General features: G+C 61.9%; 221 protein-coding genes, 1 tRNA gene and 2 pseudogenes (2 of these 224 running past the window's edge). 105 read left to right on the forward strand and 119 right to left on the reverse strand.

Annotated features, from left to right (window positions below):
• The 4 genes from BMX59_RS16835 to tal form a co-directional block, all read left to right on the forward strand.
• A protein-coding gene (locus tag BMX59_RS16835; protein WP_256572978.1) for an SDR family oxidoreductase crosses the window boundary here: on the forward strand, positions 1–117 show its final stretch. 663 nt of this gene lie to the left of the window's left edge; only the last 117 of its 780 coding nucleotides appear in the window; its start codon lies off the left edge, out of view; the stop codon is at positions 115–117.
• Positions 118–126: 9 nt separating this feature from the next.
• Complete coding sequence (locus BMX59_RS16840; protein ID WP_093123689.1) at positions 127–927, forward strand: SDR family oxidoreductase; 801 nt, start codon at positions 127–129, stop codon at positions 925–927.
• A 62-nt stretch (positions 928–989) separates the two neighbouring features.
• Positions 990–1,943, forward strand: coding sequence for a sugar-binding transcriptional regulator (locus tag BMX59_RS16845; protein ID WP_071491775.1), 954 nt, complete (start codon positions 990–992; stop codon positions 1,941–1,943).
• A gap of 22 nt (positions 1,944–1,965) precedes the next feature.
• Positions 1,966–2,889: a transaldolase gene (gene tal, locus BMX59_RS16850; RefSeq protein ID WP_093123694.1), complete on the forward strand. Its 924-nt coding sequence runs from the start codon at positions 1,966–1,968 to the stop codon at positions 2,887–2,889.
• A gap of 64 nt (positions 2,890–2,953) precedes the next feature.
• Here tal and aqpZ read toward each other — a convergent pair whose 3' ends face one another.
• From aqpZ to BMX59_RS16865, 3 genes are all read right to left on the reverse strand, one after another.
• Complete coding sequence (aqpZ, locus tag BMX59_RS16855; protein ID WP_092245530.1) at positions 2,954–3,655, reverse strand: aquaporin Z; 702 nt, start codon at positions 3,653–3,655, stop codon at positions 2,954–2,956.
• Positions 3,656–3,758: 103 nt separating this feature from the next.
• A complete protein-coding gene (locus tag BMX59_RS16860) occupies positions 3,759–4,943 on the reverse strand; it encodes a sugar transporter (protein WP_093123699.1) in 1,185 nt (394 codons plus the stop codon).
• Positions 4,944–5,174: 231 nt separating this feature from the next.
• Entirely contained in the window at positions 5,175–6,173 is a 999-nt protein-coding gene (locus BMX59_RS16865; protein ID WP_071491778.1) for a bile acid:sodium symporter family protein, read from the reverse strand.
• Between the two features lie 86 nt (positions 6,174–6,259).
• Between BMX59_RS16865 and BMX59_RS16870 the strand changes: the two genes are divergently transcribed.
• Complete coding sequence (locus BMX59_RS16870) at positions 6,260–7,048, forward strand: AraC family transcriptional regulator (RefSeq protein ID WP_092245197.1); 789 nt, start codon at positions 6,260–6,262, stop codon at positions 7,046–7,048.
• Here BMX59_RS16870 and BMX59_RS16875 read toward each other — a convergent pair whose 3' ends face one another.
• Positions 7,049–7,768, reverse strand: coding sequence for a helix-turn-helix domain-containing protein (locus BMX59_RS16875; RefSeq protein WP_093123705.1), 720 nt, complete (start codon positions 7,766–7,768; stop codon positions 7,049–7,051).
• A gap of 70 nt (positions 7,769–7,838) precedes the next feature.
• On the opposite strand from BMX59_RS16875, the gene BMX59_RS16880 reads away from it, so the two are divergent.
• Entirely contained in the window at positions 7,839–9,089 is a 1,251-nt protein-coding gene (locus BMX59_RS16880) for an MFS transporter (RefSeq protein ID WP_093123709.1), read from the forward strand.
• 23 nt (positions 9,090–9,112) lie between these two features.
• Here the strand turns inward: BMX59_RS16880 and BMX59_RS16885 are convergent, their stop codons facing one another.
• Positions 9,113–10,114: an ABC transporter substrate-binding protein gene (locus BMX59_RS16885; RefSeq protein ID WP_093123714.1), complete on the reverse strand. Its 1,002-nt coding sequence runs from the start codon at positions 10,112–10,114 to the stop codon at positions 9,113–9,115.
• A 163-nt stretch (positions 10,115–10,277) separates the two neighbouring features.
• Here BMX59_RS16885 and BMX59_RS16890 point away from each other — a divergent pair, with 163 nt between their 5' ends.
• On the forward strand, positions 10,278–10,706 hold the full coding sequence (locus tag BMX59_RS16890) for a hypothetical protein (RefSeq protein ID WP_093123719.1): 429 nt from the start codon (positions 10,278–10,280) through the stop codon (positions 10,704–10,706).
• A gap of 16 nt (positions 10,707–10,722) precedes the next feature.
• Here the strand turns inward: BMX59_RS16890 and BMX59_RS16895 are convergent, their stop codons facing one another.
• The 3 genes from BMX59_RS16895 to BMX59_RS16905 are packed head-to-tail and all read right to left on the reverse strand — an operon-like array spanning position 10,723 to position 14,181.
• The gene (locus tag BMX59_RS16895) at positions 10,723–11,841 is read right to left on the reverse strand and encodes a carboxylate-amine ligase (protein ID WP_093123722.1); all 1,119 of its coding nucleotides are present in this window, start codon (positions 11,839–11,841) and stop codon (positions 10,723–10,725) included.
• Positions 11,842–11,846: 5 nt separating this feature from the next.
• Positions 11,847–12,791, reverse strand: coding sequence for a methyltransferase (locus BMX59_RS16900; RefSeq protein WP_093123725.1), 945 nt, complete (start codon positions 12,789–12,791; stop codon positions 11,847–11,849).
• A 10-nt stretch (positions 12,792–12,801) separates the two neighbouring features.
• The gene (locus BMX59_RS16905) at positions 12,802–14,181 is read right to left on the reverse strand and encodes an iron-containing redox enzyme family protein (RefSeq protein WP_093123728.1); all 1,380 of its coding nucleotides are present in this window, start codon (positions 14,179–14,181) and stop codon (positions 12,802–12,804) included.
• A 902-nt stretch (positions 14,182–15,083) separates the two neighbouring features.
• Between BMX59_RS16905 and BMX59_RS16910 the strand changes: the two genes are divergently transcribed.
• The 3 genes from BMX59_RS16910 to BMX59_RS16920 are packed head-to-tail and all read left to right on the forward strand — an operon-like array spanning position 15,084 to position 18,066.
• The gene (locus BMX59_RS16910; RefSeq protein ID WP_092245176.1) at positions 15,084–16,325 is read left to right on the forward strand and encodes a YcaO-like family protein; all 1,242 of its coding nucleotides are present in this window, start codon (positions 15,084–15,086) and stop codon (positions 16,323–16,325) included.
• A complete protein-coding gene (locus tag BMX59_RS16915) occupies positions 16,322–17,203 on the forward strand; it encodes a class I SAM-dependent methyltransferase (protein WP_092245173.1) in 882 nt (293 codons plus the stop codon). Before BMX59_RS16910 ends, BMX59_RS16915 begins: the two co-directional genes overlap by 4 nt.
• The gene (locus BMX59_RS16920; RefSeq protein ID WP_092245170.1) at positions 17,200–18,066 is read left to right on the forward strand and encodes an alpha/beta fold hydrolase; all 867 of its coding nucleotides are present in this window, start codon (positions 17,200–17,202) and stop codon (positions 18,064–18,066) included. Before BMX59_RS16915 ends, BMX59_RS16920 begins: the two co-directional genes overlap by 4 nt.
• A 45-nt stretch (positions 18,067–18,111) precedes the next feature.
• On the opposite strand, the gene BMX59_RS16925 is transcribed toward BMX59_RS16920, so the two are convergent.
• From BMX59_RS16925 to BMX59_RS16950, 6 genes are read right to left on the reverse strand one after another with little or no spacing between them, the layout of a single operon-like run.
• Positions 18,112–19,854, reverse strand: coding sequence for an ABC transporter substrate-binding protein (locus tag BMX59_RS16925; RefSeq protein ID WP_093123733.1), 1,743 nt, complete (start codon positions 19,852–19,854; stop codon positions 18,112–18,114).
• A gap of 32 nt (positions 19,855–19,886) precedes the next feature.
• Entirely contained in the window at positions 19,887–20,159 is a 273-nt protein-coding gene (locus BMX59_RS16930; RefSeq protein ID WP_003232363.1) for a DUF2160 domain-containing protein, read from the reverse strand.
• Positions 20,160–20,169: 10 nt separating this feature from the next.
• A complete protein-coding gene (locus BMX59_RS16935) occupies positions 20,170–20,970 on the reverse strand; it encodes a carbohydrate ABC transporter permease (RefSeq protein ID WP_071491788.1) in 801 nt (266 codons plus the stop codon).
• 10 nt (positions 20,971–20,980) lie between these two features.
• Positions 20,981–21,847, reverse strand: coding sequence for a carbohydrate ABC transporter permease (locus BMX59_RS16940; RefSeq protein WP_010209674.1), 867 nt, complete (start codon positions 21,845–21,847; stop codon positions 20,981–20,983).
• Positions 21,844–22,941, reverse strand: a complete 1,098-nt coding sequence (locus BMX59_RS16945) for an ABC transporter ATP-binding protein (RefSeq protein ID WP_093123738.1) — start codon at positions 22,939–22,941, stop codon at positions 21,844–21,846. The genes BMX59_RS16940 and BMX59_RS16945 overlap by 4 nt, the downstream gene beginning before the upstream one ends.
• Complete coding sequence (locus BMX59_RS16950) at positions 22,941–24,035, reverse strand: ABC transporter ATP-binding protein (RefSeq protein WP_071491790.1); 1,095 nt, start codon at positions 24,033–24,035, stop codon at positions 22,941–22,943. The genes BMX59_RS16945 and BMX59_RS16950 overlap by 1 nt, the downstream gene beginning before the upstream one ends.
• 255 nt (positions 24,036–24,290) lie before the next feature.
• On the opposite strand from BMX59_RS16950, the gene BMX59_RS16955 reads away from it, so the two are divergent.
• On the forward strand, positions 24,291–26,108 hold the full coding sequence (locus BMX59_RS16955; protein ID WP_093123742.1) for a sigma-54-dependent Fis family transcriptional regulator: 1,818 nt from the start codon (positions 24,291–24,293) through the stop codon (positions 26,106–26,108).
• Here the strand turns inward: BMX59_RS16955 and BMX59_RS16960 are convergent.
• The 9 genes from BMX59_RS16960 to BMX59_RS16995 form a co-directional block, all read right to left on the reverse strand.
• The gene (locus tag BMX59_RS16960; protein ID WP_093123747.1) at positions 26,105–27,037 is read right to left on the reverse strand and encodes a FecR family protein; all 933 of its coding nucleotides are present in this window, start codon (positions 27,035–27,037) and stop codon (positions 26,105–26,107) included. The genes BMX59_RS16955 and BMX59_RS16960 overlap by 4 nt on opposite strands.
• Positions 27,034–27,576, reverse strand: coding sequence for a sigma-70 family RNA polymerase sigma factor (locus tag BMX59_RS16965; RefSeq protein ID WP_071491793.1), 543 nt, complete (start codon positions 27,574–27,576; stop codon positions 27,034–27,036). The genes BMX59_RS16960 and BMX59_RS16965 overlap by 4 nt, the downstream gene beginning before the upstream one ends.
• Before the next feature lie 81 nt (positions 27,577–27,657).
• A complete protein-coding gene (locus BMX59_RS16970) occupies positions 27,658–29,769 on the reverse strand; it encodes a TonB-dependent receptor family protein (RefSeq protein ID WP_093123750.1) in 2,112 nt (703 codons plus the stop codon).
• Positions 29,770–29,959: 190 nt separating this feature from the next.
• Positions 29,960–30,229 (reverse strand): hypothetical protein, encoded by a 270-nt coding sequence (locus BMX59_RS16975; protein ID WP_092245155.1) that lies wholly within the window; start codon positions 30,227–30,229, stop codon positions 29,960–29,962.
• Positions 30,230–30,365: 136 nt separating this feature from the next.
• On the reverse strand, positions 30,366–31,115 hold the full coding sequence (locus tag BMX59_RS16980) for a hypothetical protein (RefSeq protein WP_071491796.1): 750 nt from the start codon (positions 31,113–31,115) through the stop codon (positions 30,366–30,368).
• A gap of 421 nt (positions 31,116–31,536) precedes the next feature.
• Positions 31,537–31,854, reverse strand: a complete 318-nt coding sequence (locus tag BMX59_RS16985; protein ID WP_170856081.1) for a hypothetical protein — start codon at positions 31,852–31,854, stop codon at positions 31,537–31,539.
• 466 nt (positions 31,855–32,320) lie between these two features.
• Positions 32,321–32,887 carry a hypothetical protein gene (locus tag BMX59_RS30810; protein WP_256572972.1) on the reverse strand — a complete coding sequence of 189 codons (567 nt, stop codon included), beginning with the start codon at positions 32,885–32,887 and terminating at the stop codon, positions 32,321–32,323.
• A 573-nt stretch (positions 32,888–33,460) separates the two neighbouring features.
• Positions 33,461–33,619, reverse strand: a complete 159-nt coding sequence (locus BMX59_RS30485) for a hypothetical protein (protein ID WP_175486687.1) — start codon at positions 33,617–33,619, stop codon at positions 33,461–33,463.
• 335 nt (positions 33,620–33,954) lie between these two features.
• A tRNA-Ser gene (locus BMX59_RS16995) sits at positions 33,955–34,045 on the reverse strand.
• Positions 34,046–34,197: 152 nt separating this feature from the next.
• On the opposite strand from BMX59_RS16995, the gene BMX59_RS17000 reads away from it, so the two are divergent.
• Positions 34,198–34,869 carry a Bax inhibitor-1/YccA family protein gene (locus BMX59_RS17000; RefSeq protein ID WP_093123758.1) on the forward strand — a complete coding sequence of 224 codons (672 nt, stop codon included), beginning with the start codon at positions 34,198–34,200 and terminating at the stop codon, positions 34,867–34,869.
• A gap of 62 nt (positions 34,870–34,931) precedes the next feature.
• On the opposite strand, the gene murB is transcribed toward BMX59_RS17000, so the two are convergent.
• The 8 genes from murB to BMX59_RS17040 all read right to left on the reverse strand — a co-directional run bounded on the left by murB (position 34,932) and on the right by BMX59_RS17040 (position 41,762).
• The gene (gene murB / locus BMX59_RS17005; protein ID WP_093123761.1) at positions 34,932–35,951 is read right to left on the reverse strand and encodes a UDP-N-acetylmuramate dehydrogenase; all 1,020 of its coding nucleotides are present in this window, start codon (positions 35,949–35,951) and stop codon (positions 34,932–34,934) included.
• Positions 35,948–36,412 carry a low molecular weight protein-tyrosine-phosphatase gene (locus BMX59_RS17010; protein WP_071491863.1) on the reverse strand — a complete coding sequence of 155 codons (465 nt, stop codon included), beginning with the start codon at positions 36,410–36,412 and terminating at the stop codon, positions 35,948–35,950. The genes murB and BMX59_RS17010 overlap by 4 nt, the downstream gene beginning before the upstream one ends.
• Positions 36,412–37,176 (reverse strand): 3-deoxy-manno-octulosonate cytidylyltransferase, encoded by a 765-nt coding sequence (gene kdsB / locus BMX59_RS17015; protein ID WP_092245144.1) that lies wholly within the window; start codon positions 37,174–37,176, stop codon positions 36,412–36,414. The genes BMX59_RS17010 and kdsB overlap by 1 nt, the downstream gene beginning before the upstream one ends.
• Positions 37,173–37,358 (reverse strand): Trm112 family protein, encoded by a 186-nt coding sequence (locus tag BMX59_RS17020; protein ID WP_003174668.1) that lies wholly within the window; start codon positions 37,356–37,358, stop codon positions 37,173–37,175. The genes kdsB and BMX59_RS17020 overlap by 4 nt, the downstream gene beginning before the upstream one ends.
• A gap of 24 nt (positions 37,359–37,382) precedes the next feature.
• A complete protein-coding gene (lpxK, locus tag BMX59_RS17025) occupies positions 37,383–38,393 on the reverse strand; it encodes a tetraacyldisaccharide 4'-kinase (protein ID WP_093123764.1) in 1,011 nt (336 codons plus the stop codon).
• Positions 38,393–38,821: an ExbD/TolR family protein gene (locus BMX59_RS17030; RefSeq protein ID WP_058425436.1), complete on the reverse strand. Its 429-nt coding sequence runs from the start codon at positions 38,819–38,821 to the stop codon at positions 38,393–38,395. Before BMX59_RS17030 ends, lpxK begins: the two co-directional genes overlap by 1 nt.
• A complete protein-coding gene (locus BMX59_RS17035) occupies positions 38,818–39,453 on the reverse strand; it encodes a MotA/TolQ/ExbB proton channel family protein (RefSeq protein ID WP_058425437.1) in 636 nt (211 codons plus the stop codon). The genes BMX59_RS17030 and BMX59_RS17035 overlap by 4 nt, the downstream gene beginning before the upstream one ends.
• Before the next feature lie 83 nt (positions 39,454–39,536).
• On the reverse strand, positions 39,537–41,762 hold the full coding sequence (locus BMX59_RS17040) for a DNA internalization-related competence protein ComEC/Rec2 (RefSeq protein WP_256572973.1): 2,226 nt from the start codon (positions 41,760–41,762) through the stop codon (positions 39,537–39,539).
• A 135-nt stretch (positions 41,763–41,897) separates the two neighbouring features.
• Here BMX59_RS17040 and BMX59_RS17045 point away from each other — a divergent pair, with 135 nt between their 5' ends.
• Entirely contained in the window at positions 41,898–42,413 is a 516-nt protein-coding gene (locus BMX59_RS17045) for a DUF2062 domain-containing protein (protein WP_093123771.1), read from the forward strand.
• Here the strand turns inward: BMX59_RS17045 and BMX59_RS17050 are convergent.
• Together BMX59_RS17050 and BMX59_RS17055 are read right to left on the reverse strand one after the other, a co-directional pair.
• A complete protein-coding gene (locus tag BMX59_RS17050) occupies positions 42,410–43,780 on the reverse strand; it encodes a sensor histidine kinase (RefSeq protein ID WP_093123776.1) in 1,371 nt (456 codons plus the stop codon). The two genes, BMX59_RS17045 and BMX59_RS17050, sit on opposite strands and share 4 nt — an antisense overlap.
• Positions 43,767–44,495 (reverse strand): response regulator transcription factor, encoded by a 729-nt coding sequence (locus BMX59_RS17055; RefSeq protein WP_093123780.1) that lies wholly within the window; start codon positions 44,493–44,495, stop codon positions 43,767–43,769. Before BMX59_RS17055 ends, BMX59_RS17050 begins: the two co-directional genes overlap by 14 nt.
• A 205-nt stretch (positions 44,496–44,700) precedes the next feature.
• Between BMX59_RS17055 and BMX59_RS17060 the strand changes: the two genes are divergently transcribed.
• The 4 genes from BMX59_RS17060 to BMX59_RS17075 all read left to right on the forward strand — a co-directional run bounded on the left by BMX59_RS17060 (position 44,701) and on the right by BMX59_RS17075 (position 49,509).
• Positions 44,701–47,454: a response regulator gene (locus BMX59_RS17060; protein ID WP_092245126.1), complete on the forward strand. Its 2,754-nt coding sequence runs from the start codon at positions 44,701–44,703 to the stop codon at positions 47,452–47,454.
• 152 nt (positions 47,455–47,606) lie between these two features.
• Complete coding sequence (locus BMX59_RS17065) at positions 47,607–48,596, forward strand: 2-hydroxyacid dehydrogenase (RefSeq protein ID WP_092245123.1); 990 nt, start codon at positions 47,607–47,609, stop codon at positions 48,594–48,596.
• 71 nt (positions 48,597–48,667) lie between these two features.
• Positions 48,668–49,108, forward strand: a complete 441-nt coding sequence (locus BMX59_RS17070; RefSeq protein ID WP_071491872.1) for a hypothetical protein — start codon at positions 48,668–48,670, stop codon at positions 49,106–49,108.
• Positions 49,105–49,509: an META domain-containing protein gene (locus BMX59_RS17075; RefSeq protein ID WP_093123788.1), complete on the forward strand. Its 405-nt coding sequence runs from the start codon at positions 49,105–49,107 to the stop codon at positions 49,507–49,509. Before BMX59_RS17070 ends, BMX59_RS17075 begins: the two co-directional genes overlap by 4 nt.
• A 140-nt stretch (positions 49,510–49,649) precedes the next feature.
• Here BMX59_RS17075 and BMX59_RS17080 read toward each other — a convergent pair whose 3' ends face one another.
• Positions 49,650–50,111, reverse strand: a complete 462-nt coding sequence (locus tag BMX59_RS17080) for a TlpA disulfide reductase family protein (RefSeq protein ID WP_071491874.1) — start codon at positions 50,109–50,111, stop codon at positions 49,650–49,652.
• 115 nt (positions 50,112–50,226) lie between these two features.
• On the opposite strand from BMX59_RS17080, the gene arsC reads away from it, so the two are divergent.
• Genes arsC through BMX59_RS17095 form a run of 3 tightly spaced genes read left to right on the forward strand, consistent with a single transcriptional unit; the run spans position 50,227 to position 51,582 of the window.
• The gene (gene arsC, locus BMX59_RS17085) at positions 50,227–50,580 is read left to right on the forward strand and encodes an arsenate reductase (glutaredoxin) (RefSeq protein WP_092245120.1); all 354 of its coding nucleotides are present in this window, start codon (positions 50,227–50,229) and stop codon (positions 50,578–50,580) included.
• Entirely contained in the window at positions 50,577–51,191 is a 615-nt protein-coding gene (wrbA, locus tag BMX59_RS17090) for an NAD(P)H:quinone oxidoreductase (protein ID WP_071491876.1), read from the forward strand. Before arsC ends, wrbA begins: the two co-directional genes overlap by 4 nt.
• Positions 51,175–51,582: a DUF2069 domain-containing protein gene (locus tag BMX59_RS17095; protein WP_071491877.1), complete on the forward strand. Its 408-nt coding sequence runs from the start codon at positions 51,175–51,177 to the stop codon at positions 51,580–51,582. The genes wrbA and BMX59_RS17095 overlap by 17 nt, the downstream gene beginning before the upstream one ends.
• Before the next feature lie 94 nt (positions 51,583–51,676).
• Here BMX59_RS17095 and BMX59_RS17100 read toward each other — a convergent pair whose 3' ends face one another.
• Both BMX59_RS17100 and ttcA read right to left on the reverse strand, forming a co-directional pair.
• A complete protein-coding gene (locus BMX59_RS17100) occupies positions 51,677–52,348 on the reverse strand; it encodes a DNA-3-methyladenine glycosylase I (RefSeq protein WP_071491878.1) in 672 nt (223 codons plus the stop codon).
• Between the two features lie 67 nt (positions 52,349–52,415).
• Positions 52,416–53,240 carry a tRNA 2-thiocytidine(32) synthetase TtcA gene (gene ttcA, locus BMX59_RS17105; RefSeq protein ID WP_058425451.1) on the reverse strand — a complete coding sequence of 275 codons (825 nt, stop codon included), beginning with the start codon at positions 53,238–53,240 and terminating at the stop codon, positions 52,416–52,418.
• Positions 53,241–53,510: 270 nt separating this feature from the next.
• Between ttcA and BMX59_RS17110 the strand changes: the two genes are divergently transcribed.
• Positions 53,511–54,113 carry a Yip1 family protein gene (locus BMX59_RS17110; RefSeq protein ID WP_058425452.1) on the forward strand — a complete coding sequence of 201 codons (603 nt, stop codon included), beginning with the start codon at positions 53,511–53,513 and terminating at the stop codon, positions 54,111–54,113.
• A 127-nt stretch (positions 54,114–54,240) separates the two neighbouring features.
• Entirely contained in the window at positions 54,241–54,735 is a 495-nt protein-coding gene (locus BMX59_RS17115; RefSeq protein ID WP_071492040.1) for a SprT family zinc-dependent metalloprotease, read from the forward strand.
• A gap of 91 nt (positions 54,736–54,826) precedes the next feature.
• Here the strand turns inward: BMX59_RS17115 and BMX59_RS17120 are convergent, their stop codons facing one another.
• Positions 54,827–55,990 carry a CaiB/BaiF CoA transferase family protein gene (locus BMX59_RS17120; RefSeq protein WP_093123794.1) on the reverse strand — a complete coding sequence of 388 codons (1,164 nt, stop codon included), beginning with the start codon at positions 55,988–55,990 and terminating at the stop codon, positions 54,827–54,829.
• Positions 55,991–56,147: 157 nt separating this feature from the next.
• On the opposite strand from BMX59_RS17120, the gene tusD reads away from it, so the two are divergent.
• From tusD to BMX59_RS17150, 6 genes are all read left to right on the forward strand, one after another.
• The gene (gene tusD, locus BMX59_RS17125; protein ID WP_093123798.1) at positions 56,148–56,540 is read left to right on the forward strand and encodes a sulfurtransferase complex subunit TusD; all 393 of its coding nucleotides are present in this window, start codon (positions 56,148–56,150) and stop codon (positions 56,538–56,540) included.
• 1 nt (position 56,541) lies between these two features.
• On the forward strand, positions 56,542–56,892 hold the full coding sequence (gene tusC / locus BMX59_RS17130) for a sulfurtransferase complex subunit TusC (RefSeq protein WP_071491881.1): 351 nt from the start codon (positions 56,542–56,544) through the stop codon (positions 56,890–56,892).
• Entirely contained in the window at positions 56,892–57,170 is a 279-nt protein-coding gene (tusB, locus tag BMX59_RS17135) for a sulfurtransferase complex subunit TusB (protein WP_071491882.1), read from the forward strand. The genes tusC and tusB overlap by 1 nt, the downstream gene beginning before the upstream one ends.
• Positions 57,167–57,502 (forward strand): TusE/DsrC/DsvC family sulfur relay protein, encoded by a 336-nt coding sequence (locus BMX59_RS17140; RefSeq protein ID WP_093123803.1) that lies wholly within the window; start codon positions 57,167–57,169, stop codon positions 57,500–57,502. The genes tusB and BMX59_RS17140 overlap by 4 nt, the downstream gene beginning before the upstream one ends.
• On the forward strand, positions 57,499–58,500 hold the full coding sequence (locus tag BMX59_RS17145) for a glycosyl transferase family protein (RefSeq protein ID WP_092245107.1): 1,002 nt from the start codon (positions 57,499–57,501) through the stop codon (positions 58,498–58,500). Before BMX59_RS17140 ends, BMX59_RS17145 begins: the two co-directional genes overlap by 4 nt.
• Positions 58,501–58,588: 88 nt before the next feature.
• Positions 58,589–59,584, forward strand: coding sequence for a glutathione S-transferase family protein (locus BMX59_RS17150; RefSeq protein WP_093123809.1), 996 nt, complete (start codon positions 58,589–58,591; stop codon positions 59,582–59,584).
• A 105-nt stretch (positions 59,585–59,689) separates the two neighbouring features.
• On the opposite strand, the gene cysG is transcribed toward BMX59_RS17150, so the two are convergent.
• From cysG to BMX59_RS30195, 7 genes are read right to left on the reverse strand one after another with little or no spacing between them, the layout of a single operon-like run.
• Positions 59,690–61,084, reverse strand: coding sequence for a siroheme synthase CysG (gene cysG / locus BMX59_RS17155; protein WP_093123813.1), 1,395 nt, complete (start codon positions 61,082–61,084; stop codon positions 59,690–59,692).
• Positions 61,085–62,365, reverse strand: coding sequence for a serine--tRNA ligase (gene serS / locus BMX59_RS17160; protein ID WP_093123817.1), 1,281 nt, complete (start codon positions 62,363–62,365; stop codon positions 61,085–61,087).
• Positions 62,366–62,381: 16 nt separating this feature from the next.
• On the reverse strand, positions 62,382–62,756 hold the full coding sequence (gene crcB, locus BMX59_RS17165; protein ID WP_071491888.1) for a fluoride efflux transporter CrcB: 375 nt from the start codon (positions 62,754–62,756) through the stop codon (positions 62,382–62,384).
• Entirely contained in the window at positions 62,756–64,078 is a 1,323-nt protein-coding gene (locus BMX59_RS17170; RefSeq protein ID WP_071491889.1) for a replication-associated recombination protein A, read from the reverse strand. The genes crcB and BMX59_RS17170 overlap by 1 nt, the downstream gene beginning before the upstream one ends.
• A gap of 27 nt (positions 64,079–64,105) precedes the next feature.
• Positions 64,106–64,729 (reverse strand): outer membrane lipoprotein periplasmic chaperone LolA, encoded by a 624-nt coding sequence (lolA, locus tag BMX59_RS17175; RefSeq protein ID WP_071491890.1) that lies wholly within the window; start codon positions 64,727–64,729, stop codon positions 64,106–64,108.
• A 54-nt stretch (positions 64,730–64,783) separates the two neighbouring features.
• Entirely contained in the window at positions 64,784–67,192 is a 2,409-nt protein-coding gene (locus BMX59_RS17180; protein WP_071491891.1) for a DNA translocase FtsK, read from the reverse strand.
• Positions 67,167–67,409, reverse strand: a complete 243-nt coding sequence (locus BMX59_RS30195) for a hypothetical protein (RefSeq protein ID WP_139212897.1) — start codon at positions 67,407–67,409, stop codon at positions 67,167–67,169. Before BMX59_RS30195 ends, BMX59_RS17180 begins: the two co-directional genes overlap by 26 nt.
• A gap of 282 nt (positions 67,410–67,691) precedes the next feature.
• Here BMX59_RS30195 and aat point away from each other — a divergent pair, with 282 nt between their 5' ends.
• The 3 genes from aat (at position 67,692) to infA (ending at position 69,454) form a co-directional block, all read left to right on the forward strand.
• On the forward strand, positions 67,692–68,372 hold the full coding sequence (aat, locus tag BMX59_RS17185) for a leucyl/phenylalanyl-tRNA--protein transferase (protein ID WP_071491892.1): 681 nt from the start codon (positions 67,692–67,694) through the stop codon (positions 68,370–68,372).
• A 55-nt stretch (positions 68,373–68,427) separates the two neighbouring features.
• Positions 68,428–69,135, forward strand: a complete 708-nt coding sequence (locus BMX59_RS17190) for an arginyltransferase (protein ID WP_071491893.1) — start codon at positions 68,428–68,430, stop codon at positions 69,133–69,135.
• A gap of 100 nt (positions 69,136–69,235) precedes the next feature.
• Positions 69,236–69,454, forward strand: coding sequence for a translation initiation factor IF-1 (gene infA / locus BMX59_RS17195; RefSeq protein ID WP_002553999.1), 219 nt, complete (start codon positions 69,236–69,238; stop codon positions 69,452–69,454).
• A 183-nt stretch (positions 69,455–69,637) separates the two neighbouring features.
• Here the strand turns inward: infA and clpA are convergent, their stop codons facing one another.
• Complete coding sequence (clpA, locus tag BMX59_RS17200; RefSeq protein ID WP_071491894.1) at positions 69,638–71,908, reverse strand: ATP-dependent Clp protease ATP-binding subunit ClpA; 2,271 nt, start codon at positions 71,906–71,908, stop codon at positions 69,638–69,640.
• A gap of 29 nt (positions 71,909–71,937) precedes the next feature.
• Positions 71,938–72,306, reverse strand: a complete 369-nt coding sequence (gene clpS / locus BMX59_RS17205; RefSeq protein WP_071491895.1) for an ATP-dependent Clp protease adapter ClpS — start codon at positions 72,304–72,306, stop codon at positions 71,938–71,940.
• Between the two features lie 218 nt (positions 72,307–72,524).
• On the opposite strand from clpS, the gene cspD reads away from it, so the two are divergent.
• Positions 72,525–72,791 carry a cold shock domain-containing protein CspD gene (cspD, locus tag BMX59_RS17210; RefSeq protein WP_092245095.1) on the forward strand — a complete coding sequence of 89 codons (267 nt, stop codon included), beginning with the start codon at positions 72,525–72,527 and terminating at the stop codon, positions 72,789–72,791.
• 76 nt (positions 72,792–72,867) lie between these two features.
• Here the strand turns inward: cspD and icd are convergent, their stop codons facing one another.
• Complete coding sequence (icd, locus tag BMX59_RS17215; protein ID WP_028616796.1) at positions 72,868–74,124, reverse strand: NADP-dependent isocitrate dehydrogenase; 1,257 nt, start codon at positions 74,122–74,124, stop codon at positions 72,868–72,870.
• Between the two features lie 493 nt (positions 74,125–74,617).
• Between icd and BMX59_RS17220 the strand changes: the two genes are divergently transcribed.
• The 24 genes and pseudogenes from BMX59_RS17220 to BMX59_RS17335 all read left to right on the forward strand — a co-directional run bounded on the left by BMX59_RS17220 (position 74,618) and on the right by BMX59_RS17335 (position 101,707).
• Positions 74,618–76,843, forward strand: coding sequence for an NADP-dependent isocitrate dehydrogenase (locus BMX59_RS17220; protein WP_093123823.1), 2,226 nt, complete (start codon positions 74,618–74,620; stop codon positions 76,841–76,843).
• Between the two features lie 225 nt (positions 76,844–77,068).
• On the forward strand, positions 77,069–77,515 hold the full coding sequence (locus tag BMX59_RS17225) for an NUDIX hydrolase (protein ID WP_093123827.1): 447 nt from the start codon (positions 77,069–77,071) through the stop codon (positions 77,513–77,515).
• 59 nt (positions 77,516–77,574) lie between these two features.
• On the forward strand, positions 77,575–78,699 hold the full coding sequence (gene mnmA / locus BMX59_RS17230) for a tRNA 2-thiouridine(34) synthase MnmA (protein ID WP_071491899.1): 1,125 nt from the start codon (positions 77,575–77,577) through the stop codon (positions 78,697–78,699).
• Positions 78,696–79,319, forward strand: a complete 624-nt coding sequence (gene hflD / locus BMX59_RS17235; RefSeq protein ID WP_058425015.1) for a high frequency lysogenization protein HflD — start codon at positions 78,696–78,698, stop codon at positions 79,317–79,319. Before mnmA ends, hflD begins: the two co-directional genes overlap by 4 nt.
• Before the next feature lie 125 nt (positions 79,320–79,444).
• On the forward strand, positions 79,445–80,815 hold the full coding sequence (gene purB, locus BMX59_RS17240) for an adenylosuccinate lyase (RefSeq protein WP_092245071.1): 1,371 nt from the start codon (positions 79,445–79,447) through the stop codon (positions 80,813–80,815).
• An 84-nt stretch (positions 80,816–80,899) separates the two neighbouring features.
• A complete protein-coding gene (locus tag BMX59_RS17245) occupies positions 80,900–82,066 on the forward strand; it encodes a ribosomal protein uL16 3-hydroxylase (RefSeq protein ID WP_093123834.1) in 1,167 nt (388 codons plus the stop codon).
• Complete coding sequence (locus BMX59_RS17250; protein WP_093123837.1) at positions 82,059–82,481, forward strand: GNAT family N-acetyltransferase; 423 nt, start codon at positions 82,059–82,061, stop codon at positions 82,479–82,481. The genes BMX59_RS17245 and BMX59_RS17250 overlap by 8 nt, the downstream gene beginning before the upstream one ends.
• Positions 82,482–82,710: 229 nt before the next feature.
• Complete coding sequence (locus BMX59_RS17255) at positions 82,711–83,448, forward strand: secretin N-terminal domain-containing protein (RefSeq protein WP_071491903.1); 738 nt, start codon at positions 82,711–82,713, stop codon at positions 83,446–83,448.
• A gap of 491 nt (positions 83,449–83,939) precedes the next feature.
• Positions 83,940–85,265, forward strand: a complete 1,326-nt coding sequence (gene aceA, locus BMX59_RS17260) for an isocitrate lyase (protein ID WP_003174717.1) — start codon at positions 83,940–83,942, stop codon at positions 85,263–85,265.
• Positions 85,266–85,864: 599 nt separating this feature from the next.
• Positions 85,865–86,278, forward strand: coding sequence for an NADH-quinone oxidoreductase subunit A (locus tag BMX59_RS17265; RefSeq protein ID WP_003219575.1), 414 nt, complete (start codon positions 85,865–85,867; stop codon positions 86,276–86,278).
• A gap of 10 nt (positions 86,279–86,288) precedes the next feature.
• Positions 86,289–86,963 carry a NuoB/complex I 20 kDa subunit family protein gene (locus BMX59_RS17270; protein WP_003174719.1) on the forward strand — a complete coding sequence of 225 codons (675 nt, stop codon included), beginning with the start codon at positions 86,289–86,291 and terminating at the stop codon, positions 86,961–86,963.
• Positions 86,964–87,035: 72 nt separating this feature from the next.
• Entirely contained in the window at positions 87,036–88,820 is a 1,785-nt protein-coding gene (nuoC, locus tag BMX59_RS17275; RefSeq protein WP_092488806.1) for an NADH-quinone oxidoreductase subunit C/D, read from the forward strand.
• A 2-nt stretch (positions 88,821–88,822) separates the two neighbouring features.
• Positions 88,823–89,320, forward strand: a complete 498-nt coding sequence (gene nuoE / locus BMX59_RS17280) for an NADH-quinone oxidoreductase subunit NuoE (protein ID WP_003174721.1) — start codon at positions 88,823–88,825, stop codon at positions 89,318–89,320.
• Positions 89,317–90,672: an NADH-quinone oxidoreductase subunit NuoF gene (gene nuoF / locus BMX59_RS17285; protein WP_025858970.1), complete on the forward strand. Its 1,356-nt coding sequence runs from the start codon at positions 89,317–89,319 to the stop codon at positions 90,670–90,672. The genes nuoE and nuoF overlap by 4 nt, the downstream gene beginning before the upstream one ends.
• 135 nt (positions 90,673–90,807) lie before the next feature.
• Positions 90,808–93,522, forward strand: coding sequence for an NADH-quinone oxidoreductase subunit NuoG (gene nuoG, locus BMX59_RS17290; protein WP_093123844.1), 2,715 nt, complete (start codon positions 90,808–90,810; stop codon positions 93,520–93,522).
• The gene (gene nuoH, locus BMX59_RS17295) at positions 93,519–94,526 is read left to right on the forward strand and encodes an NADH-quinone oxidoreductase subunit NuoH (protein WP_071491905.1); all 1,008 of its coding nucleotides are present in this window, start codon (positions 93,519–93,521) and stop codon (positions 94,524–94,526) included. The genes nuoG and nuoH overlap by 4 nt, the downstream gene beginning before the upstream one ends.
• 11 nt (positions 94,527–94,537) lie before the next feature.
• Positions 94,538–95,086, forward strand: a complete 549-nt coding sequence (nuoI, locus tag BMX59_RS17300; protein ID WP_003174725.1) for an NADH-quinone oxidoreductase subunit NuoI — start codon at positions 94,538–94,540, stop codon at positions 95,084–95,086.
• Between the two features lie 9 nt (positions 95,087–95,095).
• On the forward strand, positions 95,096–95,599 hold the full coding sequence (nuoJ, locus tag BMX59_RS17305) for an NADH-quinone oxidoreductase subunit J (RefSeq protein WP_016974048.1): 504 nt from the start codon (positions 95,096–95,098) through the stop codon (positions 95,597–95,599).
• Positions 95,600–95,601: 2 nt separating this feature from the next.
• Positions 95,602–95,910 carry an NADH-quinone oxidoreductase subunit NuoK gene (nuoK, locus tag BMX59_RS17310; RefSeq protein ID WP_003174727.1) on the forward strand — a complete coding sequence of 103 codons (309 nt, stop codon included), beginning with the start codon at positions 95,602–95,604 and terminating at the stop codon, positions 95,908–95,910.
• Entirely contained in the window at positions 95,907–97,760 is a 1,854-nt protein-coding gene (gene nuoL, locus BMX59_RS17315) for an NADH-quinone oxidoreductase subunit L (RefSeq protein ID WP_071491906.1), read from the forward strand. The genes nuoK and nuoL overlap by 4 nt, the downstream gene beginning before the upstream one ends.
• Before the next feature lie 49 nt (positions 97,761–97,809).
• Positions 97,810–99,342 carry an NADH-quinone oxidoreductase subunit M gene (gene nuoM / locus BMX59_RS17320; protein ID WP_010209575.1) on the forward strand — a complete coding sequence of 511 codons (1,533 nt, stop codon included), beginning with the start codon at positions 97,810–97,812 and terminating at the stop codon, positions 99,340–99,342.
• Positions 99,343–99,349: 7 nt separating this feature from the next.
• On the forward strand, positions 99,350–100,813 hold the full coding sequence (gene nuoN / locus BMX59_RS17325) for an NADH-quinone oxidoreductase subunit NuoN (protein ID WP_058425023.1): 1,464 nt from the start codon (positions 99,350–99,352) through the stop codon (positions 100,811–100,813).
• Between the two features lie 240 nt (positions 100,814–101,053).
• Positions 101,054–101,403: pseudogene (locus BMX59_RS17330) on the forward strand (toxin).
• A complete protein-coding gene (locus BMX59_RS17335; protein ID WP_071491908.1) occupies positions 101,393–101,707 on the forward strand; it encodes a helix-turn-helix domain-containing protein in 315 nt (104 codons plus the stop codon). The pseudogene BMX59_RS17330 and the gene BMX59_RS17335 overlap by 11 nt, the downstream one beginning before the upstream one ends.
• Before the next feature lie 98 nt (positions 101,708–101,805).
• Here the strand turns inward: BMX59_RS17335 and BMX59_RS30815 are convergent.
• The 3 genes and pseudogenes from BMX59_RS30815 to BMX59_RS17345 all read right to left on the reverse strand — a co-directional run.
• Positions 101,806–101,874: pseudogene (locus BMX59_RS30815) on the reverse strand (hypothetical protein); the annotation flags it as partial.
• Between the two features lie 189 nt (positions 101,875–102,063).
• Positions 102,064–102,816, reverse strand: a complete 753-nt coding sequence (locus BMX59_RS17340) for an outer membrane beta-barrel protein (protein WP_093123849.1) — start codon at positions 102,814–102,816, stop codon at positions 102,064–102,066.
• Positions 102,817–102,939: 123 nt separating this feature from the next.
• Complete coding sequence (locus BMX59_RS17345) at positions 102,940–103,776, reverse strand: arylamine N-acetyltransferase family protein (RefSeq protein ID WP_093123854.1); 837 nt, start codon at positions 103,774–103,776, stop codon at positions 102,940–102,942.
• A 120-nt stretch (positions 103,777–103,896) separates the two neighbouring features.
• Between BMX59_RS17345 and BMX59_RS17350 the strand changes: the two genes are divergently transcribed.
• From BMX59_RS17350 to BMX59_RS17365, 4 genes are all read left to right on the forward strand, one after another.
• Positions 103,897–104,133, forward strand: a complete 237-nt coding sequence (locus BMX59_RS17350) for a DUF6555 family protein (RefSeq protein WP_058425027.1) — start codon at positions 103,897–103,899, stop codon at positions 104,131–104,133.
• 214 nt (positions 104,134–104,347) lie between these two features.
• Positions 104,348–105,331 (forward strand): DUF1852 domain-containing protein, encoded by a 984-nt coding sequence (locus BMX59_RS17355; protein ID WP_092245044.1) that lies wholly within the window; start codon positions 104,348–104,350, stop codon positions 105,329–105,331.
• A 27-nt stretch (positions 105,332–105,358) separates the two neighbouring features.
• Positions 105,359–106,393: a methionine synthase gene (locus tag BMX59_RS17360; protein ID WP_092245041.1), complete on the forward strand. Its 1,035-nt coding sequence runs from the start codon at positions 105,359–105,361 to the stop codon at positions 106,391–106,393.
• Positions 106,394–106,463: 70 nt separating this feature from the next.
• Entirely contained in the window at positions 106,464–106,973 is a 510-nt protein-coding gene (locus tag BMX59_RS17365) for a flavin reductase family protein (protein WP_093123862.1), read from the forward strand.
• A 21-nt stretch (positions 106,974–106,994) separates the two neighbouring features.
• Here the strand turns inward: BMX59_RS17365 and BMX59_RS17370 are convergent, their stop codons facing one another.
• On the reverse strand, positions 106,995–107,195 hold the full coding sequence (locus tag BMX59_RS17370; protein WP_083351478.1) for a DUF6021 family protein: 201 nt from the start codon (positions 107,193–107,195) through the stop codon (positions 106,995–106,997).
• 14 nt (positions 107,196–107,209) lie between these two features.
• The gene (locus BMX59_RS30490; RefSeq protein WP_175486688.1) at positions 107,210–107,386 is read right to left on the reverse strand and encodes a hypothetical protein; all 177 of its coding nucleotides are present in this window, start codon (positions 107,384–107,386) and stop codon (positions 107,210–107,212) included.
• A gap of 113 nt (positions 107,387–107,499) precedes the next feature.
• Here BMX59_RS30490 and BMX59_RS17375 point away from each other — a divergent pair, with 113 nt between their 5' ends.
• Positions 107,500–108,021: a DUF3087 family protein gene (locus BMX59_RS17375; protein ID WP_092245035.1), complete on the forward strand. Its 522-nt coding sequence runs from the start codon at positions 107,500–107,502 to the stop codon at positions 108,019–108,021.
• On the opposite strand, the gene BMX59_RS17380 is transcribed toward BMX59_RS17375, so the two are convergent.
• From BMX59_RS17380 to BMX59_RS17425, 10 genes are all read right to left on the reverse strand, one after another.
• The gene (locus BMX59_RS17380; RefSeq protein ID WP_256572974.1) at positions 108,018–108,485 is read right to left on the reverse strand and encodes an MEKHLA domain-containing protein; all 468 of its coding nucleotides are present in this window, start codon (positions 108,483–108,485) and stop codon (positions 108,018–108,020) included. The two genes, BMX59_RS17375 and BMX59_RS17380, sit on opposite strands and share 4 nt — an antisense overlap.
• 16 nt (positions 108,486–108,501) lie before the next feature.
• Positions 108,502–109,632: an MFS transporter gene (locus BMX59_RS17385; RefSeq protein ID WP_092245028.1), complete on the reverse strand. Its 1,131-nt coding sequence runs from the start codon at positions 109,630–109,632 to the stop codon at positions 108,502–108,504.
• 46 nt (positions 109,633–109,678) lie between these two features.
• The gene (locus BMX59_RS17390; RefSeq protein WP_093123870.1) at positions 109,679–111,043 is read right to left on the reverse strand and encodes an MFS transporter; all 1,365 of its coding nucleotides are present in this window, start codon (positions 111,041–111,043) and stop codon (positions 109,679–109,681) included.
• Positions 111,044–111,129: 86 nt separating this feature from the next.
• Positions 111,130–111,582, reverse strand: coding sequence for an alpha/beta fold hydrolase (locus BMX59_RS17395; RefSeq protein WP_093123874.1), 453 nt, complete (start codon positions 111,580–111,582; stop codon positions 111,130–111,132).
• Positions 111,575–112,324 carry an HvfC/BufC N-terminal domain-containing protein gene (locus BMX59_RS17400; RefSeq protein WP_093123878.1) on the reverse strand — a complete coding sequence of 250 codons (750 nt, stop codon included), beginning with the start codon at positions 112,322–112,324 and terminating at the stop codon, positions 111,575–111,577. Before BMX59_RS17400 ends, BMX59_RS17395 begins: the two co-directional genes overlap by 8 nt.
• A complete protein-coding gene (locus tag BMX59_RS17405) occupies positions 112,321–113,145 on the reverse strand; it encodes an MNIO family bufferin maturase (protein WP_093123881.1) in 825 nt (274 codons plus the stop codon). The genes BMX59_RS17400 and BMX59_RS17405 overlap by 4 nt, the downstream gene beginning before the upstream one ends.
• A gap of 54 nt (positions 113,146–113,199) precedes the next feature.
• Positions 113,200–113,472 (reverse strand): BufA2 family periplasmic bufferin-type metallophore, encoded by a 273-nt coding sequence (locus tag BMX59_RS17410; protein WP_093123885.1) that lies wholly within the window; start codon positions 113,470–113,472, stop codon positions 113,200–113,202.
• Positions 113,473–113,498: 26 nt separating this feature from the next.
• Positions 113,499–114,260, reverse strand: coding sequence for an alpha/beta fold hydrolase (locus tag BMX59_RS17415; RefSeq protein WP_071491921.1), 762 nt, complete (start codon positions 114,258–114,260; stop codon positions 113,499–113,501).
• A gap of 18 nt (positions 114,261–114,278) precedes the next feature.
• Entirely contained in the window at positions 114,279–114,686 is a 408-nt protein-coding gene (locus BMX59_RS17420) for a DoxX family protein (protein ID WP_093123889.1), read from the reverse strand.
• Positions 114,683–114,955: a BufA1 family periplasmic bufferin-type metallophore gene (locus BMX59_RS17425; RefSeq protein ID WP_049712652.1), complete on the reverse strand. Its 273-nt coding sequence runs from the start codon at positions 114,953–114,955 to the stop codon at positions 114,683–114,685. Before BMX59_RS17425 ends, BMX59_RS17420 begins: the two co-directional genes overlap by 4 nt.
• 571 nt (positions 114,956–115,526) lie before the next feature.
• Between BMX59_RS17425 and BMX59_RS17435 the strand changes: the two genes are divergently transcribed.
• Both BMX59_RS17435 and BMX59_RS17440 read left to right on the forward strand, forming a co-directional pair.
• Complete coding sequence (locus tag BMX59_RS17435; protein ID WP_093124183.1) at positions 115,527–118,343, forward strand: ATP-binding protein; 2,817 nt, start codon at positions 115,527–115,529, stop codon at positions 118,341–118,343.
• A 213-nt stretch (positions 118,344–118,556) separates the two neighbouring features.
• Positions 118,557–118,979, forward strand: coding sequence for a hypothetical protein (locus BMX59_RS17440; RefSeq protein WP_092245004.1), 423 nt, complete (start codon positions 118,557–118,559; stop codon positions 118,977–118,979).
• Between the two features lie 32 nt (positions 118,980–119,011).
• Here BMX59_RS17440 and BMX59_RS17445 read toward each other — a convergent pair whose 3' ends face one another.
• The 13 genes from BMX59_RS17445 to BMX59_RS17505 are packed head-to-tail and all read right to left on the reverse strand — an operon-like array spanning position 119,012 to position 127,823.
• Complete coding sequence (locus tag BMX59_RS17445) at positions 119,012–120,058, reverse strand: EscU/YscU/HrcU family type III secretion system export apparatus switch protein (RefSeq protein ID WP_071491924.1); 1,047 nt, start codon at positions 120,056–120,058, stop codon at positions 119,012–119,014.
• Between the two features lie 3 nt (positions 120,059–120,061).
• Positions 120,062–120,874, reverse strand: a complete 813-nt coding sequence (sctT, locus tag BMX59_RS17450) for a type III secretion system export apparatus subunit SctT (protein WP_071491925.1) — start codon at positions 120,872–120,874, stop codon at positions 120,062–120,064.
• A 6-nt stretch (positions 120,875–120,880) separates the two neighbouring features.
• Positions 120,881–121,150: an EscS/YscS/HrcS family type III secretion system export apparatus protein gene (locus BMX59_RS17455; protein WP_093123897.1), complete on the reverse strand. Its 270-nt coding sequence runs from the start codon at positions 121,148–121,150 to the stop codon at positions 120,881–120,883.
• A gap of 10 nt (positions 121,151–121,160) precedes the next feature.
• On the reverse strand, positions 121,161–121,814 hold the full coding sequence (gene sctR / locus BMX59_RS17460; RefSeq protein ID WP_017137580.1) for a type III secretion system export apparatus subunit SctR: 654 nt from the start codon (positions 121,812–121,814) through the stop codon (positions 121,161–121,163).
• On the reverse strand, positions 121,811–122,812 hold the full coding sequence (locus BMX59_RS17465; protein ID WP_093123900.1) for a FliM/FliN family flagellar motor switch protein: 1,002 nt from the start codon (positions 122,810–122,812) through the stop codon (positions 121,811–121,813). The genes sctR and BMX59_RS17465 overlap by 4 nt, the downstream gene beginning before the upstream one ends.
• Positions 122,809–123,255, reverse strand: a complete 447-nt coding sequence (locus tag BMX59_RS17470; protein ID WP_092244992.1) for a hypothetical protein — start codon at positions 123,253–123,255, stop codon at positions 122,809–122,811. Before BMX59_RS17470 ends, BMX59_RS17465 begins: the two co-directional genes overlap by 4 nt.
• 16 nt (positions 123,256–123,271) lie before the next feature.
• A complete protein-coding gene (locus BMX59_RS17475; RefSeq protein ID WP_093123906.1) occupies positions 123,272–124,594 on the reverse strand; it encodes a FliI/YscN family ATPase in 1,323 nt (440 codons plus the stop codon).
• Positions 124,591–125,175: a type III secretion system stator protein SctL gene (gene sctL, locus BMX59_RS17480; RefSeq protein WP_092244989.1), complete on the reverse strand. Its 585-nt coding sequence runs from the start codon at positions 125,173–125,175 to the stop codon at positions 124,591–124,593. Before sctL ends, BMX59_RS17475 begins: the two co-directional genes overlap by 4 nt.
• Complete coding sequence (locus BMX59_RS17485) at positions 125,172–125,786, reverse strand: type III secretion protein (protein WP_093123912.1); 615 nt, start codon at positions 125,784–125,786, stop codon at positions 125,172–125,174. Before BMX59_RS17485 ends, sctL begins: the two co-directional genes overlap by 4 nt.
• The gene (gene sctJ, locus BMX59_RS17490; protein ID WP_093123916.1) at positions 125,783–126,565 is read right to left on the reverse strand and encodes a type III secretion system inner membrane ring lipoprotein SctJ; all 783 of its coding nucleotides are present in this window, start codon (positions 126,563–126,565) and stop codon (positions 125,783–125,785) included. Before sctJ ends, BMX59_RS17485 begins: the two co-directional genes overlap by 4 nt.
• Positions 126,566–126,569: 4 nt before the next feature.
• A complete protein-coding gene (locus BMX59_RS17495) occupies positions 126,570–127,004 on the reverse strand; it encodes a hypothetical protein (protein ID WP_058425050.1) in 435 nt (144 codons plus the stop codon).
• Between the two features lie 9 nt (positions 127,005–127,013).
• Complete coding sequence (locus BMX59_RS17500; RefSeq protein ID WP_092244980.1) at positions 127,014–127,247, reverse strand: hypothetical protein; 234 nt, start codon at positions 127,245–127,247, stop codon at positions 127,014–127,016.
• A gap of 12 nt (positions 127,248–127,259) precedes the next feature.
• Complete coding sequence (locus BMX59_RS17505) at positions 127,260–127,823, reverse strand: type III secretion protein (protein WP_093123922.1); 564 nt, start codon at positions 127,821–127,823, stop codon at positions 127,260–127,262.
• A gap of 48 nt (positions 127,824–127,871) precedes the next feature.
• Between BMX59_RS17505 and BMX59_RS17510 the strand changes: the two genes are divergently transcribed.
• Positions 127,872–128,636 carry a tetratricopeptide repeat protein gene (locus BMX59_RS17510; RefSeq protein WP_093123925.1) on the forward strand — a complete coding sequence of 255 codons (765 nt, stop codon included), beginning with the start codon at positions 127,872–127,874 and terminating at the stop codon, positions 128,634–128,636.
• A 224-nt stretch (positions 128,637–128,860) separates the two neighbouring features.
• Here the strand turns inward: BMX59_RS17510 and BMX59_RS17515 are convergent, their stop codons facing one another.
• The 7 genes from BMX59_RS17515 to BMX59_RS30495 form a co-directional block, all read right to left on the reverse strand.
• Positions 128,861–129,241, reverse strand: a complete 381-nt coding sequence (locus BMX59_RS17515; protein ID WP_071491936.1) for a hypothetical protein — start codon at positions 129,239–129,241, stop codon at positions 128,861–128,863.
• 14 nt (positions 129,242–129,255) lie between these two features.
• Positions 129,256–130,536: a type II and III secretion system protein family protein gene (locus BMX59_RS17520; protein WP_093123928.1), complete on the reverse strand. Its 1,281-nt coding sequence runs from the start codon at positions 130,534–130,536 to the stop codon at positions 129,256–129,258.
• Positions 130,533–132,665: a type III secretion system export apparatus subunit SctV gene (sctV, locus tag BMX59_RS17525; RefSeq protein WP_092244961.1), complete on the reverse strand. Its 2,133-nt coding sequence runs from the start codon at positions 132,663–132,665 to the stop codon at positions 130,533–130,535. The genes BMX59_RS17520 and sctV overlap by 4 nt, the downstream gene beginning before the upstream one ends.
• Entirely contained in the window at positions 132,662–132,997 is a 336-nt protein-coding gene (locus BMX59_RS17530) for a tetratricopeptide repeat protein (protein WP_071491939.1), read from the reverse strand. The genes sctV and BMX59_RS17530 overlap by 4 nt, the downstream gene beginning before the upstream one ends.
• On the reverse strand, positions 132,997–133,353 hold the full coding sequence (locus tag BMX59_RS17535; protein WP_093123932.1) for a hypothetical protein: 357 nt from the start codon (positions 133,351–133,353) through the stop codon (positions 132,997–132,999). The genes BMX59_RS17530 and BMX59_RS17535 overlap by 1 nt, the downstream gene beginning before the upstream one ends.
• Before the next feature lie 26 nt (positions 133,354–133,379).
• On the reverse strand, positions 133,380–134,264 hold the full coding sequence (locus BMX59_RS17540; protein ID WP_093123935.1) for a SctD/MshK family protein: 885 nt from the start codon (positions 134,262–134,264) through the stop codon (positions 133,380–133,382).
• Between the two features lie 103 nt (positions 134,265–134,367).
• Positions 134,368–134,529, reverse strand: a complete 162-nt coding sequence (locus BMX59_RS30495; protein WP_016969018.1) for a hypothetical protein — start codon at positions 134,527–134,529, stop codon at positions 134,368–134,370.
• Between the two features lie 592 nt (positions 134,530–135,121).
• Between BMX59_RS30495 and BMX59_RS17545 the strand changes: the two genes are divergently transcribed.
• A complete protein-coding gene (locus BMX59_RS17545) occupies positions 135,122–135,547 on the forward strand; it encodes a winged helix-turn-helix domain-containing protein (protein WP_093123938.1) in 426 nt (141 codons plus the stop codon).
• Here BMX59_RS17545 and BMX59_RS17550 read toward each other — a convergent pair.
• The gene (locus BMX59_RS17550) at positions 135,544–136,404 is read right to left on the reverse strand and encodes a Dyp-type peroxidase (RefSeq protein WP_093123941.1); all 861 of its coding nucleotides are present in this window, start codon (positions 136,402–136,404) and stop codon (positions 135,544–135,546) included. The genes BMX59_RS17545 and BMX59_RS17550 overlap by 4 nt on opposite strands.
• A 138-nt stretch (positions 136,405–136,542) precedes the next feature.
• Here BMX59_RS17550 and BMX59_RS17555 point away from each other — a divergent pair, with 138 nt between their 5' ends.
• Both BMX59_RS17555 and BMX59_RS17560 read left to right on the forward strand, forming a co-directional pair.
• Entirely contained in the window at positions 136,543–138,159 is a 1,617-nt protein-coding gene (locus tag BMX59_RS17555; protein ID WP_093123944.1) for an NADP-dependent glyceraldehyde-3-phosphate dehydrogenase, read from the forward strand.
• Between the two features lie 90 nt (positions 138,160–138,249).
• Positions 138,250–139,311, forward strand: a complete 1,062-nt coding sequence (locus BMX59_RS17560; RefSeq protein ID WP_092244949.1) for an FUSC family protein — start codon at positions 138,250–138,252, stop codon at positions 139,309–139,311.
• Positions 139,312–139,479: 168 nt separating this feature from the next.
• Here the strand turns inward: BMX59_RS17560 and BMX59_RS17565 are convergent, their stop codons facing one another.
• Positions 139,480–140,238 carry a TetR/AcrR family transcriptional regulator gene (locus tag BMX59_RS17565; protein WP_092244948.1) on the reverse strand — a complete coding sequence of 253 codons (759 nt, stop codon included), beginning with the start codon at positions 140,236–140,238 and terminating at the stop codon, positions 139,480–139,482.
• Between the two features lie 356 nt (positions 140,239–140,594).
• Between BMX59_RS17565 and BMX59_RS17570 the strand changes: the two genes are divergently transcribed.
• From BMX59_RS17570 to BMX59_RS17585, 4 genes are read left to right on the forward strand one after another with little or no spacing between them, the layout of a single operon-like run.
• Positions 140,595–141,302: an ABC transporter ATP-binding protein gene (locus tag BMX59_RS17570; protein WP_093123948.1), complete on the forward strand. Its 708-nt coding sequence runs from the start codon at positions 140,595–140,597 to the stop codon at positions 141,300–141,302.
• Positions 141,299–142,498 carry an ABC transporter permease gene (locus BMX59_RS17575; protein WP_093123951.1) on the forward strand — a complete coding sequence of 400 codons (1,200 nt, stop codon included), beginning with the start codon at positions 141,299–141,301 and terminating at the stop codon, positions 142,496–142,498. The genes BMX59_RS17570 and BMX59_RS17575 overlap by 4 nt, the downstream gene beginning before the upstream one ends.
• Positions 142,491–143,969, forward strand: coding sequence for a TolC family protein (locus tag BMX59_RS17580; protein WP_071491948.1), 1,479 nt, complete (start codon positions 142,491–142,493; stop codon positions 143,967–143,969). The genes BMX59_RS17575 and BMX59_RS17580 overlap by 8 nt, the downstream gene beginning before the upstream one ends.
• Complete coding sequence (locus BMX59_RS17585; RefSeq protein WP_093123954.1) at positions 143,959–145,203, forward strand: efflux RND transporter periplasmic adaptor subunit; 1,245 nt, start codon at positions 143,959–143,961, stop codon at positions 145,201–145,203. The genes BMX59_RS17580 and BMX59_RS17585 overlap by 11 nt, the downstream gene beginning before the upstream one ends.
• Here the strand turns inward: BMX59_RS17585 and BMX59_RS17590 are convergent.
• The 11 genes from BMX59_RS17590 to BMX59_RS17640 all read right to left on the reverse strand — a co-directional run bounded on the left by BMX59_RS17590 (position 145,195) and on the right by BMX59_RS17640 (position 156,155).
• Entirely contained in the window at positions 145,195–146,613 is a 1,419-nt protein-coding gene (locus BMX59_RS17590; RefSeq protein WP_093123957.1) for an FAD/NAD(P)-binding protein, read from the reverse strand. The two genes, BMX59_RS17585 and BMX59_RS17590, sit on opposite strands and share 9 nt — an antisense overlap.
• Positions 146,614–146,625: 12 nt before the next feature.
• Positions 146,626–147,393, reverse strand: coding sequence for an ABC transporter ATP-binding protein (locus BMX59_RS17595; RefSeq protein ID WP_093123960.1), 768 nt, complete (start codon positions 147,391–147,393; stop codon positions 146,626–146,628).
• 3 nt (positions 147,394–147,396) lie between these two features.
• A complete protein-coding gene (locus BMX59_RS17600) occupies positions 147,397–148,728 on the reverse strand; it encodes an ABC transporter substrate-binding protein (protein WP_093123963.1) in 1,332 nt (443 codons plus the stop codon).
• Positions 148,729–148,749: 21 nt separating this feature from the next.
• A complete protein-coding gene (locus BMX59_RS17605; RefSeq protein ID WP_071491953.1) occupies positions 148,750–149,799 on the reverse strand; it encodes a branched-chain amino acid ABC transporter permease in 1,050 nt (349 codons plus the stop codon).
• 4 nt (positions 149,800–149,803) lie between these two features.
• On the reverse strand, positions 149,804–150,685 hold the full coding sequence (locus tag BMX59_RS17610) for a branched-chain amino acid ABC transporter permease (protein ID WP_058423839.1): 882 nt from the start codon (positions 150,683–150,685) through the stop codon (positions 149,804–149,806).
• Positions 150,685–151,455: an ABC transporter ATP-binding protein gene (locus BMX59_RS17615; protein ID WP_093123966.1), complete on the reverse strand. Its 771-nt coding sequence runs from the start codon at positions 151,453–151,455 to the stop codon at positions 150,685–150,687. The genes BMX59_RS17610 and BMX59_RS17615 overlap by 1 nt, the downstream gene beginning before the upstream one ends.
• Positions 151,452–152,354 carry an AMP-binding protein gene (locus BMX59_RS17620; protein WP_058423841.1) on the reverse strand — a complete coding sequence of 301 codons (903 nt, stop codon included), beginning with the start codon at positions 152,352–152,354 and terminating at the stop codon, positions 151,452–151,454. Before BMX59_RS17620 ends, BMX59_RS17615 begins: the two co-directional genes overlap by 4 nt.
• A 112-nt stretch (positions 152,355–152,466) precedes the next feature.
• Positions 152,467–153,900 carry an LLM class flavin-dependent oxidoreductase gene (locus BMX59_RS17625; protein ID WP_092244926.1) on the reverse strand — a complete coding sequence of 478 codons (1,434 nt, stop codon included), beginning with the start codon at positions 153,898–153,900 and terminating at the stop codon, positions 152,467–152,469.
• Entirely contained in the window at positions 153,900–154,226 is a 327-nt protein-coding gene (locus tag BMX59_RS17630) for an acyl-CoA dehydrogenase (RefSeq protein WP_071491957.1), read from the reverse strand. The genes BMX59_RS17625 and BMX59_RS17630 overlap by 1 nt, the downstream gene beginning before the upstream one ends.
• Positions 154,227–154,238: 12 nt before the next feature.
• The gene (locus BMX59_RS17635) at positions 154,239–155,435 is read right to left on the reverse strand and encodes an SfnB family sulfur acquisition oxidoreductase (RefSeq protein ID WP_093123969.1); all 1,197 of its coding nucleotides are present in this window, start codon (positions 155,433–155,435) and stop codon (positions 154,239–154,241) included.
• A gap of 156 nt (positions 155,436–155,591) precedes the next feature.
• Positions 155,592–156,155, reverse strand: a complete 564-nt coding sequence (locus BMX59_RS17640; RefSeq protein ID WP_093123973.1) for a helix-turn-helix domain-containing protein — start codon at positions 156,153–156,155, stop codon at positions 155,592–155,594.
• A 92-nt stretch (positions 156,156–156,247) separates the two neighbouring features.
• Between BMX59_RS17640 and BMX59_RS17645 the strand changes: the two genes are divergently transcribed.
• The 7 genes from BMX59_RS17645 (at position 156,248) to BMX59_RS17675 (ending at position 163,431) form a co-directional block, all read left to right on the forward strand.
• The gene (locus tag BMX59_RS17645) at positions 156,248–157,177 is read left to right on the forward strand and encodes a DMT family transporter (protein ID WP_093123976.1); all 930 of its coding nucleotides are present in this window, start codon (positions 156,248–156,250) and stop codon (positions 157,175–157,177) included.
• Between the two features lie 214 nt (positions 157,178–157,391).
• Positions 157,392–160,313 carry a monovalent cation/H+ antiporter subunit A gene (locus BMX59_RS17650; protein WP_093123979.1) on the forward strand — a complete coding sequence of 974 codons (2,922 nt, stop codon included), beginning with the start codon at positions 157,392–157,394 and terminating at the stop codon, positions 160,311–160,313.
• Complete coding sequence (locus tag BMX59_RS17655; protein WP_003192163.1) at positions 160,313–160,657, forward strand: Na+/H+ antiporter subunit C; 345 nt, start codon at positions 160,313–160,315, stop codon at positions 160,655–160,657. The genes BMX59_RS17650 and BMX59_RS17655 overlap by 1 nt, the downstream gene beginning before the upstream one ends.
• On the forward strand, positions 160,654–162,336 hold the full coding sequence (locus tag BMX59_RS17660; RefSeq protein ID WP_092244912.1) for a monovalent cation/H+ antiporter subunit D: 1,683 nt from the start codon (positions 160,654–160,656) through the stop codon (positions 162,334–162,336). The genes BMX59_RS17655 and BMX59_RS17660 overlap by 4 nt, the downstream gene beginning before the upstream one ends.
• A complete protein-coding gene (locus tag BMX59_RS17665) occupies positions 162,333–162,821 on the forward strand; it encodes a Na+/H+ antiporter subunit E (RefSeq protein ID WP_071493444.1) in 489 nt (162 codons plus the stop codon). The genes BMX59_RS17660 and BMX59_RS17665 overlap by 4 nt, the downstream gene beginning before the upstream one ends.
• Positions 162,818–163,096, forward strand: coding sequence for a K+/H+ antiporter subunit F (locus BMX59_RS17670; protein ID WP_005789171.1), 279 nt, complete (start codon positions 162,818–162,820; stop codon positions 163,094–163,096). The genes BMX59_RS17665 and BMX59_RS17670 overlap by 4 nt, the downstream gene beginning before the upstream one ends.
• A complete protein-coding gene (locus BMX59_RS17675) occupies positions 163,093–163,431 on the forward strand; it encodes a Na+/H+ antiporter subunit G (RefSeq protein ID WP_028616866.1) in 339 nt (112 codons plus the stop codon). The genes BMX59_RS17670 and BMX59_RS17675 overlap by 4 nt, the downstream gene beginning before the upstream one ends.
• A 126-nt stretch (positions 163,432–163,557) precedes the next feature.
• Here BMX59_RS17675 and BMX59_RS17680 read toward each other — a convergent pair whose 3' ends face one another.
• On the reverse strand, positions 163,558–164,016 hold the full coding sequence (locus tag BMX59_RS17680) for an HIT family protein (protein ID WP_093124186.1): 459 nt from the start codon (positions 164,014–164,016) through the stop codon (positions 163,558–163,560).
• Positions 164,017–164,128: 112 nt separating this feature from the next.
• Between BMX59_RS17680 and BMX59_RS17685 the strand changes: the two genes are divergently transcribed.
• On the forward strand, positions 164,129–164,458 hold the full coding sequence (locus BMX59_RS17685; RefSeq protein WP_024076220.1) for a winged helix-turn-helix transcriptional regulator: 330 nt from the start codon (positions 164,129–164,131) through the stop codon (positions 164,456–164,458).
• Here BMX59_RS17685 and BMX59_RS17690 read toward each other — a convergent pair.
• Together BMX59_RS17690 and lepB are read right to left on the reverse strand one after the other, a co-directional pair.
• A complete protein-coding gene (locus tag BMX59_RS17690) occupies positions 164,455–165,237 on the reverse strand; it encodes an SDR family oxidoreductase (protein WP_093123982.1) in 783 nt (260 codons plus the stop codon). The genes BMX59_RS17685 and BMX59_RS17690 overlap by 4 nt on opposite strands.
• 180 nt (positions 165,238–165,417) lie before the next feature.
• The gene (lepB, locus tag BMX59_RS17695) at positions 165,418–166,086 is read right to left on the reverse strand and encodes a signal peptidase I (protein ID WP_093123985.1); all 669 of its coding nucleotides are present in this window, start codon (positions 166,084–166,086) and stop codon (positions 165,418–165,420) included.
• A gap of 111 nt (positions 166,087–166,197) precedes the next feature.
• On the opposite strand from lepB, the gene BMX59_RS17700 reads away from it, so the two are divergent.
• Entirely contained in the window at positions 166,198–166,746 is a 549-nt protein-coding gene (locus tag BMX59_RS17700) for a dihydrofolate reductase family protein (protein WP_093123988.1), read from the forward strand.
• Between the two features lie 352 nt (positions 166,747–167,098).
• Here the strand turns inward: BMX59_RS17700 and cysS are convergent, their stop codons facing one another.
• Together cysS and BMX59_RS17710 are read right to left on the reverse strand one after the other, a co-directional pair.
• Positions 167,099–168,487 carry a cysteine--tRNA ligase gene (gene cysS / locus BMX59_RS17705; RefSeq protein ID WP_092244900.1) on the reverse strand — a complete coding sequence of 463 codons (1,389 nt, stop codon included), beginning with the start codon at positions 168,485–168,487 and terminating at the stop codon, positions 167,099–167,101.
• Between the two features lie 21 nt (positions 168,488–168,508).
• Positions 168,509–170,209: a glutamine--tRNA ligase/YqeY domain fusion protein gene (locus tag BMX59_RS17710; protein WP_092244897.1), complete on the reverse strand. Its 1,701-nt coding sequence runs from the start codon at positions 170,207–170,209 to the stop codon at positions 168,509–168,511.
• A 239-nt stretch (positions 170,210–170,448) separates the two neighbouring features.
• Here BMX59_RS17710 and BMX59_RS17715 point away from each other — a divergent pair, with 239 nt between their 5' ends.
• Positions 170,449–170,952 (forward strand): peptidylprolyl isomerase, encoded by a 504-nt coding sequence (locus BMX59_RS17715; protein ID WP_010209496.1) that lies wholly within the window; start codon positions 170,449–170,451, stop codon positions 170,950–170,952.
• Positions 170,949–171,698, forward strand: a complete 750-nt coding sequence (gene lpxH, locus BMX59_RS17720) for a UDP-2,3-diacylglucosamine diphosphatase (RefSeq protein ID WP_093123992.1) — start codon at positions 170,949–170,951, stop codon at positions 171,696–171,698. The genes BMX59_RS17715 and lpxH overlap by 4 nt, the downstream gene beginning before the upstream one ends.
• Positions 171,699–171,853: 155 nt before the next feature.
• Here the strand turns inward: lpxH and BMX59_RS17725 are convergent, their stop codons facing one another.
• From BMX59_RS17725 to BMX59_RS17740, 4 genes are read right to left on the reverse strand one after another with little or no spacing between them, the layout of a single operon-like run.
• Positions 171,854–173,383, reverse strand: coding sequence for a DHA2 family efflux MFS transporter permease subunit (locus BMX59_RS17725; RefSeq protein ID WP_058423856.1), 1,530 nt, complete (start codon positions 173,381–173,383; stop codon positions 171,854–171,856).
• Positions 173,383–174,582 (reverse strand): HlyD/EmrA/EmrK family protein, encoded by a 1,200-nt coding sequence (locus tag BMX59_RS17730; RefSeq protein ID WP_071493452.1) that lies wholly within the window; start codon positions 174,580–174,582, stop codon positions 173,383–173,385. The genes BMX59_RS17725 and BMX59_RS17730 overlap by 1 nt, the downstream gene beginning before the upstream one ends.
• Positions 174,583–174,597: 15 nt before the next feature.
• Positions 174,598–176,049, reverse strand: coding sequence for an efflux transporter outer membrane subunit (locus BMX59_RS17735; RefSeq protein WP_093123995.1), 1,452 nt, complete (start codon positions 176,047–176,049; stop codon positions 174,598–174,600).
• Positions 176,046–176,519, reverse strand: a complete 474-nt coding sequence (locus tag BMX59_RS17740) for a MarR family winged helix-turn-helix transcriptional regulator (RefSeq protein WP_092244885.1) — start codon at positions 176,517–176,519, stop codon at positions 176,046–176,048. The genes BMX59_RS17735 and BMX59_RS17740 overlap by 4 nt, the downstream gene beginning before the upstream one ends.
• Positions 176,520–177,062: 543 nt before the next feature.
• Here BMX59_RS17740 and BMX59_RS30820 point away from each other — a divergent pair.
• The 8 genes from BMX59_RS30820 to BMX59_RS17780 all read left to right on the forward strand — a co-directional run bounded on the left by BMX59_RS30820 (position 177,063) and on the right by BMX59_RS17780 (position 189,610).
• Positions 177,063–177,668, forward strand: a complete 606-nt coding sequence (locus BMX59_RS30820) for a fimbrial protein (protein WP_256572975.1) — start codon at positions 177,063–177,065, stop codon at positions 177,666–177,668.
• 54 nt (positions 177,669–177,722) lie between these two features.
• Entirely contained in the window at positions 177,723–180,509 is a 2,787-nt protein-coding gene (locus BMX59_RS17750; protein WP_093124004.1) for an ATP-binding protein, read from the forward strand.
• Positions 180,496–181,683: a response regulator cyclic di-GMP phosphodiesterase PvrR gene (locus tag BMX59_RS17755; RefSeq protein ID WP_093124008.1), complete on the forward strand. Its 1,188-nt coding sequence runs from the start codon at positions 180,496–180,498 to the stop codon at positions 181,681–181,683. The genes BMX59_RS17750 and BMX59_RS17755 overlap by 14 nt, the downstream gene beginning before the upstream one ends.
• 50 nt (positions 181,684–181,733) lie before the next feature.
• Positions 181,734–184,892 carry a hybrid sensor histidine kinase/response regulator gene (locus BMX59_RS17760; protein WP_093124012.1) on the forward strand — a complete coding sequence of 1,053 codons (3,159 nt, stop codon included), beginning with the start codon at positions 181,734–181,736 and terminating at the stop codon, positions 184,890–184,892.
• 22 nt (positions 184,893–184,914) lie between these two features.
• Positions 184,915–185,559, forward strand: a complete 645-nt coding sequence (locus BMX59_RS17765) for a response regulator (protein WP_093124016.1) — start codon at positions 184,915–184,917, stop codon at positions 185,557–185,559.
• Positions 185,560–185,643: 84 nt separating this feature from the next.
• Positions 185,644–186,234 (forward strand): fimbrial protein, encoded by a 591-nt coding sequence (locus tag BMX59_RS17770; RefSeq protein ID WP_093124020.1) that lies wholly within the window; start codon positions 185,644–185,646, stop codon positions 186,232–186,234.
• Positions 186,235–186,294: 60 nt separating this feature from the next.
• On the forward strand, positions 186,295–187,044 hold the full coding sequence (locus BMX59_RS17775; RefSeq protein ID WP_093124024.1) for a fimbrial biogenesis chaperone: 750 nt from the start codon (positions 186,295–186,297) through the stop codon (positions 187,042–187,044).
• An 85-nt stretch (positions 187,045–187,129) separates the two neighbouring features.
• Positions 187,130–189,610 carry a fimbria/pilus outer membrane usher protein gene (locus BMX59_RS17780; RefSeq protein WP_093124028.1) on the forward strand — a complete coding sequence of 827 codons (2,481 nt, stop codon included), beginning with the start codon at positions 187,130–187,132 and terminating at the stop codon, positions 189,608–189,610.
• A gap of 69 nt (positions 189,611–189,679) precedes the next feature.
• Here the strand turns inward: BMX59_RS17780 and BMX59_RS17785 are convergent, their stop codons facing one another.
• From BMX59_RS17785 to BMX59_RS17795, 3 genes are all read right to left on the reverse strand, one after another.
• Positions 189,680–193,351 (reverse strand): translocation/assembly module TamB domain-containing protein, encoded by a 3,672-nt coding sequence (locus BMX59_RS17785; RefSeq protein WP_093124032.1) that lies wholly within the window; start codon positions 193,349–193,351, stop codon positions 189,680–189,682.
• Positions 193,351–195,078, reverse strand: coding sequence for an autotransporter assembly complex protein TamA (locus BMX59_RS17790; RefSeq protein ID WP_092244878.1), 1,728 nt, complete (start codon positions 195,076–195,078; stop codon positions 193,351–193,353). Before BMX59_RS17790 ends, BMX59_RS17785 begins: the two co-directional genes overlap by 1 nt.
• Before the next feature lie 64 nt (positions 195,079–195,142).
• Positions 195,143–195,793: a GNAT family N-acetyltransferase gene (locus BMX59_RS17795; RefSeq protein WP_093124038.1), complete on the reverse strand. Its 651-nt coding sequence runs from the start codon at positions 195,791–195,793 to the stop codon at positions 195,143–195,145.
• Between the two features lie 168 nt (positions 195,794–195,961).
• Between BMX59_RS17795 and xthA the strand changes: the two genes are divergently transcribed.
• Both xthA and BMX59_RS17805 read left to right on the forward strand, forming a co-directional pair.
• Positions 195,962–196,774: an exodeoxyribonuclease III gene (gene xthA, locus BMX59_RS17800; RefSeq protein ID WP_093124042.1), complete on the forward strand. Its 813-nt coding sequence runs from the start codon at positions 195,962–195,964 to the stop codon at positions 196,772–196,774.
• Positions 196,775–196,895: 121 nt separating this feature from the next.
• A complete protein-coding gene (locus BMX59_RS17805) occupies positions 196,896–198,227 on the forward strand; it encodes a substrate-binding domain-containing protein (RefSeq protein ID WP_093124046.1) in 1,332 nt (443 codons plus the stop codon).
• 121 nt (positions 198,228–198,348) lie between these two features.
• On the opposite strand, the gene BMX59_RS17810 is transcribed toward BMX59_RS17805, so the two are convergent.
• Positions 198,349–199,578 (reverse strand): acyl-CoA dehydrogenase, encoded by a 1,230-nt coding sequence (locus tag BMX59_RS17810; RefSeq protein ID WP_028616890.1) that lies wholly within the window; start codon positions 199,576–199,578, stop codon positions 198,349–198,351.
• A gap of 151 nt (positions 199,579–199,729) precedes the next feature.
• Between BMX59_RS17810 and BMX59_RS17815 the strand changes: the two genes are divergently transcribed.
• From BMX59_RS17815 to BMX59_RS17825, 3 genes are all read left to right on the forward strand, one after another.
• Positions 199,730–200,665, forward strand: coding sequence for a LysR family transcriptional regulator (locus BMX59_RS17815; RefSeq protein ID WP_071491992.1), 936 nt, complete (start codon positions 199,730–199,732; stop codon positions 200,663–200,665).
• Positions 200,666–200,778: 113 nt separating this feature from the next.
• The gene (locus BMX59_RS17820) at positions 200,779–201,171 is read left to right on the forward strand and encodes a MerR family transcriptional regulator (protein WP_071491993.1); all 393 of its coding nucleotides are present in this window, start codon (positions 200,779–200,781) and stop codon (positions 201,169–201,171) included.
• 16 nt (positions 201,172–201,187) lie between these two features.
• Positions 201,188–202,087 (forward strand): hydroxymethylglutaryl-CoA lyase, encoded by a 900-nt coding sequence (locus BMX59_RS17825; RefSeq protein ID WP_093124051.1) that lies wholly within the window; start codon positions 201,188–201,190, stop codon positions 202,085–202,087.
• A 541-nt stretch (positions 202,088–202,628) separates the two neighbouring features.
• On the opposite strand, the gene BMX59_RS17830 is transcribed toward BMX59_RS17825, so the two are convergent.
• On the reverse strand, positions 202,629–204,266 hold the full coding sequence (locus BMX59_RS17830; protein ID WP_093124059.1) for an AMP-binding protein: 1,638 nt from the start codon (positions 204,264–204,266) through the stop codon (positions 202,629–202,631).
• 150 nt (positions 204,267–204,416) lie between these two features.
• On the opposite strand from BMX59_RS17830, the gene BMX59_RS17835 reads away from it, so the two are divergent.
• The 4 genes from BMX59_RS17835 to BMX59_RS17850 are packed head-to-tail and all read left to right on the forward strand — an operon-like array spanning position 204,417 to position 209,943.
• On the forward strand, positions 204,417–205,580 hold the full coding sequence (locus BMX59_RS17835) for an isovaleryl-CoA dehydrogenase (protein ID WP_093124064.1): 1,164 nt from the start codon (positions 204,417–204,419) through the stop codon (positions 205,578–205,580).
• An 11-nt stretch (positions 205,581–205,591) separates the two neighbouring features.
• The gene (locus BMX59_RS17840; protein ID WP_092244856.1) at positions 205,592–207,199 is read left to right on the forward strand and encodes a carboxyl transferase domain-containing protein; all 1,608 of its coding nucleotides are present in this window, start codon (positions 205,592–205,594) and stop codon (positions 207,197–207,199) included.
• A gap of 15 nt (positions 207,200–207,214) precedes the next feature.
• Entirely contained in the window at positions 207,215–208,021 is an 807-nt protein-coding gene (locus tag BMX59_RS17845) for a gamma-carboxygeranoyl-CoA hydratase (protein WP_093124071.1), read from the forward strand.
• On the forward strand, positions 208,018–209,943 hold the full coding sequence (locus BMX59_RS17850) for an acetyl/propionyl/methylcrotonyl-CoA carboxylase subunit alpha (RefSeq protein WP_093124076.1): 1,926 nt from the start codon (positions 208,018–208,020) through the stop codon (positions 209,941–209,943). Before BMX59_RS17845 ends, BMX59_RS17850 begins: the two co-directional genes overlap by 4 nt.
• Here the strand turns inward: BMX59_RS17850 and BMX59_RS17855 are convergent.
• Positions 209,940–210,572, reverse strand: a complete 633-nt coding sequence (locus tag BMX59_RS17855; protein ID WP_071492000.1) for a LexA family protein — start codon at positions 210,570–210,572, stop codon at positions 209,940–209,942. The two genes, BMX59_RS17850 and BMX59_RS17855, sit on opposite strands and share 4 nt — an antisense overlap.
• A gap of 132 nt (positions 210,573–210,704) precedes the next feature.
• On the opposite strand from BMX59_RS17855, the gene BMX59_RS17860 reads away from it, so the two are divergent.
• On the forward strand, positions 210,705–211,055 hold the full coding sequence (locus BMX59_RS17860) for a DUF6124 family protein (RefSeq protein ID WP_092244847.1): 351 nt from the start codon (positions 210,705–210,707) through the stop codon (positions 211,053–211,055).
• Positions 211,056–211,520: 465 nt separating this feature from the next.
• Entirely contained in the window at positions 211,521–212,672 is a 1,152-nt protein-coding gene (locus BMX59_RS17865; RefSeq protein WP_092244844.1) for a M14 family metallopeptidase, read from the forward strand.
• Between the two features lie 18 nt (positions 212,673–212,690).
• On the opposite strand, the gene BMX59_RS17870 is transcribed toward BMX59_RS17865, so the two are convergent.
• Both BMX59_RS17870 and BMX59_RS17875 read right to left on the reverse strand, forming a co-directional pair.
• Positions 212,691–213,230: a cytochrome b gene (locus tag BMX59_RS17870; RefSeq protein ID WP_092244841.1), complete on the reverse strand. Its 540-nt coding sequence runs from the start codon at positions 213,228–213,230 to the stop codon at positions 212,691–212,693.
• Positions 213,227–214,309 (reverse strand): catalase family peroxidase, encoded by a 1,083-nt coding sequence (locus BMX59_RS17875; protein WP_093124085.1) that lies wholly within the window; start codon positions 214,307–214,309, stop codon positions 213,227–213,229. The genes BMX59_RS17870 and BMX59_RS17875 overlap by 4 nt, the downstream gene beginning before the upstream one ends.
• Before the next feature lie 167 nt (positions 214,310–214,476).
• Between BMX59_RS17875 and BMX59_RS17880 the strand changes: the two genes are divergently transcribed.
• Together BMX59_RS17880 and BMX59_RS17885 are read left to right on the forward strand one after the other, a co-directional pair.
• The gene (locus tag BMX59_RS17880) at positions 214,477–214,983 is read left to right on the forward strand and encodes an RNA polymerase sigma factor (RefSeq protein WP_092244834.1); all 507 of its coding nucleotides are present in this window, start codon (positions 214,477–214,479) and stop codon (positions 214,981–214,983) included.
• Positions 214,980–215,717, forward strand: coding sequence for an anti-sigma factor family protein (locus tag BMX59_RS17885; RefSeq protein WP_093124091.1), 738 nt, complete (start codon positions 214,980–214,982; stop codon positions 215,715–215,717). The genes BMX59_RS17880 and BMX59_RS17885 overlap by 4 nt, the downstream gene beginning before the upstream one ends.
• On the opposite strand, the gene BMX59_RS17890 is transcribed toward BMX59_RS17885, so the two are convergent.
• From BMX59_RS17890 to BMX59_RS17920, 7 genes are all read right to left on the reverse strand, one after another.
• On the reverse strand, positions 215,714–216,688 hold the full coding sequence (locus BMX59_RS17890) for a Csu type fimbrial protein (RefSeq protein ID WP_093124096.1): 975 nt from the start codon (positions 216,686–216,688) through the stop codon (positions 215,714–215,716). The two genes, BMX59_RS17885 and BMX59_RS17890, sit on opposite strands and share 4 nt — an antisense overlap.
• On the reverse strand, positions 216,685–219,042 hold the full coding sequence (locus BMX59_RS17895) for a fimbria/pilus outer membrane usher protein (protein WP_093124189.1): 2,358 nt from the start codon (positions 219,040–219,042) through the stop codon (positions 216,685–216,687). Before BMX59_RS17895 ends, BMX59_RS17890 begins: the two co-directional genes overlap by 4 nt.
• Before the next feature lie 71 nt (positions 219,043–219,113).
• Positions 219,114–219,902 (reverse strand): fimbrial biogenesis chaperone, encoded by a 789-nt coding sequence (locus tag BMX59_RS17900; protein ID WP_093124101.1) that lies wholly within the window; start codon positions 219,900–219,902, stop codon positions 219,114–219,116.
• Between the two features lie 25 nt (positions 219,903–219,927).
• Positions 219,928–220,416 (reverse strand): Csu type fimbrial protein, encoded by a 489-nt coding sequence (locus BMX59_RS17905; protein WP_092244824.1) that lies wholly within the window; start codon positions 220,414–220,416, stop codon positions 219,928–219,930.
• A 2-nt stretch (positions 220,417–220,418) separates the two neighbouring features.
• Entirely contained in the window at positions 220,419–220,961 is a 543-nt protein-coding gene (locus BMX59_RS17910; RefSeq protein ID WP_034107216.1) for a Csu type fimbrial protein, read from the reverse strand.
• An 18-nt stretch (positions 220,962–220,979) separates the two neighbouring features.
• The gene (locus BMX59_RS17915) at positions 220,980–221,522 is read right to left on the reverse strand and encodes a Csu type fimbrial protein (RefSeq protein WP_092244821.1); all 543 of its coding nucleotides are present in this window, start codon (positions 221,520–221,522) and stop codon (positions 220,980–220,982) included.
• The gene (locus BMX59_RS17920; RefSeq protein ID WP_170856079.1) at positions 221,516–222,004 is read right to left on the reverse strand and encodes a Csu type fimbrial protein; all 489 of its coding nucleotides are present in this window, start codon (positions 222,002–222,004) and stop codon (positions 221,516–221,518) included. The genes BMX59_RS17915 and BMX59_RS17920 overlap by 7 nt, the downstream gene beginning before the upstream one ends.
• 224 nt (positions 222,005–222,228) lie before the next feature.
• Here BMX59_RS17920 and zapE point away from each other — a divergent pair, with 224 nt between their 5' ends.
• On the forward strand, positions 222,229–223,323 hold the full coding sequence (zapE, locus tag BMX59_RS17925) for a cell division protein ZapE (protein ID WP_093124111.1): 1,095 nt from the start codon (positions 222,229–222,231) through the stop codon (positions 223,321–223,323).
• A 39-nt stretch (positions 223,324–223,362) separates the two neighbouring features.
• Positions 223,363–223,437: the start of a protein kinase gene (locus tag BMX59_RS17930; protein WP_093124192.1), read on the forward strand. Its footprint extends 1,227 nt past the window's final position; the window shows 75 of its 1,302 coding nt (coding positions 1–75); its start codon is at positions 223,363–223,365; its stop codon lies off the right edge, out of view.

Below are 223,437 nucleotides of genomic sequence, written 5' to 3' on the forward strand. Positions count from 1 at the left end.
GGCCGCATGGCCAGCGTGGAAGAAATGGTCGGCCCGGCGATTTTCCTGGTCAGCCACGCCTCGTCTTTCTGCACCGGTGTCGACCTGTTGGTCGATGGCGGCTTTGTGTGCTGGTAGGAGTTCGTCATGTCCCAACGATTCAACGGTAAAACTGTGGTCATCACCGGTGCCTGCCGGGGCATCGGCGCCGGCATTGCCGAGCGTTTCGCCCAGGAAGGCGCCAACCTGGTACTGGCTTCCAACGACCTGGAACGCGTGACCTTCACCGCCGACCAACTGGCCCGGGAATACCAGGTCGACACCCTGGCCCTGGCCATCGACGTCACCCGTGAAGACGATATCGAAAAGCTCTACCGCGAAGGCCACGCCCGTTTTGGCAGCATCGACGTGTCGGTGCAGAACGCCGGCATCATCACCATCGACCACTACGACAAGATGCCCCGTGCCGATTTCGACAAGGTGCTGCAGGTGAATACCACCGGCGTGTGGCTCGGCTGCCGGGAGGCCGCCAAGTACATGGTCAAGCAAGGCAGCGGCCGGCTGATCAACACCTCCTCCGGCCAGGGCCGCCAGGGGTTCATCTACACGCCCCACTATGCCGCGAGCAAAATGGGCGTGATCGGCATCACCCAGAGCCTGGCGCTGGAACTGGCGCGGCATGACATCACGGTGAATGCATTCTGCCCCGGCATCATCGAAAGCGAGATGTGGGACTACAACGACCGGGTGTGGGGCGAGATCCTCAGCACTGACGAGAAGCGCTACGGCAAGGGTGAATTGATGGCCGAATGGGTCAAGAACATCCCCCTGCGCCGCGCCGGCAAACCCTCGGATGTGGCGGGCCTGGTGGCGTTTCTCGCCTCGGACGATGCCGCCTACCTGACCGGCCAGGCGATCAATATCGACGGCGGCCTGATCATGTCGTAAGGGTTTGGTATCCTCACGGCCATTGAGTCATGCCTTTTACTATAAAGAGCCCTGAGGCCTTCATGAGCCAGATCGAAGAACAGCGCCTGATCACCAAGATCGCGAGCCTCTATTACGAAGAAGGGCTCAAGCAGTCCGAGATTTCCGCGCAACTGGACCTGTCCCAATCGTTTATCAGCCGTGCCCTGCGCCGGGCGCTGCAGGAAGGCGTGGTGAAGATCACGGTGATGCGCTTGCAAGGCCTGCACCTGGAACTGGAAACCCAGTTGCAGCGCCGCTACGGCGTGCGCCGGGTGATCGTGGTGGAAGCCACCGAGCCCGGCAATGACGAGAGTATCAAGCAGGCCATCGGTTCGGCCGCCGCCCACTACCTGGAAACCAGCCTGTCGCCCCAGGACCGTATCGGTATCTCGTCGTGGAGCAGCACCATTCGCGCCATGGTCGGCCACTTGCACGCGCAGCCGGGCAAACAGGCCGCCCAGGAAGTGGTGCAACTGTTGGGCGGCGTCGGCCACAAGGGCGCGTTTGAAGCCACTTTGCTGACCCAGCGCCTGGCGACCCTGCTCAACTGCCCGGCATTTTTGCTGCCCTCGCAAAGCATCGAGCAATCGGTGGAGAGCAAGCAGCGCATCGTGCAGATGGAAGAGGTCAAGGAAGTGCTGCAGCGCTTTGACAGCATCACCCTGGCGATTGTCGGCATCGGCGACCTGGAGCCCTCGCAACTGCTGCGCAACAGCGGCAACTACTACACCGAAGACATGTTGCGCCTGCTCGCCGAACGCGGCGCGGTGGGCGATATCTGCCTGCGTTACTTCGATGCCCAGGGCAAGCCGGTGCTGGAGGAAGATGAAGAATTCGTGGTCTCGGTGGCGCTGCCCAAGCTGCGCGCCATCCACCGGGTGCTCGGCCTGGCCGGTGGGTTGAACAAGGTCCAGGCCATTCGTGGCGCGCTCCAGGGCGGCTACCTGGACATCCTGATCACCGACCTGGACACCGCACAGGCCCTCAACCAATAACCGTTTCTGGAGACTGCCGCTCATGACGTCCAAGCTCGAACAACTCAAGCAATTCACCACCGTGGTGTGCGACACCGGCGACCTGGAAGCCATCAGCCGCTTGCGCCCGGTGGACGCCACTACCAACCCGTCGCTGCTGCTCAAGGCCGCTGCCATCCCGGAATATGCCGAGTTGCTGCGCAGCGCGGTGGGCCAGTCCAAGGGCGATGTGGACCTGGCATGTGATCGCTTCGCGGTTTCAGTGGGCTGCGGCATTCTCAAGGTGATTCCGGGGCGCATCTCCACCGAAGTCGATGCGCGCCTGTCCTTCGACCAAGACGCGCTGTGGGCCAAGGCCAACCAGTTGATCGCGCTGTACGACCAGGCCGGTGTCGGTCGCGACCGCGTGCTGATCAAACTGGCCTCCACCTGGGAAGGCATCCGCACCGCCGAGCGCCTGGAAAAGGCCGGGATCCAGACCAACCTGACCCTGCTGTTTTCGTTCGTCCAGGCCGCCGCCTGCGCCGACGCCGGGGTGTTCCTGATTTCACCATTCGTAGGCCGCATCTATGACTGGTACCGCAAGAACACCGGCCTGGACTACACCGGCACCGAGGACCCAGGCGTGCAGTCCGTGACGCGGATCTACAACTACTACAAGGCCAACGCCATCAACACCGTGGTCATGGGCGCCAGCTTCCGCACCCTCAGCCAGATCGAGCAACTGGCGGGCTGCGACCGCCTGACCATCAGTCCCGAGCTGCTGCAAAAGCTCGATGAAGACCAGGGCCTGCTGGAGCGTCGATTGAATCCGGGGGCAGTTGGGGAGCCGCGCCAGACCCTCAACGAAGCGCAGTTCCGCTGGGGCTCCAACGAGGACGCGATGGCCACCGAGAAACTCGCTGAAGGCATTCGCCAGTTTGCCCGCGACCAGGAAAAACTCGAAGCGGTGCTCGCAACGCTCTGAGCCCTGGACCGTTATGCCGTGCACAACGTCGCCGCCGAGATGATCGGCATGGCGACGCTGGGGTTCAGGCGGGCACTTTTTTACGGCACTCATCCATTGCTCGAGCCGCCACCGCGCCCATCACGCCGCCCACGATCGGCGCCAGCCAGAACAGCCAGAGCTGTGCCAGGTAATCAACTCCGGCAAACAATGCCGGCCCGGTGCTGCGCGCAGGGTTGACCGAGGTGTTGGTGACGGGGATCAGGACCAGGTGAATCAAGGTCAGCGCCAAGCCAATGGCAATCGGGGCAAAGCCAGGCACCGCGCCGGGTGCGGTCACACGCATGATGATGAAGACGAAGAAAAACGTGGCGATCAGTTCGGCCAGCAAGGCAGCCTTCATGTCGAAATGACCGGGGCTGAGCGGGCCATAGCCGTTGGCAGCAAAACCACCCACCGAGAAATCCGCCTGCCCGTTGGCAATCAGGAACAACGCGGCAGCAGCAGTAATCGCCCCCGCAACCTGCGCCACGATGTACGGCAGCACATCAGCGCCCTCGATACGGCGCCCCACCCACAGGCCGATGGTCACCGCCGGGTTGAAATGCCCGCCGGAAATACCGCCCAGCGCATAGGCCATGGTCAACACCGTCAGCCCGAACGCCAGGGAAACCCCCACAAAACCTATACCCAACCCGGGGAACGCAGCCGCCAGGATGGCGCTGCCACAGCCGCCGAAGGTCAGCCAGAAAGTACCCATGAACTCTGCAGTCAAACGTTTTTGCACAATCAACTCCCATTGCTGCTCAAGTGCCGTCGCCACGGGAGGTGGGCGGCCCGAGGCGACGGTAGCAATGGGTATCAATATGTCGTGTAGGACTTGTCTTGTCTTAGCGGCTTACAACGCCCTGCCCAAATTTCCTGATCGCCAGGCAATACCCGATCAGGGCTACCGCCGCCAGCAACCCACCGGCCGCGCCGATCCAGGCGAAGCCGAACTGGCTGCCGACCCAACTGCCCATCAGCGCGCCGCCGCCAATGCCGATGTTGTAGATGCCGGAGAACATCGCCATGGCCACGTCGGTGGCGTCGGGCGCCAACACCAGCACCTTGGATTGCATGGCCAGGCCGAAGCCCATGATCGCCATGCCCCAGAAAATGCTCAGCACCACCAGGTAAGATTCGGCTCCGCTCAAGGGCAGCAGCAACGCCAGGCAGGCGCTCAGGATAAACACCGCGCCCACCACGAACAGGTGCGGGTTGAAACGGTGCACCAGGCTGAACAGCAGCGAGCCGATGATGCCCGCGCCGCCGAACACCAGCAGGATCAGGGTCACCGCGCTGCCGCTCATGCCGGCCACGCCTTCGACAAAGGGCTCGATGTAGCTGTAGGCGGTGAACTGCGCAGTCACCGTCATCGCGGTGAGCACATACAGCGCCACCAGCGCCGGGCGCTTGAACAGCAGTGGCAGGCTGCGCAGCGAGCCGGAGTTCTGGCTCGGTAACAACGGCAACGTACGCGCCAGCCAGAACACCAGCGCAGCGGCGAACGCGCCGATCACCAGGAACGTGGTGCGCCAGCCCATGGCCTCGCCCAGCAGACGGCCCAACGGAATACCCAGCACCATCGCCAGGGAAGTGCCAGTAGCCAGCAGGCCGAGGGCTTGCACCTGCTTGCCTTCCGGCGCCAGGCGCACCGCCAGCGAGGCGGTGATCGACCAGAACAGCGCATGGGACAAAGCAATGCCGACTCGGCTGAGCATCAAGATGCCAAAGCTGGTGGCCACACTGGACAGGACATGGCTGGCGATGAACAGGCCGAACAGCACGATCAGCAGCTTGCGCCGCTCCACGTTGCGGGTCAGCAGCATCACCGGCAGCGACGTCAGGGAGACGATCCAGGCGTAGATGGTGAGCATCAGCCCGACGCTGGACACCGGCATGTCGAAGCTGGCGCCGATGGCACTGAGCAGCCCGACGGGCACGAATTCGGTGGTGTTGAACACAAACGCGGCCAACGCGAGGGCGAAGACCGGTTGCCAATTGGCTTGGGGCGTTGCGGCTGAAATGCTCATTGAAGGGCGCGGTACTCGGACGATGATCAGACGGCCACCCAGGACAAGCGCCGCCGCCGGGCATTCTATAGGTTTCCGGCCCGGCTGTTGACGCTCATCCCGCTCAAAATCACCTCAACCGGGTCAGGGTGCGGTCATGATGAACACGTAGACCCCGATTGAATGGGCTTGCCGAGGGCATCCGCTCGTATATACCGCTGGTCGTAACAGCGACAAGGCCTTCGGCGTAGATCAAGGGTCAACCTGCCCCATCAATTCCGGAATCGACTCCGGCCGATTCGCATAACGCTGTGCCAACGCCGCGCACACCATCAACTGGATCTGGTGGAACAGCATCAGCGGCAGGATCAGCACGCCCATGCTCGCCCCGGCGAACAGTACCTGGGCCATCGGCACACCGGTGGCCAGACTCTTTTTCGAACCGCAGAACAGGATGGTGATACGGTCTTCCTGGTTGAAACCGAACGCCTTGCCCAGCACCGTGGAGGCCACCAGCACCAGGCCCAGCAACACGCAGCACGCGACCACCAGGCCGCCCAGTTCCCACAGTGGGATCTGGTGCCAGATGCCTTCATTCACCGCTTCGCTGAACGCGCCGTAGACCACCAGCAGGATCGAGCCCTGGTCGACGAATTTCAGCCAGGACTTGTTGCGGCCGACCCACGCGCCGATCCAGCGGCGGGCGATCTGCCCGGCGATAAACGGCAGCAGCAATTGCACGCTGATTTTCAGGATCGCGTCGACCGTCGAGCCGCCCTCGCCGTGCACATTGAGCAGCAGCGTCACCAGCAACGGTGTCAGGAAGATGCCGAACAGGCTGGACGCCGCCGCGCTGCAGATCGCCGCCGGGATATTGCCCCGCGCCAGCGATGTAAAGGCAATCGCCGATTGCACCGTGGCCGGCAAGGCGCACAGGTAGAGCATGCCCATGTACAGGTCTTTACCGATCAGCGGCGACAGCACCGGCTTGAGCGCCAGGCCCAGCAACGGGAACAGCACGAAGGTCAGACTGAACACCAGCAGATGCAGGCGCCAGTGCCCGGCGCCGGCGACGATAGCCTGGCGCGACAGCTTGGCGCCGTGCAGGAAGAACAGCAACGCGATGGCCAGGTTGGTGACCCAGCCGAAGGCCACGGCGGTCTGGCCGCTGGCGGGCAGCAGGGAAGCGAGAATCACCGTGGCGATCAGGGTCAGGGTGAAGTTGTCAGGCAGGAAACGGGGGCGAGTCATAAGCAGGATCTTCCGGGGGTTGCCAAGAGCGTCATCGCGACTCTAACGTAACGGCTTGTTACCGACTAACGCCAATGAGCCAACAAATGCCGCCTAAAGGACATGCCAACACGGTGCGCCGTAGCGTGCCAGGCCTTTCCAGCCTGCCTCGGCCGGTGTATGGGCGCACCGAATCGCTGCCCAACCGCGCCCTGACCCGCCGGCACAGTCACCCGTGGGTGCAATTGTCCTACGCGATTTCCGGGGTGCTGGAGATCCAGACCAGCGTCGGCCGCTTCGTCGCACCGCCCCAGCGCGCGGTGTGGATTCCAGCCGGTGTACCGCACCGCGTGTTCAGCTCGCCCCACACCGAAATGCGCAGCCTGTACCTGGATTGCAGCGTCACCACCTGGGCGGCGGAGCGCTGTCATGTGCTGGCGGTGAGCAGCCTGCTGCGCGAGCTGATCCGCAGCTTCAGCGAACTGCCGGTGGAGTATGCCGAGGATGGGCCGGACGGGCGCCTGGCCCAGGTGGTGCTGGATCAGTTGGCGGCGGCGCCGCACGTCGATCTGATGCTGCCATTGCCGTCGGATCCGCGCTTGCGGTCGATCTATCGCAGCCTGAGTGCGCACCCGGAACAGCAAACAACCTTGGGCCAGTGGAGCCAGAAACTGGGGGTGAGCGAGAAGACACTCAGTCGGTTGTTCTTGAGCGACACCGGGCTGACGTTCCGCGCCTGGCGCCAGCGCCTGCGGTTATTGAGCGCCCTGCCCGCCCTGGAGCAAGGCGAGCGGGTCACGGATGTGGCGCTGGGGTGTGGCTATGAGTCGACGTCGGCGTTTATCAATGCGTTTCGGCAGCAATTCGAGGCCACGCCCGGTGAGTTTTTCCGCTGATCATTCCGTTACAGGGCGTTGGCTGCGGTCACCGCATTGGATATCAAAAACGCTGGCCAAACGCCTGCGCCCTTTGGCAGTCACCGTCAGCGCGCGCGAATCAAGCGTTCGCGCCAGCCACCCGCCTAGCAGCATATGATCCAGCAGTAACGCCCCCAGCGCTCCTCCCACATGGGCACAGCGTTGGCTCCAGTCCAGGCATGGGTAGGCGAAGCGCCGGCGCGCCTGGACTCGAGCGGTAAGATCCAGGCCCAGTTCTGCCATGCCTTCCATGCCCGTTGGCGTCAATTGGTACATCCCCTGCTGCAGCGCCATCCATTCGCGCTCCAACAAGGCGTCATGCACCTTTACCCCCAACTCACCGGCCAAATGATCGTAGCAACTACGGGCATGGCGCAGATGGCACGGAGTGGACGGCTTGAACGCCGGCAGTTCAAATGAACTGATCGCCAGCAGCGCCTCCAGCGCATGGGCGACATCGCTGTTTGCCAATTGAAAATAGCGATGCTTGCCTTGGCTGATCATCGTCACCAGCCCTTGCTCCAGCAGTTTTTGAAAATGGCTGGACGCCGTCGACGAGCTCTTCTGCGCGACCACTGCCAGTTCTGTGGCCGTGCGCGCACGCCCATCGAGCAGGCAACAGAGCATGCGCGCCCTGGCCGGGTCGGCAATCGCAGCCGCTACATGGGCCAGGCGCAATTCGGAAGGTTCAACATCCATAGTTCGATGCTCCTCGAAGTGAAAGCCATATCGGCAGAGTACTTTACAAGCCAATCCAGGAGAGATGCCGATGAATCACACGCGTTTTTTTGGCCAGACCGTACTCAGGTGTACGTTCGTTATGGCAATCATTGGCTGGGGAGTCGGGTTCTACGGCCCGCCGATTTATATGCAGGCCGTCATGGATCGCACCGGGTGGCCGATTGACGAGGTGTCTGCGGCGGTGACCCTGCACTTTCTCAGCGGCACCCTGGTCATCGCCAATCTGCCGCGACTGTACAAACGCTGGGGTATACCCGCAGTAACTTGGGTGGGCAGCCTGATCCTGGGCATCGGGGTTAATATCTGGGCTCAAGCGGACGCGCTGTGGGTGCTATATTTCGGCGCCATGTGCTCGGGTATCGGCTGGGTCACATTGGGCGCCGCGGCCGTCAACACGCTGATTGCGCCCTGGTACATCAAAGGGAGGCCAACCGCACTGGGCAAGGCCTATAACGGTGCAAGCCTGGGTGGGGTGATCTTCTCGCCGCTGTGGGTACTCTTGATCGAGCGATTCGGCTTTGCCATCGCGGCCTTGGCAATAACCCTGGGCACCATTACGCTGACTGCCGGGTTTGCTGTGTGGGTGTTCGGCAAAACACCGCAGAGCGTGGGCCAGCAACCTGACAATCTCGCCACGCCGTCCGCATCACCGCTCCATGCCCCTGTCATCCCCTGGACGACCGTGCAGACATTCCGATCGGCACAATTTCGCACGCTGGCCGCCGGCATGTCCCTTGGTCTGTTTGCACAGATTGGGTTGATCGCCCATCTGTATTCGATCCTGGTCGTACACCTGGGCTCCCGCCCTGCCTCATTCGCCATGGGCTTGGCCACCGCCAGCGCCATGGGCGGGCGATACATCGCCGCGCACTGGATGAGCCAAGGCATTAATCGTCGCCATTTGGCTTGCCTGGCTTATGGGGTTCAACTGCTGGGCACCTTGATGTTGCTTTGCCTGCAATTGGACCCTGCGGTCGCCTGGATAGCAGTCGTGCTGATCGGCTCCGGGATCGGCAACGCCACATCGCTGCCACCGTTGATCGCGCAAACCGAGTTCAGCCACGAGAATACCGCGAAGGTCATCGCTCTGATGGTTGCCCTCAGCCAGGCCATCTACGCTTTCGCACCCGCCGGCTTCGGCCTTATACGCGCGGCATTTGTCGATCCGCAAGAGGCGATTGTTGCCGTGGTGGTGGTGGCCGTCACCGTTCAACTGCTGGCAATTCTGTCCTTCTATCGCGGCGCAGCCCTGCCCACCTGCAGAACGACCGCTTACTGAGCTCGCGCTTGAACTTGGGCCTCTCAACTGCCATTGCCGCCATGGGCCTCTTCGAAGAAGTAGTCCTTCCAACTGGCGGCCTTGTTTTTCAGCACGCCCAGTGCCTGCAATTTCTCGGCGTAGATGTAGGTACGCTGCGGCACGATGGTGAAGTCGATTTCCGGGTCTTGGACGATTTTCTGCACCAGGTCCAACGGCAACTTCGACTGCTCTACGCGGATATACGCCTTGGCTGCCGCTGGCTTGTCAGCCTTGATGATCGTCTCGGCTTCGGCCAATGCGTCATAGAACGCCTTGTAGGTCTTGGGGTTTTCGTCGTGGAATTTCTGCGTGGTGTAGAGCACGTTGAACGTGGCCGGCCCACCGAGGATGTCGTAGGAACTGAGCACCTTGTGCACGTTAGGGTTCAGCAGTTCCTGATACTGGAACGGCGGGCTGGAGAAGTGCGCGTTGATCTCCGATCCCCCGGCAATCAACGCGGCGGTCGCATCGGGATGGGCCAGGCTGATGGAGATGTCGTCGAACTTCTTGAAGTTGGCATCGCCGAACTGCTTGGCGGTTTCGATCTGCAAGGTGCGCGACTGGAAACCCACACCGGCGGCGGGCACGGCGATGCGGTCTTTTTCGCTGAAGTCCTTGAGGGTCTTCACGTTGGGGTTGTTGGTCAGCAGGTAGTTGGGCATCGAGCCCAGGGAGGCGATGGCCTTGACGTTCTGCTTGCCCTTGGTGCGGTCCCACAGGGTCAGCATCGGCGGCACGCCAGCGGAAACCACGTCGAGCGCACCGGCCAGCAGCGATTCGTTCATCGCGGTGGCGCCGGAAATGCTGTTCCACTCCACCTGGATATCCAGGCCCTGTTCCTTGCCGTGTTTTTCGATCAGATGCTGGTCACGCACCACGTCGAGGATCAGGTAGCCGATGCCGAATTGCTGGGCGATGCTGATCTTGCCTTCGGCCTGGGCGCCGATACTGATCAGGGCTGTCGCAGCCGCCAAGAGGGTCAGGGAGGAACGCTTGAAAGTCATGGGAGTCTGCCGCGTTTTTAAGAAGGTGATGGAGCCTAGCGACGATTTTTAAGAGTGGAAAAGAATATCGGGATCTATTGTTATGCAAATGGCCCACAAACCAGCCCCCGGCTGCTATTGTGCCGCGCTTTGAAAAACTGCCGAACCAGCGAGGAAATGGACGTTGAACACTGACGAAAAAATGACCGGGGACCTGTTCGAGGTGGATAAGCGCCTGTCACTCAAACCCGTGGTGGACTTCAACGCCTACCTGCGCAGCGCGTTCGGCGACGGCCCGTGCAGCTGCATCCGCTGCACCGATGGTAACGGCGATGAAAACGGCTATGCGTTCCAGCACAGCTTCACCTTCGACGGCAAACCCACCCAGCGCCGCTTCGCCACCACGGCGGGCAGCGATGTGTTGCAGGTGTTGAAGAAAGCCTGGTTGTCGTACACCAAGGCCGAATTGCCGCTGAGCGGTGTGCTGGCGCTGGATACGGTGAAGGAGTTTGTCGAGCCGCAGTTGCACAAGCGGTTGGTACCGCTGTTTTTGGCCAGTGGGTTGGTCAAGGATGTCGACGGTGCACTGCATCTGCAGCCACAAGCGGCCTGATTGCTCGCGCAGTAGGTCAATGGGCAGCGCGACTCTGGGCCAGCAGGCGGTCGACCACTTGCTGCAGACACACGTGCTCATCGGCGCCCGAGGCCCGGGCGTCGGCATGGCAGTGCAATTGATCGACGGCGCTGTTGCCTGACGCCAGCAACCTATGCAGGTCATCAAACACCTGAGGCTCGCCCATGGCCTCGGCGGTGGCCGCAAAGATGCGTTGCGCCTCTAGCAGCCACTGTTCAGCAGTGCCCATCGTCCCCTGGTCATCCAGCGCAAAGCTGCCCGCAGCACCGTAGCGCTTGGCCTGCCAGCGATTCTCCTTGAGCAGCCAGCGCGCCTCGGCGGTGAACCCGGCGCCGGGATGTTCCAGGGCACAGGCATGAGTGACCATTACCCGAAACAAGGTGGCGAGCACCAACGCATCCGCCAGCCTGGGGCAGGCATCGGTCATGCGCAGTTCCAGGGTGGGATAACGCGCCGCAGGCCGAATGCCCCACCACCCGTTGCCATCGGCCTTGATCGCACCGACGCGCTGCAGCAATGCCAAATAGCGCAAGTACGCCGACCAATCGGTGAAGTGCTCGGGAACGCCCATGCGTGGCCACTCATCGCACGCGGCCTGGCGATAGCTCATGAACCCTGTGGGTGCGCCCTCCCAGAACGGTGACGAGCAACTGAGGAGCAGCAATAACGGCAACCAGGGCGAGACCTGATTCATCACCGCGATGCGGTCGATTCCGGCCGGCACCTCGACATGCACGTGCAACCCACAGAGCACACTGCGACTCGCGACGTACTGGATGTCTTCGAACAATTGCTGGAAATGCACGCGGTCGGTGGCCGTTTGCTCGCGCCATGCCGCCAAGGGATGGCTGCCGGCACAGACCACACCGAGACCGAATGCGCCCAAGGAGCGGGCGAGGTTGTGGCGCACGGTGGCCAGGTAATCCGCCGCCTCACTGCTGGCCTTGAACACCGGGGATGCCACCTCAATCTGGCCCTGGAACATCTCGAGGGCGAAGCCCGGGCCAATCGCCTGCCGGCAGGCCGCCAGCACCGCCGCCGACGGTTCGCCGACCATGTGCCGCGTGTGCAGGTCGGTGATGAAGTATTCCTCTTCGATACCGAAAGTGAGCATGACCTTCAGCGCAGACGGGTGACGGTGAGCGCGACCACCGCAATCCGCTCTACCCGCTCGTAGCCCGGCTTATCCAACTCTTCGCCAAATACGTCAGGGTCCAGTTCACGGTAGGTCCAGCCGAACGCATCGCTGCCGAGCAATGGCTTGACCGCCGCCAGGAACGGGTCCTCGCCCGCGACTATCGCCACACCGGTATACAGCACCAGGCTGCCGCCACGGGCCAGGCGACCCAGGGATTCGCCGGCGATGCGCACCGACAACTGCTCACCCAATGCACCGCCACCGTGGCGATAGGCGCGTTGACGGTCATCATTCATGTACGGCGGGTTGGCCACGATCAAATCGAACTCGCCCTCCACGCTTGCCAGCACATCGCTGTGGTAGGCGCTGACATTGCTCAGCCCGGCCAGCTCGGCATTCACGGCGGTCATGCGCAGGGCGCGCGGGTTGATATCCACCGCCAACACCTGCGCGTCATGTCGAGCGCGGCCGATCACCAGTGCCCCTACACCCGCGCCGCAGCCGATATCCACGGCGCGCTTGAGCGGTTCGAAGCGCTGTTGCAGATGGGCTTCGATCACCTGGGCGAAGCGGTAGCTGTCGGGGCCGAAGAACACGGCATCCGGTTCAGTGGTGGGGTATGCGGAATGCGCAAACAGAAGATCGTCCAGGCTGGACCAACGCACCGCGCTGCGCCACAGCGCGCCATGCGGTTCGACGAGATCGGCTTGTTGCAGGTCCTCGCGGAAGGTGTCGGGCACCAGGTCGCGGTCAAACGGCATCGACCAGCCGAATACGTCGCGAAGGTCCGATGCCTGGGAGGCAGCCCGACGTTGATAGACGCGTTCGTGGGTCAAGGGAGTCGGGGTGATGAAACGGTAGCCGCGCTGCTTCAACCCGCGGCCCAGGTTCAACAGGGCGCGATCGGCCAGGTGTTGTGCAAACATGGGAAGTTCCTTAGCGCAATCGCGCGCGCAATTGAATAAAGCGGCGGGTCGCGTACAACCCGGCGGGCGTGCAATGGCGTCGCGCCGACATCCACGGGATCAGTGCGTTGAGCTGCTGTTGATCGGACAGGTTGCACAATGAATCAACCAGCGCCTGGGTGTCCGGGTCCGTCGGGCGTTGCTGCTCGCGGGAAAACCGGCTGCCGCGCCCGGGCCGCACGGGCGGCACACGTTTGTCACTGATCCAGTCGCCGGCGATCCAATCGTGCAGCATCTGTTTTTCATAGCCGCTGAACACGCCGAACATCGCCGCGCCTGCGCCCTCGATCAGTTGCCAGAATCGACTTTCGGCCGGGTCCTGGTTGCGCTTGATCCAGCCCTTGTCTTCCAGTGCCTGGAGAAAGGCGCCGATCTGCCCCGGCTGACCCAGCCACTGGTTGACGGTCTTGCCTTCGAAGCGGCAATAGTCCGAGTGCATGTGTTGGCCGAAGCTGCGCTTGCGCTCGAGCATCGCGACCACTTCGTCCTGCAGGTTGAAACCGCTGATAATCGCGGTGGTTCCCGGGCCCAGGTCGTTGAGGCGGTACCCCTCGGCCACCCGGCGGTAGAAATCCGCCCTGCCCTCGCCCAGCGGCAGCAGGCTCAGTACCGACTGCGCTGCCTTGCAGGCGTGGCCGCTGCTGGCGTTGTCGATGGTCACGTGCAGGGTGAAGTAATACGGATCGATGCCCAGTTCGCTCAACTCGTAGGCGGTGATCAACAGGTGCAGGGGCAACTGTTCGTAGCCCAGGTTGAAGCCGATGATCTCGGGCAGAAAGTCCTGCGCGCACAGGCCCAAGGCCATTTGCAGGGCGCCCTGCAGGTAATGCGCGTCTTCAAGGCCCGCTTCGCTGTCGGCATCGTGCTCGCTGAGCAGTTTGCGGTAGATCACCACATGGTTCTGTGCAGCTATACCATCGCCCAGTTCCTCAAGATACGTGGTGAGCAGACCGTCAAAGCGGGGGTCCAGCCAGTGGCGCAGCAGGCCATTGAGCCAAGCGCCGTCGACCTGTTTGGTCGGGGCTACGTGTTGCAGGAAATACAGCGCATGGGCCTTGTTCTGGAAATAGCGACGTGGCCGACCTTGTTGGCGTTGTTCAAGGTAATCGGCATAGGCCTGGGCCACCTGCGCGCAACGCTGCTCGACCCAGGCGGGCAGTTCCTCGGGCACCGGGGGCAAGTCGCCGGGGCGGTCCTGCACCTGCGCCAACTGCGCTTGCAGGAACTCCCGCGCCGCCCGTTCAGCGCCCTGGGCTTCACCATAGAGCTGCTGATAAATCCCCTGGTACTGGCCAGGAGCTGAAGGGGTGATGGAGGCCGGCTGGCCCGACAACGCGGTAAGAAGCGTCATGATGGCAGTTTCCACAAAGTCCGATACAACCAGGCCTCCCGACAAGGAGGCCCCGCAAGAGCGCTCAGTACCACACGCTTCTAAAGTGAAGAGCATCGTGGTGTGCGGAAAATTCAATCGGGGTTGAAGAGGGGCGGATCGACGGTCAGGAGCGGTACGGTCTTGAATGCCTCCCGCCACGGTGGGGTCACTTTGCGGCACATGCTGCGCCTCCACCAGAGCGTTCAGCCGGGCGCAAAGGCTACCACCGGCGCGGGATACGGCGCGGACTCCAGGCGATTACAAACGCCAGCGGCGTAACAGCCAGTAAAGGCTGTATGCAGGAACCGGGCATGCCGCATCGGTTTTTTTGTAAACGATGTCGACAGGTTCTGTAGTACCCCGACGACGATCACCTCCCTGGGCGCTCACCACCGTTTCAACATCGCGAAAAGCCCAACGCGCCCGAAAGAATATCCAGCAGCTCCCCACGGCAACGCCCTAATGGGCGCATCGTTGGACGATGGCTATCACCGCAGGCGCAGCCCGTGGTTTTTGGGCATCCCCCCCTTTCGGCAATGGTCAACAATTGGAGTGAATGGATTTGTTTCCACCGCCCCGCGCCGTGGTCTTCGCAACAGTTGCTCACATTTGCCTGACAGTCCCCATTTTTTATAGGTTCTAGCCGTGCTCATCGAGAGCACGCGACTCCACCCAATCAAACAACAAAAGAGGTTCAGATATGGGATACATGGCTAGCTTGAACGCAAACAAAATCGCCGAGATGGAACAACTGGAGCAGGAGCATACGGACGACTTCATCGAGGCGCTGCAACTCACTGACACGGAAAAAGCCGAGCTGGAAGCCGAGTAAGTGAGTCCGGGAGAGGCCATGCCTCTCCTCCTCCCCGGGAGTCATCGCCATGCATACCCACCATGCCATCGTCCCTGAACGCAGCCAGTCCCTGACCCATGCGCACCAACAGATACTCGCCCAATTGAGTGCACTCAAGTTGCGCGCGCGCCTGCGCACCGTGGGTGATGAGGCGCTGTGCGTACAGGCCCACCTGTATAACGCGCAATCCACCGAAGTCGCACGCGGCGCCGGCAAGGGCCATCTGGCAGCGGCACGTGTCGGCGCACTCTATGAAGCATTGGAGCATTATTTGAGCGACGACCTGCACGCGTCGCCTCTTCATCGCCAGGCGTCCAGTTACTTTGCCGCTGACTCACGGTTTGACGATGACAGCGCGCTGGCAATGCTGACGGCACAGCAAGAAGACGCCATCGTCTGCCGCACCTACCGCAGCCTGGTGGATGATCAGTGGTTTTCCTACCCACTGGCGTTGACCTGCCCGCGCTACTGCGAACAACCGCTGCACGACGATCCGACTGACCTGCGCGCGCTGCGCCGTTATTCGAGCAACAGCGGAACCGCCATCGGCGCCACCCGCGACGAGGCATTGCTCCATGCCTTGAATGAAAATATTGAACGGGATGCCCTGTCTCTGTTTCTGCTGGAACACTTTTACTATCAGCACCCATCCGGCCTGCGCCGGGTCGAGCCACACAGCCTCGATCCCGAGTCCAGGAGCGTGCTGGATGCACTGCGTCAGCAGTTCAACGCCGAAGTGGTTGTGCTGGACATCAGCCGTGAGTTCTGTACGACCACCTGCCTGGCGTTCATCAATACGCCTTCGACAACGCCCGTGGTGTACGGCAGCGGCACCTCCCTGACGCCCACTCATGCGGCCTGGCGTGCGCTGGCAGAACTTGCACAACTGCAGGCGCTGGCGGCCGAACCGCTCTTGAGCCGCCACTTGCTCAATGCCCAGCGGCATCTTGCCCCATTCGCGCGCCTGCAACGCTGCCTGCAATTCTCCCCGGAACACCTGATGGCGCAACCTGTCGAGTGGGTGCTACTGCACGAGCACGAGCCCCTATCGGATCTCGGCGAGCAGATCACCCGTCTGGTGGACGACATGGCCCGCCACAACCTGACACCCGGTGTATGCAACCTGTTTCAAAGCCGGCTCGGTACTACGCTCGTGCAGGTAGTGATCCCTGGGCTGGAACGGTTTTTCCTGGTCTCTACCGGCAATATCGTGGTGCCGCAACAACGCGGCCGGCGCCTGCGCGGTGAGCCGCTGGGTGTCTCGCGATGAGCGCCGCGTCCTTGCAACGCCATCTGGAGCCGCTGGGGTTCGGGCTGGCTCGGCTGTTTGTACTGGATACCGGAAGCGTTCGCTGGGCTGGCCGCAACAGACCGTTGCCCGCCCACCAGGGGCAACGCCGCCTGAGCAGCATCTTGCACCCGGCCATGCTGCTGGGCCCGCTCACCGAGCAACACTGGAGCAATGAAGGTGTTGCGTTGTTTTATCAAGCCACGACAGCCGCGGCCAAGCATCATGCATTTATCGAAGCCCGACGCAATGCCCACAGCGAAGTGTGCTTTCCCTACCCACCACTGGGGCCGCACGCCGAGGAGTTCATCTGCCCGCCAGACTTCTGGGAGTGCGACGATGCGCGTGCCGCGCAGTTGAACATTGATGAAGCGCACTTTCGCGAACGCTGTGTCGCCGTACTGCGCGAACGCCTCAAGCCGGGAGCGCTGATCCATGACCCGGCGTGCTCAACCGGCGAGTTGATCGCTCATCTGGCCCAGGCACTCCCCCGCTGCCTGTGCCTGGGCTCGGACCTTTCGGTTTCGATGGTCCGCTATGCAGCGCAGCGCCACGCCGGCTTGCCCGTACGTTTCAGGCAAGCGGACGCCGCACGCGAAAGCCCTGCCTGTGATGCATTGATCCTGCGCTTCCTCAATGCCGAAGTGGTCACCCGGCATGATGCCGACACCTTGCTGCGCACGTTGCTCGGAAGCCTCAAGCCAGGCGGCGTGGCCCTGGTATTTGGCCATACGCCCGTGCTGCCGGCAGTTCGCTGGGTTGCACAAACACTGGGCATCACCCTGGAAGCCTGTATCGCGGCCCGGCCGGGCCAGCTTGAATTGTTCCAGTTCTACCAGCTCACCCGTCCTTCTGCATGACGCACCTTCAAAGCAGCGGTTACTTGCCGGTATCCGATAACCACCAGTTGTACTGGGAGCGACACGGTCGGGAAGGCGCCGAGCCGGTGTTCTTCCTGCACGGTGGACCAGGCGGCTGCTCCAGCCGTGATCACCTGGCGTTTTTCAACCTGGAGCACTTCGATATCGTGCTGTTCGACCAGCGCGGTGGCGGGCGCTCAACCCCTCACGGTGAGCGGCTAGGCAACGAAACGGAACGGATCATCGACGACATTGAGACGCTACGCGAGCATTTCGGTTTTGCCCAAATCACTGTGCTCGGGGTTTCCTGGGGCAGTTGGCTGGCGTTGAAGTATGCCTGGCAGCGTCCATCGCACGTACACCGGTTGGTACTGGCATCGCTGTTCGTCCCCAGCCCGGAGAATCTGGTGATCTACCACCACGCCTTGACTCGGTACTTGAGCGCCAAGGCGTTCACGTCGTTCGAGCAGGTGTGCGAGGACCTCGACCAACCTTGCCGGCAGCTGCAGCGCCAGGCGGCGCTGGCGTGGGTCGGCGCGGCGCTGCACCTGAATCGCCAACGCATGGACAAGGCCGCCCTGGAGCACTTTATCGACGATGTCGCCGTGCGCGCGATTCGCCTGGAAGTGCACTACCATCGTGCCGGCTATTTTTTTCACGAACAGGATCAGGGGCTGATGCTGCGCTGTAGCTGCCAAGTGATACAGGGCATCCATGACCCTGTCGGGTTGTCGAGCCTGCGTTGGTTGCGTCAGCGGGCATTGTTGAAATGCCGGCTGTTTCGCGCCGGGCATGACGCCTTCGATCCCGTACTGGTGAGTGGGATTGAGCAAAGCCTGATGGCGACAAACAGGGGACAGTAAAACGGCACGCAAGCGTGCCGTAATGCCCTCCTCCACTGACCGCTATTACTTGCGCGCCGCCTCCCACTGCTTGAGCAGGTCGCCGTAGGCCACGGTCTCACCTTTCGGTTTCTCGTCGGCCAGCTTCGGCTTCGGCGCGCCCGGCTGGTCGAACCAGTATTGCGCGTCACGCTCGGGGTTCATTTTCGGGCCACACACCGGTTGCACCTTGGAGCGTTCCAGGCGCGTCATGATCGCGTCCTGTTCCTTGGCCAGGTTGTCCAGCGCTTGTTGCGGAGTTTTCTCGCCGCTGGCGGCGGCGGCGATGTTGCTCCACCACAGTTGCGCCAGGCGTGGGTAGTCCGGCACGTTGGTGCCGGTCGGAGTCCACTCGACGCGGGCCGGGCTGCGGTAGAACTCCACCAGGCCACCGAGTTTCGGCGCCATGTCGGTCATGGCCTGGGAGTTGATGTCGGACTCACGGATCGGCGTCAGGCCGACGATGGTTTTCTTCAGCGAAACGGTTTTCGAGGTCACGAACTGCGCGTAAAGCCAGGCCGCGAGTTTCTGTTTCTCAGGCGTCGACTTGAGGAAGGTCCAGGAGCCTACGTCCTGATAGCCCTTCTTCATGCCCTTTTCCCAGTAAGGTCCCACCGGCGACGGCGCCATACGCCATTTCGGCGTGCCGTCGGCATTCACCACTGGCAAGCCCGGTTTGGTCATGTCGGCGGTAAACGCGGTGTACCAGAAGATCTGCTGGGCGATGTTGCCCTGGGACGGCACCGGGCCGGATTCGGAGAACGTCATGCCCGCCGCTTCCGGCGGCGCGTAGGCTTTCATCCAGTCCACGTATTTCTGCGTGGCAAACACTGCGGCCGGGCCGTTGGTGTCGCCGCCACGGGTGACGCTGGAGCCCACCGGGTGGCAGTCCTCCACGCGAATGCCCCACTCGTCCACCGGCAGGCCGTTGGGCAGGCCCTTGTCGCCGCCACCAGCCATGGAGAACCAGGCATCGGTGAAGCGCCAGCCCAGGGACGGATCTTTCTTGCCGTAGTCCATGTGCCCATACACGCGCTTGCCGTCGATTTCCTTGACGTCTTCGCTGAAGAACTTGGCGATGTCTTCATAGGCCGACCAGTTCACCGGTACGCCGAGGTCGTAGCCGTATTTTTCCTTGAACTTGGCTTTCAGCTCCGGACGCTCGAACCAGTCGGCGCGGAACCAGTAGAGGTTGGCAAACTGCTGGTCGGGCAACTGATAGATCTTGCCGTCCGGCGCGGTGGTAAAGGAAATGCCGATAAAGTCCTTGATATCCAGGGTCGGCGAGGTGAAATCCTTGCCTTCGTTGGCCATCAGGTCGGTGATGGATTCGGTCTTGCCGTAGCGAAAGTGCGTACCGATCAGGTCCGAGTCGTTGACCCAGCCGTCGTAGATGTTCTTGTCGGACTGCATCTGGGTCTGCAGCTTCTCCACCACGTCGCCTTCCTGCAACAGGTCGTGGGTCAGCTTGATCCCGGTGATTTCAGTGAAGGCCTTGGCCAGCACCTTGGACTCGTACTCGTGGGTGGTGAGGGTTTCCGACACCACGTTGATCTTCATCCCACGGAACGGTTCGGCGGCCTTGATAAACCACTTCAATTCCGCCAACTGCTGGTCGGCCGTGAGGGTGGACGGTTTGAACTCGCTGCCGATCCATTTTTTCGCGGCATCTTCGTACGCATCGGCCCAGGCCGAAGCGCTCAAACCGCTCATAGCCAGTACGGCGGCCAATGAAATGCTATGTCGCAGCTTATTGTTCTTATTCAACATAGAGACCTCCTGGTTGTTTATTCATAAGGGCATCAGCCCCAACGCATCACACTCAACAGCCATACCAGGGAGAGCGCGGACGCTACCCAGATGCTCCAGTCGGTAACGCCGATCACCAGCAAATGCAGGTAGGCGCTGCCGAGAAGACCGATAAACAAACGATCACCACGGGTGGTGCTGATCGGCAAAAAGCCCCGCCGGGGGATACTCGGCGAACGCAGCTCCCAGGTGGTCATGCCCGCGAGGATCAGGGCTATGCCGCCAAAGAACAGCGCGGTGGGGGTGGTCCAGGCCATCCATTCCATCATCGACTCCTCAGACCCGGCCCAGGGCAAAGCCCTTGGCCACGTGGTTGCGAACAAACCAGATCACCAGCATGCCGGGCAGGATAGTCAACACCCCCGCCGCCGCCAGCACGCCCCAATCGATACCCGATGCCGACACCGTGCGTGTCATCACTGCCGCAATCGGCTTGGCGTTGACCGAGGTCAGGGTGCGCGCCAGCAGCAGTTCGACCCAGGAAAACATGAAGCAGAAAAACGCCGTCACACCGATGCCGGAACCAATCAACGGGATAAAAATCTTCACGAAAAACTTCGGAAACGAGTAGCCGTCGATGTAGGCGGTTTCGTCGATTTCCTTGGGCACGCCGGACATGAAACCCTCCAGGATCCACACCGCCAACGGCACGTTGAACAGGCAGTGGGCCAGGGCCACGGCGATGTGCGTGTCGAACAACCCAATGGACGAGTACAACTGGAAGAACGGCAGCAGAAACACCGCCGGTGGCGCCATGCGGTTGGTCAGCAGCCAGAAAAACAGGTGCTTGTCACCGAGGAAGCGGTAGCGCGAAAACGCGTAGGCCGCCGGCAGCGCCACACTCAGGGAGATCACCGTGTTCAGGCTCACGTAGTACAGCGAGTTGAGGTAACCGGTGTACCAGCTCGGGTCGGTGAAGATCACCTTGTAGTTGGCCAGGGTGAAGTCCTGCGGAAACAGCGTCAGCCCGCCGAGGATTTCGGTGTTGCTCTTGAAGGACATGTTCAGCAGCCAGTAGATCGGCACCAGCAGGAACAGGATGTAGATCAGTAGCGGTATCAGCTTTCTCTTGTTCATGTTGGCGGCCTCAGCGGTTGGCGTCGGAGTGGGTCATGGCGGTGTAGAACAGCCAGGACACCAACAGGATGATCAGGAAGTACACCAGCGAAAACGCCGCCGCCGGGCCCAGGTCGAATTGGCCTACGGCCATCTGGGTCAGGGTCTGACTCAAGAACGTGGTGGCGTTACCCGGTCCACCGCCCGTCAGGACGAAGGGCTCGGTGTAGATCATGAAACTGTCCATGAACCGCAACATCACCGCGATCAGCAGCACGCTTTTCATCTTCGGCAACTGGATATGTCGGAACACCGCCCAGGGCGATGCACGATCAATCCGTGCAGCCTGGTAGTACACGTCCGGAATCGCCCGCAACCCCGAATAGCAGAGCAGCGCCACCAGTGAGGTCCAGTGCCATACGTCCATGACCAACACCGTGACCCAGGCGTCCATGGTGTTGGCGGCGTAGTTGTAACTAATGCCCAGGGCATTGAGGCTGTAACCCAACAGGCCGATGTCGGCGCGACCGAAAATCTGCCAGATGGTGCCCACCACGTTCCACGGGATCAGCAACGGAATGGCGAGGATGATCAGCACCAGCGACGACCAGCGGCCCTTGGTCGGCATGGTCAGGGCGATGGCGATGCCCAGCGGGATTTCGATCAGCAGCACACAGGCCGAGTAGATGAACTGACGCAGCAACGAGTCATGCAGGCGCGGGTCGAGCAGCACCTGCTTGTACCAGTCGGCACCGACGAAGTAGCGGCTGGACTGGTCGAAGATGTCCTGCACCGAGTAATTGACCACGGTCATCATCGGGATCACCGCACTGAACGCCACCAGCAGGAACACCGGCAACACCAGCCACCAGGCCTTGTTGTTCTGCACCTTGTTCATGGCTGCACCTCCAGCAGGTAGTCGTCGGCATACACCATCAGCCATTGCGCCGGAAAGCTGATGGACGCCTTGCCTTCCGGCACGGGCTTGTCTTCGGCCAGGCGCACCTTGAGCAGCGCGCCATCGAGGTTGAGGGTGACGATCTTGTAGGTGCCAAGGTCTTCGAGATGAGTGACATCGGCCTGCAGGGCGTCAGGGTTGTACTCGTCCCATACGTGGATGAATTCCGGGCGGATGCCGACCTGCAGCTTCTTGTAGTCGGTGTTGGCAATACGTTGCTGCAACGCCTCGGACAAGGGCAAATGAATCTCGGCAAAGCGCACCCCGCCCGCCTCGGCTTGCACCTCGATCAGATTCATCCCTGGGCTGCCGATGAAATAGCCGACAAAGGTGTGGCTCGGCCGTTCGAACAGGTCACGCGGCGTGCCGAACTGCACGATCTGCCCGCCGTACATCACTGCGATCTTGTCGGCGAAGGTCGAGGCCTCCAGCTGATCGTGGGTCACATAGACCATGGTGATGTTGAATTGCTCGTGGATCTGCTTGAGCTTGCGCCGCAGTTTCCACTTGAGGTGCGGGTCGATCACCGTCAGCGGCTCATCGAACAGGATCGCCGATACGTCGTCACGCACCAGGCCACGGCCCATGGAGACTTTCTGTTTTTCGTCGGCGGTGAGGTTGCGCGCCTTTTTGGTCAGCAGGTTTTGCAGGTCGAGGACTTCGGCAATTTCCTGCACCTTGCTGTGAATTTTCGCCTCGGCCATGCCCTGGTTGCGCAGCGGGAACGCCAGGTTGTCGAACACCGTCATGGTGTCGTACACCACCGGGAACTGGAACACCTGGGCGATGTTGCGTTTTTCCGGGGTGAGGTCGTTGACCACTTGAGTGTCGAACAGCACCTGGCCTTCGGACGGGCTGAGCAGGCCGGAGATGATGTTGAGCAACGTCGACTTGCCGCAGCCCGACGGCCCGAGCAAGGCGTAGGCCCCGCCCTGCTCCCACACGTGGTTCATTGCTCGGATAGCGTAGTCTTCAGGCCCTTTCGGCGCAGGGCTGTAGCTGTGCGCCAGGTTCTGCAAATGGATCTCGGCCATCAGGCAACCCTCGCGACACGGCGTCCGGGAGCCTGGACCAAACGGCCCTGGCCATCGAACACAAACAGTTTATGGGTGGGGATATACACGCGGATCGGCGCGTCGACGTCGTACTCGTGCACCCCCGGCAGGTGCAGCACCAGCAGGAAATGTTCGCTGCGCACGTGCAGGAAAGTTTCCGAACCGCTGATCTCGGCGACTTCCACGGTGACCGCCAGCTCCAGGTCGTCATCGTTGCTCGGCACCAGGCTGATGTGGCTGGGGCGTACGCCGAACCGGAACTCGCCTTCGCCGATGGGACGCAGGTCGACGTTGAGTGGGAAGTGCACGAAATTGGCGAAGCTCACTTCATTGCCACTGATGCGCCCCGGCATCAGGTTGATCGGCGGCTCGGAAAACAACTCCGCGGCCAGCACAGTCTGCGGCTGGTGATACACCTCGGCCGCCTTGCCGCTCTGGATCACCCGGCCTTCGTGGAGGATGGTCGTGGTGCCGCCCAGGGCCAGGGCTTCGTTGGGCTCGGTGGTGGCGTAGATCGCGATGGTATGGCGTGCGGCGAACAGTTCGCGCATTTCCTGACGCAGCTCTTCGCGAAGTTTGTAGTCCAGGTTCACCAGCGGCTCATCGAACAGGATCAGTTCGGCATCCTTGACCAGTGCGCGGGCCATGGCCGTGCGCTGCTGCTGGCCGCCGGAGAGTTCCAGGGGGTGACGCTGGAGGAATTTTTCGATGCGCAGCATCCTGGCGGTTTCCAGCACCTTGCTCTGGATCAGCTCGCTGGACACACCCGCCTGGCGCAACGGCGAGGCGATGTTTTCGAACACGGTCATGGTCGGGTAATTGATGAACTGCTGATACACCATCGACACGTTGCGCAGCCGCACCGGTTTTTGCGTGACATCCACGCCGTTCATCAGGATGCGGCCGCTGTCGGGCTTGTCCAGGCCGGCCATCAGGCGCATCAGGCTGGTCTTGCCGGACAGCGTGCGACCGAGCAAGACGTTGAAGGAACCGGCTTCGAAACGCAGGTTGGCGTCGTCGATCCAGGTCTGGCCTTCGACAACGCGGGAGACATGTTCCAGGGTCAATGACATGACACGACCTTTTTATTATTGGAATGAATCTGGCCAGGTGACAGAGCGAGTTTCGTGCCAAAACGACAAGTGGTTGATGTGCAAGGAAATCAGCTGAAAGCGATGTTCAGGAGTGAACAATTTGGCTGAACAACTGAACAGTCAGGGCCTTGACAATGAACAGTTCTGAACAACACTCTGACGACCAATACAGTGGAATGATTTCCAGCAGTCCGTTGCGCAAGACCCCATAACAATAAAAACGAAGGTCACCCCATGGCCGAACCACTGGCTCACGACACCCTTATCCAGGAATCCTGGCGCCGTTGCCGCGCCTTTGGCCTGGACCACCAGAGCACGCCCAGCTTCGACCAGCTCCCTGCCGAGGGCATCAACCAATTGCTGGAGAGCCAGCATTCGCTGGTGCAGACCACCCGCCAGGAAGTGCTGCCCTACTACGAGAACATCCTGAGCAATTCCAACTGCCTGATCATGCTGGCCGACAACCAGGGCCAGGTGCTGACCAGTTGGGGCACCCAGCGCTTTATCGAGCCCAAGCTGGCCCGTGGTTTCAACCCCGGCGCCAGCTGGATGGAGCGTTCCAGCGGCACCAATGCCATCGGCACCGCGTTGGCCTGCGCCCAGGCGGTGCATATCGAACACGATGAACACTTTCTCAAGGCCAACCGCTTCATGACCGGCTCGGCGGCGCCGATCTTCGACGCCCAGCGCGAGATCATCGCGGTGCTGGATGTGTCCAGCGACAGCTACCTGCCGCCCTCCCACACCCTGGGCATGGTCAAGATGATGAGCCAGACCGTGGAGAACAGGCTGATCCTCAACCTGTTTCGCGGCGAACATTTCCAGCTGACCTTCAACACCGGGCTGAGCAACCTCGACAGCCAGTGGGCCGGCCTGCTGATCTTTGATGAAAGCGGCCAGGTGCTGTCGGCCAATCGACGTGCCGACAACCTGCTGGGCATCAGCCTGTCGCGGGTGATGATCGACAGCCTGTTCAAGATATCGTTGCTGGAACTGTTGAACCAACCGGAAGGCCTGCCCTTCTCCCTGCAAGCGGCGGGACGCAATCGCTTCCAGTGCTTGTTGAAGCGCCCCAGGCAGATGCCGGTGCAGGCGCGCGTGTTCACCGAGCCGGCGCCATCGAAGCCTGCGCCGATTGGCCTCAAGACTTTGCATTTCGGCGACGCGCGCGTCGAGAAAGCCGTGCGCCAGGCCGAGCGCCTGCTGGAGAAAGACATCCCGCTGCTGATTCACGGCGAAACCGGCGTGGGCAAGGAGGTGTTCGTCAAAGCCCTGCACCACGCCAGCTCGCGCAGCCAGAAGGCATTTATCGCGGTGAACTGCGCGGCGATTCCCGCCGAATTGGTGGAATCGGAGCTGTTCGGCTATGAAAAGGGCGCGTTCACCGGCGCCAACCAGAAAGGCAGCATCGGCCTGATCCGCAAGGCCGACAAGGGCACGCTGTTTCTCGACGAGATCGGTGATATGCCGCTGCCCACCCAGGCCCGCTTGCTACGGGTGTTGCAGGAGCGTTGCGTGCAACCGGTAGGCAGCAGCGAGTTGTTCCCGGTGGATTTGCGCATCATCTCGGCCACCAACCGTGCACTGCGGGATCTGGTACAGGCTGGGCGTTTCCGTGAGGATTTGTACTACCGCATCGGCGGCCTGACCCTGGAACTGCCGCCGTTACGCGAGCGCACCGACAAGCGGGCGCTGTTCCAGCAACTGTGGCAGCAACACCGCGAGCCGACTCAATGGGCGGGCCTGAGCGCCGAAGTACTGGCGCTGTTCGAGCAGCACCCGTGGCCGGGGAATTTGCGCCAGGTGAGCAGTGTGTTGCAGGTGGCGCTGGCCATGGCCGAGGAACAGCCGATCCGTGCAGAGCACCTGCCGGACGATTTCTTCGTGGATTTGAACGTCGCGGCGCCGCCGCCCGCCAGTGAGTACCTGGATGACAGCATCGACCTGAACCAGCGCTTGAAAGCTGCCGGCGGCAATATCTCCCATCTGGCACGAGAGCTGGGGGTGAGCCGCAATACCCTGTACAAACGCCTGCGCCAGAACGAAGGCTAGCGCGGCTTGACCACCACCAGCAGGTCGGTGAAGTACTCCACCTGGATCGGCAGGTTATCGGCCAGTGACGACAACGCCGCCGCCGTGTCGTCCAGCTTGAACACCCCGGACACCCGCAGGTTTTGCAGGGCCTGGGGGTCGAAACGCAGCAAGCCGTGGCGGTAGCTGGCGAGGGTTTGCAAGACCTCGCTCAAGGGTTGGTCGTTGACCTTGAGCAGGCCGCGGGTCCAGGCGTCGGGATCGCTGTCACCGATGGCTTGCGGCGGCTGGGCGCGGCCGTGGTCGAGCACCGAACGCTGGCCGGCCGTGACCTTGACCCCATCGCCGGCATCGCCTTTGATCGCGACCGTGGACTCGATCACCGTGACCACCGTGGTGCCGTCTGCCGCGCGCTTGACCAGATAACGCGTGCCCAGCGCAGTGGCCGTGCCCTGGTCGGTGCGGACCACGAACGGCCGTTGCGCATCCTTCGCCACCTCGACCCAGAGCTCGCCTTGCAGCAGTTCGATCACCCGTTGATGACCGTCGAACTGCACATCCACCGCCGAGTTGCTGTTGAGCTGCAACTGGCTGCCATCTTCGAGGGCGATCTGCCGACGCTCACCGACACCGGTACGTTGGTCGGCCATCCACACCGGCAAGTGTTGCAGGCCCAGCCAGCCGCACAAAACCAGGCCGAGCACACCCACCACCTGTGCGCCACGTGGGCGTCGCGGGGTGAAGGCGCGGTTCAGGGCAATGCGCGCTGGCTTGGCGGGCAAGGCATCGAGGCTGCCCCATAACGCACTCATGCGCTCGATGGCCACGGCGTGGCGCGGGTCGGCCTGGCGCCAGGTGTTGAACGCCTGGCGGTCGGCGTCGGTCACGCCTTCGTCGTGCAGGCGAGTCAGCCACTGTGCGGCTTGCTGGATGATCTGCTCGGAACTCATGCCAGCGGGTCTGCCGGGTGCAGGCTGTGGTAGCAATGCACCAGGGCGCTGGAAATGTAGTTTTTGACGGTGCTGGAGGAAACGTCCAGGCGCAGGGCGATTTCGCTGTAGGTCAGCCCGTCGAGGCGGCTCAACAGGAATGCTTCGCGGGCTTTGAAAGGCAAGCCGGCGAGCATCTCTGCGATACGCTCCAGGGCTTGCAAGGCCACATGAATCGCAGCCGGGTCGGGCATGTCGGCGTCTTCGCACTGGATCACCAGGGCTTCCATGTAGGCTTTTTCGATACGACGGCGACGGGCACTGTCGATCAACAACCGACCAGCCGTGGTGGCCAGGAAAGCGCGAGGCTCCTTGATACTCTGCGGCTCGGCCAGCATCAGGACGCGGATAAACGCGTCATGGGCCAGGTCGGCGGCCTGCTGGGAACACCCGAGTTTCTTGCGCAGCCAGCCGTGCAACCAGCCGTGGTGCTCGCTGTACATCGCCGTGAGGGTCTGCTGGCGAACGGAGTCGCCCAGCGCGGCCGGAATGTCATGCATGCGCAAAAAGATCTCAAATGGGAAGAGTTACCAATTACGCGAACAATGCCAGTAAAACCCGCTTGGGGCAAGGGCCTGTCTTTAACGCCAGCTCCAGGACACGCCGGTGTAGATGCCACGGCCATCCGCCGGCGTAGAACGCGCTACATCCAACCCCTTGTCGTCATAACCCGGCGTCACGGTATTGGCGTAACGACGGTTGGTCAGGTTGCGCAGGTCGACCCAGGCTTGCCAGTCCTGCTTGGGCGCGTCGTAGCCGAACGTGGCGCCGAGCAGGGTGTAGGACGCGGCGTAGTAGGAATTGGCGTAGTCCACCGCCACCCGTGAGGAATACTCGGTGTTGAGGCTGGTGTAGAAACCCGTCGGATGGCTGTAGCGCAATTGCGCCTGATAGTAGTGCCTGGGGATGCCGGGCAAGGTGTTGTCGCCGAAGCGGTCATCGTCGCGGTAATGGAAGTCGCTGAAGGTGTAGGCCTGGCGCAGCGCAATCCGGCCGTTGCGGCCGCCGTCCCACAACGGGCTGAGCAGGCTCAGTTCCACACCCTGGTGTACGGTGGGGCTGGCGTTGGACTCGGCGACGATGGCATTGCTGGTAGAGGTTTGCGCCTGGGTTTCCACGCTGAGCAATTCGTGGCGCACTTCGGAGCGGTACAGGGCCAGGTCCCACTGGCCGAGCCAGGCCTCACCGCGCCCGCCGATCTCCAGGGTGGTGGCGGTCTGGTTTTTCAGGCTCACGCCCTCCCGTGCCAGGCCTTTGGCCGGACCACCGGTAAAGTATTTGTTGGAACCCCAGATCATCGACCACGCATGCGGCGGCTCGACCGAGCGGCTCAGGTTGCCGTACACCTGCAATTGTGGGGTGAAGTCGTAGCGCAGGCCGATGCGTGGTGCGTAGTCCCAGTCGTGCTGGCTGAGCGGCGCCTGGCCTTCAGGGTAGGTGACCTGGGTCTCGCGGCGGGTATAGATCGCCGCCAGGCCAGTGGTCAGCCACAGGTCAGGCACCAGTTCCAGGTCGTTGCCGATATGCAACACGGTGTCGGAGCCCAGGTAGCTGTAGTCGCGGGTCTTGGTGCCGGGTGCGTAGGTTGCGGTATTGCCGGCGGGCGTGCGCACGTACTCCGAAGCGCCGTTATTGGGCATCGCCTGGGTGGTGCGCAGGCCGACAGTGGTTTTACTGTCATGGCCGAACAGCGTGTCCTGGCGGATGTAATTGAGGGTGCTGCTGATATCGGTGTAGGCGACTTTCAGGCGGTTGGTGCCTTCGCGCAAGTCCATCGGGTAGTCGTGGTAAGCCAGCCCAACTTCGACCCGCGCGTTGTCGTCCAATTGCAGGGAGGTCTTGTTGGCGATCCAGGTGGAGCCCGGTTGCAGGCGCTTGGAATCCCGGGCGGCGTTGAGGCTGTTGGCCGCACGCGGGTCGTGGCTGATCTGGCTGCGCGTGAGTTTGCCTGGGGTGTCGTTGGTGGTTTCGCGGTAACGGAAGTAGAAGCGGGTTTCCAGGTCCGGGTTGAAGCGGTAGCCGAAGTTGGCGGCCACGCCTTTGCCGGTGGCAGCGCTCTGGCGCTGGTAGCCGTCGGATTCGGAATCGGTGAGGCTGATGTAGTAGTCGGCATCCCCCAATACCTGGCCCGAGCTGATCTCGCGCTGGGCGTAGCCTTTGCTGCCCGCTTCGTAACGTAGTTGCAGCTTGGGTGCATCGTAGCCCGTGCGGGTCACATAGTTGACCGCGCCACCCAAGGCCAACGCGCCCTGATCAAAACCGTTGGCGCCGCGCAGCACTTCGACCCGGCTTTGCCACAAGGGATCTTTCAGCTCATAAGGCGTGCCGCCGGGGCCGGTGAGTGGCAGGCCATCGAACATTTCATACAAGCCGGAGGCATGGGCACCGGGGCTGCGGTTCAGGCCCGAACCACGAATCGAGAGTTTCACCCCTTCGTTGTTGGCCGCCTTGGCATACACTCCGGCCTGGTACTTGAACACGTCTTCGTTGGTGCTCACCCTTCCCTGCTGCACGCTGTTCATGTCGATATAGTTGGTGCCGCCGGGCACGCTCTTGAGTTGCGCCTGGGCCACTTCACCGTCGCTGGCTTGGCTGCCGGTGACTTCGACCGGGGCCAATTGCAGGTCTTCGGCGTGCACCAGTGAGCTTAAGGTCAGGGCGGCAAACAAGAGCGGAGGTTGGCGCAGCAGCATCGGGCAGGTCCTTGGAATTCGGGGGGCACCTGGTGGGAAGACAGGGGCGCCCGCCAGGTCACTCCTTATTAACGGACCAGACCCTTCCCACACCAACGTCGGACCAAGACTATTCGCTGCACGAGGGTGGCAGAGCAGCTGGAAGTGGCGAGCGGGCTTGTCCCGCTCGCCACAGTTGCAGTGTCAATCCTCAATGGGAGGGTATCAGCCAGGTTTGCATCAGTTCATCTGCTTCTGATCCCGGAGCAAACCGGAATCCATACATTTCATCCGCACTGAGGATTTTGTCCAGCGCTTCCAATAATTGCGCCTCGGTCGGCGAGTCCCGCAATAACTTGTGCGCTGGCAGCAACACCTCGGCAGAAACGCCTTGGACACTCGCCGCATCGATCACGGCAAAAAGGATAAAACGCAAACGTATTTCGCGATCAGTGGGCCAAACCGTCTTTTGCTTACCCATGGTAGAGGCCTCAAGCTTTCGGAAAAATCCGAGGCTATTGATGAGTACAGGGTGTTTCAACCATCGAGGTACAAGATAGGCCTCTTCCTACAAGGGAAAACGAAACACCGTACCAATCACCCGAGGAAGCCGAGCTTTATTGCACCGGCAGAAAATTCATCAGCAACAAGCTCTGCGCGTAATTGAGACCGATGCGCCGGTAGCGCTCGTCGAGCATCTGGGTCAGCAGGTCGAGGCGCGCAACGATCTTGCCGAACTCCACCGCGAAGCTGAGGTTGCTGCCCTCCTCCGATATCTCGTTGGAGAACAACAGCAGCACGCCATTGGCATCCTGGCGCTTGCTCAGCAGCCAGGTGGCCTTCTCGATATTGCGCGCGGCGTTGCTGACAAACTGCGGGTTGATCGAATCGGTGATGTAGAACTCAGTACGCCCACCGTGGGCGGTCACGATCATGCTGCCGATGGCGTAGATAAACGCGCCGACACGATCGCCTTTGAACTCCGGACTCAGGGAATAACTCAGCGCCGCCAAGTCGCGGCGATCATCCAGGGCCGGCAGCGATCGACGTTGCTCGATGGCCTGGCGGATCTCTCGCGCAGCGCTGACCGCATCTGGATAACCCGACTGACGCCACTGGCTGGGGTTGCGCAAATAGAGCTTGTTCATCAGCAGATACAGGCTTTGCAGGTTGTCGCGCATGCCCAGCGTGGCCATGCGGTCGACACTGGTCTGGAAAAACTCATCGGGTTTGCCGTTGCTGAACTGCTTGGCGATATCCCGCCCCTGTTGCTGGCTGCAACCGCTGGCGCAGAGCATCAACACAGCGGCGAGCAGCAAGGGCTGGCAACCGCGTTGAAGGTTGAAACGAGGAAATGTGCGATCCATCGGCACCCGATCTGATTCATCTGCCCACGCGGGAAATCGGCAGGGCTGGGAAAAGGATAGAGCGGAGAAATCCAAAAAAGTGCAGTGGATCCAGGCAGATAGTTGTAAGCAGAGACCACCGGGCAGGTGAATCGGCGCAATCGTGAAGGATTCGTTTCAGGGCCTATACTGAGAGCAATAGCTGCGTGTGTTTTTTGCGCATTTGCTCATAAGCAGCTGTATAGGAGGTGACGGCAATGAAACATCCAATTCGGGCGCAAATGGTTGTTCAAATGATTTGCCTGCTTTCGGTAGCTCAGCTTTTTTGCTGAACAACGTGTCACCGACTTCAAATTCAGCCGCGGCTGCGGCGCAGGAAAGTATTGCCTGCAACACCCTCAGCATCTGGCCCGACACCCATTGGCCGGGCCAGAACGTGCAACTACAGCAAGACCGTGGCCAGCATGCCCAGAGCCCCCAGGCAAAACCCGATCAGGGCACCTCGCCCGGGCATTTCCTGGAACAGCGCCCAGATCACCACAGGCTCCAGCAGCAATAACGAGGTGATGGAAACGACTGTCACCACCCAGATATCACCGACCGCCCGATACCCCAGCCAGTAAGCTCCCAGCAGGCAAAGCCCGGCAAAACACATCACCACCACCGGCATGACGAACGCCTGCCATGAACCGTCGCCCGCCTGAGCCAGCCGGGCGGTGATTACCTCGCTGTAGATTGCACAAAATTCACCAAGGACCATCAACCCTAGAGCAGAAACTCCGAGTAGTTCTTTGGACATATCAAAAACTCCTTCGTATTCAACGCACTGTTGTTCAACTCCCAGCGGGCGATGCCATTGCCGAGGGTTTTGTTGCAACGATACGAAGCAGCCTTGAACAGGCCTGAATTGCCGAAGTGCTTTTGCATGCTCGTGTCCTTGAAAAGGGGGTGAGTCCCGGCGACCGTAGAGGACGCCCGGCCTGATCATACGTTTGGGCAGGTGTCTTGGACAACCGGCTGCAGTATCGGCGTGGTCTTTTTTCCGGGGAGGATGAGCTGGATGCCGATGCCCTGTTGAGCCATGCGGGTGGGGAGATGTACCGGGTGAGAAGCCAATGCCCCGACGTGTCGGGGCATTGGCTTTTGTAGTCCTGGGCAAATCAACCAGAAATGAACATCTTTTTCAGCGTTTCAACTGGCAAAAGACTCACCCTGACGTGGAACGATTATTTGGCTTGGCGAAGCACAAGCTCCGTCAAACGGGTCTTGACCCGGAAGCAGAACTCACGAATTTGAAATTGATAGGCCGGCATGACCATGTAGTTCAAATCAGGACCCAACGAGTCTTTGACTTCCATGTACTTGGCCGTCTTGGCAGCAATGGCCTGGTATTGCGCCTCGTATTTGTCGTAAGACGCCTTGTTGTACACCCTTAGAACATCGAGCTCTTTACGGCATTGCTCGGCGCGATTCTGGTTCAAGTTTGTTTCAGATTCTTCCTGAGCAGCCTCCTGGGAGACATTGATTGGGGCTACAGGACGTGGGTTCGCAGGTGCAGCCTCATATCGCACAGTGAAATTTTCTGGTGGTGTCGAAGGCGCGGCTTCAGCGGGTGCTTCATGGACGACGGCTGGAGGGGGAGTTTCTTTAGGTTTTTCTGGGGTTTTCGTAGCGCATCCCGAGAGAGCAAGACCTACCACTACAACGATGCCACACATTTTATTCATCGGTTTCACCAAGAGGTATTTGGGGTTGGCTGAGTCGTTAGGTTCTGGGTAAAAGTCATCACTCAATCCATGATCGAGCGTACATTTTCTACCAGACTCAAGGCGCTCAGCCGCTCTTCCTTGAGTGCGCAGGTGAACAATAGTAGTAAAAAATCAAAGAGATGACGAGGAAAAGCTTGGCAGGAATGGCACAAATCCAATGGGCTAATGACTGTGGGATCAAGCTGCGCAGTCGAGATCCCCACGAGGATGGGTCGCCTTCAAAAAGGCTGCATCGGAGTGTGAACTGGATACCGCCACCCAGCGCGAGCGCAAAGCCGGGCAAACGTCACGCAGTTCACCCCCAATGCGATTCATACACCAATCAGCGCTGTAGAAAATTTGAATTAGTCAGTTGTCCGTCCGGTCAGGAATTATGAACGCAGTAAATCTGATGAGGTGACAGCGATGACTATCCAAGCAGAGACACTCGTACAACTGACCCAAGCGCTTCAGGGACGCGGGATGAAGATGGTTTCAGACGTCCATTTCATCCGTGCGCCATATCGGCAAAATCATCGCTGGATCTGTTCTGTAGAGGAGTAGTCATTGAAAGCCAGCCGGAAACGACTGGCTCGAATGGATATAGCCGAAAGGACCTTAGGTTGAGCGACCCTCGCTACGATTTTGTTGTTTTTTAACGCCCTTTCCGTTTTTACGTTCGTATTGATGATGAATAAACCAAGCGACGAGCAGTACGCCAGCCAGACCAAAAACGAACAGCAACAGCTCTATTGCGGGACCCTCGTGTGAAAACATGTTTCGTTCCTCGTCCTGAAGTATCGCGCCTCAAAAACTGGCGCCTCCGAAATTATTCGTAACAATCCATACATTTTCAGGGTAGACGCCGAAGATCGAAGTGACAACCCCAATACTCACGGAACCATTGATCTAGACACGTCACTCGTCGAAAAAACGTTCGCGAGCGCGCTAGCGTCAGCGATACGCACGCAAGAAGAAGGTCGTGACTACTGCACCTGCCCCAATCGCAAACCGCCTGAATGATGCGGAAACGATCAGGTTTGAAGCAGGGTAGCCGCACCAAACCCCAGAAACACAAAAGCCCCGCATTCGCGGGGCTTTCGTTTGAATCTTGGCGGGAAACCAGGGATTCGAACCCTGGGAACGCTATTAACGTTCGCCGGTTTTCAAGACCGGTGCATTCAACCACTCTGCCAATTTCCCTTGTGCATCACAGGATTATAGTAGCCTATCCCGTCTCAGCGGGCGCCATAATACCCGAATGAAACACACTGTCAAACTCTCGCCATAGCTTGTTACAGAGCGTCTGTTATGATCTTTGCGACTGAACGTTTCAAAACTGAAGGAGTGTCGCCATGCGCGAACAGAATTACGCAGTGAATGGTAACGCGCAGGCTGAGCAGCTTGAAGTCAGCCGCGTGTTGCGCAACACCTATGGCTTGCTCGCCCTGACCCTCGCATTCAGCGGCGTGATGGCGTTCGTGGCCCAGCAGATGCGCGTTGGCTACCCGAATATCTTTGTGGTGCTGATCGGCTTCTATGGCCTGTTCTTCCTCACCAACAAACTGCGCGACTCTGCGTGGGGCCTGGTGTCGGCATTTGCCCTGACCGGCTTCATGGGCTTTATCCTCGGCCCGATCCTCAACCGTTACCTCGGCATGGCCGGCGGCGCGGAAGTGGTCAGCTCGGCGTTTGCCATGACGGCGCTGGTGTTTGGTGGTCTGTCGGCCTATGTGCTGATCTCCCGCAAGGACATGAGCTTCCTGGGTGGTTTCATCACCGTTGGTTTCTTCGTGTTGCTGGCGGCAGTGGTTGCGGGCATGTTCTTCCAGATCAGCGGGCTGCAACTGGCGATCAGCGCAGGTTTCGTGCTGTTCTCCTCGGTGTGCATCCTGTTCCAGACCAGCGCGATCATCCACGGCGGTGAACGTAACTACATCATGGCGACCATCAGCCTGTATGTATCGATCTACAACCTGTTCATCAGCCTGTTGCAGATCTTCGGCATCATGAGCCGCGATGACTGATTACTTGCCTCAATAAAAATGCCCCGCATCGAAAGATGCGGGGCATTTTTGTTTTCAGAAGATCAGTACTGGTTGGGTTCCATTTCCAGATCGACCTTGAAGCGCTCCAGAATGTCTCGCTGAATGCGGCGGGCCAGGTTGGCAATGTCATGCCCCGAGGCGGCGCCATAGTTGACCAGCACCAGCGCCTGCAGTTTGTGCACGCCGGCGTCCCCCTCACGGAAGCCCTTCCAGCCGGCCTTGTCGATCAGCCAGCCGGCGGCGAGCTTCATCTGCCCGTCAGGTTGCGGGTAGGCCACCAGGTCCGGATACAGCGCCTGCAGCTCAGCCGCCAGCACCTGGGAGACCAACGGGTTCTTGAAGAAGCTGCCGGCATTGCCAAGCTCCGCCGGATCCGGCAGTTTTTCGCGGCGGATGCTGCAAATGGCGCGGCTGACGTCGCTCGGCGTCGCCTCGGTGATCCCCTGCGCCGCCAGGCGCTGCTGCACCGGGCCGTAGTCGAGTTTCAGGTGGCTGGCGCGGCTGAGGGCGAAGCGCACGCGCAGGATCAGCCAGCGCCCGGTCTCGTGCTTGAACAGGCTGTCACGGTAGGCAAAGTTGCACTCCTCAAGGCTGAAGTCGCGCAGTTCGCCGGTGCAGCGGTCCAGGGCGGTCAGGCCAGCGAATACATCCTTGATCTCGACACCGTAGGCACCGATGTTCTGCATGGGCGCGGCGCCGACGGTGCCGGGGATCAGGCTGAGGTTTTCCAGGCCACAGAAACCTTGGTCCAGGGTCCACAGCACGAAGGGGTGCCAGGCTTCGCCCGCCTCGGCCTCGACCACCACGTGCAGGCCGTCGTCGTGCAGCACACGAATGCCCTGGGTGGCCATGCGCAGCACCAGCGCCGGAATGTCCTGGGTCAGCAACAGGTTGCTACCGCCGCCGATCACCAGCAACGGCACATTGTGTGCGGTGGAATAGGTGAGGGCCTCACGCACATCGCTGTCGCTGTGGGCCTCGGCGAACAGCTGGGCATGCACATCAATGCCAAAACTGTTGAATGGCTTGAGCGATACCTGCGCAAGCACCTGCAAGGTCATAACCGCCCCTTCAATTCGATCACCAATAAATCACAGGCCTGCTCGATCAGGTCCAGGACCCGTTCGAAGCCCTGTTCACCTTCGTAGTACGGATCTGGCACTTCGTCCACTTCGGCATCGTAACGGCGCAGGAACAGGTCCAGCTCCGCCTTGCCCTGCCCCGGCTGCATCGCCTTGAGGTTGCGCAGGTTGCTGTGATCCATGGCCAGGATCAGGTCATAGCGCGCAAAGTCTGCGCGGGAGACCTGCCGGGCACGCTGGGCCGACAGATCGTAGCCGCGGGCCAACGCCGCACGCTGGCTGCGCTGGTCCGGCGGGTTGCCGACATGCCACTCACCGGTGCCGGCGGACGCGACATCGACCTGCCCAGTCAGCCCCGCTTCGCGCAGTTTGTGGCGCAGCACGCCTTCTGCGGTGGGCGAGCGGCAGATATTGCCCAGGCAGACAAACAAAACCTCCATCAGGCCCCCAGCAGGCGACGGACGCGCTCAAGGTCTTCGGGAGTGTCGACACCAGCCGGCGGCGCTTCCAGTGCATCGCCCACGTGGATGCGCACGCCGTGCCACAGCGCCCGCAGTTGCTCCAGGGATTCGGTGTTTTCCAGCCAGCACGGGCCCCAACTGACGAAGTCATGCAGGAAACCGGCGCGGTAGGCATAAATGCCGATGTGACGGCGATACGGCACGCCTTCCGGCAGTACATCCGGTTGCTTGGCAAACGCATCGCGTGCCCACGGCAGGGTCGAACGGCTGAACGTCAGCGCCAGGCCGTTGATATCGCTGACCACCTTGACCACATTCGGATTGAACAGGGTCTCGACGTCTTCGATCGGCTCAGCCAGGGTCGCCATGCGCGCTTCGCCATGGGCGGCCAGGTTGGCGGCCACCTGGTCGATAACGCCGGGCGGGATCAACGGTTCGTCACCTTGCACGTTGACCACGATGGCGTCGGGCGCCAGGCCGAGCTTTGTGGCCACTTCAGCCAGGCGGTCGGTGCCGGAGTTATGGTCTTCACGCGTCAGCACCGCCTCGGCGCCGAAGCCTTTGCAGGCCTCGATGATGCGTGGGTCATCGGTGGCCACCACTACGCGCTCGGCGCTGCTTTTGCAGGCCTGCTCCCACACCAGTTGGATCATCGGCTTGTTGCCGATCAGTTGCAGCGGCTTGCCCGGCAGGCGGGTCGACGCATAGCGGGAGGGAATGACAACGGTAAAGGCGGTGGTCATTTATCCAGGCGCTCATCGGTGGTCAGGGTACGGGCTTCGCTTTCCAGCATCACCGGGATGCCATCACGGATCGGGTACGCCAGGCCGGCGCCTTTGCTGATCAGCTCGGTTTTGTCGGCGCTGAGTTTGAGCGGGCCTTTGCAGATCGGGCAAGCGAGGATGTCGAGCAGTTTGGTGTCCATGAGTGTTTCCTGGAAAAAAGCGGTTTAAGGCAAAAGACGGGCAGGCAACAGACGCATCAGCTGCGTGTCGAGCCAGGCGACGAACGCCGGCGACGGCAGCGCATCCACCGCAAGGTACCACCAGTCGGGCTGGGCGAAGGCGCGGCACTTCACCGCGTCCTTCTCGGTCATGACCAGCGGCAATGACGGCGTAAAATTCAGGACCTCGGCACTGTAAGTCGCGTGGTCGGCAAACCCATGGGGTATCGGCTGCCAGTGTAGCGTTTCAAGGGTATTGAAGAAACGTTGCGGGTTGCCGATGCCGGCGACCGCATGCACCTGCTGGCCCGCCGCAAAATGATCCACTGGCCGGCGCTCGCCGGTTTGCAGGTTGACCAGTGCAGTAGGCTGCAAACGAAAGGCAAAGCCGTCCTCGCGGTCACCAGCGGCGCCGTTGTACAGCAACGCATCGACACTCTGCAGCCGCTCCACCGGTTCGCGCAACGGCCCCGCCGGCAGGCAGCGACGGTTGCCCAGGCCACGGGCGGCATCGATCAGCACCAGTTCAAGGTCGCGGGCCAGGCGGTAATGCTGCAGGCCGTCGTCGGAGAGGATCAGGTCCAGAGTGTCGCTGGCCAGCAGCGCCTTGACCGCACGGCTGCGATCGGGATCGATCATCAAAGGTACGCCGCAGCGCTGCACGATCAATAACGGTTCGTCACCCGCCACCTCGGCGCTGTGGCTGGCTTCGACCCGCCACGGCAACTGTGGTGGCTTGGCGCCATAACCGCGACTGACCACACCCACACGCAAGCCGCTGCGCCGACAGTGTTCGATCAACCACAGGATCAACGGCGTCTTGCCGGTGCCGCCCACGGTAATATTACCGACCACCACCACCGGCACCGGCGATTGGTAAATATCACCCTCTCCCGCCAGGAACCGTGCGCGCTTGCGCTGCACCACCCGGCGATACAGGGACTCCAGCGGCCGCAGTAGCGAAAGTGCCGGGTGGCCCTCGTACCAGGCCTTGAGCAAACGATCGGACATGGCCATCAGGGTTGGCTCGCCGCCTCGACGGTACTCATGCGCAAGTGGCTGAAACCGAGCTTGCCGGCAGCGTCCATCGCGGTGATCACAGCCTGGTGCTGGGTCTTGCCATCGGCACTGATGGACAGCGGCAACTGCGTGTCGCCGCCGGACTCTTTCTGCAAGGCTTCCATCAAGCTGGCAAGGTCGTTTTTCTCCAGCAATTGGTTATTCACCGAAAACACCCCGTCGGCGCTGATGGCGATGTCCAGTTGCTTGACTTGCTGGTCTTCGGCCGGCGAACCGCTCACGGCTTCCGGCAGGTCGACGCGCAGCTCGGTTTGCCGGGTGAAAGTCGTGGTGACGACAAAAAACAGCAGCAGGATAAACACCACGTCGATCAGCGACGCGAGGTTGATATCGACATTTTCCCGTTGCTTGCGGCGAAATTTCACGCTTTGCCCCCAACCAGATCCACGTCGCGGTCGCCCTGCACCACTTCCACCAACTTGATGGCTTCCTGCTCCATGCCCACCACCAGCTCATCAATGCGGCGTTGCAGGAAACGGTGGAAGAACACCGAAGGAATACCCACCATAAGGCCGGCCGCCGTAGTGATCAGTGCCTTGGAGATACCACCGGCCAGCACGGCCGCGTTGGTGGTCATGCCGGAGCCCATGAACGAACTGAAAATGTCGATCATGCCCAACACCGTGCCGAGCAAGCCGAGCAATGGCGCCATGGCGGCGATGGTGCCGAGGGCGTTGATGTAGCGCTCCAGTTCATGAATGACACGGGCGGCGGCCTCTTCGATGCACTCCTTCATGATCTCGCGACCATGCTTGGAATTGGCCAGGCCTGCGGCAAGGATCTCACCCAACGGGGAGTTGGCGCGCAGTTCCTTGAGCTTTTCCTTGTCCAGTTGCTTGTTCTTGATCCAGCCCCAGACCTGCCCCAGCAGATGCTCGGGGGTCACGCGGCTGGCGCGCAGGGTCCACAAGCGTTCGGCGACGATGCCGAGTGCGGCGATGGAGCTCATGATGATCGGCAACATCATCCAGCCGCCGGATTTGACCAATTCCCACACAGTGAATGTCCCCTCGAAAAAGTGCGCCACTTTACCATATAGGTGCGTCGGCTACAGACCCCATCCGCCGAGGCCTTGAACCCCTAGGGTAAGCGCTCGCGCCAGAACCTGCGTTGACTGCGCGCAACGACCGGTGGCGCGAATGCTCCCAGTTGCACACGCACGGCCCCCTGCTCGGCGCTGTCATACACTTGGCTGCCGAGCCGCTGGTAACGTTCCAGCACCTGCGGATGGGGATGGCCGAACGCATTGCCGCGCGCCCGCGAGATCAGCACATTACGGGGGGAGAGCCGCTCGACAAACGCCCAGGACGAAGAGCTGCGACTGCCATGGTGGGGCGCTTGCAGCCACTCGGTGGGCACCGCCAGAGGCGACGCGAGCATGGCCTGTTCGGCTTCGCGGTCGATGTCGCCGGTCAGCAACAGGCGCTCGCCATTGGCCTGCACCTGCAACACGCAGGACTTTGCGTTACCACTGATAGCTCCAGGCCACTGCCAGAGTTCGAACGTTACCCCGTCCCAGGTCCATCGCTCACCGCTGACGCAAGGTTGCGTACCGATAAATGCCGGCAGCCCATCGGTTTCCCCGCCCACCACGCGCTTGATCGGTATGCCCGTGGCAATCGCCGCCGCGCCGCCGGCATGATCCGCATCGGCGTGGCTGAGCAGCATCAGGTCCAATGCCCTCACCCCGAGTTTTCGTAACGACGGCAGCACCACGCGCGCGCCCAGATCAAAGGTTCCGGTACGCGGTCCGGCGTCGTAAAGCAATGCATGGTGGCGCGTGCGCAGAATCAGCGACTGCCCCTGCCCCACGTCCAACTGCACCACCTCCATCTGCCCGTGGGGCACCATCGCCCGCGGAGGGTACACCGCCAGCAACAGCATCGGCCAGCCTAATACGCGAAACGGCACGCCCTTGGGCAGCAGTAGCAACACGACACCCAGCAGACTCACCAGCCAGTAACCCAATGGTACTTGCGCCGGAATCCACGCCGGCATGTGTCCGGCGAGCCACGCCAGCCCCCTGAACAAACCATCCAGAGCGCCGCCCGCCAGCCACAGAAGACCTTCGCCAATAAATGGCAATGGCAGCAATGCGGTCCCCGATAGCGCCAGCGGCAACACCACCAGGCTGATCCACGGCACAGCCACGAGGTTGGCCAGCGGTGCGCTCAGGCTGATGGGCAGTCCCAACACCAACAACACCGGAAACAGCCCAATGGCAATCAGCCACTGCGGTCGGGTCCATGCCTGCCACAGGCTCCACGGCCCCAACCGCCCACCAAACGCCAGAATCAGCACCGCCACCGCCGCAAACGACAACCAGAACCCGGGCTGCAAACTGGCCAACGGCTCCAGCACCAGCACCCCGTTGAGCGCCAGCAGCAACGGCCACCACAGCCCCAGATGCCGGAAGCGCAGCCGCCACACCAACACCAACCCGACCATCACACAAGCCCGTTGCACCGGCACGCCAAACCCTGCGAGCCAGCCGTAGCCCAACGCAGCGCTGAACGCCAGGCCACACGCCCAGGGCAACCACGGCCAGGTTCGCGGCCAGCAACCGTAGCGGGCCAACCCGGCGATCAGCCCATAGATCAAACCCGCCAGCAAACCGATGTGCTGGCCGGAAATGACCAGCAGATGCACGGTGCCCGTGTCCTGCAACACGTGCCAGTCGGCAGCGGCCAACCCTGAGCCGTCGCCCAGTACCAGGGCAACCAGGCCTGCTTCCCGGCCTTGGGCATCCACCGCCAGCAGGCGCTGACGCACGCTGTCGCGCCAGGCATTGCGGGCTGGCGCCAGGCGCTCGCCATCCTTGACCGAGCCCGTGGCGCCGATGCGCTGGGCCAACAGCCAGGCTTCCTGATCAAACCCGTGGAAATTCAGCAACCCGGTCGGACGCTTGAGGGTAACCGCCAGGCGCCAACGTTCACCGCTGCGCACCGGCGGCCCGCCACGCCAGGACACGCGGATGCGTTTGGGTAAGCGGGCATTGCGCGACCGGCTATCGGCCAGTTCGAAGCGCACACCTTCGCCCGTCTGTCGCGGCAACCCGATCACCCGGCCCTCCAGCCAGCGCGTCTGGCCATCCAGGGCAGGCATCAGACGATCATCCAGCGCCCACTGTGCGCTGAGGCATGCCCAACTCAGCCCCAGCAGGAAAAACGCCAGTGGGTAGGTACGAAACGGCAACAACATCAACGCCAGCACCGGCCAGGCAACCAGCCATCCCATAGGCGGCAACGCCGGCAAAAAACGCAGGGCCAGCAGCCCCAGCGCAAACGCGCACATCCCTGTCCTCATGAATCATCCTTTTCAAGTGATCCACTCAGTCTTAGCCGGATGCCCAGGGCGGCCTATGATGTTTTGTCACAAAGTCTGAATTTTCTGTTTATAGAATGCGGGCATACTTGCCCCTCGAACTGACCTGGATCCCTTATGCCCCGGCGCTTATTCAAACGGTACATGCCCGATCCCACGAGTATCAGGGAACATAAGTCATTACAGTTTCTCGGCACGTTGCTGCATGACCCGAACCTCTGGCACCTGAACCGACACTCGGTCGCACGCGCAATGGCCGTGGGTTTGTTCGCCGCGTTTATCCCAATCCCCTTGCAGATGCTGTTAGCCGCGGTCCTGGCGATCACCGTGCGCGGCAACATGCCCATCGCCGTCAGCCTGGTGTGGCTGACCAACCCGATCACCATGCCGGTGGTCTTTATCTGCACCTACATGACCGGCGCCTGGCTGATGAACGTGCCACCGCGCAGCCTGCCCGACGATCTGACCTGGGAATGGATCAGTGGCCAACTGAGCACCTTGTGGCAGCCGTTCCTGCTGGGTTCAGTGGTGTTGGGGCTGGTGCTGGGCGCGCTCGCCTATTGCCTGACCATGGGCTACTGGCGCTGGTGGGTGGCCCACCAGTGGAAAAAGCGCAAACAGCGTCGCGATTAGCAGGCCCGCAAGCGCAGGTGCACGCGCAGGCCTTGCCCGGTATTTTCCGCCCACAGGCTGCCGTCCTGGCGCTGCACGGCGTTGCGGGCGATGCTCAGGCCCAGTCCGAAGCCGCCATCGCCGGGGCGTGAACCGTCCAGGCGAGTAAAAGGCGCGAAGATCCGTTCCAGATCCCCTTCATCGATCCCGCCGCCCTGATCCTCCAGCCAGACATGCCAACAATCACCTTCGCGACGCCCGTCCAGGCTGACCACACCGCCCGACGGTGAATGGCGGATAGCGTTGCGCAAGATGTTTTCCAAAGCCTGGGCCAACGCATTCAGGTTGCCTCGCACCCAGCAGTCCACCCCCAGCAGGCATGGCAGCCGCGACGCTGGCCAGTCGCTCTCATAGCAGGCGTTTTCGCGCAACATGTCCCACAGCGCTTGAAGCTGGATAGCTTCCTGGGGCAGCGGCGCCCGTTCGGTGTCGAGCCAGGCCAGTTGCAGGCTGTCTTCCACCAGGCGTTGCATCGCGTCGATTTCACGGCCGAGCCGCTCGCGCAGCTGCGTCAGGTCTTGCTCACTGTCACAGGCCACTCGCAGTCGACTCAGCGGGGTGCGCAGCTCATGGGACATGTCTCGCAGCAACTGTTGCTGCAACACCACGGTGCCCTGCAAACGCTCGGACATATGGTCGAACGCTCGCCCCAGTTCGCCCAACTCATCCTGGCGACTGGTGGCGTCGTGGGACAACCGCGTATTCAACTGATCGGCGCGCCAGGCATTGGCCTGCTCGCGCAGTTGATTGAGGGGCATGATCAGCAGCCGATACAGGCCGATGCACAGCAACAGGGTAAACAGGCCGGGAATCACCCCGTTGGTCACCACTCGCCAGAACAGTTGGTAGCGCCCCGGCATAAAGCGCTGGGGTAACTCGATCACCAGCGACCCCGCATGGGGGTCGGTCGGAAACGGGATCTTCAGCCATGGCAGGCCTTTGACATGCCGGCTCACCGGCCAATCCAACCCACGCAGAAAGGTCAGTCGCTGGCTTTCGTTGTCGCTCAGCGGGATGCTGCTCAACGATTGCAGGTCATTGCCGATCACGCCTATCCAGGTACTTTCACGCTTGCCCATCGCCTGCAGCCAAGCGTCGACGCCGACACTGCCATCGCGACTCCACGCCTGCTCAGCCGCGACCGCATAACCACTCAAGGTGACTCGCGCCTCATCGGACAGGTAGGCGTTCTTCTGCTCCATGTAGCGGCCCCAGGACCAACTGAGCCAGATCATCAGCAAGCAAAAGGCGATCAGCAGGCAGGCCAGCTTCCAGAATAACGAGTGCCGGCCCGGCAGCCGTTTCAAGGGGCGTTCAAAGCCCGTCATCGTGACCGCTCAGCACATAGCCCTTGCCCCACACCGTGCGCACTTCGCGCTCGGTGTAGTTGATCGCCTTGAGCTTGCGGCGGATCTGGCTGATATGCATGTCGAGGCTGCGGTCATGGGGCGCATAACCGCGTTGCAGCACATGCTGGTACAGGAAAGGTTTGCTGAGGACTTCTTCGCTGTTGCGATGCAGGGTTTCCAGCAGGCGGAATTCGCTGCGGGTCAAGCCGGCCCAGTGGTCAAGATGGAAGACATCACACCGTTCATCATCGAAACGCAGGGTGCGGGCATCGTCGTGCACCGGCGCCGAGATCGGCAGCGGACGCCGGTCGAGGGCCACCCGGCGCAGGATGGCTTCGATGCGTACGCGCAGCTCGATCATGCTGAACGGCTTGGGCAGATAGTCATCGGCCCCCAGGCGAAAACCACTGATGCGATCGGCTTCGGCGCCCAGTGCAGACATCAGGATCACCGGGATCGAATGGCTCTGGCGCAGATGAGTGAGGATCGACAGGCCGTCCATCCCCGGCAACAGGATATCCATCAACACCACGTCAAAGGCCTGCTCGCGCGCCATCTGCAGGCCCTGCTGGCCATTCTGGCACCAGGTCACGTGGAAACCACAGCGGCCCAGGTGCTCATGGACATAAGCGCCCAGCACGGGGTCATCTTCAATAGTCAGGATACTGGGTAGGCCAATTGCTGCGGGATTCATTAGTATCTGCAAGTCATTCTCAATGGCTGATTATTCAAGATTACCCCGCCACAGGCAATCGCCACCGGGCGCCGAATGGCGCGAAGATTGCCGTATGTCATTAATTTGCAAGATTCCACGCTGCGCAAATGGCTACACTGCGCAGGTGGCGCGGGCCGGATGCCCGTGTGAATCGTCGATATCAATGTGGTAGCAGGAGAGTGGCGTGCTGACAAGAATGGGGATAAAAGGCCGCGTACTGTTGCTGACCTTATTACCGACCAGCCTGATGGCTTCGTTGCTGGGCGGCTATTTCACCTGGATGCAGTTGTCGGAACTGCAGACCCAGTTGCTGCAACGTGGCGAAATGATCGCCGAGCAGTTGGCGCCACTGGTGGCGCCCGCCTTGAGTGCACGCAACACCGACCTGCTGGAGCGCATCGCCACCCAGTCCCTGGAGCAGCCGGACGTGCGCACCGTGTCGTTCCTCAGCCCGGACCGTGCGACCCTCGCCCACGCCGGCCCGACCATGCTCAACCAGGCACCCATCGGCAACAGCTCACACCTGTTGCAACGCACCGGCAATGACGCCACGCGCTACCTGCTGCCGGTGTTTGGCCGCCATCGCAACCTCGCCGGCGACCTGATCCCGGATGAAGCCGACCGCCTGCTGGGCTGGGTCGAGGTGGAACTGTCCCACAATGGCATGTTGCTGCGTGGCTACCGCAGCCTGTTCGCCAGCCTGCTGCTGATCGCCATCGGCCTGATCTGCACCGCGGCACTGGCGCTGCGCATCAGCCGCACCATCAACGCGCCGATCGGCCAGATCAAGCAAGCCGTGGCCCAGCTCAAGGACGGCAACCTGGAAACCCGCCTGCCGCCCCTGGGCAGCCAGGAACTGGACCAGCTCGCCTCTGGCATCAACCGCATGGCCGAGACCCTGCAGAACGCCCAGGAAGAACTGCAACACAGCATCGACCAGGCCACCGAAGACGTACGCCAGAACCTGGAAACCATCGAGATCCAGAACATCGAGCTGGACCTGGCGCGCAAGGAGGCGCTGGAGGCCAGTCGCATCAAGTCGGAGTTCCTGGCCAACATGAGCCATGAGATCCGCACGCCGCTCAACGGCATCCTGGGGTTTACCCACTTGCTGCAAAAGAGCGAGCTGACCCCGCGTCAACTCGACTACCTGGGCACCATCGAAAAATCCGCCGACAACCTGCTGGGCATCATCAACGAGATCCTCGACTTCTCGAAAATCGAAGCCGGCAAGCTGGTCCTCGACAGCATTCCGTTCAACCTGCGGGACTTGCTGCAAGACACCCTGACCATCCTCGCCCCCGCCGCCCATGCCAAACAGCTCGAACTTGTCAGCCTGGTCTACCGCGACACGCCGCTGGCATTGGTCGGCGACCCGCTGCGCCTCAAGCAGATCCTCACCAACCTGATCAGCAACGCGATCAAGTTCACCCGCGAAGGCACCATCGTGGCGCGAGCGATGATCGAGGACGAGCAGGAAGACAGCGTGCAATTGCGCATCAGCGTGCAGGACACCGGCATCGGCCTGTCCAACCAGGACGTGCGTGCCCTGTTCCAGGCCTTCAGCCAGGCTGACAACTCACTGTCGCGCCAACCCGGCGGCACGGGCTTGGGCCTGGTGATTTCCAAGCGCCTGATCGAACAGATGGGCGGCGAAATCGGCGTCGACAGCACGCCGGGCGAAGGCTCGGAGTTCTGGATCAGCCTCAACCTGCCCAAGACCCGCGACGACGTGGAAGACCTGCCGTCGGCGCCCCTGCTGGGCCATCGTGTCGCCTTGCTGGAAAACCACGAATTGGCACGCCAGGCGCTGCAACACCAATTGGAAGACTGCGGCCTGGACGTCACGCCGTTCACCAGCCTGGAAAGCCTGACCAACGGCATTACCAGTGCCCACCAGACCGAGCAAGCCATTGACCTTGCGGTCCTTGGTGTTACTGCCAACGACATCCCGCCCGAGCGCCTCAACCAGCACCTGTGGGACCTCGAACACCTGGGCTGCAAAGTGCTGGTGCTGTGCCCCACCACCGAACAGATGCTGTTCAATCAGTCCGTACCCAATCCCAACAGCCAATTGCAGGCCAAGCCGGCCTGTACGCGCAAATTGCGGCGTGCCTTGTCCGACCTGATCAGCCCGCGCCCCACGCGCAGCGAACCCGGCGAACCCTTGTCCAGCCGGGCACCGCGTGTACTGTGTGTGGATGACAACCCGGCGAACCTGTTGCTGGTCCAGACCCTGCTGGAAGACATGGGCGCCCGGGTACGCGCCGTGGAAAGCGGTTATGCGGCCATCGACGCGGTGAAGCAGGACACCTTCGACCTGGTGCTGATGGATGTGCAAATGCCCGGCATGGACGGCCGCCAAAGCACCGAGGCGATCCGCCAGTGGGAAAGCGAACGCAGCGGCACGCCATTGCCGGTAGTCGCCCTCACCGCCCACGCCATGGCCAACGAAAAACGCGCCTTGCTGCAAAGCGGCATGGACGACTACCTGACCAAACCCATCAGCGAACGCCAACTGGCCCAGGTGGTGTTGAAATGGACCGGCCTGGCCCTGCGCAATCAGGGGCCGGAGCGCGCGACCGACAACCTCGGCCCTGGCGTGCAATTTCCGGTGCTCGATCACGAGGAAGGTCTGCGCCTGGCGGCCGGCAAGGCTGATTTGGCAGCAGACATGCTCGCCATGTTGCTTGCCTCCCTGGAAGCCGACCGACTCGCCATCACCATTGCCCGTGACGCCAACGACAACAACGCCCTCATTGAACGGGTGCATCGTCTGCACGGCGCCACCCGTTACTGTGGCGTACCGCAACTGCGCGCCGCCTGCCACCGTGCCGAAACCCTGCTCAAGCAGGATGACGCCAAGGCCATGCATGCGCTGGACGAACTGGACATGGCGATTGCACGGCTGGCCAGCGAGGCGCGGGTCAGCGCCTGAGAGACTTTGACGCCGATCAGCTGTGGGAGGGGGCTTGCCCCGATAGCGTCGTATCAGTCGAAGCATCTGTAGCTGACACACCCTAATCGGGGGCAAGCCCCCTCCCACAGTTGTCCAGCGTTTCCAACTGATTAATTGCGGGGAGCCTTTTGATGCGCGTGATTCTATTCAGCAGCCAAACCTACGACCGCGACAGCTTTCTCGGCGAACCGTTGCCCGTAGGCCTGGAGCTGCAATTCCAGCCCGCCCGGCTCAACCTCGACACCGTGGCCCTGGCCGAACATCACGAGGTAGTCTGCGCCTTTATCAACGATGACCTCAGCGCCCCGGTGCTGGAGCAGTTGGCCAAGGGCGGCACGCGGTTGATCGCCCTGCGCTCGGCGGGCTACAACCATGTGGACCTGGCCGCCGCCAAGCGCCTGGGCCTGACCATCGTGCGCGTACCGGCCTACTCGCCCCATGCGGTGGCCGAACACGCCGTCGCGCTGATCCTCGCCCTCAACCGCCGCCTGCCCCGCGCCTGCAACCGTACCCGCGACGGCGATTTCAGCCTGCATGGCCTCACCGGTTTCGACCTGGTGGGCAAGACCGTCGGCGTGGTCGGCACCGGACAGATCGGCGCCACCTTCGCCAACATCATGGCCGGCTTCGGCTGCCGGCTGCTGGCCTACGACCCCTTCCCCAACCCGCAGGTCCAGGCCCTGGGCGCGCAGTACGTGAGCCTGCCCGAACTGCTGGCCCAGGCGCAGATCATCAGCCTGCACTGCCCGCTCACCGCCGACAGCAAACACCTGATCAACGCCCGCTCCCTGGCGCAGATGCAACCGGGTGCGATGCTGATCAACACCGGTCGCGGTGGGCTGGTCGACACCCCGGCGCTGATCAAGGCGCTCAAGGACGGCCAGCTCGGCTACCTCGGTCTGGATGTCTATGAGGAAGAAGCGCAGTTGTTTTTCGAGGACCGCTCTGATCTGCCCTTGCAGGACGACGTGCTCGCACGCCTGCTGACCTTCCCTAACGTGATCATCACTGCCCACCAGGCGTTTCTGACCCGCGAGGCCCTGGCCGCCATCGCCGGCACGACGTTGGCCAACATTGCCGCCTGGGCCGATGGCCGGGCACAGAACCTCGTCGAAGGATGATCAGTGGTTACATACCAGGCTCATGATGAGCCAGCACCCGTGATAGGATGCCGCGCCTATTTGGAGGATCCATGGCCGAACACGATTTCCGCTTCAGTTTGCTGAGCCCGCAACACACCCTGATCGAATGCCGCGCCCTGGTGCCGGGCCGTTACCAGGTCACCGGCAACGGTGGCTCGATCAAGCATGGCGACGTTCTGATCGTCTCCCTGCGCGGCAGTAAAACCCTGTCGATGCGCCTCACCGTCGAAGGTGACGCGCGCTACTCCATCCGCCCGGCGGGCCAGTGGGTCGCCATGGCCCAGGGGCCGAAGTTCGGGGAGTTGGAGATTCACACCTGGAAGGTCAACTGCGACAGCTGCGACGCCGTGTTGGACTTCGAGTTTGCGGTGGAAACCAAGCTGACCAAAGAACCGCTGCAACCGGCCGCCAATGCGCGGATCGCCGAGTTGGGCTGGACCAGCGAGGGCGACAAGCACCGCTGCCCGAAATGCCAGAAGGCTGCGCAATGAGAGGCCTGTTTCTGCTCGCCGCCCTCGGGGCGGGCCTGACCGGCTGTGCCGGCGACGCGGTCAAGCTCAAACAGGATCACAGCTACGTGGTGGAATGGATTGGCGAGCGGCCGCTGATGGATTACGCGCACCTGACCGTCACCCTCGGCGCCGATGGTCGCGCCTATGGCAACGGCGGCTGCAACCATTGGTTCGCGCCCTACACCGTCGACGGTCAAAAGCTCAGCTTCGGCCAGATCGGCAGCACCCGCAAACTCTGCGCCGAAGCGTTGATGGAACAGGAACACCGCTTCTTCCAGGCCCTGCAAGGCGTGCAGCGCTGGGATATCTCGCCGATCGAGCAGACCCGGTTCTGGCCGGCCGAGGGCAAACCGATCCGCCTGTGGCTCGAAGAAGGCTGATTTTCCCAATCCATGGATTGATGGAAGCTAAATGTGGGAGGGGGCTTGCCCCCGATGGCGGTGTAACAGTCAACTGATGGAGTGACTGACACACAGCTATCGGGGGCAAGCCCCCTCCCACATTTGATTCCGGGTAGCCCCTAGCCGCGCAAGGCCTTGAGCCTGGCCAGCACGCCTTCCGCCGTCTGCTCGCCCATCAACGTCTCGCGCACCTTGCCCTTGTCATCGATGATGTAGGTCACCGGCAACGCTTCGCTGCGTGGAATATCGAAAATCTCTTCCGGGTTCTGCGCCAGCACCGTGAACTTGATGCCCAGCTTGTCGCTGGCGGCTTTCAGCTCTTCGCCCTGGACATTGTCGAAGTTGACCCCGAACACGCCCACGTTCTGCGCCTTCAACTGTTCGGCCAAGGCATTGAGCTCGGGGATTTCCGTGCGGCACGGACCACACCATTCGGCCCAGTAATTGACCACCAGCCACTGCTTGTCCAAGCGTTCGGACGCCACCTTCTTGCCAAATTGGTCAACGCCGTAATCGTTACCGCAGCCGCTGAGCAGCAGGGTTGTGATGATCGCCAATGCACCGATCAGTCGCCTTGTCATGGGGTAATCCTTCGCAAAAATGAACGTTGGCTGCGGCCTATCGCCTCTTACGGTTTAAGGACAGGTCGCTGCACGGGTAGAATACCCGCCACCTTACGCAAGATGCGACCCGCACATGACCGATCTGACGCTTTATCACAACCCGCGCTGCTCGAAATCCCGCGGTGCGCTGGAGCTGCTGGAGGCCCGTGGCCTCACCCCCACCGTCGTACGCTACCTGGAAACCCCGCTGGACGCCGCGCAACTCAAGGCGCTGCTCGGCAAGCTGGGTATCAGCGCGCGCCAACTGCTGCGCACCGGCGAAGATGAATACAAAACCCTGAACCTGGCCGACGCCAGCCTCAGCGAAGCCCAGTTGATCGCCGCCATTGCCGATCACCCGAAATTGATGGAACGCCCGATCCTGGAAACCGCCGACAAAGCCGTCATCGGCCGGCCGCCGGAAAACGTACTGGAGATCCTGCCGTGACGTCGCCGTATGTGCTGGTGCTGTATTACAGCCGCAATGGCTCGGTCAGCGAAATGGCCCGGCAGATTGCCCGGGGCATCGAGCAAGGCGGGATGGAGGCACGCTTGCGCACCGTGCCGGCGATCTCCACCGAGTGCGAAGCCGTGGCACCGAGCATTCCGGAGGAAGGCGCGCTGTATGCCAGCCTCGACGACCTGAAACACTGCTCCGGCCTGGCCCTGGGCAGCCCGACCCGCTTCGGCAACATGGCCGCGCCGCTCAAGTACTTCATCGACGGCACCAGCAACCTGTGGCTCACCGGCGCCCTCGTCGGCAAGCCGGCCGGGGTGTTTACCTCCACGGCCAGCCTGCACGGCGGCCAGGAAACCACGCTGATGTCGATGCTGCTGCCGTTGCTGCACCACGGCATGCTGATCACCGGCCTGCCCTACAGCGAACAGGCCTTGCTCGATACCCAGGGCGGCGGCACGCCCTATGGTGCCAGCCATCACGCCGGGCCGGACGGCAAGCGCATGCTCGACCAGCATGAGATCGCCCTGTGCCGCGCCCTGGGGCTACGCCTGGCGAACACCGCCACCCTGCTGGAGGGCGGTCGTGGCCAGGAAGCCTAAGGTCCTGCCGCCCCAGGCGTGGTTGGAGCCACGGGTCAGAATTGCTCGCGCGCTGAGCCTGCTGGCGTTTTTTGGCCTGGTGGGGTTGCTGTGCGTGTACTACCTGTTCGTTGCTGATCTGCACGGCGCACGGCCGTGGGTGATCCTGCTGATCGAACTGGTGCCCTTGCTGGTGCTGGCGCCAGGCATGCTGCTGGGCAGCGCGCGCGGGCACTCATGGATGTGCTTTGTGGTGAACCTGTATTTCATCAAGGGCGCGCTGGCGGCGTATGACCCGAACCGGCAGTGGTTCGGGGTGCTGGAGATGCTGGCGAGCCTGGCGGTGTTTTGCACGGCACTGTTGTATGTGCGCTGGCGGCATCAGTTGAACCGGCGGTTGGCAGCGGCCTGAAGCCCCTCATCGGGGGCAAGCCCCCTCCCACACTGTTACCGCGCCGCCTATCCAATGTGGGAGGGGGCTTGCCCCCGATGGCATCATCCCGGCCTCAATGGTTGACGGTGTACGCCAACATCATCGACAACTGGCACATCGGCCGTCCACTCTCGGCGTGCCACTGGTTGAACGCGCCCTGCACCGTCGCCAGGTCGCGCAGGCTGGTCGGCGCCTTGTCGACGATCTTCTGCGCGTTCAACGCCGCCACTACGTCATAACTCGGCACAAAGGTATCCTTGCCGACCATGCGTAAAAAGCGCGGCGCTGACAACCCGCCGAGCTGGTGGCCGTGTTTGCTCAGGTACTTCCACAAGCCGACAATGTCGGTCACCGGCCAATCGGCGATAAACGCGCCGAAGCTGCCCTTCTCCTGCTCGATATCCAGGATCATCTGCGCATTGCGCGGCACGCTCTTGAGCTTGCCCAGATGGCGGATGATGCTGGTGTCCTGCATCAGCCGCTCCAGGTGCTCGGCGCCCATCAGTACGACTTTTTCCGGATCGAAGCCGAAAAACACCTTTTCGAACGCCGGCCACTTGGCGTCCACCACGCTGTGCTTCAAGCCTGCACGAAACACGCGCAACGCCAGGGTCGACAGGTAGCGATCATCACTGATCTTGCGTAATTGCGCCGCAGTCTTGGGCACAGGCAGGTGGGCTTCCAGCTCGGCCGCCGAACCGAAGCGGTTCAGACAATATTCGTGCAGCCACTTGTAATCGCGCATGCCCTCTCCTGGCAATTGAATGGAAAACGGCGCCCGCGAGCGCCGTGTGTCAGAGCCTTGAATGGGCTCAGAGGTTCACAACATTGACGAAGCGCGACGCGGCGGTCTCATCGATTTTCAGGCTGGTGAAGTCGAACAGGTTGCGGTCGGCCAACTGTGAGGGGATAACGTTCTGCAGGCTGCGGAAGATGCTTTCGGTGCGGCCCGGGGTCTTGCGCTCCCAGTCCAGCAGCATTTCCTTGACCACCTGGCGCTGCAGGTTCTCCTGGGAGCCACACAGGTTGCACGGGATGATCGGGAATTGCTTGAAGTCGGAGTAAGCCTGGATGTCTTTCTCGTTGCAATACGCCAGCGGGCGGATCACCACGTTGCGCCCGTCATCGGCACGCAGCTTGGGCGGCATGGCCTTGAGCGAGCCGTTGAAGAACATATTCAGGAAGAAGGTCTCGACGATATCGTCGCGATGATGCCCCAGGGCCATCTTGGTCGCGCCAATCTCATCGGCGAAGGTGTACAGCGTGCCACGGCGCAGGCGCGAACACAGCGAGCAGGTGGTCTTGCCTTCCGGGATCAGTTCCTTGACCACCGAGTAGGTGTCTTTCTCGACGATGTGGTACTCGATGCCCAGTTCCTTGAGGTAGGCCGGCAGCACATGCTCAGGGAAGCCCGGTTGTTTCTGGTCCATGTTGACGGCGACGATCTCGAACTTGATCGGTGCGACCTTTTGCAGGTGCAACAGCACGTCGAGCATGGTGTAGCTGTCTTTGCCGCCGGAGAGGCAGACCATGACCTTGTCGCCGTCCTCGATCATATTGAAATCGGCGACCGCTTCACCGGCCAGGCGACGCAGGCGTTTTTGCAGTTTGTTCTGGTTGACCGTAAGAGTGCCCATGGCGCTTGGATCCGCTGGAGGTGTGTGACGAAAAGCCCAGCATTTTACCGATAAGAATCACCGAGTTCCAATGTGGGAGGGGGCTGCATTCCAATCTGCGATTAACCCCAACGTTTACAGCGCAATTTGCTCTAAAGGCCCTACAGTTATTCCGGTCATCCCTTCCTATACTGCGACAAGAGGTCGCACAGCTATCCAGGACCTTTGAGGCCATTTGGCTCGTGGGCGCTCCGATGGGGGGCGATGGCAATAACGACAGGAGTGACTGGCATGATCCATCACGTCGTGGGGCTTTTTACCCATCCCGACCAGGAATGGCGGGAAATCCGTGGCGATAAAGAAGAAAGCATCGGCCACATGTACCTCACTCACACCCTGATTCTCGCGGCGATTCCCGCCGTTTCCGCGTTTATCGGTACCACCCAGGTCGGCTGGGTCATCGGCAACCGCGCGCCAGTGATGCTGACTCAGGAAAGCGCACTGTGGATGACCATCATGTCCTACGCCGCGATGCTCGCCGGCGTGGCGGTGATGGGTGCATTCATTCACTGGATGGCGCGTACCTATGACGCCAACCCGAGCATGGCCCGCTGCGTGGCGTTTGCCACCTACACCGCCACGCCACTGTTCATCGGCGGGCTGGCGGCGCTCTATCCACATATGTGGCTGGGCATGGTGGTAGGCACGGCGGCCATCTGCTACACGGTGTACCTGCTTTATGTAGGTGTGCCGACCTTTATGAACATTGATCCGGATGAAGGCTTCCTGTTTTCCAGTTCCATACTGGCCGTGGGGCTGGTGGTGCTGGTGGCGATCATGGCCTTTACCGTGATTGTCTGGGGCTTGGGCGTAGGCCCGATCTATACCAACTGAGCAGATGAACCGTGGGCAAAGCCACCGCAAGGTGGCTTTGTGCATCATGCATGACCATTCGGCGCCTGACAGATTCGGAAACACCCAGCTTTGCGGCATACTGGGCGTCTCTGGAGATATGTACAGCATGCCCGAGCAACTCAATACCCGCGTCGAAGATTGTTTCCTGCTAGCCGAATCCTTTTTCAAACGAAGCTTCAAACGTCCCCAGGTCAGCCTCAAGCTGCGGGGCCAGAAGGCCGGTGTCGCGCATTTGCACGAGAACCTGCTGCGCTTCAACCCACAGTTGTACCGAGAAAACAGCCAACATTTCCTCAAGCAGACCGTAGCCCATGAAGTGGCGCACCTGATTGCCCACCAGTTGTTTGGTGAACGCATCCAGCCCCATGGCGAGGAATGGCAATTGATCATGCGCGGGGTCTACGAACTGCCGCCGGACCGTTGCCACACCTATGCCGTGAAGCGCCGCCAGGTGACCCGCTATATCTACAAGTGCCCGTGCGCGGACAGTGACTTTCCGTTCTCGCCCCAGCGCCATGGCATGGTGGCTCAGGGCCGAAGGTATTTGTGCAGGCGGTGCCGGCAGACGCTGGTGTTTACCGGTGAAACCCGGGTGGAATGAGGGCCTCATCGGGGGCAAGCCCCCTCCCACCTGTTGACCACGCCGCCTATCGAGTGTGGGAGGGAGCTTGCTCCCGATTGCGTCGGTCCAGTCACCCTACTACCTTGGTCCGCCGCAGATCCTGTATGCGCTGAACACTGAACCCCAACTCCGCCAGCACCTCATCACTGTGCGCCCCCACAGCAGCGCCTATATGCCTGGGCGCTGGCAACCCCTCCGAGAACTTCAACGGGCAGGCAATCTGCGCCTGGCTCGAGCCATCCCCCCTGGGCACCTGACTGACCAACGCCCGCGCCCTTAACTGCGGATGTTGCACCGCTTCACTCAGGCTCAACACCGGCTCCACACACGCATCCACCCCGGCAAACAACTCACACAACTCATCAAAGCTACGTTTCTCGAATTCAACCTGCAGCGCCTGCTTGAGTGTGGGCGACAGGCCCAGCGCCGCCAACTCCGGCCGTCCCAGCGCGTCACAGAGTTGCTGCATAAACCCAGGCTCCAGACTGCCGACCGACATCCAACGCCCATCCCGCGAGCGGTAATAATCGTAAAAACTGCCACCGTTCAGCACATGGCTTTCGCGTTCAGGCTCGACATCGCACGCCAGGAAGCCCGCACCCGCCATGGCGTTCAGGCTGAACGAGCAGTCGGTCATGCTCACATCCAGGTACTGGCCTACCCCGCTCTGCTGCCGGGCGATGACCGCCGCGAGCAGCCCCACTACCGCATGCAGCGACCCGCCGCCCACATCCGCCAGTTGTACGCCCAGTGGCAACGGGCCGCTGTCCCGGCGCCCGGTGTAGCTGGCCACCCCGGCCAGCGCCAGGTAATTGATGTCGTGCCCGGCGCGGTCCCTGTACGGGCCAGTCTGGCCATAACCGGTGATCGATACATATATCAGCCGGGGGTTGATCGCCTTCAATGCCTCATACCCCAACCCCAGTCGCTCCATCACCCCAGGGCGGAATTGTTCAAGCAGGATGTCGTATTCCTTGACCAGCGCCCGTACGATCTCCAGCGCCTCGGCCTGCTTGAGGTCCAGCGCCAGGCTGCGCTTGTTGCGGTTGAGGTAGGCGTGGCTGGCCGACGTGCCCTGGTCGTGGGGTGGCAGTACGCGCAACAGGTCCATGCGCGTGGGTGATTCGATACGCAGCACCTCGGCGCCCATGTCTGCCAGCAACAGCGACGCAAACGGGCCAGGCAGCAAGGTGGAAAAATCCAGCACTTTGAGGGACGCCAAGGGACCTGACATGGGCACTCCATTTCGGTTTTGAATGCCCACAGACTAGGCAGCCTTGCGCCGGTCGGCAATCGCCGGAACGGTCACCGACAGTGACCGTTTTGATCACGGCGGGCTTTTTCGCGGCGGCGGCTTTATCATTGGCCCACGTTTGCTTGCAGAGTGTTCCATGAAGTTTGCGATTGCAGTGTTTTGTGCCGCCCACGCGCCCTCCTCGCGCCGCGCCCTGCTGTTTGCCCGGGCGGCACTGGCCGGCGGGCATGAGATTGTGCGGCTGTTTTTCTACCAGGACGGCGTGTACAGCGCGTCCAATTCGGTTGTTGCGCCCCAGGATGAGCAGGACATCGCTCGCCAATGGCGTGAGTTTGTCAGCGCGCACCAACTCGACAGCGTGGTGTGCATCGCCGCTGCCTTGCGTCGTGGCGTGCTCAACGAGGAGGAAGCCACGCGTTATCAACGCAGTGCAGTCAACCTTGATGCGCCGTGGGAGCTGTCGGGCCTGGGGCAATTGCACGACGCCGCCCAGGCCGCCGATCGCCTGATCTGTTTTGGAGGGCCGTGACATGTCCAAATCCCTATTGGTGATCAGCCGCCAGGCACCTTGGTCTGGCCCGGGCGCACGCGAAGCACTGGACATCGTGCTGGCTGGCGGTGCCTTCGATCTGCCCATCGGCCTGCTGTTCCTCGACGACGGTGTGTTCCAACTGGCACCACATCAGGACGCCAAGGCCGTGCAGCAGAAGGACCTCGGCGCCAACCTGCAGGCGCTGGGCCTGTTCGGTATCGACGAGGTATTCGCCTGCCACCATAGCCTGGCCGAACGCGGCCTCACGACGCCCGCCAGCGCACAGCCGCTGGACAGCGCTGCGATCTCCCAGTTGATTGACCGTTACGACCAGGTGATAACCCTCTGATGTCGACTCTACATGTGGTTTCCCACTCCCCGTTTACCGATAGCCGCCTGGACAGCTGCCTGCGTATCTGTGGCGTTAATGACGCCATCCTGCTCTGCGGCGACGGCGCCTATGGGCTGCACAACGCGGCGCTGCAAACCAAAGGCGTGAAGGTGTTTGTGCTGGCCGAAGACATGCAGGCGCGCAACCTGCCCTTGCCCGACTGGGCCGACAGCGTCGATTACCCGGGTTTCGTGCAGTTGTCGCTCGACTACGACAAGGTCAACAGCTGGCTATGAACACCCTGACCGTAGGCACACGCACCCTGGAACTGGACAAGGACGGCTATCTGGTCGACCTGAACGCCTGGTCCGAGGAAGTCGCCAACGCCCTGGCCGCCGCCGAACCCCTGGCGTTGACCGCGGACCATTGGGAAATCCTCACGCTCTTGCGCCAGTTCTACAGCGAATTCCAGCTGTCCCCGGCCACGCGCCCGCTGATCAAGTACACCGCCTTGAAGCTGGGCCCGGAAAAGGGCAACAGCCTGCACCTCAACAAACTGTTCAACGGCACTCCCGCCAAACTCGCCGCCAAGCTGGCGGGCCTGCCCAGGCCGACGAATTGCTTATGACCGACTTTGCCCCGCTGACTCTCCAAACCCCTGCCGAGCACCCGTTTGCACCATTCGTGCGCATCCTGGGCAAAGGCAAGCGCGGTGCGCGCAACCTCACCCGTGAGGAGGCCCGCGAAGCCATGGGCATGCTGCTCGACGAAAAAGTCGAGGACACCCAGCTCGGCGCCTTCCTGATGCTGCTGCGCCACAAGGAAGAAAGCCCGGAAGAACTGGCCGGTTTCACCGAAGCCGTGCGCGAACGCCTGGATGCCCCGGCACTGAACGTGGATGTCGACTGGCCGACCTACGCCGGCAAGAAACGCCACCTGCCGTGGTACCTGCTGGCGGCCAAGTGCCTGGCGCAAAACGGCGTGCGCATCCTCATGCACGGCGGCGGCGCCCACACGGCGGGACGGCTGTATACCGAGCAATTGCTGGGGGGTTTGCAGATTCCCTTGTGCCGCAACTGGCAGCAGGTCGAGGCTGCCTATGCAAAAGGCAACCTGGCCTTTATCCCGCTGGGTGACTGGGCGCCGCAGTTGCAACGCATGATCGACCTGCGCAACACCCTGGGCTTGCGCTCGCCGATCCATTCCCTGGCGCGCCTGCTCAATCCGCTGAATGCGCGATTGGGGCTGCAAAGCATTTTCCATCCCGGTTACCAAGGCGTGCACCGCGATGCCAGCGGCCTGCTCGGCGACAATGTGATTGTGGTCAAGGGCGATGGCGGCGAGGTCGAGATCAACCCCGACACCCTCAGCCATCTGTACGGCACCACCGGCGGCGAAAGCTGGGACGAAGAATGGCCCGCCCTCTCCGCCCAACGCCACGTCAAGCCGGCCACCCTCGACCCCGAGCACTTGAAAGCCGTGTGGCGCGGCGACATCGAGGACAGCTACCCGCAATTGGCACTGATCGCCACCATGGCCCTGGCCTTGCGTGGCCTGGGTCACCCACGGGAGCAGGCCTTTGAACTGGCCCGGCAATACTGGATCGCACGGGACAAATCGATTTAATCGATGATTAACCCCCGGTCTTTGCGCTTTTAGTTCGAACTCATCCCTTTAGACTGGGCTCCAACGCTTATTAGCCAAGGAGCCAGTCATGGGTTTGCTGATCGAAGGGCACTGGAAAGACCAGTGGTACGAAAGTAGCGCGGACGGCGCGTTCCAGCGCGAACAGGCGCAACGCCGCCACTGGGTCACCGCCGACGGCGCGCCAGGCCCGAGTGGCGAAGGCGGCTTCACAGCCGAGGCCGGCCGCTACCACCTCTATGTCTCCCTGGCCTGCCCCTGGGCTCACCGCACGCTGATCCTGCGCAAGCTCAAGGGCCTGGAAAGCCTGATAGACGTGTCCGTGGTCAGTTGGTTGATGCTGGAAAATGGCTGGACCTTCGACAAGGCCCATGGCTCGACCGGCGACAAACTCGACGACTTAGCCTTCATGCACCAGCGTTATACCGCCGACACCGCCGATTACACCGGGCGCGTCACCGTGCCGGTGCTGTGGGACAAAAAGCTGCAGCGCATCGTGAGCAATGAGTCGGCGGAGATCATCCGCATGTTCAACAGCGCCTTCAATGAATTGACCGGCAACACCCTGGATTTCTACCCTGAGCCGCTGCGCGCAACTATCGACGCCTTGAACGAGCGCATTTACCCGGCGGTGAACAACGGCGTGTACCGCGCAGGCTTCGCCACCTCACAGCAGGCGTATGAACGCGCGTTTGATGATGTATTTGCCGAGCTGGATCATCTGGAACAGCACTTGGGCGACCATCGTTACCTGGCTGGCGATTACCTGACGGAGGCGGATGTACGGCTCTTCACCACGCTGATTCGCTTTGATGCGGTGTATTACAGCCACTTCAAATGCAATTTGCGCAGGATTGCGGATTACCCGAACCTGTCGAATTGGTTGAGGGAGATGTACCAGTGGCCGGGGGTGGCCGAGACGGTCGATTTCGAACACATCAAGGGGCATTACTATGCCAGCCATCGCACGATCAACCCGACGGGGATTGTGCCGAAGGGGCCGTTGCAGGGGTTTGATGAACCGCACGATCGGAAGCAATTGATTGGCAAAGGCGTGTGGAACTGATCCGACGTATTGGCTGGCTTTTAGGGCCTCATCGGGGGCAAGCCCTCTCCCACACAGGAATGCATTCCAATGTGGGAGAGGGCTTGCCCCCGATGCTTTCAAGGCTCAGACCTGCGACTGTGCGCCTTCAAACCACTTCAGCTTCTCGCGCAACACCACCACTTCGCCGACGATCACCAGTGTCGGCGCATGCACTTCATGCTCCGCCACCATCCGTGGCAAGTCGGCCAGGGTGCCGGTGAACACGCGCTGGTTGGACGTGGTGCCCTGCTGGATCAAGGCCGCCGGGGTATCCGCCGCACGCCCGTGCTTGATCAACTGATCACAGATGATCGGCAAGCCGATCAAGCCCATGTAGAACACCAGGGTCTGCGAGGGGCCCACCAGGTCATGCCAGGGCAGGTCCGAGGTTCCGTCCTTCAAATGCCCGGTGATAAAGCGCACCGACTGCGCATAGTCGCGATGGGTCAGCGGAATTCCGGCATATGCCGCGCAACCGCTGGCTGCCGTGATTCCCGGCACCACCTGGAACGGAATGCCATGGGCGGCCAGTTCCTCGATCTCTTCGCCACCACGACCAAAGATGAACGGATCGCCCCCCTTGAGGCGCAACACCCGCTTGCCCTGCTTGGCCAGGTCCACCAGTTGCTGGTTGATCTGGTCTTGTGGCACGGCGTGGTCGGCGCGACGCTTGCCGACGTAGATACGCTCGGCATCCCGGCGGCACAGTTCGAGGATCGCGGGCGCCACCAGGCGGTCGTACAACACCACATCGGCTTGCTGCATCAGGCGCAGGGCACGGAAGGTCAGCAGGTCGGGATCACCCGGACCCGCACCCACCAGATAAACCTCGCCCGGCGCATAAGGCGGCGCGCCGTTGACCTTCTCGATCAGCAAGCGCTCGGCCTCATCGCCCTGCCCGGCCAACTGGCGGTCGGCAATCGGGCCCTGGAACACTTCTTCCCAGAACGCACGGCGCTGCTGCACATCCGGGTACAAGCCTTTGACCTGGGCACGAAAACGCGCCGCCAGCCCGGCCAGCTGCCCGTAAGTGGATGGAATCCAGGTTTCCAGCTTGGCGCGGATCAAGCGTGCCAGCACCGGCGCATCGCCACCGCTGGACACGGCGATCACCAAGGGCGAACGGTCGACGATCGCCGGGAAGATCACGCTGCACAAGGCCGGCGCGTCGACCACATTGACCGGTACGCAACGGCGCTTGGCATCGCTGGACACTTGCGCGTTCAGCGGCTCGTCGTCGGTTGCCGCGATGATCAGGGTGCAGCCGTCGAGGTCGGCCTCCTGATAACCGCGCAGAATCAGTTCCCCGCCACTGCCCAATACCAGTTCACGCAACTGGTCTTCGATCTGGGGAGCAACCACCCGCAGCAACGCCCCGGCGTCGGCCAGCAGCCGGGATTTGCGCAAGGCAATCTCCCCGCCACCGACGACCAGCACACGACTGCCGCGCAGGTTATGAAACAGCGGCAGAAATTCCATTTAGCGAATGACCTCAACGCCCGCCATGTAAGGCTTGAGCACTTCGGGTACGCGGATCGAACCGTCAGCCTGCTGGTAGTTTTCCAGCACCGCCACCAGGGTACGGCCTACGGCCAGGCCGGAACCGTTGAGGGTGTGTACCAGCTCCGGCTTGCCGGTTTCCGGGTTGCGGAAACGCGCCTGCATGCGACGGGCCTGGAAATCACCGCAGTTGGAGCACGACGAAATCTCGCGGTACTTGTCCTGGCTCGGCACCCACACTTCAAGGTCGTAGGTCTTCACGGCGCTGAAACCCATGTCACCGGTGCACAGGGCCAGCACGCGGTACGGCAGCTCCAGCAGTTGCAGGACGCGCTCAGCGTTGGCGGTCAGGCCTTCCAGGGCGTCCATCGAGGTCGACGGCTCGACGATCTGCACCATCTCGACCTTGTCGAACTGGTGCTGGCGGATCATGCCGCGGGTGTCGCGGCCCGATGCGCCGGCTTCACTGCGAAAGCACGGGCTGTGGGCGACGAACTTAATCGGCAGTTGCCTGGCGTCGAGGATCTCGCCGGAGACGATATTGGTCAGCGACACTTCGGCGGTCGGAATCAGGTACAGGTCGGCTTCGCCGTCGCGGCTGATCTTGAACAGGTCTTCTTCGAATTTCGGCAACTGGCTGGTGCCCATCAGCGCCGGCGCCTGCACCAGGTACGGGGTGTAGGCCTCTTCGTAACCGTGCTCGCCGGTGTGCAGGTTGATCATGAACTGCGCCAGTGCGCGGTGCAGGCGCGCAACCGGGCCGCGCAACAGCGAAAAGCGCGCGCCGGACATCTTGGCGGCGGTTTCGAAATCCAGGCCACCGCTCAGTTCGCCCAGGGCGACGTGGTCCTTGATCTCGAAATCAAAGGCTTTAGGCGTGCCCCAGCGGCGCACTTCGACGTTGCCGTCTTCGTCTGCGCCAATCGGCACCGATTCGTGGGGGATGTTGGGGATGCCCAGCAGGATCGAATCCAGTTTGGACTGGATCTTTTCCAGCTCGACTTTACCCTCGGACAGCTCGGTGCCCATGCGCTCGACATCTGCCATCAACGGTGCGATGTCTTCGCCGCGCTGCTTGGCCTGACCGATGGATTTGGAACGCGCATTACGCTCAGCCTGCAGTGCTTCGGTGCGGGTCTGGACGGTCTTGCGCTGTTCTTCCAGCGCTTCGATGCGCGCAACATCCAAGGCAAAGCCACGGGATGCCAGGCGGTCCGCTACGTCCTGAAGGTTGCTACGTAACAGTTTGGAATCGAGCATGTCGGTCTCTCGTTTATCAAAGTTTGGTCAAGGACAGGCCGGCCCAGGTAGCGAGCAGCCCGCCGAATACGCTGATGCCCAGGTACCCGAAGGCTATCAGGGCCTGCCCGCTTTCCAGCAGGCGCAACGTATCCAGTGAAAAGGATGAAAAGGTCGTCAGACCGCCTACAAAGCCGACAATCAAGCCGGCGCGAATTTCAATCGGTACTTCCGGGCGCAACAGGAACCAGCCGTACAACAGCCCGATGATCAGGCAGCCCACCAGGTTGACCGCCAGGGTCGCCGCGTAAAAATGCCTGGGCCAGTTGGCGCTGACCCAGGTGCCGGTGGCGAAACGCAATAATGTACCAGCGATGCCGGCTGCGGACACGGCAAGAATCGTCTTGAACACTACTTTCTCCGCTGTCTGGGGCTGAGTCGATCGAGTTGCGCGAGGTGATTGAGCTTTTCGCCGATCTTCAGCTCCAGGCCACGGGGCACCGGCTGATAGAGCGGCAACGGTTCAAGCTCATCGGGAAAATAGTCTTCACCGGCCGCGTAGGCATCCGGCTCATCGTGGGCGTAACGGTATTCATCGCCATAACCCAGCTGCTTCATCAGCTTGGTCGGCGCGTTGCGCAGGTGCATCGGCACTTCGAGCGAGCCATATTCGGCGGCGGCGCGCAATGCGGACTTGAAGCCCATGTACACCGCGTTGCTTTTTGGCGCGCAGGCCAGGTAGGTGATGGCCTGGGCCACCGCCAACTCGCCTTCCGGGCTACCGAGGCGTTCCTGTACGTCCCATGCCGCCAGGCACAGGCTCAGTGCACGCGGGTCGGCGTTGCCGATGTCTTCGCTGGCCATGCGCACCACACGGCGAGCGAGGTACAGCGGGTCGCAACCGCCATCGATCATGCGTGCAAACCAGTACAGCGCACCGTCGGGGTTGGAGCCGCGCACGGATTTGTGCAGTGCCGAGATCTGGTCGTAGAAGGCCTCGCCGCCCTTGTCGAAGCGGCGCCGCGTGTCGCCGAGCAGGCTTTGCAGGAGGTCGACGCCAATCTCACCGCCGTCTTCGGCCAGGTCGGAGGCGTTTTCCAACAGGTTGAGGAAACGACGACCATCGCCATCGGCGGCCGTCAGCAGGATCTTGAAGCCCTCTTCGCTCACGCTCAGTTGGCGCTTGCCCAAGCCCTTGTCTTCGTTCAAGGCGCGCTGCAGCAGCTTCTGCATCGCCGCCTCGTCCAGGCTTTTGAGCACATAGACCCGCGCCCGCGACAGCAAGGCGTTGTTGAGCTCGAACGAAGGGTTTTCGGTGGTGGCGCCGATGAAGATCAGCGTACCGTCTTCCACATAGGGCAGGAACGCATCCTGCTGCGACTTGTTGAAACGGTGCACTTCGTCGACGAACAGGATGGTGCGCTTGCCGTACTGCCCCGCCTGCTGCTTGGCGACTTCCACCGCCTGGCGGATCTCCTTGACCCCGGCGAGTACCGCCGAGACCGTTTCGAAGTGCGCATCCGAGACCTTCGCCAAGAGCCGCGCCAACGTGGTCTTGCCCACCCCCGGCGGCCCCCAGAAAATCATCGAGTGCAGCGCACCCTGCTCCAGGGCTTCACGCAGGGGCTTGCCGCGAGCGAGCAGGTGTTCCTGACCGACGTACTCGTCCAGGTTGGTCGAACGCAGGCGTGCGGCCAGTGGCTGGGCAATCGGGTCACTTCGAAACAGGTCCATGGGCAGCGTTTGAAACCTCTGGGGAATTTATTCCTGGATCACGTCGGCACCCTTGGGGATGTCGAACTTGAACTTGGACGCCGGTACCGGCTGGTTGGCCTTGACCCCGGAGAACAGGATATCGGTGCGCTGGCCGACGCTGTCGATCAGGCGCATGTTGTTGATCACGCCGTTACCGAACGACAAGGACAGGGTGTCAAACAGCGTGTCCTTGGATTTCGGCTTGAGGGTGAATTCGATCACGTTGCTGGTCTGCTTGGAGGTGATGTCGAAGCTGTCGTTGATCTTCGACACGTCACCTGAGAGCAACAGCGCCGGGGTCTGGTTCAGGCGCGGGTCGAGCTTCTTGATGGTCGCCTGTTCCAGGTCCGGGTCCCACAGGGTGACCTTCTGGCCATCGGACACGATGGTCTGCTCGGCCTTGCCCTCGGTGTGCCAGTAGAACAGGCCAGGACGCTGCACGGCCATTTCGCCGGCGGTTTCCTGCAACTGGGTGCCGCCGGCATCCAGGGTCAACTGGGAGAAGCGCGCGGTCAGGGTCTGGGATTTGTCGAGCAGATTCTTCAGGCTGGCGACGGAGGCCGGGTCAGCGTGAGCCGAAACAGCGGTCAGGGCCAGTGCCGGCAACAACAGCATGCGGATAAAGCGCATGGGAGTCCTCATTGAGTAGTCAGGACGCGCCGCGTGCTGTCACGCGGCGCGGGATCAGTCGCGCATCTGCCCGGGGGCAATGACTTCACGCGAGCCGTTGGTGTTCATTGCGGTCACGACGCCAGCGTTTTCCATGGCTTCGATCATACGAGCGGCACGGTTGTAGCCGATTTTCAACTTGCGTTGCACCGCGGAAATCGAGGCTCGACGGCTTTCGAGCACGAACGCCACGGCTTCATCGTACAGCGCATCGGTCTCGGCATCATCGTCGCCACCGCCGCTGCCGCCATCGAAGCCGCTGCCGGCTTCTTCCACACCGGCGAGGATGTCATCGTTGTACTCCGGTGCGCCGCGCAGTTTCCAGGCTTCCACCACACGATGCACTTCATCGTCGGAAACAAAGGCGCCGTGCACCCGGATCGGCAGGCTGGTGCCCGGCGGCATGTAGAGCATGTCGCCATGGCCGAGCAGTTGTTCGGCGCCCCCCTGGTCGATGATGGTCCGCGAGTCGATCTTGCTCGACACCTGGAACGCCATGCGCGTCGGGATGTTGGCCTTGATCAGGCCGGTGATCACGTCCACCGACGGCCGCTGGGTGGCAAGGATCAAGTGAATACCGGCGGCACGGGCCTTCTGGGCGATACGCGCGATCAGCTCTTCAACCTTCTTGCCGACAATCATCATCATGTCGGCGAATTCGTCGACCACCACCACAATGGTCGGCAGCTTGGTCAGCTTTGGCGCTTCGTCGTGAATGCTTTCGCGCCGGTACAACGGATCGTCGATGGTCTCGCCGCGTTCCTGGGCTTCCTTGATCTTGGCGTTGAAGCCCGACAGGTTACGCACGCCCATCTTCGCCATCAGCTTGTAGCGGCGCTCCATCTCGGCAACGCTCCAGCGCAGGGCGTTGGCGGCGTCCTTCATGTCGGTGACCACCGGGCACAGCAGGTGTGGAATGCCTTCGTAGATCGACAGTTCCAACATCTTCGGGTCGATCATGATCAGCTTGGCGTCTTCCGGGCCGGACTTGAACAGGATCGACAGGATCATCGCGTTCACCCCCACCGACTTACCGGAACCGGTGGTACCGGCGACCAGCAGGTGGGGCATCTTCGCCAGGTCGGTGATCACCGGCTTGCCACCGATGTCATGGCCCAGGGCCAGGGTGACCGGCGACTTGAAGTTGTCGTACTCGGGCGTCGACAGCACTTCGGAGAAGCGCACGATCTGGCGGTCTTCGTTGGGAATCTCGATACCCACGGTGGTCTTGCCGGGAATGACTTCCACCACGCGCACGCTGGTCACGGCCAGGGAGCGGGCCAGGTCTTTCGCCAGGTTGGCGATGCGGCTGACCTTCACACCGGCGGCCGGCTGGATTTCGTAACGGGTGATCACCGGGCCGGGATGGATGGAGTCCACCGAGACTTCGACGCCGAATTCCTTGAGTTTGATTTCCAGCAGGTGGCCGACGGCCGCCAGGGACTCTGGGGAATAGTTGAGTTGTTTCTTTTCGGCCGGGTCGAGGATCGAGATCGGCGGCAAGGTGCCTTCGACGGCGCTGTCGATGAACAACGGCGCCTGTTTCTCTTTCTGTACGCGATGGCTCGGTTCGGCCGGCTTGGGCGGCGCGGGAGCAATCACTGGCGGCACCTGCTTCTCGCGGTCCGACATGTGCTTGCTCAAGGCCTGTTCGCGTTCGATCAGGCGTTCCTTGACCTTGGCCTGCTCACGCCGGTCCGGTGTGCTCGGGGCCACCACTTCGTTGACACGGGTGTCGACCTCACGCAGTTGGGCCACCATGCGCTTGCGGTCGACACGGGCCGCCCACCAGCGATTGGCGGCGCCCTGGAACAGCTCCAGCAGGTCGAGGGTGATCTTGCCGGTCACGTCCATCACCTTGAACCATGACAGGTCGGTGAACACGGTGAGGCCGAACAGGAACAAGGCGATGAACATCAGGGTACTGCCCTGGATATTCAGGGTCCGGCGCGCCAGGTCGCCGAGGCTTTCGCCCAGCGCACCACCGGCGCCCGCCGGCAGGCCGGTGGGTGCATGGAAATGGATATGCGCCAGCGCCGCGCCGGACAACACCAGGAACACCAGGCCGATCAGGCGCCAGGAGAACAGCCAGCCGCTCCACTGCCATGGCTCATGGCGCTGGCGGAAGATCTGCCAGGTCTTGATCGCCAGCAGCAACGGGAAGATATAGGCGAAGTAACCCAGCACCATGAACAGGATATCGGCGCTGTAGGAACCGGCAGGGCCACCGAAGTTCTGCACGTCTTCGATCTTGCTGTTGTGGCTCCAGCCCGGATCGTCCTTGCCATAGGTCAGCAAGGCCATCATCAGGAACAGGCACAGCGCGCCGATCGCGATCAGCGCACCTTCCTTGAGGCGATAATGCAGGTGCTGGCGCCAGGCCGGCACGACTGCTGCTTTAGGTGTTGCGGCGGATTTCTTCAAAACGGGTCTTTTCCTGCGCCTTTAGCGCGTCCATCTGTTGAATGACTGCAAATACTGCCCAATCCGAGCAGCTGAAAAATGAACGAGCGTCGTTGAATCTACTGTTTAACACCGGACTATTGCTGGATGAAATGACGATAACGCCACAATGGCCGCATTGTACGGGTTTGTGTCCCTGATGCCACGCCGCTTGGCGCTCTTCCAGCAGCATAGCCAATTGTGTGTCACAAGATGTTCAATTTGAGCATGCATTGTCTTTGCTGACAAAGGCTTATGAGCTGTTTTTACCAATCGAGGCAAGCTTGGCAAATGGCCTGCATGGAACAGACCCGATTACGACCACGCCCCCGGCATAGAGTTGCAGAAACACCTGCTCACGCTAATCCACCTTAATGTCCGATCCGGGCTGGTCCGATGGCGCCAGGTCGACAATAATCAGCACTGCCGCCGCAGGTGTCATTCCTGCCACTCCCCTCCCCTTCCGTAAAGCCTGGATGCCATGCTGACCTGGTTACAACGCGATTCACTGACTTTCCCCCCACTGGCCAAGGCCATGCGCGAACCCAATGGCTTGCTCGCCGCCGGCGGTGATCTCAGCGCCGAACGGCTGATCCAAGCCTACCGTCACGGCTGCTTCCCCTGGTTTTCTGAGGGACAACCAATCCTCTGGTGGTCGCCCGACCCACGCACCGTGATATTCCCCGACGAACTGCATGTATCGCGCAGCCTGGGCAAACTGTTGCGCCAACAGCGCTACAGCGTGACCTTCGACCAGGACTTCGCCGCCGTTATCCAGGCCTGCGCGGCGCCACGCGCCTATGCCGATGGCACCTGGATCACCGAAGGCATCCAGAGCGCCTACCTGGAACTGCACCAGCGCGGCTACGCGCATTCGGTGGAGGTCTGGGACAAGGGTGAACTGGTAGGCGGCCTCTACGGCCTCGCAATGGGCCAGCTGTTTTTTGGTGAGTCCATGTTCAGCCGCGCCGACAACGCTTCGAAATTCGGCTTTGCCACGCTGACCCATCAATTGCAGGCCTGGGGCTTTGTGCTGATCGACTGCCAGATGCCCAACGATCACCTGCACAGCCTGGGTGCCCGCGCCATATCCCGCAGCGACTTCGCAGGGTTCCTGCACGACCATCTGGACCAGCCCAACGCCGGACCGTGGGTTTCCTAGGCGACATCCGCGCTCCTGGCTTACACTTATTTCAAAGCTTATCCGAGGGTTGATCATGACCGAGTTGGCGCGTTTGAAGTTTTATGCCACTCAACCCCACTCTTGCAGCTATCTGCCCGACGAGCAGGCCACCACGCTGTTCCTCGACCCCAGCCAGCCTATGGACGTGCATGTGTATGCCGACCTGTCGGAGATGGGGTTTCGGCGCAGTGGCGATCATCTGTACCGACCGCATTGCCAGAACTGTAATGCCTGCGTGCCCGCACGCATCCCCGTTGCGCAGTTTCTACCGGATCGCAACCAGAAACGCATCCTCAAACGCAACGCCGACCTGACGGTGACGTCGGCCAAGCCGCGCTTCACCGAAGAATATTTCGACCTTTACCAGCGCTACATCGAGCAACGCCACGCTGACGGCGATATGTTCCCGCCCAGCCGCGATCAGTTTTCCACGTTCCTGGTCCGCGACCTGCCCTTCTCGCGCTTCTACGAATTTCGTGCGGACGGCCGGCTGGTGGCTGTCGCGGTGACCGATCTGTTGCCTAACGGCCTGTCGGCGGTCTACACCTTCTATGAACCCGCCGAAGAACGCCGCAGCCTGGGACGCTTTGCGATCCTCTGGCAGATTGGCGAAGCCTTGCGCCAGGAACTGGAGGCGGTGTACCTCGGCTACTGGATCAAGAACTGCAAAAAGATGAACTACAAGACCCAATATCGGCCCATTGAACTGCTGATTAATCAAAGATGGGTCGTGCTTAACTAGAACCCCTTGGCTTGAACACCCTTTTTCGGGCACAATGCACGCCGCTTTTGCCTGGCGCAGTTGCACCGGGCCATTCACTGGATACCGAGGGCTTTACTGCATGTCGAAAGAAGACAGCTTCGAAATGGAAGGCACTGTCGTCGACACCCTGCCCAACACCATGTTTCGTGTGGAGTTGGAAAATGGGCACGTCGTAACCGCGCATATCTCCGGCAAGATGCGCAAGAACTACATTCGTATTCTTACCGGTGACAAAGTGCGCGTCGAGCTGACGCCCTATGACTTGAGCAAAGGGCGCATCACTTACCGCGCTCGCTAAGCAAGTCAATACAAAACGCCCGGTTATGCCGGGCGTTTTTGTGTGCGTGCTATTTACCAAGTGCCACAACCCAATGCGGGAGGGGGCTTGCTCCCGATAGCGGTAGATCAGTCACCCATGTAGCGACTGAAACACTGCTATCGGGGGCAAGCCCCCTCCCACATTGACGCTCGCCGCTATGGATCAGGCCATTTCAGCCGTGGTTTCGAACTCGAAGGTCAGCTCGCCATCCTTCAGGTCGATGTGTACCACGCCACCATGGTCGGAAAGCTCGCCAAACAGGATCTCTTCGGCCAGCGGCCGCTTGATCTTGTCCTGGATCAGACGCGCCATTGGGCGTGCGCCCATTGCCGCATCGTAGCCGCCTTCGGCCAGCCAGCTGCGCGCCGCGTCCGTGACCTCCAGCTGCACGCGCTTGTCTTCCAACTGCGCCTGGAGCTCGGTGAGGAACTTGTCCACCACGCTCTTGATAACCTCATGGCTGAGGCGACCAAACTGGATAATGGTGTCCAGGCGGTTGCGGAACTCAGGCGTGAAGCTCTTCTTGATGACTTCCATCGCATCGGACGAGTGATCCTGGTGCGCGAAGCCAATGGAAGCCCGCGCGGCCGTTTCGGCACCGGCGTTGGTGGTCATGATCACGATCACGTTGCGGAAATCCGCCTTGCGCCCGTTGTTGTCGGTCAGGGTCCCGTGATCCATCACCTGCAGCAGCAGGTTGAAGACTTCAGGGTGGGCCTTCTCGATTTCATCGAGCAGCAGCACGCAGTGCGGTTGCTTGGTGATCGCCTCGGTCAACAGGCCGCCCTGGTCGAAACCGACATAACCCGGAGGCGCGCCGATCAGGCGCGACACGGTGTGACGCTCCATGTATTCGGACATGTCGAACCGCACCAGCTCGATACCCATGGCCTTGGCCAGTTGCCGGGCCGCTTCGGTCTTGCCGACACCGGTCGGGCCGGCAAACAGGAACGAACCCACCGGCTTGTCCGGCGACTTGAGGCCTGCACGCGACAGCTTGATCGCGGTGGACAGCGAGTCGATGGCCGCATCCTGACCGAACACGGTCAGCTTGAGGTCGCGCTCCAGGTTACGCAGCAACTCCTTGTCGGAGCTGGTGACGTGTTTTGGCGGAATCCGCGCGATCTTCGCCACAATATCCTCGACCTGCGGCACGTCGATGCGTTTTACACGCTTCTCGACCGGCTGCAGACGCTGGTAGGCACCGGCTTCGTCGATTACGTCGATGGCCTTGTCCGGCATGTGCCGGTCATTGATGTAGCGCGACGCCAGCTCAGCGGCTGAACGCAGTGCTTCATCGGTGTACTCGATGCCATGGTGCGCCTCGAAGCGCCCCTTGAGCCCGCGCAGGATGCCGATGGTGTCCTCTACCGAAGGTTCGGACACGTCGACCTTCTGGAAGCGACGTGCCAGGGCACGGTCTTTCTCGAAGATGCCACGGAATTCCTGGAACGTGGTCGAGCCGATGCAGCGTATATCACCCGACGACAGCAGCGGCTTGAGCAGGTTGGAGGCATCCATCACCCCACCGGAGGCCGCACCGGCACCAATGATGGTGTGGATTTCGTCGATGAACAGGATCGCCTGCGGGCGTTTTTTCAGCTCACCGAGCAGCGCCTTGAAGCGCTTCTCGAAGTCGCCACGGTACTTGGTCCCGGCGAGCAAGGCGCCCAGGTCAAGGGAGTAGACGACGCTGTTGGCCAGCAGGTCCGGCACCTGGTTATCCACGATGCGCTTGGCCAGGCCTTCGGCAATCGCGGTTTTACCCACGCCTGCCTCGCCCACCAGCAACGGGTTGTTCTTGCGACGACGCGCGAGGATCTGCGCGACACGCTCAACCTCGAGCTCACGCCCCACCAGCGGATCGATCCGCCCCTGGCGCGCCAGTTCGTTGAGGTTGCTGGCATAGGCATCCAGTGGATTGCCCGAAGAAGAAGACTCACCGCCCTCGTCGTCCTGCATATCCTGCTCACCCTCGGAATGATCGCCGTGCCCGGGCACCTTGGAGATACCGTGGGCGATGTAGTTGACGACATCGATACGGGCAACGCTCTGCTGTTTGAGCAGGAACACTGCCTGGCTTTCCTGTTCGCTGAAAATCGCCACCAGCACATTGGCGCCCGTGACTTCACGCTTACCGGAGCTCTGAACATGGAACACGGCACGCTGAAGCACCCGCTGGAAGCCCAGGGTTGGCTGGGTCTCACGGTCTTCATCGTGGACTGGAATAAGTGGCGTTGTGGAGTCGATAAACTCCTGCAGGTCATGCTTGAGTTTGTCGAGGTTGGCGCCGCACGCACGTAGAACGGTGGCGGCAGCTTCGTTATCCAAAAGTGCCAGCAGCAGGTGTTCGACGGTCATGAACTCATGACGCTTCGAACGAGCCTCCTTGAAGGCAAGATTGAGGGTGACTTCGAGCTCGCGGTTTAACATAGCTTCACCTCATACCCAAGTGGTCGGCGTTAACCGTCCTTCTCGATTTCACAGAGTAGCGGATGCTGGCTTTCCCTGGCGTACTGGTTGACCTGCATGGCCTTTGTCTCGGCGATGTCGCGGGTAAACACTCCACATACTGCCCGTCCTTCTGTGTGAACGGCCAGCATTACCTTGGTCGCCAACTCGCGGTTCAGGTTAAAAAACACCTCGAGCACTTCGACCACGAAATCCATCGGTGTGTAGTCATCATTGAACAAAACCACCTTGTACATCGGCGGCGCCTGTAGAGCAGGCTTGGCCTCCTGAACAGCAATGCCTGCAGAACCGTCGTCATCATGTTGCTGATCCGGTCGATCCTGATTGAATGTTAGTCGAATCTGGCTGTTTGCATGCATGGAAAGAAAGGTTCGTCAGTGGTTCAAATACAGTGGTGGGGGCGACCTGTCAGAATTTCAACTCTGACCGACTGGTCGCCTTGACTATCGGCGAAACGGTGTTACAACCAATAGAACCCACAGTGGGTAAAAAAGGTCCGCGCAGTCAACCTTATTTATTCGGGTTAGGACGGATAAACTGGATGATACTCCAGTGATGGAGTCTGGTGCAGAGGGATATGGGTATGGCAAGCGGTAAGGTCAAGTGGTTCAACAATGCCAAAGGGTACGGCTTCATTATTGAAGACGGCAAGGATGAAGACCTTTTTGCGCATTACTCAGCGATCAAAATGGACGGTTATAAAACGCTGAAAGCTGGGCAGCCGGTCTCCTTTGACATTATTCAGGGGCCCAAAGGCAAGCACGCGATCGAAATCAGTGCGCCAGTCACCATCGGCACAGCCAAAGAGGGCGTCGCTCAAAAATCAAAAGAGCAATTAGCCTGATCAGCCACCGAGCAGGCGCCCAATAAAAAAACCGGCCATCCCGTTTACGGTGTGGCCGGTTTTTTACCCCTGTCGCTTACATGTGCGAGATCAGCGCATCACCGAAGCCAGACGAAGACACCAGGGTGGCGCCATCCATCAGACGCTCGAAGTCATAAGTCACAGTCTTGGCAGAAATCGCGCCATTAGTGCCCTTGATGATCAAATCCGCCGCCTCGGTCCAGCCCATATGGCGCAGCATCATCTCGGCCGACAGAATCAGCGAACCCGGGTTGACCTGATCCTTGCCCGCATACTTCGGCGCAGTACCGTGAGTCGCCTCGAACATCGCCACGGTATCCGAAAGGTTGGCACCCGGCGCAATACCGATCCCCCCCACTTCCGCCGCCAGCGCATCAGACAGGTAGTCGCCGTTCAGGTTGAGGGTGGCGATCACGTCATACTCAGCCGGACGCAACAGGATCTGCTGGAGCATGGCGTCGGCGATAGCATCCTTGACCACCACATTCTTGCCAGTCTTGGGGTTCTTGAACTGCATCCATGGGCCGCCATCCAGCAGCGTCGCACCAAATTCTTCAGCCGCCACCTCATAGGCCCATTCCTTGAAGGCACCTTCGGTGAACTTCATGATGTTGCCTTTGTGCACGATGGTCAGCGAGTCGCGGTCGTTATCCACTACATATTGCAGGGCTTTGCGCGCCAGGCGCTTGGTACCCTCCTTCGAGACCGGCTTCACGCCAATTCCGCAATCCTGGTCGAAACGGATCTTGGTCACGCCCATTTCTTCCTTGAGGAACTTGATCACCTTGATCGCCTCAGGCGAACCGGCCTTCCACTCGATACCGGCGTAAATATCTTCGGAGTTTTCCCGGAAGATCGTCATGTCCACGTCGCCAGGCTTCTTGACCGGGCTGGGCACGCCTTCGAACCAGCGCACCGGGCGCAGGCACACATACAGGTCGAGTTGTTGGCGCAGGGCCACGTTCAGCGAACGGATGCCGCCACCCACCGGGGTGGTCAGCGGGCCCTTGATGGAGACCACGTAATCCTTGACCGCATCCAGGGTTTCCTGGGGCAGCCAGGTGTCCTGGTCGTAGACTTGAGTTGCTTTCTCGCCAGCATAAACCTCCATCCAGGAGATCTTGCGCTTGCCGCCGTAGGCCTTTTCAACAGCGGCGTCGACTACCTTGATCATCACCGGGCTGATGTCGACACCGATACCGTCACCTTCAATGTAAGGGATGATCGGTTGGTCAGGAACATTGAGAGAATGGTCTGCATTGACGGTGATTTTGTCGCCGACTGCCGGAACCTGAATCTTCTTGTATCCCATGCTGAACTCCATCTATGGATTGAACATCTGGCTGCGTTCGAGCCTACTCCAGATAAATGGCGACTGAAACCTCGCGCCATGCTCATTTGCATCGAAAACAGCATAATTTGTCGCCTACAAGCCTGAAAGCAAAGGCTAAATCGCCAATCTTGAGCACATCGTGCGACTTTCGTCGCAATCGGGTACCTGCGACCTTTAGACCAATGGACGACACACCTTTTGTATGAAGGCTCGGCGTAAGCATAGCGACCTATGTATAATGCCGCCGCTGACCAAAGAGTCACGACGGCGGACCGCTCTAGAACACAGCCTTCCGCTACAAAGCAGGACTATTACAATAGTCCACCCGCTTGACGCTCGACTGATGCAACCCAACATCACCGCGAAGAAACCTCGACATTTCGCTCATGGATGACTTTGAACGAACGCGCTCCACCCGGCGCATCTCGAGTTTCTGCGCACGCTTTCAGCAAAGAAGAGAGTTAATCCGAATATGCCCACCCGCTCGAAGATCATCTACACCTTCACCGACGAAGCCCCGGCCCTCGCCACCTATTCACTGCTGCCTATCGTAGAGGCCTTCACCGCTTCCGCTGATATTGCCGTGGAAACCCGCGACATCTCCCTCGCCGCGCGCATCCTCGCAAGCTTCCCCGAGCAACTGGGTGCCAAGGCTATCCCGGACCACCTCGCCGAACTGGGCGACCTGGCCGTTACGCCTGAAGCCAACATCATCAAACTGCCTAACATCAGCGCCTCGACCCCGCAGCTGCAAGCCGCGATCAAGGAACTGCAGGCCCAGGGCTACGCCCTGCCGGACTACCCGGAAACCGTAACCACCGACGCGGAAAAAGAAACCCGCGCACGTTACGACAAGGTCAAGGGCAGCGCCGTGAACCCGGTACTGCGCGAAGGCAACTCCGACCGCCGCGCACCGCTGTCGGTCAAGAACTACGCACGCAAGCACCCGCACAAAATGGGCGCCTGGGCTGCCGACTCCAAGTCGCACGTCGCCCACATGAGCAATGGCGACTTCTACGGCAGCGAAAAAGCCGTACAGATCGAAGGCGCTGATGCTGTCAAAATCGAGCTGATCGCCCAGGACGGCACCGCCACCGTCCTCAAGGAAAAGACCTCGGTACAGGCCGGCGAAATCATCGACACCGCCGTGCTGAGCAAGAAAGCCCTGCGTGCGTTCATCGCCGCTGAAATCGAAGACGCCAAGAAACAAGGCGTGCTGCTGTCGGTTCACCTGAAAGCCACCATGATGAAGGTCTCCGACCCGATCATGTTCGGCCAGATCGTTGCCGAGTTCTATAAAGACGCCCTGGCCAAGCACGCCACCGTGCTGGAGCAGATCGGTTTCAACCTGAACAACGGCATCGGCGACCTGTACGCGCGCATCAAGGCCCTGCCGGCCGAGCACCAAGCGCAGATCGAAGCTGACATCCAGGCCGTCTACGCGGCTCGCCCTGCCCTGGCGATGGTCAACTCCGACAAAGGCATCACCAACCTGCACGTGCCGAGCGACGTGATCGTCGACGCCTCGATGCCGGCCATGATCCGTGACTCCGGCAAGATGTGGGGCACCGACGGCCAACTGCACGACACCAAGGCGGTGATCCCGGATCGCTGCTACGCCACCATCTACCAGGCGGTCATCGAAGACTGCAAGGCCAATGGCGCCTTCGACCCAACCACCATGGGCAGCGTGCCGAACGTCGGCCTGATGGCGAAGAAAGCCGAAGAGTACGGCTCCCACGACAAGACTTTCCAGATCAAGGCTGACGGCGTAGTCCGCGTCACCGACAGCAAGGGCAACCTGCTGATGGAACAGAAAGTCGAAGCCGGCGACATCTTCCGCATGTGCCAGACCAAAGACGCGCCGATCCAGGACTGGGTCAAACTGGCCGTCAACCGTGCCCGCGCCAGCAACACCCCGGCCATCTTCTGGCTGGACCCTCAGCGTGCACACGACGGCGTCGTGGTCGAGAAGGTTCAGGCTTACCTGAAAGACCACAACACCGAAGGCCTGGACATCCGCATCATGTCGCCGGTCGACGCGATGAAGTTCACCCTGGAGCGCACCCGCAAGGGCCTGGACACCATCTCGGTGACCGGCAACGTTCTGCGCGACTACCTGACCGACCTGTTCCCGATCATGGAACTGGGCACCAGCGCGAAGATGCTGTCCATCGTGCCACTGATGAACGGCGGTGGCCTGTTCGAAACCGGTGCCGGCGGTTCGGCGCCGAAGCACGTACAGCAACTGGTGGAAGAGAACTTCCTGCGCTGGGATTCCCTGGGCGAGTTCCTTGCCCTGGCTGCGTCCCTCGAGCATTTGGGTGTGACGTACAACAACCCGAAAGCCCTGGTCCTGTCCAAGACCCTGGACCAGGCCACCGGCCAGTTCCTCGACAACAACAAGTCGCCATCGCGCAAAGTCGGCAACATTGACAACCGCGGCAGCCACTTCTACCTGGCGCTGTACTGGGCTCAAGCCCTGGCCGCCCAGACCGAAGACACTGCACTGCAAGCGCAGTTCGGCGAACTGGCCAAGACCCTGACCGAGAACGAGGCAACCATCGTTGCCGAGCTCAACGCCGTCCAGGGCAAGCCAGTGGACATCGGCGGCTACTACGCGCCGAACCCGGAACTGACCAGCAAGGCCATGCGCCCAAGCAACACCCTCAATGCGGCGATTGCCAAGTTGAAGTAAGGTTGTAAGGATGCAAACAAGCCCCGGCCCTGTGCCGGGGTTTCTGTTTATGTGCCTTTTTGCTGAAAAAACCCAATCAAAATGTGGGAGGGGGCTTGCCCCCCGATAGCGGTGGGTCAGGCACAGATAGATCAACTGACACGCCCTCATCGAGGGCAAGCCCCCTCCCACACTGACTGTTATCCTGTTCCAGGACAGCACCGCATCTTAAATCCAGAGGCAACCATGACCTGGCAACCCCACATCACCGTCGCCACCCTCGTCGAAGACGACGGCAAGTTCCTGATGGTCGAAGAACTCAAGGGCGGCCGCGCCGTGCTCAACCAGCCCGCCGGCCACCTCGACCCGCATGAAACCCTGACCGAAGCCGCCATCCGCGAAACCCTCGAAGAAACCGGCTGGGACGTCGAGGCCACTGGTATCGTCGGCATCTACCTGTACACCGCCCCCAGCAACGGCGTGACCTACCAACGGGTCTGCTTCATCGCCAAAGCCCTGAAACACCACCCGGACTATCAACTCGACGAAGGCATCATCCGCGCCCGCTGGCTGAGCCGTGACGAGCTGATGGCGGTACGCGACGACTGGCGCAGCGAGCTGATTATCCGCTGTATCGATGATTATCTGGCCGGCCAGCGCCATAGCCTCGAATTGATCCGCCCTTCTCTTTAGCCTTGAAGGCCTGAGCCTGATAGAATCGCGTCCTTTTTCAAGACACCCGTTGAAACCCTATGCGTGATCCAGCCCCTTCTGACACACAAAAGAAGCGCGTCATCGTCGGCATGTCCGGCGGCGTGGATTCTTCCGTTTCCGCCGTTCTGCTCATGGAGCAGGGTTATGAGGTGGAAGGCCTGTTCATGAAGAACTGGGAAGAAGACGATGGAACGGAATATTGCACCGCCATGGACGACCTGGCGGACGCCCAGGCCGTGTGCGACAAGATCGGCATCAAGCTGCACACAGCCAACTTTGCCGCCGAGTACTGGGACAATGTGTTCGAGCACTTCCTGGCCGAATACAAGGCCGGTCGCACGCCGAACCCGGACATCCTGTGCAACCGCGAAATCAAGTTCAAGGCGTTCCTCGACTACGCCATGATGCTCGGCGCCGACCTGATCGCCACTGGCCACTACGTGCGCCGCCGCGACATCGATGGCCGCACCGAACTGCTCAAGGGCCTGGACCCGAACAAGGACCAGAGCTACTTCCTGCATGCCGTCGGCGGCGAACAGATCGCCAAGACCCTGTTCCCGGTAGGCGAGCTGGAAAAACCCGAAGTGCGCAGGATCGCCGAGAAACACGGCCTGGCCACCGCCAAGAAGAAGGATTCCACCGGCATCTGCTTTATCGGTGAGCGCCGCTTCAGCGACTTCCTCAAGCAATACCTGCCGGCACAACCGGGCGAGATCCACACCACCGAAGGCGACGTCATCGGCCGTCACCATGGCCTGATGTACCACACCATCGGCCAACGCCAGGGCCTGGGCATCGGCGGCTTGAAAGACGCCGGTGAAGAGCCGTGGTACGTGCTGGTCAAGGACCTGGAAAACAACGTGCTGATCGTCGGCCAGGGCAACGAGCACCCGCTGTTGTTCTCCGGCGCTCTGCTCGCTTCGGAAATCTATTGGGTCAACCCGATCGACCTGAGCACGCCACGCCGCCTGACCGCCAAAGTGCGCTATCGCCAGAGTGATCAGCCGTGCACCCTGGAAAAAACCGCCACCGGCTACCGCGCCACCTTCGATGACCCGCAACGCGCGGTCACCCCTGGCCAGTCCGTGGTGTTCTACGACGGCGAAATCTGCCTGGGCGGCGGCGTGATTGAAATCGCCGAAGCCTGGAGCCAGAAGGCATGAGCCCGACCCAGGAGCAATTGACGGCACTGGGCGGGGTGTTCCTCGCCGCGGTATTGGTGGACAAGATCGCCAAGACCGGCCAGGTCACCGAGGCCGGCCTGACCTGCATGCTCGGCAGCCTGCTGATCCGCGACCCCAAGGACACCCTGGAGGTCTACGGCGGCGACGACCTGGCGCTGCGCGAAGGTTATCGCGCACTGATCGGCGCATTGGAGCGCGACCCCAGCACCCTGCAACGCGAGCCGTTGCGCTACGCCCTGTCGATGCTCGGCCTCGAGCGCCAGCTGGCCAAGCGCGAGGACATGCTGGAGGTCATCGGCAAGCGCCTGCCGCAGATCCAGTCCCAGGTGGAACATTTCGGCCCGGCCCACGAGAACGTGATCGCGGCCTGTGGCGCGCTGTACCAGGACACCTTGAGCACCCTGCGCCAGCGCATCCAGGTCCACGGCGACATGCGCAACCTGCAGCAACCGAACAACGCTTCGAAAATACGTGCCCTGCTGCTGGCCGGTATTCGCTCGGCGCGGTTGTGGCGCCAGTTGGGTGGTCATCGTTGGCAACTGGTGATCAGCCGTCGCAAATTGCTCAAAGAGCTTTACCCGTTGATGCGCAACGAATAAGTCGCAGCTGCAGGCCATTTTCAAGCCGTTACGCGTAATACGCCGGTCAGTTGGCAACGGACCGGCGGATTTTTTCATGTATGATACGCGCCCCATTTCGTTGCCCGACTGTCCGAGAACACCCCATGCAGCTCTCTTCGCTCACTGCGGTTTCCCCTGTAGACGGCCGCTACGCCGGCAAAACCCAGGCCCTGCGCCCTATTTTCAGCGAATACGGCCTGATCCGTGCTCGCGTACTGGTTGAAGTGCGCTGGCTCCAGCGCCTGGCCGCTCACCCCGCCATCAGCGAAGTGCCGGCGTTTTCCGCGCAAGCCAACGCTGTGCTCGACACCCTGGCGGAAAACTTCTCCCTGGAGCACGCCGAGCGTGTGAAGGAGATCGAGCGCACCACCAACCACGACGTAAAAGCCATCGAATACCTGCTCAAAGAGCAGGCGGCCAAGCTGCCAGAACTGGCCCAGGTCAGCGAATTCATCCACTTTGCCTGCACCAGCGAGGACATCAACAACCTGTCCCACGCCCTGATGCTGCGCGAAGGCCGTGATGACGTGATGCTGCCGCTGATGCGCCAGACCGCCAATGCCATCCGCGAACTGGCCATCCGCTTTGCCGACGTGCCGATGCTGTCGCGCACCCACGGCCAGCCGGCGTCGCCGACCACCCTGGGCAAAGAACTGGCCAACGTGGTGTACCGCCTGGAGCGCCAGATCGCTCAAGTCGCCGCCGTACCGCTGCTGGGCAAGATCAACGGCGCCGTAGGCAACTACAACGCCCACCTGTCGGCCTACCCGGAGATCGACTGGGAAGCCAACGCCCGCGCCTTCATCGAAGACGAGCTGGGCCTGGGCTTCAACCCCTACACCACGCAGATCGAACCGCACGACTACATTGCCGAACTGTTCGACGCCATTGCGCGCTTCAACACCATTCTGATCGACTTCGATCGCGATATCTGGGGCTACATCTCCCTGGGCTACTTCAAGCAGCGCACCATTGCCGGTGAAATCGGTTCGTCGACCATGCCGCACAAGGTCAACCCGATCGACTTCGAAAACTCCGAAGGCAACCTCGGCATCGCCAACGCCCTGTTCCAGCACCTGGCCAGCAAGTTGCCGATCTCCCGCTGGCAGCGCGACCTGACCGACTCCACCGTGCTGCGCAACCTCGGCGTGGGCTTCGCTCACAGCGTGATCGCATACGAAGCCAGTCTGAAGGGCATCAGCAAGCTTGAGCTCAATGAGCAGAAGATCGCCGCTGACCTGGACGCATGCTGGGAAGTCCTGGCCGAACCAATCCAGACCGTGATGCGCCGCTACAACATCGAAAACCCGTACGAGAAGCTCAAAGAGTTGACGCGCGGCAAGGGCATCAGCCCTGAAGCACTGCAAACTTTCATCGACGGCCTGGACATGCCAGCCGCCGCCAAGGCCGAGCTGAAACTGCTCACCCCGGCCAACTACATTGGCAACGCTGTAGAGCAAGCCAAGCGCATCTGATCATCGCAAGACCCTTTGAGACGCCCGGCCGCGCCGGGCGTTTTTATTCCAGTCTGAAAAGTGCTTTTTTTCAATAGGTTACACATGAATCCTGATATCCCTCTTCAACTTCTGGGCGGCATCACGGCACGGGAATTCCTGCGCGACTACTGGCAGAAAAAACCGCTGCTGATCCGCCAGGCCATCCCTGATTTCGAAAGCCCGATCGACGCCGACGAACTGGCCGGCCTGGCGCTGGAAGAAGAAGTCGAGTCGCGCCTGGTGATCGAGCATGGCGAGCGCCCGTGGGAGCTGCGTCGCGGCCCGTTCGCCGAAGATGCCTTCAGCACCCTGCCCGAGCGCGAGTGGACCCTGCTGGTACAGGCGGTCGACCAGTTCGTGCCGGAAGTGGCCGAGTTGCTGGAGCAGTTCCGCTTCCTGCCGAGCTGGCGCATCGACGATGTGATGATCAGCTTCGCCGCACCGGGCGGCAGCGTTGGCCCGCACTTCGACAACTACGACGTGTTCCTGCTGCAGGCACAAGGCAAGCGCAACTGGAAGATCGGCCAGATGTGCAGCTCCGAAAGCCCGCTGCTGCAGCACGCCGACCTGCGTATCCTCGCCGAATTCGAAGAAAGCGCCGAGTGGGTCCTGGAACCGGGCGACATGCTTTACCTGCCGCCGCGCCTGGCGCACTTCGGCATTGCCGAAGACGACTGCATGACCTATTCCGTGGGCTTCCGTGCACCGAGCGCGGCCGAAGTGCTGACCCACTTCACCGACTTCCTCAGCCAGTACCTGACCGACGAAGAGCGCTATACCGACGCTGACGCCCAGCCGGTCAGCGACCCGCACCAGATCCAGAGCGACGCCCTGGACCGCCTCAAGAGCCTGCTGGCCGAGCACATGAGCGATGAGCGCATGCTGCTGACCTGGTTCGGCCAGTTCATGACCGAACCGCGCTATCCTGAACTGGTGGCCGGCGAAGAGTTGGGCGAAGACGACTTCATCAGCAGCCTGCAGGACGGCGCCATCCTGGTGCGCAACCCGAGCGCACGCCTGGCCTGGTCCGAAGTGGACGACGATGTGTTGCTGTTTGCCAGCGGCCAGAGCCGTTACCTGCCGGGCAAGCTGCGTGAACTGCTGAAGCTGGTGTGTTCGGCCGATGCGCTGCACAGCGAGAACCTGGGCGAATGGCTGGCAGACGAAGACGGTCGCGACCTGCTGTGTGAATTGGTCAAGCAAGGAAGCCTGGGATTTGCCGATGAATAGGATTCACGTAAGTGTCGCGGACTGGCAAAAGGATATCGCCGAGATTCGGCGCATTCGTGAAGCGGTGTTTGTCGCTGAACAATCGGTTCCACCGGAGCTGGAGTGGGACGCGGACGACGCCGGCGCAGTGCATTTCCTTGCATTCGAAGGTGATTTTCCGATCGGTACCGCCCGCCTGCTACCCAGCGGCGAGATTGGCCGCGTGTCGGTCCTCAAGGACTGGCGCGGGCTGAAGGTCGGCGACAAGCTGATGGAAACGGTGATTGGCGTGGCCGAACAACGTGGCCAGACCAGGCAGTTCCTGAGTGCCCAGGTGTATGCAGCACCGTTTTATGAGCGGCTGGGCTTCAAGATCGTCAGTGACGAATTTCTTGAAGTCGGGATTCCGCATGTGGATATGGTGCGCGAGGGCTGATCCGAGATCGCGTCGCTGCCATCGGGGGCAAGCCCCCTCCCACTTTTTGACCGAGTAAGTCCTTTGGAATGCGGCCAAGTGTGGGAGGGGGCTTGCCCCCGATAGCCATTTCAGCAACACCAACAATGCCCTGCCATGCCAGGGCATTTTGCCGTCTACGATTCAACTTGCACCCGGCCAGGCCGACAAACTGGCACTATCCAGCCTTTGACTCGCAGAGATAACGGACATGTCCCTACGCACCCTGCTCACCGCCCTCCTCCTGACCGCCAGCGCCGCGGCCATGGCCGACACCGAAGTCGTCAACCTGAGCAACCGTACCAGCGCCGACCTGCTGCCGGTGGCACAGAACTTCATCGGCAAGGACGGCACCGTCAGCGCCTACGGCAACCAACTGATCGTCAAGGCCGACCCCGGCAAGATCCAGGACCTGCGTGCCCTGCTTTCCCAGCTGGATACGCCGGCCAAACGCCTGCTGATCACCGTCGACACCAACGAAAACAACCAGCAGAACACCGGTGACAGCCAGACCCGCATCATCAGCTACGGCACCACCAGCCGCGACGGCGGTGTCCAGCAGATCCAGGCCAGCGAAGGCGTGCCCGCGCTGATCCAGGTCGGCCAGAGCGTACCGCTCACCACCACCCAGCAGGACAGCTATGGCCGCCTGCAGAACCAGACCCAGTATCGCAACGTGACCCAGGGCTTCTACGTGACCGCCAGCGTCACCGGCGAGACCGTACACCTGGCGATCAGTACCAACCGTGACCGCATGAGCCAGGAGCGTCCCGATGTAGTGAACGTACAGAGTACCGACACAACCGTCAGCGGGCGCCTGGGTGAATGGATCACCCTGGCCGGCATCAATCGCGAGACACAGGCCGACAAATCCTCTGCAACCCGCAGCTACTCTACTCAGGGCCGCGATGACCTGACAGTACGGGTCAAGGTCGATACCCTGAACTGAAGCACCAAAAACTGACTGACGAGTCGTATTAGACTAAAGATGTAGTGCTTGAAAAAAAGCACTACAAAACATTTGACGATCCAAAAAAGCATGGGCATGATGGCCTCGCTCCCGCTAATCAGAGGCCCTGGCAAGGGCCTTCGGATCGTCGCTCCAAGCTACCCACCCGAGCCGATTCGTGTCTGTACCGCCCACAAGGCGTGTTTGACGAGGTTGCGACTGGAACGAAGTTGTCCCGAGGGACGGAAGCTAACCAGGTAACCCGGCTACACGCTGTTGAACACCCGAGGGCCCACGACGCCCGGAGACTGTTCTCGGTCCACCTGTACCTGCTCCACCCTCTCGCCAATCGTTCATCCCGTCGCATTCCCCGTCAGACCCGACATGACCGCCTAAGCTTCTGGTCAGCGAGCAGCCCTGCCCACGCATTTGAATGCAGGGCTGGCAAATGGATTTTTCCACCACACGAAGACGCGACGAGGTTTACTTCCATGGCACTGACACGCGAACAGCAAATTGCAGCCCTCGAGAAAGACTGGGCTGAAAACCCACGCTGGAAAGGCGTGACCCGCGCTTATTCCGCTGCTGACGTCGTCCGCCTGCGTGGCTCGGTTCAACCTGAGCACACCTTTGCAAAACTCGGCGCCGAGAAGCTGTGGAACCTGGTGACACAAGGTGCCAAGCCGTCCTTCCGTCCCGACAAAGATTTCGTCAACTGCATGGGCGCCCTCACTGGCGGCCAGGCAGTCCAGCAGGTGAAAGCCGGTATCCAGGCGATCTACCTGTCCGGCTGGCAAGTGGCGGCGGACAACAACTCCGCTGAATCCATGTACCCCGACCAATCGCTGTACCCGGTGGACTCGGTGCCGACCGTGGTCAAGCGCATCAACAACTCGTTCCGTCGTGCCGACCAGATCCAGTGGAAAGCCGGCAAGAACCCGGGCGATGAAGGCTACATCGACTACTTCGCACCGATCGTGGCCGACGCCGAAGCCGGTTTCGGCGGCGTACTCAACGCCTACGAACTGATGAAGAGCATGATCGAGGCTGGCGCTGCCGGCGTGCACTTCGAAGACCAGTTGGCGTCCGTGAAGAAATGCGGCCACATGGGCGGCAAGGTACTGGTTCCGACCCAGGAAGCCGTACAGAAACTGACCGCTGCCCGCCTGGCCGCTGACGTTGCCGGCACGCCGACCATCATCCTGGCGCGTACCGATGCCAACGCGGCTGACCTGCTGACATCGGACTGCGACCCGTACGACCAGCCATTCGTGACTGGCGAGCGCACCCAGGAAGGTTTCTATAAGGTACGTGCCGGTCTCGACCAAGCCATCGCCCGCGGCCTGGCCTACGCGCCGTACGCCGACCTGATCTGGTGCGAAACCGCCAAGCCGGACCTGGACGAAGCCCGTCGCTTCGCCGAAGCGATCAAGAAGGAATACCCGGACCAACTGCTGTCCTACAACTGCTCGCCTTCCTTCAACTGGAAGAAGAACCTGGACGACGCGACCATCGCCAAGTTCCAACGCGAACTGTCCGCCATGGGCTACAAGCACCAGTTCATCACCCTGGCCGGCATTCACAACATGTGGCACAGCATGTTCAACCTGGCGCACGACTACGCCCGCAACGACATGACCGCCTACGTGAAGCTGCAGGAGCAGGAGTTCGCTGACGCCGCCAAGGGCTACACCTTCGTGGCACACCAGCAGGAAGTGGGCACCGGCTACTTCGACGACATGACCACCGTGATCCAGGGCGGCACCTCGTCCGTGACCGCGCTGACCGGTTCGACCGAAGAAGAGCAGTTCCACTGATTGACTGAGTACACGGCCACTGCAGCCCCAGGGAAGACCTAACCGCAGTGCCGCACAAAGATCACGCCCCGACCTGTTCGGGGCGTTTTTTTGCCCCGTGAAAAACCTCCCTGTCAAAATGAAGATCAACCTGTGGGAGGGGGCAAGCCCCCTCACACACTGGAAATGCCGACGAGGCTCTGGATTTTGTGCAAAACATTGATCCAGAGCGGTATTTGCAGGGATCAAATCGGTTAAAAGATCCCCGTCGGCAACTAAGCGGTATTCAACCAAGTAACAGCAACTTCCCCCGCCCCACCACACACACCCGCTTAAAACCCGCGCAAACAATATTCATTATCATTTAGCTCGTGAAAACTTCGTTACCGGTTAAACAAAACACATTTGATTAAATGCCCGCTAATGCCCGCCACACAAGGGCTGTAGCCCCAAGAAGGTGCACTATGTGCTTATTCCATCGAATAATTTCGCTATCGGAATTTTACTTGCCCGGTGTTTAGCCATAAAATCACCGCGATTGATTGCAGTGCGACATATCGTCACTGCATCGTTACTTTTTCGAGCTCAGAGACCTTTGCTCTCTGTTAAGGATTTCCAGCATGACCGAAGCGACAGGACTCATGGCCCACAACTGGGGCTTTGCCATTTTCCTCCTCGGTGTTGTCGGCCTCTGCGCCTTCATGCTCGGTGTTTCCAGCCTCCTCGGGTCAAAAGCCTGGGGCCGCAGCAAAAATGAACCGTTCGAGTCCGGCATGCTGCCTACAGGTGGCGCCCGCTTGCGGCTCTCAGCCAAATTCTATCTGGTCGCGATGCTGTTCGTGATCTTCGATATCGAAGCCCTCTTTCTCTTTGCCTGGTCTGTGTCCGTCCGCGAAAGCGGCTGGACCGGATTCGTCGAAGCCCTCGTTTTCATAGCAATTCTGTTGGCAGGTCTTGTCTACCTATTCCGAGTGGGCGCCCTTGACTGGGCTCCGGAAGCTCGTCGTAAGCGGCAAGCGAAGCTGAAACAATGAGGCTTTGGCGATGCAATACAATCTCACCAGGATCGACCCGGATGCTCCTAACGAGCAGTACCCCATCGGCGAGCGGGAAACCGTTTCCGACCCGTTAGAAGACCAAGTCCACAAAAACATCTACATGGGCAAGCTGGAAGACGTGCTGAGTGGCGCGGTCAACTGGGGGCGTAAGAACTCCCTGTGGCCGTACAACTTCGGTCTTTCGTGCTGCTACGTGGAAATGACCACCGCCTTCACGGCGCCCCACGACATCGCGCGCTTTGGCGCCGAAGTTATCCGGGCCTCGCCGCGCCAGGCGGATTTCATGGTTATCGCCGGCACCTGCTTCATCAAGATGGCGCCGATCATCCAGCGTCTCTACGAGCAAATGCTCGAACCGAAGTGGGTAATCTCCATGGGTTCGTGCGCCAACTCCGGTGGCATGTACGACATCTATTCCGTCGTTCAAGGGGTGGACAAGTTCCTGCCCGTGGACGTCTACGTGCCTGGCTGCCCGCCTCGCCCTGAAGCGTTCCTGCAAGGCTTGATGCTGTTGCAGGAATCGATTGGCAAGGAGCGTCGCCCGCTTTCCTGGGTCGTCGGCGATCAAGGCGTGTACCGCGCCGAGATGCCGTCGCAAAAGGAACAGCGCCGCGAACAGCGTATCGCAGTCACCAACCTGCGCAGCCCCGACGAAGTCTGATCCAGCACCGCTTCTTTTATAGAACGAACACCTGGCTTCATTCTTTACGTTGACCGAAAGCGATAAAAAACCATGACTACAGGCAGTGCTCTGTACATCCCGCCTTATAAGGCAGACGACCAGGATGTGGTCGTCGAACTCAATAACCGTTTTGGCCCTGACGCCTTCACCGCCCAGGCCACACGCACCGGCATGCCGGTGCTGTGGGTGGCGCGTGCCAGGCTTGTCGAAGTCCTGACCTTCCTGCGCAACCTGCCCAAGCCGTACGTCATGCTCTATGACCTGCACGGTGTGGACGAGCGTCTGCGCACCAAACGCCAGGGGCTGCCGAGCGGCGCCGATTTCACCGTGTTCTACCACCTGCTGTCGATCGAACGTAACAGCGACGTGATGATCAAGGTCGCCCTGTCCGAGAGCGACCTGAGCGTGCCGACCGTGACCGGTATCTGGCCGAACGCCAGCTGGTACGAACGCGAAGTCTGGGACATGTTCGGCATCGACTTCCCGGGCCACCCGCACCTGACGCGCATCATGATGCCGCCGACCTGGGAAGGTCACCCGCTGCGCAAGGACTTCCCTGCGCGCGCCACCGAATTCGACCCATTCAGCCTCAACCTCGCCAAGCAACAGCTTGAAGAGGAGGCTGCACGCTTCCGTCCGGAAGACTGGGGCATGAAGCGCTCCGGCACCAACGAGGACTACATGTTCCTCAACCTGGGCCCGAACCACCCTTCGGCCCACGGCGCCTTCCGTATCATCCTGCAACTGGACGGCGAAGAAATCGTCGACTGCGTGCCGGACATCGGCTACCACCACCGTGGTGCCGAGAAAATGGCCGAGCGCCAGTCGTGGCACAGCTTCATCCCGTACACCGACCGTATCGACTACCTCGGCGGCGTGATGAACAACCTGCCGTACGTGCTCTCGGTCGAGAAACTGGCCGGTATCAAGGTGCCGGACCGCGTCGACACCATCCGCATCATGATGGCCGAGTTCTTCCGGATCACCAGCCACCTGCTGTTCCTGGGGACCTATATCCAGGACGTCGGCGCCATGACCCCGGTGTTCTTCACCTTCACCGACCGTCAGCGCGCCTACAAGGTCATCGAAGCCATCACCGGTTTCCGCCTGCACCCGGCCTGGTACCGCATCGGCGGCGTGGCCCACGACCTGCCGAACGGCTGGGAACGCCTGGTCAAGGAATTCATCGACTGGATGCCCAAGCGCCTGGACGAATACCAAAAGGCCGCGCTGGATAACAGCATCCTCAAGGGGCGTACCATCGGCGTCGCGCAGTACAACACCAAGGAAGCCCTGGAATGGGGCGTCACCGGTGCCGGCCTGCGTTCCACCGGCTGCGATTTCGACCTGCGTAAAGCACGTCCGTACTCCGGGTATGAGAATTTCGAATTCGAAGTCCCGCTGGCGGCCAATGGCGATGCCTACGACCGTTGCATCGTGCGCGTCGAAGAAATGCGCCAGAGCCTGAAGATCATCGAGCAGTGCATGCGCAACATGCCGGCCGGCCCGTACAAGGCGGATCACCCGCTGACCACGCCGCCGCCGAAAGAGCGCACGCTGCAGCACATCGAAACCCTGATCACGCACTTCCTGCAGGTTTCGTGGGGCCCGGTCATGCCGGCCAACGAGTCCTTCCAGATGATCGAAGCGACCAAGGGTATCAACAGTTATTACCTGACGAGCGATGGCGGCACCATGAGCTACCGCACCCGGATCCGTACCCCGAGCTTCGCCCACTTGCAGCAGATCCCTTCGGTGATCAAAGGCGAGATGGTCGCGGACTTGATTGCGTACCTGGGTAGTATCGATTTCGTTATGGCCGACGTGGACCGCTAAGCATGAACAGCACGCTTATCCAGACAGACCGTTTCACCTTGAGTGAAACCGAGCGCTCGGCCATCGAGCACGAGCTGCATCACTACGAAGACCCGCGCGCGGCGTCGATCGAAGCCTTGAAGATCGTCCAGAAGGAACGAGGCTGGGTGCCGGACGGCGCCCTCTACGCCATCGGCGAAATCCTCGGCATCCCTGCCAGCGACGTTGAAGGGGTGGCCACGTTCTACAGCCAGATCTTCCGTCAGCCGGTGGGCCGCCACATCATTCGCGTGTGCGATAGCATGGTCTGCTACATCGGCGGCCACGAATCGGTGGTCAGCGAGATCCAGAACAAGCTGGGCATCGGCCTCGGCCAGACCACCCCGGACGGCCGCTTCACGCTGCTGCCGGTGTGCTGCCTGGGCAACTGCGACAAGGCGCCGGCGTTGATGATCGACGACGACACATTCGGTGACGTGCAGCCCGCTGGCGTGACCCAATTGCTCGAGGGCTACCCATGACCCTGACTTCTTTCGGCCCGGCCAACCTGATCAAGCGTTCGCCCGAGACCCACCCGCTGACCTGGCGCCTGCGTGACGATGCCGAACCGGTATGGTTCGACGAGTACCAGGCCAAGAACGGCTACGCGGCTGCGCGCAAAGCCTTCGCGGACATGGCCCAGGACGATATCGTCCAGACCGTGAAAGACGCCGGCCTCAAAGGCCGCGGCGGTGCAGGCTTCCCCACGGGCGTGAAGTGGGGCCTGATGCCCAAGGACGAATCCATCAACATCCGCTACCTGCTGTGCAACGCGGATGAAATGGAGCCGAACACCTGGAAAGACCGCATGCTGATGGAGCAACTGCCCCATCTGCTCATCGAAGGCATGCTGATCAGCGCCCGCGCGCTGAAAACCTACCGGGGCTACATCTTCCTGCGTGGCGAGTACACCACCGCCGCCAAGCACCTCAACCGTGCCGTGGAAGAAGCCAAGGCCGCCGGCCTGTTGGGCAAGAACATCTTGGGTTCGGGTTTTGACTTCGAACTGTTCGTGCACACCGGCGCCGGGCGCTACATCTGCGGTGAAGAAACCGCACTGATCAACTCCCTCGAAGGTCGCCGCGCCAACCCGCGTTCCAAGCCGCCCTTCCCTGCCGCCGTGGGCGTGTGGGGCAAGCCGACCTGCGTGAACAACGTCGAGACCCTGTGCAACGTGCCGGCGATCATCGCCGACGGCGTGGACTGGTACAAATCGTTGGCCCGCGAAGGCAGCGAGGACATGGGCACCAAGCTCATGGGCTTCTCCGGCAAGGTCAAGAACCCTGGCCTGTGGGAGCTGCCGTTCGGCGTGACCGCACGCGAGCTGTTCGAGGACTACGCCGGCGGCATGCGCGACGGCTACACCTTGAAAGCCTGGCAGCCAGGCGGCGCCGGTACCGGTTTCCTGTTGCCCGAGCACCTCGACGCACAAATGTACGCCGGCGGCATCGGCAAGGTGGGCACCCGGATGGGTACCGGCCTGGCGATGGCGGTCGACAACACCGTGAACATGGTCTCCTTGCTGCGCAACATGGAGCAGTTCTTTGCCCGCGAGTCCTGCGGCTTCTGCACACCATGCCGCGACGGTCTGCCATGGAGCGTGAAGCTGCTGATGGCCCTGGAAAACGGCGAAGGCCGCGAGGGTGATATCGAAACCCTGCTGGGCCTGGTCGGTTTCCTCGGCCCGGGCAAGACCTTCTGTGCTCACGCACCGGGCGCCGTGGAGCCATTGGGCAGCGCAATCAAATACTTCCGCTCGGAGTTCGAAGCCGGCATCGCGCCTACCAGCGCTGCCGTCCCGCCTCTGGCAAGGCCGATCGTAGTCGGCGCGTAACGCTTTAAAAGGCGAAGGGTCCGTGCCCTTCGCTTTCTCATGGGCTGACGCCGTAGAGGCTGTGTTGAGGCCCATGAATAACAAGATTCCATTAGCCACGCCCGCTGACAACGGGCCAACGAAGAACTTTGAACCATGGCCACTATCCACGTAGACGGCAAAGCGCTCGAAGTCGATGGGGCAGACAACCTGTTACAGGCCTGTCTGTCGCTCGGTCTCGATATCCCGTATTTCTGCTGGCACCCCGCGCTTGGTAGCGTCGGGGCCTGCCGCCAGTGTGCGGTCAAGCAGTACACCGACGAGAACGACACCCGTGGTCGTATCGTCATGTCCTGCATGACCCCAGCCACCGACAACACCTGGATCTCCATCGACGATGAAGAATCCAAGGCGTTCCGCGCCAGCGTCGTCGAATGGCTGATGACCAACCACCCCCACGACTGCCCGGTCTGTGAGGAAGGCGGTCACTGCCACCTGCAAGACATGACCGTGATGACCGGCCACAACGAGCGCCGTTATCGCTTCACCAAGCGTACCCACCAGAACCAGGACCTCGGCCCGTTCATTTCCCACGAAATGAACCGCTGCATCGCCTGCTATCGCTGCGTGCGCTTCTATAAGGACTACGCCGGCGGCACCGACCTCGGCGTATTCGGCGCCCACGACAACGTGTACTTCGGTCGTGTTGAAGACGGCGTGCTCGAAAGCGAGTTCTCCGGCAACCTCACCGAGGTCTGCCCGACCGGTGTGTTCACCGACAAGACGCACTCCGAGCGCTACAACCGCAAGTGGGACATGCAGTTCGCCCCGAGCATCTGCCATGGCTGCTCCAGCGGTTGCAACATCTCCCCGGGCGAGCGCTACGGCGAATTGCGTCGCATCGAAAACCGCTTCAACGGTTCGGTCAACCAGTACTTCCTGTGCGACCGTGGCCGTTTCGGCTATGGCTACGTCAACCGCGAAGACCGCCCTCGCCAACCACTGCTGGCCGACGGCGCCAAGCTGAGCCTGGACGACGCGCTGGATAAAGCTGCCGACCTGCTGCGCGGCCGCAACATCGTCGGTATCGGTTCGCCCCGCGCCAGCCTCGAAAGCAACTTCGCGTTGCGCGAGCTGGTGGGCGCCGAGCACTTCTACAGCGGTATCGAAGCCGGTGAATTGGAGCGCATCCGCCTGGTCCTGCAGGTGCTGAACGACAGCCCGCTGCCCGTACCGAACATGCGCGACATCGAAGACCACGACGCGATCTTCGTGCTCGGTGAAGACCTGACCCAGACCGCCGCCCGCATCGCCCTGTCGCTGCGCCAGTCGGTCAAGGGCAAGGCCGAAGACATGGCCGACGCCATGCGCGTACAGCCGTGGCTCGACGCCGCAGTGAAGAACATCGGCCAGCACGCGCTGAACCCGTTGTTTATTGCGAGCATCGCTGAAACCAAGCTCGACGACATCGCCGAAGAATGTGTGCACGCAGCACCGGACGACCTGGCCCGCCTCGGTTTCGCCGTGGCCCACGCCCTGGACGCCAGCGCGCCTGCCGTCGAAGGCCTGGACACTGAAGCCGTCGAACTGGCCCAGCGCATCGCCGACGCCCTGCTGGCGGCCAAGCGCCCATTGATCATTGCTGGCACCTCGTTGGGTTCCAAGGCGCTGATCGAAGCCGCTGCCAACATCGCCAAGGCCCTGAAGCTGCGCGACAAGAACGGTTCCATCAGCCTGGTGGTGCCGGAAGCCAACAGCCTCGGCCTGGCCATGCTCGGTGGCGAGTCCCTGGACGCTGCCCTGCAGGCGGTGACCGACGGCAACGCCGACGCCATCGTGGTACTGGAAAACGACTTGTACACCCGCACCGACGCCGCCAAGGTCGACGCGGCACTGAACGCGGCCAAAGTGCTGATCGTTGCCGATCACCAGAAGACCGCCACCAGCGACCGCGCCCACCTGGTACTGCCGGCCGCCACCTTCGCCGAAGGCGACGGCACCCTGGTCAGCCAGGAAGGCCGTGCCCAGCGCTTCTTCCAGGTGTTCGATCCGAAGTACATGGACGCCAGCATCCTGGTTCACGAAGGCTGGCGCTGGCTGCATGCCTTGCGCGCCACCCTGCTGAACCAGCCGATCGACTGGACCCAGCTCGACCACGTCACCGCAGCCACCGCTGCCAGCGCCCCGCAACTGGCGCGGATTGTCGACGCGGCACCGTCCGCTTCGTTCCGCATCAAGGGCTTGAAACTGGCCCGTGAACCGCTGCGTTATTCCGGTCGTACCGCGATGCGCGCCGACATCAGCGTGCACGAACCGCGTACCCCGCAAGACAACGACACCGCGTTCGCCTTCTCCATGGAAGGCTACTCGGGTTCGGTCGAGCCGCGTCAGCAGGTGCCATTCGCCTGGTCGCCGGGCTGGAACTCGCCGCAGGCCTGGAACAAGTTCCAGGACGAAGTCGGTGGTCACCTCCGCGCTGGCGACCCGGGCACCCGCCTGATCGAAAGCACCGGTGATGCGCTGAACTGGTTCGCCGCCGTACCGCGTCCGTTCAACCCGGCCCAGGGCACCTGGCAGGTTGTGCCGTTCTTCCACCTGTTCGGCAGCGAAGAGAACTCTTCCAAGGCCGCGCCGGTGCAAAGCCGCATTCCTGAAGCCTACGTATCCCTGGCCAAGTCCGAAGCCGACCGCCTGGGCGTCAACGACGGTGCCCTGCTCAGCCTGAACGTGGCCGGCCAGACCCTGCGTCTGCCGCTGCGCATCAACGATGAGTTGGGTGCAGGCCTGGTTGCACTGCCAAAAGGCCTCGCCGGTATTCCGCCTGCGATCTTTGGCAAAACCGTTGACGGTCTGCAGGAGGCAGCGCAATGACCTGGTTCACCCCTGAAGTGATCGACGTGATCATCTCGGTCGTCAAGGCCATCGTGATCCTGTTGGCCGTGGTCGTCGCGGGCGCCCTGCTCAGCTTCGTCGAACGTCGCCTGCTGGGTTGGTGGCAGGACCGCTACGGTCCGAACCGCGTTGGCCCGTTCGGCATGTTCCAGATCGCCGCCGACATGTTGAAAATGTTCTTCAAGGAAGACTGGACCCCGCCGTTTGCCGACAAGGTGATCTTCACCCTGGCACCGGTCGTGGCCATGAGCGCCTTGCTGATCGCCTTCGCGATCATCCCGATCACCCCGACCTGGGGCGTGGCGGACCTGAACATCGGCTTGCTGTTCTTCTTCGCCATGGCCGGACTGTCGGTCTACGCGGTACTGTTCGCCGGCTGGTCGAGCAACAACAAGTTCGCCCTGCTGGGCAGCTTGCGGGCCTCGGCCCAGACCGTGTCCTACGAAGTGTTCATGGGCCTGGCGCTGATGGGCATCGTGGTGCAGGTCGGCTCGTTCAACATGCGCGACATCGTCGAGTACCAGGCACAGAATCTGTGGTTCATCATTCCGCAGTTCTTCGGCTTCTGTACCTTCTTCATCGCTGGCGTCGCCGTGACTCACCGTCACCCGTTCGACCAGCCGGAAGCGGAACAGGAACTGGCCGACGGTTACCACATCGAATACGCCGGCATGAAGTGGGGCATGTTCTTCGTCGGTGAATACATCGGCATCATCCTGATCTCGGCCCTGCTGGTCACGCTGTTCTTCGGCGGCTGGCACGGACCGTTCGGCATCCTGCCGCAGTTGGCGTTCTTCTGGTTCTTCCTGAAGACCGCGTTCTTCATCATGTTGTTTATCCTGCTGCGCGCTTCCATTCCGCGTCCACGATATGACCAGGTGATGGATTTCAGCTGGCGCTTCTGCCTGCCGCTGACCCTGATCAATTTGCTGGTGACTGCTGCCGTGGTGCTGATGCACACGCCAGCGGCTGCGGTTCAGTGAGGATTTGACCCATGTTCAAATATATTGGCGACATCGTTAAGGGTACCGGTACCCAGTTGCGAAGCCTGGTGATGGTGTTCGGTCACGGCTTTCGCAAACGCGACACCCTGCAATACCCGGAAGAAGCGGTATACCTGCCGCCGCGCTATCGCGGCCGCATCGTACTGACCCGCGACCCCGATGGCGAAGAGCGTTGCGTAGCCTGCAACCTGTGCGCCGTGGCGTGCCCGGTGGGTTGCATCTCCCTGCAGAAAGCTGAAACCGAAGACGGTCGCTGGTACCCGGACTTCTTCCGCATCAATTTCTCGCGCTGCATTTTCTGCGGCCTCTGCGAGGAAGCTTGCCCGACCACCGCGATCCAGCTCACACCGGATTTCGAGATGGCCGAGTTCAAACGTCAGGACCTGGTGTACGAGAAAGAAGATCTGTTGATCTCTGGTCCCGGTAAAAACCCTGATTACAACTTCTATCGTGTTGCAGGTATGGCCGTTGCCGGTAAGCCGAAAGGCGCCGCACAAAACGAAGCCGAGCCGATCAACGTGAAGAGCTTGCTGCCTTAAGGAAGAAAGATGGAATTCGCTTTCTATTTCGCATCGGGTATCGCGGTTGTGTCCACGCTTCGCGTGATCACCAACACCAACCCCGTGCACGCCCTGCTCTACCTGATCATTTCGCTGATCGCCGTGGCCATGACCTTCTTCAGCCTCGGCGCGCCGTTCGCCGGTGTGCTGGAAGTGATCGCCTACGCCGGCGCCATCATGGTGCTGTTCGTGTTTGTGGTGATGATGCTCAACCTGGGGCCGGCTTCGGTCGCCCAGGAACGCGTCTGGCTCAAGCCCGGCATCTGGCTCGGCCCGGTTGTCCTGGCAGCGCTGCTGCTGGGTGAACTGCTGTATGTGCTGTTCGCTCACCAGAGCGGCCAAGCCATCGGCCACACCACCGTGGATGCAAAAGCCGTGGGCATCAGCCTGTTCGGCCCGTACCTGCTGGTGGTCGAACTGGCGTCGATGCTGCTGCTCGCTGCAGCCGTCACCGCCTTCCACTTGGGCCGCAACGAAGCCAAGGAGCAATGACGATGCCTGCTATCCCTTTGGAGCATGGTCTGGCGGTCGCCGGCATCCTGTTCTGCCTTGGCCTGGTCGGCCTGATGGTCCGCCGTAACATTCTGTTCGTGTTGATGAGCCTGGAAATCATGATGAACGCTGCGGCACTGGCGTTCATCGTTGCGGGTGCACGTTGGGGCCAGCCGGATGGACAAGTCATGTTCATCCTGGTGATCAGCCTGGCAGCCGCCGAGGCCAGCATTGGCCTGGCGATCCTGCTGCAACTGTATCGTCGCTTCCACACGCTTGATATCGACGCTGCCAGTGAGATGCGCGGATGAACATGATCTTTCTGACTTTCGTATTTCCCCTGATCGGTTTCCTGCTGCTGTCGTTCTCCCGTGGACGCTGGTCGGAAAACCTGTCTGCCCTGGTGGGCGTGGGTTCCATTGGCCTGTCGGCGATCGTTGCCGCCTACGTCATCTGGCAATTCAACGTGGCACCGCCGGAAGGCGGTCACTACACCCTGGTGCTGTGGCAGTGGATGTCGGTGGAGGGCTTCAAGCCCAACTTCGCCCTCTACGTCGACGGCCTGTCGATCACCATGCTCGGCGTGGTGGTCGGCGTGGGCTTCCTGATCCACCTGTTCGCGTCCTGGTACATGCGCGGTGAAGCCGGTTACTCGCGCTTCTTCTCGTACACCAACCTGTTTATCGCCAGCATGCTGTTCCTGGTGCTCGGCGATAACCTGTTGTTCCTGTACTTCGGCTGGGAAGGCGTGGGCCTGTGCTCGTACCTGTTGATCGGTTTCTACTACAGCAACCGCAACAACGGTAACGCAGCACTCAAGGCCTTTATCGTCACCCGCATCGGCGACGTGTTCATGGCCATCGGCCTGTTCATCCTGTTCCAGCAAGTGGGCACGCTGAACATCCAGGAACTGCTGGTGCTGGCACCGCAGAAATTCCAGGTTGGCGACTTCTGGATCACCTTGGCCACCCTGATGCTGCTCGGCGGCGCCGTGGGTAAATCCGCGCAACTGCCCCTGCAAACCTGGCTGGCGGACGCGATGGCCGGCCCTACCCCGGTTTCCGCACTGATCCACGCCGCCACCATGGTAACCGCCGGCGTCTACCTGATCGCCCGTACCCACGGCCTGTTCACCCTGGCGCCGGACATCCTGCATCTGGTCGGCATCGTTGGTGGCGTGACCCTGGTCCTGGCTGGCTTCGCTGCCCTGGTACAGACCGACATCAAGCGCATCCTTGCCTACTCGACCATGAGCCAGATCGGCTACATGTTCCTGGCCCTGGGCGTTGGCGCCTGGGACGCGGCGATCTTCCACCTGATGACCCACGCCTTCTTCAAGGCCTTGCTGTTCCTCGCTTCCGGTGCGGTGATCGTGGCCTGCCACCACGAGCAGAACATCTTCAAGATGGGCGGCCTGTGGAAAAAACTGCCACTGGCCTATGCCAGCTTCATCGTCGGTGGTGCCGCCCTGGCCGCCCTGCCGCTGGTGACCGCCGGTTTCTACTCGAAGGATGAAATCCTCTGGGAAGCCTTCGCCAGCGGCAACCAGAACCTGCTGTACGCAGGCCTGGTGGGTGCGTTCATGACCTCGCTGTACACCTTCCGCCTGATCTTCATCACCTTCCACGGTGAAGCCAAGACCGAAGCTCACGCAGGCCACGGCATCTCGCACTGGTTGCCATTGTCGGTACTGATCATCCTGTCGACCTTCGTCGGCGCCATGATCACCCCGCCTCTGCACGGTGTACTGCCGCAAAGCGTCGGCCATGCCGGCGGCGAAGCCCAGCACAGCCTGGAAATCGCCTCGGGCGCCATCGCCATTGCCGGTATCCTGCTGGCGGCCTTGCTGTTCCTCGGCAAGCGTCGCTTCGTGACGGCCGTCGCCAACAGTGGCATCGGCCGCTTCCTGTCGGCCTGGTGGTTCGCCGCCTGGGGCTTCGACTGGATCTACGACAAACTGTTCGTAAAGCCTTACCTCGCCATCAGCCACATTCTGCGCAAGGACCCGCTCGACCAGACCATCGGTCTGATCCCGCGTGCCGCCAAGGCCGGTCACACCGCCCTGAGCCGCAGCGAGACTGGCCAACTGCGCTGGTATGCAGCCTCCATGGCGGCCGGTGCCGTGCTGGTAATCGGCGCCATCGTCGTGGTAGCGATATGACTATGAACATTGCGATCTTTGCGAACTTGCGAAAGGAAACGAGCCTGTCATGATTCTGCCCTGGCTAATCCTGATCCCCTTCATCGGCGGCCTGCTCTGCTGGATGGGTGAACGCTTCGGCGCCACCCTCCCCCGCTGGATTGCGTTGCTGACCATGTCCCTGGAACTCGCGCTCGGCCTCTGGCTGTGGGCCCATGGCGACTATTCATTTGCTCCGGCACCGGGTGTCGATCCGACCTTCGCGCTTGAATTCAAGCACGTGTGGATCCAGCGCTTCGGCATCAACGTGCACCTGGCCCTCGACGGCCTGTCGCTGTTGATGATCCTGCTGACCGGCCTGCTGGGTATCCTCTCGGTACTCTGCTCCTGGAAAGAGATCCAGCGTCACGTGGGTTTCTTCCACCTGAACCTGATGTGGATCCTGGGCGGTGTCGTCGGCGTGTTCCTCGCCCTCGACCTGTTCATGTTCTTCTTCTTCTGGGAAATGATGCTGGTGCCGATGTACTTCCTCATCGCGCTCTGGGGTCACAGTTCTTCGGACGGCAAGAAAACCCGGATCTACGCGGCGACCAAGTTCTTCATCTTCACCCAGGCTTCCGGCCTGATCATGTTGGTGGCGATCCTGGGCCTGGTACTGGTCAACTTCAATAACACCGGCGTGATTACCTTCAACTACGCCGACCTGTTGAAGACCAAGATGTCCCTGACCACCGAGTACATCCTGATGCTGGGTTTCTTCATCGCCTTCGCGGTGAAGCTGCCGGTGGTGCCGTTCCACTCCTGGCTGCCCGATGCGCACGCCCAGGCGCCGACTGCCGGTTCCGTGGACCTGGCCGGTATCCTGCTGAAGACTGCGGCCTACGGCCTGCTGCGTTTCGCCCTGCCGCTGTTCCCGAATGCCTCGGCCGAGTTCGCGCCGATCGCCATGACCCTGGGTCTGATCGGGATCTTCTACGGTGCGTTCCTGGCGTTCGCGCAAACCGACATCAAGCGTCTGATTGCCTTCTCGTCCGTTTCCCACATGGGCTTCGTACTGATCGGCATCTACTCCGGCAGCCAACTGGCGCTGCAGGGCGCGGTGATCCAGATGCTGGCCCACGGTGTCTCGGCCGCTGCCCTGTTTATCCTGAGTGGCCAGCTGTACGAGCGCCTGCACACCCGTGACATGCGTGAAATGGGTGGCGTGTGGTCGCGCATCGCCTACCTGCCGGCGATCAGCCTGTTCTTCGCCGCCGCGTCCCTGGGCTTGCCGGGCACCGGTAACTTCATCGGCGAGTTCCTGATCCTGATGGGTGCCTTCGTGCAAACGCCGTGGATCAGTGCGATTGCTACCTCCGGCCTGGTGTTCGGTTCGGTCTACTCGCTGATCATGATCCACCGCGCCTACTTCGGCCCGGCCAAGTCCGACACCGTCCTGCAAGGGATGGATGCTCGCGAACTGATCATGGTGCTCGGCCTTGCGGTACTGCTGATCTATATCGGCGTGTACCCGCAACCGTTCCTGGACACTTCTGCCGCAACGATGCATGGCGTGCAGCAGTGGTTCGGCACCGCCTTCTCTCAACTCGCTTCGGCCCGGTAAGAGCGCTATGGAATTCACGATCCAACACTTTATCGCGCTTGCGCCGCTGCTGATCACCAGCCTCACCATCGTGGTGGTGATGCTGGCAATCGCCTGGCGCCGCAATCACTCGCAAACGTTCCTGCTGTCCTGTGCCGGTCTGAACCTGGCCCTGCTGTCGATCATCCCGGCCCTCAAGGTCGCGCCATTGGCGGTCACGCCTTTGATGATGGTGGATGACTTCGCCCTGCTGTATATCGCGCTGATCCTGGTCGCGACCCTGGCCTGCGTCACCCTCGCCCACGCCTACATGGGCGAAGGCGGCACCGGTTACCCAGGCAACAAGGAAGAGCTGTACCTGCTGATCCTGCTGGCCGCGGCCGGTGGCATCGTGCTGGTCAGCGCACAGCACCTGGCCGGCCTGTTCATCGGCCTGGAACTGCTGTCGATCCCGACCTACGGCCTGGTGGCCTACGCGTTCTTCAACAAGCGCTCGCTGGAAGCCGGCATCAAGTACATGGTGCTGTCCGCCGCCGGTTCCGCGTTCCTGTTGTTCGGCATGGCCCTGCTCTACGCCGAAGCCGGCAGCCTGAGCTTCACCGGTATCGGCCACGCCCTGGCCACCACCAGCCTGCCTGCGCCGATTGCCCAACTGGGCCTGGCCATGATGCTGATCGGCCTGGCGTTCAAGCTGTCGCTGGTGCCGTTCCACCTGTGGACCCCGGACGTGTACGAAGGCGCCCCGGCGCCGGTGGCCGCGTTCCTGGCGACCGCGTCGAAGGTTGCGGTGTTTGCGGTGATGGTGCGTCTGTTCCAAATCTCGCCTGCTGCCAACACTGGCGTGCTGAGCAACGTGCTGACCGTGATCGCCATCGCGTCGATCCTGTTCGGTAACCTGCTGGCCCTGACCCAGAACAACCTCAAGCGTCTGCTGGGTTACTCGTCCATCGCTCACTTCGGCTACCTGCTGATCGCCCTGGTGGCGAGCAAAGGCCTGGCCGTGGAAGCCATGGGTGTGTACCTGGTCACCTACGTGATCACCAGCCTCGGCGCTTTCGGCGTGATCACCCTGATGTCCTCGCCGTTCAAAGGCCGTGACGCCGACGCCCTGTACGAGTACCGCGGCCTGTTCTGGCGCCGTCCGTACCTGACCGCCGTCCTGACCGTGATGATGCTGTCCCTGGCCGGTATTCCGCTCACGGCGGGCTTCATCGGCAAGTTCTACATCGTCGCCACCGGCGTCGAAGCGCACGAGTGGTGGTTGGTTGCCTCCCTGGTACTGGGCAGCGCCATCGGCGTGTTCTACTACCTGCGCGTGATGGTCACCCTGTACCTGATCGAGCCGAACCTGCGCCGTGTGGATGCCGAACTGCACTGGGAACAGAAGGCAGGCGGTGTAATGCTGCTGGCCATTGCCCTGCTCGCGTTCTTCCTGGGCGTGTACCCACAACCGCTGCTCACCCTGGTGCAGCACGCGGTGTTGGGCGTTTGATCGCTTAGCGGGATGCAGTCAACAAAACGGCGCCTTCGGGCGCCGTTTTGCATTCTGGGCAATGGGGTTCAAACACCCTCTTCAACTCACGGAAATTCCCTCTTCCACTCGCCTACTCATCTGGCATATGCACGCCGAAACCCGCCGTATGGTGTTTGAGTTTTAGGAAAGTTCCCACAGCCAGGTCACTTGACCATAAGCAGGTGGGCCACCAAACTCTACGTAGGCTACGTACAGAACATGGCTGCTCTATTTATCGAACTGCCGGCCTTCGAGCGGCATCGCAAGGACTATCTGAGTACGAGCTTTTCCAGGGTTTTCAACAAGAGTTGATGAAGAACCCGGAAGCAGGAGATGTGATCGAGGGAACAGGCGGACTGCGCAAGGTTCGCTTCATCGACGAGCGACGCAACAAAGGCAAGCGCGGTGGCCTGCGGGTCATTTACTACTGGTGGTCGGGCGGCACGCAATTCTGGCTGTTCACCCTGTACGGCAAGCACGAACAGGATGACCTGACACCACAGCACAAAAAAGCCCTAAAACACATGCTGGACAGGGAAATCAAAGCGAGAACACATCATGAAACGTGAAATCTTTTCCGAACTGGTCGAAGGCTTCGACGCCCTGGCAAACGAACGCCAGGGCAAAGTCACCCTGCGAACCCATAAGGTTCATCTCAATCAACTGGAGCCGCTTACCGCCGAGGAGGTGGTGGCCGTGCGTCAACAACTCAACCTCTCCCGGTCGGTGTTCGCCATGTACCTGCGCACCAACACCCGCACCCTGGAAAACTGGGAACAAGGTCGGGCCAAGCCAAATGCCCAGGCCGCCACCCTGATTCGCCTGGTGGCACGTTTCCCGGAAACCGTTGCGCAACTCGCTGCATTGGGTTGATCAACAAAGCCCCGACAGGTTCGGGGCTTTTTCATTCAGCACTATGGGCCGCCGAGCATGTTATGCGCAGCCACCCCCCCAGTCCTGGCGGTCCACTAGCGTTCGCGCAGGTGATACGGGGTGCGGTTCTGCAAGCGGATGCGAGTGGCCACGCCCAACGCGCCGAGGTGAAAATTGCCCAGGCCAGGGTCTGGTAGGCGATGCGGGGCATGGCCACCCTCTCTTCTGAGGATATGGAAAGCAGGTTCCACACTAAGGCAGCGACGCGACTGCGTTGAGGGTTTTGGCGGACACAGAGGGGGGCTGGCGGGGACAGTTGAACGTGGGCGTTGGCCACCCACGTCCGGGCGATGCACTTAGAACGCAATACCGACCTTGAACCCGTACTCATCTCGCTTGAGTTTGGTGTTGTCAGCCACTTCGGAGTTACCGTCGAGTTTGTACTCGGTGCGGGTGTAGTACAAGCCCGCGACCACCGGCAGGTCACCCTTCTGATTCATCAACAGGCTGACTTCGGCGTAGGGGTTGGTGCGGTCCTTGAGGTCCACGGTGTCGCTGCCGAAATCTTCCACCTTGAGCTTGGTACGACCGTCGATGGTGCGACGGGCGCCGGCTTCAAGACGCAGGGTCATGTCATCGAACTGGTGGTTATAGCCCAGGGCCGCCTTGGCGAACGGCGATTTGTTGGTGAGCTTCACGTCGAGGTCGTTGATCTCTGGCTCGTAGCGGGTCCAGCTGTAGCCACCGCCAACGATCACGTCGACAAAGTTGCGCGCATCCAGCGCGGCGCGCCAGCCGAGATCCAGGTCTGCCTGGCCTTCCTTGAGTTTGTTATCGCTCTTTTCGCCGTATTTGGCTTCGATACCGGCCTGGTAGATAAAGCCGGATTCGGCGGTGAGCTTGTTGCCGAAGTTGTAGAACAGGCCCGCCTCAGGCATGTGGCTCTTGTCGCTCTGGCTGCCGCCTTCGAATTTGAAGTCGTTGTAGCTGCCCAGGATCCCGAAGGTGGAGATCGGGTCGGTGGACGGTGCGGCGAACACCACGGCAGGCGCAGCGACCAGCGCCAGCAGCGAGGAACCCTTGAAGAGTTTTCCGAATAGCTTGGACATCGTTTTACATCTCCTTGTCTGGTGAGCAAATTATTCAGGAAACGGTTCGAACCCCGGCATGCGCCAAAGGTTCGAATTAATTTGCGTGAATTTGGAGGTAAAACGGTTCAGCGAGGCTCTATCTCAGTATTCCCGGGAGGCAGCCAGGACCAGGCCATCCAGGGTTTGCCGAAGCGTTGCCGTGTCCGGCACGCGAATCCTGAAGGTTTCAGTCAGCACCTGCACCACCTCATCGGCACTGCCAAGCGTGCGTTTTTCGCTCGGCCGGTCCAGGGAGTGGATCGCATAGTGGGTGTTGTTCAGGGTATGGCGCTTGCCCGGTGCCAGGCGTGCGACTTTCAGTTGGCCCACGAATACCGAATCCGGGTGGGTGGAGACGTACCAGTTGCCGATTTCGTAATCGATATCCGCCTGTACTTGCAGGTCGAACACATACAGCCCACGCCACTCCTCGGCCACTTGTGCCCACAAGGTGTAACTGCCCTGCCCGTCGAAAGTCAGGCGATACGGTTCATGGGCCGTGGCCTGCACCGCTTCGGTGTCCAGTTGCAACGGGCTGCTGGGCACCATGCCGCCAAAGCCGACATCGGTGATGTAGCGCACGCCGTCCAGGGTCACCAGGCTCAAACGATGGGTACGCGCCGTGCGTGCATCCGGCGCCCCGCCCATCACCACCCGGCCGGTGATGCCACGCGCCTCGAAGCCGAGTTCCTGCAGCAAGGCCAGGAACATCTGGTTCAGCTCATAGCAATAGCCGCCCCGCCCGTCCAACAGCACTTTTTGTTCGACACTGGGCAGGTCGATCGGCACCGGCAGGCGTATCAGGCTCGACAGGTTCTCGAAGGCAAAGCTGCACACGTGGCGCAGTTGCAGGGCCTGCAAGGTTTGCAGGGTGGGCGCCGGCGGCGTGTCATAACCCAGGCGTTGCAGGTAGAGACGGCTATGGGTCAGCAGAGGCATGGCGCGATCCTTGGGCACAGGAAGAAGGCATCACTATGCCGCGCCAACCTGCAGATTGTCATTTTGAATGAACCTTTTTGAACGCTGCCCTATCCATCTATAACAACACAGGGAGGCAACATGAGTACCGCAAAAATCTACACGATCAATTATCAGCTGCACGGTCAACCGAAAACCTTTGTGGTGCGTGCTGAAGTGATGAACAACGCCGAGGCCTGGCACTGGGCGGCGGTGGATGCCGATATTGCCCATGTCAGTCGCGTGGGGCGCGTGGGGCATGAGCAGGTCAAGAAAACCACCCGGCCCTGGGCGGAGAAGTTTGGGATTACGGATGTCACGTGGATCGCACCCAAGTAAGTGCACAGCCCCATCGTACAAGGTGGGGCTTTTAACACCCTCTGCAGTTGACCATTTGCCCATCATGAACAGGGCTAACGCTTCAGTGAAATCAATTCAATTTCACTCGACCCATGCGCTGCCTAAACTACATCCTAATTATTGATTCCAGAAATCAATCTGGCACCTGAACAACCCATCAGGTGTATTCCGGAAATCAGGATGTCAGGCCACAATGAACAGCGAGTTTGCCTTTACCCTCAAAACCCTGCGTTTCGACGAACATTATCAGCCCTCGAAAAACACGCGCATCACCACCAACTTTGCCAACTTGGCCAGGGGCAAAAGTCGCCAGGAGAATCTGCGCAATACATTGAGGATGATCAACAATCGTTTCAATGCGTTGGCGCAGTGGGATAACCCCAAGGGTGATCGCTACAGAGTGGAACTTGATATCGTCTCGGTTGAAATGGACATTGCCCCTGAACAGCGTGGCAACGCCATCCCGCTGATTGAAATATTGAAAACGACGATTGTCGATCAACACACCCATGAACGCATTGAGGGTATTGTCGGCAACAACTTTTCCTCCTACGTTCGCGACTACGATTTCAGCGTTGCCTTGTCAGCACACAACAAGAATCAGACCGAGTTCAGCACACCCGAGAACTTTGGCGACTTGCATGGAAAACTGTTCAAGCACTTCGTCAACTCAGACACGTACAAAGAAAACTTCAAGAAGCCGCCGGTGATCTGCCTGAGCGTTTCGAACACCAGGACCTATCATCGGACAGAAAACCAGCATCCTGTATTGGGCTTTGAATACCAACAGGACGCCTACTCCTTGACGGATGAGTACTTCAATAAAATGGGTTTGAAGGTTCGCTACTTCATGCCTTCAAACAGTGTTGCGCCGCTGGCCTTTTATTTTTCCGGTGATTTGCTGGCAGATTACAGCAATCTTGAACTCATCAGCACCATCAGCACCATGGACACTTTCCAGAAGATTTACCGGCCCGAGATTTACAATGCCAATTCTGCCGCCGGCAAATTCTACCGACCCAGCTTGAAGCACCAGGATTATTCACTGACATTGATTGTCTACGATCGAGAAGAACGCAGCCGCCTGGCGATTGAACAGGGAAAATTTGTTGAAGAGCACTTTATCAAACCCTACCAGGCTGTTCTTCAACAGTGGTCCGCCCACTGCGCGCTTTGACGCATTAATACTACAAGGTCATCCCTGATGAAAAAGTTGTTACCTACTTCGACCGCCGGCAGTTTGCCTAAACCTTCCTGGCTGGCTCAACCTGAAACACTGTGGTCACCCTGGAAACTGCAGGATGAGGCATTGACCGAGGGCAAACACGACGCCTTGCGCCTGTCCCTGCAGGAACAACAGCACGCGGGCATTGATATCGTCAGTGATGGTGAACAGACGCGCCAACACTTTGTGACGACGTTTATTGAACACCTCAGCGGTGTTGATTTCGAGAAACGCGAGACCGTGCGAATCCGTGATCGTTATGACGCAAGCGTGCCAACGGTCGTAGGGGCTGTTTCCCGCCAGAAACCCGTGTTTGTCGAAGACGCCAAGTTCTTGCGCCAGCAAACCAGTCAACCCATCAAGTGGGCGCTGCCTGGCCCCATGACGATGATCGACACGCTGTATGACAACCATTACAAGAGTCGTGAAAAGCTCGCCTGGGAATTCGCCAAAATCCTCAACCAGGAAGCCCTTGAATTAGAAGCCGCCGGGGTGGATATCATCCAATTCGACGAGCCCGCCTTCAACGTGTTCTTTGATGAGGTGAACGACTGGGGCGTGGCCACCCTGGAAAGGGCCATTGAAGGCCTCAAATGCGAAACCGCCGTGCATATTTGCTACGGCTACGGCATCAAAGCCAATACTGACTGGAAAAAGACGCTGGGATCAGAGTGGCGTCAATATGAAGAAGCCTTCCCCAAGCTGCAGCAATCCAGTATCGATATCGTCTCGCTGGAGTGTCACAACTCCCATGTGCCCATGGAGCTGATTGAACTTATCCGCGGCAAAAAAGTGATGGTCGGCGCCATCGACGTGGCCAGCCACACCATTGAAACACCCGAGGAAGTCGCCAACACCTTGAGAAAAGCACTGCAGTTTGTCGATGCCGACAAGCTCTACCCTTGCACGAACTGTGGCATGGCGCCGCTGCCTCGTCACATCGCCAGGGGCAAGCTGAATGCGTTGAGTGCCGGCGCAGCGATTGTCCGAAACGAACTCTCGAACCCGTACTGAGAATGCGCAAGGCCTGACGATGTCAGGCCTTGCCTGGCGCATTCGCACGTCCCCCCATTCAGGACCGCCCATGTCACCTCCCATCGAGCCCTCGCGCTTTCGAGAAGCCCTCGGGCACTACGCGTCCGGTATTACAGTGATTACCTCCCACGTTGACGGCGAGCCGATCGGCTTCACTTGCCAGTCGTTCTACAGCGTGTCGATGAGCCCGCCACTGGTGTCATTCAGCGTCATGTCCAATTCAGCCAGCTATCCGAGGATGCGCCAGGCCGGCCGGTTTGCCGTCAATATCCTGTCCGGCGAGCAGGTCAGGATTTCCAACCAGTTCGCTCGGCGAGGCACAGACAAGTGGCACAGCGTAGAGTGGCAGGCATCACCACTGGGCAATCCGCTCATTGCCGGCAGCCTGCACTGGCTGGATTGCGAAATTCACGCCGAACACGTCGCGGGTGATCACCTGATCGTGATCGGCGAAGTGAAAGCCATGAACCCGCCTGAAGCGACTGCTTCGCGGCCATTGCTGTACTTCAAAGGACAGTATCGCGACCTCGCCACGCACGATGCGTGTCGGCAAGAATGAGCCGCAAGGACCGTGGCCGGATCAAGTCTTCAAATCTCCCAGCGGATCGTAAGGTGGTTTGCGCTCGTCCTTGTCGGTATTTTTCTTATCCAACGGCGCGATAGCCGGGCCAATCGGGTCTACCTGCGGATCCGATACATCCGGTGAATCCGGATCAAACCCCAGTTCATCCTGAACACTGGAATGCTCGCCCGAAGCCGGGCCTTTTGATGTGTCACTCACGGCGTTCTCCTCATTTAAAGTGGGCGAGCCTTGTCATGGAGGCGTTCAAGGTCATCCTCGACGCGCTCCACGTCGTCTTCCTGGCGCTCCGCCGGGTCGTTGGGGCGCAACGCATCGTTGTCGCGCTCTTCCTCTCCGGGTGTGCGGTCAGGGTTCGGGGTACCGGGCGGTGGTTGCTTGTATTCGGGCATGATGGCTCACCTCAAAGGGTCTACATCAATTTAGAGAAACCGCCGTGCAGCATCGTTCAACTTGTTTGCCCAAGCGTGAGATGATGCCGGCCCCTTCTGGAGAAATGCCCCGGATGTTCGAGCTCAAACCCTGCGACCCTGTCACCTTCCGTCAACAGACCCGGCGCAGCACGCTGATCGTGGCCGTGTTGTTCGTCGCCCTGGCGATGCTGCTGTCGAGCCTGGCGGTGATGCTGTTTGGTGAGCCCGGCGGTGACAATTTCCGCTTCAATGTCGGCGGTGTGTTCGCCGGGGTGCTGATCACCATGGCCCTGATCCGTGGCCCGTTCTGGACCCAGGGGTGGCTCGCGCCGGCGGTGTATGGCTGGCAGCTCAAGCGCAGCCTGATGAGCGTGACCAATGTGATGCACAAGGTCATCGAGCGGGTGCAGGCCAATGACCCGGCGGCGATCAAGGTGCTGCGCTTCTACCACTTGGGCTTGACGCAGATGCATGAGCTGGAGGCCAACTCCAGCGCCCAGGTGCAGTTGGTAGCTGAGGTCGAGGCGCACAAGGCCAGGATGCAGGCGCTGGGGATCGACACCGAACAAACCCGTCTCGACCCCGCCTGGCTGGCAACCTTGAAAACCGCTTAAGCCAACTCGCCGATGCGCTGCTCGTCGGGCCAGAACAGCGCCGCCTGGCCACACGGCTGGGCGGCGTCATCGAGCAAGGTCCATACCACCCCGGCATGAATCATGAACGGCTGGTTGTGCGCATCCACCCGCCAACCGCTGTAGCCCTCGGCGATGCCGTTGGCGGTGACTTGCTCCAGCAGCAGCTGGCGCGCATCGCGGTCGAGGGCCGAAGCGCTGAAGCGTGAGGGCATGCCGATAAAGCTCTCGCGCGGGTATTTGAAGCACTGCAGGGCGCATTCATTCACATACGTAAATCGCGGATCTGCGCCGCCGTCATGGGCCAGCAGGCTGTAAGGTGCGTCGCGGTGCAGCCAGGCCAGGCGCTGTTGTGCGTCCAGGTGTGCCGGGGCCGGCAGTCCCTGGCCGGTCCAGTGTCGATAGGCCTTGTCCAGCACGTCTACGAAGCTTTCTTGAGAGGACACGTACAACCTCACATCATCAGTTGGAATTTTTTGCCCGCCAGCAGAACACCGCGCTGACGGCGATGGCTGCACCGGCCAGGCCAAACACCCACGGCGCCGAGGCGATCGGCAGCAGCAGGCCGGCGAGCAAGGGGCCGAGGCCGGCGCCGATATCGCGCCACACGGCATTCGAGGCCAGGGCCGACACCCGCATCGACCCGGGATTGCGCTCCGCCACCAGGGTAGTCACCAGCGGCAGTTGCAGTGCGCGCAACACCAGTACCGCCGCCGCGCCGACAATCACCCAGTAACTGCCGAACGCCGTCAGGGCCAGGGCACTCAGGAACGAAAACAGCAACAGCATCGAGGTGGCGCCAAAACGCTGGGCCGCTCGACCGCCCAAAGGGCTCAGGAGCATTTCCGAGACATAACGCAACGCCATCAGGCCGCCGGCGATCAGCACCGCATCCCCGCCCAGCAGCTTCTGCGCCTGGATCGACAGGCCAAAAATAAACAACCCGTCCAGCGCCACGCCCTCGATAAACGACCACACTGCCACACTGTCCGGCCATTTGAAGCGTCGGCCCGGGGTGCTGTGCAAATCATGCCCGACCGTAGGCAAACCGCGCGCCATCCACAAGCCCACCAGGCAACACCCGGCCAGAATCAGAAAGATCGGACGCGGCCCGGCCCACAGCGTCAGCCAGCCGCCCAGGGGCAGCGCCAGCATCGGCCCCAGGGCGATCAACGCCCGCGAGCGCCCGGCGCGGCGTGCGGCGCCGGCAGGTTCCGACGTGGCCAGCACTTGGGTCGACAGGTTCAACGCTGCAAAGCACAAGCCCCACACCAGGCGCAGGCAGAGCAATGCGGCAAACCCGGACAACATCGAGTTGCCCACCGCACACAACGCCGCGGCGCCGGCGGCGATCATGCAGGTCAGGCGGTCGCCGTTGCGTGCGTAGAAATTGAGCACATGCCGGTAGCCGAAAATCCGCACCAGGCGGTTGGCGGCCAGCAACACCCCGGCCTGGGCCAGGGTGATGCCGAACGCCTGGGATTCCATGGGCAGCAACAGGTAGAGCAACACGTCACTGGGCAGGCATAACGCCAAGGTCAAAGCGGCGCGGCGGGAGTGGGTATCAGCGGTGCGGAGGGCCAGGCTGGACATAAATCTGAAACATCCCGAAATATTCAGGTCGCCACGGTAGCGTTAATCAGCCCTTTTTCCCATAGGGCAACAAACGCAGACCACTGGCCACGGCGCCCACCAGTGCAAACCCGCAGCCCAGCCACAGCGCATAATGCGGGCCGCTGCCCACAGACAGGTGGAAACACAACGCTACCAGCGATGCGCCCAGCGTCTGGCCCAACAGGCGTGAAATCGCCACGATGCCGCTCGCCCCGCCACTGCGCGCCAGCGGTGCGCTGGTCATCAACGCCTTGAGGTTGGGTGACTGAAAAAAACCGAACCCGGCCCCGCACAGCGCCATGCGCCAGCCGATATCAAATGCCGAGGCGCCACTGCCCAGGGTAGCCAACGCAGCCATCCCCACGCTGAGCATCAACAAGCCGATGCCGCACAGCACGCCCAGGGACACACGGTCCGCCAGACGCCCCGCAACCAGCGCCATCACCGCCACCACCGCCGGCCATGGCGTCATCAGGAAACCGGTTTCCACCTGGCTATGGCCGAGCACCGCCTGCAACAAAAACGGCAGCGACACAAAGGCCAGGCCCTGGGCGCTGAAGGCACACACGGCCGTCAAGGAAGACAAGGCAAACACCGGGCGCTTGAACAGGTCGAGCGCCAGCATCGGTGCCGGGTGCCCGGCCTGGTGCCGCAACAGCAGCACGCCGCAGACCAGTGCCATCGCAATCACACCCAGCGTCAGCGCACCCTGGGCACCGTGCACCGCCGTGCCCAGGCCCAGCACCAGCAGGGCGAACAGCCCGGCGCACAGTACGGCGGCAAGACGGTCGAAGGCATGCCCGGTCATTGGCAGGGTCGGCAACGAGCGCACGCCCAACCCCAAGGCCAGTAACCCCAGCGGCACGTTGATCAGATACAACCAATGCCAGGTCGCCACCGACAGAATCGCCGACGCAGCCGTCGGCCCAAGGGTAAAGGCCAACCCCACCACCAACGAGTTATAGCCCAGGCCGCGCCCGAGCATTTTTGACGGGTAGATATGCCGCAGCAACGCCGTGTTCACGCTCATGATCGCCGCCGCCCCAAGCCCTTGCGCCACTCGCGCGGCAGTCAGGGTGAGCAGCGAGCCGGCCAACCCGCAAAACAGCGACGACACAATAAACAGCAACAACCCGCCGAGGTACACCCGGCGATGCCCCAGCACATCGCTGAGCGAAGCAAACGGCAGCACCGTGGCGATGATCGCCAACTGGTAGGCATTGACCACCCAGATCACCGAAGCGGAATCGGTGCCGATCCCCTCGGCCAGGGTCGGCAACGCCGTGTTGACGATGGCCGTGTCCAGGGTCGCCATGCCGATCCCCAGGGAGATCGCGATCACGGCCGGCAGGCGTTTATCGAGGGGCAACCCATCGGCAACAGAAGACATGAACAATCCGCGCAGGTGACTAAGGCGGTTAGATTAATGGCAGCCGCGAATTTATTCAGTGGCCGATTGGCTAACTGTCCGTATTTTCATGTTCGCCAGTGCCCGGTTTTAGCCATCACCCCTACCGCCTCGGCAAAACCCGCCTGGGGCACTGTGTTGAGCGTGACCAGCCCCACGCAGCGTGTCGGTTTCAGGGTAGCCGTGTGCGTCGCCACGCGTGCGCCCTGTTCCACACCGGCCAGCACCGCCTCGGGGATATGCAGCGCGTTCATCAGTTCCAGCACATCCTGGCCGAGCGTCACGTCATCGGCCTCGCGCAGGTACGGCACGATCACCCTGAAACCCTGCGCCGCCAGCGGCCCGCTGACCGCCGCAAACACGTGCACATCCGCCGCCAGCAAGATGATCGCATGGCCGTCCTCCGGCCCGAACTGCTCATAACGCACCTCCCCCTCATCCGTGCTCACCTGTTGCAGCGCAAACGCCGGGGCGGCGATCACCACCGTCGCCAGCAGTAAAAATCCACGACGGTCAAACATCACTCACCCCCACGATCAATTCACTGCCCAGCCAAGCGGCCAGGTATTCACCTGCCTGCATCACGCCCGCGCCCTCCCCCAGGCGTTGCACCAGGCACTCACACAGCCCGGCGAAACTGCCGTCAGCCTGTACCTGCTGCACCGCCTGAAGTTCCAGCGCATCGACCTGACGCAGCCGCGAGGTGAATTGCCGCCGCCACACCAGCAAACCGCCCGCCTGTTCCAGCATCACCGCTTCCGGCGCGGACGTTTCCTGCCACAGCGCCGACCAGATAGCCTCGGCATTGGTGGTCAAGCCGTGGCAACGCAACGACGGTGTGAGCTGCAATACCGCCGTGTCCCAGTCCAGTTCGGCCAGCGCTTCCAGGGCCAGCGGTTGCGCATCAGCGGCGACAAAGGCCTCATTCAGGGCCGACTCGATCCAGGCCAGCTCATGCACATCCGGATTCAGTGGAAACACATCCTTCAAGGTGGCGTGGAACCCCTCGGGGTACGCATCCAGGGTCCAGGCATGGGGCGGATGGTTGTCGATATGGGTAATGCTCGCGGCCAGAAACGCTTGCTCTCCAAGCCAACGGCGCAGGTTGGGGAACGCCTGTTCGAGGCAGCCCACCAACTGGGCGCGGTAATTGTTCTGGTACACCGCCAAACCGACGTGATTGCTGCCCAGCAACTGCGCGGATTCATCCGACGCGTTCACCAGCCAGCGGCGAAAAGCCTGCTGAAATTGCGCCAGGTTCATAGCGCCGCCCCCAATGTCCGGGCCATCGACAGTTCCTGAAGCAACTCGGCGAGCGGCGGGATCTCATCATCACGCTCGATCATGGTCGCCACCGGCCCCAGCCGGGTCATGGCCTGGGCATACAGTTCCCAGACGCCGGTGCACACCGGGCTGTCATGGCTGTCGATCAAGATGTCACGGCCCTGGCTGTGGCCGGCCAGGTGCACCTGGCGTACTCGCTCGGCGGGGATGCCGTCGAGAAACGCCAGGGCGTCGAAACCGTGATTGCTCGCACTGACAAACACATTGTTGACGTCCAGCAGCAGTTCACAGCCGGTGCGCCGGGCCATGGCCGTGATGAACTCCCACTCGGTCATGCAGGCCCCCTCGAACGCCAGGTAACTCGATGGGTTCTCGAACAGCATCGTACGGCCCAGCACGTCCTGGGCCTGGTGGATATTGGCGCAGACCCGGTCCAGCGCTTCGTCGGTGTAGGGCACCGGCAACAAGTCATGGGCATTGAAACCGCCACTGCGCGACCAGCTCAGGTGGTCGGAGACAAACAGCGGTTCAATTTCATCCACCAGCGACTTGAGGCGCCGCAGGTAATCGGTGTCCAGCCCTTCGGCGGTGCCGATGGACATGGACACGCCATGCAGTGCCACCGGGTAGCGCTCGCGCACCTGGCGCAGGATGTGCCGGGGCTGGCCGCCCGCGACCATGAAGTTTTCGGAGATCACTTCGACAAAATCCACGGGCACCGAAGTCTCCAGGAAGTCGCAGTAATGCTCCTTGCGCAGCCCCAGGCCGTAGCCTGAAAAGTGAGGGTTGGATGTCGACATGACGGATCTCCGCAACGAATAAGTGGCGAGCCCACACAGGGCCCGCCGGGTGGATTACTTCGGTTCGGTCAAGGTGCCACCGGCCTTGAGGCACTCGGACGGGGTCTTGACGATCACGCCTTCGCCCTTGCAGCTGTTGAGACCCTTGCAGTCGTTCTTGGCGGTGGCACACAGGCTGGTGCCTTTACAGGTGTTGACGCCGTAGCAGCGCCCGGGTTTTTCCTGTTGGTCGGCGGCGCTGGCGGCGCTGGCGAATGAGGCCGAGGCCATGGCGATAAGGGCGGCAGCGGCAGCGAGGCTCAGGCGGGATTTGAGTGCAGTGTTCATGGGTGTTTCTCCAGGGTTGGGGTGAATTACTTGATAACGGACGCAGCGTCTTCGATGACCTTCGCCACAGCCTCGGGCTGGGAGATGTACACCGAGTGGCTGGCCTTGATTTCGGTGACCTTGGAACCGGCACGCTTGTACATCCAGCGCTGCAGGTCGGGGCTCAGGGCACGGTCTTCGGTGGAGACCACCGCGTAGGTCGGCTTTTTGTGCCAGGCCGCGGCCCACACGGTGCCGCCGAACAGGGCAGTGGTCGCGGGCACCTGGGAGGCGGCCATGAAGTCGGTGCGGTTGGTGGTCAGGTCGGCGGCAAAGTCGGCGTTGAACCTGGCACGGTCGAAGAACAGGTGACCGTCGCGGCTCTGCTTGATGTCATCGCTGGGCGCCGGCATGGAGCCGATCAACTGGGCCATGTTCTCGCCCACTTCCGGTTGCAGCGCCGACACGTAGACCAGCGACTTGACCTTGTCGCGGTCGCCGGCAATCGAGATCACCCCGCCACCGGAACTGTGACCCACCAGCACCACCGGGCCGACTTGCTGCTCCAGCACTTCGCGCGCCTCGGCCACGTCGGCGGCCAGGTTCTCGTGGCCCTGGTGCACCACCGTGACCTTGTAGCCCTTGTGAATCAGGATGTCGTGCACCACACGCCAGCCGGAGCCGTCGACGAACGAACCGGGCACGATCACCACGCTTTTACCGGTGCCGGGCTGCGGGGCATCCGCGGCCTGGGCCAGCATCGGAACGGTCAAGGCCATGGCAATGGCCAGGGAAGAAAGCATACGCATGGGAAATCTCCATCAAAGTTAAGAACGTTTGCCCAGCATCAGGCGGTCCAGCGACCAGGCCCCACCGCCATAAGCCAGCAGCGGCAACAACAGCCCCGCCCAGGTCAGGTGCACCGGCCAGGCATCGGGGTACACAAACACCTCGATCACCAGGGTCATGCCCAGTAGCGCGGCGGCGGCCGGACGGGTCAGCAGGCCCAGCACCAGCAACAGCGGGAACAGGTGCTCGGCGTAGGTCGCCAGGTGCGCCGCCCACTCCGGCGGAATCAGCGGCAAGGCGTACTCCGAGCGGAACAGCGTGTAGGTCGACGGCTTGAGTTCAATCCAACCGGTGACCTTGGTGCGTCCCGACAGAAAGAACACCGCCGCGATCGCCACCCGGGCCACCAGCAACAGCAGGGCTTCGGGCAGCAGGCGCTGGATCACGGTTGCTCCGTGAGGCTGCCGAAGCCTTTAGGGGTCTTGATCTGGGTGCAGGTGCCTTTGTCCACCAGCACCCAGGCATTGCCCTGGTAGTCGGTGGTGGCGGTGCCGGCACACGAGGTGCCTTTGCCGGCGGCGCAATCGTTGGCACCGGCAAGGGACACGCCAAAGCATTTTTCCTGGGGCTTGGGCTCGTCGGCGTGGGCCACGGCCGCGAAGGCGCTGAGGGACAGCGCAAGGGTTGCAGCGAGGGCTGCGTAAGGACGCTTCATAAGAGTCTCCTGGCTTGACTGAGGGTGGCCAGGGCGCTTGGGGTCGGTGACCGCCTGCGCCAGCTGGTGAGCAGAGTTAAAGCCAGGCGTGTATCCGCTCTGTGTCGCGAACGCGACAGAACGTCATGCAGGTGTATCAGGATGGTGCAGGGATACAGTTCGATACACAGTCAATAAAACAGTGCCAAAACCCCGGCGCTTTATTCGGCATCCCGAACGACACAATTAGAAATATTCGCCTTTCCGAACGAAGGCCCTCCCGTGTCGTCGACGACCGCAAAAATCACCATAAATTTCATGCGGTTGTTGTCATGTTTGTTACATGCCAACTGGCATACATTCTGCTTTATCAGTATTTCTAGTAATAAAATGTTTCAGCTCTGAGACAGTCTCATCCCCTGAAACAGGCTCCGTGACGTCACCATAAAAACGACCACGCCCCAAAGGAGGGCAGCCTTTAACACGGTTGATCGACATCATTTTTCCAAGACTGCTGCTGCACATCTGTACCCCAAAAAGGGCGAATGGCCTGATCGCCAATAACAAGCCTGACTATAAAAAGGACGATTTGATGAGCTCGAGCAAGAACCACGCAGTGTCCTTCCTGGACGCAGACCATCCCGCGCCGGCCGCCCCTGACAGCACCCTGGGCTTTGGCCCCTATCTATTACTGGCCAAGCAGCATGTGTTGTTGCGCAACGGCGTGCCGGTCACCCTGGGCAGTCGCGCGCTCTACCTGTTGATTGCCCTGGTGACCCGTGCGGGAGAATTGCTGGAGAAGGCCGAACTGATCGCCTTCGCCTGGCCCAAGGTGGTGGTGGAGGAATGCAACCTGCGCGCACAGATCGTCGCGCTGCGCCGCGCGCTGGGTGACGATGGCAACTGCAGTTATATCGTCACCGTGCCGGGCCGCGGCTATCGCTTTGTCGCCCCCGTCACCGTACAGGCGGCCAGTGAAGAGCACCTGCCCGCGCCCTATGTGCGTGTGGATGAGCCCAACCTGCCGACGCCGACGGCTGAGGTGATCGGCCGCGACGCCTTGATCGCCAGCCTGGCCGACCAGGTCATGAGCCAGCGCTTCGTCACCCTCACCGGCCCCGGCGGAATCGGCAAGACCACTGTGGCCATGGCGGTGGCGCAGCGTCTGGCCGGTGAACTCAATCTGGGCACGTGCTTCGTCGACCTGGCCCCCGCCACTGGCGGGCAATGGGTGGCCGGCATGCTCGCCAGTGCATTGGGTATCCAGACCGTCAGCGCAGACCCGCTGCACTGTGTGGTCGCCAGCCTGGCCAACCGCCGCTTGCTGCTGGTGCTCGACAATTGCGAACACGTACTGCCGGCCACCGCCGACGTGGTCGAAATCCTGCTGCGCAGCGCCCCGCAATGCTGTGTGCTTACCACCAGCCGCGAACCGCTGCGTGCACACGGCGAACGGGTGCATGACCTGGCGCCGCTGGAGGTGCCCGACGCACACGCCCACCTCAGCGCCCAGCAAGCCCTGGCATGGTCCGGCGTGCGTCTGTTTGTGGAACGCGTACGCGCCCTCGACCCGGGTTTTGTGTTCACCGACGCCGACGTCGCGGCCGTCAGTGCGATCTGCCGCAAACTCGACAGCAACGCGCTGGCGATCGAAATCGCCGCCGCCCGCGTGCGCACCTTTGGCATCCAGGACCTGGTGGGCCTGCTCGACGGCAGCTTCCGCCTGCAAATGACTGGCCGGCGTACCGCCCTCGCCCGGCACCGTTCCCTGAGCGCGACCCTGGACTGGACCTACGCCATGCTCAGCGACGACGAACAGGCCATGCTGCGCCAGCTCGCGGTGTTCACTGGTTCCTTCACCCTGGAGGCCGTCAAGACGATGACCGCCAGCAGCCGCCTGGCCCCGCGCAACGCCCTGCCCTTGCTCGAAAGCCTGATGGACAAGTCGCTGCTGATCGCCAGCGAATCCACCGTGCCCAAGCACTACCGCCTGCTGGAAACCACCCGCGCCTACGCCCTGGAAAAACTCGACGAACAGGGCGAAACCCGTACCACTTGCCAGCGTCATGCGCGCTATGCGCTCGGCGTGCTGCAGGAAGCCGGGCGAACCCTGGATGGCTTGTCGCCGGGCACCTGGCTGGCCCTCTACGCTGCGCAGATCAATACCATCCGGGCAGCCCTCGACTGGGCCTACTCGCCCACCGGCGACCTGTCCCTGGGCATCGAATTGACCCTGGGCGGCGTGCCGTTGTGGCTGCGGGTGTCCTTGATCAGCGAGTGCCGCAGTTGGGTCGACAAAGGCCTGGCCAGCGACGTCCTCATCCCGCTGCCCTTGCGCCAGCGCATGTTGTTGCATACGGCCCTGGCCAGCGTGCTGATGCTCACCTACGGCACCGGCGGCCCGATGCGCGACGCCTGGCGCCAGGTATGCGAAGACGCCCGCGACCTCGGCGATGCCGAGCACAAGTTGCGTGCCCTGTGGGGCCTGTGGACCGACCGCTGCGGCTGCAACCAGTACACCGAAGCCCTGGAACTGGCCGAGCGCTACATCGCGCTGAACAGCAGCGGCAGCCAACAATTGCTCGGCAAGCGCATGCGTGCCGTGGCGCTGTTCCATATGGGTGACCTGATGGGGGCACGGCAGAACATCGATGAAGCCCTGGGCTCGCCGTCGGCACCGCGTTCGCACATCATCGACCTGCAATTCGACCAACGCATCGCCGCCCGCTGCCTCAAGGCCAAGGTGCAGTTGCTTGAAGGCGATGTCGACCCGGCGCTGCGCCTGATCGGCAGTTGCGTCGACGAAGCCATCTCCCTCGAACATCCCGCGACCCTCTGGTACACCCTGTGCCTGGGTGCCATACCCCTGGCACTGTTGGCATCCAACCTGCCGAAAGTGCGCTATTACCTGGGCCTGCTGCAAGACAGCACCACCGGCCAGGACCTGCATATCTGGCGGCAATTTCGCCTGTGTTTCGAAAACATCCTGCTGATCCGCGAAGGCGCCCAGGAAACCGGCGTGCCGCAACTGGGCGAAGCCTTGCACCACTTGCAAGGCCAGGGCGACAGCCAGCTCTACAGCCTGCTGCGCTGTGAGTACGCCCTGGGCCTGGCGCGCCTGGGCCTGGAAAAACTCGCCCTGGAAGTGCTCGAAGACACCCTGCAATTGGCCCTCGGCCGCCATGAACGTTGGTTCGTGCCGCAAATACTGCGGATCAAGGCGCAACTGATCCTGCGCCAGGCGCACTACGGCTCGGTGGACAAGGCCACCGTGCTGCTGCGCCAGGCCTGGGTGGACGCGCAGTTGGCGGGCGCGCATTTTTGGCGGGCGCAGATCGCGACCGACCTGGCGCGGTTGCAGGAACCCAAGTTGCGCATTGCCTCGTTGCCGCGGCTCCAGCACCGGTAGTGATTGAACATGGGATGAATCGCACAAGCTTTTACAGCGGTGAAATGACCCTGTCAGGCAGACCAGGATAAGTACTCGCTCAAACCGTCGGAGTGGACCAACGACAACCACGATGTCGGAATTGATTGAACCCAGCAATAAGAAATGGAACTGATGGAGGCGCTCTGGACACTCATGATCGGCTTCCGTCCCGGCTAATGAAGGACCCTACCTATGTTTCCATTTCTTGCTGCAATCATTCCCGCCTTGATTGGCGCTGGCAAAGCAATCGCTGTCGGTGCCGTCACCGGTGTGGCCACTGCCGGCGCCACCTACGGCACAGGTAAAGCGATTAAAGCCATAGCAGGTGACAAGACGGCTAAACCAGCACCCGACAAGGAACCAGCCGCCGCGCCCCCCAAAAAACCGCCGGTATCGCTTGAGCCGTCCTGGAAAGCCTTGAAAAACGAGGTCCCCGAACATCTGCGCCCCCCGGAAAAACCTGCCGTGAAAGAGGCGACCTCTGTCGATTCACCTGGACCCTCAGTCGATACCGCCCTCGAAAAGGCGCCAACAGTCGTAGGCGCAGCCAATCCGGTTGCGCCTGTCTTACCCGTTGTGGCGGCGGCCCCAACCTCTGGAGCCATGCGCGTCTGATCTGAAGTAAAGGCGATGACACCGCCTTTACTTCAGATCAGACGGGCTGCCACCAACCAGTCCGCTACTGCCTGGAATGCGGCATCAGGTACCGGGTCGCCAGCCACCGCCTTTTTTGCGATGTCCGCTGCCAGGGTTTTGTCCGGCGCATGGGGAATCCCCAGGTCATACGCCTCCTGCAGCATCAACAACGCCTCCTCCGGGGAGGCCCGGCACACGATCACCGGCACCGGCGTTTCCCCGCGCACATAACGCACGCCAACCACCCAACCGTCGGTGGTGCCGATCATCAAGGACGCACGGCCCAAACCCAACTTGGTCGCCAGAGCCTGCATCTCGTTACGCTGGCGGCGGCGTTCGCTTTTGATCAGCGGGTCGCCGTCGATGTCCTTGCGTTCGCGCTTGGTCTCGCTGCGGGTCATCTTCATGTCGCGGCCGAACAGCCAGCGTTGCATCATCACGTCCACCCCGCCCACCAGGATGAATGCGCACAGCACGGTAAACACCAGCGGCTTGAGCACCAGGAAGAATGTCGACTGCATGCACTCGGCACCGCAGCGCGACGACTCCATCAGCGCCTGCAATGCATGCTTGCCCACCACGTAGAACGCGATTGCCAGCACCTGCACCTTGATCAGGCCTTTGATGAACTCCACCAGGTTGCGCAGCGCAAAGATCTTCTTCATGCCCTCCGCCGGGTTGATGCGTTTGAACTCGGGTTTGATCGGGTCCGTGGAGAACACAAACCCGCGCATGGTGATGATATTGGTCAGGATCACCACGCCGGTGGTTACCGCCATCACCGGCAACGTGATGCCGATCACCAGTTGCTCGGCATGGTCGAGCACCCGTGGCCACACCGTGGCGAACGGTTCGACGTAGATCAGCGCGGTGAGGTCGATCAGCGCCGTGACCTGGGCCTTGGCCCGTGGCGCCAGAACGGAAATGCACAGCGTGCAGAACAGGATGACCATGCCCGACACCAGGTCCTGGCTCTTGGCAACCTGGCCCTTTTTGCGTGCGTCCTGGAGTTTCTTGTCCGTGGCCGGCTGGGATTTTTCTTCGCTGGTATCGGCCATGGGCTACTCCATGCCGGCCAGGGTCTTGAGCAGTTCGACCGTGCCGCGAAACTCCGCCAGTTGGTCGAGCATCAGCGGGATCAGGAAGCCGATGTAGACCACCATCAGGATCGTGAAAAACAGGTTTTTCACCGGCAGCGACAGGTCGAAGATATGCAGGTTCGGCGCCATGCGCGACAGGTAGGCGAGCATCAGGTCGGTCACCAGCAGTGCGATCAGCAACGGCGAGACCATCAGCACGCCGACGCGCATGATCTGGTCAAGGATCGACAACACCGCCAGCAGCGCCGAGCTGGCGAACACCGGCGTGAACGCGGTGACCGGCCAGAGCTGGTAGCTGTGGTAATAGCCGTCGACCATCAGGATGAACCCGCCGGACATGAAGAACAGCGTGATCAGCATCACCGTGAGCAGGGTCGCCATCACGCTGGATTCCCCGGACGACAGCGGGTCCACCAGTTGCGCCATGGTCGAGCCGCGTTGCAGGTCGATCAACTCCCCCGCCACCTCGGCGGCCCAGAATGGAATGCCGAACAGCAGGCCGATCAAAATACCGATCAGGAATTCCTTGATCAGCAACCCGGCGATAAACAGGCTGCCGTGCTCCGGCATCGATGTCAGCGCGTCGAACACCGGGAAGAACATCGGGATGGAAATCGCCACGGCCACACAGCCGCGAATCATGCCGGTGAGGCCCAGGCGGTTGAACGCCGGGGTGATCACCACCACGCCCATGGCACGGCAAGCGGCAAGCGACGCGGAGCTGATCACCGGGTAGGCAACTTCGAGGAACTGCGCGGTCAGGCTGGCATCCATGGGCGGTCAGCGCGTCCACATCGCAAAGTTGTCCAGCACCTGGCCGCCGAGTTCCGCCACCTGCCCGGCGAGCACCGGCCCCAGGAACACGATGGTCAGCAACACCGCAACCAGCTTCACCACCTGGGGTAATGTCTGGTCCTGGATCTGCGTCAGCGCCTGGAACAGGCCCACGCTCAAGCCCACAAGAATCGCCACGCCCAGCGCCGGTGCGGAGAGCATCAGCACCGTCATCAGCGCCTGTTTCATCAATGACAGGAATACGTCCTGGCCCATGGGTCGTGCCTCAGCCGTAACTCAGAATCAAACCGTGCATCAAGCGCGACCAGCCGCTCAGGGACACGAATAAAAAAATCTTCAGCGGAATGGAGATCAGGTTCGGCGAGACCATCGACATGCCCATGGCCATCAGCACGTTGGACACCAGCAAGTCCACCACCAGGAACGGGATGTACAGCAGAAAGCCGATCTCGAAGGCGCGGGTCAGTTCCGAGCTGACGAACGCCGGGATCAGCACCACCAGGTCGTCGTCACGCAAATCGGCGCGTGCTTCAGGCGACCAGATGGTCTCGGTGGCCTGCACGAAAAAACCGCGCTCGGACTCATTGGCAAACCGCTTCAGGTGCGCTTGCAACGGTGGACGCAATGCATCGCCCAAATCCTTGAGTTGCTCCACATGCTCGATGTTGAGGTCGCGCCCCTCCACCTGCCGGTACATGTCGCCAATCAACGGCGTGGTCACGTACACCGACAGGATCAACGCGATGCCGTACAGCACCAGGTTCGGCGGCGTCTGTTGCACGCCAAGGGCGTTACGGATCAGGAACAGCACCACCGAGATCTTCATGAACCCGGTGAGTGTCACCACCGCCAGCGGGATCAGCCCGATCGTCGCAACGACCAGGATGATCTCGATCAGGTTCGGCTGATAACCGGTCATGGGGTGGCAAAACTCAGCAGGCGCACACCCAGGCCGTCACCGATTTTCACCAGTTGGCCCTGGCCGACGCGGCGGCCGTTGACCATCAGGTCGACGCTGTCCACGCCCGGCGTGTCGAGCTGCAACAGGCTGCCGGCGCCCAGTTCACGCAATTGCGCCAGGGTCAGTTCCAGGCTGCCCACCTGGCACACCAGTTTCAACGGCAGGGCATCCAGCGCAACGGCGGCATCAACATCAGTCATGGGGTTCTCCGGTTCCACAAAGGGGGCTTTCAAGGCTTCCTGCAGGCGCAGGACTTCGCCCTGGTATTGGCAGCGCGCCTGCAGGCGGCCATCGAGGTCGAGCAACAGGCCCGGGCCTTGTTCCAGCATCAGCACATCACCGGGGCGCAGGCTGCGCAGTTCACCGAGGGACAGCCACTGGCGCCCCGCCACCACCGCCAGGGTCTGGCGCAGGCCTGGCAAGGGGTCGGGTTCGACCTCGGCGTATTGCGCCAGCAACTGCGTGACCAGTACGGCGGCGCTTTCGCTCAGGTCCAACTGGGCGCTCATCGCGGGCTGGTTGCCGAAGGTCAACTCCAGCGCCAGCCGCAGGGCAAACACGCCCTGCTCATCACCGGCTTCGAGCACCTGCAGCGGGTGACCGAGCAACGGCTCCAGGCTTTCGATCAGGTCGAGCAGCGCCAGCTCCAGCAACAACGCGCGCGGCAGCGCAGGCAACGGCTGCACATCGAACGGCAGCGCCAGCGGCAGCATCAGTTGCTCCAGCGCCGCAGCGGGCAAACTCAGGCGCATCGCGGCACCGCCAAGCGACAGCAGCACATGACGCGGCGCATCAAGGCGGCGCGCTGCGGCGGCCCAGCTCACGCGCAGGTCCTGCCCGCCGCAACGGCCCTGCCAGGGACGGCAGCGGCGGTGCAATTGGTTGTGCAGTGCCAGTAACGCCGGGTCGTAGTGGGTCAGCCACGGCGACAGCGGATCGGCAAGGGCTGGAATCATGTGCCGGCGCCTTCATCACGCAGCTCGCCCACCCGGCGCTCGGCGCTTTCACGCCCCTCAAGCAGGCTTTGCCAGGCCTCGGACTGGCGCTGGCGGCTCAGGCGCTCCTGACGGAACACATCGCGCTCGCGCTCCTGGCTTTGCAGCGTGGTGGACACGTGAGCCACATCGTTTTCCAGTTGCTGCTGGTCATCCGACAGGCCGCGCAGGCGATCCTGGGCGGCCTGCCAACTGGCGACCGACAGGCCTTCGGTCAGGGACGCATAAACCTGCCGCGCTTCTTCGGCAATCGCCTCACGGTGCAGGCGCAATTGCTCCTTGGCGTCGGTCAGCACACCGTGGGTCTGCTCGCAGCGTTGCTGCTGCGCGGCCAGTTGGCTGGCGGCCCGCTGTTCACGCAACACCCGCAGGGTTTGCAGGGTGCGTAGTTGTTGGGTTTTCATTGGATTTGCTCCTTGTTCATGCCAGTACCCGGCGCATGTGGGCCAGGGTCTGTTCCAGGTTGCTCGGCTCACCCGCGTTCTGGCGCAGGAAGGCTTCGATAGCGGCGTGGCGGTTGATCGCTTCATCGGCCAAAGGATCGCTGCCGGCGGAGTACTCCCCCACGCGGATCAGCATTTCGATCTCGCCATACCGCGCCATCAATTCACGCATGCGCATCGCCAGCCGCTTGTGCTCTTCACCGGCGACCTGCTCCATCAAACGGCTGCGACTGCGCAACACATCCACCGCCGGAAAGTAGTTGCGCTGGGCCAACTCGGCACTCAAGGCGATATGCCCGTCGAGGATCGAACGGGCCTCTTCGGCCACCGGATCGCTGGCGGCATCACCCTCGGTCAGCACGGTGTACAGCGCGGTAATGCTGCCGGTGGGCCCGGGGCCGGCGCGTTCCAGCAAACGCGGCAAGGCCGAAAAGAACGACGGCGGATAACCGCGCCGGGTTGGCGGCTCGCCCACCGCCAGGCCGATCTCGCGCTGGGCCCGGGCGAAACGCGTGAGGCTGTCCATCAACAGCAATACGTTGCGGCCCTGGTCGCGGTGGTACTCGGCCAGGGTGGTGGCGACAAACGCCGCACGCACCCGCTCGGCCGCCGGGCGATCCGAAGTGGCAACCACTGCCACCGTGCGCGCACGCGCCTGGGCGTCGAGCTGCACATCGAGCAATTCGCGCACTTCGCGGCCCCGCTCGCCGATCAGGCCGATCACGATCACATCGGCTTCGCTGTTGCGGATGATGCTGGCGAGCAGCGACGACTTGCCCACACCGGGCTCACCAAAGATGCCCATGCGTTGGCCCTGGGCCAGGGTCAGCAGGCCATCGATGGAGCGAATGCCCAGGGCCATGGAACGCACGATCAACTGTCGCGAAAACGCTGCCGGGGGTTCAGCGTGCAGCGGGTAGTGCTGCAAGGCCACGGTCGGCGGCATGCCGTCGCCGTCGAGGAAATCGCCCATGGGGCTGATGACCCGGCCGAGCTGCGCATCCCCGACGGCCACGCCCAGGGTCTCGCCGGTGGCGGTGATTTGGGTGCGCGTGGACAGGCCTTCCATGGAGCCGATGGGCGACAGGATGGCCTCGTCACCGTCAAAACCGATCACCTCGGCGCTCAGGCTGCGGGCGCTGCCGGGGTCGCGCAGCTGGCACAGCTCACCGATGCTCGCCCCGGCCACACTGGCGCGCAGCAATACACCGCGAATGCTCAGCACGGTGCCGTGCATCGGCCGCGGGCGCGCCTGGGCCAGGCGCTCGCAGAGGCGTGGCAGCAGCTGTTCCAGGTTCATGCCAGGCCCTCTTCGGCAAAGGGCAGCAGGCTGCGACGCAGGTTCTGCAATTGGGCGTCGAGGCCCAGCTCCACGGAGCCGGCCGGGCTGTTCAGGCGAGCCTGTCCGGCGCTCAGCTGTTCATCCGCATCCACCGCAATCGCCAATCCCTCCAGCTTGAGGCGTTGGCGCAGGGCATCCACGTCCGCCGGCGGCACCCACAAGGTCAGGGCCTGGTCCTGGCGAAACGCACTCAACGCCTGGCGGGTACTGCGCACCACACGCTCGGCGTTGTCCAACTCCCCCAGCACTTCATGCACGATACCCAGGGCCAGGTCGACCAGGGACGTTTCCAGACTGCTCAAGTAATGCTGCACCTGGGCTTGGGTAGCGAGCAGCAGTTGCGCCACCTGTTCAGCGCCGGCTTGCCGGGCACTTTCAAAGCCCTCTGCGCGGGCACTGCTCAGCCATTGCTCGCTGTCGGCGCGGATCTGCTCGGCCTGCGCCTTGGCCGCTTGCAGGAAGGCAAAGCCATCGCTCCACAACGCGGCGTCTTCGGCGCGCAGGATGCGGGCGGTGGGACGGCTTGGCAGTTCACTCATGGCGTGATCTCCTCGGCCAGCAGGCACGCAGCGGCGGCCTGGACGATTTCCAGGTCGCGCGGTACACGGGCGCCGTGGCCCTGGGGAAAGGCAAAGCGCAAACGCAGCCAGCCCTGCCAGTCGGCGTGCTGGGCGTGCAGCCAGGCCGCGACACAGCCTTGGCCATCGCGGTCGACGGCGTCGACCAACTCGACCGGCTCGCGCAGCAGATCCGCCGCACCACCGAGTTGGCGCAAGGCCAGGGCACTCACGAAGACCTCAGCGCCCAGGCCTTCGCGCAATTCGTTAACCACCTCGCGACGGATCTCGCGGCTCAGGGTCGGGGCGTGCCAGATGGCGCCGCACAACCTCGGCAAGCGGGCAAACTGTGCCGGCGACAGCAACAGCACCGCCAAGTCCGCCGCCATTGGCGTGGTCAATTGCGCCATGGGTGCCAGTTGATAATGGCTGACCAGCAACTGCTCCAGGCGCTGGCGAAAGCGTGGCTGGCCCTGCATCGCCTGCAGCACGGCGTCTGGCAATTCATCGGCAAAACATGCACCCAGGCTCGGCCCGCGCACAAACCGCAGCGGCTCCGCAATCAGCCCCTGCCAGCGTTCGAACAAACTCATTCACCCTCCTTGAGCACATACAACGCCTGGGACTGACGACGTGCCCACTGCTGACGGGCGAGCACACCCACCGCACCGAGTGCGATCAGCAACAAGGCCCCGAACATCAGCCGCGCCTGGGCCAGGTTGTCTTCCAGCAGCCACAGGCCCATGAAGCGCGCCAGGCGCGGTTGCGCCGGGTTCTGGCTGATGGCGACGGCGGCCTTGATCGCCGTCACCGAAACGCCGTCGTAACTCAGCCCGGAAATACCGTTGGCGACCAGGGTCTTGATCTGCGGGATCAGCGTATTGATGTCGGTGCCCGGGTCGTAACGCACCAGTACCGAGGCCGATGACGGCGAGATCACGCGCTTGAGCAGGTCGTTGTCCGGCAGCACCACGTGCACGCGGGCAGCGACGATGCCGTCGATCTGCGACACCGAATGCGAAAGCTCTTCGCTGAGCGCATAGATCATCTGCGCCCGCTCCTGCACTGGCGACGACACCAGGCCATTGCCCTTGAACACCTCGCCCATGTTGGAAAAACTCTGCTGCGGCAGGCCGGCGTTGTCGAGCAGGGTCATGGCTTCGGCAAAGCGTGACTCATCGACCACCACCTTGAGCTGGCCGTTGTCCTGGGCCTTGCGCTCGGCCGGGACGCCACCGCGCAGCAGTACCGCGACCATGGCGTTGGCGTCGCGCTCGCTGAGGTTGGTGTAGAGGTCGGTGTTGCACGCCTGCAACAGGCCGGCGAGCAGGCCAATCAGCAACAGGCGCAGCGCACGGTTTGGGCTTGGCATGATGTTATTGCCCCTTGAGCAGCGTGTTGGCGGACCCGGAAATCTGCGTCGCACCGCGCACCACCATCTGGGTTTCGATGGAGTAATCGAACATCTTGCCCAGGGAGTGGACGATCTGGTCGACCTGTTGCTCGCCGACTTTTTTCCCGGGTTCACCCTGGGGCGAAGCACTGGCGGTGCGGATTTCTGCCTGGGCCGGCGGCGGTGCCGAAGGATTATTGGTGAGCAGGTCGGCGCGCTCGGAAAACGCCCGCGTACGGTCGATGAAACTGTTCATGCGCTCCATCAGGCCCGAGCCGATCTGGTGCGGGCTGGCGCCTTCGGGCATGCCCTTGGCGGTGTTGGCCATGTGCTCGAACAGGTTCTGCGAGGCCCCGGCGGGCCCCGCGCCGGCAGACGGCGGCAACGCCGAAGCGCCGGCGGCGAGACTGATAGTCATAGGGGCTTCCTACTCTTCGTCGTCATCGGACATGGCGTCGTTCAGCAGTTCCTGCATCTTCGGCATGATGATGAACTGGCCGCCGTAAGTGACCGCCTGGGTGATGAACGAATCGGTGAGTTCGGCGTCGGTGGGCTCGGCGGGCTTATCGGCGGCCTTGGCGTTATCCACCGCCGCGTTGAACCTGGCTTCAGGGCTGGCGCCACCAGGGGCGAGATTGCTGTCTACGGCCGTTACGGACATGGTGCTGCTCCTTTACTGGGTTGGGGTTTCGGTACTGACTTGGGCGCCACGGAATACCCGCACACCGCGCTCGCGCGCCACCGGGGCGGCGGTGACCTTGGGTTGCAGGTGATCGACATGCTGCTGCACCAGCGCCAGGTACGGCGGTGGCCCGGACACGAACACTTCATCGCCCTCGGGGCCGTTGCGCATGGACAACTGCTGGCCGAACACATCGAGGTTGCCGAGGTAGGCCTGCAACTGGTCGAGGTCCAGGGCACTGGCCTTGAAGAGCCTGGTGCTGATTTCATCGCTGGCGTTGAGGTACAAGAGGTTGCCGTCGAAGTACCAGGTGAGGCCGTTGGTGCTGCACAGGGTTTGCAGGAACTCCCCGGCGGTGGCCGTGCGAATCGTGCTGCGGGCCTTGCCGCGGACCTTGTCGGAGAGCACCAGCGGCACATCGAGGTTGTGCCCGAATTCTTCCAGGGCACTGCGCACGTCCTGGTCCACCAGCACGTAGGCGTAGGGTTGGGAGAACCAGTCAGGCTCTTGGGCAGCGTGGGCGAAACTGGCGCTGAACAGGCATAGGACAGCCATCAAAAATATGCTTACATGGCCTCCGCCTTCGCCAGACGAGTTGTGACGATGACCCCTAGATTTCTGCTCGCCAGTACCCTGCTGCTGACCGCCTGCGCCCACCCACCTGCGACCGATGCCGACAAGTCCCTGCAACTGGCCAATGACCTGAGCCAGCGCGGCGACTACGCCAGTGCGGCAGCGCTGTACGAGCGAGCGGCGCAGCAACCCGGCGCGGGTATCGAGCTGTGGCTCAAGCTCGGCCAGGCCAGGCTCGACGCCAAGGATGCGGCGGGCGCCGAGCGCGCCTTCCAGCAGGCCCTGGGGTTCGACGCCCGCAATGCCGAAGCCCTGCTCGGCCTGGGCACCGCGCAATTGCAAGTGGGCAAGACTCAGCGCGCCGTCACCGCCCTGGGCCAGGCGGCCGGGATCAGCGGCTTGCCGGTTGCGTACACCCGCCTGGGTGTCGCGCAGATCCTCAATGGCCAGGCCGCTGCGGCGCAAACCGCGTTCGCCAGGAGCCTGAGCCTCAAGCCCGACGACCTCGACAACCTCTGCAACCTGGCCCTGGCGTATGCGCTGGGCGGGCAGTCGCAGCAGGCGTTGGACACCATCGCTCCCGTTACCCAATCGCCCCGTGCCTTGGCGCGGCATCAGCGCAATGAGTTGTTGGTGATGGTGTTGACAGGACATGAAGACCGCGTCGCTGTGCTGCCGCTGGACGATATTCCCGCAGCCGAACGGGCGCGGTTGGTGGATGAAGCCAAGCGTATCAAGGCGATCAGTGATCCGCTGGCCCAGGCACGAGAGCTGGGGTTGGTTGATTCGCGTTGAATCTGTTGTAGGTGAGCTTTCTTTGGTGAGCAGGGTTGTTGTGGTGAGCAGACTTATTGTGGCGAGCGGGCTTGCCCCGCGTTGGGCTGCGAAGCAGCCCCAAAACCAGGCGCTGAGAACTGTCTGTTGGAATGCGGTGAATTTGACAGGGGCCGCTTCGCGCCCCAACGCGGGGTAAGCCCGCTCGCCACAACAGGCCCGCTCGCCACAACAAGCAACACAGCTCATTGCTTGCCCCCCGCCGCATCGGCCTTGGCTTCCTGCTGATCCTTGCGCCGCTGCAATTGCTCGCGGTCAAACCCTTCGATGTACACCTGGGCAGCGCGGCCCACTGGCGCGGCCATGGCCGGCCCTGTGGGGCGGCCTTGGGTCAGGTCCTGCTTGCGCTCGACCATCTGCATCAGGTTCAAATTGTTCGCACAGCCCAGCGCCAACGTCGGTTTGAAATCCTCGCCCAGCCCAATGGTGTCCGTCGCCGGGGGTTGCTGGCATTGGGTCGGCAAGCCATCGGCGCGGTATTCGGATGAGTAGTACGTCGGCGCCAGGTGGGTCTGGCAACCCATCAGCGCCAGGGGCAACAGCAGCAACACACGTAAAACATTCATGGCAGGCCCCCTGATCAATTCATGTAGAAACCGAACGCCCCGCCGCTGCGCGGTCCGGTGGTCGCTGCGGTAGCCGGTGGTGCGTCGAGGGGCGTGGCGAGGGTGCGACCGCGCACCGGCTCCACCAGGTATGGCGTAATCAGGATCACCAACTCGGTTTCATTGCGCTGGAAACGTTTGGAGCGGAACAGGTTGCCGAGGATCGGCAGGTCACCCAGCAGCGGCAGTTTCTCGATGTCCTGGCTGCTTTCCCGCTGGAACAGCCCGGCGATGGCGAAGGTCTGCCCGCTGCCGACTTCCACCCGCGTATCGGCGCGGCGCACGCTGAAGGACGGCACATGAAAGTTGCCGAAATCCACGGTGCCGCCACTGACCACGCTGCTGACTTCCGGGCGCACCTGCAGGGCGATGCGGCCGTTGGGCAGCAGGGTCGGGTTGAACAACAGCGACACGCCGAACGACTTGTATTCGATGCCCACCAGGTCGCGGTTGACCGGCACCGGGATCGCCACTTCGCCACCGGCGAGGAAGCTGGCGGTCTGGCCGGTCATGGCGGTGATGTTCGGCTCGGCGAGAATCTGCAGCACACCGTTGGCCTGCAAGGCGTCGAGCATGCCGTCGATATTCACATTGCCTGAGCCTGCGCCCGCTGCGGCCAAGCCACCCGCCGAGGCTGCGGCCAATGGCCCGCCGGTGATCAGGCCGAACGAGAACGTGCCGTTGTTGAACATCGCGTTCCAGTTCACGCCGTAGTGCAGCAACTCCGAACGCGACACTTCGGCAAAGCGCACCCGCAAGTTCACTTGGGCGGCCCCTGCGTACTCGGTGGTGTTGATCGCGCTCTGGAAACCCTGCCCCTGGGGATTGAGCAGCGCGTTCAAGTCCGTGGCTTCCGCTACCGATCCCACGGTGCCTTTGGCGATCAGACGGTTACCCGCGCCGCTGATCTGCGCAGCGTTGCCGGGATGCAATGCCTGCATCGGCGCCGTCACCGCCTGGCTGGCGCTGCTGACGGCCAGGCTCAGGCTCGCCAGTTGCTGACCGTCACTGCCGAGGGCGATCAGGCTGGTATTGCCCGGCGCCTTGCCGAAGATGTAGAGGGTGCCCGGTGACACCACCTGCAAGTCGGCCACATTCGGTTCGGCCACCAACACCGTGTCCACGGGGGCGACAAAATGCAGGATGCGCCCTTCGCCGGAGGCCAGGGCGATAGAACCTCCGGCACCGGCGGCGATTTCCTGAGCCTGGCTCACACACGAAAATACAGTCAGCAACAACACACAAAAACGCATCATGAGGCAGACGCCAGGGGAGTGACGGAAGCCGCGGCAGGCCCGCGGCGATTGGAAATCTCGGTCAAGCTGATGGTCACCAGCGCTTGCAGGTTGTACTCGGTGGCCAGTTCGCGGAACGACAGCACCGCCAGTTCCAGCTCGCCGCGCACCACCAGGCGGCGCAGGCTGCGGCGCAGTTCCGGGTGCACCAGCAACACCGCGCTGTTGACCTCGCGGGTGTGCTCGCACGCCTGGCGCAGTTGGGCGAGCAAGGCGCGGCTGACGTCCTCGGGGATCAACTCGCGCTGCGGTTCCTGGCGACGCAGGGAGCCGCGCAACTGGTCTTCCAGGCCCGGCGCCAGCACCAGCGCACCGATCACCCGGTTGCGGTCGGCGTACTGATGGCTGATCTGCCGTGCCAACGCGGCGCGCAGGTGCTCGGCCAGGCGCCCGGCATCGGTTTCACGGGCGCCCCACTCCACCATGGCTTCGAGCAAGGCGCGCTGGTTGCGGATCGACACGCCTTCGCCCACCAGCAAACGCAGGGTCTCGGCCACCCGCTGCAACGGCACCAGGCGCAGGGCTTCCTTGACCAGTTCACCGTAGGTGGCCTCGGTGCGCTCCAGCAGCAGGCGGGTTTCCTGGATGCCGAGAAAGTCGGCGGCATAGCGGCGCAGGCTGCGTTCCAGCACACCGCGCAACACCTCGTCGGGCAGCAGGAAACCGATGCCGGCGTTGCGCAACGTGTCTTCGTGCTGGCGCTCGACCCAGTGGGCGTTGCGGCCCGTGAGCGGCGAATCGGCCTGCACCGTGGCGAGGTCGAGCAACTGCACATGCACCGGATCGTCCTGCACCAGCAGGCAGTTGGTCGGCAACTCGCCTTCGCTTACCGGCACGCCTTCCAGGGACACGCGGAAACTGCCAGGCGTGGCCTTGGCTTCCATGTAGATGCCCGGCACCGGTATATCCACGCCGAGTTCGGTGCGCAGGTCGTGGCACAGCGCTTCGACGCGTTGGCGCAGCAGTTGGCGCGGCGCGCTTTGGGACACGCCGCTGCCGAGGGTCAGCAGCACGCGGGTATCGGGCAGCAGGTTGTCATCCCGTTCGGCCTGGACTTCGACCACCGGCTCCGGCGTCTCGACCAGCACTTCAAGTTCCGGCTGGCGGTGATGCCGGCGATACATCATGAATGCCGCGCCACCGAACACCAGGGACAAGCCGAGGAACACCCAGGTCGGAAACCCCGGCAGCAGGCTCACGCCGATCATGATCAACGCGGTCAACCCCAGAGCGCGGTAGCTGGCGCCCAGTTGCTTGATGATCTCGCTGCCCAGGTCCCCCGCTTCGCCGTCGCTGTTGACGCGAGTGACCACGGTGCCCGCCGCCACCGAAATCAGCAGCGCCGGGATCTGTGCAATCAGGCCGTCACCCACGGTGAGCAACGAGTAGGTGTGCACCGCCACGCCGAACGGCATGTCGCGCTCGATCATGCCGATCAGCATGCCGCCCAGCAGGTTGACCGCCAGGATCACCAGGCCGGCGATGGCATCGCCCTTCACGAACTTCATGGCGCCGTCCATCGCGCCGAACATCTGGCTTTCACGCTCCAATCGCGAGCGGCGACGACGGGCTTCGGCCTGGTCGATATCACCATTGCGCAGGTCGTTGTCGATGCTCATCTGCTTGCCGGGCATCGCGTCCAGGGTGAAGCGCGCGGCCACTTCCGCCACGCGCTCGGCACCCTTGGTGATCACCACGAACTGCGCCACGGTGATGATCAGGAACACCACCATGCCCACCACCACTTGCCCGGCGATCACGAAGTCGCCGAAGGCCTTGACGATATGCCCGGCGTCGCCGTGCAGCAGGATCAAACGGGTGGTGGTGATCGACAGCGACAGGCGAAACAGCGTGCTGAGCAGGATCAGCGGCGGCAGCGCGGAGAACTCCACCGAGTGGCCGATGTAGAAGGCCACGATCAGGATCAGGATGCTCAGGGCGATATTGAGACCGATCAGCGCGTCCACCAGGTAGGTGGGCAGCGGGATGATCATCATCACAATCGCCATCAGCATGAATGCGACGATGATCACGTCGGTGCGCTGGGCAGCCAGGCGCGCCAGGTTGTTCAGGCGGTTGAGCGCACTCATGCGCCGGCCCTGCGTGCAGCCAGATAGCGTTTGAAGCACTGGCGCGCGTCGTCCTTGCGCTCGCCGTACCACAAGGCGCGGGCGCGCAACAGCAACAGGCTGGCGGACTCGCCTTCCAGCGCCACCAGACGGTCCAGGGCGCCGAGGGCGCGGGACGCGTCGCCGCTGTCGGTGAAAGCCAGCACCAGCGAGCGCAGCAACACGCCGTCATCGGGGGCGACGTTGACCGCGATCAGCAGCATCACCAGGGCGCGCTGGGACTGGCCATTGCGCCGGTACAGCTCGCCGATGCCCTTGAGCAGTTGCACGGCGTCGTCGTTATCGCGGGCCATCAGGCGTGTACCTCCGAGCGTTGCTGTGCGAGGGTGCGGCGCATCTCGATCTCTTCGCCGATCAGCTCGACGGCCAGTGCCTTGATGTGTGGCTCGGCGTCCAGGCTTGGCAGGATGTGTTCCATCACATGCTCCAGCAGTTCCAGGGAGCGAGCACTGCCGAACAACAGCGAGTCGACGCCAGCGGCGCCGGTGAGTTCTTCGAGGTCGCTGCGCAGGGAGCGACGGGTCTGGGTCTTGCGGGTCTTGAGCACCGCTTCGAAGGCGGTGGCCTGGCGCGAATTGACCGGGCGCACGGCTTCGACCGGCGCACTGCGTACGTCACTGGGGATCAACGGGCGGGGTTCGACTTTCATCCCTGGGCCTTAGCTTAAGAGCGTGGTCACAACGTGAAGGTGAAGCGCTCCTCGCCACGGGCGAGGATCACTTGGTTGTTTTCGATACGTTCCAGCACCCAGTTGTCCGCCAGCACCGCGCCGGGGTACAGGCGCTTGCCACTGTCGTTGATCACGTACGGATGAGGCCCGAACCACACGGCCTGCAAGCGCACGCGCGGCGCCGCCGCATCGGCCCGCACGGCGACGCGCGGGTTGAGCACGATCTGCTGGCCGTAACGCTGGTCGAAGGCTTGCTGCACCGCCAGCCACTGCGGTTTTTGCGACTGTTCGAAGGTGCCCGTGGCGCTGAGCTGGCCGTTGCTGTTGCTGACCTTCACGGTATCCAGTCGGGCGGCTTGCAACTGCTGCTCCAGCCAGGCCTTGGCCTGTTCGCGGGAAGGTGTTTTCAACGGTGCAACGGCGGCAACGGCGGTTGTCGGCTGCGGTGGTGCTTCACTGCGAAACGCCAGCGCTCCAGCACAGATAAACAGCAGCGCGGTCGCGACGATCCAGGGGGCCAATGTGCGTGGCGCGGGCACTGGTTTTTCAGCACCGCCAGGCATTGCCAGGCTCACCCCCGCCGTGCCGATGCGCAGCTGCACCGGCAACCGCGCGCGATGACCGTTGCCTTGGGGAATGCGCACATTGCCGGCGATCAATACGTCACCGCCCAAGGCTTCGACCGCCACCTGGCCGCCTTCAAAACGCAGGCGCAGGTGCAGGCCGGCAACGCCGGGATCGCTGAGCACCAAATCAGCCGCCAGATCGGCGCCGAGGGTGTAGACAGGCTGGTCGAGCACCAGGGAACTGCCCTGATGCGAACCGCCGGTCACCGTCAGGGTCGGTGCGCCAGTTGCGGCGACCGGGCCCAGGGAAATCAGGGCTGTCATAGTCGGGTTTGCCCCTTTGAGCCTGTGCAACGGGGTCAAGAATCAGGATAAAAACGGGAGTTGAGAGGTAAACGGGCAGCGCCGGCGCCGCCCGTTTGGCGAATCAGTTCTGCGGACGCTGTTTGGTGGCGTCCAGCTCGGCTTTTTTCGCGGTGCTGATTTCGGTGATCTTGGCCGACTTCTCGATAGCCATGTTGAAGGTCGCTTCCATCTTCGCGATAGCGTCGTCGGCGCCGCCTGCTTTTACTGGTGGGACATCAGCCATGTTCATCTCCTTGCATCGATAGGGAAGTTATTCAGTTGCGCAACAGCACGCTGAAAGTATGCAAACCGATGAAGACCCAAAACGTCAGACAATGCGCCTTCGAACCGTTGTTGGTTTGCATGGGCCCCATACTACTCACGATCAAAACGCCTTCGCTGTGAAAGCTTGTGAAACGTTTCAGATACGCGCTGTGAAAGGTTTGGCTCAACCTGGCGTTGAAAAAAATTCATCGCCTGAGTGACATGGAACTTTCAGAGAAAAACAAAAACACGCTCAAGACCAATGTTTACGGGCACTCCGCTAATACCCACTGAACAATGCCGAACAATAAGCCTCTTTAGAAACGCGCCACCTAGCGACACCCGGCATTTATTTTCGCGACCCCTTCACATTTTTCGCTAATAGCCTTTTGCCCAACTTCCCAGACATTTTGATTTGTAACAGAAGCGACTTAATCATCGCGTTTGATAACTCGTCCCAAGCAACCCAATTGCTTGGCGAGCAACTTCCCTCCGCGCCTGCTAGTGCAACTGCACTAATAACCAAAGGACTCGCTTTCAGGCCGGCTATATATAAATCTTCCAGGTGATCTATGACCGACATGAATTATTCACCCACAACTCTCCTCAAAGACGACGGTTGCGTTGAGATTCACTTCGGCCCTTACCGACTGCTGCCCAAGCGCCACCAACTGCTCAGGCATGACCAGCCGGTAAACCTTGGCAACCGCGCCCTGACCCTGCTGATCGCCCTTGCCTCGCGGCCCGGCGAATTGCTGCAGAAAACCGAATTGCTCGACATTGCCTGGCCGAAACGGGTGGTCGAGGAATGCAACCTGCGCACACAGATCAAGACTCTGCGCCGCACGCTAGGCGATGACGATGTGCCGTACATCGCCACGGCATCGGGCATGGGCTATCGTTTTGTCGCGCCCACCTGGTTCGAGCGGGCGGCGCACCCGCGGGCGATGAGACCGTCGGGCGGCGGCGGTGAACGTGTGGCCAGCGGCGTGCTTTAGCCCAGGGCGCTCAGGTCCAGGTGACCATCCTTGATCGGCGGGCACCAGTAGTAGCCACCGGTCAAGGGGATGCTGATGCGGTACAGGCCATCGACAATCCCGTCCTCCAGACCGCTCATGCGGCGCAGTTGCGCTTCGAACGCATCGAAGGAATGGCCGAACGCCAGGAACATCAGGCCCGCCTGGCCATTCTCGGCCCAGGGCATGGAGCGACGCACCACGAAGGCTTCCGGGGTGAAGCTTTCCTGGGCGGTGCGCTTGGTGTGGGCGGACTCGGGGGCGTCGTCGAGTTCTTCGTTGTCGCCATGGCGGCGGCCGATGATGTGGTCGCGCTCCTGAGCCGGCAGCGCAGCGAAGCCATCGAGGTCGTGCTGCCATTGCTGGATCGCGGCGAAGCTGGCGCCGCTGTCGGTCAGGGCGGCGTCGACCGCCGCGTCGTCGTGGGGGTTTTCGGTACCGTCTTCGTAGTCGGTGAGGTCGAAGCCGGTCTTGTAGCGGAAACCTTCGGTCATCTGCACCAGGCGAAATGCCGGAGCCAGGGCCTTTTCAAATGCACGGCTGCGCAACAGCAGTTCACCGCGATCCACGCCATGCAGCCACACCCACAGCGCCTGCTGTGTGGACGGGTTATGCGCGCCCGGCCCGCTGATGGCCGGAAAACTGCGCAAGCCTTCAACGCGTGCGCCCAGTGCGGCAACCAGCGGCTCGCCAAGACCGACCACTGCCGCCGAATCGGTCAGTTGCACCAGTGCGTCCAACGCAGCGGGTACGGCTGCCAGGGCCTCCACGGCAAAAAACAGATGGCGTGCCTGCAACGGCACCGGTGCGGCAAGAATGCCCGGCTGGTACTGACTCATGTGAACTCCTTCTGAAAAGCCGCGCAGTTTAACCGCCGGGCACAGCCCTGCGTACAAGAAAGCGCGCAAGCCTTGCCATAGAGCCTGTTGTTGGGTGACTCTCTAGTCATGTTTTGCAACTATTCCAGGGGTAGCGCCATGACCACCAGCAACCTGCTCGCCCAGCTGTTTCCTGCCTCCACCGCCGCAGTTCCCGAGCAGTTCCAGCTCGGAGCGCCCATTGAACAGCGTGATTACCTGGTCGACGGCCAGTTGCAGGTATGGAACGGCCCCTTGGCCAAGGTGCAAAGCCCGGTGCAGTTTGGCGACGAGCGCGTGCATATCGGCAGCACGCCGCTGCTGGACGCCGAGACCGCCCTTACCGCCCTGGACGCCGCCGTGCGTGCCTATGACCGCGGCCAGGGCGAATGGCCGACAATGCGCGTGGCCGAGCGCATCCAGCATGTCGAAGCGTTCCTGCGGCGCATGCGTGAACAGCGCGACGCGGTGGTCAAGCTGCTGATGTGGGAGATCGGCAAGAACCTCAAGGATTCGCAGAAAGAATTCGACCGCACCTGCGACTACATCACCGATACCATCAACGCGCTCAAGGAACTGGACCGCCGTTCCAGCCGCTTCGAGCTGGAACAGGACACCCTCGGCCAGATCCGCCGCGTACCGCTGGGCGTGGCCTTGTGCATGGGCCCCTACAATTACCCGCTGAACGAAACCTTCACCACGCTGATCCCGGCGCTGATCATGGGCAACACCGTGGTGTTCAAGCCGGCCAAGCTCGGCGTGCTGCTGATCCGCCCGTTGCTGGAGGCGTTCCGCGACAGCTTCCCGGCCGGGGTGATCAACGTGATCTACGGCAGCGGCCGTGAAACCGTCAGTGCGCTGATGGCCAGCGGCAAGATCGATATCTTTGCGTTTATCGGCACCAACAAGGCCGCCAGCGACCTGAAAAAACTACACCCGAAACCACACCGCCTGCGCGCGGCATTGGGCCTGGATGCGAAAAACCCCGGCATCGTGCTGCCCGAGGTGGACCTGGACAATGCGGTCAGCGAAGCCGTTACCGGTTCGCTGTCGTTCAACGGCCAACGCTGTACCGCGTTGAAAATCCTCTTCGTGCATGAAGATGTCGTCGACAGTTTTATCGAGAAATTCAACCAGAAACTGGCCACGCTCAAGCCCGGCATGCCGTGGGAAGACAGCGTGGCGCTGACGCCATTGCCCGAAGTGGGCAAGGTGGCTTACCTCACCAGCCTGGTAGCCGATGCCGCGCAACATGGCGCCAAGGTGGTGAATGAGCATGGCGGTGAAAGTCGCGGTTCGTTCTTCTACCCGGCGGTGCTGTACCCGGTGAACCCGCAGATGCGCGTGTACCACGAAGAGCAGTTCGGCCCGGTGGTGCCGATCGTGCCTTACCGCGACCTGGAGACCGTGATCGAGTACGTGCTCGACTCCGATTTCGGTCAGCAACTGAGCCTCTTCGGCACCAACGCCGTGGAAGTCGGGCGCCTGGTGGACGCCTTCGCCAATCAGGTCGGCCGTATCAACATCAACGCCCAGTGCCAGCGCGGCCCGGACACCTTCCCGTTCAACGGGCGCAAGAACTCGGCCGAGGGTACGCTGTCGGTACATGACGCCTTGCGCGTGTTCTCGATCCGCACTTTGGTGGCGACCAAGTTCCAGGAGAGCAACAAGGCGCTGGTCAGCGACATATTGCGTAACCGCGATTCAAGCTTCCTGACTACCGACTACATCTTCTGAAAACGCTACAGACCCAAATGTGGGAGGGGGCTTGCCCCCTCCCACATTTGGACCGCGTACCCCCTGAATTTCGAGGCCACTTTACTACCGATGAACCTGCCCTTCTTCGCCCGGCGCCTGTTGCGCCCACTGCTCGACCCGTACCGCCGCTACCGCCATGCCAAGCTGATTCACGCCGTGCGCGTGTCCATCGGCTTGCTGGCGACAATCCTGCTGACCACCGGTATCAACCTGCCCCACGGTGAGTGGGCGTCGGTGACCATGCTGATCGTGATCGGTGGTTTGCAGCACCACGGCAATATCGGCAAGAAAGCCGTGGAGCGTGCCTATGGCACCTTGATCGGCGCCAGCGTCGGCTTGGTGGTGGTGGTGCAGCAGGCCTACTTCGGCCTGCCCTTCTTGACCTACCTGTTGATGTCGGCGGTGTGCGGGTTCTTTTCCTATCACGCCATCGGCAAGGGCGGCTACATCGCCCTGTTGTCAGCGATCACCGTGTTTATCGTCGCCGGCCACGGGGACAACCCGATCTCCGATGGGCTATGGCGCACCGTCGATATCTTGATCGGCATTGTGCTGGCCTTGGCGTTTTCGTTCGCCCTGCCGCTGTACGCCGTGTATTCGTGGCGCTACAACCTGGCCAGTGCGCTGCGCGATTGTGCGGCGATCTACAGCCGGATCATCAATGGCCAGTCGGTCACCGATGATGAGCACGTCAAGCTGCTCAACCGCTTGAATGCGTCGATGGTGCAACTGCGTTCGCTGATGCCGTCGGTGTCGAAGGAAGTGCGGATTTCCATGACCGAGCTGGACGCGATCCAGCGGCATCTGCGTATGTGCATCAGTACCCTGGAGATTCTTGGCAATACCCGGCCCGATCCACGGGATGAACAGGCGATGGCGCGGATGCAGGTGATGTTGAGGACCGAACATCGGCAGATCCGGGTGCAGTTGGTGGGGATGGCGCGGGCGTTGAAGTCGGGGGTGACGGAGCGGTTGCAGCGGCCCAGCCCTATCACAGGCACCGAGCCAGCACTGGATACGCCGGTCTACAGCGCGCTGGATGGCTATCGGTTGTTGACGGTACAACTGGCGGCAAACGTGGATGCGATGCGCCAACGCCTGGCCAAAACTGCCGGACGCTGGAAGATCTAGAGAGGTGGCCTGTTGCCGCATTTACCAGCGTCAACACTTTCACACTTTCTCTTACATATTTTTCACGTTTTATTCACATCCCGAAACGTAGGGTGAAGCCTCATCCGTTACAAACGTTGCATATCAAGCCCGCCGCCCCAGCGGGCTTTTTTTTGTATCGGATTTGACCTAGCGTGAAGCCTTGGCAGCGGGAGCTGCCGCTTGTTCGCGAATGGCCCGCTGGGTGTCCAGCACTTTGGCCAATGCAGTTTCCGCTTCCGGGCTCTGCTGCGGCACGCGAATCGCCGCCGACACCAGGGTGATCAGCTTGGCCATCACCTCGGCATCCGTCGCCGGGCGGCCCAGGCTCATGGAGTTCATCAGCAGGCGCAGCTCGGTGCCGGCCATCACCCCGGAAATCGCCTTGAGGGCAAATTGCAGGCGCACCCCCAGTTCATTGCGCGGCAGGTCCGGCAAGGCCAGGGCGAAGGCTTCGAAGAAACGCTGGAACACCGGCTGGTAATGCACCTTGAGGTATTCCTGGATAAACGGCGACGTATCGCTGTAGACCCGGCCCAGGAAACGGATGAACGAACGCCCTTCCCCATTGGCACTGGCCGGGTCGCTGCGCTCCAGGCCCATGGCCGGGGCAAACAGCACGCCGAGCAAGGTGTCGCAGTCCAGCGGGCCGTCGGACTCGGCCTCACACCGCGCCAGCAGTTCCAGGCGCTGCTCGTTGAGCGGTTCCAGGCGCTGCTTGAGCAGGGTTTGCATCAGGGAATCCTTGTCCCCGAAGTGGTAGTTCACCGCCGCCAGGTTGACCTGGGCACGCTCGGTAATCTGCCGTAACAAAACCGCGTCATATCCGTACTTGATGAAGAGAGCCTCTGTCGCATCCAGCAATCGAGTCTTGGTAATGTTTGGAGCGCTGACTTTCTTCGCGACCATAGAAGTTCCACGTGGGAAATATTGTTTTAAAAAATAATTTGATTTTTTATACCGGGGCCGCCGCCTGAAAGCAAGTAGTGACACTGCGCCATATGATCAAAAGCCTGCGCCCACGGGCTCTTTGAGACTGGTCGGATGAATTTTGAGCGGCCTGGAGGCCCCTGGAGGAAATCGTTTCAAAGGATGAAACCGCTCTATATCCATGGCTGGCGAAGCAGCGGGAACACGGTTAGTATTCAAACAATATTTTAAAAACAAGAAATAAAACCAGTCCGTGACGCATGCCAGGCAGCTCCCGAACTTGTAACAATGCTTTTCCGGGGCAGCACGGCATCGTCGAGACTGCAGGCGTAGTCATGATGACAGATACCCCCACGCACCCAGGCTTGATCTCCCTGCAAGGCATCGGCAAAAGCTATCAGCTGGCCGGGCAACACCTGGCCATTCTCAATGATGTGTGCCTGTCCATCGCCAGTGGCGACAGCTGCGGCATCCTTGGCGCCTCCGGTTCGGGCAAAAGTACCCTGCTGAATATCCTCGGCCTGCTGGACCTGCCCAATTGCGGCCAGTACCACTTCGCCGGCCACGATATTTTCAACGCCACACCGGACCAGTTGGCGGCTATCCGCAACCAGCAGATCGGCTTCGTGTTCCAGAGTTTCAACCTGCTGCCGCGCCTCAGCGCCCTGGACAACGTCGCCCTGCCCTTGAGTTATCGCGGCGTGTCGCGGCATGAGTCGGTGGAACAGGCCTTGCTCATGCTGGATCAGGTCGGCTTGGTCGACCGCGCCCACCATCGCCCCGCCGACCTCTCCGGCGGCCAGCGCCAACGGGTCGCCATCGCACGGGCGCTGGTGGGCAAGCCTTCGGTGATCCTCGCCGACGAACCCACCGGCAACCTCGACAGCACCACTGCACAGGAGATCATGGACCTGCTGCTGGCGTTGAACCGCGAACAGCAAGTCACGCTGATCATCGTCACCCACGACCCGCATATCGCCGAGCGCCTGGAGCGCAAGATCCTGGTGCGCAATGGTTTGGTGCAAGAGGCCGGGAGCCTATGAGCCTGCGGGTCGAACAAAGCCTCAGCCAACTGCTGCATGAAGCGTTCGTCAGCCTGCGCACGCTGGGCAAGCGTTCGGTCCTGGCCTTGCTGGGCATCGTCATCGGCAGTTCGTCGGTGGTGGCGCTGATCAATATCGGCCACAACGCCGCCACCGACGCGGCGATGATCTTCAAGGACATGGGCACCGACACCCTGATCGCCCAGTTCCCGCCCAAGGACGGCAGCAGTATCCCCATGCCTGCCCGCCTCGACCTGGACGCGGTGCGCCAAACCGTGCCGGGGATTGCCCATATCGGCGCCCTCACGCTGTTCAGCGGGCCGATCGTGTTCCACGGTCGCACCACCAACGCCAACTTCGTCGGCAGCACGCCGGACATCAAGGACGCGATGCGCCTGGTGATGCAGCAGGGGCGCTTCCTGTCGAGCTTCGATGCCAATGAAACCTACGGCGTGATCGGCGACCAGTTGGCCCAGGCGCTCGGTGCGCCAGGTGACCCGCTGCAACTGGGCGACCGCGTGCGCATCAACGACTACCTGTTCCTGATCATCGGCATCCTGCGCAACCAGCCCCGGGCGATGCTGATGCCGGTGCAGGCCAACGAGTCGCTGTTCATCCCCGCCGAAGGCATGCGCCGCATCTATGCCACACCGCAGATCGGCAACGTGATCATCCGCGCCACGCCCGGCCAGGACATGGAACGCCTTGCCAAGGACGTGGCTGGCGCCCTGAGCTCGCAGCTCTCCGACCACGATGCAGACATCCAGGTGCCCCAGCAAATGATCGACGGCCTGACCCGGCAAAGCCGCACCTTTGCGTATCTGCTGCTGGCCCTGGGGGCGATTTCCCTGGTGGGCGGTGGCGTCGGGGTAATGAACGTGATGCTGATGAACGTCTCGGAGCGCCGTCGCGAGATCGGCATTCGCATGGCCCTCGGCGCACGCCAGCGCGACATCCGCAACCTGTTCCTGCTCGAAGCCGTGACCCTCACCGCCGTCGGTGCCCTGTGTGGCGCCGTGCTGGGCATGACGGCGGCCTGGCTGTACGCCTGGCTGTCGGGCTGGGAATTTGCCCTGGCGGTCGCCGCCCTGCCGCTGGGGGTGGGCAGCACGTTGCTGGTGGGGTTGTTCTTCGGCATCTACCCGGCGGTCTCGGCCTCGCGGTTGCAGCCAGTGGAGGCCCTGCGCGATGAGTAAATGGCTATGGCTGCTCGCATTCGCCAGCCTGCCCGGCATGGCCGCCGACGTGGTCATCAGACCATCGGCACCCAGCACCACCCGCAGCGGCTACGAGCGCAGCGTTTCGTTGAATGCCCAGACCACCGCCATGACCCTCGGGGATGCGGTGTACCTGGGCCTGCGCAACAACCCGGCGATCCGCAGCGCGTACCTGCAACGGGTGGCACAGAAGTTCGACCTGCGCGTGGCCGAAGATGTGTTCAACCCCAAGCTCACCCTCAACAGTTACTACCGCAGCACCCGGGGCTCCGCCGACAATACGCGCAATGCCAACGTGGCGCCCGCCACCAGCCTGCTCGGCGAGTACGGCACGCGCCTGAGCATGGCCTGGACCCAGCAACTGAGCAACGCCGACCGCGCCGGTCGCTACCGCAGCGACGGCCTTGACCTGGCAATCATCCAACCGCTGCTGCGCGGTGCCGGCTGGGACGCCACCACCGCGCCGCTGCGCCTGTCGCGCCTGTCGGAACAGGCCAACCGCCTGAACCTCAAGGCCACCGTCGCGCAAACCATCAGCCAGATCATTGCCACCTACCGCGAACTGCTGCGTGCCCAGGAACAACTGAGCATCGTGCAGGATGCGCTCAAGCGTTCCGGCACCTTGCTGGAAGTGAACAAGGCGCTGATCAGTGCCGGGCGCATGGCCGAATTCGAAATCGTGCAGACCGAAGCCGATATCGCCACCCAGCAACTGGGCGTGGAAGAAGCACAAAACCAACTGGACACCAGCCGCCTGGCGCTGCTGCGCCTGCTGGCCCTGGACCTGTCCACGCCGATTCGCGCCACCGAAGCCCTGGAGGCCAGGCCCATGCAGATCGATAAGCGCCAGGCCTTCAACCTGGCGCAGACCCAGCAACCCGAATACCTCGCCGCCCTGCTCGGCAGCCAGCAGGCCGACCTCAACCTGGTGATCGCCAAGGACTCGGGCCGCTGGCAAGTGGACCTGGTGGCCGGCGCCAACCAGGTGCGCGCCAACACCGACAACGATACCGGCCGTTCCAACAACCGTACCTGGGACAGCTACGCCGGGGTGCAAGTGCAGATTCCCATCGGGGATATCAGCACGCGCCAGGCCGAAGTGCGCGCGCGAGTGAATGTGGAGGACCAGGCCATCCGCATCACCGATGCACGCCAGGAACTGGAACGCAGCGTCAACGATGTGGTGCGTGACCTCGGCACCCGCTGGCGCCAGTATGAAATCTCCCAGCGCGCCGTGGAATTGTCGCGGCGCAAGATCGAGATCGAGCGGGAAAAACTCAGCGCCGGACGCTCCACCAACTTCCAGGTACTGAGTTTCGAGACCGACCTGCGCAACGCCGAAAACGCGCAACTGAATGCGCTGATCGCTTATTTGAACGCCCAGACCCAGCTCGACCTGACCCTGGGCATGACGCTGGAAAGTTGGGAAATCGCCCTCAATGACTACTAATCAGAAACGCCTGCTGGGTGCTGTGTTGATCGTCCTGCTGGGCAGTGCGGGCCTGGCCTTGCGAAGCCCGGCGTCCGATCCGGGCGGTGCCAGCGAACAGTGGCTCGCCGTCAAACCCGAAGCGCTGGAGCACCGGATCGGCCTGGTAGGCAAGATCGAGCCTGATACCACCATCACCCTCACCGCGCCCTTCGATGGCAACGTGCAAGCCAACCTGGTGGAGCAAGGTCAGCGGGTCGAGGCCGGCCAAGTGCTGTTGCGCATGGACCCGGCCACCCTGGAGGTGCAATTGCGCGAAGCGCTTTCCGCCCAGCTCAAGGCTCGGCGCACCGTGCAAGAGATGCAGGACTGGGACAGCAGCCCCGCCGTCAGCCGCGCCCGCCGCAGCCTGCGCACCGCCGAAATGACCGCCGGCAACACCCAGCGCAAACTCACCGAAAGCGAAAACCTGTTCAAGCGCGGCATCATCCCGCGCAATGAACTGGATGACCTCAGGCAACAGACCCAGCAGCAGCAACTGGATCTCGCGTCCGCCCGCAGCGAACTGCAGCAGGCCATCGACCAGGGCAAGGGCGAGTACCGCCAGATCGCCGACATGGAGCTGACCAACGCCACGGTGAAATACGACGCCCTGCACAAGCTGCTCGACGGCCAGGAGGTCAAGGCGCCGTTCTCCGGCATCGTGGTGCCGCCACCGGGCAACACCTCATCCCAGGGCGGCGGCAACAACAATGCCCCGGTGCAGGCCGGCAGCAAGGTCAGCCAGGGCCAGGTGCTGTTTGGACTGGCGAACATTGAACGACTGAAAATCACCGCCAAGGTTTCGGAGCTGGACATCAACCAGTTGCATCAGGGCCAGGCGGTGGAAGTGCTGGGCGACGGGTTTGATGGCGAGCGGTTGACCGGCTCGGTAAGCGTGGTCAGCGGCTTGGCAATTGCCAACGACAGCCAGGGCAGCGCGCAGTTTCCGGTGACCCTGTCGATCCCCAGACTCACGCCGCAGCAGTTGCAACGGGTGCGCCTGGGGATGAGTGCGCGGCTGACCATCGTGACCTACAACAATGCCCAGGCGATGGTGATTCCCAGCCAGGCAATCCAGGCGGACAACACGGTGGAGTATCGGGAGACGATGGATAAGCCGGTGGAGCGGGTGAAGGTGACCACGGGGCAATCAACCGCGCAGGGCGTCGAAGTCTTCGGCCTGAAACCCGGCCTTGTGAAGACCTCAAGATAAATGGAAAACCCTATGTGGGAGGGGCATCAGCTTTGCGGCCAGTGCCTTGGCTTGCAGCGCTACATCAGTCACCGCCGTGCTTTCCCACCACATCCCACGCAACGGCGGGCCCATGGCGAACAAGCGCTGGCTGACCTGCCCCTGGGCGTCCACCACTGCCCCCGACGCATCCGCCGCAATCCCCAACGCCAGCGGCCCTGGCTGGATCAGCCCACGCTTGAGCAACTGCCGGGGCAGCGGCCGCGCCACGCGGCGCCAGTCGTATTCGATACCGCTGGAGTTGATCAGCGCTGCGCCCGAGACCTGGGTGATGCCTTGCTCGCCGCGATAACGCAAGCGAATCGTCACCCCTTCACCCGAAGGTTCCAACCCCTTGAACGACGCCGCCCGGATCCGCAACCGCCCCTCTTCGTGCAAGCGCGCCACCAACTGCGCGCTCAACGGCGGCGAGCGGTGGTGATGGCTCTCCCACCAGGGCCGTACATGCCTCACGAACTGGCGCTTCTCGCGCTCGCTGGCCTGGCTCCACAGGCGCGCGATATGCACGCGCACGGTGTCCAGCGGCGCCTGCCAGTCGATGCCCTGCTCCCGTGCAAGCGCGCATTGCCGGCGCACCTCGCGCAGCAACTGCCGAGGGCTGCGCAGGCGGTGGTCCTCCCCAAGGAAATCCCCCCAGGCCGGCGGTTGCCGCCGCACATGGGGCAGCAGGCCGTGACGCGAGAATACCTCGATCGGCCCGCGATGCCCGGCCTGTTCCAGGGACACCACGGCGTCGACCATGGTCAGCCCGGAACCGATGATCAGCACCGGCGCCTGCGGGTCGATCCGGCGCATCGCGCTCACGTCCCACGGGTCCACCGCCGCCGCGTTCAGCCCGCTGGATTCAGTCTGCGGTGTACGCGCCGCCGGGAACATGCCGGTAGCCAGTACCGCAAACGCGCCACGCAGTTGCTGGCCGTTATCGAGGGTCAGCAGGGTTGAGCCTTCATCCACTTGCAGGTCGACTACCTCGCTGCGCACATGCTCCACGCTGGATGCGGACTGCGCCTTCGCCTCGGCCAAACGTTGCTGGGCATACAAGCCGAATATCCCGCGTGGCGGGAACAGTTCGCTGATCGGCACGTGTTGCTGGTCGGACTCAGGCCAGCCGCCGGCACCGATGTAGTCGGTGAGCCATTGGGTCAGGTCGTCAGGGTTGTCCGGGTCGACACTCATGCGCGCCGCGTTGCCGTTCAGGGTGTGGCCCAGTTCGACGGCGCTGTAGGCCTCGCCCCGGCCCAGCTCGGCACGCGGTTCGATCACCAGCACCCGGCGCGCGCCCGGCAGGCACAGCAGTTGCACGGCCAGCATCGTGCCGCTCAGGCCGCCGCCGATGATCAGGACATCAGCGTTGCGGATGGATTCAGTCATGCGAAGTCGCCCTTACTGTTTGCCCAGGTAAATGTCATGCAAGTCGCCCCGCGCCAACAGCTCAGCGGCGCTGCCACTCAAGGCCACGCGCCCAGTATCCAATACGTAGCCGTGGGACGCATAGTTCAGCGCGACGTTGATGTTCTGCTCGGCGATCAGGAAGCTCACCTGCTGCTCACGGTTGAGCTGCGCGATGATCTCGAAAATCTCCTGCACGATCATAGGCGCCAGACCCATGGACGGCTCGTCGAGCAGTACCAAAGTAGGACGGGTCATCAACGCTCGGCCGATGGCGACCATCTGCTGCTCGCCGCCGGAGGTGAGGCCGGCGCGGGTATGGCGCTTGGTCTTGAGCCGTGGGAACCAGGCGTAGAGGCGTTCCAGGTCGTGCTCCAGGTCCCGGCGACTCAGGCGTCGCACAAAGCCGCCGCTGCGCAGGTTGTCTTCCACGCTCAGTTGGCCGAACACATGGCGGCCTTCCAACACGTGCACCATGCCCTGGCGCACGCGCTGGCTGGGGTCGATGCCGGCCAGGTCGGCGCCGGCGTACTCGATCACACCGCGGCTGACCTCGGCCCGCTCGGCACGTACCAGCCCGGAGATGGCCTTGAGCGTGGTGCTCTTGCCGGCGCCATTGGCACCGAGCAAGGCCACAATGGCGCCCTTGGGCACGCTCAGCGACACTCCGGCCACCGCGAGGATCGCGCCGTCGTAGATCACTTCGATATCGTTGACCGTCAGCAGCGACGACTGCGCGGCATCGGTGGCGGGCTGGCGCATGATTTATTCGTCCCCGGTACAGGTGCGTGGCGTCAGGCCTTTTTCCTTGGCGAACGCTGCCGACTTTTCATCGATCAACGGCCGCAACAACCCACGGTCGGCGGCGATCCACTCACTGATCAGCGTCCAGTTGGCGCCGTCCCACTGCTGCACCCGCGCCGAGCCGCCGCCTTCGTGATCGCGGCACGACAGCTTGAGGTTCTGCATCAGGCCCAGGTAGCCCATGTCCTTCAAGCGCGCATCGTCGATGTTCAGGTGTTCCAGGCCCCAGCGGCCTTCTTCGCCATTGAGCGGGCGCTTGCCGAATTTGGCCTGGCCGGTGCGGATTGCCTCCACCGCCACGGCGGCGTTCACCAGGCCGGAGTTGTAGTAGACGCTGCCGAAGTTCTTCAGGTCCTTGAGGTCACTGTGGCCCTTGTCGAGGATGTATTGCTTGAGGCGTTTGTGGATCTCGAAATCAGCCCCGGCCGGGTATGGCGTAAGGGCCAGGTAGCCTTTGGCGGCGGCGCCTGCGGGCAATACGTCTTCACTGGAACTGGCCCAGATGTCGCCGATGATATGGTCCACCGGGAAGCCGAAGCGCGCGGCGGTCTTCACCGCAACCGGTGTGGACACGCCCCAGGTGCGCAGGAACACCCAGTCCGGGTTGGCCTGGCGCCATTGCGCGGACTGCTCGTTGCCGGGGTCGGCGACCGGGATCTGGATGTTTTCGAAGCCGTATTTTTCCGCCAGCAACTTGAGCGGGCCGAGGGTTTCGCGACCGTAGGCCGAGTCGTGGTAGACCGTGGCGATCTTCTTGCCCTTGAGCTTGTCGAAACCGCCTTCACGCTCGGCGATGTAGTTCACCAGCGTCGACGCCTCGCTGTAGAAGGTCAGCATCACCGGGAAGTTATACGGGAATACCGTGCCGTCGGTGGCTTCGGTGCGGCCGTAGCCGAGGGTGATCAGCGGGATCTTGTCCACCTCGGCCCGCTCGCTCAGCGCATACGCCGCCGGCGCGCCATTGGGCTGGTACACCGCGACCGGCGCGCCATCCAGGCCATGCTTGAAGCGCTCGTAGCACTCGATGCCCTTCTCTGCCGTCCACTCGGTCTCGCATTCCTGCCACACCAGCTTGACGCCGTTGATGCCGCCTTCGACCTCGTTGATGTAACGCAGGTAATCAATCATCCCGGCCCACACCTGCACGCCGCTGGACGCATAGGCGCCCACACGATAGGTCGCCAGGGGAATGAATTGCTGGTCCGGCGAGGCCATTGCCTGGGGGACTGCACCGGCCAAGGTCGCCAGCGTAAACGCGGCGCCGATCAAGGAACGTTTCAAGGATGCACGCATAGGGATTCTCTTAAGGGAATGTCAGAAACGCAGCGGCCACTGCCGCACGCGGTCACGCAGGTTGTGCAACAGGCGAATCAAGCCCTCGGGTTCCTTGATCAGGAACACGATGATCAACACGCCAAAGATGATTTTCTGCAGGTTCTGCAACTGCCCCGCATCCACCGAGCCGCCGAACAACGCCTGCCCGGCATGGCTGAGGAAGATCGGCAGCAAACTGATGAACGCCGCCCCGACAAAGTTGCCGGCGATGCTGCCCATGCCGCCGATAATGATGATGAACAGGATCTGGAAGGAGCGATTGATATCAAAGCTACTGGCGCTGGCGGTGCCCAGGTAGGCGAAGGCCCACAGCGCACCGGCTATGCCCAGATAGAACGAACTGACCGCGAACGCCAGGCGCTTGTAGCGCACCACCGGAATGCCGACCACGGCGGCGGCGGTGTCCATGTCGCGGATCGCCATCCAGTTGCGGCCGACCTGGCTGCGCACCAGGTTGATCGCGGTCCAGGTCAGCAGCAGTACCGTGACCAGGGTCAGCAGGTAGCGGCCCAGCGGTGTGTTGAGGTCATGGCCGAACAGCGCCAGCCTGGGCGCGGAAATGGTCCCGGACGAGCCGTAGTTGTAGAACCAGGGAAACTTGACGAACAGCCACTCCAGGAAAAACTGCGCGGCCAGGGTGGTGACCATCAGGTAGAAGCCCTTGATCCGCGAGCTGGGCAGGCCGAACAGCAGGCCGACCAACGCACTGATGACCCCGCCGCCGAGCAGCGCCACCGGCAACCCCAGCTCCGGTAGGCGCAGCAGAAAACCGTAGGTGGCAAACGCACCGACGGCCATGAAGCCGGCCGCGCCCACCGAGGTCTGCCCGGTATAGCCGGTGAGCAGGTTCAGGCCCAGCCCGGCTAATGACAGCACCAGGAACGGGATCAGGATCGCGTTCAGCCAATAGTCATTGCCCCACAGCGGCACCCCGATAAAGGCCAGCGCCAGCAGGCCGATCAAGGCCCAGGGCATGCGCCGCTGAATCAGCAGCAACGGCGCGGTGTGTTGTGCAAGAGGGATCGACATGCTTTCAGACTCGCTCGATGGCGCGCTCGCCGAACAGGCCGGCGGGGCGGATATACAGGAAGGCCAGGGCCAGAACATAGGCGAACCACGGCGTGATACCACCGCCGATCAACGGGCCGATGTACACCTCAGCAAGGTTCTCCGCCGCGCCGACAATCAGCCCGCCGACAATCGCCCCGCCAATCGAGGTAAAGCCGCCGATGATCAACACCGGCAATGCCTTGAGCACCACCAGCGACAACGAGAACTGCACCCCCTGGCGCGCGCCCCACAGCAGCCCGGCCACCAGCCCGACGATGCCGGCCACCGCCCAGACGATCTGCCAGATGCGGTTGAGGTTGATGCCGATGGACAGCGCCGCCGTGGTGTCATCCGCCACCGCGCGCAGCGACACGCCGATGCGGGTCTTGTTGAACAGCAGCGCCAGCACCGTCACCAGCACCACCGCAGCGGCGGCAGCGATCAGGTCGAACTGGCTGAGCATCAGCGGGCCGACGAACAGCGGCACATCGTCGATACCTAAATCCAGCGCCCGCACCTGGGAGCCCATCAACCCCTGGGCCAGGCCTTCGATAATGAACGACAGGCCCAGCGTGGCCATGAACAAGGTGATCTGCGAACGGTTCACCAATGGCCGCAGCACCAGGCGCTCGATCAGCAAGGCGCCGACACTCATCACAATCACCGTGAGCAGCAACGCCAGGGCAAACGGCACGCCCTGGTCATGCAGGCTGACGAATGTCAGTGCAGCAAACAGCAGCATCGCGCCCTGGGCAAAATTGAACACGCCACTGGCCTTGTAGATCAGCACGAAGCCGATGGCGACCAACGAGTACATGGTGCCGGCGAGCAGGCCGCCGAGCAGGGTTTCAAAGAAAAACGTCATCAGTGCACCACTCCCAGGTAAGCCGCGATCACCTCGGGGTTGGCCTGCACTTGCGCCGGCGTGCCGTCGCCGACCTTGCGCCCGTAGTCGAGCACCACCACATGGTCGGACAGGCCCATGACCACGCCCATGTCGTGTTCGATCAACACCACGGTGGTGCCGAGGTCGCGGTTGACGTCGGCAACGAAGCGCGCCATTTCCTGTTTTTCCTCGGCGTTCATGCCGGCCATGGGCTCGTCCAGCAGCAACAAGCTCGGCCCTGCGATCAACGCCCGGCCCAGTTCCACGCGTTTTTGCAGGCCGTAGGACAGGTTGCCCACCAGCACATCGCGGTGGGCTTGCAGTTCCAGGAATTCGAGAATGCCTTGGGCGCGCAACCGGAACGCTTCGGCTTCCCGGCGTGCGCGAGGCAAGCCCAGGGCCTGTTCGATAAAGCTGCTGCGCATATGCCGCGACAGGCCGGTGAGGATGTTGTCGAGCACGCTCATTTTCTTGAACAGCGCGTTGTTCTGGAACGTGCGCCCAATGCCGCGGCGCGCGGCGCCCAACGGATCGATACGGTGAAAGTGCTGGTCTTCGAACACAATCTCGCCGGCATCGAAGCGATACACGCCATTGAGCACATTGAGCAGCGAACTCTTGCCGGCACCATTCGGCCCGATCAACGCGCAGATCTCGCCGCGCAACACCTCGAAGGACAAGGCATTGATCGCCTTGACCCCCTTGAACGACAGCGAGATATTCCGCACCTGCAAAATGGCCTGGCTCATGCGATGTCCCGTTTGAATTCCGCCAGCCACACCGGTGAAGGGGCGGCTTTGACGGGTTGCCAGATGTACGCCAGGCGCTGGAAACCCAGGAGCCGGCGCACGCGGTTTTTCAGCAGGCGCCGCAGGCCGCTTTGCGGGTGGGCGATGGCCCAGTCGCATAAGCGTCGGCGCCAGGTGCCGTGGGGCGCCAGGCGGCTATCGATCTCGTCGGCCAGGTGCTGCAAGCGTGCGGGCGACAACAGCAGGCCGGTGGGCGCGACTTCGCTGCGGTCGCGCCGCGCCGAGGCCAGGCTTTCAGGGAAGGCCAGACCGTGACCGCTGTTCAGCCATTGCTCGAGCACCACCGCCAGACCGCCCTGCCAGTGGGTGCCCTCTTCGCTCCACAACAGGGTTTCCCCCGTGGGCTGCCACCAGCGTGCGAGGTGTTGCGTCGGCGCCAACGGGCCGAGCAACTGGGCGAAATCCAACAGGTTCGCCGACTGCCAATGCCGCGCAGTCTGGCGGCCCTGCACATAGGAATGAGTCGGGCGAATGCGCCACAGGTGTTGTTGCAGCGCCTCGGGCTCCAGGTCATCGGCCAGGGTCAGCACCTGCGCGCCGATGGATTGCGCCGCCAGGGCCAGCAACAGCAGGTTCGGCTCGAACGCCCCGCTGAGGGCCAGCCGCGATTGCTCGCTGACCCCCTGCTGGCGCAAGCCATCGGCCAGGCGCTCCACATCGCGCAAGGCGTCGATCCAGCGCCATGCGTACCACTGCCCCTGGCGCTTGTGGCGCAGGGCGGTGTGCAGCGGCGTGATCTGCGCCCAGTGGCGCAGTTGTTCCAGAGCCTTGGGCAGGTGGCCGAGCCATTCGGCGGGCCACTCCACGGCCAGTGGGCGTTTGAGTTCGTGCACGCTCATAGGGGTAGTGCTCCTATTGGTGTGTGTGCGTGCGGTGGTCCGCTGGCTGGATTATTTGGATCAACACCGATCTACTGTGGGAGGGGGCTTGCCCCCGATGGCGGTGTGTCAGTCACAAGTGCTTTGACTGGACTGCCGCTATCGGGGGCAAGCCCCCTCCCACATTGGTTATGTGCGCGTCAGATAAATTGCGGTAGCCGGCACCAGGGTGGTTGGAGGCCAACCTTGCGCCGTCGCCAAACAACTTCTCGCGCAACGTGCCCTGGGCATACTCGGTCTTGTACACCCCGCGCTTCTGCAACTCCGGCACCAGCAGGTCCACGGCGTCGATGAAGGTCTCGTGGGTCAGGGCGTAGGCCAGGTTGAAGCCGTCCACATCGGTGTCTTCGACCCATTCCTGCAACAGGTCCGCGACGGTTTCCGGGCCGCCGACGAACAGCGGGCCAAAGCCGCCGATACCGACCCAGTCGGCCAGCTCATTCGGGGTCCAGACCTTGTTCGGATCGGCCGTAGAGAACGCCTCTACCGCCGATTGAATGGCGTTGGTGTGCACGTGCTTGAGTGGCTCATCCGGTTTGAATTGGCTGAAGTCGATGCCGGTCCAGCCGGAAATCAGTGCCATCGCACCTTCATAGCTGACATAGGATTTGTACTCCTCGAACTTGGCTTTGGCCTTGGCATCGGTTTCGCCGACGATCACCGTCTGCAAGTTGAAGATCAGGATTTTCTTCGGATCGCGCCCGGCTTCGGCCGCACGTCGGCGGATGTCGGCCACGGTCTTTTTCAGCAGCACCTTGGACGGCGCGGCAACGAAGACGCACTCGGCCTGTTCGGCGGCGAACTGCTTGCCACGGCTCGACGCGCCCGCCTGGTAGAGCACTGGCGTGCGCTGCGGCGACGGTTCGCAGAGGTGAATGCCGGGCACCTGGAAGTGTTTGCCGACGTGGCGGATCTCGTGGATCTTGCTCGGGTCGCTGAAAATCCGCCGTTCGCGGTCACGCAACACGGCGCCCTCCTCCCAACTGCCTTCCCAGAGTTTGTAGCAGACCTCCAGGTATTCCTCGGCGTAGTCGTAGCGCGCATCGTGCTCGGTCTGGGCCTTCTGGCCGAGATTCTTGGCGCCACTTTCCAGGTAGGAGGTGACGATGTTCCAGCCGATGCGGCCCTTGGTCAGGTGGTCCAGGGTCGAGAGACGGCGGGCGAACGGGTACGGATGTTCGAACGACAACGAAGCGGTCAGGCCGAAGCCCAGGTGTTCGGTGACCAAGGCCATCGGTGCGATCAGCGACAGCGGGTCGTTGACCGGCACTTGGGTGGCCTGGCGAATCGCCGCGTCGCCGTTGCCGTTGTACACGTCATAGATGCCCAGCACGTCGGCGATAAACAGGCCGTCGAACTTGCCGCGTTCAAGGATCCTGGCGAGGTCGGTCCAATATTCCAGGTCCTTGTACTGCCACGAACGGTCACGCGGATGCGCCCACAGGCCAGGCGACTGGTGGCCGACACAATTCATGTCGAAGGCGTTCAAGCGGATTTCACGGGACATCAAAGCACTCCGTTGAGATGGTAGTTGCCGACGATCTGGTACTTCGTACGCAGCGGGTCATCAAGGCTCGACGGCAGTGCGGTGCGTTGGCCGGTGAGTTCGAACTCGGCGTTGCTCGCGGCGATCAGCGCCTCTGCGGCGGCGATTTGCGCTTCGGTCAACGCCACCGGGCCTGGATGGGTTTCGGCGCGTTCAAACAAGGCCGCGGCCACATCGACGCGAATCTGCAAGTCGCCGAAGCGGCTGATCACGTAGGGGTCAGTGCTGTTTTCAACGTGACGGCGGGTGCTGTCCAGCAGTTGGCGCGCAAGGGTCAGTGCAGTCATGGGTGAGGTTCCTCAGTTCCAGGCGTGGCGCGCAGGTTTTACGCCGTTGAGCACATAGTTGCCGATCAGGTGGTATTTCCAGCGCGCCGGGTCGTGCAGAGTGTGGGTGCGTGCATTGCGCCAGAAGCGGTCGAGGTTGTGCTTGCCGGTGACCGAGCGGGTGCCGGCCAGTTCGAACAGTTTGCTGCTGGCGAGCAAGGCGGTTTCGGCAGAAAGGACTTTGGCTTGGGCGACCACCAGTGAGACGTGGGCAACGCTGTCTTCGCTGGGCTCGGCGAGGGCGCGGTCCACGGCTTCCCCCGCTTTAGCGAGGATGGCTTCGGTGCCGTGCACACGCCATTCCAGGTCGCCGATGGCGGCGATGGTGAACGGGTCCTGCCAGCCGTGATCCTGTTGGCTGTCGATCCAGGGCCGCGCCTGGCGTGCGTAGATTTTCGCCTGCTCCAACGCGCCAACGGCAATACCGGTATCGACCGCCGCCTGAATGATCTGCGAGATCGGGCCGTTGGCGGTGGGCTGGTCGAAGGCCAGGTGGGCCGGGATTACCGCGCTCAAGGGCACGCTGACGCCATCGAGGGTCACGCCGCCGCTGGCGGTGGTGCGCTGGCCGAAGCCGTCCCAGTTGTCGATCACGTTCAGGCCGGGCGCGTCGCGTTCGACAAAGGCAATAAAGGCCTGGCCGTCTTCATTGTTGCCGACGGTGGGCACCAGATGGGCGAACAGCGCGCCGGTGCAGTAGAACTTCTCGCCGTTGATTTGCGCGGTGTCGCCATGGAAGCGAATCTGCGTGTCGAAGGTGCCGGCGTTCTTGCTCTTGGCTTCGGAGAAGGCGTTGCCGAAGCGATAGCCCTGGAGGACTTTGCCGAAGTAGTACCGTTTTTGTGCCTCGGTCGCGGTTTGCAGCAGGATGTCCACCACGCCCAGGTGGTTCTGCGGAATCTGCCCCAGGGACGGATCGGCGGCGGAGATCAGCTTGATTACCTCGGCCACGGTCACATAGGACACGCCAGCGCCGCCGTACGCTTTGGGAATAGTGATGCCCCACAGGCCGCTCGCGGAGAACTCGTCGAGCTCGGCCACCGGCAGGCGCCGCTCACGGTCGCGCGCACTGGCCTCGACGGCAAAGCGTTTGGCCAGGCGCGTGGCGACCTCGATGGCTTCCGCGTCCGAGCGGATGATATGGGCAGGGTGTTGAGGGTGGGCTGACATGGGCCGACTCCAGGCTCCGAGGGGATTACCTGGGTGATTGCAGGAGTCGTGCCTGAATCCAGTCGCCAATAAAATCAGCGAGTTGCTGGCATTTCAGCGCAGCCGAGCGCGTTTTCAAACCAGCAAAGTGTCCATCCACTGTTGCCGGAAGAACAGTTAGATCACCACATTGCGCACAAAGCGCACCGCCACGTCGCCGTCATTGCGATAACCATGCACGTTCCGGCTGGCGAACATATAAAACTCACCGGCGGCGACGCGCTTTTCTTCATCGCCCACCAGCAGCGTGAGGCAGCCTTGGAATACGAACAACTGCACGCTCCAGCCATCCGGGTCGGGGTCAGGGCTGTAGCGATCGCCCGGCTCCAGTTGCATTTCCCACAACTCGACCTCGCGCCGCGCCGTGGCCTTGGCCAGCAACACCGCCTTGCTGCCGGGAATGTCACCGGCCCAGGCCAGTTCATTGATGCGGCTGTGGTCGGGGGCATCGGGCGCCTGGATCAGGTCGCTGAACGCCACGTCCAACGCTTCGGCCACGCGGTCGAGGGTGGACAGGCTGACGTTCTTTTCGCCCGCCTCGATGGCCACCAGCATGCGCCGGCTGACGCCGGATTTTTCCGAGAGCGCAGTCTGGCTCAGGTCGGCGGCATGCCGCAGGCGACGGACGTTCTGGCTGACGTGCTGCAGGACCGAAGCCCGGTGGGGATTTTCTTTGTGCACTATATTGCTCAATGGGTGGGTGTGCGCAGTATACTGCCCAGCGTGCGGCGCATTGTGCGGTCCGTGCCTTTCCCTTGCAAGACCGAGCCGCCATGACCACCCCGACCGCCTCCCCTCGTTTCAACCGTTTCAGCAAAGCCGAATGCATCCTGGTGGTGATCACCATGATCTGGGGCGGCACCTTTTTGCTGGTGCAACATGCGATGACGGTCAGTGGGCCGATGTTTTTTGTCGGTTTGCGGTTTGCGGCCGCAGCGATTGTGGTGGGGTTCTTTTCCTTGCGCACGTTGCGCGACCTGACGCTGTTTGAATTGAAGGCCGGGGTGTTTATCGGTGTGGCGATCATGTTTGGCTACGGGCTGCAAACGATTGGCTTGCAGACCATCTTGAGCAGTCAATCGGCGTTTATCACGGCGTTATATGTGCCGTTCGTACCGCTGTTGCAATGGCTGGTGCTGGGCCGGCGCCCGGGGTTGATGCCGAGCATCGGTATTATGCTGGCGTTTACCGGCTTGATGCTGCTGACCGGGCCGGCGGGGGCTTCGCTGAATTTCAGTCCCGGTGAAATCGCCACGTTGATCGGTGCAGTGGCAATCGCGGCGGAGATCATCCTGATCAGCGCCTTTGCCGGGCAGGTGGACGTGCGTCGGGTGACCGTGGTGCAACTGGCCACGGCGTCGTTGCTGTCGTTCCTGATGGTGGTGCCAATGGGCGAGGCGCTGCCGGGGTTTTCGTGGTTGCTGCTGTTCAGCGCGGTGGGCCTGGGCTTGACCAGTGCGGTGATCCAGGTGGCGATGAATTGGGCGCAGCAAAGTGTTTCGCCGACCCGCGCCACGTTGATTTATGCCGGTGAGCCGGTGTGGGCCGGCGTGGTCGGGCGGATTGCCGGGGAACGCTTCCCGCCGATCGCGATGGTGGGGGCGGCGTTGATTGTGTTGGCGGTGATTGTCAGCGAGATGAAGACCAAGGGGCAGAAGGCCCTGGAATTGCGCGATGAGAGGGAACAGGAACAGCAGGGATAAGGTCCGAGTACTTGCAGTGGCTGTCAGATCGCCATCGCGGGCAAGCCCGGCTCCCACAGGGGGGGGCGGTGTCGCTTGCCCGAATCGGGTTACCTGAAACAATGCCAAATGGGCGATTTCGGCTTAGCTTGTAGGATCCTGCCACATCTTGCCGTTTGGTGATCGTTAAAGCGGCACGTATGATGCATCCCAAACTCCCGCAGATTAGAAGCCTATGTCCCTGATAGTTCTACTGCTTCTGCCGTTCATTGGCAGCTGTCTGGCGGCCTTGCTGCCGCACAATGCACGTAACACCGAATCCCTGCTGGCCGGCCTGGTGGCCCTGGTCGGCACTATTCAAGTCGCCCTGCTCTACCCCCAGATCGCCCACGGTGGCGTGATCCGCGAAGAATTCATGTGGTTGCCCAGCCTCGGGCTGAACTTCGTGCTGCGCATGGATGGGTTTGCCTGGCTGTTCTCGATGCTGGTGCTGGGCATCGGCACGCTGGTGTCGCTGTATGCGCGCTATTACATGTCGCCGGACGATCCGGTGCCGCGCTTCTTCGCGTTTTTCCTGGCCTTCATGGGGGCCATGCTCGGGCTGGTGATCTCCGGCAACCTGATCCAGATCGTGTTCTTCTGGGAACTGACCAGCCTGTTCTCGTTCCTGCTGATCGGCTACTGGCACCACCGCGCCGATGCGCGCCGTGGGGCGTACATGGCGCTGATGGTCACCGGCGCCGGCGGCCTGTGCCTGCTGGCGGGCGTAATGTTTCTGGGGCATATCGTCGGCAGCTATGACCTGGACCAGGTACTGGCGGCGGGCGAGCAGATCCGCGCGCATTCGCTGTACCCGGTCATGCTGGCCCTGGTGCTGATCGGCGCCTTGAGCAAAAGCGCGCAGTTCCCCTTCCACTTCTGGCTGCCCCACGCGATGGCGGCCCCTACGCCGGTGTCGGCGTACCTGCATTCGGCAACGATGGTGAAGGCCGGCGTGTTCCTGCTGGCCCGCCTGTGGCCGTCGCTGTCCGGCAGCGAAGAATGGTTCTGGATCGTCGGCGGTGCCGGCGCCCTTACCCTCCTCCTCGGCGCTTACTGCGCCATGTTCCAGAATGATCTCAAGGGCCTGCTGGCCTACTCCACCATCAGCCACCTCGGGCTGATCACCTTGCTGCTGGGCCTCAACAGCCCGCTGGCGGCCGTCGCAGCCGTATTCCACATCCTCAACCACGCCACGTTCAAGGCTTCGCTGTTCATGGCCGCGGGCATCATCGACCATGAAAGTGGTACGCGGGACATCCGCAAGCTCAGCGGGCTGGTGCGGTTGATCCCGTTTACCGCGACCCTGGCGATGGTGGCCAGTGCGTCCATGGCCGGCGTGCCGTTGCTCAATGGTTTCCTGTCCAAAGAGATGTTCTTCGCCGAAACCGTGTTCATCACCTCGACGGCCTGGGTGGAGTTCGCCCTGCCGTTGATCGCGACCATCGCCGGTACCTTCAGCGTGGCCTACGCCCTGCGCTTCACCGTCGACGTGTTCTTCGGCCCGACCGCGACCAACCTGCCGCACACTCCCCACGAACCGCCACGCTGGATGCGCGCACCGGTCGAGTTGCTGGTGTTCACCTGCCTGCTGGTGGGGATCTTCCCGGCCCAGGTGGTCGGCTCGATCCTCGCCGCCGCCGCGCTGCCGGTAGTGGGTGGCGTGCTGCCGGAGTACAGCCTGGCGATCTGGCACGGCTGGAACGCACCAATGATCATGAGCCTGGTGGCCATGTCCGGCGGCGTGGTGCTGTACCTGCTGCTGCGCAAGCAACTCAAGCGTGGCCGCTTCAAGTACCCGCCGGTAATCAGCTACTTCAACGGCAAGCGCGGCTTCGAGCGCAGCCTGGTGGTGATGATGCGCGGCGTGCGCAGGATCGAGAAGCGCATCAGCACCAAGCGCCTGCAGACCCAATTGTTTCTGCTGGTGCTGGTGGCGGTGATCGGCGGCATGATCCCGATGCTCAACAGTGGCCTCAGTTGGGGCGACCGCCCGAAGATCCCGGGCTCCATCGTGTTCGTCACCCTGTGGCTGCTGGCGATAGCCTGTGCCCTCGGCGCCGCCTGGCAAGCCAAGTACCACCGGCTGGCGGCCCTGACCATGGTCAGCGTGTGCGGCCTGATGACCTGCGTGACCTTCGTGTGGTTCTCGGCGCCGGACCTGGCGCTGACCCAGTTGGTGGTCGAAGTGGTCACCACCGTGCTGATCCTGCTCGGCCTGCGCTGGCTGCCACGGCGGATCGAAGAGGTGTCGCCACTGCCCAGCTCGCTGCGCAAGGCGCGCATCCGTCGCCTGCGTGACTTCCTGCTGTCCACCGTGGTGGGCGGCGGCATGGCGTTGCTGTCCTACGCGATGCTGACGCGCCAGACGCCCAACGATATTTCTTCGTTCTACCTCAGCCGCGCCCTGCCCGAAGGCGGCGGCAGCAATGTGGTGAACGTGATGCTGGTGGACTTCCGGGGCTTCGACACCCTGGGCGAAATCACCGTACTCGGCGCCGTGGCGCTGACGGTGTACGCCCTGCTGCGGCGCTTCCGCCCGTCAAAAGAGAGCATGGAGTTGCCGCCGCAACAGCGCCAGTTGGCGCCGGACGTGGCCACCGACCTGGTCAACCCGCGCCAGGCCAGCGACACCGCCCTGGGCTTCATGATGGTGCCGGCGGTGCTGGTGCGCCTGCTGCTGCCGATTGCGCTGGTGGTGTCGTTCTACCTGTTCATGCGCGGCCACAACCAACCAGGCGGCGGGTTTGTCGCCGGGCTGGTGATGTCGGTGGCGTTCATCCTGCAATACATGGTCGCCGGTACGCAGTGGGTCGAGGCGCAGATGAGCCTGCGGCCGATGCGCTGGATGGGCTTCGGGCTGCTGTCGGCAACCCTGACCGGGCTCGGCGCGTTGTTTGCCGGCTACCCGTTCCTCACCACTCACACCTGGCATTTCAGCCTGCCATTGCTTGGCGACATTCACATCGCCAGCGCGCTGTTCTTCGACGTCGGCGTGTACGCCATGGTCGTCGGTTCGACGCTGCTGATGCTCACCGCCCTCGGTCACCAGTCCGTGCGGGCCCATAAACCGAGCAACCAGGCCAAAGTGGTTGCCGCAACGGAAGGAGCCGCCTGATGGAAGAAGTCATCGCAATTGCCATTGGAGTCCTGGCGGCTTCCGGCGTCTGGTTGATCCTGCGGCCACGGACCTTCCAGGTGGTGATGGGCCTGTGCCTGCTGTCGTACGGGGTCAACCTGTTCATTTTCAGCATGGGCAGCCTGTTTATCGGCAAGGAGCCGATCATCAAGGACGGCGTGCCGCAGGACCTGCTCAACTACACCGATCCGCTGCCCCAGGCCCTGGTGCTCACGGCCATCGTGATCAGCTTCGCCATGACCGCGTTGTTCCTGGTGGTGCTGCTCGCCTCCCGGGGCCTGACCGGCACCGACCATGTGGACGGCCGGGAGCCCAAGGAATGAATTGGGTGAATCAACTGATCGTCGCACCGATCCTGCTGCCGTTGCTGACCGCCGCGCTGATGCTGATGCTTGGCGAAAAGCGCCGCCCGCTCAAGGCGAAAATCAATCTGTTCTCCAGCGTCATCGGCCTGGGCATCGCCATCCTGCTGCTGTACTGGACGCAAAAAGGCGGCCCAGGCTCGATTGGGGTTTACCTGCCGGGCAACTGGCAGGTGCCATTCGGCATTGTGCTGGTGGTGGACCAACTCTCGGCGCTGATGCTGGTACTCACCGGGATCATCGGCGTGAGTGCGCTGCTGTTCGCCATGGCCCGTTGGGATCGTGCGGGCACCAGCTTCCACGCACTGTTCCAGATCCAGATGATGGGGTTGTACGGCGCCTTCCTCACGGCGGACCTGTTCAACCTGTTCGTGTTCTTCGAAGTGCTGCTGGCGGCCTCCTATGGCCTGATGCTGCATGGCTCCGGGCGTGCGCGGGTGTCTTCGGGGTTGCATTACATTGCGATCAACCTGTTGGCGTCTTCGCTGTTCTTGATTGGCGCGGCGATGATCTACGGTGTCACCGGCACGCTGAACTTCGCTGACCTGGCGCTGAAAATCCCGCTGGTGCCGGAGGCCGATCGTGGTCTGTTGCATGCCGGCGCGGCGATCCTGGCGACGGCGTTCCTGGCCAAGGCCGGCATGTGGCCGCTGAACTTCTGGCTGGCGCCCGCCTACTCCTCGGCCAGTGCGCCGGTGGCGGCGATGTTTGCGATCATGACCAAGGTCGGCGTGTACACCGTGCTGCGCCTGTGGACCCTGCTGTTCTCCGGCCAGGCCGGGGCGTCGGCGCTGTTTGGCGGGGATTGGCTGGTGTATGGCGGCATGGCGACCATCATTTGCGCGGCGCTGGCGATGGTGGCGGCGCAGCGCCTGGAGCGCATGGCCAGCTTGAGCATCCTGGTGTCGGCGGGGATCTTGCTGTCCGCCGTCGGTTTCGCCCAACCAAGCCTGACGGCGGGCGCGCTGTTCTATCTGGTCAGTTCCACCCTGGCCTTGAGCGCGCTGTTCCTGCTGGCTGAATTGATCGAACGGTCACGCTCGGCCAACGACCTGCCGCTGGACGAAGAGATCGATGCGTTGCCCAAGGCCATGGAATCCCTGCACCCGCGCCCTGGCGTCAACCTCGATGACGAGCAGCAAGCCGTGGTCGGCCAGGTGATTCCCTGGACCATGGCGTTCCTCGGCTTGAGCTTTATCGCCTGCGCCCTGCTGATCATCGGCATGCCGCCGCTCTCCGGGTTTATCGGCAAGCTCAGTCTGTTGAGTGCGCTGGTCAATCCACTGGGCCTGGGTATGAGTATTGACGAACCGATCCGGCCAGCCGCCTGGGGCTTGGTGGCGTTGTTGATTCTCTCCGGCCTGGCCTCGTTGATTGCCTTCGCACGCTTGGGCATCCAGCGCTTCTGGACCCCGGAAGAACGCCCTTCGCCGCTACTGCGTCGCTATGAATGCGTGCCGATTTTCTTCCTGCTGGGCTTGAGCATCCTGCTGACCTTCAAGGCGGAACCACTGCTGCGCTACACCCAGGCCACTGCCGTGAGCCTGAACAACCCCGAGCACTATGTGATGGCGGTGATGGCCACGCGTCCGGTGCCGAGCCCCGAAGCCCAGGCCGCCGCCCTGGAGGTGCAACCATGAAGCGATTGTTCCCTGCTCCGTGGCTGTCCCTGGCGCTGTGGGTGCTGTGGCTGGTGCTGAACCTGTCGGTCAGCCCGGGCAACCTGCTGCTGGGTGCACTGCTGGGCTTTCTTGCGCCGCTGCTGATGGCACCGTTGCGACCACTGCCGATCCGCATCCGTCGCCCCGGCGTGATCATCCGCCTGTTTTTCCTGGTGGGCCGTGACGTGATCGTCTCCAACCTGCAAGTGGCCTGGGGCGTGCTGACCTGCGGCTCCCGCCCACCGCGTTCGCGCTTCATCAGGATTCCCCTGGACCTGCGCGACCCCAACGGCCTCGCCGCGCTGTCGATGATCACCACCGTGGTGCCCGGCACCATCTGGTCGGAACTGGCGCTGGACCGCAGCATCCTGCTCTTGCACGTATTCGACCTGGACGATGAGGCGCCCTTCATCGAGCACTTCAAGACCACCTACGAACGGCCCCTGATGGAGATCTTCGAATGAGCGCGCTGCTCTCCAATGCGATCCTGTTCAGCCTGTTCCTGTTCTCCCTGGCCATGGTGCTGACGCTTATCCGCCTGTTCAAAGGCCCGTCAGCCCAGGACCGGGTACTGGCGCTGGACTACCTGTACATCCTGGCGATGTTGATGATGCTGGTGCTGGGTATCCGGTATGCCAGTGACACCTACTTTGAAGCGGCGCTGCTGATCGCGCTGTTCGGCTTCGTCGGCTCGTTTGCCCTGGCGAAATTCCTGCTGCGTGGGGAGGTGATTGAATGATGCCGTTGTGGATGGAAATCGTCGTCGCGGTACTGCTGGTGCTCAGCAGTGTATTTGCATTGATTGGCGCGATCGGGTTGCTGCGCATGAAGGACTTCTTCCAGCGCATGCACCCGCCGGCACTCGCATCGACGCTGGGAGCGTGGTGTGTGGCGTTGGCGTCGATCATTTATTTTTCGGTGCTCAAGTCCGGGCCGGTGTTGCACGGGTGGTTGATTCCGATTCTGCTGTCGATCACCGTGCCGGTGACCACGTTGCTGTTGGCGCGCACGGCGTTGTTCCGCAAGCGCATGGCTGGGGATGATGTACCCGCCGAAGTCAGCAGCCGCCGCTGAGTCCTCAGAAACACAAAGGTCCAAATGTGGGAGGGGGCTTGCCCCCGATAGCGGTGGGTCAGCTACAGATATACTGGCTGACACACTGCCATCGGGGGCAAGCCCCCTCCCACATTTTGAACTGTGTCAGGCGAAAGATCGGATTCTGGTCGCCAGTTCCGCCAACTCGCCATCATCCGCCCGCACATGGTCATGGGACGAGATATAGCCTTCATATGCCTCAAAAAACTTGTCCACCTTCGAACTCAGCGGCTTGAAGGTACTGTCGCCGCCGGTTCCATGCATGGGAAACAGCTTCGCATGCAGGTGATCCACGCCATACCCTTCCAGGATCATCCCGGTGCGCGCCACATCGGGAAACGCACGGTCGATCTGAAGCGCGGTTTTCTTCGCTGCAACGGCAAGCCCGGCCAACACCTCATCCGACTGCGCAAACGCATAGCTGCCGTAGTGCTGCTTGGGGATTACCACGCTGAAACCCGGTGTATTGGGAAAGATCGAAAGAAACGCCATATGCTGGTCGTCTTCCCACAGAATGTGCGCTGGGGAGGTCTTTTGAACAATGCTGCAGAAGATACAATCCATTTGAATCACCGCTGGTTTCATCGTGGGTTTGGTCGTGTCGACCATCTAAAGCCAGGCTGCAGCGGACGTCAAAACAAATGGCAACTTTCCGAAATGTCCTAGGACGTATGCGATGAGTAAAACCTACACCCCTGCCACCGCCGCCGCCGACGTCGAAACCACGCTCGCCTGGCTTGGCGGGCGCTGGAAGCTGATCATTCTGTTCCACCTGTTCGGCGGCCAGGTGCAGCGTTATTCCGACCTTGAGCGACTGATCCCGGATATCTCGCAAAAGATGCTCGCCCAGCAATTGCGCCAGCTCGAAGCCGATGGCCTGGTACAGCGCACGGTCTACCCAGTAGTGCCGCCCAAAGTGGAATACCGTATGACCGAGTGGGGGCAAAGCCTGTGCCCGGTACTGGATGGCCTGCTCAAATGGCAGGCCGCCAAACCGACGAATTAGACCGTAGGGACGGTGCCGCCATCGATCACGTACTCGGTGCCGCTGATCGACGCGGCGCGGGGCGAGACCAGGAAGGCGATCAAGTCAGCCACCTCCTGGGGCTTGGCCGGCCGTCCAAGCGGAATACCGCCGAGCGCCTGCATGATGATCTGCTTGCCCCCCTCGTAGTCCGTTCCCGCCTGCTCCGCCAGGCGCTCCGCCAGTGCTACCGCCGCGTCCGTCTCCACCCAGCCCGGCGAAACCCGCACCACCCGAATACCCTTGGGCGTGACTTCTTTCGACAGGCTCTTGCTGTAGGTCGCCAATGCTGCCTTTGCAGCGGCATACGCCGTGGTCGACTCCGGCAACGGCAACTCCCGCTGGATCGACGTGACATGAATAATCACCCCGGCGGCGCGCGCAAGCATCCCAGGCAGGAGCGCCCGATCCACCCGCACTGCCGCCATCAGGTTCTGGCCCAGGGCATTAGCCCACTGCTCATCATCGAGCACCGCAAAACCACCGCCGGGCGCGCTTGAGCCGCCGAGCACATTGACGATGATATCGACGCCGCCAAGCCGAGCCTTCACCGCCTCAGTAGCACTCGCACAACCGGCGGCAGTGCCCAGGTCGGCAGCGATGAAATGCACGCCTTCGGGCGTCGAATCCGCCGCCGAACGCGCGACCGAAATTACCTGGGCGCCTTGTTCACGCAACACCGCCACCACGGCGGCGCCGATACCTTTGGTGCCACCGGTGACCAGCGCACGGAGGCCTTTTAGTCCGAGATCAAAGCTCATGGAACCTACTCCTGGATAAACGGAGACCGCAGGATAGGAACCGGGCGGACAGCCCACAAGAACGCACGAAAAGGTAATGGGCTAACCCAAAAGTTAGTGTCTGGATTCAGGGGCCCTCGTAACACACCCAACTGTAGGAGCCGGCTTGCCAGCTCCTAAAAGGGTAATGGGGGCTTGCCCTTACAGGATCGGCGCGCCAAATCTGTTCAGGCGTGGCATCCAGTGATCCAGGATCTGCGCCGATGCCAGCACATGATGTGCCCGCCCGATCAACAGCCGACGCGGCACAAAACCAATGTACCGGGAGTCATCGCTGTTATCGCGATTGTCCCCCAGCATGAAGTAACTGTCGGCCGGCACCACCACCGGCCCGAAATTGCGCAGTGCCCGCACCGTCGGCATGAACTGCACCGTGCGCTGACGGTTGGCCGCCCGTTCGGTCAGCTTGATACCTGGCACCGTATGGCCGGGCAGGATGGGTTCGCTGATGTCCTGCGCGTCACTGTAGGTGGCAGGCACGCCGTTGACCCACAACACCTCATCTTTCATTTCCAGGGTGTCACCGGGAATGCCGACGATGCGCTTGATCAGACGCATGCCGTCCTTGGGCGACGAGAACGTCACCACATCACCGCGCCGGGGGTTATCGAGCTGGGCCAGGGAAATGTCCGTGAGCGGCAGCTTGAGGTCGTAGGCCACCCGGTTCACCAACACTACATCGCCCTCCAGCAAGGTCGGGCGCATGGAGCCGGAGGGAATGGGATTCCAGTCCGCCAGGGAGGTACGGAAAACGCCGAAGCACAACCAGAAAATGATTGCGTAACGGTAACGGATCAACCAACTTCGCATACATCCTCGCACGGCAGAAAGGGGCATCAGGTCTGTTTCCCAGACGCCCGGTTGTTACACGCGAGGATTAAATCAACATTAGCGTCCAAGCGCACAAAAGGAGTTTGCGCCATGTATATCAAATGTTCAGTGTTTATCGCCGCCAGCGTCGACGGCTTCATTGCCCGTCCGGACGGCGATATCGACTGGTTGCACCGGCCGGAGTATGAAACCGCCGAGTTGAACGGCGTGACTTATGAAGGCTTTGTCGCCACGGTGGATGCGCTGGTGATGGGACGCAAGACCCTGGAGAAGGTGTTGTCCTTTGCGGAGTGGCCCTATGAGGGTATCCCGGTGATTGCGCTGTCTCGCCAGCAGTTGCAGATTCCGACACATCTGGAGGGCAAGATCGAGGTCATGGCGGGAGACGTGACCACACTGGTGGCAACGTTAGCCGAGCGCGGTATGAAGCACCTTTATATCGACGGTGGCCAGACGATCCAGGCGTTTCTTGAAGCGGGCCTGATCGAGGAGTTGATCATCACACGCATACCAGTGTTGCTGGGCAAAGGGGTTTGTTTGTTCAGCCAGATGGGCAGCGAGCAAGAACTTCGTCATCTCGGCACGTATGTATCGGACAATGGATTTGTGCAGAGCCGCTATCAAGTATCGCTGTCGTAGCAATTGCAAAGCCAGCGTGCAATGGAGGTGGGCGAATCGATATATGGTAGACACTCTGTTATCGCGACATAGGTATCAGCACAACTTTCAATATCGCGCGTAACTGTGGCGAGCGGGCTTGCCCCGCGTTGGGTTGCGAAGCGACCCTGGAAGGAGGAATGCGGTGAATCAGGCACTCTTCGGCCGCGGGTTCTGGGGCTGCTTCACAGCCCAACGCGGGGCAAGCCCGCTCGCCACAGGGCGCTCATCACCCGCCCTGCCAGCTACCACAGTCGATCGAGTAAGCCGTTAAACGGATGTGCAAAAAAACGCCCCGAACCAGTCGGGGCGTTTTTCATTCAGCGTTTACCGATCAAGCCTGATCCGCCAACCGCCACGTCGTCCCACCCTTCCCGTCTTCCAACACCACGCCCATGGCGGTGAGTTGGTCGCGGAGTCGGTCGGATTCCGCCCAGTCCTTGTTGGCACGTGCAGTCAAACGCGCCTGTATCAGCGCATCCACTTGCGCCGCATCCACACGCCCTTCGGCACCGGCTTGCAGGAAATCTTCGGGCTTCATTTGCAGAACCCCCAGCACGCTGGCCAGTTCTTTCAAGCGCGCCGCCAGACCCGCCGCGGCGTCGAGATCGCTCTCACGCAAACGGTTGATCTCGCGCACCATCTCGAACAGCACCGCGCAGGCTTCCGGTGTACCAAAGTCGTCGTTCATCACTTCGGTAAACCGTGCGACGAAGGCTTCGCCGCCGGCCGGCGCCACGGCCGGCAGGCCTTTCAATGCGTGATAGAAACGCTCCAGGGCGCCCTTGGCGTCCTTGAGGTTGTCTTCCGAGTAGTTGATGGCGCTGCGGTAGTGGCTGGATACCAGCAGGTAACGCACCACTTCCGGGTGGTACTTTTCCAGCACGTCGCGGATGGTGAAGAAGTTGTTCAAGGACTTGGACATCTTCTCGCCATTGATGCGGATCATGCCGCAGTGCATCCAGGCGTTCGCGTAGGTCTTGCCGGTGGCGGCTTCGCTCTGGGCGATTTCGTTTTCATGGTGCGGGAACTCGAGGTCGCTGCCGCCACCGTGAATGTCGAAGGTCTCGCCCAGGCAGCAGGTGGACATCACCGAGCATTCGATGTGCCAGCCCGGACGCCCGGCGCCCCATGGCGACTCCCAGCTCGGCTCGCCGGGCTTGGTGCCTTTCCACAGCACGAAGTCCAGCGGGTCCTGCTTGGCTTCGTCGACTTCGATACGTGCGCCGATGCGCAGGTCTTCGATTCTCTTGCGCGACAGCTTGCCGTAGCCCATGAACTTGGCGACGCGGTAGTACACGTCGCCATTGCCCGGCGCGTAGGCGTAACCCTTGTCGATCAGGGTCTGGATCATCGCGTGCATGCCCGGGATGTGGTCGGTGGCACGCGGTTCCATGTCCGGCTTGAGGATGTTGAGGCGCGCCTCGTCCTCGTGCATCGCGGCGATCATGCGCTCGGTCAGCGCGTCGAACGACTCGCCGTTTTCGTTGGCGCGGTTGATGATCTTGTCGTCGATGTCGGTGATGTTGCGCACATAGGTCAGGTCATAGCCGCTGAAACGCAACCAGCGGGTCACCAGGTCGAAGGCCACCATGCTGCGGCCATGGCCGATGTGGCAGTAGTCGTACACGGTCATGCCGCACACGTACATGCGCACCTTGTTGCCGTCCAGCGGCTTGAAGACTTCTTTGGTCTTGCTGAGTGTGTTGTAGATCGTTAACACGACAATTCCCTTAAGACAGAATCACTGACCCCACGAATCACGCAAGGTCACGGTGCGGTTGAATACCGGGCGACCTGGTTTCGAGTCCTTGATATCCGCGCAGAAGTAACCTTCGCGCTCGAACTGGAAACGGTCTTCCGGCTGTGCTTCGCCCAACGAGGGTTCGGCACGACAACCCGTAAGTACTTGCAGGGAGTCAGGGTTGATGTTGTCGAGGAAACTGGCGCTGTCTTCAGCCTTTTCAGGGTTTGGCGAGCGGAACAGGCGATCGTACAGGCGCACTTCGCACTCGATGCTGGCCGCCGCCGGCACCCAGTGGATCACGCCCTTGACCTTGCGGCCTTCGGGGTTCTTGCCCAGGGTGTCCGGGTCATACGAGCAACGCAGTTCGACGATGTTGCCATCGGCGTCCTTGATTGCTTCGTCGGCACGGATCACGTAGCTGCCGCGCAGGCGCACTTCGCCGTTTGGCTCCAGGCGCTTGTAGCCTTTTGGCGGCTCTTCCATGAAGTCATCGCGGTCGATGTAGATTTCACGGGCGAACGGCAGCTTGCGCACGCCGAGTTCTTCTTTTTGCGGATGACGCGGCAGTTCAAGGTGGTCGACCTTGTCTTCCGGGTAGTTGGTGATCACGACCTTCAACGGGCGCAGCACGCACATGGCACGTGGGGCGTTGGCATCGAGGTCCTGGCGGATGCTGAATTCGAGCATGCCGTAGTCGACCACGCCGTCGGAACGGTTGGTGCCGACCATCTCGCAGAAGTTGCGGATCGACGCCGGCGTGTAGCCGCGACGGCGGAAGCCCGACAGCGTCGACATGCGTGGGTCGTCCCAGCCGTGTACGTGCTTTTCATCGACCAGTTGCTTGAGCTTGCGCTTGCTGGTGATGGTGTAGTTCAGGTTCAGGCGGCTGAACTCGTACTGACGCGGGTGCGCCGGTACCGGCAGGCTGTCGAGGAACCATTCGTACAGCGGACGATGGCTTTCGAACTCCAGGGTGCAGATGGAGTGGGTAATGCCTTCGATGGCGTCCGACTGGCCGTGGGTGAAGTCGTAGTTCGGGTAGATGCACCACTTGTCGCCCGTCTGGTGGTGATGGGCGTGGCGGATGCGGTACATGATCGGGTCGCGCAGGTTCATGTTCGGCGAGGCCATGTCGATCTTGGCGCGCAATACGCGGGCGCCGTCCGGGAACTCACCGGCGCGCATGCGGGCGAACCAGTCGAGGTTCTCCTCTACCGAACGGTCGCGGAACGGGCTGTTCTTGCCCGGCTCGGTCAGGGTGCCACGGTATTCCTTGGCCTGCTCCGGGGTCAGGTCGTCGACGTAGGCCTTGCCGGCCTTGATCAGCTCGACGGCCCAATCGTGCAGTTGGTCGAAGTACTGCGAGGCATAGCGCACTTCACCGGACCATTCGAAACCCAGCCACTTCACGTCGCTTTCAATGGCGTCGATGTATTCCTGGTCTTCCTTGGCCGGGTTGGTGTCGTCGAAACGCAGGTGCGTGACGCCGCCGAATTCCTGGGCCAGGCCGAAGTTCACACAGATCGACTTGGCGTGACCGATGTGCAGGTAGCCGTTGGGCTCTGGCGGGAAGCGGGTGACGATCTGCGTGTGCTTGCCCGAATCCAGGTCCGCCTGGATGATCGGGCGCAGGAAATTGACCGGGACGGCAGGTCCGGCCTTGGAATTCGAGGTAGGGTCGACAGTGGGCTTGCTCATAGGATCCTTGAACAGACAAGTACGTGGCCGGGCTAGGCCGACAAAACAAAGGGCTTATCATAGCTGATGCTGTCAAGCCGCTGACAGGGTTGCGGTGCATTTAACGCACCAGTGGTAAAAAACCACCTCGAAATTCCTGCAGGTCACGCTAAACTGCGCGCCTTGGCCGCAGTTTCGCCATACCGGTCGTGGTGCCCCGGGCACCCAAACCCACGAATTCCCTGAAAAGAGTAGCCAACATGACTCAAGTCAAACTGACCACCAACCACGGTGACATCGTCATCGAGCTCAACGCCGAGAAAGCGCCGATCACCGTCGCCAACTTCATCGAGTACGTGAACGCCGGCCACTACGAAAACACCGTTTTCCACCGTGTCATCGGCAACTTCATGATCCAGGGCGGCGGTTTCGAGCCTGGCATGAAAGAAAAGAAAGACAAGCGCCCAAGCATCCAGAACGAAGCGGACAACGGCCTTTCCAACGACAAGTACACCGTCGCCATGGCCCGTACCATGGAGCCGCATTCGGCCTCCGCGCAGTTCTTCATCAACGTGGCCGACAACGCCTTCCTGAACCACAGCGGCAAGAACGTGCAGGGCTGGGGCTACGCGGTATTCGGTAAAGTCACCGAAGGCCAGGACGTCGTCGACAAGATCAAAGGCGTGCAGACCACCGGTAAAGCCGGTCACCAGGACGTTCCGGTAGAAGACGTGATCGTCGAGAAAGCCGAGATCGTTGGGTGATACTGCTGATTTCAGATTTGCATCTGATCGATACGCGCCCGGACATCACCCGGGCGTTTCTGGATCTGCTCCACGGCCGCGCCCGTGGCGCCCAGGCGTTGTACATTCTGGGGGACTTCTTCGAAGCCTGGATTGGCGACGATGGGATGACACCGTTTCAGCGCTCCATTTGCGCAGCCCTGCGCGAACTGAGCGACAGCGGCACTCCGATTTTCATCATGCACGGCAATCGCGATTTCCTGATCGGCAAGGCGTTCTGCAAAGCCGCAGGCGCCACCTTGCTCAAGGACCCGAGTGTCGTGCAGCTCCATGGCGAGCCCGTGCTGTTGATGCACGGCGACAGCCTCTGCACCCGCGACGTCGGCTATATGAAGCTGCGGCGCATCCTGCGTAACCCTATCGCGCTGTTTATCCTGCGCAACCTGCCCCTGGGCACGCGGCACAAGCTGGCGCGCAAGCTGCGCAGTGAAAGCCGGGCGCAGACGCGCATGAAGGCCAACGACATTGTCGATGTAACGCCCGAGGAAGTCCCACGGGTGATGCAGCAGTTCGGCGTGCGCACCCTGGTCCACGGCCACACCCACCGCCCCGCCATTCACAAGTTGCAGATTGGCGACCAGGCCGCCAAGCGCATTGTGCTGGGGGATTGGGACAAGCAGGGGTGGGCGCTGCAGGTGGATGAGCAAGGGTTTCAGTTGGCGGCGTTTGACTTCGTCAATCCGCAATTGGCGTTGCCTGGGGCTTGAGCCACCAACACCCCAGATCCCCCGTGAAAAGAGATCAAAATGTGGGAGGGGGCTTGCCCCCGATGGCTGTGGATCTGTCAGCATATTTTTGACTGAGCCACCGCCATCGGGGGCAAGCCCCCTCCCACAGTTGATTGCATTCCAGCCCTTGCGGATCAGTGGCCTGAGGCTTCCGGCCCGGCCTTGGCGCCAAACGGCGGCTTGGCCAGCCACACCAGCAGCATCAACCCCATGAACATCCACCCCAGCAACGTGAAGTAATCCACGGTGGACATCATGTATGCCTGGCTGGTGAGGATCTGGTCCAGCTGCGTATAGGCCTTCTGCCCTGCCCCACCGAGCGCCTGCAAGGCATCGCGGGTCGCCGAGTCGTAGGTGGTCATGTTCTCGCTCATGTAGGCATGGTGCTGGTCCGCCCGGCGAATCCAGATCCAGGTGGTCAGCGACGCCGCGAAGCTGCCGCCCAGGGTGCGCAGGAACGTGGCCAGGCCCGCGCCGTCGGCAATCTGGTGCGGCGGCAGGTCGGACATCAATATGCTCAAGGTCGGCATGAAGAACAGCGCCACGCCAATCCCCATGAACAACTGCACCAGGGCGATGTGCTGGAAGTCCACCTCATTGGTGAAACCTGCGCGCATGAAGCAGCTCAAGCCAATCGCCAGGAAGGCCAGGCCCGCCAGCAGGCGCAGGTCGAACTTGTGCGCGTACTTGCCCACGAACGGCGACATCAGTACCGGCAAAATACCGATCGGCGCCACCGCCAGCCCGGCCCAGGTCGCGGTGTAGCCCATCTGGGTCTGCAACCATTGCGGCAGGATCAGGTTGATGCCGAAGAAGCCTGCGTACCCCAGGATCAACACGATGGTGCCGATGCGGAAGTTGCGGTAGGCAAACAGCTTCAGGTTGACCACCGGGTGTTTGTCGGTGAGTTCCCAGATGATGAACACCGCCAGGGCAATCACCGAAATCGCCGCGCCCACGATAATGAAGTTGGATTCGAACCAGTCCAGGTCATTGCCCTTGTCGAGAATGATCTGCAAGGCGCCCACGCCGACGATCAAGCTCAGCAACCCGACGTAGTCCATCGGCTGATAACTGGTCTGCACCGGACGTTTCTTCAACTGCGAACGCACCACCATCACCGCAAAGATACCGATGGGCACGTTGATGAAGAAGATCCACGGCCAGCTGTAGCTGTCGGTGATCCAGCCGCCGAGGATCGGCCCGGCAATCGGCGCCACCACCGTGACCATCGCCAGCAACGCCAGGGCCATGCCTCGCCTCGCCGGCGGGTAGACGGCGATCAGCAGCGTCTGGGTCATCGGGTACAACGGCCCGGCCACCAGGCCTTGTATGACGCGAAAAGCGATCAGCTCGGGCATCGACGTGGAAATACCACACAGGAACGACGCCAGCACGAACAGCATCGTCGCCCACAAGAACAGCTTGACCTCGCCAAACCGCCGGCTCAGCCAGCCGGTGAGCGGCAAGGCAATCGCGTTGCTCACCGCAAACGAGGTGATGACCCAGGTGCCCTGCTCCGAACTCACGCCAAGGTTGCCGGAAATGGTCGGCAACGCCACGTTGGCGATGGTGGTGTCGAGCACCTGCATGAAGGTCGCCAGCGACAGGCCAATGGTGGCCATCAACAGGCTGGGTGGCGTGAAGGAGGCGTTATTGCTCATCAGCGTTGCACAGCCTTGGGCGCGGCGAGGCTGTTGTCATGGATCAACTGGGTGATCATGGCGTCGGCCTCGGCGAGTTGGCGGTCATACACGTTGGTGCTGAACGAGGCCTTCTGCGGCGCCTGTTGCGCCAGTACCGGGCCGCTCTGGTCATGCAGGTCGACCTTGACCAGGGTGCTCAAGCCCACGCGCAGCGGGTGCTTGGCCAGTTCTTCGGCATTGATGTGGATACGCACCGGCACCCGTTGCACGATCTTGATCCAGTTACCCGTGGCGTTCTGCGCCGGCAGCAGGGCAAACGCGCTGCCGGTACCGGCGCCGAGGCTGTCGATGGTGCCGCTGAATTTCACGTCGCTGCCGTAGATGTCCGATTCGATGTCCACCGGCTGGCCGATGCGCATGTCACGCAGTTGGGTTTCCTTGAAGTTGGCGTCGATCCACAGCTGGTTCAGCGGGATCACCGCCATCAATGCGGTGCCCGGTTGTACGCGCTGGCCCAGTTGTACGGTGCGCTTGGCCACATAGCCGGTGACCGGTGCGATCAAGGTGCTGCGCGCATTGGCCAGGTAGGCCTGGCGCAGTTGCGCGGCGGCGGCCTGCACATCCGGGTGAGAACTGATCACCGTGTCGTCCACCAACGCATTGGTGGTTTTCAGTTGTTGCTCAAGGTTGGTCAGGGCGTTTTTGGCCGCAGTGAGGCTGTCACGGGCATGGGACAGCTCCTCCTGGGAAATCGCCCCGCCCTGGGCCAGGGTTTTACGACGATTGAAGTTGTCCTGGGCGGTCTGCACGTCGGCTTTCTGCGCATTGACCTGGGCCTTCATGCCGTCGACGTTGCTGTACAGGCCGCGCACCTGGCGCACGGTGCGGGCCAGGTTGGCCTGGGCACTTTGCAGGCCGACGGCGGCGTCGTTCGGGTCGAAGTTGATCAGCACCTGGCCCTCGTGGACCAGGTCGCCATCGTCGGCGCCGATGCTGACCACGGTGCCGGTGACCAGCGGGGTGATTTCCACCACGTTGCCGTTCACGTAGGCGTCGTCGGTGCTTTCGCTGAAGCGGCCGTACAGCTCATACCAGCCCCATACGCCGACCACGGCGAGGATGACGATCAGCGCCAGGCCGATCAGCATCACCTTGCGTTTGCGGGGGTTGTTGTCTTTGGGTTGTTCGGTTGCATTGGTGTTTTCGGCAGTGGCCATGACAAATACCTCAAATTATTCCGTGCGTGTGGCGGGGGTGGTCGCTGCCACGTTGTCGGCGCTGTAGCCGCCGCCCAGGGCCTGCATCAGTTGAATCGACAGATCGATCTGCGCGGCATTCAGGGTTGCCAGCTGACGCTGGGCCTGCAGCAGTTGCTGCTCGATGCTGAGCACATCCAGGTAGTTACCGATCCCGGAGCTGTAGCGCTGCACCCCGGTGTCGTAGGACTGCTGGGCAATGTCCGCGGCATGTTGCTGGGCCTGGATCTGCCGGCCGGTGTCGCGCAGTTGCGAAAGGGTGTTGCCGATATCGCCCAGGGCTTGCACCAGGGTTTTGTTGTACTGCGCCACCGCCAGGTCGTAGTCGGCGTCGCGGGCATCGAGGTCGGCACGCAGGCGGCCGCCGTCGAAGATCGGCAGCGAGATCGTCGGCGTAATGTTGAAGAAGCGGCTGGCCGACCCGAACATCGCATCCCCCAGCAACGACTCGGCCCCGGCGCTCGCGCTCAGGTTGAGGTTAGGGTAGAAGCGCGTCTTGCTGGCATCGATGTTCCGGCCCGCCGATTCGACCCGCCAGCGCGCGGCGATCAGGTCCGGGCGGCGGCCCAACAGCTCGGCCGGCAGCACCGAGGGCACGGCCACCGCGCTGGGTTTCAGCACGTTGGGCCGGGCCAGTTCACTGCCACGGTCCGGGCCTTTGCCAAGCAATACGGCCAGGGCGATCTTGGCGCTTTGCAGCTGTTTTTCCGCGTCGATCAGTTGCGACTGGGCGCTGGCTTCCAGGCTTTCGGTCTGCTGGTACTGGTACTGGCTGTCGATGCCCGAATTCAGCCGGCGCTTGCCCAGGTCGAGCATCTGCCGGGTGCGCTTGAGGTCGTCGTTGGCCAGGTCGCGCACGATATGGGCCTGGCCCAGGTCGCTGTAGGCCTTGGCCACGTTGGCGGCCAGGGTCAGGCGCGCGGCCTGCTGGTCGACCTGGGCAGCACGCGCCTCACCCAACGCGGCTTCCCAGGCAGCCCGCTGGCCGCCCCAGAGGTCGAAGGTGTAGTTGAAGCTGGCGCCGATGTTGCGCACGGTCGAATAAGCATCGCCTTCACCGCGCGGGTCCTGGTCTTTTGCCAGGCGCGAGCGGCTGACACCGGCGCTGGCGTCGAGGGTCGGCATGCGCTCGGCGTTGGCGGCATAGGCAGCAGCCTCGGCCTGGTGGGCCCGGGCGCTGGCGACTTGCATGTCGGGGCTGTTTTGCAGGGCTTCCTGGATCAGACCGTCGAGTTGCGGGTCGCCGAGGCTTTTCCACCAGTCAGCGGTCGGCCAGGCAGCGCTCGACAAGGTCACACCGCTCAAGGTTTTACCGGTTTGCAATGTGCTGGCGTCGAGGCGTTTGCCTTGGGTGTCGAGGCCGCTGTAGTTGGCGCAACCGGCCATGCTCATGGCCACCAGCACCAGGCTGAGTGCACGTGTGTTCATTCTTTACCTACCCGCTGGATGACGATGGCGTCACCGGCAGCTACCAGAATTTTCTTGAGGATCCGCTCCAGGGTCTGCAGCTCGCCGGGCTCCAGTGCGCCGGCCAATTCGTTCATCGACTGGGCACCGATGTGCGGCAGCATGTCCGCCAGGCGCTGGCCGTCTTCGGTCAGCACCAGCCGCACCTGGCGCCGGTCCTGCTCGGAACGCTGGCGTGCCAGTAGGCCTTTCTGCTCCAGGCGGTCGAGCATGCGGGTCATGGAACCGCTGTCCAGGGACAGGTTGCGGCACAGCTCCGCCGGGGTATCCACGTCGAACTGAGCGATGATGATCAACACCTTGAACTGCGCGGCGGTCACGCCGTACGGCTCCATATGGGTGTCGATAATGCGGTCCTTGAGCAGCGCCGCCCGGCCCAGGAGCAGGCCGAGGTGGCAGTTGCGAAAGCTGTCAGGGGTGAAGTGGGGCATCGGAAGTCACCTTATTACTGCCTAGGCAGTGAATGTATGACAAGATGTTACTGCTTAGGCAGCGAATGTCAAATGGAATTATTAGCTTGCTTGGTAATGGGCGGATGAATGGTGGGGTTCTAAGGATTGCCTGATGGGGTGTGACGCCTTCGCTGAGTAATCTGAGTAGCCCTTTGACCAGTCGACACCCTCCTTCCCATGACTTCCTTAAAACAGTTTGCTTGCCTCGCGGTCGTCACCCTGGCGGGCGCATCAGCCGCCTCCGCGGCTAATTGCACAGCCACCGTCAACACCAATGAAACCCTTAATTTCGGCGCAAGTCTGTCCAGCGGCAGCCTGACAGTTCCCGCTGACACTCCCGACGGCACCGTGATTTACCAAGACACGGTGCAATCGGGTCAGAACAGCTGGAAATGCACAGGTTCCTCCCAATACGGCATCGTGATAAACCCTGCGTTAGGCTCGGTCACCAGCGGCTCGACCTACCCTATCGGCAAGACAGGCCTTTCGTTCCGCGTCTGGATCGACAGCCTGGATTACTATATGGCTGCACCTGCTTCCCTTAAGCCGAGTGGTTACGGCATCCCCCCAGGCTCGGTACGCCTGGAAATCGTCAAGTCAGGCCCGCTGTCTCCACAGGTCAAGGTCGCTGCCGGCAACCTGGGCAACTTGCAAGCTGACGATCTGATCATCAGCAAGTACAACCTGACCACCCCCCTGGTGTTGAACGCCGCCTCCTGCCAGACCCCTTCCGTCCACGTCGCCATGGGCGACGACTATCAGCTCTGGGAATTTCGCGACGCAGGCGCAACCCCTCGCACCATTCGCTTCGACATCGGCTTGAACCAGTGCCAGACCGGTATCAATAAAGTCACCTATTCGCTCAAGGCCACCACGCCCATCGTCGACGCGGCAAAAGGTGTCGTCGCGCTCAACGGCGGCTCCACCGCCAAAGGCATCGGCCTGCAATTGATGGATGATGCCGGGCAACCCATCGCGTTTGATACCACCTACTCCTTCAGCGGTTTCACCACCACAGGCACCAATTTCAAGATTCCCTTGTCGGCCTCGTATTACCGCTTGCCCACCGGCAACGTCGAAGCCGGCAGCGCCAACACCGAAGTCACCTTTATCGTGAACTACCTGTAGCAAACTAAGGATCGTCTGATTTTTCCTACATGCGGCCATCCCTAGAGTGACGGGATGCGATTAAAGAACTATCTCCACCAGATCAGCCCCGTCCTGTCCACGCCCCACGCCGCCCGCCGCCTGTTGCGCATTTTTGCGCTGGTGCTGCTGGTGGGCATGCTGGGCGGCGTGTACAGCTTCCTGCTATTTACGTTCAACAACGAGATATCCCAGCGGCGCAGCTACATGAGCAGCGCCATCGCCGAGGCCCATACCTTTTTCACCACCCGTGAAGCCCTGCTGGAAAGCCTCAGCCTGTCGGCTACACGCAAGGCCAAATTGAACCTGCCGGTGAACGATGAGGAAATCCGCCTGTTGCTCGGCAAAATCCCGGGTAAGCAATGGAGCATCTGGCTGACCCAGCGCATGCGCGACTTCCTGAAGGCCAAGCAGCTCAACCTGCTGTACGTCGGCACCGATGCCCAGGTGCTGCGACTTTACGATGCGGGTCCCGTGGCTGCCGATTTTCCCGCGCCCATGCTGGTGCAACTCAATGCCCTCAAGCAGCAGAAAACCCTGCAGGAACTCTGGCTGACCCACACCGACGGCGGCAACTCGCAGCTATATATCTTTATCCGCCTGGATGAACGCGACCTGGACTCCGGCTGGCTCGGCCTGGAGATGGATGACCGTGAAGTCTCCAACGCCTTGAGCGACCACAGTGCTGGCGAGTTCACCATGTTCAACGCCCAAGGTATGCCTCTATTCAGCAACAGCCGTAACCCGCCGCCCGGGCAAAACCTGCCGCACCTGCGCCAGCAGGACTTCTTCGGCTTTGTCGGCGACGGTTGGCTGCCCGAGCAATTGGTGTTGCGCAAACAGCTGAAGTCGTCGGACTGGCAGCTCACCTACTCCATCGACCTGCACGCGGTGCTCTGGGCACTATGGCCGCAGATGCTCGGCGCCCTGCTGTTCTGCCTGCTGACCATCAGCCTGGTGGCCCTGTTGACCCGCCGACTGGAACACCGCTTCATCATCCCCGCCATCCACCGCATCCAGGCGCTGGTGGAAAGCGAGCTGTTCAGCCGCGATGTGATCCAGACTGCGCCCGTGGCCCTGTGCGTGCTGCGGCGCACGGACGGCGAAGTGGTGCTGGAAAATACCCTCGCCCAACAATGGCTCGGCCAGGCCGGCGCGCAGCTGGGGCCGGACTGGATCCGTAATGCCTTCGATACGGACGCCCCCTGCCTCACCGACTACTTCAAAGCCGCCGATGGCCGCCACCTGTACCTGAGCTGCGCGCCCACCCGCTACAAGGGGGAAGACGTGTTGCTCTGCGCCTTCAGCGACATCAGCGCACGCACCCAGATCGAAGCGGCGCTGGAACAGGCACGCCAATCCGCCGATGCCGCCAACGAAGCCAAGACACTGTTCCTGGCGACCATGAGTCACGAAATCCGCACGCCGCTGTATGGCGTGCTCGGTACCCTGGAGCTTCTCGCCCGTACTCGCCTGGATGCCCAGCAGAAAAGCTACCTGCATGCCATCGAAGGTTCCTCGGCGACGCTGCTGCAACTGATCTGCGATGTGCTCGACGTGTCAAAGATCGAAGCCGGCCAATTGGCCCTGGAGTTGAGTGAGTTTTGTGTGCCCAGCCTGGTGCAGGAAGTGGTGCAGGGTTACGCCGCCGCCGCACAGAGCAAGGGTTTGCAGCTGTATGCGTGCCTCGACCCGCAACTGCCGCTGCGCCTGATCGGCGATGCCAGCCGCTTGCGCCAGATCCTCAACAACCTACTGAGCAATGCGGTCAAGTTCACCGACTCCGGGCGCGTAGTACTGCGGGTCAAAAAGCTCAGCCGTGAAGGCGAACGGGCGTGCCTGCAATGGCAAGTCTCGGACACTGGCAAAGGCATCGCCCAGGAAGACCAGGCACTGATCTTCGAGCCGTTCTACCAGACCGAAGGCAACCCCCATGTGATCGCCGGCACCGGCCTCGGCCTGCCCATTTGCCTGCGCCTGACCCACTTGATGAACGGCACCCTGCGCATGGTCAGCGAGCCGGGGCTGGGCAGCAGCTTTTCCCTGGCCGTGCCGCTGGAGCAACCCGCTAGCATCGTGCCGTCGCTGCGGCCGCCGTTGGCGCAGGAGGTGGTGTATGTGCTCTCGCCTGTACGCGAACTGGCCGACAGCCTCTGCGGCTGGCTGCGCCGCTGGGGTGCCCGTGCGCAGGTCGGCCCGCCGTCCAGCGCCGAGCTGGCCGCACCCGCGGTACTGCTCGAACTGGTAGAGCGCAGCCTGGACACCTCCTGGCACGGCCCACGGGTATTCGCCAGCAGCGATGGTGCCCACGAACCGCAGTTCACCGGCGATGGCTGGCAGGTCAACCTCAACGACCTGAACGCGATTCACCAGGCGGTTCGCCACGCCCAGAACGGCCAGGCCGCACCGTCCCAGGCGCGTTGCGAGCGGCGCGACCTGCACCCCTTGCACCTGCATATCCTGGTGGCCGAAGACAACGCCATCAACCAGTTGATCCTGCGTGACCAGCTTGAAGAACTCGGTTGTACCGTAGAGCTGGCCGGCGATGGCGAAGAGGCCTTGTCGCGCTGGCACGAAGGCGCCTTCGACATCGTGCTCACTGACGTCAACATGCCCAAGCTCAATGGCTACGAACTGGCCGAAGCCCTGCGGTGCCTTGGCTGCAACACCCCGATCCTCGGCGCAACCGCCAACGCCCTGCGCGGTGAAGATGCCTTGTGCCTGGCGGCCGGCATGAATCACTGCCTGGTCAAACCCTTCACACTGCGAGCCTTGTTCACTGCCCTGGCTCCCTACGCACGAGCTACCCATGAAACCCTGTAGCATTCTGATCGTTGAAGACCATCCCTTTCAGCACCTGTATTTGCAGAACCTGTTCAGCGAGCTGGGGGATTTTGATGTGGTGTGCGCCAGGGACGGTAAAGCAGCGCTGGCCTGCCTGAAACAACGCGATTTCGACCTGGTGCTCACCGACTTGCTGATGCCCGGCATGGACGGTGTGCAATTTATCCAGGGCCTGGCCGCACAACCCTCATGCCCCGCGCTGGCGATCATGAGCGCCGCGTCACGGCGCATGCTGATGGGTGCAAGCCTGGTGGCGAGTAACCTGCAAGTGAAGGTGATCGGGTTGATTTCCAAGCCGGTGAATGCCGCGGCCCTGCGTTGCCTGATCGACCAGCTGCAGGCTCTGCGCCAGGTTGCCCCGGCCCAGACCCAGCCCGGCATCGATTGCCAAAGCCTGATGAACGCCCTCGATAATGGTGAACTGCAAGCCTGGTTCCAACCCAAGAAAGCCCTGAACAATGGCCGCATCGTCGCGGCCGAAGCCCTGGTGCGCTGGGTACACCCCGAGCATGGCCTGTTGCTGCCCGGCGTGTTCCTGCCGGCATTGATCGCCTGCCACCTGGAAGAACGCCTGTTGTGGTGCGTGCTCAAGCAAGCGATGGCCGCCCAAGCCGTATGGCGCCAACAAGGCTATGACATCCCGGTGTCCATCAACCTGCCCACGCACCTGCTCAACAGCCACGACCTGCCCGACCGCATCCTGGCGTTCGTGCTGGAACACCAGGGGCTGCCGGCACGTATCTGTTTCGAGCTGATGGAATGCTCGGTGCCCGACGACATCAGCAATTTCTACGCCGGCGCCTGCCGCTTGCGCATCAAGGGTTTCGGCCTGTCCCAGGACGATTTCGGCAAGGGCTACAGCTCGTACATGAACCTGGTGTCGGCACCGTTCACCGAGGTAAAGATCGACCGTGCCCTGGTGCAGGGCTGCAACGCCAACGAAGAATTGGCCCAGGCACTCACCAGCATCGTCAGCCTGGGGCGTCAATTGGGCTTGATCGTGGTCGCCGAAGGCGTAGAAACCGCGCAAGAACTTGCGCTGTTGCGTAAGATCGACTGCACTCAGGTCCAGGGTTTCCTGATCTCTCACGCCGTCTCTGCGGATCAGTTCCAGCAATTGCTGACCCACGACGGGCCTGCGAGCGCCTATTGACCGGCTGCCGGGTGTGGAACAACGCCGTTAGCTTGCGAGGTCACCGCGTCATGCATCACCCCAATGCCTTCCTGGAGAAACTCACCAGCAGTTCACTGCGCCTGAACAAAGGCTTGCTGGTATTGGGAGCCTTGGTGCTTTTGCTGCTGGGTATCAGCTGCCTGGGGGTGCAACGCATGGTCCAGGAGCAGCATGAAACCCTGCAATTCCATTTCGCCCGGCTGATGGAGAATATCCACGAGCAGCAAGCCTTCCTGCGCGATGTCTCGCGGGGCAGTATCAAGGGCGAACTCAACCCTTCGGCCCTGCTCCCACCCGTTGCGCAAAAGCCGCTGCCCGAAGAAGGACCGAATATCTATGAGGGTCGCGGGCTGCCGTTTTCCCTGCCCTACAGCCTGAAAATCAACCCGGACAAGATCGCCGCCGCCGAGTACCCCAAGGTGTTCGCCCTCGGCACCTACTTGTCGGCTTATTACAGCGCATTCTGGGCCGCCTCTCACTATCAGTCGCCCCAGGTAATGGTGGTCAACGGACCGGACAACTTCGACATCAGCGTGCCCGCCACCGGCCGGCTGCGCGATGGCGGCCAGGTGCCCGTCGGTGCGCTGCTGGACGTGCTGACCCAGTTGAACGAACGCCTGCACGCAAAGAATTCGTCGCGGACGGATCATCAAGTGCACTGGGAACCCTACGCCGCCGCACCCGATCACAACGGTGCGCCCGTGCTGCTGGGCTATGTCGACATCAACCTGGCCTCGACCGCGCTGACCATCGACGGCGCCAACACCTGGGTGGTGGTGGCCTCTCTGCTGGACCTGGCCAAGGTCAATAACATCGAGCGCTTGATGCAGTGGTCGATCTACGACAACTTCACCTTGATCACCCCCGACGGAGTTGTCCTGACCGGTGCAGTAACGCCCGGCCAGGTGCTGAACGAAGGTGTGAACGTCACCCGTGACGGCCTGGTGTTCAAACTGACCAGCCAGGGCGGGCAGCCCTGGACAGCGATCTACGTGATCAGCCTGCAACGTTTCCTCGATTACGCGATGTGGCCACTGCTGTGCCTGCTGGTCGTGGTGCTGGCGATGCTGGGCTGTGGCCGCGCCTTCAACCGTTGGTACACGGCGCGAGTGGTGTTGCCCGCCCATCAGGCCCACGCGAGCATCGCCGAAAGCGAGGCGTTCAGCCGCGCGGTCATCGACACCGCGCCGACCGGCCTGTGCGTGATCCGCCGCAGCGATCATCACGTGCTCCTGCAAAACCGCCGTGCCCAGCAATGGCAGGACGCCCGCGCATTATTCGACTTGCTCAAGCAGCAGCCGCGCACCACGCCGGGCCAGGCCGACCTTGAAAGTGACGGCCGCCACCTGCACGTGGCCTTCGTGCCCACCCGTTACCAAGGCCAGGACGCGTGGTTGTGCGCGGTGCACGATGTTACCCGGCATATCGAAGATGCTGCCGCTCTGGAGGAAGCGCGTCAGGCGGCCGATTCGGCGAACCTGGCCAAGAGTCGCTTCCTCGCGACCATGAGCCATGAAATCCGCACACCACTGTACGGCGTGCTAGGCACTCTGGAGCTGCTCGGCCTGACCTCGCTCGCACCACGCCAGCAGGATTACCTGCAGACCATCCAGCGCTCCTCCACCTCCCTGTTCCAACTGATCAGCGACGTGCTGGATGTGTCAAAGATCGAAGCCGGGCAAATGACCCTCGAACTTCAGGACTTCTGCCCCCTGGAACTGAGCGAGGACAGCGTGCGCACCTACAGCGCCTTCGCCCGCGCCAAGGGCTTGCAGCTGTATGCCTGCATCGACGCGAACCTGCCGGACCGACTGCGCGGTGACCCGCAGCGTATCCGCCAGATCCTCAACAACCTGCTGAGCAACGCGATCAAGTTCACCGATCACGGGCGCGTGGTGCTGCGCCTGCGTGTCCTGCAAACCAGCGACGACCAGGTGAGCCTGCAATGGCAGGTCAGCGATTCCGGCGTGGGCATTTCCCAGGCGCAGCAACACCAGCTTTTCGACCCCTTCTACCAGGCCGAAGATGCCGCCAGCCAGGCCGGTGCCGGGCTGGGCCTGGCAATCTGCAAATGGCTGTGCGAGCTGATGCACGGCCAGTTGAATGTGGTGAGTGAGCCCGGGCTGGGCAGCAGCTTTACCTTGCAGGTCGCATTACAGGTCGTTCCCGGCAGCCTGGCCGATTGCACGCCGTTCAGCCCCGGCCTGCCGCCTGTCTACGTACGCGCACAGGAACCCGAACGGGCGCAGCACCTGATCAACTGGCTCAATCGCCTGGGGCTTCCCAGCCGTGCGCTGTCAGCCGAGATGCCGGCTAACGCGCTGCTGGTGGATTTCGCCCAGGACCTGGCATGGCCCGGCACGCGCATCATCGCCTCGGCGGGCGGGCCCGACCCGGCGCAAGCGTGCGGTGCCGACTGGAGCGTCGACGCCGACAATGTGCGCGCCATTGCCTGGGCGATCTACCGGGCGCAGCATGGCGCCGAAGCAGGCCCACGCCGCGTACCGTCCGCCAACGCGCAACCACTGAACCTGCAGGTGCTGGTGGCCGAAGACAATGTAATCAACGCGGCCATTATCAAAGAACAATTGGAAGCCCTGGGTTGCCAGGTGGTCGTGGCGGCCAACGGCGAACAGGCGCTGATGCAGTGGCTGCCGGGACGCTTCGACCTGGTGCTGACCGACGTGAATATGCCGGTGATGAACGGCTACCAACTGACCGAAGCCTTGCGCCGACAGGATGCCGTACTGCCGATCATCGGGGTGACCGCCAATGCCCTGCGCGAAGAAGGCGAGCATTGCGCCGCTGTCGGCATGAACGCGTGGATGGTCAAGCCCCTGAGCCTCGCCGCTTTGCGTACGCAGCTGGAACAACACTGCAAGATCGAAATACCGGCGGTGGTCGATATGCCGCCGTTGTCGCCCAGGATGCGTGAGCTGTTTGTCACCACGCTGCGCCAGGACGTACAGACTACCTTGACCGCGCTGGACAATCGGGACGCCAATGGCGCGGCGCAGCAACTGCACAGCATGGCCGGCGCTCTGGGCGCGGTGCAGTTGGACGATATGGCCAGCGCCTTTGTCAGTTTGGAGCTACGCCTGACCGGCATGGCGGTCACACCGGCCCTGGCCTTGGAAGTACGGCAGCACCTCGCGCGCCTCACGGCATTGCTCGACACCCTTGAATAACTTCACTCTGGATAAAAAACCCATGGAAACCCTCAACGTAGTCATCGCAGACGATCACCCCATCGTGCTGGTCGGGGTGCGGGAACTGGTCGAGCGTGATGAGCGCTTTCGCGTGGTGGGCGAAGCCGTGTGCTCCAACGAACTGGTGACGTTGCTGGAAAACACCGAGGTGGATCTGGTGATCACCGACTTCAACATGCCGGCAGACTCGCCCTACGGCGATGGCCTGAAGCTGTTGGAATACCTGGTACGACACTTTCCCAGGGTGCGCGTGCTGGTGCTGACCATGATCTCCAACCCACTGATCCTCACACGGTTGCAGGAACTGGGTGTCCTCGCTGTGATCCAGAAAAACCAGCTGCACGTGGAGATCCAGGCTGCGCTCAAGGCCATCGCGCGCGGCAACCCGATTCGCAGCAATGGGCCGCGGCCGACCTCGGTGCTGGAGTCGTTCGACCTCGACCAGCGCTTCACCCGGTTGTCACCCAAGGAGCATGAGATTCTGCGGCTGTTTGTCTCCGGGCAAAGCGTCAATGAGATTGCCCGTGGATTGAACCGCAGCGCCAAAACCATCAGCACGCAAAAAGTCGCGGCCATGCGCAAGTTGGAGGTCAGCAGCGACCAGGACTTATTGGCTTATTGCATAGAGCGCAACTTGTTTAACTAACGTTCACTTCTAGGGATCGTCTGATGTCCCACTCAGGGCCTGCGCCTTATTGTGTTGTTTTAACCCCAACCATGGAAAAACAACATGAAGCAGTTCTCTCGCGCACTCTTGGCTCTGTCGGTATTTGCCGCAGTTAATGCATTCGCCGCCGGCGAACCCACCGCGCCAACCAAAGCCGGCAGCGGCACCATCAGTTTCACCGGCAGCATCAACAATGATGCCTGTTCCGTTGAAGGCGCTGGTCTGAACAAAACCATCTCGATCAACATGGGTGAAGTGTCCATCAAGGACATGGGCACCGCGACCGCGCCAAAAGGTAGCGGCACTCTGAGCGCCGAGAACTTCGACATGAAGATCAGCTGCAACGCCGGCACCAAGGTGGCGATGATCTTCGAACCGACCAAAGGCGCAGGTTCGGGCATCGTTGCCGGCACCAAAGTGTTGAAGCTGATCGACGGCCTGGGCTCAGCCAAGAACGTCGGTATCGCGCTGCTTGACGCCAACGGCGCGCTGATCGACCTGAGCTCGCCGACCACCGCGAAGATCGAAAACACCCTGCAGGACAGCAACACCACGCTGAAATTCTCGGCCGCCTATGTCACCACGGCCGACATTGCATCCGTCGTAGCGGGTCGCGGCGACGCCACCCTGCCATTCACCCTGCAATACGAATAACCCCCCAGCGTCGCGGGGCCTTCGGGCCCCGCACACCTCTCGAACGTAGTGGTAGCCATCATGTTATTTCGTCATTCTCTGTCCCTCTGCGCGGGCCTGCTGGGCCTGCTTGCGGTCAGCCAGGCCACGGCCGGCATTTCGTTGAGCAGCACACGGCTGGTGTTCGATGGCCAACACAAAGAAGCCGGTATCACAGTGCGTAACAACGGTGAAGACGTGCTGATCCAATCCTGGGTCGACACCGACAGCGCTGCTGCCGGCACCGTGCCGTTTGCCGTTACCCCACCGCTGGCGCGGGTCACGGCCAATGAGCAACAGCTGTTGCGGGTAATTTATGCTGGCGCCGGCTTGCCCACCGACCGGGAATCGGTGGTGTGGCTCAACGTGCAGGAAATCCCCCAGGCCTCGAAAACCCAGAACACCTTGCAGCTTGCCGTGCGCCAGCGCATCAAGGTGTTCTTTCGCCCCGCCGGCTTGAAAAACAACGCCTACCTGGCACCGACCGAACTGCTCTGGCAGTTGGCCGAGCACGACGGCAAGCACGTGCTGCGGGTCACCAACCCGGGGATTTATCACGTGTCGATTGCCGACATTACCCTGCAAGCCGGTGCTGTCAGTGAACACCCGTTCGATTCGCTAATGATTGGGCCGGGCGAACTAAAAGAGTTCAATCTTAAACAACTTAATTCAAGCCAGCCGTCACGCTTGATATTCGGCAGCATTAACGACTATGGCGCGCAAGATCGTTATTCCGCGCAACTGGTTAACGGCGCGCCTACATCAGCAAGTTTGAACACAGAATCACCATAAAGCGCCTGACGTTCGCGCAGCCGCACTTTCACTGTATTTCTCTTCGCTCCGTTAGTTCGTATCGGAGGTGATATAGGGTTCCTGCATGTTTTTATTCAAGCGCGATGGATTGGCGCCGTTATTGATTGCCCTGGGCTTCACCTCATTGTGCCAGGCCGATGGCGACGAACAATTCAATACTTCGTTTTTGCAAGGTGCGGCGGCTGACGTCGATTTGCACACGCTGCTCGCCAGCAGCAGCGTACTGCCCGGTACTTACCGGGTTGACCTGTACGGCAATGAAACCCTGGTTGGTCGGCGCGATATCGACTTTCAGCGCAACCCGCAAAACGGCAAGGTCGAGGCCTGCCTGACCCTGGAGATGCTGCAGCAAGTGGGCGTCGATATCGGCGCATTACAGGCCAGCGGCAAGCTCGTCGATACCGACCCGCATGCCTGCCTGGACCTGCCTGCCTTGATCGAGCATGCCAGCGTGCGCTACGACGTACCTCGCCTGCGCCTGCTGGTCAGCGTGCCTCAACGCGCCATGGAGCGTGGGCGGCGCGGCTACGTCGACCCTGCGCTGTGGGACGAAGGCGTGCCTGCGGCGTTCATCAATTACCAATTGAGCAGCAACCGCAACAGTACTGACGCCGATACCACGCTCTCGAATAACCTGGGCTTGCGCAACGGCATCAACCTGGGCGCGTGGCGCCTGCGCAACGAATCGAACTTCAACAGCAGCACCGACCGCCCCAGTACGTTCAAGAGCAACCGCACCTACCTGCAACATGACGTGACTGCCTTGAAGGGCCAGTTCAGTGCCGGGGATATTTTCTCGGACACCGACCTGTTCGACAGCGTGCGCTATCGCGGTCTCAAGCTGGCCTCCGACGACGGCATGCGCGCCGACAGCGAGCGTGGCTACGCGCCGATCATCCGTGGCATTGCGCAATCGAGCGCCACGGTGGAAATCCGCCAGAACAATTACATCCTCTACACCGCCAACGTGCCGCCGGGCCCGTTCGAGATCAGCGACATTTACCCCAGCGGCTCCAACGGCGACCTGGAAGTGACGGTCATCGAGGCTGACGGCCGTCGCCGGGTCACGGTGCAGGCATTTTCCAGCCTGCCGATCATGGTGCGTGAAGGCCAGTTGAAATACAGCCTCTCCGCCGGCCAGTACAACAGCAATGACGACGGGCAAGAAAAACCGCAATTTGTCAGCAGCACCCTGGCCTATGGCATCAGCAGCAACCTGTCGGGGATTGTCGGCGTACAAGCCACGCAGGACTTCCAGGCGTTGTCCGTGGGGGCTGGACGCAACACGTCGATCGGCGCGGTATCGCTGGACATGACCCACTCCGTCAGCCGCACCTTCGGCCAGCACGTCACGGGCAACAGCGCGCGCGCGTTGTACGCCAAGACCTTTACCGGCACCGACACCAACTTCACCCTGGCGGCCTATCGGTATTCGACCGAGGGCTATCGCACCCTCGCCGACCACGTCGAGGAACTCAGCAATGAGGGCCAAAAACGCAACGGCAACTCCAAGACCCGCACCGACCTGACCATCAACCAGAGCCTGGGCCGCAACCAGCAGTTCGGCAGTGTGTACGTAAATGCCAGCGACCAGCGCTACTGGGGACGCGGCGGTTCGCAAAGCCTGTCGGCGGGCTACAGCAACTACTGGGGCGACGTGAGCTACAACCTCAGCGCCACGCATACCAAGGACGTGGGCAACTACGGGGCGTCGAACAACGACACGCTGATCAACCTGTCCGTATCCTTTCCGCTGGGCTCAAAGCCCCGCGCGCCGAGGGCCTTTATGTCGGCCAGCACGCAGAAAGGCAGCGACACCACGCAACTGGGCGTCAACGGCTACCTGACCGAAAACAGCGACACCTATTACTCATTGCAAGGCGGTAACAGCAGCACAGGCGGCAGCACCGGCTCGGCCAACCTCAGTACCCGCACCTCGCTGATGGACATCAGCGGCGGCTACAGCCAGGGCCGTGGGTACAGCGCGCAGAACCTCAACGTGGCGGGGTCGGTGGTGGCCCACCCAGGCGGTATCAACCTGGGCCAGACCGTGGGCGAGACCTTTGCGCTGGCGCACGTCGAGGGCGTGCAGGGCGTGAAGATCGGCAGCTTTTCCGGGGCAAAGACCGGCCGTAACGGCTATGCAGTGATCCCCAATGCGCAGCCTTACCGGGTGAACTGGATCAGCCTGGACACCCGTGACCTGGGCGCTGACATTGAAATCGATAACGCCACCCAGCAGGTCGTGCCTCGTCGTGGGGCCGTGGTGGTGGCCCGCTATACCAGCAAGAGCGGGCGGCGCGTGCAGTTTGCGCTGTTCGACACGCATCACCAGCCCATCCCGTTTGGTGCGTCGCTGGAGAATGTTGCGGGCAAGCAGATCGCGATGTCCGACCCTAGCGGCAAGGCATTGGCATTGATCGAAGAGGATGCCGGTACGTTGGTGATCAAGTGGGGTGACCAGCAATGCCAGGCGCCGTATACGCTGGGCGAGCGCAATAAGGCGCTGAACTATGAGCAGGCGACCCTGACCTGCTTGCCATAAATCCATCAACGCCACTGATCAAATGTGGGAGGGGTCTTGCCCCTTTCCACATTTTTGTCCCTGTGTGGCTTAGAAGTCACGTTTGTAGAAGATATCCAGGGAGCTGGCCACGCCGCTCGCCACTTCCAGGTACACCTTCTTGCTCAACAGGTAGCGCAAGGCAATGGTGCTGGCCGGTTCGAACACGCCTACCCCATACCGCAGGCTGAGTTTCTCGGTGATCTTGCCGCTGGCCACCACGGCGGTGTTATTGCCGCTGCCCTGGGTGTCGAGTTCGAAGTCCTGGATGCCCAGGTTCTTCGCCAGGTCCGAGGTGACCCCGGCACTGCCCATCAAACCCAGGCCCAGCGCAGCCTGGGCCAGCATGTTGTTGTCTTCACCGCTGGTGCTCAGCGGACGCCCCAGCACCAGGTAGGACAGCGCCTGTTCCTGGCTCATGGCCGGTTCGGAGAAGATTTGCGTGGTGGGCTGTTCCGCGCTGCCACTGAGGCGGATACCGGCGACCACATCGCCCGTCTTGCGAATCGCTTCGATATCCAGGAATGGCTGATCCAGCGGCCCGGCAAACAACAGCCGCGCACGCCGCACATCGAGCTTCTGGCCGTAGGCGCGGTAGCGGCCATCGTTGAGCCATAGCTCGCCCCGGGTGTCGAGGTTGTCGCCGATGTGCACCTGGCCCTGGACCTTGGCGGTGAGGCCGAAGCCCGAGAAGTTGAGCTTGTCTTCGCCCACCACCACGTTGATATCCATCGCCATGGCCATCGGTGGTTTGCCCTCCTCGGTCTGGCTGCCGATGATCACCGTGTCATCGGAAACCTTGACCGTCGACGGCGGCAGCTCGCGCACAGTGATGTCGCCACGTGGGATGTGCACGTTGCCGGCGATGGCCAGCTTGTCGTTCTTCAGGCTGATTTTCAGGTCGGGCGCCACTTCCAACACGGCGTAAGGTTCGACCGTGACCGGCAACTGCGAGCCTTGCAAACTGAGGTCCACCACCAGCGCCTTGCCCCAGTCGACCTGACCCTTGAGGCTGCCCTGCCCGGCCTTGCCACTGTGCCAGGCGCCGTTGAGCTGCACGCTTTCGCCGGCAATCAGCGCCTGCACATTCAGGCCTTCCAGGCTGATGGGCAGTTCCGGCCCGGAGATCTCGCCGCCCACCAGGTTGACGTTGCCGTTGACCTGGGGCGCCAGCAAACCACCGGAAATACGGCCATTACCATTGAGCTTGCCGCTAAGGGTTTCCACCATCGGCACAAACGGCCGCGCCACGGAAAGGTCAAGGCCGGCCAGGTTGAAATTGCCGGTGATCGGCTTGTTCTTCGGCAACGGGTTGAGTTGCGCCTGCACCATCAATTCACCCAACTTGCCGCCACGGAAGTTGAGCTGCGTGTCGATGCGCTTGGGGTTGAGGGTGGTTTCGAGCTTCAAGGTGTCGTACGGGAAATCCAGCCACTGGTCCTTGTCCTTGACGCGCAGGGTGCCGCCACTGGCGTCCACCGAGACCACGCCTTTGGGGCCGCTGTCCGGGAGGTCCAGTTGCAGGTCGGCATTGAGCTTGCCCTGCCAGGCAAAATCCTTGGGCAGGAACGCCGCCAGGCTGTCGATGGGGAATTGCTTGAGGTGGTAGCGCAGCTTCGGCTCGGGCATCAGGCGCTGGTCTTCGCCGCACAGGCTGGCGGGGCCGGACACCCAGCAGTGCGCGGCAAAGGTGAGCTTGCCATCGGCCATGCGCTCGATCTTTGCCGGCGCCTGCAGTTTCCAGTCCTGGCCACCGGCCTGTACACCACCACTGGCCAGGCGCCCGCGCCATTTGCCTTTGTCGAGGTTGCCGTCCAATGCCAGGGCCAGCTTGACCAACGGGCCGGCCAGGTCCAGTTGGACTTTCTGGTGCTTGATATCGCCCTGGGCGCTGGCCGTCAGGGTGCCGACCTGAGTGTCGCCGGCCTGGATACCGCTACCCTTGAGGTCGATTTTGGCGCGCTGGGCGTTATCCAGGTTGGCATCGAGGGTAAGGCTTTGCAGGCGGTTCTCGGCAAACGCCAGTTGCTGGCCCTTGAGGGCGAGTTTGCCCTGAGGCGCGTTGAGGCTGCCGGCCACGTCGAGCCGGCCATTGACCTGCCCGCGCAACTGCGGCCACAACTGGGCCAGGCGCGCCAGCTTGATATCGATCTGCCCGGCCAGGCGTTGTTGCAGGCTGCCGCTGCCGTTGATGCGGTTGTCGCCCAGGCGGATATCCAGGTTGGCCAGGGTCCACTGCTCGCCCGCGCCTTCGGCCTTGGCCGCCAGCACCGCGGTTTGCCCGCGCAGGCGGCCCTTGAGGTCGAGGTCGGCATTGAGCTTGAGTTGCTCGTTCTTGAACTCGCCCTTGCTGCGCAGCGGCCCGGCCAGGGTGCCGGGCAGTTCCGCGACCCAGTACGCCGGGTTCAGCGCCGACAGGTCGAGGGCCGTGTCCCAGGCAATGCCATCGGCAAATTGCAGGTTCAGGTGGCCCTCGGCCTTGCCCTGGCCGGCGGTGAGTTTCAGCTCGGGCAGGAAGATTTGCGTGAGGTCGCCACTGAACGGCGTGACCACATTGAACTTGCCCGCCGGGCCATCAAGGTCGGCCTTGAGATTGCCCAGGTAGTTGCCGTCTTTATAGGAAATCTCGCCATTGAACGTACGCAGGGTGACTTGCGGCTCGTCGATCACCGGATAGAGGCGATGCCAGGGGAAGTTCAGCCAGTCGACCTTGGCATCGGCGCTGAAGCCTTGTTGCCAGTCCAGATTGGCGCTGAGCTTGAGGCTTTGCTTGTCACCGGCATTCAGGTCCAGGCCGGCGATCTGCGCGCCCTTGGCGTCGACCTTGCCTTGCAGCAGCAAGTCCACCGGGCCTTTTTCCGCCGGCAGCACGGCTTTGCCCAGCAGTTGGTAGCCACGGCTCAAATCACCTTGGGCGGTGAGGTCGAGTTGATTGAGTTGCAGGGTGTCGGGCAGCTCGGCGCTAGGCTTGAAGCCGTCGGCGGTGATGTGTAATTGCGCTGGGAGGTGTTCCACCAGGGGTTGAAGTTCTCCCGTGAGCTTGGCCGGCAAATAGCCCGTGCTGTCGGCGTCAAGCTTGAGGGTCTTGAGCAGGTCGCCGTCTAGCTTGAGCGCAACGGTCCAGGGTGCGCCGCCCGGTGCATAGGGCAGGCTAAGGTTACCGCTGGCGCTCAACGGCCAGTCACCGGTGGGTTGCAGCAAGCCGGAAAGGTCCAGCACCAGGCCATCGCGTTGCAAATGCACCGAATCAATCTGCATGCCCGCGGCGGTCCAATGCGCAGCCAGTTGCAGGCCCTTGAGCTCTTCGCTGCCGTTGAACAGCAGGCTGCCGACGCGAACGTCGCCCAACTGGATGGCCACGGGTAGCTTCAAGTCAGGCAGTGCGATGGGGCCGCTGCTTTCTTCGGCGCTCGGTGGAAATTGCAGGCTGACCTGTTCCACGTCCAAGCGGTCGATGCACAAGGTCAGGCGCAACAGGCAGGCCGGCGACCAATCCAGCTTGGGCGCCTGGAGTTCGATACGGCTGCTGTCCTGCTGCCACAGCAAATGGTCGGCGCTCCATTGGCCGCCCAGATGCCCCTGGAAATTGTCGACACTCAAACCCGGCACGCGGGCCAAGGCCCAGCGGCTGCCCGCCTGGGTGCCCAGCAGCGCCCACACTGCCAGCAACAACACGGCAAGGCTCGCCACCACGGCCAACCCCGCTATTTTCACACCACGCATCACAGCTCAGGCCCCATGGAAAAGTGCAATCGAATGCCGCCCGGGTCTTCCAGGGCATGGGCCAGGTCCAGGCGGATCGGGCCGACCGGCGACACCCAGCGGATACCGACGCCAACGCCGGTTTTAAGGCTGGGCATTTCCAGGGTATTGAACGAGTTGCCCTGGTCGACGAAGGTCGCGATCCGCCATTTCTCGGCGATGGAATATTGATACTCGGCGCTCAGGGCCACCATGTAGCGGCCACCGATGCGATCGCCCCGGTCGTTCTCCGGCGACAGTGTCTGGTACTCATAGCCCCGTACGCTCTGGTCGCCACCGGCAAAGAAACGCAGCGATGGCGGCACCGATTTGTAGCCGTTGGTGGCACTGCCGCCCACCTGCGCACGGGCCAGGAAGCGATGGTTGTCCCACAGCGTGGTCAGGCCTTTGACCATGGCGGTGCCGTAAAGCAGGTTGGTATCGGAGCCCAGGCCTTCCTTGGCGACTTTGGTGTCGAATTGCAGACGGTAGCCGTTGTGCGGGTCGATGCGGTTGTCGCTGCGCAGATAGGAATAGCTGACGCCCGGCATCACCAGGTTGCTCAGGCCGGAGTCATTGCCCAGGCGATATTCTTCACGCTGATACTTGAGCGAAATCACCCGGGTCCAGCCGCTGGGCAACTTGCTGTGCCACTCGGGGCCCACGGTGAGCAATTTACTCAGGGTGTCGGTATTGGCGATTTCTTCGTTCTGATAGCCACCGGCAAAGCGCAGTTTATCGGTGAGCGGTGGGTCCAGCGGTATGTCGTACCACAGGCCGACGTTCTGCCGCGGCGCCGACAGCTCGGCTTCCCAACCATAGCTGTGGCCCTGGGGGTTGACCCAGTGGCGGGTCCAGTTGGCTTTGCCACGCGGGCCGACGTCAGTGGAAAACCCCAGGCCCAGCCCCATGGTGCGCGGCTTGCGAGTCTCCAGGCGCACGGCCACCGGGATGATGTCATTGGTCGACGCGGCAGGGGCGGCGTCCACGCGCACGCCTTCAAAAAAGCCACTGGCTTGCAGGTTCTGGTTGAGTTCGGCGATCAGTTCGGAATCGTAGGGCGTGCCGCTTTTGAACGGCACCATGCGTTGCAGCAGCTCTTCGTCAAACGGCGTGTCGCCGGCGAAGCTGACTTTGCCCAATGTGTAGCGCGGGCCGCTGTCGTAGATGAGTTCGATATCGGCGACACCGGCCTTCGGGTCTACCGCGAGTTTCTGGCTTGTGAAGCGCCCGCTGAAAAAGCCGTAGCGCGAAGCCTGGTTCTGGATCAGGCGCTTGGCGTCTTCGTAATGGCCGTGGTTGAGCACAGCGCCGGCCTTGAGGTCGTTGCTGACGGGCACGCGAAAGGTCTTGAGGTCTGCGGCGGGGCCGTCGACCCGAATGGTCACGTTGCGCAAATGCACCGGTTCGCCGGGGTCGATGGTGAGGATCAGGCGCGGGTTCTTGCCGCCCTTCACTTCACTGTCGATCTGTGGCTGATAGAAGCCAAGGGCCTGGGCAGCTTTGCGCGCCTGCTCCTCGGCGCCACGGCTGAACCGCAGCAGGGCCTCTTCATCACGATCGCCCACCCCGCCGATATAGCCTTCGATGTTGGCTTTCAACGCGTCGTTCGAAGGCTTGATCCGCACGTCCAGTTCGCTTTGCGCCAACGCGCCGCAGCTTGTGAACAGCAGAATCAAGCCGCTGGTAAATCTTCCTGGAAACTTCATAGGCGCGGATGCTACACGAGCAAGGGAGACTCTTTGAACTCGGATTTATCTGAATAATTCTGTATTAAGCCGTTGCAGCATGTAACGACTGCGGATTGGGATGGAAAAACACATGTTCCAGGATCGGGCCTACCGCCACTTCACCGATTTCCTCGTAGCCCTGACGCTTATAGAACTCCAGGTAACGTGAATTCCCAGTGTCCAGCACCACACCGGATGAATGCGGGTCTTCGGCACACCAATTGTGCACGGCTTCCAGCAACTGCTCGCCGTAATGCTTACCCTGGAACTGCGGGTGAATGCCCAGCAACGGCAGTACATGTACCGACTCACCGGGCAGGCACGCCAGCACCGCGTGATGGTAGTCGAGGTAACGCCGTGTACCGCGCACGCCGGTGCTCAGCCACATGCGCAGTTGCCAGGCCCAGCTTTCGGTGATGCCCAGGCGCCGCTGCGGTGGCGCGATCAGGGCGATGCCGATCAGCCGGTCGTTGACGAACAGGCCGATGGCCGGCAGTTTCTGAAAGAAGTGCTGCTTGACCAACTCGCGCACGGTGGCGCGCACCCGTTGTTCATAACCGGGGCGCTCGGCTTCGAAGATGTAGGCGAAGGTCGGCTCATGCCGATAGGCCTGGTACAACAGGGACCGGGCCTCGCGGGAGTAACCGCTGTTGAGCAGGCGAATTTCAGCAATTGCAGTTGTAGTGTCCGGCATACCGTCAATCTCCCTGGGCGCGGCTCAAAAGGCAGCGTTCTTATGGGTACGAACCTACACAGCACGAGTCGTTCCCAGACATTAGCAGTGCATGTGCCCTACCGCCACGCTGGCCCCCGTCCGACTTGTCCGCTAGCATCGCCCTTTTGCCAGACTGGACTGCCGACCATGAAAATCGTCTCCTTCAATATCAACGGGCTGCGCGCCCGCCCTCATCAGTTGGCGGCGCTGATTGAAAAGCACCAGCCCGACGTGATCGGCTTGCAGGAAACCAAAGTCCACGATGACCAATTCCCGCTGGCCGAAGTGCAGGCCCTTGGCTATCACGTGTACTACCATGGGCAAAAAGGCCACTACGGGGTGGCGCTGCTCTCGCGCAAGGAAGCCCTGAGCGTGCACAAAGGCTTTGCCAGTGACGAAGAGGACGCCCAGCGTCGCTTTATCTGGGGCACCTTCGCCGACGCGAACGGCCACCCGGTCACCATCATGAACGGCTACTTCCCCCAGGGCGAAAGCCGCGACCACCCGACCAAGTTCCCGGCCAAGCAGCGCTTCTATGAAGACCTGCAGCAGCTGCTGGAAAGCCAGTTCAGCAACGACCAGGCGCTGGTGGTGATGGGCGACGTAAACATTTCCCCGGAAGACTGCGACATCGGCATCGGTGCCGACAACGCCAAGCGTTGGCTCAAGACCGGCAAATGCAGCTTCCTGCCGGAAGAGCGCGAATGGATGGCTCGCCTGAAAAACTGGGGCCTGGTGGACAGCTTCCGCCACCTCAACCCGGACGTGGCCGACCGCTTCAGCTGGTTCGACTACCGCAGCCGGGGCTTTGAAGACGAGCCCAAGCGTGGGCTGCGCATTGACGTGATCCTGGCCTCCAATGGCCTGCTTTCGCGGGTCAAGGATGCCGGGGTGGATTACGAGCTGCGTGGGCTGGAGAAGCCTTCGGACCATGCGCCGATCTGGCTGGAACTGAGCTGATCGCAAAAAGTGGGAGTGGGCTTGCCCCTCCCACATTCAGCCTTGCGGCGCACCCGTCACATTTATGCAACCTGCCTGTCTTATTCTCGCGGCACTCCCTTTGGCTTGAGAAGGTGCCGGCATGAGGCTGCGCGTTCTGTTACTGCTGACCGTTTTTCCCCTCTTCGCCGTATCCGCTCCCCTGCCCCTTCCTGATCAAGGCCCGGCACTGCGTATCCAGGGCTCCAATACCATTGGCGCGGCGTTGGGTCCGGCACTGGCCAAGGGGCTGATGGAGCATCAGGGCTTGCAGGCGGTGCACAGCGAACCGGGCGAAGGCGTCAATGAACAGCGTGTGATCGGCAAGACGCGCCAAGGCAAGACCGTGACCATCGAGGTCGCGGCCCACGGATCGAGCACCGGGTTCACGGCGCTGAAAAAAGCCAGCGCCGATCTCGCCGCCTCGTCTCGCCCGATCAAGGACAGTGAACTGGTCGACCTTGAACCCCTGGGCGACCTGAAAAGCCCTGAAGCCGAACAAGTGATTGCCATCGACGGCCTGGCGATCATCCTCCACCCGCAGAACCCGTTGAACACACTGAATACCGAGCAACTGGCGCAGATTTTCAATGGTGAGGTCAGTACCTGGGAGGCGCTGGGTGGAGTGGGCGGCCCCATTCATGTGTACGCACGGGATGATCAATCCGGCACCTACGACACGTTCAAGGAACTGGTATTGCGTCTGCGTGGCAAGCCGCTTGCCTCGGGTGCCAAGCGTTTCGAGTCCAGCGAGCAGCTGTCCGACGCGGTCAGCCACGACCCGCAGGGTATCGGCTTTATCGGCCTGCCCTACGTACGCCAGGCCAAGGCCGTGGCGATTGTGGATGGTGATTCACAGCCCATGCTGGCGCTCAACAGCCTGATTGCTACCGAGGATTACCCGCTGTCACGCCGGTTGTTTTTCTACCTTCCGCCGTCCGGGCATAACCCGTGGGCCAAGGCGCTGGTGGACTTTACCCAGAGCGCCAAGGGCCAGGCGATTGTGGCCGCAAACGGGTTTATTGCGCAGCAGGTGCAGGCGATCGCCGTGCAACCGCGCCCGTCGATGCCCGATGATTATCAGGGTATCGCCCGCGACGCCCAGCGCCTGACGGTGAATTTTCGCTTTGAAGAAGGCAGCGCCAGCCTGGACAACAAGGCGCGCCAGGATCTGCAAAGGGTGGTGGCGTATCTGAAGAGCCACGACAAGCTGGATAAGCAGGTGACGCTGGTGGGCTTTGGCGATGCCAAGGATGACCCGCAGCGCGCCGCGTTACTGTCAAAGTTGCGGGCGATGGCGGTGCGTCGGGAGTTGGTGAAGAACGCCGTGGTGCTGCGCGATATCCGTGGGTTGGGTGCGCAGATGCCGGTGGCGGCGAATACGGCGGATGAAGGCCGGATCAAGAATCGGCGGGTGGAGGTTTGGGTTTACTGAGGGCTGATGGAGCTTCATTGCCTGATCCGGCCTCATCGGGGGCAAGCCCCCTCCCACATTTTGATCTGTGAACACATCCAAGTGTGGGAGGGGGCTTGCCCCCGATGCAGGCGACGCGGTGTTACTGCCCGCTGCGCATCAGCTCTTTAGGCACGTACTTGCCAATCTCGAACTTGCCGATGGCCGCCCGGTGCACTTCATCCGGGCCATCGGCCAGGCGCAAGGTACGTTGCATGGCGTACATGTAGGCCAGCGGGAAGTCGTTGGAAACGCCGGCGCCGCCGTGAATCTGGATTGCGCGGTCGATCACCTTCAAGGCCACGTTCGGCGCCACCACCTTGATCTGGGCGATTTCACTCTTTGCCACTTTGTTGCCCACGGTGTCCATCATGTACGCCGCTTTCAGGGTCAGCAGGCGCGCCATGTCGATCTCCATGCGTGAGTCGGCAATCTTGTCGATATTGCCACCCAACCGGGCCAGCGGCTTGCCGAACGCGGTCCGGCTGACGGAGCGTTTGCACATCAACTCCAACGCACGCTCAGCCATGCCGATGGAGCGCATGCAGTGGTGGATACGGCCTGGACCGAGGCGGCCCTGGGCGATTTCGAAACCCCGGCCTTCGCCGAGCAGAACATTTTCATAGGGCACACGGACGTTGTCGAAGAGTACCTCGGCGTGACCATGGGGCGCGTCGTCGTAGCCGAACACCGGCAGCGGGCGCACGATTTTCACACCCGGGGTGTCCACTGGCACCAGGATCATCGAGTGCTGCTGGTGGCGTGGCGCATCCGGGTTGCTCAGGCCCATGAAGATCAGGATCTTGCAGCGCGGATCGCAGGCCCCGGAGGTCCACCATTTCTTGCCGTTGATCACCCATTCGTCGCCCTGGCGCTCGGCGCGGGCGGCCATGTTGGTGGCGTCCGAGGAAGCGACGTCCGGCTCGGTCATGGCGAAGGCTGAGCGGATCTCACCACGCAGCAAGGGCTCCAACCAACGTTGCTTCTGTTCTTCGTTGGCGTAGCGCACCAGCACTTCCATATTGCCGGTGTCGGGGGCGGAACAGTTGAACGGCTCCGGGCCCAGCAGGGAGCGCCCCATGATTTCGGCCAGTGGCGCGTATTCGAGGTTGGTGAGGCCGGCGCCCAGTTCGGATTCGGGCAGGAACAGGTTCCACAGGCCTTCGGCCTTCGCCTTGGCTTTCAACTCCTCCATGATTGCGGTGGGCTGCCAGCGGTCGCCTTCGCTGACCTGGCGTTCGAACACCGGCTCCGCCGGGTAAACGTAAGCGTCCATGAACGCAGTGACGCGTTCACGCAGTTCCTGAACCTTGGGCGAATAGGCGAAATCCATGAGCAGCTCCCTTCTCTGAGAGGTTGTTTAGGTCATGCAATCGATGCTAGAACAGCGTTGATAATTTACCTAGCCTATTCTCGGCGTGTATTAACATTCATCACCGATATATGATCGACGTATGGCCACCTAACAATAAGAGCGCTGCGAAATGAATCTGAGCAAGGTCGACCTCAACCTGTTTATCGTCTTTGACGCGATCTACACCGAAGCCAACCTGACCCGCGCCGGGCAGATTGTCGGCATCACCCAGCCGGCGGTGTCCAATGCGCTGGCGCGCCTGCGTGAGACCTTCAACGACCCGCTGTTCGTGCGCACCGCCCAGGGCATGGTGCCGACGCCGATGGCACAGAACATCATCGGCCCGGTGCGCAATGCGCTGTCGTTGCTGCGGGTATCAGTGCAGGAAAGCCGCATCTTCAACCCGCAACAGGCGGCCAAGACCTACCGCATCAGCATGACCGACCTCACCGAGGCGGTTATCCTGCCGCTGCTGTTCCAGCGCCTGCGTCGCCTGGCGCCCACGGTGGTGATCGAGAGTTTCCTGTCCAAGCGCCGCGAAACCACCAAGGAACTGGCCGCCGGGCGCCTGGATTTTGCCGTGGATGCGCCGCTCAACACCGACCCGCAGGTTCGCCACGTCAAGCTGATGGAAGACCGCTACGTGTGTGCCATGCGCAAGGGGCATCCGCTGGCCGGCAAGGACAAGCTCACGCTGGATGACTACCTGTCGCTGACCCACATCCATATTTCCAGCCGGCGCAACGGTCTGGGTCATGTGGACCTGGCCCTGGGCAAGATGGGCATCCAGCGCAAGATCGCCCTGCGCTCCCAGCATTACCTGATGGCCTCGCAGGTGCTGCAGCAGACCGACATGGTCATGACCGTGCCCGAGCGCTTCGCCCGCCGCCATGAACTGCACTGGTTCAACCTGCCGGTCAACGACGTACCGCCGGTGGAAACCCATCTGTACTGGCACGAAAGCACCGACCAGGACCCGGCCAACCGCTGGATGCGCGAGCAGATGATCGAGTTGTGCCAGCAGGTCACGGCCCATGAGAAGAAGCTGGATAAACAACAGGCGTGAGGTTGGCGAGCGTCCTGTGGGAGGGGGCTTGCCCTCGAGGGGTCGCGCAGCGACCCTTGACGTTTACGTCAACCTGCCAGTAGCTTAACGCCAAGACCTCCTTGAGCGCCCCCATGAGCACGACTTACAGCATCTCCGACCTCGCCCGCGAGCTCGACATCACCACCCGCGCCATTCGCTTCTACGAAGAACAAGGCCTGCTGGCCCCGGAACGCCGGGGCCAGGAGCGCATCTACTCGGCGCGCGACAAGGTCAGCCTCAAACTGATCCTGCGGGGCAAGCGCATCGGTTTTTCCCTGGCCGAATGCCGCGAGCTGATCGAACTCTACGACCCCACCAGTGGCAACCACGTGCAACTCAACAGCATGCTGGCAAAAATCGCCGAGCGCCGTGAGCAGCTGGAACAGCAACTGCTGGACATCGAACAGATGAAGCTGGAACTGGACACCGCCGAAGAGCGCTGCACCCAGGCCCTGGCCCACACCCTGCGCCAGGCCGACCACTGATCAGAAGGTAATTGCCATGTCCCTCCCCTCACACGTGCGCCTGGTGGAAGTCGGCCCGCGCGATGGTTTGCAGAACGAAGCCCAACCCATCAGCGTGGCGGACAAGGTCCGCTTGGTGGACGCCCTCAGCGCTGCCGGCTTGCGCTATATCGAGGTCGGCAGTTTTGTCTCGCCCAAGTGGGTGCCGCAAATGGCCGGTTCCGCCGAGGTATTTGCGCAGATCCAGCGCAAGCCCGGTGTGACTTATGGTGCGCTGGCGCCGAACCTGCGCGGGTTTGAGGACGCGCTGGCGGCTGGCGTTAAGGAAGTGGCGGTGTTTGCCGCTGCGTCCGAGGCGTTTTCCCAGCGCAATATCAATTGCTCCATCAGTGAAAGCCTGGAGCGCTTCGCGCCGATCATGACGGCGGCCAAACAGCATGGGGTCAGCGTGCGGGGCTATGTGTCCTGCGTGCTGGGGTGCCCGTATGAAGGCGAGATCGCGCCGGAACAGGTCGCGGCGGTGGCGCGGGAGCTGTATGCCATGGGCTGCTACGAGGTGTCTCTGGGCGACACCATCGGCACCGGCACGGCAGGCGCCACGCGGCGGCTGTTCGAGGTGGTCGGGGCGCAGGTGCCACGGGACAAACTGGCGGGGCACTTCCATGACACCTATGGCCAGGCCATCGCGAATATCTACGCCAGCCTGCTGGAAGGCATCACGGTGTTCGACAGCTCTATCGCGGGCCTCGGCGGCTGCCCCTATGCCAAGGGCGCCAGCGGTAACGTCGCCACCGAAGACGTGTTGTACCTGCTCGACGGCCTGGGCATCGAGACCGGTATCGACCTTGAGGCATTGATTGGCGCGGGGCAGCAGATCAGCAGCGTACTGGGCCGGCCAACAGGATCGCGTGTGGCCAAGGCGCGTAACGCCGGTTGAGTAGCTTAGCCGTGACAATGTGTTACCGCACGCCTACACATCGAGTAACACGGGAACATATTTTGTCGTATTTGCCGTAGGCCAATCCCTACGCAAAAATCAACTCATTGATTTTAAAGGGTTTTAAAAAGTTGGCACGGCTTCTGCTATCTCTATCGCATAACAAGAATAAAAAGCGCCAAACCTAATAAAAATAAGACGAAACGACTCTGACATAACAAAAACAACACGGCAGAGACGCAGCTAACAGATTTTTTTGGAGAAGATGTGCTTCGCAGGGTACGGCATGCCGAAACCCGCAACCGGTCAGAGAAAAATAAAACTACCTCAGGTAGCTGCCCACTGGTTGGATCATCACGAAGAAGCAGATCAGCGCTCAAAAAAATACGTTTGCTCTTGATCCCGGATGGGGGTCGCCAAAAACAGCGGTAAAGGGTAACGGTTGCCAAAAACAACAATAGACCGCCCCTCAATAATAAAAAAAGAGCACGCAACGACAAATTAAAGGGGACCCTCGGGTCCCCTTTGTGCATTCAGGGATTTACTCCTGCCCTGCCCCCAACTCCTCCATGGAAATCTCGCGCATGCGGAATTTCTGGATCTTGCCCGTTACCGTCATCGGAAACTCCTCTACGAACTTGAAGTGCTTGGGCGTCTTGAAGTGCGCGATGCGGCCCTTGCACCAGGTTTGCAGCTCCAGCTCATTGGCGACATGGCCGGGGTGGAACTTGATCCAGGCGACGATAGCCTCACCGTAGCGCGCATCCGGAATGCCAATGACCTGCACATCCGCCACCGCCGGATGGGTAAAGAAAAACTCCTCCAGCTCACGCGGGTACACGTTCTCGCCGCCGCGAATGATCATGTCCTTGTTGCGCCCGGCGATGCATACGTAGCCGTGGGCATCCATGCTTGCCAGGTCGCCGGTGTGCATCCAGCCGGCGTCGTCGATGGCCTCGCGCGTGGCGTCGGGGTTGTTCCAGTAGCCGAGCATCACGCTGTAGCCGCGGGTGCACAATTCGCCGATTTCTCCACGCGCCACCGTGTTGCCGTCTGCATCGATGATCTTGCTTTCCAATTGTGGCTGGGTGCGCCCGACCGTGGTCACACGGCGCTCCAGGTCATCGTCCGCTCCGGTTTGCAGCGACACCGGGCTGGTCTCGGTCATGCCGTAGGCAATCTGGACCTCGCGCATGTGCAGTTCGCTGATGACCCGGCGCATCACCTCGATGGGACACGTGGCGCCAGCCATGATGCCGGTGCGCAGCGTAGACAGGTCAAAGTCGCCCAGCTGTGGGTGATCGAGCAGGGCGATGAACATGGTGGGTACGCCGTAAAGACCGGTGGCGCGTTCTTCGGCGACGGTGGTGAGGGTCAGCAGCGGGTCGAAGCCGTCGTTCGGATAGATCATGGTGGTGCCATGGGTGATGCAGCCCAGGTTGCCCATGACCATGCCGAAGCAGTGATACAGCGGCACCGGAATCACCAGGCGATCTTGCGCGGTCAGGCCCAGGCTTTCGCCGACCATGTAGCCGTTATTGAGGATGTTGTGATGACTGAGGGTGGCGCCCTTGGGGAAGCCGGTGGTGCCGGAGGTGTACTGGATATTCACGGGCTGATCGAAGTGCAGGCTGGCCTGGCGACTGTGCAACTGTTCGGGCGCAATGCCAGCGCCGAGCGCGGCCAGTTGCGACCACGGCATGAACCCTGCGGGCGGGTTGGGATCGAGGCTGATGAGACCGCGCACGTCTGGTTTCAGCTCCTGCAGCATGGCGTGGTAATCGGAGCTTTTGAATGAGCCGGCGCACACCAGCCACTGGCAGCCGGACTGCTTGAGCACGTAGTCCAACTCGCTGCTGCGATAGGCCGGGTTGATGTTGACCAGGATCACCCCGAGCTTGGCACTGGCAATCTGGCTGATGCACCACTCGGCACAATTGGGTGCCCAGATGCCCAGGCGGTCGCCCGTTTGCATGCCCAGGGCCATGAACGCCCGCGCGTGCAAATCGACAGTCTCCGCCAGTTGTCGCCAGGTGTAGCGACGTTGTTGATGACGCACCACCAGGGCCTCGCCATCGGGGAACTGCGCAACGGTTCGGTCAAAGGCTTGGCCAATCGTCATGGCCAGCAAGGTCTTGTCCTGTGAGCCGCGGCTGTAGCTCTGGTTCGGTTGTTCCATAACGACCCCTGTTGTCTTTTTTGTAGGTTGACGTAAACGTAAACTACGATTGACAGCGCCGCAACGCAAGCTTACGTTAACGTAAAGGTGAGCGCCCTCCCCTGGCGCCCCATCTACACAACAACAATGCTCACATTAAGGTGCCTGTCCATGAGTTACCCGTCCCTGAACTTCGCCCTCGGTGAAACCATCGACATGCTGCGCGACCAGGTGCAGTCCTTTGTGGGCAAGGAAATCGCGCCCCGTGCGGCGCAGATCGACATCGACAACCTGTTCCCCGCCGACCTGTGGCGCAAGTTCGGTGACATGGGCCTGCTGGGCATCACCGTGCCAGAAGAATATGGCGGTGCCGGCCTGGGTTACCTGGCCCATGTGGTGGCAATGGAAGAGATCAGCCGCGGCTCGGCCTCGGTGGCGCTGTCCTATGGCGCACACTCCAACCTGTGTGTGAACCAGATCAACCGCAACGGCAATCACGCGCAGAAACTCAAATACCTGCCCAAGCTCATCAGTGGCGAACACGTCGGCGCCCTGGCCATGAGCGAGCCAAACGCCGGCTCCGATGTGGTCTCGATGAAGCTGCGCGCCGATAAGCGCGGCGACCATTACGTACTCAACGGCAGCAAGACCTGGATCACCAACGGCCCCGATGCCAGCACCTATGTGATCTACGCCAAGACCGACCTGGAAAAGGGCCCGCACGGCATCACCGCGTTTATCGTCGAGCGCGACTGGAAGGGCTTCAGCCGCAGCAACAAGTTCGACAAGCTGGGCATGCGCGGCTCCAACACCTGCGAGCTGTTTTTCGATGATGTGGAAGTGCCCGAAGAAAACATCCTCGGCGCGCTCAACGGCGGCGTGAAAGTGCTGATGAGCGGCCTCGACTACGAGCGCGTGGTGCTCTCCGGCGGCCCTACCGGAATCATGCAAGCGTGCATGGACCTGATCGTGCCCTACATTCACGACCGCAAGCAGTTCGGCCAGAGCATCGGCGAATTCCAGCTGATCCAGGGCAAGGTTGCCGACATGTACACCCAGCTCAACGCCAGCCGCGCCTACCTCTACGCGGTGGCCCAGGCTTGCGAGCGTGGCGAGACCACGCGCAAGGATGCCGCCGGGGTGATCCTCTACAGTGCCGAACGCGCCACGCAAATGGCCCTGGACGCGATCCAGATCCTGGGTGGCAACGGCTACATCAACGAATTCCCGGCCGGGCGCCTGCTGCGCGACGCCAAGCTGTATGAGATCGGCGCCGGCACCAGTGAAATCCGGCGGATGCTGATCGGTCGCGAACTCTTCAACGAAACCCGCTGAAGGAGCGCACCATGGCCACCTTGCACACCCAGCTCAACCCGCGTTCGGCGGAGTTTGCCGCCAACAGCGCGGCGATGCGCCAACAGGTCGACGCCCTGCACACCCTGCTCGCCCACGTGCAGCAAGGCGGCGGCGCCAAGGCACAGGAGCGACACACCTCACGCGGCAAGTTGCTGCCCCGCGAGCGTATCAATCGTTTGCTCGACCCGGGCTCGCCGTTCCTTGAACTCAGCCAACTGGCCGCCCATCAGGTGTACGGCGAAGACGTGCCGGCCGCCGGGGTGATTGCCGGGATCGGCCGCGTGGAAGGCGTCGAATGCATGATCGTCGCCAACGACGCCACGGTCAAAGGCGGCTCCTACTACCCGCTCACCGTCAAAAAACACCTGCGCGCCCAGACCATCGCCGAACAGAACCGCCTGCCGTGCATCTACCTGGTGGACTCAGGCGGTGCCAACCTGCCGCGCCAGGACGAAGTGTTTCCCGACCGCGAGCACTTCGGGCGGATCTTCTTCAACCAGGCCAACATGAGCGCCCAGGGCATCCCGCAGATTGCGGTGGTGATGGGTTCGTGCACCGCCGGTGGCGCCTATGTGCCAGCCATGGCCGACGAAGCAATCATGGTGCGCGACCAGGCCACCATCTTCCTCGCCGGTCCACCGTTGGTGAAGGCGGCGACCGGTGAAGTGGTGAGTGCCGAAGACCTCGGTGGGGCCGATGTGCACTGCAGGATTTCCGGGGTGGCCGATCACTATGCCGACAGCGATGAGCATGCACTGGCGCTGGCCCGGCGCAGCGTGGCGAACCTCAACTGGCGCAAACAAGGCCAGTTGCTGCAACGTTCGCCGGTAGCTCCGCTGTACAGCAGTGAAGAGTTGTACGGCGTGATCCCGGCCGACGCCAAGCAGCCGTTTGATGTGCGCGAAGTCATTGCACGGCTGGTGGACGGTTCGGTGTTCGATGAATTCAAGGCGCTGTTTGGCACCACCCTGGTGTGCGGCTTTGCCCACCTGCACGGCTACCCGATTGCGATCCTGGCCAACAACGGGATTCTGTTTGCCGAAGCGGCGCAAAAAGGCGCGCATTTTATCGAGCTGGCGTGTCAGCGCGGCATTCCCTTGTTGTTCCTGCAGAACATCACCGGCTTCATGGTCGGCCAGAAGTACGAAGCCGGCGGCATCGCCAAGCATGGCGCCAAGCTGGTCACCGCCGTGGCCTGCGCCAAGGTGCCGAAGTTCACGGTGATCATCGGCGGCAGCTTTGGCGCGGGTAACTACGGCATGTGTGGCCGCGCCTATGACCCGCGCTTTTTGTGGATGTGGCCCAACGCACGCATTGGCGTGATGGGCGCCGAACAGGCGGCGGGTGTGCTCGTGCAGGTCAAGCGCGAGCAGGCCGAACGCGCCGGTACAGCGTTCAGCACGGAAGAAGAAGCCGCGATCAAGCAGCCGATCCTCGACCAGTACGAAACCCAGGGTCATCCCTACTACTCCAGCGCACGCCTGTGGGACGACGGTGTGATCGACCCGTTGCAGACCCGTGACGTGCTGGCGCTGGCCTTGTCCGCGTCGCTGAATGCCCCCATCGAGCCGAGCCGCTTCGGCGTGTTCCGCATGTAAATGGAGCTGTACCCCATGAGCGATTTCAACACCCTCGAACTGATCATCGACCCCCGTGGCTTTGCCACGCTGTGGCTCAGTCGTGAAGCCAAGAACAACGCGTTCAACGCCGAGATGATCCGCGAGCTGATCATCGCCCTCGATCGGGTACAAGGCGATCCGTCCCTGCGCTTCCTGGTCCTGCGCGGGCGCGGCAAGCACTTCAGCGCCGGCGCCGACCTGGCCTGGATGCAGCAGTCGGCCGAGTTGGATTACCACACCAACCTGGACGATGCCCGCGAACTCGCGGAGCTGATGTACAACCTGGCCAAAATGAAAATCCCGACCCTGGCGGTGGTGCAAGGCGCGGCCTACGGGGGCGCACTCGGCTTGATCAGTTGCTGCGACATGGCGATTGGTGCCGATGATGCGCAGTTCTGCTTGTCGGAAGTGCGCATCGGCCTGGCGCCGGCGGTGATCAGCCCGTTCGTGGTGCAAGCCATCGGCGAACGCGCAGCACGGCGCTATGCCCTGACCGCCGAACGTTTTGGCGGCCAGCGCGCGCGCGACATCGGCTTGCTGGCGGAAAGCTATCCCATCGGCGAGCTGGACCATCAGGTCGAACAGTGGATCGCCAACCTGCTGCACAACAGCCCGGCTGCCATGCGCGCCAGCAAAGACCTGTTGCGCGAAGTGGGCAACGGTGCCCTCACCCCAGCCCTGCGCCGCTATTGCGAAAACGCCATTGCGCGCATCCGGGTCAGCGCCGAGGGCCAGGAAGGCTTGCGCGCGTTCCTGCAAAAACGTCCACCGAGCTGGCAGCCCCAGGAGCCGCGTTCATGAGTACATTGACAACCCTGCTGGTGGCCAACCGTGGCGAGATTGCCTGCCGCGTGATGCGCACCGCCAAGGCCATGGGCCTGACCACCGTGGCGGTGCACAGCGCCATCGACCGCGATGCACGGCACAGCCGTGAGGCGGATATTCGCGTCGACCTGGGCGGCAGCAAGGCTACCGACAGCTACCTGCAAATCGACAAGCTGATCGCCGCCGCCCAGTCCAGCGGCGCCCAGGCGATCCATCCGGGGTACGGTTTTCTGTCGGAGAACGCCGGGTTTGCCCGTGCGATTGAAGCCGCCGGGTTGATCTTCCTCGGGCCGCCCGCCTCCGCCATCGATGCCATGGGCAGCAAGTCGGCCGCCAAGGCGCTGATGGAAACCGCAGGCGTGCCCCTGGTGCCGGGCTATCACGGCGACGCCCAGGACCTGGACACCTTCCGCGCCGCCTGCGAGCGCATTGGCTACCCGGTACTGCTCAAGGCCACGGCCGGTGGCGGCGGCAAGGGCATGAAGGTGGTCGAGGACGTCAGCCAGTTGGCCGAGGCGCTCGCTTCGGCCCAGCGAGAAGCGCTGTCGTCTTTCGGCAATGGGCAGATGCTGGTGGAGAAATACCTGCTCAAGCCACGTCATGTGGAGATCCAGGTGTTCGCCGATCAACACGGGCATTGCCTGTACCTCAACGAACGGGACTGCTCGATTCAGCGTCGCCATCAAAAAGTCGTCGAGGAAGCGCCGGCACCGGGGTTGAGTGTTGAACAACGCAAGGCCATGGGCGAGGCGGCTGTGCGTGCGGCCCAGGCCATCGGTTATGTCGGTGCTGGCACTGTGGAGTTTTTGCTCGACGCGCGTGGCGATTTCTTCTTCATGGAGATGAACACGCGACTGCAGGTGGAGCACCCCGTCACCGAAGCGATTACCGGCCTGGATCTGGTGGCCTGGCAGATTCGTGTCGCCCAGGGCGAGGCGCTGCCGATCACCCAGGAACAGGTGCCGCTGGTCGGCCATGCGATCGAAGTGCGGCTGTATGCCGAGGATCCGGCCAATGACTTCCTGCCTGCCACCGGGCACCTGGCGCTGTATCGCGAATCCGCACCCGGACCAGGGCGCCGTGTGGACAGCGGTGTCGAGCAAGGCGACAACGTCTCGCCGTTCTATGACCCCATGCTCGGCAAGCTGATTGCCTGGGGCGAGGACCGTGAACAGGCGCGGTTGCGGTTGTTGGGCATGCTGGATGAGTTTGCCATCGGCGGGCTCAAGACCAACCTGGGTTTTCTGCGGCGCATTATCGGGCATCCGGCGTTTGCGGATGCGGAACTGGATACCGGATTCATTCCGCGCTATCAGGATGACTTGTTGCCCGAGGCCGGTGAACTGGGTGATGAATTCTGGCAGGCGGCCGCCGCGGCATACATGCAGAGCCTGCCACCATCGGATGGACCCTGGGCAGATAAACGCGGCTTTCGCGCCGGGCTGCCTGCCGAGGTGTCACTGCATTTGAGTTGCAATGGCCAGGACCGACTGGTGACGCAGGCCGCCCAGGCGCCACAGTTGCGTGGCGAACAGTTGCTGATCGAACAACAGGGCGTGCGTCGCAGCCATCTGGCGGTACGCCATGACCACACGGTGTATCTGCGTTGGGACGGCGAGATGCGCGGCGTATCGTTGTTCGATCCGATTGCTGCAGTCGAGGCCAACCAATCCCATCAGGGTGGGCTGACAGCCCCGATGAATGGGAGCATCGTACGGGTGCTGGTAGAGGTGGGCCAACCGGTGGAAGCCGGCACGCAACTGGTGGTGCTGGAAGCCATGAAAATGGAACACAGCATCCGTGCGCCCCAGGCCGGGGTGGTCAAGGCACTGTTCTGCCAGGAAGGCGAAATGGTTGCCGAAGGTTGCACTTTGGTGGAGCTTGAAACGGCTGTTTAAAATTTTGCCGTGGCCTGTACGACGACGCCCAGGAGGCGGCAATCGTCGGTCAGCAACTGCTTCGGGTAGGTGGGATTGAGCGGCACCAGGTAACGCTGGCCGCTCTCCTCCAGCAACTGGCGAAAGGTCGCCCGGGGGCTCCCGACCCACTGGGCCACCACTAATTTACCGGGCTCGGCGGCAATGGCCGGGTCCACCAGGATCATCATGCCCGCACTGATGCTCAGGCCACTGGGTGCGGTCATGGCGTCGCCGGTGACCGGCAGCCAGAAGGCTTCGCCCCGGGCGTGGTAATCCGTCAGCTCGAAGCGGGCAGCGCCGTAAGGTGTACGCGGCTCACGCACTTCGCACAACCCATTCCAATCGCTGACCGGATAACGGAAATACGGGTTGTAGTTTTTCTCCGCAGGCGGCTCATCGACCCGCTCGCGAATATCCAGCGCGACCTCCAGATAGCCCAGCCCCAGCGCCGCCAGCACCCGATTCATGTCCACCAGGCTCGGCGCACGGCGCTTGTTAAGCCAATGGCCGACGCCGCCCTGGGACATGCCCAGGCGCTCAGCCAGTTCACCTTGCGTGACCTTGCGGTCTTCCATGTTGGCCTTGACCAACGCGATCCAGTTATCCATGGGCGCTGACAATACGTCACGCAGTTTCCAGGGCAATAAACAGTTTGTAGTAATCCATAAAACGACATAAATACGATACGTACTATCATCGGGCATAAGGTTTTCGACACCCACCCCAGAGTACCGCCCCTTATGACGACAAGCCCGTATCTGCTGCCTGAAATCCCCGAAGACACCGAGCTGCACGACCTGCGCAGCAGCGGCGCCGCCAAGCGCGCATTGGACTTTTACTTGAAAGAAGATATGTCGGCACCAGCCCCTGACGATGCCCTGTTTGCCATCAAGCCAGGCATCAGCCCTGAGGAAGCCCTGGTGCACGCCTCGGACCTGTTGCGCAGTGCAGCGGCCACGGCCTATGAGTCCGCGAGCAGCCATCGCGGCACTCATCGTGACCTGGCGTTTTCGGTGGTGTATTTGATCGATATGGCGAAGGCGATGGTGGAGCGGTCGTTGCAGGCGCCGGAGGCTCAAGCGAACGGATGACAGGCGCGAAGAAAAATATTTCTATCTCACGGATAAAAACATTTGACTTGCAAATGATAATGATTATTATTGGACCCAGCTGATCGCGAGATCAGTCGATAGGCCAAGGGACCTTAGGTCGGACTCTTGGAATATCTCCTCATCAGGCTAATCACGGTTTTTGACCCGGCTCTTTGGCCGGGTCTTTTTTTTGCCAGTTTCCCTGGCATGGCTTCAGGCTAATGAAGACTGTGTGTTGCTTGATGGCGCGCATGGTAGCAAAAGACTATCGCCAAAAGAAAGCCAGTCTACCGCTCTAGACCCGATCTTTTCGAAATAGCGCTTGAGAATCAATCTCATAGATCCTAAGCTGCTGCGGCGTCAAGGAAGACGCCCCCTCCCCCTTCGCAACAATTTTGCGTCCAGTCTTTACCAGACTCCTGTGTAAGATAGCCGCCACAACACTCATATTCAGGCAACCAGACTATGACCGTGGCCTTGACCTCCATCAGGATCAGCACCGACTTCGACAGTGGCAATATCCAGGTACTGGATGCCCACGACGCCTATCAGTTACTGCTGGCAATCAAACCCGACACGCGCAGCCAACATTACCAATGGTTCCACTTCAAGGCCGAAGGCATGCACGTGGGCCATACCCACACCTTTCGCCTGAGCAATGCGGGTAAATCGTCCTACCCACACGCGTGGAGTGGCTACAACGCCGTGGCCTCCTATGACCACGTCAATTGGTTCCGGGTGCCTTCGCGCTTCGACGGGGAAATCCTGCATATCAGTTTGGAAACCCGCGAGAAGCACGCCTGGTTCGCCTATTTCGAACCCTATAGCCGCGAGCGCCACGACTGGCTGATCGAGCAGGCCCTGAGTCGCGCCAATACCTGCTTGCTGGCCACCGGCAAAAGTGCCGAAGGCCGTGACATCCAGCTACTGCGTCGCGGCAAGGGCGGCGAAGGTCGGCGCAAGATCTGGATCATCGCCCAACAGCATCCCGGCGAGCACATGGCCGAATGGTTCATGGAGGGCATCATCGAACGCCTGCAACAGGACGGTGACGCCGAGCTGAAAAAACTGCTGAAGGTCGCCGACCTGTACCTGGTGCCAAACATGAACCCGGACGGAGCCTTCCACGGTCACCTGCGCACCAACGCCATGGGCCAGGACCTCAATCGTGCCTGGCAGAGCGCCAGCCAGGAGAGCAGCCCGGAAGTGTTGTTCGTCCAGCAACAAATGGAAAAGTACGGCGTCGACCTGTTTCTCGATATCCATGGCGACGAGGAAATCCCCTACGTCTTCACCGCCGGCTGCGAAGGCAACCCCGGCTACACCCCACGCATCGAGGCATTGGAAAAACACTTTCGCAGCCACTTGAGCGCCCTGACCCGCGACTTCCAGACCACCCACGGCTACACCCGCGACCTGCCGGGCGAAGCCAACATGACCCTGGCGTGCAACGCGGTCGGCCAGAAATACGACTGCCTGTCGCTGACCCTGGAAATGCCCTTCAAGGACAACGACGACGCGCCCAACCCGAAGACCGGCTGGTCAGGCGAGCGCTCCAGGCAGTTGGGCAAGGACGTGCTGAGCACGGTGGCCGATATCGTCACCGTGCTGCGCTGACGCCCTCTCCCACCGGCATCACTCCTTGGTGCCGGTCATGCTCTGCAACACGCCATCGCGGCGGATCAGCCCATGGAACAACGCCGCCGCCAGGTGCAACAGCACCGTCAGGAACAGCAGGTAGGCCAGATAACCATGGGCCTTGCGCAGCACCGCGAACAATGGCGCGTTCGCGCCCACCAGCGCCGGCAACCGCACAGAACTGCTGAGCATCACCGGATCGCCTGCCGCCGAAATCATCGCCCAGCCCAGCAGTGGCAATACCAGCATCAAGGCATACAGCACCACATGGGACGCCTTGGCCGCCAACACTTGCCACAACGGCAGGTCGACGGGCAGCGGCGGTTGGCGCGTGGAGAACCGAACCGCCAGGCGCACGATCACCAGCGCCAGAATCGCGATACCCAGCGGCTTGTGCAGGTGGATCAACCACTCATGCCGTTCCGACACTGAAGCCGCCAGGCCCGCACCGATAAACAGCATGGCGATGATCATCAACGCCATCAGCCAGTGCAGCAGGCGCGCCAGCGGGGCAAAAAACCGTGGTTGGGCATTCATGGCTTCGACTCCTGAGGGGCGCTGTGCAACGGGCCGACTTCACCGGCGCGGCGCAGGTAGGAACTGGCATACGCCGCCGAGCGCGCCGCCAGCAACGGGTCATTGGACGCTTCGATACCACTGGGCAGAATCAGTGGGTCGAAGTTGATGTCGCGGCAATCACCGTCCGCCTGTGGCTGGCTGCTTTGCAACACCAGAGTGCCGGCATTGATGACTTTATGCTCGCCAGTCCAGGCCTTGCTCGCATCGTCCACCGGGTCACCCGGGTTGGCCAGGCTCATTTTCAACTGCCAGCGCAGCGGACCGGCGGCCAAGCGTTGCACCAGGTCTTGTTCCAGGTAATCACTTCCGGCTGGCGCGGTATCGCCCGGCGCATCCTGACTCTGCGGCACCACGCCCCAACGTACGGCCTGGCGCTTGCCATCGGCGCCCACCAGGTAAAACGCGTTGATACCGTTGTAGGTTTCGGTCGCATAGCTCGCCGAGGGCTTGGCAGTCTTGACCCACGCCAGGAACGGCGCGGTCTCGGGGTGGGCGGCGAAAAACGCCGGCATGCTCGCCGGGTTCGGCTTGCCAGTGGTGGGCTCCGGTGCGCCGGCCTGGAGCAACTGATAGAACGCCTCGGGCGTGCCCACCGGGAACACTGGCATGCTGTTCATGCCGGTGCGCCATTGCTGGCCGTTGGCCTGGGAGAACTGCACCGCAAAACTGCGGATCGGCACACTGCTGTCGGGCGCGTAAGGGTTGCCGCTGGGCAAGGCAAAGCGGCCGATCACGGGGGTCTTGGCCTCGCTGAACACTTGGGCACTGGAATAGGTGCGAGCTTCGGGCGTGCTCTCGAAATACCCGGCGACGCAGATGCCTTTGGCATGGTTACGCCGAAAGCCCGGGTGCACGCCATTGTTGGTTTCCAGCGCGTTGACCAGGGTTTTAGGACGCAGGCGCTGTGGGTCGAGGGTGCCGTTGACGTAGGCAAAGGCCCCCGCCACAACCGCAACCACGGCACCGATACCCGCCAGGCGCGCGATCAGGCTCGCGGTGCTCAACGGGGGACGAGGCGGTGATGAGTGATCTACCATGAAGGAACTCCGGGGCCAAAGGCCTTAGGGGTGAACATAAGGTCGGAGCATGAAGACGAACGCCGATCGGCTCTATTCCCTGGCCCTGGATTTATTTTCAAGCACGGGGAATAACCCTCAACGGCGCACGTCTCTCTAATCCCAGCGTAGTGGCCAGCCAGATTCCCATGCATGAACTCGACGAACAGTTACGTGAACTCATCCCCAGGCTGCGGCGCTTTGCCGTGTCCCTGACCCGTAACGCCAGCAGCGCCGACGACCTGGTGCAGTCGACCCTGGAGCGGGCGATCATCAGTTGGGCCGATAAACGTGTCGAAGGCGACTTGCGTGCCTGGTTGTTCTCGATCCTCTACCGCCAGTTCCTCGATGCCCACCGTCGCACCCGGCGGTATGCGCGCATGCTGGAATTCTTTACCGGGCGTGACGATACGCAGCCATCGGTCGAACGCACGGTGATCGCCCAGTCGACCCTGCAAGCCTTCGATCAGCTCAACACCGAGCAGCGTGCCCTGTTGCTGTGGGTGTCGGTCGAAGGCTTGAGCTACAAGGAAGTCGCCGAGATCCTCGATGTGCCCCTCGGCACGGTGATGTCACGCCTGTCCCGTGCGCGCCAGGCCCTGCGTCAACTCAGTGATGGCGAAATTGCCAGCCCTTCCCTGCGGATACTCAAATGATCAGCCTGCCCCCCAGCGAACGCGATTTGCATGCCTACGTCGATCACCAACTGCTGGAGAGTGATCGCCGTGTACTTGAAACCTATCTGGCAGCCCACCCGGATGTCGCAGCCCAGGTCCATGCCTGGCAGCACGACGCGCAGTTGCTGCGTGCCGCGTTGGGCGGTGCCCTGCAGCAACCGGCCAACCCGGACCTGGACCCGACGTTGATCCGCCAGCGCATCAAGCGTCAATCACGCCGCCACTTGGCTACGGCAGCCGTGCTGCTGATCGCTGTCGGCCTCGGCGGTGTCGGTGGCTGGCACGCCCGTGAAGTCAGCCAGCCGGCCCAACTGCCCATGGCCGACGCGATGCAGGCGTTCCGCTTGTTTGCCCAGGACGGCATCATGCCGGCGGACTACAAGGGCCAGGGCGGCGGCACGATGCAGGCCTGGCTCGACCGCTACTTCAACCAGGCCCACCGCCTGCCTGACCTGAGCGCGTCGGGCTTCACGCCGGTCAGCGGGCGCCTGCTCACCACCGAGCAAGGCGCCGCCGCCATGGTGCTGTACGAAGACCCGCAAGGGCGGCGCATCAGCTTCTACATCCGCCCGCCAGGCCCGGAAAACGGCTTTCTGCCCCGTGGCAGCAGCAGCGCCGATGGCTTGCAGGCCCAGTACTGGTCCGGTGCCGGCTACAACTATGCAGTGGTCAGCCCGGCGGATCAGCCCGCCCCGGCGATGCTGAAGTTCTAGAAGCCCACGTCGAGTACCACGTTGTCGAGGTAGGTGCCGGCGGGCGGTGTGGCTTGATCGGTGTAGATCCTGGCGTTGTAGTTGAACACCTGGCTGCCGATACCCAGGCCGTTGCCGGGGTTGACCTCGGCGGTAGAACTGTCGCGCCGCGCCGCGCCCACGCTGCCCCAGCGCGTGGTGCCGGCGCTTTTGAAGATGTCGTAGGCCAGGTAGTGGGTGCCGGCGATCATGCGCCGCCGCCCGCCCACACTGACGGCGTTCTGGCCGTCGCTCAGGCCTACGCTATAGGCGCTGCCCTTGGTGCAGGAAATACTGATGGTCTGGCCGGTCACGGCAGTGAACCCGCTGATGACGGGCGCACTGCCAAAACTGATATTGGGCGCGGTGATCTGGCAGTCATTGGTGACGGTCATGCTCACGGTCAGGAGCTTGACTTGGGGAGTCAGGTTTTTGTCCCGCAATACGCACAAGTTGCCCACCCCCAGGCCAATGCAATAATCCCAGGCCCATGCAACGCTGAGGACTTCGGTATACACCCCGGCCGCCACATTGGTCCCGGTAATACTGCCCACGTAAAGCGGCAGGTTCTTGCTGCCCGGCCCCGTCAAAAGACCCGCGCTTGTCGCAATGCCATTGGGACCGAAATCGAACTGAAGCCCTCGTGTAATAGGGAACGTGGTGGTGTTGTTGCCATAAATCGTATAACCGATCACATCCCCCGTGGGGCCGACCATGCCGCTGGTGGTTGAGGTGATCGTGGCATAGAAGTGGTCACTGGTGCCGAGGGCGATCAGTGAAGCGGTGCAGCTCAAACCGCCATTGAGGGTCGAGCTGTTTTGCGTCGCGGTGCGTACGTTGATCGAACTCACCGAGCCAAAACTCACCGGAGCCGTCGCCACCGTCGAACACAGCGCCATTGCCTGCCCCGAGCCCACCATCCCGAGGAGCCACAGCCAGCCCACGCGTCTCATTGGCACACCAACGGCCCGATCAGCGGCACGCCTTGTTGCTGCTCGTTGACCTCGAATCGCGCCTGGCACGTACGCCCTTTACCCAGCGTGACCTGCAAGGTGTTATGCACCGAGAGGTTTTCCAGGTACACCAGGCCGTCCCAGCCGACCACTGCCTGCTGGTTGCTTTGCTCGTGCACCACCAGGCTGCCCAAGGGCAATTCCTGATGCTGGGTGTCCACCAGGGTAACGCTCGCCGCGAGTACCCGGCGCAACGGAAACTCCAGCAGGTAGCCGCTGCCACGGCGCACCGATACACGCTGTTCCACATTTGGGCTTTGCACGTTGAGCGGCAGGTTCAGCGGATCGATTTCGTATTTGGCGCGGTAGTACGCGCTGCTCCACGGCACCAGGAGATGCCCATTACGGTCGGTTTCGCCCACCAGTTGGTTCTCGTAGCGCACCGGGATACCGGCGAAGCCCTGGGTACTCACCACCACAAAGGCATCATTGATACGGTTGGCGGCAAAGGTGTCGCCGCCCATCCACACCAGCGAGCCACTGGCATCCGCCCAGCGCGTCTGGGCATCGCTGCTGCCGTACACGCCGGCCTGCAATTGCACCGACTGCAAGCGCCAGGTCAGGTCGGCCTGCCGGTACGCCGCACCATCGCCCTGGGCATAACCGAGGTTGTAGCCCACGCCACCCTCGCTGGGCACTGCGCTGCTGTAATTGAGGCGCTGGCGACTGACGCCGTCCTTGCTGCGCTCGGTGCTCAAGGCCAGGCTGCCGTTGAGGTCGAACGGAATCACCCACTGCGCCTGCATCGCCCAATTGCTGTCGCCGATCTCGCGGTTGGCCGACAGGTAGAAACTGGTATTGCGCCACAGCGGCTTGCTCCAGCTCAGGTTGAGCAGCCGCGTGCGCGAATCGTCCGCCGCCTGCACGTCGAAATACCCCATGCCCAGGCTGCCAAAACGTTCAAGGTTGAGGCTCAGCGTCACCTGCTCGCTGCGCTTGCTGAGGCTGGCGTAAGCGGTGTCGACCAGGGTCAGGTCGGCGTACTCGTCGTGTCGTTCCACCCGCTGATAGGACAGGCTATAGCGCGTGCTGTTGTACTGATACCCCAGGCTCAGTTGCTGGCCGCTACGCCCTTCGAATCGACTTTGGCTGACGGCGGCATTGAGTACGCCGAGATTGCCCAGCCGCAGGTTACCGCCCAGGCCGCCGAGGGTCAGGTCAGTGGAGGCTTCGGCATGGCTCTCCAGGGTCAAATTGTCGGAATAGCCATAACGAAAGGTACCGCTCGCCACGCCGGGGCCGTAGGCGAAGTCCTTGAGGGTGTACTCCCGGCGCAAGGTGCCGGCAGCCACTGAAAAATCCGTCAGGCCTTTTTGCAACAGCGTGCTGGTCACATAGAACGGCACGGTGGTCGACACCTGGCGACCCAGGGCGTCAGTCGTCACCACCACCGCTTCGCCCGCTCCGTTGATAAACGGCACGTTGGTCAGGGTGTAGGGCCCCGGTTGCAACTGCGCGCTATCGGATTTGTAGCCATTGATAAACAGGTCCACCGACGACGGCACCGCGGCCTCACCGGCAAATTGCGGCAGAGGGTAAGTCACCAGGTCCGGACGCACCGCGAAGTCCCGCGAGAACTGCACACCGCCGAGGCGCACCGAACTGCTCCAGGGCAAGGCGCCGCTGATCACGTCACCGGCTTCGTAGGTCAGCAGCCGCTCATCATCGGAGAAGCGCCAGGTAGTGTCATAGCGCCGGTAGCCGTTGTTGAACGTACCGCTGCTGACACCATCAGCCAAGGTCTGGCGGTACTGGCCGGTATTGGACAAGGTGCCCCAGTTGTCGAACAGCCGCACTTCGTTCCAGGCGGCGAGGTAGCTGCCGCCTTCGTCAGTGTCGTTGAAATACAGGTCATAGTTGAGCAAGGCGCCAAAGCTGCTCATTGCCTGGGTGCGCGGGTAAGTGTCGCGGTTGCCGATAAATTGTTCCTTCAGCCACGACGGCGGCACATCCAGCAGCACGCGCTGGCCGTTGCTGTCGTAATCGCTGTGCAGGCCGGGGATCTCGTCCAGCGCCACGCTGCCGCTCAATTCGCCGGGCAGCTTCATGCCCACGTCCTGCAGCGCGCTGACCGGCACATAGAGTTGCCCGGCCCGTTGATCGACCGCGATAACGCGGCCGGTGTCCATCTGATTGACCACCAGCTCCAGAAACAACTGTGCATCGGCGACAGCCTCCATACTGCTCGGGGGCGGTGGCAGGTCGCCAGCCACGCCCGGAAGCGCAACCACTGCGCCGCCCAGTCCGCCCACCACCGACAGCCATAGACTGCGAGCCAGACCACGACTCACCATGGCGTTGTGTCCTTCAATGGACATCTCCATCCGTTTAAATCCCGGGGCGTTCCTGCCCCGTTACAGGCTTGTTACCGCTGCGGCGCGAGGCTTTCCAACTGGGATGCGCCGTTGACCCTGACCTGCAGCGGCTGGTCGGCCGACAGCGCTGGCGGCACCGGCCAACGCATGCTGGCGCCCGGCAACACGTAGCCCAACAGGCCATCCACCAAGGGCCGTGTCTGCCCGCCCTGCTTGAATGCGGCATCGGTAAGGCGCGCATGCACGGCGCCCTGGTTGCGCACTTCGATGTAGTCGCGCCCTGCTACCGTGACCTTGTGCCAGCTCAGATCCGGCTTGCCCGCGCCCTTGGGGTCACGCTGGCGCGTGCTGTCCTCCTTGTTCCACAGGCCCGCGCCGTAGGCGAACAGCGGCACCGAATAACGCATCTGAAAGCGGATCGCCGCTGCGGTGTTCTTGCCTTCCGGCGGCGTGGGCACCTGCAGGGGTGAAGGGATTTCATCGATGATGATGCGGTAGGCCAACTCTTGCCCCGGTGGTACTTCACGGGTGCGGGTCAGGCGTACCAATTGTTTCTGTCCCGGCTCGATCCGCGCTACGGGCGGGCTGCCGATCACATCACGCTGGTTCTGGTATTGCTCTTCGAAACCACTCTGGCTCCAGGCAAACACACGAATCTGCAGGCTCGCGGTTTCGGTCCCACGGTTTTCCAGCCACAGCGCGCTAGCCTGTTGATCGGCCTCCAGCACCGGGTCGATGGGCCAGATCAGCACCGAGCTGGCCGCCTGCACAAGCCCCGCCGTGCACACCGCACTCAAGGCAATGCCCGCGGCCCACAACCGCCGGGATGGTAAACGCATAACCCCACTCCTTATACCGATAGCCTTACCACGTCAGCTGCACCTGCAGCGTGTCGCTGTATGTCCCCCCAGGCTGATTGCCCGGCAATTGCACCCGCCCGTAGATCGGCAGGCTGATATTGTTCGCATCGCTGTAGGCCACGTTGACGCTCTGGTCGATCCCTAGGCCCTGACTGAACGCCGCATCCCGAAACAACTGGTAAGCCACCCGCGCGCTACCGCTATTGAGCTGCAGATTGCGCCCGGTGCTGCTGTGCTGCCCGCCGTCGACGCTCATGCTCAGCGTCACACCCGGTGTGCATTGCAACGTCACGCCCCCCGTCAGCGCCGCCGTGACCGTGCTGGTGGCCAGGGCCGAATGACTGCCATAGGTCAGCGCACCATAATTGGAGCTGCCGCCCACAATCAGGCAGCCCGGGATGATGGTCGCGCTCACCTGGAAACTCTGGCTCGTCACCGCCGACAACGGCAGCGGTACCGCCAGCCCACAGGCCAGCAAGACTCTGAGCCACATTGCTAGAACGTCAGTTCCACGGCCACGGTGTCGGTATAGGTGCCCGCCGGCAGCCCCGCCTTGCCCACCGCCCGACCGTAGAGGTTGACGGTTTGCGCCACGCCGGTACTGGTGGCGAGGGTGATCACACCGTCAATCGCCAGCAGTGCGGAGTGGCCACTGTCGGTGTAGAAATCGTAGGGCACGAAGTTGCCCGCACCGTCGGCCAATGCACGGCTGCCCCCGGGGGACGCGCCGTCATGTGCACCGGCGCGTACCTTGACCGCTGGCGTAGTGCCGCTGGAACACAGGATCGACAACGCGCCACCGGTGCCAGTACCGCCCAGCAACTGGGCATCGGCGTTGGTGAACAGGCTATTGGTGGTGCCGAAATTCAAGCTACCGAAGTTCAATCCGGTAGCCGCGCCCGAACCGTTGACCTGGCAACTGGCGATCAATATCAGGCTGGAGGTGATCTGCCCGGTCACCGTGGTCGCCGCGTTGAGGCTGGAGGCCATCGCCAGGCCCAGTGCGCAAACACCTAATCGCGAAACAAGTACATGCATGGTTTTCATCCTCTTGAGTTACCAGTCCAGTGTCACCGTCAACGTGTCGGTGTAGATCCCTGCCGGTAAGGCACTGGTATTTGCCACCACGGAGCCAAACACCGGGATCGGTATCTGGGTGCCCTTGGCCGCGACAAAATTGCGTTGTTGCCCGATGCTATAGGTGCTGTGCCCCTGCGGGTCGGCGGACAGTCGATAAGGAATCATCTGGCGCCCATTGCTCAGGCGCCGGGTGGTGCCATCGCCGTTGGTGCCGCCGTCGATGGTCACGGTGAAGCTCGAGACCGAGGGGTTGCACGACACCGCCAGGGGCGCCTTGTCGCCAGCGGTGACGCCAGCACCCAATGGGTTGTTCCAGGTCGGGCCCTGACTGCCGAAGTCGAGCATCGCCGTGCCGCCCGTGGGGTTGACCGGCGCGCTCTCCACGCCTTTGCTCACTTCGCAACTGGCGGTGATCACCAGCCGCGCCTGGATGAACCCGCTGGCGACAGCCGCCTGCACGTCGTCTGCCAGCACCAGCAGGCCGCCCATGGCCACCAGGGCCAGGCAACGGCTTACCATGTCACCGTGACCTTGAGCAGGTCGGTGTAGCGGCCGACGGCGGGGATGTCCTTGAGCGGCTCGATGCGACCATAGAGCGGCAGGTCGACGAAGCCTGTGTCCGGCACCCGGCCGCTGAGCGGCACATCCACCGGCAACGGCACGCGCCGCGCCGCGTCGGCATAGATGCGATAGGGAATGGGTTTGGTCGATGAGGTGGCGCTGAGGTAGCGCACTTCGCCGGTGCCACCATGCAGGCCGCCATCGACGCGGACCTGGTACGGCGTGTCGGGGTTGCACTCCAGGCGCGGCTGGCGCTGGCTGATCAGTGCCGCACTCAGGGGCCCGGCCGGGTCATCCAGACGCGGGCCGCTGCCGAAATCCAGTATGCCCAGTTGCTCGATGCCAGCGCTGCGGGTGGTGCCCACCAACTGGCAGCCCCGCTGCACATCGATACGCACCTCCACCTGGAGCTGTGCACCGTAAGCCGCGTTGCAGAGCATTGCGCCCATGACTGCCAATACTGCTCGTCCCTTCACTGCCCCAGATCCTTGTACAGGGGTGACTGCTGTGTAGGAGATTAGTCACTCAGCGAGAAACTGCCAGTCTGGACAGGATTACCGGCGTGAGATGCTTTTTCGAGATAGCTGGCAGCGCCCTTCTCTATTGGTCAAAACGCAGCGAGCGCCCTAAAGTGAGCGACCATCGAAATACAGAGTGACTTGCATTGGCCGCGCTTTCCCTGATCCGTCGCCTGCTCGGCCAAAAGCCCGGGCCCCTTGACGCTTCGCCCATTCCCGCGTTTTTTCAGCAAAAGGCCGAGCAACAGGGTTACACCCTGAGCACCGGTCAAACCCGCGCAATTGCCGCCCTGGCCCGGGAAACCCAACAACTGCTCGCCGGCCAGCCCGCCCGCAGCCTGTACCTCCACGGCCCCGTGGGTCGCGGCAAAAGCTGGCTGCTGGACGGGTTCTTCCAGGCGTTGCCGATCGCCGAGAAGCAGCGCGTGCACTTCCATGATTTTTTCGCCCAACTGCATCGCGGCATGTTCACGCACCATGCGCAGGACGATGCCCTGGCCGTGACGCTCGATGAACAGTTGGCAGGCTGCCGGGTGCTGTGTTTCGACGAGTTCCACGTCCATGATATCGGGGATGCCATGCTGATCACGCGGCTGTTCAAGGCCCTGTTCGAGCGCGGTGTACTGGTGCTGATGACGTCCAACTATGCACCGCAAGGGTTGCTGCCCAACCCCCTGTACCATGAGCGCTTCAAGCCGGTGATCGACCTGATCGCCGCACGCATGGAGGTGCTGGAAGTCAGCTCGCCCCAGGACTTTCGCAGCCTGCCCCAGGCCCAGAGCGCGCAACGGTTTACCTGCGGTCAATACGTGTGGCCGGGCAACCCGGACCAGCGCGCGGCGCTCGACCTGCCCGCTGCAGATAGCCCGCCGCGCCCCCTGGACGTCGGCCATCGGACCTTGATGTGCCGCCGCCATGAAGGGCGCAGCATTGCCTTCACCTTCAACGACCTGTGCGAACAACTGACGGCGGTGATGGACTACCTGCTGCTGTGCCAGGACTACGACCACTGGATCATCGACGGCCTGCCTCAACTGGCGAACTGCCCGATTGCCGTGCAACAGCGCTTTATCAACCTGGTGGATGTGCTCTACGACCGCGACAAGCATCTGGTATTGATCGGCGAATTGCCGCTCGAGATTGCCCTGAGCGGCCAGGCCATCGACCTGGCCCGCACCGCCAGCCGTCTCGGACAATTGCAGCAGGCCGCCCCGCAATCCGCGTCCGACCCGCTATCATGAGCGCCTTCCACGCCTTTTTGCCGAGTGACCGCGCCGTTCATGAATACCCTCGCCCAACTCAAGGCCGGCCAATTGGCCGGCATCACGCGCCTTGACCTGTCCTGCGGGCTGACC

The sequence above is a fragment of the Pseudomonas sp. NFR09 genome, assembly GCF_900111535.1.
GTDB lineage: Bacteria > Pseudomonadota > Gammaproteobacteria > Pseudomonadales > Pseudomonadaceae > Aquipseudomonas > Aquipseudomonas extremorientalis.

What these genes read in the sequence shown, in the direction of transcription:
- BMX59_RS16840 (WP_093123689.1), top strand. Translation starts at nt 127, where the DNA reads ATGTCCCAACGATTCAACGGTAAAACTGTGGTCATCACCGGTGCCTGC.
- BMX59_RS16845 (WP_071491775.1), top strand. Translation starts at nt 990, where the DNA reads ATGAGCCAGATCGAAGAACAGCGCCTGATCACCAAGATCGCGAGCCTC.
- tal (WP_093123694.1), top strand. Translation starts at nt 1,966, where the DNA reads ATGACGTCCAAGCTCGAACAACTCAAGCAATTCACCACCGTGGTGTGC.
- BMX59_RS16860 (WP_093123699.1), bottom strand. Translation starts at nt 4,943, where the DNA reads ATGAGCATTTCAGCCGCAACGCCCCAAGCCAATTGGCAACCGGTCTTC.
- BMX59_RS16865 (WP_071491778.1), bottom strand. Translation starts at nt 6,173, where the DNA reads ATGACTCGCCCCCGTTTCCTGCCTGACAACTTCACCCTGACCCTGATC.
- BMX59_RS16870 (WP_092245197.1), top strand. Translation starts at nt 6,260, where the DNA reads ATGCCGCCTAAAGGACATGCCAACACGGTGCGCCGTAGCGTGCCAGGC.
- BMX59_RS16875 (WP_093123705.1), bottom strand. Translation starts at nt 7,768, where the DNA reads ATGGATGTTGAACCTTCCGAATTGCGCCTGGCCCATGTAGCGGCTGCG.
- BMX59_RS16880 (WP_093123709.1), top strand. Translation starts at nt 7,839, where the DNA reads ATGAATCACACGCGTTTTTTTGGCCAGACCGTACTCAGGTGTACGTTC.
- BMX59_RS16885 (WP_093123714.1), bottom strand. Translation starts at nt 10,114, where the DNA reads ATGACTTTCAAGCGTTCCTCCCTGACCCTCTTGGCGGCTGCGACAGCC.
- BMX59_RS16895 (WP_093123722.1), bottom strand. Translation starts at nt 11,841, where the DNA reads ATGCTCACTTTCGGTATCGAAGAGGAATACTTCATCACCGACCTGCAC.
- BMX59_RS16900 (WP_093123725.1), bottom strand. Translation starts at nt 12,791, where the DNA reads ATGTTTGCACAACACCTGGCCGATCGCGCCCTGTTGAACCTGGGCCGC.
- BMX59_RS16905 (WP_093123728.1), bottom strand. Translation starts at nt 14,181, where the DNA reads ATGACGCTTCTTACCGCGTTGTCGGGCCAGCCGGCCTCCATCACCCCT.
- BMX59_RS16910 (WP_092245176.1), top strand. Translation starts at nt 15,084, where the DNA reads ATGCATACCCACCATGCCATCGTCCCTGAACGCAGCCAGTCCCTGACC.
- BMX59_RS16915 (WP_092245173.1), top strand. Translation starts at nt 16,322, where the DNA reads ATGAGCGCCGCGTCCTTGCAACGCCATCTGGAGCCGCTGGGGTTCGGG.
- BMX59_RS16920 (WP_092245170.1), top strand. Translation starts at nt 17,200, where the DNA reads ATGACGCACCTTCAAAGCAGCGGTTACTTGCCGGTATCCGATAACCAC.
- BMX59_RS16925 (WP_093123733.1), bottom strand. Translation starts at nt 19,854, where the DNA reads ATGTTGAATAAGAACAATAAGCTGCGACATAGCATTTCATTGGCCGCC.
- BMX59_RS16930 (WP_003232363.1), bottom strand. Translation starts at nt 20,159, where the DNA reads ATGGAATGGATGGCCTGGACCACCCCCACCGCGCTGTTCTTTGGCGGC.
- BMX59_RS16935 (WP_071491788.1), bottom strand. Translation starts at nt 20,970, where the DNA reads ATGAACAAGAGAAAGCTGATACCGCTACTGATCTACATCCTGTTCCTG.
- BMX59_RS16940 (WP_010209674.1), bottom strand. Translation starts at nt 21,847, where the DNA reads ATGAACAAGGTGCAGAACAACAAGGCCTGGTGGCTGGTGTTGCCGGTG.
- BMX59_RS16945 (WP_093123738.1), bottom strand. Translation starts at nt 22,941, where the DNA reads ATGGCCGAGATCCATTTGCAGAACCTGGCGCACAGCTACAGCCCTGCG.
- BMX59_RS16950 (WP_071491790.1), bottom strand. Translation starts at nt 24,035, where the DNA reads ATGTCATTGACCCTGGAACATGTCTCCCGCGTTGTCGAAGGCCAGACC.
- BMX59_RS16955 (WP_093123742.1), top strand. Translation starts at nt 24,291, where the DNA reads ATGGCCGAACCACTGGCTCACGACACCCTTATCCAGGAATCCTGGCGC.
- BMX59_RS16960 (WP_093123747.1), bottom strand. Translation starts at nt 27,037, where the DNA reads ATGAGTTCCGAGCAGATCATCCAGCAAGCCGCACAGTGGCTGACTCGC.
- BMX59_RS16965 (WP_071491793.1), bottom strand. Translation starts at nt 27,576, where the DNA reads ATGCATGACATTCCGGCCGCGCTGGGCGACTCCGTTCGCCAGCAGACC.
- BMX59_RS16970 (WP_093123750.1), bottom strand. Translation starts at nt 29,769, where the DNA reads ATGCTGCTGCGCCAACCTCCGCTCTTGTTTGCCGCCCTGACCTTAAGC.
- BMX59_RS16975 (WP_092245155.1), bottom strand. Translation starts at nt 30,229, where the DNA reads ATGGGTAAGCAAAAGACGGTTTGGCCCACTGATCGCGAAATACGTTTG.
- BMX59_RS16980 (WP_071491796.1), bottom strand. Translation starts at nt 31,115, where the DNA reads ATGGATCGCACATTTCCTCGTTTCAACCTTCAACGCGGTTGCCAGCCC.
- BMX59_RS16985 (WP_170856081.1), bottom strand. Translation starts at nt 31,854, where the DNA reads ATGGTCCTTGGTGAATTTTGTGCAATCTACAGCGAGGTAATCACCGCC.
- BMX59_RS30485 (WP_175486687.1), bottom strand. Translation starts at nt 33,619, where the DNA reads ATGTTTTCACACGAGGGTCCCGCAATAGAGCTGTTGCTGTTCGTTTTT.
- BMX59_RS17000 (WP_093123758.1), top strand. Translation starts at nt 34,198, where the DNA reads ATGCGCGAACAGAATTACGCAGTGAATGGTAACGCGCAGGCTGAGCAG.
- murB (WP_093123761.1), bottom strand. Translation starts at nt 35,951, where the DNA reads ATGACCTTGCAGGTGCTTGCGCAGGTATCGCTCAAGCCATTCAACAGT.
- BMX59_RS17010 (WP_071491863.1), bottom strand. Translation starts at nt 36,412, where the DNA reads ATGGAGGTTTTGTTTGTCTGCCTGGGCAATATCTGCCGCTCGCCCACC.
- kdsB (WP_092245144.1), bottom strand. Translation starts at nt 37,176, where the DNA reads ATGACCACCGCCTTTACCGTTGTCATTCCCTCCCGCTATGCGTCGACC.
- BMX59_RS17020 (WP_003174668.1), bottom strand. Translation starts at nt 37,358, where the DNA reads ATGGACACCAAACTGCTCGACATCCTCGCTTGCCCGATCTGCAAAGGC.
- lpxK (WP_093123764.1), bottom strand. Translation starts at nt 38,393, where the DNA reads ATGGCCATGTCCGATCGTTTGCTCAAGGCCTGGTACGAGGGCCACCCG.
- BMX59_RS17040 (WP_256572973.1), bottom strand. Translation starts at nt 41,762, where the DNA reads ATGAGGACAGGGATGTGCGCGTTTGCGCTGGGGCTGCTGGCCCTGCGT.
- BMX59_RS17045 (WP_093123771.1), top strand. Translation starts at nt 41,898, where the DNA reads ATGCCCCGGCGCTTATTCAAACGGTACATGCCCGATCCCACGAGTATC.
- BMX59_RS17050 (WP_093123776.1), bottom strand. Translation starts at nt 43,780, where the DNA reads ATGACGGGCTTTGAACGCCCCTTGAAACGGCTGCCGGGCCGGCACTCG.
- BMX59_RS17055 (WP_093123780.1), bottom strand. Translation starts at nt 44,495, where the DNA reads ATGAATCCCGCAGCAATTGGCCTACCCAGTATCCTGACTATTGAAGAT.
- BMX59_RS17065 (WP_092245123.1), top strand. Translation starts at nt 47,607, where the DNA reads ATGCGCGTGATTCTATTCAGCAGCCAAACCTACGACCGCGACAGCTTT.
- BMX59_RS17070 (WP_071491872.1), top strand. Translation starts at nt 48,668, where the DNA reads ATGGCCGAACACGATTTCCGCTTCAGTTTGCTGAGCCCGCAACACACC.
- BMX59_RS17075 (WP_093123788.1), top strand. Translation starts at nt 49,105, where the DNA reads ATGAGAGGCCTGTTTCTGCTCGCCGCCCTCGGGGCGGGCCTGACCGGC.
- BMX59_RS17080 (WP_071491874.1), bottom strand. Translation starts at nt 50,111, where the DNA reads ATGACAAGGCGACTGATCGGTGCATTGGCGATCATCACAACCCTGCTG.
- arsC (WP_092245120.1), top strand. Translation starts at nt 50,227, where the DNA reads ATGACCGATCTGACGCTTTATCACAACCCGCGCTGCTCGAAATCCCGC.
- BMX59_RS17100 (WP_071491878.1), bottom strand. Translation starts at nt 52,348, where the DNA reads ATGCGCGATTACAAGTGGCTGCACGAATATTGTCTGAACCGCTTCGGT.
- ttcA (WP_058425451.1), bottom strand. Translation starts at nt 53,240, where the DNA reads ATGGGCACTCTTACGGTCAACCAGAACAAACTGCAAAAACGCCTGCGT.
- BMX59_RS17110 (WP_058425452.1), top strand. Translation starts at nt 53,511, where the DNA reads ATGATCCATCACGTCGTGGGGCTTTTTACCCATCCCGACCAGGAATGG.
- BMX59_RS17115 (WP_071492040.1), top strand. Translation starts at nt 54,241, where the DNA reads ATGCCCGAGCAACTCAATACCCGCGTCGAAGATTGTTTCCTGCTAGCC.
- BMX59_RS17120 (WP_093123794.1), bottom strand. Translation starts at nt 55,990, where the DNA reads ATGTCAGGTCCCTTGGCGTCCCTCAAAGTGCTGGATTTTTCCACCTTG.
- tusD (WP_093123798.1), top strand. Translation starts at nt 56,148, where the DNA reads ATGAAGTTTGCGATTGCAGTGTTTTGTGCCGCCCACGCGCCCTCCTCG.
- tusC (WP_071491881.1), top strand. Translation starts at nt 56,542, where the DNA reads ATGTCCAAATCCCTATTGGTGATCAGCCGCCAGGCACCTTGGTCTGGC.
- tusB (WP_071491882.1), top strand. Translation starts at nt 56,892, where the DNA reads ATGTCGACTCTACATGTGGTTTCCCACTCCCCGTTTACCGATAGCCGC.
- BMX59_RS17140 (WP_093123803.1), top strand. Translation starts at nt 57,167, where the DNA reads ATGAACACCCTGACCGTAGGCACACGCACCCTGGAACTGGACAAGGAC.
- BMX59_RS17145 (WP_092245107.1), top strand. Translation starts at nt 57,499, where the DNA reads ATGACCGACTTTGCCCCGCTGACTCTCCAAACCCCTGCCGAGCACCCG.
- BMX59_RS17150 (WP_093123809.1), top strand. Translation starts at nt 58,589, where the DNA reads ATGGGTTTGCTGATCGAAGGGCACTGGAAAGACCAGTGGTACGAAAGT.
- cysG (WP_093123813.1), bottom strand. Translation starts at nt 61,084, where the DNA reads ATGGAATTTCTGCCGCTGTTTCATAACCTGCGCGGCAGTCGTGTGCTG.
- serS (WP_093123817.1), bottom strand. Translation starts at nt 62,365, where the DNA reads ATGCTCGATTCCAAACTGTTACGTAGCAACCTTCAGGACGTAGCGGAC.
- BMX59_RS17170 (WP_071491889.1), bottom strand. Translation starts at nt 64,078, where the DNA reads ATGGACCTGTTTCGAAGTGACCCGATTGCCCAGCCACTGGCCGCACGC.
- lolA (WP_071491890.1), bottom strand. Translation starts at nt 64,729, where the DNA reads ATGCGCTTTATCCGCATGCTGTTGTTGCCGGCACTGGCCCTGACCGCT.
- aat (WP_071491892.1), top strand. Translation starts at nt 67,692, where the DNA reads ATGCTGACCTGGTTACAACGCGATTCACTGACTTTCCCCCCACTGGCC.
- BMX59_RS17190 (WP_071491893.1), top strand. Translation starts at nt 68,428, where the DNA reads ATGACCGAGTTGGCGCGTTTGAAGTTTTATGCCACTCAACCCCACTCT.
- infA (WP_002553999.1), top strand. Translation starts at nt 69,236, where the DNA reads ATGTCGAAAGAAGACAGCTTCGAAATGGAAGGCACTGTCGTCGACACC.
- clpA (WP_071491894.1), bottom strand. Translation starts at nt 71,908, where the DNA reads ATGTTAAACCGCGAGCTCGAAGTCACCCTCAATCTTGCCTTCAAGGAG.
- clpS (WP_071491895.1), bottom strand. Translation starts at nt 72,306, where the DNA reads ATGCATGCAAACAGCCAGATTCGACTAACATTCAATCAGGATCGACCG.
- cspD (WP_092245095.1), top strand. Translation starts at nt 72,525, where the DNA reads ATGGGTATGGCAAGCGGTAAGGTCAAGTGGTTCAACAATGCCAAAGGG.
- icd (WP_028616796.1), bottom strand. Translation starts at nt 74,124, where the DNA reads ATGGGATACAAGAAGATTCAGGTTCCGGCAGTCGGCGACAAAATCACC.
- BMX59_RS17220 (WP_093123823.1), top strand. Translation starts at nt 74,618, where the DNA reads ATGCCCACCCGCTCGAAGATCATCTACACCTTCACCGACGAAGCCCCG.
- BMX59_RS17225 (WP_093123827.1), top strand. Translation starts at nt 77,069, where the DNA reads ATGACCTGGCAACCCCACATCACCGTCGCCACCCTCGTCGAAGACGAC.
- mnmA (WP_071491899.1), top strand. Translation starts at nt 77,575, where the DNA reads ATGCGTGATCCAGCCCCTTCTGACACACAAAAGAAGCGCGTCATCGTC.
- hflD (WP_058425015.1), top strand. Translation starts at nt 78,696, where the DNA reads ATGAGCCCGACCCAGGAGCAATTGACGGCACTGGGCGGGGTGTTCCTC.
- purB (WP_092245071.1), top strand. Translation starts at nt 79,445, where the DNA reads ATGCAGCTCTCTTCGCTCACTGCGGTTTCCCCTGTAGACGGCCGCTAC.
- BMX59_RS17245 (WP_093123834.1), top strand. Translation starts at nt 80,900, where the DNA reads ATGAATCCTGATATCCCTCTTCAACTTCTGGGCGGCATCACGGCACGG.
- BMX59_RS17250 (WP_093123837.1), top strand. Translation starts at nt 82,059, where the DNA reads ATGAATAGGATTCACGTAAGTGTCGCGGACTGGCAAAAGGATATCGCC.
- BMX59_RS17255 (WP_071491903.1), top strand. Translation starts at nt 82,711, where the DNA reads ATGTCCCTACGCACCCTGCTCACCGCCCTCCTCCTGACCGCCAGCGCC.
- aceA (WP_003174717.1), top strand. Translation starts at nt 83,940, where the DNA reads ATGGCACTGACACGCGAACAGCAAATTGCAGCCCTCGAGAAAGACTGG.
- BMX59_RS17265 (WP_003219575.1), top strand. Translation starts at nt 85,865, where the DNA reads ATGACCGAAGCGACAGGACTCATGGCCCACAACTGGGGCTTTGCCATT.
- BMX59_RS17270 (WP_003174719.1), top strand. Translation starts at nt 86,289, where the DNA reads ATGCAATACAATCTCACCAGGATCGACCCGGATGCTCCTAACGAGCAG.
- nuoC (WP_092488806.1), top strand. Translation starts at nt 87,036, where the DNA reads ATGACTACAGGCAGTGCTCTGTACATCCCGCCTTATAAGGCAGACGAC.
- nuoE (WP_003174721.1), top strand. Translation starts at nt 88,823, where the DNA reads ATGAACAGCACGCTTATCCAGACAGACCGTTTCACCTTGAGTGAAACC.
- nuoF (WP_025858970.1), top strand. Translation starts at nt 89,317, where the DNA reads ATGACCCTGACTTCTTTCGGCCCGGCCAACCTGATCAAGCGTTCGCCC.
- nuoG (WP_093123844.1), top strand. Translation starts at nt 90,808, where the DNA reads ATGGCCACTATCCACGTAGACGGCAAAGCGCTCGAAGTCGATGGGGCA.
- nuoH (WP_071491905.1), top strand. Translation starts at nt 93,519, where the DNA reads ATGACCTGGTTCACCCCTGAAGTGATCGACGTGATCATCTCGGTCGTC.
- nuoI (WP_003174725.1), top strand. Translation starts at nt 94,538, where the DNA reads ATGTTCAAATATATTGGCGACATCGTTAAGGGTACCGGTACCCAGTTG.
- nuoJ (WP_016974048.1), top strand. Translation starts at nt 95,096, where the DNA reads ATGGAATTCGCTTTCTATTTCGCATCGGGTATCGCGGTTGTGTCCACG.
- nuoK (WP_003174727.1), top strand. Translation starts at nt 95,602, where the DNA reads ATGCCTGCTATCCCTTTGGAGCATGGTCTGGCGGTCGCCGGCATCCTG.
- nuoL (WP_071491906.1), top strand. Translation starts at nt 95,907, where the DNA reads ATGAACATGATCTTTCTGACTTTCGTATTTCCCCTGATCGGTTTCCTG.
- nuoM (WP_010209575.1), top strand. Translation starts at nt 97,810, where the DNA reads ATGATTCTGCCCTGGCTAATCCTGATCCCCTTCATCGGCGGCCTGCTC.
- nuoN (WP_058425023.1), top strand. Translation starts at nt 99,350, where the DNA reads ATGGAATTCACGATCCAACACTTTATCGCGCTTGCGCCGCTGCTGATC.
- BMX59_RS17335 (WP_071491908.1), top strand. Translation starts at nt 101,393, where the DNA reads ATGAAACGTGAAATCTTTTCCGAACTGGTCGAAGGCTTCGACGCCCTG.
- BMX59_RS17340 (WP_093123849.1), bottom strand. Translation starts at nt 102,816, where the DNA reads ATGTCCAAGCTATTCGGAAAACTCTTCAAGGGTTCCTCGCTGCTGGCG.
- BMX59_RS17345 (WP_093123854.1), bottom strand. Translation starts at nt 103,776, where the DNA reads ATGCCTCTGCTGACCCATAGCCGTCTCTACCTGCAACGCCTGGGTTAT.
- BMX59_RS17350 (WP_058425027.1), top strand. Translation starts at nt 103,897, where the DNA reads ATGAGTACCGCAAAAATCTACACGATCAATTATCAGCTGCACGGTCAA.
- BMX59_RS17355 (WP_092245044.1), top strand. Translation starts at nt 104,348, where the DNA reads ATGAACAGCGAGTTTGCCTTTACCCTCAAAACCCTGCGTTTCGACGAA.
- BMX59_RS17360 (WP_092245041.1), top strand. Translation starts at nt 105,359, where the DNA reads ATGAAAAAGTTGTTACCTACTTCGACCGCCGGCAGTTTGCCTAAACCT.
- BMX59_RS17365 (WP_093123862.1), top strand. Translation starts at nt 106,464, where the DNA reads ATGTCACCTCCCATCGAGCCCTCGCGCTTTCGAGAAGCCCTCGGGCAC.
- BMX59_RS30490 (WP_175486688.1), bottom strand. Translation starts at nt 107,386, where the DNA reads ATGCCCGAATACAAGCAACCACCGCCCGGTACCCCGAACCCTGACCGC.
- BMX59_RS17375 (WP_092245035.1), top strand. Translation starts at nt 107,500, where the DNA reads ATGTTCGAGCTCAAACCCTGCGACCCTGTCACCTTCCGTCAACAGACC.
- BMX59_RS17385 (WP_092245028.1), bottom strand. Translation starts at nt 109,632, where the DNA reads ATGTCCAGCCTGGCCCTCCGCACCGCTGATACCCACTCCCGCCGCGCC.
- BMX59_RS17390 (WP_093123870.1), bottom strand. Translation starts at nt 111,043, where the DNA reads ATGTCTTCTGTTGCCGATGGGTTGCCCCTCGATAAACGCCTGCCGGCC.
- BMX59_RS17395 (WP_093123874.1), bottom strand. Translation starts at nt 111,582, where the DNA reads ATGTTTGACCGTCGTGGATTTTTACTGCTGGCGACGGTGGTGATCGCC.
- BMX59_RS17400 (WP_093123878.1), bottom strand. Translation starts at nt 112,324, where the DNA reads ATGAACCTGGCGCAATTTCAGCAGGCTTTTCGCCGCTGGCTGGTGAAC.
- BMX59_RS17405 (WP_093123881.1), bottom strand. Translation starts at nt 113,145, where the DNA reads ATGTCGACATCCAACCCTCACTTTTCAGGCTACGGCCTGGGGCTGCGC.
- BMX59_RS17410 (WP_093123885.1), bottom strand. Translation starts at nt 113,472, where the DNA reads ATGAACACTGCACTCAAATCCCGCCTGAGCCTCGCTGCCGCTGCCGCC.
- BMX59_RS17415 (WP_071491921.1), bottom strand. Translation starts at nt 114,260, where the DNA reads ATGCGTATGCTTTCTTCCCTGGCCATTGCCATGGCCTTGACCGTTCCG.
- BMX59_RS17425 (WP_049712652.1), bottom strand. Translation starts at nt 114,955, where the DNA reads ATGAAGCGTCCTTACGCAGCCCTCGCTGCAACCCTTGCGCTGTCCCTC.
- BMX59_RS17435 (WP_093124183.1), top strand. Translation starts at nt 115,527, where the DNA reads ATGAGCTCGAGCAAGAACCACGCAGTGTCCTTCCTGGACGCAGACCAT.
- BMX59_RS17440 (WP_092245004.1), top strand. Translation starts at nt 118,557, where the DNA reads ATGTTTCCATTTCTTGCTGCAATCATTCCCGCCTTGATTGGCGCTGGC.
- BMX59_RS17445 (WP_071491924.1), bottom strand. Translation starts at nt 120,058, where the DNA reads ATGGCCGATACCAGCGAAGAAAAATCCCAGCCGGCCACGGACAAGAAA.
- sctT (WP_071491925.1), bottom strand. Translation starts at nt 120,874, where the DNA reads ATGGATGCCAGCCTGACCGCGCAGTTCCTCGAAGTTGCCTACCCGGTG.
- BMX59_RS17455 (WP_093123897.1), bottom strand. Translation starts at nt 121,150, where the DNA reads ATGGGCCAGGACGTATTCCTGTCATTGATGAAACAGGCGCTGATGACG.
- sctR (WP_017137580.1), bottom strand. Translation starts at nt 121,814, where the DNA reads ATGACCGGTTATCAGCCGAACCTGATCGAGATCATCCTGGTCGTTGCG.
- BMX59_RS17465 (WP_093123900.1), bottom strand. Translation starts at nt 122,812, where the DNA reads ATGATTCCAGCCCTTGCCGATCCGCTGTCGCCGTGGCTGACCCACTAC.
- BMX59_RS17470 (WP_092244992.1), bottom strand. Translation starts at nt 123,255, where the DNA reads ATGAAAACCCAACAACTACGCACCCTGCAAACCCTGCGGGTGTTGCGT.
- BMX59_RS17475 (WP_093123906.1), bottom strand. Translation starts at nt 124,594, where the DNA reads ATGAACCTGGAACAGCTGCTGCCACGCCTCTGCGAGCGCCTGGCCCAG.
- sctL (WP_092244989.1), bottom strand. Translation starts at nt 125,175, where the DNA reads ATGAGTGAACTGCCAAGCCGTCCCACCGCCCGCATCCTGCGCGCCGAA.
- BMX59_RS17485 (WP_093123912.1), bottom strand. Translation starts at nt 125,786, where the DNA reads ATGAGTTTGTTCGAACGCTGGCAGGGGCTGATTGCGGAGCCGCTGCGG.
- sctJ (WP_093123916.1), bottom strand. Translation starts at nt 126,565, where the DNA reads ATGCCAAGCCCAAACCGTGCGCTGCGCCTGTTGCTGATTGGCCTGCTC.
- BMX59_RS17495 (WP_058425050.1), bottom strand. Translation starts at nt 127,004, where the DNA reads ATGACTATCAGTCTCGCCGCCGGCGCTTCGGCGTTGCCGCCGTCTGCC.
- BMX59_RS17500 (WP_092244980.1), bottom strand. Translation starts at nt 127,247, where the DNA reads ATGTCCGTAACGGCCGTAGACAGCAATCTCGCCCCTGGTGGCGCCAGC.
- BMX59_RS17505 (WP_093123922.1), bottom strand. Translation starts at nt 127,823, where the DNA reads ATGGCTGTCCTATGCCTGTTCAGCGCCAGTTTCGCCCACGCTGCCCAA.
- BMX59_RS17510 (WP_093123925.1), top strand. Translation starts at nt 127,872, where the DNA reads ATGACCCCTAGATTTCTGCTCGCCAGTACCCTGCTGCTGACCGCCTGC.
- BMX59_RS17515 (WP_071491936.1), bottom strand. Translation starts at nt 129,241, where the DNA reads ATGAATGTTTTACGTGTGTTGCTGCTGTTGCCCCTGGCGCTGATGGGT.
- BMX59_RS17520 (WP_093123928.1), bottom strand. Translation starts at nt 130,536, where the DNA reads ATGATGCGTTTTTGTGTGTTGTTGCTGACTGTATTTTCGTGTGTGAGC.
- sctV (WP_092244961.1), bottom strand. Translation starts at nt 132,665, where the DNA reads ATGAGTGCGCTCAACCGCCTGAACAACCTGGCGCGCCTGGCTGCCCAG.
- BMX59_RS17530 (WP_071491939.1), bottom strand. Translation starts at nt 132,997, where the DNA reads ATGGCCCGCGATAACGACGACGCCGTGCAACTGCTCAAGGGCATCGGC.
- BMX59_RS17535 (WP_093123932.1), bottom strand. Translation starts at nt 133,353, where the DNA reads ATGAAAGTCGAACCCCGCCCGTTGATCCCCAGTGACGTACGCAGTGCG.
- BMX59_RS17540 (WP_093123935.1), bottom strand. Translation starts at nt 134,264, where the DNA reads ATGACAGCCCTGATTTCCCTGGGCCCGGTCGCCGCAACTGGCGCACCG.
- BMX59_RS30495 (WP_016969018.1), bottom strand. Translation starts at nt 134,529, where the DNA reads ATGGCTGATGTCCCACCAGTAAAAGCAGGCGGCGCCGACGACGCTATC.
- BMX59_RS17545 (WP_093123938.1), top strand. Translation starts at nt 135,122, where the DNA reads ATGACCGACATGAATTATTCACCCACAACTCTCCTCAAAGACGACGGT.
- BMX59_RS17550 (WP_093123941.1), bottom strand. Translation starts at nt 136,404, where the DNA reads ATGAGTCAGTACCAGCCGGGCATTCTTGCCGCACCGGTGCCGTTGCAG.
- BMX59_RS17555 (WP_093123944.1), top strand. Translation starts at nt 136,543, where the DNA reads ATGACCACCAGCAACCTGCTCGCCCAGCTGTTTCCTGCCTCCACCGCC.
- BMX59_RS17560 (WP_092244949.1), top strand. Translation starts at nt 138,250, where the DNA reads ATGAACCTGCCCTTCTTCGCCCGGCGCCTGTTGCGCCCACTGCTCGAC.
- BMX59_RS17565 (WP_092244948.1), bottom strand. Translation starts at nt 140,238, where the DNA reads ATGGTCGCGAAGAAAGTCAGCGCTCCAAACATTACCAAGACTCGATTG.
- BMX59_RS17570 (WP_093123948.1), top strand. Translation starts at nt 140,595, where the DNA reads ATGATGACAGATACCCCCACGCACCCAGGCTTGATCTCCCTGCAAGGC.
- BMX59_RS17575 (WP_093123951.1), top strand. Translation starts at nt 141,299, where the DNA reads ATGAGCCTGCGGGTCGAACAAAGCCTCAGCCAACTGCTGCATGAAGCG.
- BMX59_RS17580 (WP_071491948.1), top strand. Translation starts at nt 142,491, where the DNA reads ATGAGTAAATGGCTATGGCTGCTCGCATTCGCCAGCCTGCCCGGCATG.
- BMX59_RS17585 (WP_093123954.1), top strand. Translation starts at nt 143,959, where the DNA reads ATGACTACTAATCAGAAACGCCTGCTGGGTGCTGTGTTGATCGTCCTG.
- BMX59_RS17590 (WP_093123957.1), bottom strand. Translation starts at nt 146,613, where the DNA reads ATGACTGAATCCATCCGCAACGCTGATGTCCTGATCATCGGCGGCGGC.
- BMX59_RS17595 (WP_093123960.1), bottom strand. Translation starts at nt 147,393, where the DNA reads ATGCGCCAGCCCGCCACCGATGCCGCGCAGTCGTCGCTGCTGACGGTC.
- BMX59_RS17600 (WP_093123963.1), bottom strand. Translation starts at nt 148,728, where the DNA reads ATGCGTGCATCCTTGAAACGTTCCTTGATCGGCGCCGCGTTTACGCTG.
- BMX59_RS17605 (WP_071491953.1), bottom strand. Translation starts at nt 149,799, where the DNA reads ATGTCGATCCCTCTTGCACAACACACCGCGCCGTTGCTGCTGATTCAG.
- BMX59_RS17610 (WP_058423839.1), bottom strand. Translation starts at nt 150,685, where the DNA reads ATGACGTTTTTCTTTGAAACCCTGCTCGGCGGCCTGCTCGCCGGCACC.
- BMX59_RS17615 (WP_093123966.1), bottom strand. Translation starts at nt 151,455, where the DNA reads ATGAGCCAGGCCATTTTGCAGGTGCGGAATATCTCGCTGTCGTTCAAG.
- BMX59_RS17620 (WP_058423841.1), bottom strand. Translation starts at nt 152,354, where the DNA reads ATGAGCGTGCACGAACTCAAACGCCCACTGGCCGTGGAGTGGCCCGCC.
- BMX59_RS17625 (WP_092244926.1), bottom strand. Translation starts at nt 153,900, where the DNA reads ATGTCCCGTGAAATCCGCTTGAACGCCTTCGACATGAATTGTGTCGGC.
- BMX59_RS17630 (WP_071491957.1), bottom strand. Translation starts at nt 154,226, where the DNA reads ATGACTGCACTGACCCTTGCGCGCCAACTGCTGGACAGCACCCGCCGT.
- BMX59_RS17635 (WP_093123969.1), bottom strand. Translation starts at nt 155,435, where the DNA reads ATGTCAGCCCACCCTCAACACCCTGCCCATATCATCCGCTCGGACGCG.
- BMX59_RS17645 (WP_093123976.1), top strand. Translation starts at nt 156,248, where the DNA reads ATGACCACCCCGACCGCCTCCCCTCGTTTCAACCGTTTCAGCAAAGCC.
- BMX59_RS17650 (WP_093123979.1), top strand. Translation starts at nt 157,392, where the DNA reads ATGTCCCTGATAGTTCTACTGCTTCTGCCGTTCATTGGCAGCTGTCTG.
- BMX59_RS17655 (WP_003192163.1), top strand. Translation starts at nt 160,313, where the DNA reads ATGGAAGAAGTCATCGCAATTGCCATTGGAGTCCTGGCGGCTTCCGGC.
- BMX59_RS17660 (WP_092244912.1), top strand. Translation starts at nt 160,654, where the DNA reads ATGAATTGGGTGAATCAACTGATCGTCGCACCGATCCTGCTGCCGTTG.
- BMX59_RS17665 (WP_071493444.1), top strand. Translation starts at nt 162,333, where the DNA reads ATGAAGCGATTGTTCCCTGCTCCGTGGCTGTCCCTGGCGCTGTGGGTG.
- BMX59_RS17670 (WP_005789171.1), top strand. Translation starts at nt 162,818, where the DNA reads ATGAGCGCGCTGCTCTCCAATGCGATCCTGTTCAGCCTGTTCCTGTTC.
- BMX59_RS17675 (WP_028616866.1), top strand. Translation starts at nt 163,093, where the DNA reads ATGATGCCGTTGTGGATGGAAATCGTCGTCGCGGTACTGCTGGTGCTC.
- BMX59_RS17680 (WP_093124186.1), bottom strand. Translation starts at nt 164,016, where the DNA reads ATGGATTGTATCTTCTGCAGCATTGTTCAAAAGACCTCCCCAGCGCAC.
- BMX59_RS17685 (WP_024076220.1), top strand. Translation starts at nt 164,129, where the DNA reads ATGAGTAAAACCTACACCCCTGCCACCGCCGCCGCCGACGTCGAAACC.
- BMX59_RS17690 (WP_093123982.1), bottom strand. Translation starts at nt 165,237, where the DNA reads ATGAGCTTTGATCTCGGACTAAAAGGCCTCCGTGCGCTGGTCACCGGT.
- lepB (WP_093123985.1), bottom strand. Translation starts at nt 166,086, where the DNA reads ATGCGAAGTTGGTTGATCCGTTACCGTTACGCAATCATTTTCTGGTTG.
- BMX59_RS17700 (WP_093123988.1), top strand. Translation starts at nt 166,198, where the DNA reads ATGTATATCAAATGTTCAGTGTTTATCGCCGCCAGCGTCGACGGCTTC.
- BMX59_RS17710 (WP_092244897.1), bottom strand. Translation starts at nt 170,209, where the DNA reads ATGAGCAAGCCCACTGTCGACCCTACCTCGAATTCCAAGGCCGGACCT.
- BMX59_RS17715 (WP_010209496.1), top strand. Translation starts at nt 170,449, where the DNA reads ATGACTCAAGTCAAACTGACCACCAACCACGGTGACATCGTCATCGAG.
- BMX59_RS17725 (WP_058423856.1), bottom strand. Translation starts at nt 173,383, where the DNA reads ATGAGCAATAACGCCTCCTTCACGCCACCCAGCCTGTTGATGGCCACC.
- BMX59_RS17730 (WP_071493452.1), bottom strand. Translation starts at nt 174,582, where the DNA reads ATGGCCACTGCCGAAAACACCAATGCAACCGAACAACCCAAAGACAAC.
- BMX59_RS17735 (WP_093123995.1), bottom strand. Translation starts at nt 176,049, where the DNA reads ATGAACACACGTGCACTCAGCCTGGTGCTGGTGGCCATGAGCATGGCC.
- BMX59_RS17740 (WP_092244885.1), bottom strand. Translation starts at nt 176,519, where the DNA reads ATGCCCCACTTCACCCCTGACAGCTTTCGCAACTGCCACCTCGGCCTG.
- BMX59_RS30820 (WP_256572975.1), top strand. Translation starts at nt 177,063, where the DNA reads ATGGCTGCACCTGCTTCCCTTAAGCCGAGTGGTTACGGCATCCCCCCA.
- BMX59_RS17750 (WP_093124004.1), top strand. Translation starts at nt 177,723, where the DNA reads ATGCGATTAAAGAACTATCTCCACCAGATCAGCCCCGTCCTGTCCACG.
- BMX59_RS17755 (WP_093124008.1), top strand. Translation starts at nt 180,496, where the DNA reads ATGAAACCCTGTAGCATTCTGATCGTTGAAGACCATCCCTTTCAGCAC.
- BMX59_RS17760 (WP_093124012.1), top strand. Translation starts at nt 181,734, where the DNA reads ATGCATCACCCCAATGCCTTCCTGGAGAAACTCACCAGCAGTTCACTG.
- BMX59_RS17765 (WP_093124016.1), top strand. Translation starts at nt 184,915, where the DNA reads ATGGAAACCCTCAACGTAGTCATCGCAGACGATCACCCCATCGTGCTG.
- BMX59_RS17770 (WP_093124020.1), top strand. Translation starts at nt 185,644, where the DNA reads ATGAAGCAGTTCTCTCGCGCACTCTTGGCTCTGTCGGTATTTGCCGCA.
- BMX59_RS17775 (WP_093124024.1), top strand. Translation starts at nt 186,295, where the DNA reads ATGTTATTTCGTCATTCTCTGTCCCTCTGCGCGGGCCTGCTGGGCCTG.
- BMX59_RS17780 (WP_093124028.1), top strand. Translation starts at nt 187,130, where the DNA reads ATGTTTTTATTCAAGCGCGATGGATTGGCGCCGTTATTGATTGCCCTG.
- BMX59_RS17785 (WP_093124032.1), bottom strand. Translation starts at nt 193,351, where the DNA reads ATGCGTGGTGTGAAAATAGCGGGGTTGGCCGTGGTGGCGAGCCTTGCC.
- BMX59_RS17790 (WP_092244878.1), bottom strand. Translation starts at nt 195,078, where the DNA reads ATGAAGTTTCCAGGAAGATTTACCAGCGGCTTGATTCTGCTGTTCACA.
- BMX59_RS17795 (WP_093124038.1), bottom strand. Translation starts at nt 195,793, where the DNA reads ATGCCGGACACTACAACTGCAATTGCTGAAATTCGCCTGCTCAACAGC.
- xthA (WP_093124042.1), top strand. Translation starts at nt 195,962, where the DNA reads ATGAAAATCGTCTCCTTCAATATCAACGGGCTGCGCGCCCGCCCTCAT.
- BMX59_RS17805 (WP_093124046.1), top strand. Translation starts at nt 196,896, where the DNA reads ATGAGGCTGCGCGTTCTGTTACTGCTGACCGTTTTTCCCCTCTTCGCC.
- BMX59_RS17810 (WP_028616890.1), bottom strand. Translation starts at nt 199,578, where the DNA reads ATGGATTTCGCCTATTCGCCCAAGGTTCAGGAACTGCGTGAACGCGTC.
- BMX59_RS17815 (WP_071491992.1), top strand. Translation starts at nt 199,730, where the DNA reads ATGAATCTGAGCAAGGTCGACCTCAACCTGTTTATCGTCTTTGACGCG.
- BMX59_RS17820 (WP_071491993.1), top strand. Translation starts at nt 200,779, where the DNA reads ATGAGCACGACTTACAGCATCTCCGACCTCGCCCGCGAGCTCGACATC.
- BMX59_RS17825 (WP_093124051.1), top strand. Translation starts at nt 201,188, where the DNA reads ATGTCCCTCCCCTCACACGTGCGCCTGGTGGAAGTCGGCCCGCGCGAT.
- BMX59_RS17830 (WP_093124059.1), bottom strand. Translation starts at nt 204,266, where the DNA reads ATGGAACAACCGAACCAGAGCTACAGCCGCGGCTCACAGGACAAGACC.
- BMX59_RS17835 (WP_093124064.1), top strand. Translation starts at nt 204,417, where the DNA reads ATGAGTTACCCGTCCCTGAACTTCGCCCTCGGTGAAACCATCGACATG.
- BMX59_RS17840 (WP_092244856.1), top strand. Translation starts at nt 205,592, where the DNA reads ATGGCCACCTTGCACACCCAGCTCAACCCGCGTTCGGCGGAGTTTGCC.
- BMX59_RS17845 (WP_093124071.1), top strand. Translation starts at nt 207,215, where the DNA reads ATGAGCGATTTCAACACCCTCGAACTGATCATCGACCCCCGTGGCTTT.
- BMX59_RS17850 (WP_093124076.1), top strand. Translation starts at nt 208,018, where the DNA reads ATGAGTACATTGACAACCCTGCTGGTGGCCAACCGTGGCGAGATTGCC.
- BMX59_RS17855 (WP_071492000.1), bottom strand. Translation starts at nt 210,572, where the DNA reads ATGGATAACTGGATCGCGTTGGTCAAGGCCAACATGGAAGACCGCAAG.
- BMX59_RS17860 (WP_092244847.1), top strand. Translation starts at nt 210,705, where the DNA reads ATGACGACAAGCCCGTATCTGCTGCCTGAAATCCCCGAAGACACCGAG.
- BMX59_RS17865 (WP_092244844.1), top strand. Translation starts at nt 211,521, where the DNA reads ATGACCGTGGCCTTGACCTCCATCAGGATCAGCACCGACTTCGACAGT.
- BMX59_RS17870 (WP_092244841.1), bottom strand. Translation starts at nt 213,230, where the DNA reads ATGAATGCCCAACCACGGTTTTTTGCCCCGCTGGCGCGCCTGCTGCAC.
- BMX59_RS17875 (WP_093124085.1), bottom strand. Translation starts at nt 214,309, where the DNA reads ATGGTAGATCACTCATCACCGCCTCGTCCCCCGTTGAGCACCGCGAGC.
- BMX59_RS17880 (WP_092244834.1), top strand. Translation starts at nt 214,477, where the DNA reads ATGCATGAACTCGACGAACAGTTACGTGAACTCATCCCCAGGCTGCGG.
- BMX59_RS17885 (WP_093124091.1), top strand. Translation starts at nt 214,980, where the DNA reads ATGATCAGCCTGCCCCCCAGCGAACGCGATTTGCATGCCTACGTCGAT.
- BMX59_RS17890 (WP_093124096.1), bottom strand. Translation starts at nt 216,688, where the DNA reads ATGAGACGCGTGGGCTGGCTGTGGCTCCTCGGGATGGTGGGCTCGGGG.
- BMX59_RS17895 (WP_093124189.1), bottom strand. Translation starts at nt 219,042, where the DNA reads ATGGTGAGTCGTGGTCTGGCTCGCAGTCTATGGCTGTCGGTGGTGGGC.
- BMX59_RS17900 (WP_093124101.1), bottom strand. Translation starts at nt 219,902, where the DNA reads ATGCGTTTACCATCCCGGCGGTTGTGGGCCGCGGGCATTGCCTTGAGT.
- BMX59_RS17905 (WP_092244824.1), bottom strand. Translation starts at nt 220,416, where the DNA reads ATGTGGCTCAGAGTCTTGCTGGCCTGTGGGCTGGCGGTACCGCTGCCG.
- BMX59_RS17910 (WP_034107216.1), bottom strand. Translation starts at nt 220,961, where the DNA reads ATGCATGTACTTGTTTCGCGATTAGGTGTTTGCGCACTGGGCCTGGCG.
- BMX59_RS17915 (WP_092244821.1), bottom strand. Translation starts at nt 221,522, where the DNA reads ATGGTAAGCCGTTGCCTGGCCCTGGTGGCCATGGGCGGCCTGCTGGTG.
- BMX59_RS17920 (WP_170856079.1), bottom strand. Translation starts at nt 222,004, where the DNA reads ATGCTCTGCAACGCGGCTTACGGTGCACAGCTCCAGGTGGAGGTGCGT.